At 60.5% G+C, this 225,634-nt stretch carries 221 protein-coding genes, 2 tRNA genes, 3 pseudogenes and 2 riboswitches (2 of these 228 running past the window's edge); of the genes and pseudogenes, 97 read left to right on the plus strand and 129 right to left on the minus strand.

The window, feature by feature from the left end:
- The 12 genes and pseudogenes from ACZ25R_RS19310 to ACZ25R_RS19365 form a co-directional block, all read left to right on the plus strand.
- Positions 1 to 290, plus strand: partial view of an EAL domain-containing protein gene (locus ACZ25R_RS19310; protein WP_472461912.1) — the 3' portion only. The gene continues 2,098 nt to the left of window position 1, outside the view; the window shows 290 of its 2,388 coding nt (coding positions 2,099-2,388); its start codon lies off the left edge, out of view; the stop codon is at positions 288 to 290.
- 384 nt (positions 291 to 674) lie between these two features.
- Positions 675 to 857, plus strand: coding sequence for a hypothetical protein (locus tag ACZ25R_RS19315; RefSeq protein WP_223612134.1), 183 nt, complete (start codon positions 675 to 677; stop codon positions 855 to 857).
- 41 nt (positions 858 to 898) lie between these two features.
- Entirely contained in the window at positions 899 to 1,084 is a 186-nt protein-coding gene (locus ACZ25R_RS19320; protein ID WP_105737844.1) for a hypothetical protein, read from the plus strand.
- A gap of 259 nt (positions 1,085 to 1,343) precedes the next feature.
- Positions 1,344 to 1,820, plus strand: a pseudogene (locus ACZ25R_RS19325) (GIY-YIG nuclease family protein); the annotation flags it as partial.
- 96 nt (positions 1,821 to 1,916) lie between these two features.
- Positions 1,917 to 2,750 (plus strand): DUF429 domain-containing protein, encoded by an 834-nt coding sequence (locus tag ACZ25R_RS19330; protein WP_472461913.1) that lies wholly within the window; start codon positions 1,917 to 1,919, stop codon positions 2,748 to 2,750.
- Between the two features lie 151 nt (positions 2,751 to 2,901).
- Positions 2,902 to 2,978: transfer RNA gene (locus ACZ25R_RS19335), tRNA-Arg, on the plus strand.
- 328 nt (positions 2,979 to 3,306) lie between these two features.
- Positions 3,307 to 3,861 (plus strand): heme NO-binding domain-containing protein, encoded by a 555-nt coding sequence (locus tag ACZ25R_RS19340; RefSeq protein ID WP_472461914.1) that lies wholly within the window; start codon positions 3,307 to 3,309, stop codon positions 3,859 to 3,861.
- A complete protein-coding gene (locus tag ACZ25R_RS19345; RefSeq protein ID WP_472461915.1) occupies positions 3,862 to 5,400 on the plus strand; it encodes a putative bifunctional diguanylate cyclase/phosphodiesterase in 1,539 nt (512 codons plus the stop codon).
- Positions 5,401 to 5,587: 187 nt separating this feature from the next.
- Positions 5,588 to 6,616, plus strand: a complete 1,029-nt coding sequence (locus ACZ25R_RS19350) for a fatty acid desaturase (RefSeq protein WP_464662421.1) — start codon at positions 5,588 to 5,590, stop codon at positions 6,614 to 6,616.
- 219 nt (positions 6,617 to 6,835) lie between these two features.
- Positions 6,836 to 7,750, plus strand: a complete 915-nt coding sequence (locus ACZ25R_RS19355; RefSeq protein WP_472461916.1) for a hypothetical protein — start codon at positions 6,836 to 6,838, stop codon at positions 7,748 to 7,750.
- A gap of 155 nt (positions 7,751 to 7,905) precedes the next feature.
- Positions 7,906 to 8,409: an ankyrin repeat domain-containing protein gene (locus ACZ25R_RS19360; RefSeq protein WP_472461917.1), complete on the plus strand. Its 504-nt coding sequence runs from the start codon at positions 7,906 to 7,908 to the stop codon at positions 8,407 to 8,409.
- Positions 8,410 to 8,500: 91 nt separating this feature from the next.
- Positions 8,501 to 9,514: a DUF930 domain-containing protein gene (locus tag ACZ25R_RS19365; RefSeq protein WP_472461918.1), complete on the plus strand. Its 1,014-nt coding sequence runs from the start codon at positions 8,501 to 8,503 to the stop codon at positions 9,512 to 9,514.
- A gap of 156 nt (positions 9,515 to 9,670) precedes the next feature.
- On the opposite strand, the gene ACZ25R_RS19370 is transcribed toward ACZ25R_RS19365, so the two are convergent.
- On the minus strand, positions 9,671 to 9,928 hold the full coding sequence (locus ACZ25R_RS19370; RefSeq protein ID WP_464662416.1) for a GlsB/YeaQ/YmgE family stress response membrane protein: 258 nt from the start codon (positions 9,926 to 9,928) through the stop codon (positions 9,671 to 9,673).
- Positions 9,929 to 10,088: 160 nt separating this feature from the next.
- Between ACZ25R_RS19370 and ACZ25R_RS19375 the strand changes: the two genes are divergently transcribed.
- Positions 10,089 to 10,547 (plus strand): YidB family protein, encoded by a 459-nt coding sequence (locus ACZ25R_RS19375; RefSeq protein ID WP_472461919.1) that lies wholly within the window; start codon positions 10,089 to 10,091, stop codon positions 10,545 to 10,547.
- Between the two features lie 60 nt (positions 10,548 to 10,607).
- Here ACZ25R_RS19375 and ACZ25R_RS19380 read toward each other — a convergent pair whose 3' ends face one another.
- Positions 10,608 to 11,783: an MFS transporter gene (locus tag ACZ25R_RS19380; RefSeq protein ID WP_472461920.1), complete on the minus strand. Its 1,176-nt coding sequence runs from the start codon at positions 11,781 to 11,783 to the stop codon at positions 10,608 to 10,610.
- Positions 11,784 to 11,905: 122 nt separating this feature from the next.
- Here ACZ25R_RS19380 and ACZ25R_RS19385 point away from each other — a divergent pair, with 122 nt between their 5' ends.
- The 3 genes from ACZ25R_RS19385 (at position 11,906) to ACZ25R_RS19395 (ending at position 12,928) form a co-directional block, all read left to right on the plus strand.
- Positions 11,906 to 12,286 (plus strand): ArsR/SmtB family transcription factor, encoded by a 381-nt coding sequence (locus ACZ25R_RS19385; protein ID WP_472461921.1) that lies wholly within the window; start codon positions 11,906 to 11,908, stop codon positions 12,284 to 12,286.
- Positions 12,277 to 12,678, plus strand: coding sequence for a (R)-mandelonitrile lyase (locus ACZ25R_RS19390; protein ID WP_472461922.1), 402 nt, complete (start codon positions 12,277 to 12,279; stop codon positions 12,676 to 12,678). The genes ACZ25R_RS19385 and ACZ25R_RS19390 overlap by 10 nt, the downstream gene beginning before the upstream one ends.
- Before the next feature lie 61 nt (positions 12,679 to 12,739).
- Positions 12,740 to 12,928 (plus strand): hypothetical protein, encoded by a 189-nt coding sequence (locus ACZ25R_RS19395; RefSeq protein WP_223612181.1) that lies wholly within the window; start codon positions 12,740 to 12,742, stop codon positions 12,926 to 12,928.
- Positions 12,929 to 12,937: 9 nt separating this feature from the next.
- Here the strand turns inward: ACZ25R_RS19395 and ACZ25R_RS19400 are convergent, their stop codons facing one another.
- Positions 12,938 to 13,090 (minus strand): hypothetical protein, encoded by a 153-nt coding sequence (locus tag ACZ25R_RS19400; protein ID WP_472461923.1) that lies wholly within the window; start codon positions 13,088 to 13,090, stop codon positions 12,938 to 12,940.
- Between the two features lie 201 nt (positions 13,091 to 13,291).
- On the opposite strand from ACZ25R_RS19400, the gene ACZ25R_RS19405 reads away from it, so the two are divergent.
- Positions 13,292 to 14,185, plus strand: coding sequence for a LysR substrate-binding domain-containing protein (locus tag ACZ25R_RS19405; RefSeq protein WP_464662407.1), 894 nt, complete (start codon positions 13,292 to 13,294; stop codon positions 14,183 to 14,185).
- 40 nt (positions 14,186 to 14,225) lie between these two features.
- Here the strand turns inward: ACZ25R_RS19405 and ACZ25R_RS19410 are convergent, their stop codons facing one another.
- Positions 14,226 to 14,387, minus strand: coding sequence for a Thivi_2564 family membrane protein (locus ACZ25R_RS19410; protein ID WP_105737901.1), 162 nt, complete (start codon positions 14,385 to 14,387; stop codon positions 14,226 to 14,228).
- A 215-nt stretch (positions 14,388 to 14,602) separates the two neighbouring features.
- Between ACZ25R_RS19410 and ACZ25R_RS19415 the strand changes: the two genes are divergently transcribed.
- Positions 14,603 to 15,016 (plus strand): VOC family protein, encoded by a 414-nt coding sequence (locus ACZ25R_RS19415; RefSeq protein WP_472461924.1) that lies wholly within the window; start codon positions 14,603 to 14,605, stop codon positions 15,014 to 15,016.
- A gap of 8 nt (positions 15,017 to 15,024) precedes the next feature.
- Positions 15,025 to 15,906, plus strand: a complete 882-nt coding sequence (locus ACZ25R_RS19420; protein WP_223612185.1) for a DMT family transporter — start codon at positions 15,025 to 15,027, stop codon at positions 15,904 to 15,906.
- 36 nt (positions 15,907 to 15,942) lie between these two features.
- On the opposite strand, the gene ACZ25R_RS19425 is transcribed toward ACZ25R_RS19420, so the two are convergent.
- Positions 15,943 to 16,581, minus strand: coding sequence for a glutathione S-transferase (locus tag ACZ25R_RS19425; protein ID WP_472461925.1), 639 nt, complete (start codon positions 16,579 to 16,581; stop codon positions 15,943 to 15,945).
- A 222-nt stretch (positions 16,582 to 16,803) separates the two neighbouring features.
- Between ACZ25R_RS19425 and ACZ25R_RS19430 the strand changes: the two genes are divergently transcribed.
- Positions 16,804 to 17,988, plus strand: coding sequence for an MFS transporter (locus tag ACZ25R_RS19430; RefSeq protein WP_472461926.1), 1,185 nt, complete (start codon positions 16,804 to 16,806; stop codon positions 17,986 to 17,988).
- A 71-nt stretch (positions 17,989 to 18,059) separates the two neighbouring features.
- Positions 18,060 to 19,358 carry a hypothetical protein gene (locus tag ACZ25R_RS19435; protein ID WP_472461927.1) on the plus strand — a complete coding sequence of 433 codons (1,299 nt, stop codon included), beginning with the start codon at positions 18,060 to 18,062 and terminating at the stop codon, positions 19,356 to 19,358.
- 5 nt (positions 19,359 to 19,363) lie between these two features.
- Here ACZ25R_RS19435 and ACZ25R_RS19440 read toward each other — a convergent pair whose 3' ends face one another.
- The 5 genes from ACZ25R_RS19440 to ACZ25R_RS19460 form a co-directional block, all read right to left on the minus strand.
- Complete coding sequence (locus tag ACZ25R_RS19440; protein WP_472461928.1) at positions 19,364 to 19,939, minus strand: hypothetical protein; 576 nt, start codon at positions 19,937 to 19,939, stop codon at positions 19,364 to 19,366.
- Between the two features lie 4 nt (positions 19,940 to 19,943).
- Positions 19,944 to 20,531 carry a hypothetical protein gene (locus ACZ25R_RS19445; RefSeq protein WP_472461929.1) on the minus strand — a complete coding sequence of 196 codons (588 nt, stop codon included), beginning with the start codon at positions 20,529 to 20,531 and terminating at the stop codon, positions 19,944 to 19,946.
- Positions 20,531 to 21,115, minus strand: a complete 585-nt coding sequence (locus ACZ25R_RS19450; RefSeq protein ID WP_472461930.1) for a hypothetical protein — start codon at positions 21,113 to 21,115, stop codon at positions 20,531 to 20,533. Before ACZ25R_RS19450 ends, ACZ25R_RS19445 begins: the two co-directional genes overlap by 1 nt.
- A gap of 113 nt (positions 21,116 to 21,228) precedes the next feature.
- Positions 21,229 to 22,107, minus strand: a complete 879-nt coding sequence (locus tag ACZ25R_RS19455) for a D-alanyl-D-alanine carboxypeptidase family protein (RefSeq protein WP_223612191.1) — start codon at positions 22,105 to 22,107, stop codon at positions 21,229 to 21,231.
- 140 nt (positions 22,108 to 22,247) lie between these two features.
- The gene (locus ACZ25R_RS19460; protein WP_223612192.1) at positions 22,248 to 23,288 is read right to left on the minus strand and encodes an L-idonate 5-dehydrogenase; all 1,041 of its coding nucleotides are present in this window, start codon (positions 23,286 to 23,288) and stop codon (positions 22,248 to 22,250) included.
- Between the two features lie 253 nt (positions 23,289 to 23,541).
- On the opposite strand from ACZ25R_RS19460, the gene ACZ25R_RS19465 reads away from it, so the two are divergent.
- Positions 23,542 to 24,348 carry a transglycosylase SLT domain-containing protein gene (locus ACZ25R_RS19465; protein ID WP_472461931.1) on the plus strand — a complete coding sequence of 269 codons (807 nt, stop codon included), beginning with the start codon at positions 23,542 to 23,544 and terminating at the stop codon, positions 24,346 to 24,348.
- A gap of 72 nt (positions 24,349 to 24,420) precedes the next feature.
- A complete protein-coding gene (locus ACZ25R_RS19470) occupies positions 24,421 to 27,261 on the plus strand; it encodes a DUF2339 domain-containing protein (RefSeq protein ID WP_472461932.1) in 2,841 nt (946 codons plus the stop codon).
- Here the strand turns inward: ACZ25R_RS19470 and thiD are convergent.
- The 11 genes from thiD to ACZ25R_RS19525 all read right to left on the minus strand — a co-directional run bounded on the left by thiD (position 27,203) and on the right by ACZ25R_RS19525 (position 38,091).
- Positions 27,203 to 28,003, minus strand: coding sequence for a bifunctional hydroxymethylpyrimidine kinase/phosphomethylpyrimidine kinase (gene thiD / locus ACZ25R_RS19475; RefSeq protein ID WP_472461933.1), 801 nt, complete (start codon positions 28,001 to 28,003; stop codon positions 27,203 to 27,205). The genes ACZ25R_RS19470 and thiD overlap by 59 nt on opposite strands.
- The gene (thiE, locus tag ACZ25R_RS19480; RefSeq protein WP_472461934.1) at positions 28,000 to 28,662 is read right to left on the minus strand and encodes a thiamine phosphate synthase; all 663 of its coding nucleotides are present in this window, start codon (positions 28,660 to 28,662) and stop codon (positions 28,000 to 28,002) included. The genes thiD and thiE overlap by 4 nt, the downstream gene beginning before the upstream one ends.
- A gap of 25 nt (positions 28,663 to 28,687) precedes the next feature.
- Entirely contained in the window at positions 28,688 to 29,641 is a 954-nt protein-coding gene (locus ACZ25R_RS19485) for an ABC transporter substrate-binding protein (RefSeq protein ID WP_472461935.1), read from the minus strand.
- 38 nt (positions 29,642 to 29,679) lie between these two features.
- Complete coding sequence (locus ACZ25R_RS19490; protein WP_464662381.1) at positions 29,680 to 30,423, minus strand: ABC transporter permease; 744 nt, start codon at positions 30,421 to 30,423, stop codon at positions 29,680 to 29,682.
- A gap of 111 nt (positions 30,424 to 30,534) precedes the next feature.
- A riboswitch (TPP riboswitch) is annotated at positions 30,535 to 30,637 on the minus strand.
- A 56-nt stretch (positions 30,638 to 30,693) separates the two neighbouring features.
- Positions 30,694 to 31,644: a TadE/TadG family type IV pilus assembly protein gene (locus ACZ25R_RS19495; RefSeq protein ID WP_472461936.1), complete on the minus strand. Its 951-nt coding sequence runs from the start codon at positions 31,642 to 31,644 to the stop codon at positions 30,694 to 30,696.
- 125 nt (positions 31,645 to 31,769) lie between these two features.
- A complete protein-coding gene (locus ACZ25R_RS19500) occupies positions 31,770 to 32,543 on the minus strand; it encodes an ABC transporter ATP-binding protein (RefSeq protein WP_472461937.1) in 774 nt (257 codons plus the stop codon).
- Positions 32,540 to 33,373 carry an ABC transporter ATP-binding protein gene (locus ACZ25R_RS19505; RefSeq protein ID WP_223612200.1) on the minus strand — a complete coding sequence of 278 codons (834 nt, stop codon included), beginning with the start codon at positions 33,371 to 33,373 and terminating at the stop codon, positions 32,540 to 32,542. Before ACZ25R_RS19505 ends, ACZ25R_RS19500 begins: the two co-directional genes overlap by 4 nt.
- Positions 33,370 to 34,305, minus strand: a complete 936-nt coding sequence (gene nikC, locus ACZ25R_RS19510; protein WP_472461938.1) for a nickel transporter permease — start codon at positions 34,303 to 34,305, stop codon at positions 33,370 to 33,372. The genes ACZ25R_RS19505 and nikC overlap by 4 nt, the downstream gene beginning before the upstream one ends.
- Positions 34,302 to 35,369, minus strand: a complete 1,068-nt coding sequence (locus ACZ25R_RS19515; RefSeq protein ID WP_223612202.1) for an ABC transporter permease — start codon at positions 35,367 to 35,369, stop codon at positions 34,302 to 34,304. The genes nikC and ACZ25R_RS19515 overlap by 4 nt, the downstream gene beginning before the upstream one ends.
- Before the next feature lie 27 nt (positions 35,370 to 35,396).
- Positions 35,397 to 37,007: an ABC transporter substrate-binding protein gene (locus ACZ25R_RS19520; protein WP_464662375.1), complete on the minus strand. Its 1,611-nt coding sequence runs from the start codon at positions 37,005 to 37,007 to the stop codon at positions 35,397 to 35,399.
- Positions 37,008 to 37,035: 28 nt separating this feature from the next.
- The gene (locus ACZ25R_RS19525; protein WP_472461940.1) at positions 37,036 to 38,091 is read right to left on the minus strand and encodes a dipeptidase; all 1,056 of its coding nucleotides are present in this window, start codon (positions 38,089 to 38,091) and stop codon (positions 37,036 to 37,038) included.
- Positions 38,092 to 38,370: 279 nt separating this feature from the next.
- Here ACZ25R_RS19525 and ACZ25R_RS19530 point away from each other — a divergent pair, with 279 nt between their 5' ends.
- Together ACZ25R_RS19530 and ACZ25R_RS19535 are read left to right on the plus strand one after the other, a co-directional pair.
- Positions 38,371 to 38,649 (plus strand): type II toxin-antitoxin system RelE/ParE family toxin, encoded by a 279-nt coding sequence (locus ACZ25R_RS19530; RefSeq protein WP_472461941.1) that lies wholly within the window; start codon positions 38,371 to 38,373, stop codon positions 38,647 to 38,649.
- Positions 38,650 to 38,657: 8 nt separating this feature from the next.
- Positions 38,658 to 38,948, plus strand: coding sequence for a HigA family addiction module antitoxin (locus ACZ25R_RS19535; RefSeq protein ID WP_464662369.1), 291 nt, complete (start codon positions 38,658 to 38,660; stop codon positions 38,946 to 38,948).
- 120 nt (positions 38,949 to 39,068) lie between these two features.
- Here ACZ25R_RS19535 and gyrB read toward each other — a convergent pair whose 3' ends face one another.
- From gyrB to ACZ25R_RS19550, 3 genes are all read right to left on the minus strand, one after another.
- Positions 39,069 to 41,510 carry a DNA topoisomerase (ATP-hydrolyzing) subunit B gene (gene gyrB / locus ACZ25R_RS19540; RefSeq protein WP_464662368.1) on the minus strand — a complete coding sequence of 814 codons (2,442 nt, stop codon included), beginning with the start codon at positions 41,508 to 41,510 and terminating at the stop codon, positions 39,069 to 39,071.
- Positions 41,511 to 41,781: 271 nt separating this feature from the next.
- Entirely contained in the window at positions 41,782 to 42,210 is a 429-nt protein-coding gene (locus ACZ25R_RS19545; protein ID WP_472461942.1) for a hypothetical protein, read from the minus strand.
- Complete coding sequence (locus ACZ25R_RS19550; RefSeq protein WP_472461943.1) at positions 42,203 to 44,017, minus strand: S10 family serine carboxypeptidase-like protein; 1,815 nt, start codon at positions 44,015 to 44,017, stop codon at positions 42,203 to 42,205. The genes ACZ25R_RS19545 and ACZ25R_RS19550 overlap by 8 nt, the downstream gene beginning before the upstream one ends.
- Positions 44,018 to 44,298: 281 nt before the next feature.
- Between ACZ25R_RS19550 and ACZ25R_RS19555 the strand changes: the two genes are divergently transcribed.
- The 3 genes from ACZ25R_RS19555 (at position 44,299) to ACZ25R_RS19565 (ending at position 46,869) form a co-directional block, all read left to right on the plus strand.
- Positions 44,299 to 45,678, plus strand: a complete 1,380-nt coding sequence (locus tag ACZ25R_RS19555) for a cytochrome P450 (protein WP_464662363.1) — start codon at positions 44,299 to 44,301, stop codon at positions 45,676 to 45,678.
- A gap of 86 nt (positions 45,679 to 45,764) precedes the next feature.
- On the plus strand, positions 45,765 to 46,148 hold the full coding sequence (locus ACZ25R_RS19560; RefSeq protein WP_223612210.1) for an MbcA/ParS/Xre antitoxin family protein: 384 nt from the start codon (positions 45,765 to 45,767) through the stop codon (positions 46,146 to 46,148).
- A complete protein-coding gene (locus ACZ25R_RS19565) occupies positions 46,108 to 46,869 on the plus strand; it encodes an RES family NAD+ phosphorylase (RefSeq protein ID WP_346306977.1) in 762 nt (253 codons plus the stop codon). Before ACZ25R_RS19560 ends, ACZ25R_RS19565 begins: the two co-directional genes overlap by 41 nt.
- Positions 46,870 to 46,878: 9 nt before the next feature.
- Here ACZ25R_RS19565 and fghA read toward each other — a convergent pair whose 3' ends face one another.
- From fghA to ACZ25R_RS19585, 4 genes are read right to left on the minus strand one after another with little or no spacing between them, the layout of a single operon-like run.
- A complete protein-coding gene (gene fghA, locus ACZ25R_RS19570) occupies positions 46,879 to 47,712 on the minus strand; it encodes an S-formylglutathione hydrolase (RefSeq protein ID WP_403169313.1) in 834 nt (277 codons plus the stop codon).
- Between the two features lie 27 nt (positions 47,713 to 47,739).
- A complete protein-coding gene (locus ACZ25R_RS19575; protein ID WP_472461944.1) occupies positions 47,740 to 48,390 on the minus strand; it encodes a DUF1345 domain-containing protein in 651 nt (216 codons plus the stop codon).
- 6 nt (positions 48,391 to 48,396) lie between these two features.
- Positions 48,397 to 48,873 carry a GNAT family N-acetyltransferase gene (locus ACZ25R_RS19580; protein ID WP_472461945.1) on the minus strand — a complete coding sequence of 159 codons (477 nt, stop codon included), beginning with the start codon at positions 48,871 to 48,873 and terminating at the stop codon, positions 48,397 to 48,399.
- Positions 48,873 to 49,985 carry an S-(hydroxymethyl)glutathione dehydrogenase/class III alcohol dehydrogenase gene (locus ACZ25R_RS19585; RefSeq protein WP_223612215.1) on the minus strand — a complete coding sequence of 371 codons (1,113 nt, stop codon included), beginning with the start codon at positions 49,983 to 49,985 and terminating at the stop codon, positions 48,873 to 48,875. Before ACZ25R_RS19585 ends, ACZ25R_RS19580 begins: the two co-directional genes overlap by 1 nt.
- Before the next feature lie 239 nt (positions 49,986 to 50,224).
- Here ACZ25R_RS19585 and hrpB point away from each other — a divergent pair, with 239 nt between their 5' ends.
- The 3 genes from hrpB (at position 50,225) to ACZ25R_RS19600 (ending at position 54,672) form a co-directional block, all read left to right on the plus strand.
- Positions 50,225 to 52,672, plus strand: coding sequence for an ATP-dependent helicase HrpB (gene hrpB / locus ACZ25R_RS19590; RefSeq protein WP_472461946.1), 2,448 nt, complete (start codon positions 50,225 to 50,227; stop codon positions 52,670 to 52,672).
- 63 nt (positions 52,673 to 52,735) lie between these two features.
- On the plus strand, positions 52,736 to 54,040 hold the full coding sequence (locus ACZ25R_RS19595) for an ActS/PrrB/RegB family redox-sensitive histidine kinase (RefSeq protein ID WP_472461947.1): 1,305 nt from the start codon (positions 52,736 to 52,738) through the stop codon (positions 54,038 to 54,040).
- Between the two features lie 68 nt (positions 54,041 to 54,108).
- A complete protein-coding gene (locus ACZ25R_RS19600; RefSeq protein ID WP_105737977.1) occupies positions 54,109 to 54,672 on the plus strand; it encodes an ActR/PrrA/RegA family redox response regulator transcription factor in 564 nt (187 codons plus the stop codon).
- A gap of 1 nt (position 54,673) precedes the next feature.
- On the opposite strand, the gene ACZ25R_RS19605 is transcribed toward ACZ25R_RS19600, so the two are convergent.
- On the minus strand, positions 54,674 to 55,168 hold the full coding sequence (locus ACZ25R_RS19605; protein ID WP_464662351.1) for an MmcB family DNA repair protein: 495 nt from the start codon (positions 55,166 to 55,168) through the stop codon (positions 54,674 to 54,676).
- Positions 55,169 to 55,348: 180 nt separating this feature from the next.
- On the opposite strand from ACZ25R_RS19605, the gene ACZ25R_RS19610 reads away from it, so the two are divergent.
- Positions 55,349 to 55,966: a L,D-transpeptidase gene (locus ACZ25R_RS19610; protein WP_223612221.1), complete on the plus strand. Its 618-nt coding sequence runs from the start codon at positions 55,349 to 55,351 to the stop codon at positions 55,964 to 55,966.
- A 49-nt stretch (positions 55,967 to 56,015) separates the two neighbouring features.
- On the opposite strand, the gene ACZ25R_RS19615 is transcribed toward ACZ25R_RS19610, so the two are convergent.
- The gene (locus ACZ25R_RS19615; RefSeq protein ID WP_464662349.1) at positions 56,016 to 56,429 is read right to left on the minus strand and encodes a type II toxin-antitoxin system VapC family toxin; all 414 of its coding nucleotides are present in this window, start codon (positions 56,427 to 56,429) and stop codon (positions 56,016 to 56,018) included.
- Positions 56,429 to 56,683, minus strand: a complete 255-nt coding sequence (locus ACZ25R_RS19620; protein ID WP_223612223.1) for a type II toxin-antitoxin system Phd/YefM family antitoxin — start codon at positions 56,681 to 56,683, stop codon at positions 56,429 to 56,431. Before ACZ25R_RS19620 ends, ACZ25R_RS19615 begins: the two co-directional genes overlap by 1 nt.
- 167 nt (positions 56,684 to 56,850) lie before the next feature.
- Between ACZ25R_RS19620 and ACZ25R_RS19625 the strand changes: the two genes are divergently transcribed.
- Positions 56,851 to 58,479: an alpha-D-glucose phosphate-specific phosphoglucomutase gene (locus ACZ25R_RS19625; protein WP_472461948.1), complete on the plus strand. Its 1,629-nt coding sequence runs from the start codon at positions 56,851 to 56,853 to the stop codon at positions 58,477 to 58,479.
- Positions 58,480 to 58,538: 59 nt separating this feature from the next.
- Here ACZ25R_RS19625 and ACZ25R_RS19630 read toward each other — a convergent pair whose 3' ends face one another.
- The 3 genes from ACZ25R_RS19630 to ACZ25R_RS19640 all read right to left on the minus strand — a co-directional run bounded on the left by ACZ25R_RS19630 (position 58,539) and on the right by ACZ25R_RS19640 (position 63,685).
- Positions 58,539 to 61,547: a GH92 family glycosyl hydrolase gene (locus ACZ25R_RS19630; RefSeq protein ID WP_472461949.1), complete on the minus strand. Its 3,009-nt coding sequence runs from the start codon at positions 61,545 to 61,547 to the stop codon at positions 58,539 to 58,541.
- 330 nt (positions 61,548 to 61,877) lie between these two features.
- Positions 61,878 to 63,092: an Mrp/NBP35 family ATP-binding protein gene (locus tag ACZ25R_RS19635; protein ID WP_472461950.1), complete on the minus strand. Its 1,215-nt coding sequence runs from the start codon at positions 63,090 to 63,092 to the stop codon at positions 61,878 to 61,880.
- 134 nt (positions 63,093 to 63,226) lie between these two features.
- Complete coding sequence (locus ACZ25R_RS19640) at positions 63,227 to 63,685, minus strand: carboxymuconolactone decarboxylase family protein (protein ID WP_472461951.1); 459 nt, start codon at positions 63,683 to 63,685, stop codon at positions 63,227 to 63,229.
- Positions 63,686 to 63,829: 144 nt separating this feature from the next.
- Between ACZ25R_RS19640 and ACZ25R_RS19645 the strand changes: the two genes are divergently transcribed.
- Entirely contained in the window at positions 63,830 to 64,723 is an 894-nt protein-coding gene (locus ACZ25R_RS19645; protein WP_472461952.1) for a sigma-70 family RNA polymerase sigma factor, read from the plus strand.
- Positions 64,724 to 64,762: 39 nt separating this feature from the next.
- On the opposite strand, the gene ACZ25R_RS19650 is transcribed toward ACZ25R_RS19645, so the two are convergent.
- The 9 genes from ACZ25R_RS19650 to hutI form a co-directional block, all read right to left on the minus strand.
- Positions 64,763 to 65,353, minus strand: coding sequence for an SCO family protein (locus ACZ25R_RS19650; RefSeq protein WP_223612228.1), 591 nt, complete (start codon positions 65,351 to 65,353; stop codon positions 64,763 to 64,765).
- Entirely contained in the window at positions 65,353 to 65,889 is a 537-nt protein-coding gene (locus ACZ25R_RS19655; protein ID WP_472461953.1) for a copper chaperone PCu(A)C, read from the minus strand. The genes ACZ25R_RS19650 and ACZ25R_RS19655 overlap by 1 nt, the downstream gene beginning before the upstream one ends.
- Before the next feature lie 22 nt (positions 65,890 to 65,911).
- Positions 65,912 to 67,276: a PepSY-associated TM helix domain-containing protein gene (locus tag ACZ25R_RS19660; protein WP_472461954.1), complete on the minus strand. Its 1,365-nt coding sequence runs from the start codon at positions 67,274 to 67,276 to the stop codon at positions 65,912 to 65,914.
- Between the two features lie 113 nt (positions 67,277 to 67,389).
- Positions 67,390 to 67,773 (minus strand): hypothetical protein, encoded by a 384-nt coding sequence (locus ACZ25R_RS19665; RefSeq protein WP_403169282.1) that lies wholly within the window; start codon positions 67,771 to 67,773, stop codon positions 67,390 to 67,392.
- An 86-nt stretch (positions 67,774 to 67,859) separates the two neighbouring features.
- Entirely contained in the window at positions 67,860 to 68,378 is a 519-nt protein-coding gene (locus tag ACZ25R_RS19670; RefSeq protein WP_472461955.1) for a HutD/Ves family protein, read from the minus strand.
- 32 nt (positions 68,379 to 68,410) lie between these two features.
- On the minus strand, positions 68,411 to 70,081 hold the full coding sequence (gene hutU / locus ACZ25R_RS19675) for a urocanate hydratase (RefSeq protein ID WP_346305101.1): 1,671 nt from the start codon (positions 70,079 to 70,081) through the stop codon (positions 68,411 to 68,413).
- Positions 70,078 to 70,884, minus strand: a complete 807-nt coding sequence (hutG, locus tag ACZ25R_RS19680; RefSeq protein WP_472461956.1) for an N-formylglutamate deformylase — start codon at positions 70,882 to 70,884, stop codon at positions 70,078 to 70,080. The genes hutU and hutG overlap by 4 nt, the downstream gene beginning before the upstream one ends.
- The gene (gene hutH, locus ACZ25R_RS19685; protein WP_472461958.1) at positions 70,881 to 72,422 is read right to left on the minus strand and encodes a histidine ammonia-lyase; all 1,542 of its coding nucleotides are present in this window, start codon (positions 72,420 to 72,422) and stop codon (positions 70,881 to 70,883) included. Before hutH ends, hutG begins: the two co-directional genes overlap by 4 nt.
- A gap of 2 nt (positions 72,423 to 72,424) precedes the next feature.
- Complete coding sequence (gene hutI / locus ACZ25R_RS19690) at positions 72,425 to 73,618, minus strand: imidazolonepropionase (RefSeq protein WP_472461959.1); 1,194 nt, start codon at positions 73,616 to 73,618, stop codon at positions 72,425 to 72,427.
- 85 nt (positions 73,619 to 73,703) lie between these two features.
- Between hutI and ACZ25R_RS19695 the strand changes: the two genes are divergently transcribed.
- From ACZ25R_RS19695 to ACZ25R_RS19740, 10 genes are all read left to right on the plus strand, one after another.
- Positions 73,704 to 75,086, plus strand: a complete 1,383-nt coding sequence (locus ACZ25R_RS19695; RefSeq protein WP_472461960.1) for a formimidoylglutamate deiminase — start codon at positions 73,704 to 73,706, stop codon at positions 75,084 to 75,086.
- A complete protein-coding gene (locus ACZ25R_RS19700) occupies positions 75,083 to 75,784 on the plus strand; it encodes a GntR family transcriptional regulator (RefSeq protein WP_223612238.1) in 702 nt (233 codons plus the stop codon). Before ACZ25R_RS19695 ends, ACZ25R_RS19700 begins: the two co-directional genes overlap by 4 nt.
- A 251-nt stretch (positions 75,785 to 76,035) precedes the next feature.
- A complete protein-coding gene (locus ACZ25R_RS19705; protein ID WP_472461961.1) occupies positions 76,036 to 76,194 on the plus strand; it encodes a hypothetical protein in 159 nt (52 codons plus the stop codon).
- Positions 76,175 to 76,681, plus strand: coding sequence for a hypothetical protein (locus ACZ25R_RS19710; protein WP_464662325.1), 507 nt, complete (start codon positions 76,175 to 76,177; stop codon positions 76,679 to 76,681). The genes ACZ25R_RS19705 and ACZ25R_RS19710 overlap by 20 nt, the downstream gene beginning before the upstream one ends.
- 17 nt (positions 76,682 to 76,698) lie before the next feature.
- Positions 76,699 to 76,875, plus strand: coding sequence for a hypothetical protein (locus ACZ25R_RS19715; protein WP_472461962.1), 177 nt, complete (start codon positions 76,699 to 76,701; stop codon positions 76,873 to 76,875).
- Positions 76,876 to 77,101: 226 nt separating this feature from the next.
- Positions 77,102 to 78,133 (plus strand): sulfate ABC transporter substrate-binding protein, encoded by a 1,032-nt coding sequence (locus ACZ25R_RS19720; RefSeq protein WP_472461963.1) that lies wholly within the window; start codon positions 77,102 to 77,104, stop codon positions 78,131 to 78,133.
- 4 nt (positions 78,134 to 78,137) lie between these two features.
- Positions 78,138 to 78,998: a sulfate ABC transporter permease subunit CysT gene (gene cysT, locus ACZ25R_RS19725; RefSeq protein ID WP_472461964.1), complete on the plus strand. Its 861-nt coding sequence runs from the start codon at positions 78,138 to 78,140 to the stop codon at positions 78,996 to 78,998.
- Complete coding sequence (gene cysW / locus ACZ25R_RS19730; protein ID WP_223612244.1) at positions 78,988 to 79,872, plus strand: sulfate ABC transporter permease subunit CysW; 885 nt, start codon at positions 78,988 to 78,990, stop codon at positions 79,870 to 79,872. Before cysT ends, cysW begins: the two co-directional genes overlap by 11 nt.
- 11 nt (positions 79,873 to 79,883) lie before the next feature.
- Positions 79,884 to 80,921: a sulfate/molybdate ABC transporter ATP-binding protein gene (locus ACZ25R_RS19735; protein WP_223612245.1), complete on the plus strand. Its 1,038-nt coding sequence runs from the start codon at positions 79,884 to 79,886 to the stop codon at positions 80,919 to 80,921.
- A 361-nt stretch (positions 80,922 to 81,282) separates the two neighbouring features.
- Complete coding sequence (locus ACZ25R_RS19740) at positions 81,283 to 89,886, plus strand: GH36-type glycosyl hydrolase domain-containing protein (protein WP_472461965.1); 8,604 nt, start codon at positions 81,283 to 81,285, stop codon at positions 89,884 to 89,886.
- Between the two features lie 36 nt (positions 89,887 to 89,922).
- On the opposite strand, the gene ACZ25R_RS19745 is transcribed toward ACZ25R_RS19740, so the two are convergent.
- The 4 genes from ACZ25R_RS19745 to ACZ25R_RS19760 are packed head-to-tail and all read right to left on the minus strand — an operon-like array spanning position 89,923 to position 93,414.
- Complete coding sequence (locus ACZ25R_RS19745; RefSeq protein WP_472461966.1) at positions 89,923 to 90,774, minus strand: metal ABC transporter permease; 852 nt, start codon at positions 90,772 to 90,774, stop codon at positions 89,923 to 89,925.
- A complete protein-coding gene (locus ACZ25R_RS19750; RefSeq protein WP_472461967.1) occupies positions 90,771 to 91,631 on the minus strand; it encodes a metal ABC transporter permease in 861 nt (286 codons plus the stop codon). The genes ACZ25R_RS19745 and ACZ25R_RS19750 overlap by 4 nt, the downstream gene beginning before the upstream one ends.
- Complete coding sequence (locus ACZ25R_RS19755; protein ID WP_472461968.1) at positions 91,628 to 92,524, minus strand: manganese/iron ABC transporter ATP-binding protein; 897 nt, start codon at positions 92,522 to 92,524, stop codon at positions 91,628 to 91,630. The genes ACZ25R_RS19750 and ACZ25R_RS19755 overlap by 4 nt, the downstream gene beginning before the upstream one ends.
- Positions 92,521 to 93,414 (minus strand): metal ABC transporter substrate-binding protein, encoded by an 894-nt coding sequence (locus ACZ25R_RS19760; protein WP_472461969.1) that lies wholly within the window; start codon positions 93,412 to 93,414, stop codon positions 92,521 to 92,523. The genes ACZ25R_RS19755 and ACZ25R_RS19760 overlap by 4 nt, the downstream gene beginning before the upstream one ends.
- 235 nt (positions 93,415 to 93,649) lie before the next feature.
- Here ACZ25R_RS19760 and ACZ25R_RS19765 point away from each other — a divergent pair, with 235 nt between their 5' ends.
- Positions 93,650 to 94,084 carry a Fur family transcriptional regulator gene (locus ACZ25R_RS19765; RefSeq protein ID WP_472461970.1) on the plus strand — a complete coding sequence of 145 codons (435 nt, stop codon included), beginning with the start codon at positions 93,650 to 93,652 and terminating at the stop codon, positions 94,082 to 94,084.
- A gap of 77 nt (positions 94,085 to 94,161) precedes the next feature.
- On the plus strand, positions 94,162 to 94,545 hold the full coding sequence (locus ACZ25R_RS19770; protein ID WP_464662309.1) for a cupin domain-containing protein: 384 nt from the start codon (positions 94,162 to 94,164) through the stop codon (positions 94,543 to 94,545).
- Between the two features lie 6 nt (positions 94,546 to 94,551).
- Here ACZ25R_RS19770 and ACZ25R_RS19775 read toward each other — a convergent pair whose 3' ends face one another.
- A complete protein-coding gene (locus ACZ25R_RS19775) occupies positions 94,552 to 95,409 on the minus strand; it encodes a LysR substrate-binding domain-containing protein (RefSeq protein WP_223612251.1) in 858 nt (285 codons plus the stop codon).
- A gap of 101 nt (positions 95,410 to 95,510) precedes the next feature.
- On the opposite strand from ACZ25R_RS19775, the gene ACZ25R_RS19780 reads away from it, so the two are divergent.
- Positions 95,511 to 96,407 (plus strand): DMT family transporter, encoded by an 897-nt coding sequence (locus ACZ25R_RS19780; RefSeq protein WP_472461971.1) that lies wholly within the window; start codon positions 95,511 to 95,513, stop codon positions 96,405 to 96,407.
- Between the two features lie 246 nt (positions 96,408 to 96,653).
- Here the strand turns inward: ACZ25R_RS19780 and ptsN are convergent, their stop codons facing one another.
- The 6 genes and pseudogenes from ptsN to lptC all read right to left on the minus strand — a co-directional run bounded on the left by ptsN (position 96,654) and on the right by lptC (position 102,067).
- On the minus strand, positions 96,654 to 97,118 hold the full coding sequence (gene ptsN, locus ACZ25R_RS19785) for a PTS IIA-like nitrogen regulatory protein PtsN (RefSeq protein WP_105738035.1): 465 nt from the start codon (positions 97,116 to 97,118) through the stop codon (positions 96,654 to 96,656).
- Positions 97,119 to 97,178: 60 nt separating this feature from the next.
- A complete protein-coding gene (hpf, locus tag ACZ25R_RS19790; protein WP_091878871.1) occupies positions 97,179 to 97,772 on the minus strand; it encodes a ribosome hibernation-promoting factor, HPF/YfiA family in 594 nt (197 codons plus the stop codon).
- Positions 97,773 to 97,979: 207 nt separating this feature from the next.
- The gene (gene rpoN / locus ACZ25R_RS19795; RefSeq protein ID WP_288192576.1) at positions 97,980 to 99,644 is read right to left on the minus strand and encodes an RNA polymerase factor sigma-54; all 1,665 of its coding nucleotides are present in this window, start codon (positions 99,642 to 99,644) and stop codon (positions 97,980 to 97,982) included.
- A gap of 167 nt (positions 99,645 to 99,811) precedes the next feature.
- Positions 99,812 to 100,540, minus strand: a pseudogene (lptB, locus tag ACZ25R_RS19800) (LPS export ABC transporter ATP-binding protein); the annotation flags it as partial.
- Between the two features lie 109 nt (positions 100,541 to 100,649).
- Positions 100,650 to 101,222, minus strand: coding sequence for an LptA/OstA family protein (locus ACZ25R_RS19805; protein ID WP_346305983.1), 573 nt, complete (start codon positions 101,220 to 101,222; stop codon positions 100,650 to 100,652).
- Positions 101,223 to 101,329: 107 nt separating this feature from the next.
- Positions 101,330 to 102,067 (minus strand): LPS export ABC transporter periplasmic protein LptC, encoded by a 738-nt coding sequence (gene lptC, locus ACZ25R_RS19810; protein ID WP_472461972.1) that lies wholly within the window; start codon positions 102,065 to 102,067, stop codon positions 101,330 to 101,332.
- Between the two features lie 259 nt (positions 102,068 to 102,326).
- Between lptC and sppA the strand changes: the two genes are divergently transcribed.
- From sppA to ACZ25R_RS19880, 14 genes are all read left to right on the plus strand, one after another.
- Positions 102,327 to 103,313 (plus strand): signal peptide peptidase SppA, encoded by a 987-nt coding sequence (sppA, locus tag ACZ25R_RS19815; protein WP_223612256.1) that lies wholly within the window; start codon positions 102,327 to 102,329, stop codon positions 103,311 to 103,313.
- Positions 103,314 to 103,391: 78 nt separating this feature from the next.
- A complete protein-coding gene (locus tag ACZ25R_RS19820) occupies positions 103,392 to 103,673 on the plus strand; it encodes an integration host factor subunit beta (RefSeq protein WP_091878879.1) in 282 nt (93 codons plus the stop codon).
- A gap of 69 nt (positions 103,674 to 103,742) precedes the next feature.
- A complete protein-coding gene (locus ACZ25R_RS19825; protein WP_105738045.1) occupies positions 103,743 to 104,072 on the plus strand; it encodes a LapA family protein in 330 nt (109 codons plus the stop codon).
- A gap of 24 nt (positions 104,073 to 104,096) precedes the next feature.
- A complete protein-coding gene (gene lhpI / locus ACZ25R_RS19830) occupies positions 104,097 to 105,071 on the plus strand; it encodes a bifunctional Delta(1)-pyrroline-2-carboxylate/Delta(1)-piperideine-2-carboxylate reductase (RefSeq protein ID WP_472461973.1) in 975 nt (324 codons plus the stop codon).
- 83 nt (positions 105,072 to 105,154) lie between these two features.
- On the plus strand, positions 105,155 to 106,261 hold the full coding sequence (locus tag ACZ25R_RS19835; protein ID WP_472461974.1) for an RsmD family RNA methyltransferase: 1,107 nt from the start codon (positions 105,155 to 105,157) through the stop codon (positions 106,259 to 106,261).
- Positions 106,258 to 107,136, plus strand: a complete 879-nt coding sequence (locus ACZ25R_RS19840; RefSeq protein ID WP_472461975.1) for a TrmH family RNA methyltransferase — start codon at positions 106,258 to 106,260, stop codon at positions 107,134 to 107,136. The genes ACZ25R_RS19835 and ACZ25R_RS19840 overlap by 4 nt, the downstream gene beginning before the upstream one ends.
- 5 nt (positions 107,137 to 107,141) lie before the next feature.
- Positions 107,142 to 107,645: a signal peptidase II gene (gene lspA, locus ACZ25R_RS19845; protein WP_472461976.1), complete on the plus strand. Its 504-nt coding sequence runs from the start codon at positions 107,142 to 107,144 to the stop codon at positions 107,643 to 107,645.
- Positions 107,646 to 107,802: 157 nt separating this feature from the next.
- Positions 107,803 to 108,642: a l-ornithine N(alpha)-acyltransferase gene (gene olsB, locus ACZ25R_RS19850; protein WP_464662297.1), complete on the plus strand. Its 840-nt coding sequence runs from the start codon at positions 107,803 to 107,805 to the stop codon at positions 108,640 to 108,642.
- A 147-nt stretch (positions 108,643 to 108,789) separates the two neighbouring features.
- A complete protein-coding gene (gene mutS / locus ACZ25R_RS19855) occupies positions 108,790 to 111,510 on the plus strand; it encodes a DNA mismatch repair protein MutS (protein ID WP_472462525.1) in 2,721 nt (906 codons plus the stop codon).
- 112 nt (positions 111,511 to 111,622) lie between these two features.
- The gene (locus ACZ25R_RS19860; protein WP_472461977.1) at positions 111,623 to 114,433 is read left to right on the plus strand and encodes a [protein-PII] uridylyltransferase; all 2,811 of its coding nucleotides are present in this window, start codon (positions 111,623 to 111,625) and stop codon (positions 114,431 to 114,433) included.
- A 37-nt stretch (positions 114,434 to 114,470) separates the two neighbouring features.
- On the plus strand, positions 114,471 to 116,069 hold the full coding sequence (gene murJ, locus ACZ25R_RS19865) for a murein biosynthesis integral membrane protein MurJ (RefSeq protein ID WP_464662293.1): 1,599 nt from the start codon (positions 114,471 to 114,473) through the stop codon (positions 116,067 to 116,069).
- A 131-nt stretch (positions 116,070 to 116,200) separates the two neighbouring features.
- Entirely contained in the window at positions 116,201 to 117,280 is a 1,080-nt protein-coding gene (trpS, locus tag ACZ25R_RS19870; protein WP_223612263.1) for a tryptophan--tRNA ligase, read from the plus strand.
- Positions 117,281 to 117,307: 27 nt separating this feature from the next.
- On the plus strand, positions 117,308 to 117,796 hold the full coding sequence (locus ACZ25R_RS19875; RefSeq protein WP_464662290.1) for a universal stress protein: 489 nt from the start codon (positions 117,308 to 117,310) through the stop codon (positions 117,794 to 117,796).
- 100 nt (positions 117,797 to 117,896) lie between these two features.
- A complete protein-coding gene (locus tag ACZ25R_RS19880) occupies positions 117,897 to 118,475 on the plus strand; it encodes a NifU family protein (protein WP_472461978.1) in 579 nt (192 codons plus the stop codon).
- 79 nt (positions 118,476 to 118,554) lie between these two features.
- On the opposite strand, the gene ACZ25R_RS19885 is transcribed toward ACZ25R_RS19880, so the two are convergent.
- From ACZ25R_RS19885 to xylF, 5 genes are all read right to left on the minus strand, one after another.
- Positions 118,555 to 118,971 carry a PIN domain-containing protein gene (locus ACZ25R_RS19885; RefSeq protein ID WP_472461980.1) on the minus strand — a complete coding sequence of 139 codons (417 nt, stop codon included), beginning with the start codon at positions 118,969 to 118,971 and terminating at the stop codon, positions 118,555 to 118,557.
- Positions 118,968 to 119,216, minus strand: a complete 249-nt coding sequence (locus ACZ25R_RS19890) for a FitA-like ribbon-helix-helix domain-containing protein (protein ID WP_464662287.1) — start codon at positions 119,214 to 119,216, stop codon at positions 118,968 to 118,970. The genes ACZ25R_RS19885 and ACZ25R_RS19890 overlap by 4 nt, the downstream gene beginning before the upstream one ends.
- Before the next feature lie 138 nt (positions 119,217 to 119,354).
- Positions 119,355 to 120,134 (minus strand): ATP-binding cassette domain-containing protein, encoded by a 780-nt coding sequence (locus tag ACZ25R_RS19895; protein ID WP_472461981.1) that lies wholly within the window; start codon positions 120,132 to 120,134, stop codon positions 119,355 to 119,357.
- 13 nt (positions 120,135 to 120,147) lie between these two features.
- Positions 120,148 to 121,455, minus strand: coding sequence for a sugar ABC transporter permease (locus tag ACZ25R_RS19900; protein WP_464662283.1), 1,308 nt, complete (start codon positions 121,453 to 121,455; stop codon positions 120,148 to 120,150).
- Positions 121,456 to 121,541: 86 nt separating this feature from the next.
- Positions 121,542 to 122,582, minus strand: coding sequence for a D-xylose ABC transporter substrate-binding protein (gene xylF / locus ACZ25R_RS19905; RefSeq protein WP_223612268.1), 1,041 nt, complete (start codon positions 122,580 to 122,582; stop codon positions 121,542 to 121,544).
- A gap of 214 nt (positions 122,583 to 122,796) precedes the next feature.
- Between xylF and ACZ25R_RS19910 the strand changes: the two genes are divergently transcribed.
- Genes ACZ25R_RS19910 through xylA form a run of 3 tightly spaced genes read left to right on the plus strand, consistent with a single transcriptional unit; the run spans position 122,797 to position 126,827 of the window.
- Positions 122,797 to 124,041, plus strand: a complete 1,245-nt coding sequence (locus ACZ25R_RS19910) for an ROK family transcriptional regulator (protein WP_346305973.1) — start codon at positions 122,797 to 122,799, stop codon at positions 124,039 to 124,041.
- Positions 124,042 to 124,065: 24 nt separating this feature from the next.
- Positions 124,066 to 125,520: a xylulokinase gene (gene xylB / locus ACZ25R_RS19915; RefSeq protein ID WP_472461982.1), complete on the plus strand. Its 1,455-nt coding sequence runs from the start codon at positions 124,066 to 124,068 to the stop codon at positions 125,518 to 125,520.
- Complete coding sequence (gene xylA / locus ACZ25R_RS19920) at positions 125,517 to 126,827, plus strand: xylose isomerase (protein WP_472461983.1); 1,311 nt, start codon at positions 125,517 to 125,519, stop codon at positions 126,825 to 126,827. The genes xylB and xylA overlap by 4 nt, the downstream gene beginning before the upstream one ends.
- A gap of 197 nt (positions 126,828 to 127,024) precedes the next feature.
- Here the strand turns inward: xylA and ACZ25R_RS19925 are convergent, their stop codons facing one another.
- The 6 genes from ACZ25R_RS19925 to ACZ25R_RS19950 all read right to left on the minus strand — a co-directional run bounded on the left by ACZ25R_RS19925 (position 127,025) and on the right by ACZ25R_RS19950 (position 133,454).
- The gene (locus tag ACZ25R_RS19925) at positions 127,025 to 127,774 is read right to left on the minus strand and encodes an SDR family NAD(P)-dependent oxidoreductase (RefSeq protein WP_130268458.1); all 750 of its coding nucleotides are present in this window, start codon (positions 127,772 to 127,774) and stop codon (positions 127,025 to 127,027) included.
- 265 nt (positions 127,775 to 128,039) lie between these two features.
- Positions 128,040 to 128,810 carry an amino acid ABC transporter ATP-binding protein gene (locus ACZ25R_RS19930; RefSeq protein WP_463011964.1) on the minus strand — a complete coding sequence of 257 codons (771 nt, stop codon included), beginning with the start codon at positions 128,808 to 128,810 and terminating at the stop codon, positions 128,040 to 128,042.
- Between the two features lie 12 nt (positions 128,811 to 128,822).
- On the minus strand, positions 128,823 to 129,485 hold the full coding sequence (locus ACZ25R_RS19935) for an amino acid ABC transporter permease (RefSeq protein WP_463011965.1): 663 nt from the start codon (positions 129,483 to 129,485) through the stop codon (positions 128,823 to 128,825).
- Positions 129,486 to 129,489: 4 nt separating this feature from the next.
- Positions 129,490 to 130,152 (minus strand): amino acid ABC transporter permease, encoded by a 663-nt coding sequence (locus tag ACZ25R_RS19940; protein WP_223612274.1) that lies wholly within the window; start codon positions 130,150 to 130,152, stop codon positions 129,490 to 129,492.
- A gap of 67 nt (positions 130,153 to 130,219) precedes the next feature.
- Entirely contained in the window at positions 130,220 to 131,065 is an 846-nt protein-coding gene (locus ACZ25R_RS19945) for a transporter substrate-binding domain-containing protein (protein ID WP_464662278.1), read from the minus strand.
- A 193-nt stretch (positions 131,066 to 131,258) separates the two neighbouring features.
- On the minus strand, positions 131,259 to 133,454 hold the full coding sequence (locus ACZ25R_RS19950) for a transglycosylase domain-containing protein (RefSeq protein WP_472461984.1): 2,196 nt from the start codon (positions 133,452 to 133,454) through the stop codon (positions 131,259 to 131,261).
- Positions 133,455 to 133,650: 196 nt separating this feature from the next.
- Between ACZ25R_RS19950 and ACZ25R_RS19955 the strand changes: the two genes are divergently transcribed.
- Together ACZ25R_RS19955 and ACZ25R_RS19960 are read left to right on the plus strand one after the other, a co-directional pair.
- Positions 133,651 to 133,848, plus strand: coding sequence for a hypothetical protein (locus ACZ25R_RS19955; protein ID WP_472461985.1), 198 nt, complete (start codon positions 133,651 to 133,653; stop codon positions 133,846 to 133,848).
- A gap of 365 nt (positions 133,849 to 134,213) precedes the next feature.
- On the plus strand, positions 134,214 to 135,341 hold the full coding sequence (locus tag ACZ25R_RS19960) for an acyltransferase family protein (RefSeq protein WP_472461986.1): 1,128 nt from the start codon (positions 134,214 to 134,216) through the stop codon (positions 135,339 to 135,341).
- 17 nt (positions 135,342 to 135,358) lie between these two features.
- On the opposite strand, the gene ACZ25R_RS19965 is transcribed toward ACZ25R_RS19960, so the two are convergent.
- Both ACZ25R_RS19965 and ACZ25R_RS19970 read right to left on the minus strand, forming a co-directional pair.
- Complete coding sequence (locus ACZ25R_RS19965) at positions 135,359 to 135,976, minus strand: ribonuclease D (protein ID WP_223612280.1); 618 nt, start codon at positions 135,974 to 135,976, stop codon at positions 135,359 to 135,361.
- 14 nt (positions 135,977 to 135,990) lie between these two features.
- Entirely contained in the window at positions 135,991 to 137,379 is a 1,389-nt protein-coding gene (locus tag ACZ25R_RS19970) for a M20/M25/M40 family metallo-hydrolase (RefSeq protein ID WP_472461987.1), read from the minus strand.
- A gap of 377 nt (positions 137,380 to 137,756) precedes the next feature.
- Between ACZ25R_RS19970 and ACZ25R_RS19975 the strand changes: the two genes are divergently transcribed.
- Together ACZ25R_RS19975 and polA are read left to right on the plus strand one after the other, a co-directional pair.
- On the plus strand, positions 137,757 to 138,362 hold the full coding sequence (locus tag ACZ25R_RS19975; protein ID WP_472461988.1) for a YdeI/OmpD-associated family protein: 606 nt from the start codon (positions 137,757 to 137,759) through the stop codon (positions 138,360 to 138,362).
- Between the two features lie 114 nt (positions 138,363 to 138,476).
- Positions 138,477 to 141,407: a DNA polymerase I gene (polA, locus tag ACZ25R_RS19980; RefSeq protein ID WP_472461989.1), complete on the plus strand. Its 2,931-nt coding sequence runs from the start codon at positions 138,477 to 138,479 to the stop codon at positions 141,405 to 141,407.
- 16 nt (positions 141,408 to 141,423) lie between these two features.
- Here polA and ACZ25R_RS19985 read toward each other — a convergent pair whose 3' ends face one another.
- The 10 genes and pseudogenes from ACZ25R_RS19985 to ACZ25R_RS20030 form a co-directional block, all read right to left on the minus strand.
- A complete protein-coding gene (locus tag ACZ25R_RS19985) occupies positions 141,424 to 143,007 on the minus strand; it encodes an FGGY-family carbohydrate kinase (RefSeq protein WP_472461990.1) in 1,584 nt (527 codons plus the stop codon).
- A 34-nt stretch (positions 143,008 to 143,041) separates the two neighbouring features.
- Positions 143,042 to 143,728 (minus strand): HAD family hydrolase, encoded by a 687-nt coding sequence (locus tag ACZ25R_RS19990; RefSeq protein ID WP_472461991.1) that lies wholly within the window; start codon positions 143,726 to 143,728, stop codon positions 143,042 to 143,044.
- Positions 143,729 to 143,951: 223 nt separating this feature from the next.
- Positions 143,952 to 145,430: a mannitol dehydrogenase family protein gene (locus ACZ25R_RS19995; RefSeq protein ID WP_472461992.1), complete on the minus strand. Its 1,479-nt coding sequence runs from the start codon at positions 145,428 to 145,430 to the stop codon at positions 143,952 to 143,954.
- 75 nt (positions 145,431 to 145,505) lie between these two features.
- Entirely contained in the window at positions 145,506 to 146,282 is a 777-nt protein-coding gene (locus ACZ25R_RS20000; RefSeq protein ID WP_472461993.1) for an L-iditol 2-dehydrogenase, read from the minus strand.
- A 1-nt stretch (position 146,283) separates the two neighbouring features.
- Entirely contained in the window at positions 146,284 to 147,282 is a 999-nt protein-coding gene (locus ACZ25R_RS20005) for an ABC transporter ATP-binding protein (RefSeq protein ID WP_464662263.1), read from the minus strand.
- A 42-nt stretch (positions 147,283 to 147,324) separates the two neighbouring features.
- On the minus strand, positions 147,325 to 148,155 hold the full coding sequence (locus tag ACZ25R_RS20010; protein WP_464662262.1) for a carbohydrate ABC transporter permease: 831 nt from the start codon (positions 148,153 to 148,155) through the stop codon (positions 147,325 to 147,327).
- Between the two features lie 4 nt (positions 148,156 to 148,159).
- Positions 148,160 to 149,032 carry a carbohydrate ABC transporter permease gene (locus ACZ25R_RS20015; RefSeq protein WP_105738108.1) on the minus strand — a complete coding sequence of 291 codons (873 nt, stop codon included), beginning with the start codon at positions 149,030 to 149,032 and terminating at the stop codon, positions 148,160 to 148,162.
- Positions 149,033 to 149,133: 101 nt separating this feature from the next.
- The gene (locus ACZ25R_RS20020) at positions 149,134 to 150,444 is read right to left on the minus strand and encodes an ABC transporter substrate-binding protein (RefSeq protein ID WP_223612290.1); all 1,311 of its coding nucleotides are present in this window, start codon (positions 150,442 to 150,444) and stop codon (positions 149,134 to 149,136) included.
- A 134-nt stretch (positions 150,445 to 150,578) separates the two neighbouring features.
- Positions 150,579 to 151,535: a sugar-binding transcriptional regulator gene (locus ACZ25R_RS20025; RefSeq protein WP_464662259.1), complete on the minus strand. Its 957-nt coding sequence runs from the start codon at positions 151,533 to 151,535 to the stop codon at positions 150,579 to 150,581.
- A gap of 104 nt (positions 151,536 to 151,639) precedes the next feature.
- Positions 151,640 to 151,912, minus strand: a pseudogene (locus ACZ25R_RS20030) (Rdx family protein); the annotation flags it as partial.
- Positions 151,913 to 152,483: 571 nt separating this feature from the next.
- On the opposite strand from ACZ25R_RS20030, the gene ACZ25R_RS20035 reads away from it, so the two are divergent.
- Positions 152,484 to 152,960: a hypothetical protein gene (locus tag ACZ25R_RS20035; RefSeq protein ID WP_464662257.1), complete on the plus strand. Its 477-nt coding sequence runs from the start codon at positions 152,484 to 152,486 to the stop codon at positions 152,958 to 152,960.
- Positions 152,961 to 153,124: 164 nt separating this feature from the next.
- On the opposite strand, the gene ACZ25R_RS20040 is transcribed toward ACZ25R_RS20035, so the two are convergent.
- Positions 153,125 to 153,400, minus strand: a complete 276-nt coding sequence (locus ACZ25R_RS20040; protein ID WP_464662256.1) for a hypothetical protein — start codon at positions 153,398 to 153,400, stop codon at positions 153,125 to 153,127.
- Positions 153,401 to 153,479: 79 nt separating this feature from the next.
- Here ACZ25R_RS20040 and ACZ25R_RS20045 point away from each other — a divergent pair, with 79 nt between their 5' ends.
- The gene (locus ACZ25R_RS20045; protein WP_223612294.1) at positions 153,480 to 153,812 is read left to right on the plus strand and encodes a helix-turn-helix domain-containing protein; all 333 of its coding nucleotides are present in this window, start codon (positions 153,480 to 153,482) and stop codon (positions 153,810 to 153,812) included.
- Between the two features lie 187 nt (positions 153,813 to 153,999).
- On the opposite strand, the gene ACZ25R_RS20050 is transcribed toward ACZ25R_RS20045, so the two are convergent.
- Complete coding sequence (locus ACZ25R_RS20050) at positions 154,000 to 154,164, minus strand: hypothetical protein (protein WP_223612295.1); 165 nt, start codon at positions 154,162 to 154,164, stop codon at positions 154,000 to 154,002.
- 115 nt (positions 154,165 to 154,279) lie between these two features.
- On the opposite strand from ACZ25R_RS20050, the gene ACZ25R_RS20055 reads away from it, so the two are divergent.
- Entirely contained in the window at positions 154,280 to 154,678 is a 399-nt protein-coding gene (locus ACZ25R_RS20055; RefSeq protein WP_472461994.1) for a DUF1801 domain-containing protein, read from the plus strand.
- A gap of 8 nt (positions 154,679 to 154,686) precedes the next feature.
- Here the strand turns inward: ACZ25R_RS20055 and ACZ25R_RS20060 are convergent, their stop codons facing one another.
- Complete coding sequence (locus tag ACZ25R_RS20060; RefSeq protein WP_472461995.1) at positions 154,687 to 154,878, minus strand: hypothetical protein; 192 nt, start codon at positions 154,876 to 154,878, stop codon at positions 154,687 to 154,689.
- Positions 154,879 to 154,884: 6 nt separating this feature from the next.
- Complete coding sequence (gene lepA / locus ACZ25R_RS20065) at positions 154,885 to 156,693, minus strand: translation elongation factor 4 (protein ID WP_223612298.1); 1,809 nt, start codon at positions 156,691 to 156,693, stop codon at positions 154,885 to 154,887.
- Positions 156,694 to 156,819: 126 nt separating this feature from the next.
- On the opposite strand from lepA, the gene ACZ25R_RS20070 reads away from it, so the two are divergent.
- A complete protein-coding gene (locus ACZ25R_RS20070) occupies positions 156,820 to 158,583 on the plus strand; it encodes a phospholipase D-like domain-containing protein (protein ID WP_472461996.1) in 1,764 nt (587 codons plus the stop codon).
- Here ACZ25R_RS20070 and ACZ25R_RS20075 read toward each other — a convergent pair.
- The 3 genes from ACZ25R_RS20075 to ACZ25R_RS20085 all read right to left on the minus strand — a co-directional run bounded on the left by ACZ25R_RS20075 (position 158,580) and on the right by ACZ25R_RS20085 (position 162,259).
- Positions 158,580 to 159,578 (minus strand): cytochrome d ubiquinol oxidase subunit II, encoded by a 999-nt coding sequence (locus ACZ25R_RS20075; RefSeq protein WP_472461997.1) that lies wholly within the window; start codon positions 159,576 to 159,578, stop codon positions 158,580 to 158,582. The genes ACZ25R_RS20070 and ACZ25R_RS20075 overlap by 4 nt on opposite strands.
- Positions 159,579 to 159,797: 219 nt before the next feature.
- Positions 159,798 to 161,159, minus strand: coding sequence for a cytochrome ubiquinol oxidase subunit I (locus ACZ25R_RS20080; RefSeq protein ID WP_472461998.1), 1,362 nt, complete (start codon positions 161,157 to 161,159; stop codon positions 159,798 to 159,800).
- A gap of 116 nt (positions 161,160 to 161,275) precedes the next feature.
- On the minus strand, positions 161,276 to 162,259 hold the full coding sequence (locus tag ACZ25R_RS20085) for a threonine ammonia-lyase (protein ID WP_472462526.1): 984 nt from the start codon (positions 162,257 to 162,259) through the stop codon (positions 161,276 to 161,278).
- Between the two features lie 154 nt (positions 162,260 to 162,413).
- Between ACZ25R_RS20085 and mbfA the strand changes: the two genes are divergently transcribed.
- The gene (gene mbfA / locus ACZ25R_RS20090) at positions 162,414 to 163,397 is read left to right on the plus strand and encodes an iron exporter MbfA (RefSeq protein ID WP_105733908.1); all 984 of its coding nucleotides are present in this window, start codon (positions 162,414 to 162,416) and stop codon (positions 163,395 to 163,397) included.
- Positions 163,398 to 163,646: 249 nt separating this feature from the next.
- Positions 163,647 to 163,781 (plus strand): hypothetical protein, encoded by a 135-nt coding sequence (locus ACZ25R_RS20095; RefSeq protein WP_264319104.1) that lies wholly within the window; start codon positions 163,647 to 163,649, stop codon positions 163,779 to 163,781.
- On the opposite strand, the gene ACZ25R_RS20100 is transcribed toward ACZ25R_RS20095, so the two are convergent.
- The 8 genes from ACZ25R_RS20100 to dut all read right to left on the minus strand — a co-directional run bounded on the left by ACZ25R_RS20100 (position 163,772) and on the right by dut (position 169,421).
- Entirely contained in the window at positions 163,772 to 164,119 is a 348-nt protein-coding gene (locus ACZ25R_RS20100; RefSeq protein WP_472461999.1) for an antibiotic biosynthesis monooxygenase family protein, read from the minus strand. The genes ACZ25R_RS20095 and ACZ25R_RS20100 overlap by 10 nt on opposite strands.
- Positions 164,116 to 164,445, minus strand: coding sequence for an NIPSNAP family protein (locus ACZ25R_RS20105; RefSeq protein ID WP_472462000.1), 330 nt, complete (start codon positions 164,443 to 164,445; stop codon positions 164,116 to 164,118). The genes ACZ25R_RS20100 and ACZ25R_RS20105 overlap by 4 nt, the downstream gene beginning before the upstream one ends.
- 152 nt (positions 164,446 to 164,597) lie before the next feature.
- On the minus strand, positions 164,598 to 165,572 hold the full coding sequence (cysK, locus tag ACZ25R_RS20110; protein ID WP_346308396.1) for a cysteine synthase A: 975 nt from the start codon (positions 165,570 to 165,572) through the stop codon (positions 164,598 to 164,600).
- 137 nt (positions 165,573 to 165,709) lie between these two features.
- Complete coding sequence (locus ACZ25R_RS20115) at positions 165,710 to 166,330, minus strand: LysE family translocator (protein WP_223612308.1); 621 nt, start codon at positions 166,328 to 166,330, stop codon at positions 165,710 to 165,712.
- Between the two features lie 108 nt (positions 166,331 to 166,438).
- Positions 166,439 to 167,443 (minus strand): proline racemase family protein, encoded by a 1,005-nt coding sequence (locus ACZ25R_RS20120; RefSeq protein WP_464662239.1) that lies wholly within the window; start codon positions 167,441 to 167,443, stop codon positions 166,439 to 166,441.
- On the minus strand, positions 167,443 to 168,099 hold the full coding sequence (locus ACZ25R_RS20125; protein WP_472462001.1) for an HAD family hydrolase: 657 nt from the start codon (positions 168,097 to 168,099) through the stop codon (positions 167,443 to 167,445). Before ACZ25R_RS20125 ends, ACZ25R_RS20120 begins: the two co-directional genes overlap by 1 nt.
- Before the next feature lie 2 nt (positions 168,100 to 168,101).
- Entirely contained in the window at positions 168,102 to 168,920 is an 819-nt protein-coding gene (locus tag ACZ25R_RS20130) for an isocitrate lyase/PEP mutase family protein (protein ID WP_472462002.1), read from the minus strand.
- Between the two features lie 15 nt (positions 168,921 to 168,935).
- Positions 168,936 to 169,421 carry a dUTP diphosphatase gene (dut, locus tag ACZ25R_RS20135; protein WP_223612312.1) on the minus strand — a complete coding sequence of 162 codons (486 nt, stop codon included), beginning with the start codon at positions 169,419 to 169,421 and terminating at the stop codon, positions 168,936 to 168,938.
- Between the two features lie 162 nt (positions 169,422 to 169,583).
- On the opposite strand from dut, the gene ACZ25R_RS20140 reads away from it, so the two are divergent.
- Positions 169,584 to 170,393, plus strand: a complete 810-nt coding sequence (locus ACZ25R_RS20140) for a class II glutamine amidotransferase (RefSeq protein ID WP_464662234.1) — start codon at positions 169,584 to 169,586, stop codon at positions 170,391 to 170,393.
- 15 nt (positions 170,394 to 170,408) lie between these two features.
- Here ACZ25R_RS20140 and ACZ25R_RS20145 read toward each other — a convergent pair whose 3' ends face one another.
- Positions 170,409 to 170,756 (minus strand): HigA family addiction module antitoxin, encoded by a 348-nt coding sequence (locus ACZ25R_RS20145; RefSeq protein WP_472462003.1) that lies wholly within the window; start codon positions 170,754 to 170,756, stop codon positions 170,409 to 170,411.
- Between the two features lie 169 nt (positions 170,757 to 170,925).
- Between ACZ25R_RS20145 and ACZ25R_RS20150 the strand changes: the two genes are divergently transcribed.
- The 4 genes from ACZ25R_RS20150 (at position 170,926) to ACZ25R_RS20165 (ending at position 173,992) form a co-directional block, all read left to right on the plus strand.
- A complete protein-coding gene (locus tag ACZ25R_RS20150) occupies positions 170,926 to 172,515 on the plus strand; it encodes a peptide chain release factor 3 (RefSeq protein WP_472462004.1) in 1,590 nt (529 codons plus the stop codon).
- A 110-nt stretch (positions 172,516 to 172,625) separates the two neighbouring features.
- Complete coding sequence (locus ACZ25R_RS20155; RefSeq protein WP_403169118.1) at positions 172,626 to 173,024, plus strand: ArsR/SmtB family transcription factor; 399 nt, start codon at positions 172,626 to 172,628, stop codon at positions 173,022 to 173,024.
- 4 nt (positions 173,025 to 173,028) lie between these two features.
- The gene (locus ACZ25R_RS20160) at positions 173,029 to 173,574 is read left to right on the plus strand and encodes an SRPBCC family protein (protein WP_472462005.1); all 546 of its coding nucleotides are present in this window, start codon (positions 173,029 to 173,031) and stop codon (positions 173,572 to 173,574) included.
- A gap of 52 nt (positions 173,575 to 173,626) precedes the next feature.
- The gene (locus ACZ25R_RS20165; protein WP_472462006.1) at positions 173,627 to 173,992 is read left to right on the plus strand and encodes a hypothetical protein; all 366 of its coding nucleotides are present in this window, start codon (positions 173,627 to 173,629) and stop codon (positions 173,990 to 173,992) included.
- Positions 173,993 to 174,017: 25 nt separating this feature from the next.
- Here ACZ25R_RS20165 and ACZ25R_RS20170 read toward each other — a convergent pair whose 3' ends face one another.
- The 4 genes from ACZ25R_RS20170 to ubiE all read right to left on the minus strand — a co-directional run bounded on the left by ACZ25R_RS20170 (position 174,018) and on the right by ubiE (position 178,485).
- Positions 174,018 to 174,554 carry a GNAT family N-acetyltransferase gene (locus tag ACZ25R_RS20170; RefSeq protein ID WP_472462007.1) on the minus strand — a complete coding sequence of 179 codons (537 nt, stop codon included), beginning with the start codon at positions 174,552 to 174,554 and terminating at the stop codon, positions 174,018 to 174,020.
- 105 nt (positions 174,555 to 174,659) lie between these two features.
- Positions 174,660 to 176,054 carry a bifunctional phosphopantothenoylcysteine decarboxylase/phosphopantothenate--cysteine ligase CoaBC gene (gene coaBC / locus ACZ25R_RS20175; RefSeq protein WP_472462008.1) on the minus strand — a complete coding sequence of 465 codons (1,395 nt, stop codon included), beginning with the start codon at positions 176,052 to 176,054 and terminating at the stop codon, positions 174,660 to 174,662.
- A gap of 68 nt (positions 176,055 to 176,122) precedes the next feature.
- A complete protein-coding gene (ubiB, locus tag ACZ25R_RS20180) occupies positions 176,123 to 177,700 on the minus strand; it encodes a 2-polyprenylphenol 6-hydroxylase (protein WP_464662222.1) in 1,578 nt (525 codons plus the stop codon).
- 8 nt (positions 177,701 to 177,708) lie between these two features.
- Positions 177,709 to 178,485 (minus strand): bifunctional demethylmenaquinone methyltransferase/2-methoxy-6-polyprenyl-1,4-benzoquinol methylase UbiE, encoded by a 777-nt coding sequence (ubiE, locus tag ACZ25R_RS20185; protein ID WP_105733926.1) that lies wholly within the window; start codon positions 178,483 to 178,485, stop codon positions 177,709 to 177,711.
- 116 nt (positions 178,486 to 178,601) lie between these two features.
- On the opposite strand from ubiE, the gene ACZ25R_RS20190 reads away from it, so the two are divergent.
- Both ACZ25R_RS20190 and upp read left to right on the plus strand, forming a co-directional pair.
- Positions 178,602 to 179,621, plus strand: a complete 1,020-nt coding sequence (locus ACZ25R_RS20190) for an adenosine deaminase (protein WP_472462009.1) — start codon at positions 178,602 to 178,604, stop codon at positions 179,619 to 179,621.
- Between the two features lie 30 nt (positions 179,622 to 179,651).
- A complete protein-coding gene (gene upp / locus ACZ25R_RS20195; RefSeq protein ID WP_105733928.1) occupies positions 179,652 to 180,278 on the plus strand; it encodes a uracil phosphoribosyltransferase in 627 nt (208 codons plus the stop codon).
- Positions 180,279 to 180,404: 126 nt separating this feature from the next.
- On the opposite strand, the gene deoA is transcribed toward upp, so the two are convergent.
- From deoA to ACZ25R_RS20230, 7 genes are read right to left on the minus strand one after another with little or no spacing between them, the layout of a single operon-like run.
- Complete coding sequence (gene deoA / locus ACZ25R_RS20200) at positions 180,405 to 181,718, minus strand: thymidine phosphorylase (RefSeq protein WP_472462527.1); 1,314 nt, start codon at positions 181,716 to 181,718, stop codon at positions 180,405 to 180,407.
- A gap of 5 nt (positions 181,719 to 181,723) precedes the next feature.
- Positions 181,724 to 182,524 (minus strand): purine-nucleoside phosphorylase, encoded by an 801-nt coding sequence (locus ACZ25R_RS20205; protein WP_403169104.1) that lies wholly within the window; start codon positions 182,522 to 182,524, stop codon positions 181,724 to 181,726.
- Entirely contained in the window at positions 182,521 to 182,928 is a 408-nt protein-coding gene (locus ACZ25R_RS20210) for a cytidine deaminase (RefSeq protein ID WP_223612323.1), read from the minus strand. Before ACZ25R_RS20210 ends, ACZ25R_RS20205 begins: the two co-directional genes overlap by 4 nt.
- Before the next feature lies 1 nt (position 182,929).
- A complete protein-coding gene (locus ACZ25R_RS20215; protein ID WP_472462010.1) occupies positions 182,930 to 183,901 on the minus strand; it encodes an ABC transporter permease in 972 nt (323 codons plus the stop codon).
- Entirely contained in the window at positions 183,901 to 185,046 is a 1,146-nt protein-coding gene (locus ACZ25R_RS20220) for an ABC transporter permease (protein WP_288192615.1), read from the minus strand. The genes ACZ25R_RS20215 and ACZ25R_RS20220 overlap by 1 nt, the downstream gene beginning before the upstream one ends.
- Positions 185,043 to 185,597 carry a cysteine hydrolase family protein gene (locus ACZ25R_RS20225; protein ID WP_403169097.1) on the minus strand — a complete coding sequence of 185 codons (555 nt, stop codon included), beginning with the start codon at positions 185,595 to 185,597 and terminating at the stop codon, positions 185,043 to 185,045. Before ACZ25R_RS20225 ends, ACZ25R_RS20220 begins: the two co-directional genes overlap by 4 nt.
- Positions 185,594 to 187,126, minus strand: a complete 1,533-nt coding sequence (locus ACZ25R_RS20230) for an ABC transporter ATP-binding protein (protein ID WP_105733934.1) — start codon at positions 187,124 to 187,126, stop codon at positions 185,594 to 185,596. Before ACZ25R_RS20230 ends, ACZ25R_RS20225 begins: the two co-directional genes overlap by 4 nt.
- 209 nt (positions 187,127 to 187,335) lie before the next feature.
- Between ACZ25R_RS20230 and ACZ25R_RS20235 the strand changes: the two genes are divergently transcribed.
- Genes ACZ25R_RS20235 through ACZ25R_RS20245 form a run of 3 tightly spaced genes read left to right on the plus strand, consistent with a single transcriptional unit; the run spans position 187,336 to position 189,197 of the window.
- A complete protein-coding gene (locus ACZ25R_RS20235; protein ID WP_464663164.1) occupies positions 187,336 to 188,508 on the plus strand; it encodes an iron-containing alcohol dehydrogenase in 1,173 nt (390 codons plus the stop codon).
- 11 nt (positions 188,509 to 188,519) lie between these two features.
- A complete protein-coding gene (locus ACZ25R_RS20240) occupies positions 188,520 to 188,729 on the plus strand; it encodes a SlyX family protein (protein ID WP_105733935.1) in 210 nt (69 codons plus the stop codon).
- Between the two features lie 12 nt (positions 188,730 to 188,741).
- Positions 188,742 to 189,197 (plus strand): GNAT family N-acetyltransferase, encoded by a 456-nt coding sequence (locus ACZ25R_RS20245; protein WP_464662219.1) that lies wholly within the window; start codon positions 188,742 to 188,744, stop codon positions 189,195 to 189,197.
- Here ACZ25R_RS20245 and ACZ25R_RS20250 read toward each other — a convergent pair whose 3' ends face one another.
- The 3 genes from ACZ25R_RS20250 to ACZ25R_RS20260 form a co-directional block, all read right to left on the minus strand.
- Entirely contained in the window at positions 189,198 to 189,833 is a 636-nt protein-coding gene (locus ACZ25R_RS20250; RefSeq protein WP_472462011.1) for a LysE family translocator, read from the minus strand.
- A gap of 132 nt (positions 189,834 to 189,965) precedes the next feature.
- A complete protein-coding gene (locus ACZ25R_RS20255; RefSeq protein WP_223612330.1) occupies positions 189,966 to 190,964 on the minus strand; it encodes a BMP family lipoprotein in 999 nt (332 codons plus the stop codon).
- A gap of 269 nt (positions 190,965 to 191,233) precedes the next feature.
- Complete coding sequence (locus ACZ25R_RS20260) at positions 191,234 to 191,557, minus strand: hypothetical protein (RefSeq protein WP_464662216.1); 324 nt, start codon at positions 191,555 to 191,557, stop codon at positions 191,234 to 191,236.
- Positions 191,558 to 191,928: 371 nt separating this feature from the next.
- Here ACZ25R_RS20260 and ACZ25R_RS20265 point away from each other — a divergent pair.
- Positions 191,929 to 192,019 (plus strand) — tRNA-Ser (locus ACZ25R_RS20265).
- 25 nt (positions 192,020 to 192,044) lie between these two features.
- On the opposite strand, the gene ACZ25R_RS20270 is transcribed toward ACZ25R_RS20265, so the two are convergent.
- Positions 192,045 to 192,824, minus strand: coding sequence for a sulfotransferase family protein (locus ACZ25R_RS20270; protein ID WP_472462012.1), 780 nt, complete (start codon positions 192,822 to 192,824; stop codon positions 192,045 to 192,047).
- Positions 192,825 to 193,102: 278 nt separating this feature from the next.
- On the opposite strand from ACZ25R_RS20270, the gene ACZ25R_RS20275 reads away from it, so the two are divergent.
- The 4 genes from ACZ25R_RS20275 to ACZ25R_RS20290 all read left to right on the plus strand — a co-directional run bounded on the left by ACZ25R_RS20275 (position 193,103) and on the right by ACZ25R_RS20290 (position 195,685).
- Positions 193,103 to 193,558 (plus strand): hypothetical protein, encoded by a 456-nt coding sequence (locus tag ACZ25R_RS20275; RefSeq protein ID WP_472462013.1) that lies wholly within the window; start codon positions 193,103 to 193,105, stop codon positions 193,556 to 193,558.
- Complete coding sequence (locus ACZ25R_RS20280; protein WP_472462014.1) at positions 193,536 to 194,468, plus strand: sterol desaturase family protein; 933 nt, start codon at positions 193,536 to 193,538, stop codon at positions 194,466 to 194,468. The genes ACZ25R_RS20275 and ACZ25R_RS20280 overlap by 23 nt, the downstream gene beginning before the upstream one ends.
- Positions 194,469 to 194,498: 30 nt before the next feature.
- Positions 194,499 to 195,176: a lysoplasmalogenase gene (locus ACZ25R_RS20285; protein WP_472462015.1), complete on the plus strand. Its 678-nt coding sequence runs from the start codon at positions 194,499 to 194,501 to the stop codon at positions 195,174 to 195,176.
- A gap of 83 nt (positions 195,177 to 195,259) precedes the next feature.
- On the plus strand, positions 195,260 to 195,685 hold the full coding sequence (locus ACZ25R_RS20290) for an AprI/Inh family metalloprotease inhibitor (RefSeq protein ID WP_288194799.1): 426 nt from the start codon (positions 195,260 to 195,262) through the stop codon (positions 195,683 to 195,685).
- Positions 195,686 to 195,697: 12 nt separating this feature from the next.
- Here the strand turns inward: ACZ25R_RS20290 and ACZ25R_RS20295 are convergent, their stop codons facing one another.
- Positions 195,698 to 196,126, minus strand: a complete 429-nt coding sequence (locus ACZ25R_RS20295; protein WP_472462016.1) for a DUF4864 domain-containing protein — start codon at positions 196,124 to 196,126, stop codon at positions 195,698 to 195,700.
- 264 nt (positions 196,127 to 196,390) lie between these two features.
- On the opposite strand from ACZ25R_RS20295, the gene ACZ25R_RS20300 reads away from it, so the two are divergent.
- On the plus strand, positions 196,391 to 197,662 hold the full coding sequence (locus tag ACZ25R_RS20300; RefSeq protein WP_472462017.1) for a multidrug efflux MFS transporter: 1,272 nt from the start codon (positions 196,391 to 196,393) through the stop codon (positions 197,660 to 197,662).
- 11 nt (positions 197,663 to 197,673) lie between these two features.
- On the opposite strand, the gene ACZ25R_RS20305 is transcribed toward ACZ25R_RS20300, so the two are convergent.
- The 5 genes from ACZ25R_RS20305 to argH form a co-directional block, all read right to left on the minus strand.
- Positions 197,674 to 198,147: a GNAT family N-acetyltransferase gene (locus ACZ25R_RS20305; protein WP_346307625.1), complete on the minus strand. Its 474-nt coding sequence runs from the start codon at positions 198,145 to 198,147 to the stop codon at positions 197,674 to 197,676.
- Positions 198,148 to 198,226: 79 nt separating this feature from the next.
- Complete coding sequence (locus ACZ25R_RS20310) at positions 198,227 to 199,048, minus strand: ABC transporter substrate-binding protein (protein ID WP_223612429.1); 822 nt, start codon at positions 199,046 to 199,048, stop codon at positions 198,227 to 198,229.
- A gap of 59 nt (positions 199,049 to 199,107) precedes the next feature.
- Positions 199,108 to 199,872: an amino acid ABC transporter ATP-binding protein gene (locus ACZ25R_RS20315; protein WP_472462018.1), complete on the minus strand. Its 765-nt coding sequence runs from the start codon at positions 199,870 to 199,872 to the stop codon at positions 199,108 to 199,110.
- A gap of 2 nt (positions 199,873 to 199,874) precedes the next feature.
- Positions 199,875 to 200,774: an amino acid ABC transporter permease gene (locus ACZ25R_RS20320; RefSeq protein WP_464662203.1), complete on the minus strand. Its 900-nt coding sequence runs from the start codon at positions 200,772 to 200,774 to the stop codon at positions 199,875 to 199,877.
- 5 nt (positions 200,775 to 200,779) lie between these two features.
- Entirely contained in the window at positions 200,780 to 202,219 is a 1,440-nt protein-coding gene (argH, locus tag ACZ25R_RS20325; RefSeq protein ID WP_472462019.1) for an argininosuccinate lyase, read from the minus strand.
- A 65-nt stretch (positions 202,220 to 202,284) separates the two neighbouring features.
- Here argH and ACZ25R_RS20330 point away from each other — a divergent pair, with 65 nt between their 5' ends.
- Both ACZ25R_RS20330 and ACZ25R_RS20335 read left to right on the plus strand, forming a co-directional pair.
- On the plus strand, positions 202,285 to 203,259 hold the full coding sequence (locus ACZ25R_RS20330; protein WP_472462020.1) for a LysR substrate-binding domain-containing protein: 975 nt from the start codon (positions 202,285 to 202,287) through the stop codon (positions 203,257 to 203,259).
- Between the two features lie 158 nt (positions 203,260 to 203,417).
- On the plus strand, positions 203,418 to 203,675 hold the full coding sequence (locus tag ACZ25R_RS20335; RefSeq protein WP_105733947.1) for a DUF982 domain-containing protein: 258 nt from the start codon (positions 203,418 to 203,420) through the stop codon (positions 203,673 to 203,675).
- Positions 203,676 to 203,729: 54 nt separating this feature from the next.
- Here the strand turns inward: ACZ25R_RS20335 and ACZ25R_RS20340 are convergent, their stop codons facing one another.
- The 12 genes from ACZ25R_RS20340 to ACZ25R_RS20395 form a co-directional block, all read right to left on the minus strand.
- A complete protein-coding gene (locus ACZ25R_RS20340) occupies positions 203,730 to 205,409 on the minus strand; it encodes a GMC family oxidoreductase (RefSeq protein ID WP_472462021.1) in 1,680 nt (559 codons plus the stop codon).
- Positions 205,410 to 205,599: 190 nt separating this feature from the next.
- Complete coding sequence (locus ACZ25R_RS20345; RefSeq protein ID WP_472462022.1) at positions 205,600 to 206,376, minus strand: 3-ketoacyl-ACP reductase; 777 nt, start codon at positions 206,374 to 206,376, stop codon at positions 205,600 to 205,602.
- On the minus strand, positions 206,376 to 207,899 hold the full coding sequence (locus tag ACZ25R_RS20350) for a GMC oxidoreductase (protein ID WP_472462023.1): 1,524 nt from the start codon (positions 207,897 to 207,899) through the stop codon (positions 206,376 to 206,378). Before ACZ25R_RS20350 ends, ACZ25R_RS20345 begins: the two co-directional genes overlap by 1 nt.
- A 13-nt stretch (positions 207,900 to 207,912) precedes the next feature.
- Positions 207,913 to 209,031, minus strand: a complete 1,119-nt coding sequence (locus tag ACZ25R_RS20355; protein WP_403169061.1) for an ABC transporter ATP-binding protein — start codon at positions 209,029 to 209,031, stop codon at positions 207,913 to 207,915.
- A 4-nt stretch (positions 209,032 to 209,035) separates the two neighbouring features.
- Positions 209,036 to 209,917 (minus strand): carbohydrate ABC transporter permease, encoded by an 882-nt coding sequence (locus ACZ25R_RS20360; protein ID WP_223612346.1) that lies wholly within the window; start codon positions 209,915 to 209,917, stop codon positions 209,036 to 209,038.
- Positions 209,914 to 210,792 carry a carbohydrate ABC transporter permease gene (locus ACZ25R_RS20365; RefSeq protein WP_105733954.1) on the minus strand — a complete coding sequence of 293 codons (879 nt, stop codon included), beginning with the start codon at positions 210,790 to 210,792 and terminating at the stop codon, positions 209,914 to 209,916. Before ACZ25R_RS20365 ends, ACZ25R_RS20360 begins: the two co-directional genes overlap by 4 nt.
- Before the next feature lie 94 nt (positions 210,793 to 210,886).
- Complete coding sequence (locus ACZ25R_RS20370) at positions 210,887 to 212,134, minus strand: ABC transporter substrate-binding protein (RefSeq protein ID WP_346304993.1); 1,248 nt, start codon at positions 212,132 to 212,134, stop codon at positions 210,887 to 210,889.
- Positions 212,135 to 212,241: 107 nt separating this feature from the next.
- Positions 212,242 to 213,750 (minus strand): aldehyde dehydrogenase family protein, encoded by a 1,509-nt coding sequence (locus ACZ25R_RS20375; protein ID WP_472462024.1) that lies wholly within the window; start codon positions 213,748 to 213,750, stop codon positions 212,242 to 212,244.
- Positions 213,750 to 214,529, minus strand: coding sequence for an enoyl-CoA hydratase/isomerase family protein (locus ACZ25R_RS20380; RefSeq protein WP_223612349.1), 780 nt, complete (start codon positions 214,527 to 214,529; stop codon positions 213,750 to 213,752). The genes ACZ25R_RS20375 and ACZ25R_RS20380 overlap by 1 nt, the downstream gene beginning before the upstream one ends.
- On the minus strand, positions 214,522 to 216,123 hold the full coding sequence (locus ACZ25R_RS20385; RefSeq protein WP_472462025.1) for an acyl CoA:acetate/3-ketoacid CoA transferase: 1,602 nt from the start codon (positions 216,121 to 216,123) through the stop codon (positions 214,522 to 214,524). Before ACZ25R_RS20385 ends, ACZ25R_RS20380 begins: the two co-directional genes overlap by 8 nt.
- Positions 216,124 to 216,140: 17 nt before the next feature.
- Positions 216,141 to 217,142: a Gfo/Idh/MocA family protein gene (locus ACZ25R_RS20390; protein ID WP_472462026.1), complete on the minus strand. Its 1,002-nt coding sequence runs from the start codon at positions 217,140 to 217,142 to the stop codon at positions 216,141 to 216,143.
- On the minus strand, positions 217,139 to 218,182 hold the full coding sequence (locus ACZ25R_RS20395; RefSeq protein ID WP_403169047.1) for a LacI family DNA-binding transcriptional regulator: 1,044 nt from the start codon (positions 218,180 to 218,182) through the stop codon (positions 217,139 to 217,141). The genes ACZ25R_RS20390 and ACZ25R_RS20395 overlap by 4 nt, the downstream gene beginning before the upstream one ends.
- A 251-nt stretch (positions 218,183 to 218,433) precedes the next feature.
- Here ACZ25R_RS20395 and ACZ25R_RS20400 point away from each other — a divergent pair, with 251 nt between their 5' ends.
- The 3 genes from ACZ25R_RS20400 to ACZ25R_RS20410 all read left to right on the plus strand — a co-directional run bounded on the left by ACZ25R_RS20400 (position 218,434) and on the right by ACZ25R_RS20410 (position 221,426).
- Positions 218,434 to 219,597, plus strand: a complete 1,164-nt coding sequence (locus ACZ25R_RS20400) for a dihydrodipicolinate synthase family protein (RefSeq protein ID WP_472462027.1) — start codon at positions 218,434 to 218,436, stop codon at positions 219,595 to 219,597.
- Positions 219,598 to 219,683: 86 nt separating this feature from the next.
- Positions 219,684 to 220,301 (plus strand): glutathione S-transferase family protein, encoded by a 618-nt coding sequence (locus ACZ25R_RS20405; protein ID WP_472462028.1) that lies wholly within the window; start codon positions 219,684 to 219,686, stop codon positions 220,299 to 220,301.
- A 93-nt stretch (positions 220,302 to 220,394) separates the two neighbouring features.
- Positions 220,395 to 220,472: riboswitch (SAM riboswitch) on the plus strand.
- 30 nt (positions 220,473 to 220,502) lie between these two features.
- Complete coding sequence (locus tag ACZ25R_RS20410; RefSeq protein WP_472462029.1) at positions 220,503 to 221,426, plus strand: homoserine O-succinyltransferase; 924 nt, start codon at positions 220,503 to 220,505, stop codon at positions 221,424 to 221,426.
- A gap of 59 nt (positions 221,427 to 221,485) precedes the next feature.
- Here ACZ25R_RS20410 and glpD read toward each other — a convergent pair whose 3' ends face one another.
- Together glpD and ACZ25R_RS20420 are read right to left on the minus strand one after the other, a co-directional pair.
- Positions 221,486 to 223,015: a glycerol-3-phosphate dehydrogenase gene (gene glpD / locus ACZ25R_RS20415; RefSeq protein WP_472462030.1), complete on the minus strand. Its 1,530-nt coding sequence runs from the start codon at positions 223,013 to 223,015 to the stop codon at positions 221,486 to 221,488.
- Between the two features lie 122 nt (positions 223,016 to 223,137).
- Positions 223,138 to 223,902: a DeoR/GlpR family DNA-binding transcription regulator gene (locus tag ACZ25R_RS20420; RefSeq protein ID WP_223614114.1), complete on the minus strand. Its 765-nt coding sequence runs from the start codon at positions 223,900 to 223,902 to the stop codon at positions 223,138 to 223,140.
- Positions 223,903 to 224,161: 259 nt separating this feature from the next.
- On the opposite strand from ACZ25R_RS20420, the gene ACZ25R_RS20425 reads away from it, so the two are divergent.
- Complete coding sequence (locus tag ACZ25R_RS20425) at positions 224,162 to 224,599, plus strand: DoxX family protein (RefSeq protein ID WP_472462031.1); 438 nt, start codon at positions 224,162 to 224,164, stop codon at positions 224,597 to 224,599.
- Between the two features lie 56 nt (positions 224,600 to 224,655).
- On the opposite strand, the gene ACZ25R_RS20430 is transcribed toward ACZ25R_RS20425, so the two are convergent.
- Complete coding sequence (locus ACZ25R_RS20430; RefSeq protein ID WP_464663160.1) at positions 224,656 to 225,171, minus strand: DUF992 domain-containing protein; 516 nt, start codon at positions 225,169 to 225,171, stop codon at positions 224,656 to 224,658.
- Between the two features lie 213 nt (positions 225,172 to 225,384).
- Between ACZ25R_RS20430 and ACZ25R_RS20435 the strand changes: the two genes are divergently transcribed.
- On the plus strand, positions 225,385 to 225,634 hold the 5' portion of the coding sequence (locus tag ACZ25R_RS20435) for a GNAT family N-acetyltransferase (RefSeq protein ID WP_472462032.1). It continues 149 nt past the right edge of the window; 250 of the gene's 399 nt are visible here — the first part of the coding sequence; the start codon lies at positions 225,385 to 225,387; its stop codon lies off the right edge, out of view.

Raw genomic sequence — 225,634 nt, forward strand, 5'->3', positions numbered from 1 at the left:
GCGCCTTCCCGTTTGACATGATCAAGATTGACCGCTCCTTCATCAAATCGGTCGACAAGAACGAACAGGCCGCCGCCATCGTCAAGGCTGTGCTCGGCCTTGGCCGGGGTCTGGGCATGCCGGTTCTTGCCGAAGGCATTGAAACCCCGGACGAACTGGAGTTCCTGATGGGCGAATCATGCAGCGCCGGGCAAGGATTCTATCTGGGCATGCCGGGCCCCATGGAGGGTTTCCGGCATCTCGTCAGCGACGGGACGCAACCGGTGGACAAGAAACTCGTCGCACTCTGACATCGTTCTGGACGCGGCGCCGCACAGGGGAGCCGCGTTCACATCGATTGGCCCACGGCACCTCTGCCCCCAACCCTTTCCCGCGACACGCTGTTCAGGCACGGGACTGTTTTACGCGCCGGAATATTGCCGCCTCATTTTAGAAACATCACGGAAACAAAACGCTACAAACCGGAAATATTGTCGCAATGTTCCCGCTCCATAAAGAGCAAGTAAAATGATTTTGTATTCTCGAATCACAGAAGAATACATTTCTTCTTTCCGTAGGTGGCCGTGAGAAATATTTCGACTTTACCAACAATACTGCTAGCCGGAATGATGCTCTCCACAAGCGCTGACAGTGTATTTGCTGCAGAGCGGCCACCATCACGCAAAGAGCTTTGCGTGAAATTCCAGGCAGAGGTTCATCAAGCAATCATCGAGCATGCCGAGGCTCCCCGGGCGGCCAAGGCAAAATCACTGCAGAAAAAGGCTATCCGCTTTTGTGCAAGCAATCGGCAGGCACAGGGCATACGGACCTTTGCAAAAGCACTGAAAGTACTCGGTGTGCAACCCGCCAATAATTGACGGTTGCATCACAACAGCCCCAACTGAGAGGAAACGGCATTATGAAAAAGTCACTCTACACAGCACTCGGTCTTGCACTTGCCCTTGCATTCTCTGCGCCTGTGCTTGCCACCAGCAGCACCACGGCATCGGCAGCACCGATGAAGAAGCATCATCATATGAAGAAGCATCATCGCCACATGAAGAAGCATCATCGCCATCATCGTCATCATGCAAAGAAGATGTAACAACAGCGGCTTGATTTGAACGACCCTTAAAATGATGCTGGCCAGCGGACGCCGTTGACTGGCATCATTTTGTTTTGACGCTTGATCATCTGCATTCTTGACCTGCCTCGGCGGGGATCACTACCGGTTGCGGGTCTGCCGGTTTATCGCAAGGTTCCGGTCCTGAATATCCCGTATCAACGTATCATTCATCTCGGACAGGGATGACGGGGCGCCCTGCATCCCCGGCGGAACCGGGCTCATGCCCGATGGTTTTGTGCGGATCACCGAGCCCAGCGCTGGTCCGCTGTTTGCCGGCGAAAGCGATGATGAGGATATTGCGAGCGGGATCATTTACGTCCTTCGCAGCAAATCCAATCATCCGCTCGTCGCCGCCAATCGTGACGTGCTGCACAAAATCGGCGTGACCGGCGGCGACATTACCCGTCGTCTTGCCAACGCTAGGCTCGACCCAACCTTCCTCATGGCCGAAGTCGAAGTGGTCGCCACCTACACGCTCTACAATATCAATCGCGTAAAGCTCGAAAACCTGATCCACCGCATCTTCGCTCCGGCCCAACTTGACATCGAGATCAAGGACCGTTTCGGCAATCCAGTCGTGCCGCGCGAATGGTTCCTTGTGCCTCGTTTCGTGGTCGATGACGCCGTGGAACGGATCAAGGATGGCACGATCACAGGATACGTTTACGACCCTAAGATCGCAAAACTGGCCCTCGCCTCGGCACATGATCGATGAGGACGGTCAATTCGCCTTTGCAATTCTGCCACCTCAATTATTTGATCTCTGTCGCTGCTTTCGGCGTGCATATGAAGCATCTTAGGGTCGGATAGAATGAGTAAGGACCGTTTCTCGATTGTTGGTTTTGACTCGGCCTGGACAGATAAGCCAAAGGCACCCGGCGCGGTGTGCATAATTCGTTCTAGCGAGGATGGAAAGCTTAGTTTCGTTGAACCATGCCTCGCTTCATTTGCTCAGGCGCTTGACATCATCAAAAAAGAACATGAGCTAAGTCAGTTGTGTCTTGTGGCTATAGATCAGCCAACGATCGTGCCTAATTTTACCAGTCTGCGTCCTGTCGATCGCATTGCCGGTGCGCTCATCTCTTGGCTAGGAGGGGGCGTGCAGCCAGCTAACCGGTCGAAGATTGGCATGTTCGATGACGCCGCTCCCATCTGGAAATTCAAAGAGGCACTCGGTGCTATCGAGGACCCTGAAGCGGCCCGAGCCGCATTAGAAGGCCTATACATCATGGAAGTGTTCCCAGCTTTGGCTCTTGCTGGATTGAACAACGCGTTCTGTGACCGACTAAAAGGTCCCCGCTATAATCCGGAACGGCGCAAGACATTTCAACTTACTCATTGGCATGATGTAATTGAAACGATCCGGCATTTCGGCACACTTGCAACAATTGAGCTCATAGATGAATGGTGTGACGCGTCGAGATCAATTTCGGCGCCGAGGAAAGCGGATCAGGATAAACTCGACGCAATGATCTGTGCATTGATCGGGCTCCATTGGCTCATTGCACCACGGGAGCAATCCATGATGATTGGCGATCTTGAGAGCGGGTATATGATTGCCCCCTGCGTTGACGGCGTGCACAATCGTATTCTAGCGAAAGCGCGCGACACAGGCGTTCCCATTGACGGTCAGATCCTCGCTTAGGCCATATCCGGCACAGACCAGGCGCACCCGACAGGATTCGAACCTGTGACCTCTGCCACCAGATAACCACGGCAAATCCAAAATTCGCCATTGAAGCCAAGGGCCGCATCGGTTAGAACCGCTTCGCGCATGCGAGCTATCGCAGCCTCATGCACCCGTAGCTCAGCTGGATAGAGCGCTGCCCTCCGAAGGCAGAGGTCACAGGTTCGAATCCTGTCGGGTGCGCCATATCTGGCGAGGAGCAGCAGCCCTGACTTATCAGAACCATCGGCTTCCAATCGAGATCGCAACGGATTGAACAACCGTGCGGAGCATTCCAGTCCCGTTTTCGCAATGGCGGATGAGAATTCCCCGCACGCGGATGTCGCCGCATGATCACATCACATTGAAGCAGAACCAATTAAGTAAAGCATCTATATTTATCCCACGCGTTCCCACATAAAGTACTGTGTGGAAAACTTTCTTTCATTCTTAATTTGATTATTAATTATGCATTTTCTCCTGCAGTTTATCATTGGAAATCGACATGGTTCGATGTTCTGGTAGGGGGGACAACATGAAGGGCATGGTATTCACCGAATTGCTGGGTTTCGTAGAGCATATCTACGGGGCGGATGCCGTGGATGATCTCATCGAAGCTTCCGACCTGCCGAGTGGCGGCGCCTATACTGCGGTGGGTACTTACGACCACAAGGAGATGCAATCGCTTGTCACCAACTTGGCTGCGCAAAGCAACACGCCGCCAAACGAATTGTTGGATTTGTTCGGTCAACATTTGATCGGGCGTTTCAAGGCTTCATTCCCTGATTTCTTCAAGACCGCAGCCACCCTGTTTGATTTCCTCGAAAGCATCGACAGCCATATCCATGTGGAGGTACGAAAACTCTACCCCGATGCCGAGCTGCCGGAATTCCGGGCCGAACGCCTTGGGACGGGGGCAATGCACCTCGATTATCGCAGCAATCGTCCCTTCGCGGCGCTTGCCTCGGGCCTCATTCTTGGCGCCGCTCAGCTCTATGGCGAGACCGTGCTTATAGAGCGAAGCGCGCACGAACACGATGGCGAGAAATTCGTCCGGTTCTCAATCCAGAAGACGGATGCGATAGCGTAAATGCTGGAAACCGACACGCCCGGTGATCGCGTTGCGCGTCTCGAACGGCGCCTCATACGGGAACGCCGGGCCCGCGAAGAGGCGGAATGGCTGCTCGAGGCGAAGTCGCTGGAATTGTATAACGCCAACAACCACCTGACGGTGCTGGCGAACGACCTTGAAATGCGCGTCCTCGATCGCACGCACGAATTGGAGGTTTCTCGCCAGCAGGCCCTGTTCCTTGCCGAGCGCGACCCTCTGACCACGCTCGCAAACCGGGTCAGTTTCACGCGCGATCTGGAAACGGCTATCCGAGAGGCTCGTGTTCAAAGCGGGATGGTACAGCTTCTGTTTGTCGATCTCGATCGGTTCAAGGAGATCAATGACAATTACGGCCATGCCGTCGGCGATGCGGTGCTGCTGGAAGTTGCTGCTCGGTTGCGCGCAATCTGCCGGGAGCGAGAGGTGCCCGGACGGCTGGGCGGCGACGAGTTTGGCGTCATCTGCGTGACACCGGCTCACAGCGGACGCGCCCGCCAGATCGCGGCAGACGTCATGGAGGTTATGAGCAGACCGATCGATTGCGGCCGCCTGCAGCTGATTGTCAGCTGCTCAGTCGGCTTTGCAAGCTTCCCCCGCAATGCCGTGGATTCACCGACACTGCAGCGCTTTGCCGATTTCGCCCTGTACCATTCGAAGTCGGCTGGACGCTCGACATGGACGGAGTTCGACGACACCATGGCGGGCGAGCTTCAGAGCCGCCAGGGCCTGGAAGCAGAACTGCGCACCGCGGTGGCGGCGGGAGAGATCGAGCCCTGGTACCAGCCAATCATCTCCACCAAGGGCAACGAAATCGTCGGGGTGGAGGCGCTGGCGCGGTGGCAGCATGCCGAGCGGGGGCTCATTCTTCCCGGCCTGTTTATTCCGCTGGCCGAAGAAAGTTCGCTGATCGTCGAGCTTGGCCGGGCGATGATCGACCGCTGCTGCCGGGAGATGCACCCGTTCATCCGCGACGGTCATCTCGATTACGTGTCGATCAATCTGTCGCCGCGTCACCTGCGTTCCCCCTCGGTTGTCGAACATATCGCCGCAACGTTGGCCCATCACCATTTCCCTCCCTCCGCCCTTCAACTGGAAATCACGGAAAGCCTGCTGCTCATCGATTTCGAGCAGGCCCAGGAATGCCTTTCCCGCTTTCGCGCGCTCGGCATCCGAATTGCCCTTGACGATTTTGGAACGGGCTATTCGAGCCTTTCATACATCAGGCGCTTGCCATTGGACGTCATCAAGATCGATCGCTCCTTTGCCAGGGACATCAGTGCTGACCAGCAGGCCGAAGCCGTGGTCAAGGCAATTGTTCAGCTCGCACAGGCGCTGGAACTTCGCGTCATCGCCGAAGGCGTCGAGACGGAAAGCCAGGCGCTCAGGCTGACCAGTTGCGGCTGTTTCGTACAGCAGGGATATCTGTTTGGACGGCCGATGCCGCTGAATGAAATCACCCGATATCTTGAGGCCCGTGCAAATCCGACGCCATTGGCCCAAAATATTTCAGCCTCCTGAGCCTGAAACGTCATCTGTCGATGCAGGACGGAGGGCCACCATGAAGCCAACGGGGACTGTCACGTCGTACCCAATCGGCTCTGCCTCGATTTCCGTGATAGCAGGCGGATTTGCACATAAATCTGCCTATTACGACAAAAGAACGGGAAGCTCTCTTGTGTCGCCCCATGTCGCAAGCCTATGATAGATGATGAAAAACACCTCTCCCATTTCCGAAGCTGGATTAGGCGGCCGAGCCTGGCCGAAAATCCTTTTGAATTATCGCAAACCGCACCGCGGCCGCAGCATTTTCGAGCTCGCGGTGACGGTCATTCCCTTCGCAATCCTGTGGGCGGTCTGCTGGGCTGCCGTTCACTACGGTTTCTGGTGGGGGTTGCTGTTCATCATTCCGGCAGCCGGCTTCCTGCTTCGCCTGTTCATGATCCAGCATGATTGCGGCCATGGTTCCTTCTTCGCCCACCGGCATTCCGACGACTGGACCGGCCGGGCGATCGGCGTTCTTACCTTGACCCCCTATGATTACTGGCGCCGTGCCCATGCACTGCACCATGCTTCAGCCGGCAACCTGGATGAGCGCGGTGTCGGCGATATCACGACCCTGACCGTTGCCGAATACCGGGCCTTGTCCCGCTGGGGCCGCCTGGGCTACCGCCTGTACCGGCATCCGGTGATCATGTTCGGCATCGGGCCGGCCTGGCTTTTCATTTTCAAACAGAGATTGCCGTTCGGCATGATGCGCTCCGGCGCCCAGCCCTGGATCTCCACCATGGCGACGAATTTTGCCATTGCGCTGCTGGCGGCCGTTCTGATCTGGCTGGTGGGTGTCATTCCCTTCCTGATGGTGCATCTGCCCATCGTGGTTCTCGCCGGGGCTGCGGGCATCTGGCTGTTCTACGTCCAGCACCAGTTCGAGGAAACCCATTGGTCGCAAGGCGCTGACTGGCAGTTCCAGGAAGCCGCCCTGCACGGCTCCTCGCATTACGTCCTGCCGCTTCCCCTGCGCTGGCTGACCGGCAATATCGGCATCCACCATGTCCACCATCTTTCCAGCCGCGTGCCCTATTACCGGCTGCCGGAAGTTCTGCGGGACTATCCGGAGCTGAGCAATGTCGGGCGCATCACCATTCTGCAGAGCCTGCGCTGCGTAAAACTGGTCCTGTGGGATGAAGGCCGCAAGAGGCTCATCACGTTTCGCGAGGCGCGCAGCCTGGCCTGACGCGAACCGCTTTCCAGACCATCTGTACACCTGCCTTGCAGCCTGCGCACACCGCGCAGGCATACACGAACGCGGCTTTTGTTCCCGCGCCCGTGCAAAATATATCCGCCTACCGATCTGGAACCAACGGTATCCGGGTGTGTTTCCATCCTGACCTCGCTGGGCGCTTGCACCCCCGCAGGGACTTTATCTGAAGAACAGGATGAATGGAGACACACCATGGTTTCGTATGATCGGGACACAGTGGATACAATCGCGGTTGACCGGCAGCGCCTCGCATGGGGCGGTATTTTTGGCGGCACGCTTCTCACCATCGCCATCCAGGTGCTGTTCGTAGCCCTCGGTCTGGGCATTGGCCTCAGCACGGTCAGCACCACCGGCGACGGCGCCTCCGCGCAGGGCCTGGGTATCGGCGGCGGTATCTGGAGCGCCGTTGCGATGATTATTGCCCTGGCTATCGGCGGTTACGTCGCTGCCTATTTTTCCGGCCAGTACGTGCGCTGGAGCGGCGTGCTGCACGGTCTGGTTGTCTGGGCTGCGGGACTGGCTATCGGACTATATCTGCTTGGCACCGCCGTTGGCGGGGCCTTCGGCGTCCTCGGCAGCGTTGCGTCCTCGGTCGGATCGACGGCAGGTCAGGCCGTGTCCGGCGCGGCCTCGACCGCCAAGGACATGATCCCGCCGGCTGTTCAAGCCAGCGGCATCACCAAGGAACAGGCCGGCGCGGAGGTTGACCGTCTGGTAGACGGCGTGCTCAACCGCGATCCCTCAGGGACCACATCCCTGACGCCGGAACAGGCCCGCAAGGAAGTCGTATCGGCGTTGACCAGTCATGCCCTGGGTGAAGAGACATCGCAGGAAACCAAACAGCGCGTGACGGCCATCATTGCAGCGCAGCTGGGCATTTCGCCCGATGAAGCCAACAAGCGATACGATGCGGCTATTGCCAAGATCGACGACGTCAAGGCCAAAGCCACGGCCAAGGTTGAAGAACTGAAGGCTCAGGCCAAGCAGGCCGCCGACAAGTCGGCAAGGATTGCCGCAAGCGGCAGTTTTGCAGCCTTCATCGCCATGCTGATCGGCGCCCTCGCCGCAGCGGTCGGCGGTGCGGCCGGAATCCGGCGCAATCGGTAGACCCGCTTGAATGCCAGCACATCCCGCAGCGCACGCTGCGGGATGTTTTTGCGCCGTTGCCGCCGCCCTTGCCCATCCGGTTAAAAGCCCTGTAGAAAGCCGGGATCGATCCGTCGCGGATGACGGACGCAATCCAAATTGGTGAGGACGACAGCGTGCGGAGATTGGTTTCAAATGTGGCCCTGTTCGGGCTGGTTCTGACGGCGGTCAGTGCGGTTGTTCCGGTCTCCGGCGCCAGCGCGGCGCCCACGGCCGCGCAGTGCAAAAAACTCGATCCGAACGGGCGGGATATGGGCGGCGATACGCATTTCAGCATCGCGATCCGCGACAAGAAAGCCGATCTTGTCGCCAAGATGCTGGCCTGCGGCGCCGATGTGAACCTGAAGACCCAGGAGGGCTGGGCACCCCTGCACACTGCAGCCTATTATGGCCCGGCAAGCGTCATCGATCTGCTGATTTCCAAGGGCGCGAAGGTCAACTTCGTCGGTGACTACGACAAGATGACGCCGCTGCACATGGCGGCAAGTTACAGCGATGATCCCGCCGTGGTTCAGGCCCTGCTCAAACACGGAGCGGATAAATCTGCCAGGACTGCAGGTGGCAAGACAGCACTGGAACTGGCCGCCGACAAGCCGGCCATTGCCGCACTGTTGAAATAGAAGGAACCGGCCTGCGTCCTTCCCCCTTGTTGCGGGCCGGTCAAGCTCCTAGGTTTCAGGCATGCGGTCGATAATCGTTTAAGCAATGCTAGTGTTCGCCAAAAAGCTGCGGGACGAAGTTGGAGGGGGCGTCCTGACGTCCCTCGCCCTGCATCTTTTGGTGGCGGCATTGCTGTTCCTCCAGCTTCCGCAATGGAAAACCACACCGCCGGAGCCGGAAAGCGTGGAGGTGAAGGTCGTTCCGCCGCCAGAACCCGAACCGCAGCCAAAGCCGGAACCGGAAAAGACGGAAGAGAAGGCAGAGGCGCCAAAACCGCAGCCCGCCCCGGCCCCCGCCGCAGCGGCCGCCTCTTCGCAACGTCTTCTCAAGCTTCTCCCGCGATCAGAAAGAGATGCTGCCGATTCCGAAGCGGCACCACCCGCCGACGGCACAACTCAAGACGCAGCATCAACCCCGCAAGACTCACCCGCAGCACAAGCGAAAATGGACGCTGCTCCAGCCGCGCTGCCGCTGGAGAGCAAACCGGCTGCGCCAGAAACCCCGAGACCTGATGTGCAGTCGGCGCCCATGCCCAGCGAAACGGCGGGGCAGGCAACGCAACAGTCGCCGGCTCCGACCAACGCGGTCAACAATATGCCCACTCCGCAACAGAAATCAGAGCCTACCCCGAAGAAATCAGATCAGGCATCCAAACCGAACGGTTCCAAAACCGCACCCAGCTCCAATCCATTCTCAAATATGAGCCAGAAATTCCTGCCGAACTCGGGGCTTGACCCGCGGACAGCGCAGATCGTCGCACGGCTTTCGCCTGAAGAGCGCCTTGCAAGCCTCTGCACATCGGAGGCATTGGCGATGCTGAGTTCAAAACCCAGCACTGCATCGCGGGATGCGATCCTTCCCAATGGCCCCGCGGGAGGGATCACGTCCAAGACGTCATTCAACGGTGCTGGTGCCGCGTTCCGCCTCGGATCAAACTGGTACAATCTGGACTTCAAATGTTCGGTCGATGCCGGCGCAACGCGGGTGGTCTCATTCACCTTCAGGATTGGCGGGATCGTTCCAAGAAATGAGTGGCAAGCACGCAAGTTGGATGATAGGCGCTGATAACCGGGCGCCAGACCCGGCCTTGATCATCGCGTCCTCCTGAGGCCGGAATGGGCGCTGCCTCATGTGAGTGTTTCGTTTTCCTTGCCTTACACTAACAGTCACAGCGCGGCACGGATGCCACGCTGTTCATCCCAAAAAGCAGGCGGTTTCAGGTCAAGCAGATCTGTTGCCGGTGATCGCGTGATAGAGCCAGAGCACGACGACGGAACCGATAACAGCGACGATCAGACTGTAGATGTTGAAGCCGGTGACGCCGGTGGCACCGAGCAAGCTGAAAATGTAACCGCCGGCAACAGCGCCGACAATGCCCAGAACGATGTCAAAGATTAAGCCCTGACCGCTCTTGTTGACGATCTTGCTGCCAATAAATCCAGCAACAAGTCCAAGTACAATCCAACCGATAACAGACATGCGAACATTCCTTCCTATCCATTGGCTTAATGTCGTCATGTTTTCGCATAGATTGCATAAAAGCAAGATGGTTGTGCTTTCTCCCGGAATGAACAAATATCTTTGCGGGGGAGAACGACGGATTTGAGCTGAAACCGAGCAACATTGAAGGGAGATCGAGATGGGAATTTTCGATAATGCGGTACCAGGCGGAAATATATCGAAGCCGCTGATCATTGCGCTTGGAGCACTTCTGGTCGGTAAAATGCTGAGCGGCGGCTCGAGCCAGCCCGCGCAGGCTCCCGACAATCCGCAGACGGCCGACAACGGCAATACAGCAGTCGGCGGCGGGCTTCTCGGCGGACTCGGCGGTCTCCTGAACAGCCTGACCAATGCGGGTCATGGCGAGACGGCAAATTCTTGGCTTCAACCGGGTGAAAACAAGCCCATCGCACCCGGTGATCTGGGCAGCGCGCTCGGCCAGAAAACCATCAGCGAGATTGCCCAGCAAACCGGGATGAGTGAACAAGAGCTTCTCGCGCAGCTGTCGAAGATCTTGCCGGGCGTGGTCGACCAGCTCACGCCGAACGGCCAGGTGCCCAGCACGCAGCAGATTGCTTCACTCCTGAAATCGTCTTGATAAACACCAGACTGGCCGGAACGGGTTTCGTTTCGGCCAGCCTTTGTTCGTCGCGGGGGATCAGGCGACGGAAAGTTCGGTCTTGCGCGCGTTGACGCTGGCGAGCCGCATCACGACGAGCCCGAGCAGCGGGAAGGCGCCGCCGATCCAGCCCAGATGTTCAAGGCCCAGATTGGCGATGATCAGCCCGCCGATGAACGACCCCGAAGCAATGCCGAGATAGAGCGCCGAGCCATTGAGCGACAGCGCGAGCGGCGCACTTTCCGGTGCGATCGCCAGAACCCGGCTGGCCTGCGCGGGCGGGAACATCCAGGCGGCAATTCCCCAGAGAACCATGATCGTCATCAGCGCAGGACCGGCGATTTCATGCGGCCATTGCATGATCCAGCTGATCGCCATCAGCGATGCGGCATTGAGGAAGGAGGCGGCGATCACCGTGCGCGTCGGGCCGAAGCGATCCGACAATTGTCCGCCGACAACATTGCCAAGGGCAGCACCAAGACCAAAGGCCAGCAGCACCAGCGGCACCATCGCGCGGGAAAGGCCGGTGCCCTGCACCGCGATGGCGGCGATATAGGTGAAAACGATGAAGCCGCCGGCCATGTAGAGCAGCATGGTGACAAGCGCAGGCAAGAGCCCGGGGTGGCGGATCACGCCGAGCCGCTGCCGCAGGGTCAAGCGGTCGGCGCGCAATCCGCGCGGCAGGAGAAACCAGACGAAGGTGGTCGCGGCCGCCCCGATCAGGGCAATGAAGATGTAGGTGCCGCGCCAGCCGGCAAACGATGCGATCAGCGCGCCAAGCGGCGCACCGAAGGCCACCGCCAGCGTGGTCCCGCCGACGATGACTGAAATCGCCCGCGCCCGGTGATGCGCTTCAGAGATGGCGACGGCCGTTGCCTGCGCCGTGGCCGCGTATAGGCCCGCCGACATGCCGATCAGCAGCCGGGCGGCCGTGAGAAACGCATAGGACGGAGCAAATGCCGCCAGAATTGCCCCGATGACGAAGGTGGTGGCACTGCCTGCCAGGATGAGACGGCGGTCTGCAGACCCGGTAAGAGCCGCAAGAACCGGCGCGCCCAGTGCATAGGCAAGCGCGAACATGACCACGAGATAGCCGGCCTGAACCAGCGTCACGCCGGTATCCCCGGCAATCTGCGGCAGAAGGCTGGCGACGACAAAACCCTCAATGCCAATGGCGAATGTACCCAACGCCAGACCGACAAGGCGAATGTCCATGGGAGATATCCTTTGTTCAATGATCCTTGAACTATTGAGCTCACCGGCATGTGAAGTCAAGAACAAAGTTCAATGATTATTGAACATTGAACTTTTCCCGCGTACTTGCTACGTAGGAGGGCATGACCCATCCCCTGTTTCATCCGGATGCTGAAGAGATTTCACTTCCCGCCATCTTCACAGCGCTTGGCGACGAGACGCGTTTGAACATCATTGCCATTCTGGCGCGCAATGGCGAACGCGCCATGACGTGCGGGCAATTTACCCAGCTTGGTTCCAAAACAGCCCTGAGCTATCATGTCGCCAAGCTGCGGGAGGCAGGCGTGATCAATGTGCGGCCCGATGGAACGAAACGGTTTCTGACCTTGCGCCGTGCCGATCTCGACAATCGCTTCCCCGGCTTTCTCGACTCCGTCATCGCCTCGGCAAGCATGATGCCATTGCCTGAAAGCCAGCCTCCGGCCGGTCCGGCCGAAACCCCGGGAGAAACCGAATGGACATAAAATCGAGCGGCTCCATACCGACGCGCCGCGCGCCGGAAGAATGGTTCACCGGCACAGTCTGGCAGGACCCGATCATCCAGACCCCTTCCCCGGCGCGGCTGATCGCCGTCATCGTGCATTTCGAGCCGGGCGCCCGAACCGCATGGCACACCCATCCGCTTGGACAGACCCTTTATGTGGTTTCCGGTGCGGGGCTCGCGCAGGTCTGGGGCGAACAAATCCGCGAGATCAGGACTGGTGATGTCGTCTGGATTCCGCCCGGCGAAAAACACTGGCATGGTGCGGGTCCGGCAAATTCCATGTCGCACATCGCCATGCAGGAGGCGTTGGACGGCAATGCCGTCGAGTGGATGGAAAAGGTTTCCGATACGCAATATTCCGGCGCACAATAATCTGCTAGCATGTGTGCAGGTGTAAAAACCCGGCTTTGCGGTTGCGTTGAAAGGAAAAATCATGGCGTTCGAAGACATCAAGGCACAGATCGCACTCCTGCTTGAAGAGATGGTGCAACGGCCGGCTGACGCCCATGAAATTCACGAGACTCTGCGTGAGCATCTCAACGAACTGAAAGCCATGGGCATGCCGCTTCCCGCGGACCTTGTCGCCCTCGAGAAGCAGCTGGAAGTCGACTTTGATTCCTGAACGGCACGCTTAGACGGACCCTTTGAAAATATCCTTCTTCAGGTCGGGGTGCGCTGTGAAAAGGTCCCCCCGCCCGGGACGGCCGTCCCTCATGCCGATGTCGCGCAGCATGTGATCGGAAAAATCCCCGGCATTGACGATGATCGGCACGGTGGGCCTCACCAGCGCCCGCCTGAGGGTTGCGAACCAACCCCAGCGGGATCCGGGGTTGTCAATGGATGTGCAGTGCGATGGTGAGGGGTTCATGACCTCAGCTCCGGTTTGTATGCGACGTTCGTGTCTTGGGTATGCATTCAATGCGCCTGTTCGCGCTTGTTTTCCAACAAAACGGCGAGTATCTTCCATAAGGACAGCTTATGGATCATGCCGATGAATCTTCCGCCCCTTGCCGCTATCCGTGTTTTCGAGGCCGCTGCCCGCCATGGCAATTTCACCAAGGCGGCGGAGGAGCTCGGCATGACGCAAGCCGCCGTCAGCTACCAGATCAAACTGCTGGAAGAGCGGGTGGGATCGCCGCTGTTTCTGCGGCTGCCGCGTCAGGTTGTCCTGACGGAAATCGGGGCGCGGCTGGCCCCGGCAACGACCGAGGCATTCGAAATCCTGCGTGCCGCCTTTGCAACGACACGCGAAAGCGCCGACGGCATCTTGACCATCGCGACGATTCCGACCTTTGCCGCCACGTGGCTGGTTCCGCGGCTGGGTTCGTTCCAGATGGAGAACCCGGCACTGGCCGTCCGGTTGAAATCCGGCCGCGAAATGACGGATTTCGTGCGTCAGGAGGCGGATGTCGGCATTCGCAGCGGTACAAAGGAGTGGCCCGGCCTTGTCTGTCACAAGCTTTTCCAGGCCTATTTCACGCCCATGCTGTCACCGGCACTCGCCGCCTCGGTCGGCGGTGTCAAGACACCAACCGACCTGCTCAAACTGCCCATTCTCGACCCCGGCGACCCCTGGTGGAACATCTGGTTCAGCCTGGTGGGTATCGAAAAGCCGGCCCTGCGCGGCGACCTGCGCAACCGGCTGGGCGATCAGCATCTGGAAGGGCGGGCGGTGCTGGCCGGACAGGGCGTGGGAATACTGACACCGTTCTTCTTCCAGCCCGAGCTGCAACAAGGACAGCTTATCCAACCCTTCGATATTGTGGGATCGTCAGAGCACGCCTACTGGCTGGTTTATCCGGAAGCCCGGCGGAATGTCCCGAAAATCCGCGCGTTCCGCGACTGGATGCTGGGGCAGCTCGGTGAGGTAAAGAAATAGCGAGGATGCGGCAGAGCCTTGAGCCCCGCCGCAGCGATCCCTAGAAAACTGCGAGATAGCGCAGCAGCGAGATAATCCCGATCACCACAACGATCACCTGGACGATCTGCTTGGCGCGGCCATCGAGCGGCAGCATCTGGACGAGATAGAGCACAAGAAAGATCACCAGAACGGTGATCAGAAGACTGATAAGAAGGGACATCGCAAACTTCCTGTTTTCGGGATCAGAACAATCGTAGCGTGGCAAAACTCTTTGCTGGCTATTTTTGTTCCATGCAAACAGCAGTCCATACGCTGCAATATCCGAACGTGTTGCCGGCACCGGATGCTGCGCGCAATTTCGAACCACCGTGCATTGCATTGCCGGTTCAGTTGCTGATAGCTTCGCCATCATCCCCGTTTCTCAGGATTCTTCCCATGCGCTCGCTGTTTCATCTTGCCTACCACGTCCATGATCTCGACAAGGCGCGCGGCTTCTATGGCGATATCCTCGGCTGTGCCGAAGGGCGAAGCACCGAAAGCTGGGTGGATTTCGATTTCTTCGGTCATCAGATCTCGCTGCACGTCGGCAAGCCGTTCGAAACGACCAACACCGGCAAGGTGGGCGATCACATGGTGCCCATGCCGCATCTCGGCGTCATTCTTCCGCTGGAAGACTGGAATGCCCTTGCCGACCGGCTTAAGCGCGCAAAGGTCGACTTCGTCATGCCTCCCGTGGTGCGATTCAAGGGCGAACCGGGCGAGCAATGGACCATGTTTTTCCGTGATCCCTCGGGCAACCCGATCGAAGTGAAGGGCTTTGCGGATTTCGCCAGCGTCTACGCGAAATAGCGGCCGCCATGGAATTCAAACCATCAAACCTGAAGGCGGCGTTCTGGATGTCGGGGTCGCTGGCCGCCATTCTCATGATGGCGATCTCCGGCCGGGAAGCCTCGAAGGAACTCAACGTCTTCCAGATCATGGAAATGCGGTCGCTGATCGGGCTGGCCATGCTCTATCCGCTGATCCGGTCTTCCGGCGGCGTGCGCGCCATGCGGACCGGCCGCATCTGGCAGCATGTCGGACGCAATACCGCCCATTATGCCGGCCAGTTCGCCTGGCTGCAGGCGCTGTCCATGATCCCGCTGGCGCAGGTGATCGCCATTGAATTCACCACTCCGGCCTGGACGGCCGTCATGGCCGTCGCCTTTCTCGGCGAGCGGTTCAATCTCTGGCGCACGCTGACGATCCTTCTCGGCATCATCGGTGTCGTCATCATTGTGCGCCCCGGCATCGGAACGATCGAAATGGGACAGTTGATCGTGCTCGGCGCGGCCTTCACGTTCGGCATTTCCTTCACCATGGTCAAATCCCTGACCCGCACGGAAAGCGTGGTGAAAATCATCTTCTGGATGCTGGTGATCCAGTCAGCCATCGGATTGCTGCCGGCGCTGCATGTCTGGCAGTGGCCGACCCTGCATGCCTGGCCCTGGGTGGTGATCATCGCCTTCACCGGCACGTTCTCGCATTTCTGCATGGCGAAGGCCCTGCTCTACGCGGATGCCACCGTGGTGATACCGATGGATTTTCTGCGCGTGCCGCTCATGGCCGTGCTGGGTTGGCTCATCTATGCGGAACGGATCGATATCTACACGGCGCTCGGCGCAGCCCTCATCCTTTCGGGCAACCTTCTGAACCTGAAAAACAAGAGCGTGCCGGCAAAGGCCATTCAAGCGGATTGAAACGTTTCATCCGCTCGAAGCCGTCGCAATCGATGCTCAAGCCACGCCGAAAAGCGTCGGGGCATCACCGGCCTGCCATTTCGGATATTTCAGCATCACCGCGTCGAACCGGCCGGATGACACGAACTCATCCAGCCACCGCTTCACGTGCGGTCGGGCAAGCCCGCTCCACCAGTCCGCATCCACGCTGGCAAACTGCCGGACAAACGGCAGGATCGCCATGTCGGCAAGCGACGGCGTCGCCCGGAAGAGGCAGCGCGACCAGGCCAGCCGTTCCTCGTATTCATCCAGTATCGCCAATGCTTTTTCGCGTTCTGCCAGCCGATCGGTTTTATCAAAGCGGGTTGGGTATTTGTATCGGTCAAGGCTGCGCTTGAACGGGCCGTCATTGCGCGCAATCCAGCCGCCATCATCCACCTCAAGCCAGTGTTCCGGGTCATGCCGGCTCAAGGCCCAGCGCATGATGTCGAGGCTTTCATCAATCACCGTCCCGTCGGGCAGCAGCAGCATCGGCACCGTTCCCGATGGCGAAACACCGAGAAACTCCGGCGCTTTGTCTCGCAATACGATTTCCCGGAGCTCGCAGGCCTGGTGCGCGGCCTGAATGGCGAGCCGGGCCCGCATGGCATAGGGACAGCGGCGAAAAGAATACAGAACGGGCAGAGCATGTGTCATGGGGGCCTCGGTTGCCACAAGTTTTCATGAAACCGGTGCCGATAACAAGCCTTGCGCGTGCATTGCCCTGATCCATGAATTCAATTCACGATTATCCCGCGATATCACACGATTATCAATGGAATGCGCTTCGACCATATTCAGCACAACCGGATTGCCATCCGTCGTCATTCCATTCGCGGGCCGGATCGACATCCCGCCTGCCATTCAAAGGACAAGACAATGCCTCTCGCACTTCTGGCGTTGACAATCAGCGCCTATGCCATCGGCACGACAGAATTCGTGATCGTTGGCCTCCTGCCCACCGTTGCCGGCGATCTCGGCATCACCTTGCCGCTCGCCGGCCTCATCGTCAGCGTCTATGCGCTGGGTGTCACCTTCGGCGCACCGGTTCTGACCGCCCTTACCGGCAAGATCGAGCGCAAGCCGCTCCTGCTCGGGCTGATGGCGCTTTTCATCGTCGGCAATACCGCTGCGGCGCTTTCGCCAACCTATGAACTGCTGCTCGTCGCCCGCGTGCTGAGCGCCTTTGCGCATGGCGTGTTCTTCTCGGTTGGTGCCACCATTGCCGCCGATCTGGTTGCGCCCAACAAGCGCGCATCGGCCATCGCCATGATGTTCCTCGGCTTGACCGTCGCCATCGTCACCGGCGTTCCGCTTGGTACTTTTATCGGCCAGCAGCTGGGCTGGCGTGCAACATTCTGGGCGGTTGCCGGCCTTGGTGTCATCGCCTTCATCGCCATTGCCATGCTTCTGCCTGCAACCATCGCCAAGGCCGCTCCTGCACGCCTGATCGACCAGGTTCGCGTGCTGGGCAGCGGACGCCTGCTGCTCGCCTTCGCCATGACCGCGCTCGGCTATGGCGGGACCTTCGTGATGTTCACATTCCTTGCTCCGGTGCTGCAGGACATCACCGGCTATGCAGGCTCGACCGTCAGTCTCATCCTCGTGCTGTACGGCCTGTCGATTGCCGTGGGCAACATGGTTGGCGGACGTGTGGCCGACGGCAACCCGGTTGGCGCGCTGGTCGTGATGTTTGCGCTGCAGGCGCTTGTGCTGGCCATCTTCACCTTCACCGCTGTCTCGCCGGTCTGGTCATTGGTCACGCTGGCCGCCCTCGGTGCATTGTCCTTCTCCAATGTCCCCGGCCTGCAGCTTTATGTGGTGCAGCTGGCGAAGATCCACACGCCGGAGACGGTCGACGTTGCCTCAGCACTCAACATCGCCGCGTTCAACCTCGGCATTGCCGGAGGTGCCTTCCTCGGCGGCATCATCGTGGCCTCACCCCTCGGTCTTGGCGCGACACCATGGGTCGGCGCCATTCTCGTGGTCGGCGCCCTTGGGCTGACACTCTGGAGCCAGGCACTCGACCGGCGCGCGGCAACGCAGGTTCTGGCTACGTGCTAGAGCCTTTCCCCGCGGGGTGACACGCCCCGCGATTTTGATACAGTCCGCATGAGATTCGCAGGGAATTGATCATGCTGGCCGACGTTATGCTGCCCCTGAAGCTGACATTCCGGCTGTGGCTGAGGTTCTGGCCACAGCTTTTTGCCGTCCTGCTGCTCGGGGTCATTGCATCGCATGAGCTGATGCAACTGGCTGTCGACGCCGCCTACATCAATCACTATGCGGGACTGGCCGTGCTGACGCTGGTTGCCCTTGCACAACTTGTGACAACTGTTTCCATGATCCAGATTGTCCGGCCCGGCCTGCCGGCATTGAACGCGGCACAAGAGAACGTCGCGGCAGCGGGCCCGGACGATGACACGCGCCGCGGATTTTCGAGACTGGCCGCCATGGTCTCTGTCGCGCTCATCCCGTTCTTTGCCTACTACGCCGCCTGGGGCTTTCTGGGCAATACGGTGCGGCAGTATTCGCGCGCTGCGCTCGACCAGATGCCTTTCGGCGAAAGCGGCGGCAATGTGCTTGATGTACTGGATTCGAAATGGCTGCTTCTGTCCGTTGCCATCTCCTGGGTCATCCGCAAGCTGGCAAAAACCATGAAGGAAAAGACCGGCCGTTCCATCTGGCAGATCATCATGGTGGTGTGCGAGACCAACTGGGTCTTCATCGGCCTCTACATCATCAGCCGCTGGAAGGACAGCTGGATGAAAGCCCTGAGCGAGGGCAATCTTTGGACCTACGCCAAATCCCTGCTTGCCGGTCTGCCGGAGCCGGTTGCATCGGCCCATGCCGCAGCGCTCATACCCGTCGAGCAGGTTCCCGAAGCGTTCGGCACCGTCGCGATCGGACTGTTCTTCCATGCGCTGTTGCCGGTGATCTGGCTTGTGATGGTGGCCCTGGTCTATGGCTACGATGTGCGCGACGAAAAAGAAATTCTGCATCTGCACCGCCGCGCCGAACAGTTCGGCGAGCGTTACAAATCGATCCCGAAATTCCTGCGCGACTTCGTGGAACATTTCATTGGCGGCTACCGCTCGCGCTACCTGCCCATCGCCAACGGCGTCAAGCTGACCCTCAACGCCGGACTGCTGCTCATCCTCACGCTGATCCTCGGATATCGTTTCATCGAGTGGGCCGCCGCCTGGATGTGGCTGGGCACCGCACGGCTGATCGGCCCGCATGCGCTGGACGTCTGGCAAGCCCTTTCCAATGGCGTCAGCTTCCTGTTCGGCAGCCCGCTGCAGGACTCCTCCACCGGGATACTGGTCGAACCGCTGCGCATCTGCTTTCTTGCGGCAGTTATGGAAACGGCATTCTCGATGCGGCGCAATCCGCAGCCGGCAGAGGCGGAACCGGTCGCTGCCGGCAGCTAGCCCTGCTATTGCGGACGGGCAAAGCGCAGATAATAGGGACGCCAGCTGCGCATGCCGATGGTCGGTCTCAGCTCCCCAACGACATTGGCGGGGACAAGATAGGTCTCCTCGACCACCCGCCGCATGCCCTGGCTGACCCCGGCAAAGATGGTGGAGGTGCAGGTTTCTATACCCTCGGCGGGACGCGGCAGGCCGGGTACCGATGCCGGCGACCAGGATCGCCCGGTTGCGTCCACAAGCCTGATCGAACACATCAGCCAGAGGTTTTTCAGGTCCGGATCGCCGATTTCGACGATGAAACGCGCAATGACCGGAACGGCGTTTTTCGGCAATGCCCCCGGTTTCATGCCATCGGTGACCGTGCGCAGCTCGATAAACTGCCAGTCGCTGCCACCGTAGCGGGCACTCTGGCCAGCCGCGACGTCAATCGGCACGACATTGTTGCTTTTTCCCATTTCCTTGACATCGCTGTACGACACGACGAACAGCGCAAGAGGAATGAGCAGCACCAGCGCCCACAGGCTGCGCCGGCGCCAGCGGCGTTCCGAAAGATCCGGCGTCTCGTCAAGCGCAAGGGTCATGCGATCAGTTCCCAGAAACAGGCACAGGTTTTGCAAGATCATAGCTGTCTACTATCAGCGGTTGGCCGTCGTTGAACTTACTGAAATCATCGATGGCGATGCGTGCCTCGGAATCAAGCCGTGGCGCCATCCGGCTGGAAAGCGTGAACGTTGCCCCATTCACCTGATCCGGCAGGATCTCGAAAACAAAACGAACTTTCTTCGGCATGCCCGGATCAAGCAGCGGCGGCATCTGGCTGCTCAGGGTGCCGACCCGATCGGTCTTTTCGTAATGCAGGCCCGTCGGGCCCACCCATGTCGCTGCAGCAACCGTTGCCGATGCAGTCGTTGCCGCCAATTCCGCCGTCGCCACAGCCCAAAGGCCCGACGTCGTCAGTGTCTTGCGCTGCCCGTACTGCGTGAACGCCAGTTCGCGGGCAAAATCCACCTGGTCCAGCCTGAGGTCGACTAGCCGGGTATGAACCGTTTCATGCATCTTGCCATAGGTGGGGATGGGACCGGTCAAATCCTCGTAATGCGGCTTTGTCTGCTGCATGGCATACAGCACAATGACGGCAAGACAGACCACCAGAATATTGCCGAGCGGGCGCATCAGCCGTGTCCTCCAGCAACGGCCAGACTGGCCTTGGCCGCCACGCGCTTGCCCCACCAGCCGGGCGCGCCATAGAGATTATCGCTCCGCTTGAATATATCGGCGTCAAAGCTCAGCTCAACCGTGTCCTTGGGTATCGCCGTTGCCGGCATCAACCAGACATAGGCCATTTTTTCCGGCAGACCGGGCTGGAGCGACGGCATCAGCGCGTCATCCCGCACAAGATAGATCATCGGTTTTTCCGCCTTTGCCCCAATCCCGGGAGGCAGATGGACTGTGCTGTAGTAGCTTTTGTCCGACCGCGTTGTCCGGTTCGTCAGCTCGACCTCAAGCACCAGCGCCTTCTGATCCGCCTTCGGCACCAGACCATGGATTTTCTGATCCGTCACCCAGGCTTTCAAAGGCTTGATGCGCCACTTGCCGGCATCAAGTGACTGCCCGGGAAGAATTTGGCTGATGGCGGCCTGCGGCTGCGCTTCGAACACCCCGAGTGTCACCGCTACAACGAGCGCGGCAAAGGTGCCGAGGCCTGCGGTTATCCAGGCGCGTGCCTTGCTGGGGAGATTGCGCACATAGGACCACATCGGGCGATCTTCCTCCGATCAGCGCCATAGCACGCGCTGAATTCTGAGTCGCATTCCGAGGAACCATGCAACGGTTGCGCGCTGCATGGCAAGTCCTGACCGCGTGAGGCGGTTTAGCGCGAGGCAGCCATTGGCAGATAGCTATGGACCAGATCGACGACCTGCTGGTCGCGCGCTCTTGCCGTGTCGCCGCCCATCACCACCGCAACGAGCTTGCGGCCATTGTCATTCACTGATGTGACGATGTTGAAGCCGGAGGCCCGGACATAGCCTGTCTTGATGCCGTCGGCGCCGTTGAGCTTTGCCAGGACACGGTTGTGGCCTTCCACCAGCCTGCCGTTGAACATGAAGTCATGCAGCGAGAAATAGTAATATTGCTGCGGGAAATGCCGGCGCAGCGCCATGCCGAGCAGCGCCATATCGCGGGCGGTGGTGACCTGCATGGGATCGGGCAGACCCGAGGCATTGTTGAACGTCGTGCCCTTCATGCCGAGCTGCCGGGCCTTGGCCGTCATCAATGCGGCGAACTGCGGTTCAGAGCCGCCAATGGCTTCTGCAAGCGCAACGGCAACGTCATTGGCCGACTTGACCACGATCGCCTTGATCGCCGTATCCACATCGATCGACTGACCGGGCCGGAAGCCGAGCTTGCTCGGCGCCTGGGAAGCAGCATGGGCGGAAACGGGAATGACCGTGTTCTTGGTAAGACGGCCGGATTCCAGCGCTTCGAACGTCAGATACAACGTCATCATCTTGGTCAGCGAGGCCGGAATACGCGGAAGGTCGGCACTGGCCTGGTAAAGCACCGCACCGGTACTGCCATCGACGACAATCGAGGCGGACTTTTCCGTGATGGAAGCGGGCACGGTCGTCGCCACCGGCTGCAGCGCCGATGTGGTCGTGCAACCGCTCGCCACGCCAACAACCAGAACAAACAATGCCACACATTTTGACATCAACGACAGAGGGTAAAAAACACGCGGCACGTTCATTTTGAGCGGTCTGATTTCCAAAGGTGGAGATGAATGGTTTTTAGCGCATCATTGTTAATAATCCGCTGCTCTGCCACCCTGTTAGCGGATTTCCGCCGCCAGACCAAGCTGTGGCATGACGGCAAATGGTCGCCGGGCCCTCAGGCGGTCAGGACGACCTTCACACTGCGCGATCTGTCCAGCGCCACGGCGAAGGCTTCGGGGGCCTCTTCGAGCGGGAATTCACCCGTGACAAGCCGCAACACGCCGATTTCTCCGGAGACGATCAGTTCAACGGCTTCGTAGAATTCTTCGCCGAAACGGAACGTGCCTTTCAGGTCGAGTTCCCGCGCCATCACCGCATTGGCAGGCACCGGAATAGACCCGCCGGGCAGGTTACCGACCTGCACAACCGTACCGCCGCGCCGCACGGTGCGGATGGCCGAGGCAAGGCCAGCGGCCGTTCCGGAAATTTCAAAGCCGACATCGAACGGCGTCGCGACGGCCAGTTTGGCAAGCTTGTCCTCGCCTTCCGACAGGTCGAACACCCGGTCGGCACCCAGTTCAAGCGCGAATTTCAGCGGAGCGGCGGCGAGATCGACCATCGCGACGGATTCCGCCCCGGCATGTTTCAGCGCCAGAAGGGTGAGAAGCCCGATCGGACCCGCACCGAATATGATGGCTGAATGCCCTTTGACGTGTCCGGCCCGCCGCACCGCGTGCAGGCACACCGCAAGCGGTTCGGCCAGCGCCGCCGCCTGAAACGGGAAATCTCTGGGCACCTTCACGCATTGCGCCGGCGTTGCATCAAAAAAACTGGCAAAGCCGCCCTGCATGTGCGGCGTCTTCGATGCCGACCCCATGAAATAAATATTTTCGCACAGGTTGGCGCGTCCCTCGTGACAGTAGGCACAGGTGCCGCACCAGCGCGACGGGTTGACCGCGACACGGTCGCCAATGCTGAGCCCCGTGACTTCAGACCCCAGCTGCATCACCTCCCCCGCCACTTCGTGACCGAGGATCAGCGGCGATGTCACGACGAAATCGCCGGTCCTCGCATGACGGAAATAGTGCATGTCCGAGCCGCAAATGCCGCCTGCGCCGAAGCGGATGCGCACCATATTGGGCTTCAGCGCGGAGAGCGTGTGTTCCGCCATACGCAAATCCTCCGGGCCGAAAAGGGTGGCAGCGATTGTCTTCATGTGATCCGTCCCGAAATGGCGATAACGGCGATCGTATCGAGAAAATGGCAGACAAACAACACGCGGATTGATCGGGACCGGGAGCATCCGCAGCGGTCGCCAGGGGCTGGGGAGCGTCCAAAAATCGCCCTGCAGACCTGTGGAAACGGCATTTGTTACAGAGTGTTGCGGAAAGTGATTGCCGGGGAAGCCGCCGAACAGGCTATGAGAAGAGATTAACAGGCCGTAAACGGTCGCTCAGAACTGGTGGACAATGGTTTCAAACTTTCGATTGCTGCGCCCGCTCGCCTGCCTCGGTCTGGTACTGAGCCTGGCAGCCTGCACCACGGCCAACCCGACATTGCCGACCAGCACAGCGTCGATTCCTGTTCCTGAGACTGCACCCCGCACCACCGCGCTGACCGTGACCGGCGCGCCTGTGCAGATGGCCTATGCCGGCCCCGCAGCCAACCCGGCCGCCCTCGCAACCGCCAATGCCACGGCGCAGGTTGCCCCGGCCGAGACAGCTAAAATTGCCGCGACGGCAAAGACAGAGACCTACGGCCCACGGGTCGACAATCTGATTTCACAATATTCTGCCGCCTATGCGGTGCCGGAAGCGCTGGTGCGCCGTGTCGTCCACCGCGAAAGCCGTGGCCGTCCGGAAGCCCGCAACGGCAAGTATTGGGGCTTGATGCAGATTTTGCCGTCTACCGCCCGCGCCATGGGGCACAGCGGCACGCCAAAGGACCTGCTCGATGCGGAAACCAACCTCAAATACGGCGTGAAATACCTGGCCGGTGCCTACAAGGTTGCCGACCGCAATTTTGACCGCGCTGTTCGCCTCTATGCCAGCGGCTATTATTATCAGGCCAAGCGCAAGGGCATGCTGGATGAAACCGGCCTGAAGGGCGGCACCACGCCTGTCCAGTCCACGCAGATTGCTTCGCTGCCCATGGCGCCTGTGCCCGCAATCAGCCAGCCGGCCGCGACGGTGCAGACGGTGGCCTATGCGCCGGACCCGGCTCCCGTGCGTCCCGGCTTTATCGCCATTCCGGCTGATCGCCCTTACGGGCTATAAACCCCACTTATCAACGCCTAGTTGAATAATGAGCCGATTCATGGCGTTGTGTGCTCAATCTGGAGCACACACATGGGTCTTTCCATCATTCTGTCGATCATCGCACTGGTTGTAGCGGCCACGGCGCGTCAGCAAGTAACCGCGCTGCGCAAGCAGGTGGAAGAATTGCGACGGCAGATTGCGGAAAGAACGCAACCGGCACCGGTAGCCAGCGATACCGCAAAACCGATTCGCCGTTTCCGGGCCGACGAGCCCTTGATGGAGGCACCGGAACGCGCAGTCCCCCCGGCCGAGCCCGTGGGCACACCGATACCGGCCATGGCGGCATCCGCGCGGCTGGATCCGAAAAAAGTGGCGCAAATCATGTCGGGCAAACCATCGGCAACGCCTGTCACCGTCCGCGCAACGCCGGCACTATCCGTACCGGCAGCCGGGCCAAAGAAGACCTACGGCGATTTCGAGCGGTCGCTTGGCCGCAACTGGCCCGTGTGGATCGGCGGCGTGGCGCTGTTCCTTGGCGGTATCTTCGTCGTCCAGTATTCCATCGAGAACGAGCTGCTCGGCCCCGGTATCCGGCTCTGCCTTGGTGCGATTTTCGGCCTGCTGCTTCTGGGCGCGGGTGAATATCTGCGCCGCAAGGAAAAGCCGCTCGGCCTGTCCGTCGAGGGCCCGGACTATATCCCGGGTGTTCTCACCGCCGCGGGATCAGCGGCTCTCTTTGCCGTCGTCTATGCCGCCCACGGCATTTACGGCTTTATCGGCAGTTCGACCGCGTTCCTTGCCCTGGGCGCCGTTGGTCTCGCCACCCTTGCCCTCGCCATCAAACACGGTCCGTGGATTGCCGGCCTTGGCCTTATCGGCTCCTACCTGACACCGGCCCTGGTCAATGCGCAGGCACCGGCCCCTTACAGCTTCATGACCTATCTGTCGGTCGTCACGCTCGTCGCCGTTGTCCTCGCCCGGGCGAAGGCATGGCTGTTGATCGGCGGCGCGGCGATCCTTCTCGCAGCGATCTGGGGAGCGGCCTATACCGGGTTCGACCCCATGCCGAATGGCGGGGCCCTTGGCTTGTTGACGGTCAGCCTGCTGGCCCTCTCCGTCTTCAGCCATCTGAAGCCGGGCGGCTACACCCTGTTCGACCGCACAGAGGAGCCCTGGTACGATCCTATCACCATGGCGGGTGCCGCCGGTGCGATTCTTCTCGGTCTTGGCTATGTCTCGCACGATCTCTTCGGGCTGGCGTCGTCGCGCTATCTGGTCCTGGCAACACTGATTATTGCCGTGTCGGCATTGGCACCGCTCCTGATACGCCGGGCCCTGCCCTTTCTTGTTCCAGCCGCCCTCATCGCGCTTGTTCCGCTCTCCCTCGCGGATATGCATCACTTGCTGGACAGCGGCTATAACGGTTCGGGATTGTCACTCTACGATCCGGCGAAATATCGCAGCTTTGCCATTGTCATCGCACTTGCCTTCACCGCCATCGGTGTTCTCGCCGCAACGGTGCTTGCGCGGCTGCCAGATATCGTGCGCGGCCTTGCCTATGCGGCGCTGGGAACCGCCGTTCCCTTCGTGATGATCACAGTGATGCTCTATATCTTCGGCAACACACCGGCCGCAACCGAAGAAATACTCACCGTCGGGCTCGCAATCACCGGCTTCGGCGCTGCGACATGGCTGACGCGCCTGTGGAACGACGATGTGAAGCCGGCATCCCCGGCCTGGCTGTTTGACGCCGCATCCGTCGGTTTCGCTGTGCTCGCCCTTTTCGTGGTGTTCGACCCGCAATGGCGTGTTCTGGCCGCCTGCGCCCTGGCGGTTGTCTATGCCTTCGCCACACGAACCCGCCTTGCACCGGTGCTGCGCTTTGCGCCGGCGGTGTTTGCCGTTGTCATCCTCGGGCATATTCTCTTCGATCCGACGATCGTCGGCAGCGACCGCCTGTCGACCACGCCGTTCTTCAACCAGCTCCTGCTCAATTACGGCGGCTTCTTCGCGGCCATGATCGTTGCGCAGCTCGTGCTGGCCAAAGGGACCAAGGACACCGCCTACCGGCTTGCACAGGCCCTTGCCGTGCTGGCAGGCTTCGTGCTCGTCAATATCCTCGTCCGCCACTGGATGAATGGCGGCACGCTCGACAGCGGCGGCGATGTAACGTTGAGCGAGCAGTCACTCTACACGCTCATCGCACTCGGCGGATCATTGTCGCTGATGATGCTGAGCCGGGGCGGCCAGGACTGGCTCTACCGCATCGCCGCGCTCATTGTCGGTTACATCGGCATCCTTGTGGCCGTGACGCAGCATTTCATTCTCCTCAATCCGCTGTTTGACGGCTCGGTCGGCGGCGGCCTGATCTTCAACAGCCTGTTCATGGGCTACCTGCTGCCGGGCCTGCTGGCGGCCCTCGTGGCGCTCAACGCCTTCGGCGAACCGCAGATAAAGCTGTTCGGCCTGCCGCTGGTCATGGCGCAGGCCAACCGCCCCCGGCACTACGCCATGGCCTTGGCGATCCTGTCCGGCCTCATGCTGTTCACATGGGTGACGCTCACCATCCGGGTGTTTTTCTGGGGCAGCAGCATTCATCTGTGGAAGGGTGTGGACTCGATGGAAATGTTCACCTATTCGGCCGTCTGGCTGCTGTTCGGCCTTGGCCTCTTCGGATTGGGCGCGTGGCGGCAGAACAGGCCATTGCGCCTGATCTCGGCACCGATCGTGTTCCTTGTCATCGCCAAGGTCTTCCTGCTCGACATGTCGAACCTTGAAGGCATCCTGCGGGCCCTCTCCTTCATCGGATTGGGTCTGTCACTGGTTGGCGTCGGCCTGTTCTACCAGCGCATTCTCAATGCAGGGGCGGCCGCTACGCCGCCCACCAGCGATGAAAATGGTGCACCGGGCCGCGCCCCTGACCCACATTGAGCCCGTCGGCGGCAGCCATGGCTGCCGTCAGATAGGCTTTCGCCTCGCCGATTGCCACCGGCAGATCAAGACCCTTGGCCAGCCCGCTGGCAATCGCCGCCGCCAGGGTGCAGCCCGTGCCATGGTCATGGGTAGTGGCGAGCCGCGGTCCGTCGAAGCGCGTGACAGACGCACCGTCGAACAGAAGGTCGGTACTGAGGCTTGTGTGCCCGTGACCACCCTTGATCAGCACCGCTGCCGGGCCAAGCTTCAGCAGCAGCTCCGCCTGCCGCGCCATCTCCCGTTCGGTTTCCGCTACGGGGGTGCCGGTCAGCAATGCGGCTTCCGGCAGGTTGGGCGTGAGCACAAGTGCCAGCGGCAGGAGCTGTTGGCGCAGCGCCTCCACCGCCTCCGGCTGCAAAAGCCGATCGCCCGATGTTGCCACCATCACCGGGTCGACGACCGCCTTGCGCTGCCAGCGGTTCAAGGCTTCCGCGATGGCGTCAATGGTTTCGACCGTGGAAACCATGCCGATCTTGATGGCCCCGACCGCTATATCTGAGAGAACGGCATCGATCTGGGCGCGGATGATAGCCGGGCTCAGGTTCTCGATGGCGGTGACGCCGCGGGTGTTCTGTGCGGTGATCGCGGTCAGCACGCTCGTGCCATAGACACCGAGCGCCGAGAACGTCTTGATGTCGGCCTGGATACCGGCGCCACCGCCGCTGTCGGAACCGGCAATGGTCAGGGCAATGGCGGTCATGCGGTTGCCCTCAATGCCTCGTCGACGGCATCGCGAAGCACCTGTGCGGCGGCGCGCGGATCCGCCTGACGGAAGATCGCCGAAATCACCGCAACCCCATCGGCACCCGCGCGAATAGCCAGCGGGACCCGGCCGAGATCGATGCCCGCGATGGCGCCGACCGGCAGATCGGGCTTTGCCGCGCGGATGATGGCTGCCAGCCGGGCAAACCCGTCAAAACCGATCGGGCCGTCGGGATTGTGCTTGGCAGGGGTTTCGAACAGGCCGCCCACGCAGGCATAGTCGATGGCAGAGCTTATGGCCACCTGCGCATCGGCTTCATTCTTCACCGTCAGGCCGATGATTGCATCGGGGCCAAGCAGCGTGCGGGCGTCGGCGACCAGCATGTCCTCGCGCCCTATGTGCACACCCTCGACACCCGCCACCAGAGCGACGTCGATGCGGTCATTCACAAGCAGGGGGATGCCTGTGCCGTGCAGGGCCGCATGGATGGCACGGGCGCGCTCCACCATCTTGCGCGTCGGCGAATTCTTGTCGCGATACTGGATGATCGTGGCGCCGCCCCGCGCGGCCTGCAAAGCCAGGGCACCCAGATCGGCATCACCGCCGATGGCATCGACATCGACAATGGCATTCAGGCGGAAATCTACTTTTGGCATGGTCTTTTTCTCCGAATAAATCGTTTCACTGCAGTTCAACGGCGAGGTCATCCACCTTGGGCACCGATTTGATCAGCCCCGCCTCGTGCATAAACACGCCGAGCCGTTCATAACGGCTGCGGTCGAGGGCCGCGGGACGCTTGGCAAAACGCGGCAATGTATCGATCCATGCCTGCCGGTTCAGCGCATTGTCGAGATCGGGATAGGCCTTGACGAACAGCGACCAGGACTCATCGGGATGGTTGGTCAGATAAATCGCTCCCTTTTCCACGGCGCCGATGAAACGTTTCAAACGGTCGTCTTTCGCCAGATCGGGATGCGTCAGGAAGATCAGCTCGTCATAGACGGGCACGCCATGCTCCTCGGGAAAGAATGCCGTTCCCTTGTGGCCTTCCTGCGCCATCTGCGTCAGCTCGAAATTGCGGTAGCCGCCCACCGTGGCATCCACCTGATTGGCGATCAGCGATGCCGACAGGGCGAAGTTGACATTGATCAGCTCGACATCTCCCGTCTTCAGGCCTTCGGATTTCAGCATCGCGCCAAGCATGGCATCCTCAAAACCAGCCACGGAGAACCCGACTTTTTTGCCCTTCAGGTCCTTCAGGCTCTTGATCGGGCCATCGGCGAGGACGGTCACCGTGTTGAGCGGCGTCTCCACCAGGGTGCCGAAACGCACCAGCGGCAGGCCTTCATCATGGCTGAGATAGAGGTTGGGCTGATAGCCGATGGCGATGTCCGCCTGCTTGGCCGCCACGAGGCGCGGCGGCGCTGCCGGATCGGCTGGCGGGATCAGATCCACATCCAGTCCCGCTTCGCTGAAGAAGCCCTTTTCGCGGGCAACAACCAGCGGTGCATGATCGGGGTTGACGAACCATTCCAGCAGGACAGACAGCTTGTCTGCCGCCGCGGCGGGAAATGCGAGGAGAGACAAGGCGGTTAGCAGGATGATGGCGGGGGCAAACGCACGGCGGCGAAACATGGGCATTCCTTTATCAACGGGACGGGTAAACGGAGCGGTCATGATGCCTGCACCCAGGGCGTGAGACGTGCGGCGAAGGCATCGACGAGGAAACGCAGAACGATGGTCAGAACGGCGAGGATGATGAGGGCAGCAAACAGCGTATCGGTCTGCATGCGGGCATTGGCCTGCAGCATGACGAAGCCCAGTCCGCGCGAGGCACCGACCCATTCGCCGATCACGGCGCCAATGGGGGCAAAGACCGCCGCAACACGCAGGCCCGAACCGAGGCCGGGCAAGGCGCTGGGCACACGGATGAGGAACAGCGTCGCCAGCGGCGAGGCCTGTGTCAGGGCGGCGGCATCCAGCAGGTCCTGACTGGTCCGGCGCAGTGCATCGGCAAAGGACGAGGCGACGGGGAAGAAGATGATCAGGCTGGCCATGACGACCTTGGACGCAAGGCCGAAGCCGAACCAGAGAACCAGAAGCGGCGCAATGGCAAAGACCGGAAGCGCCTGCAGGACCAGCAGGAGAGGCCAGACGATCTGGCCGAAACCCGGCAGGCCGGCCACCAGAAGCGCAACAAGGATTCCGGCCATGGCACCGAAGAACAGCCCGAGCACGATCTCAAGCACCGTGATGGCGGCGTTGCTCAGGAGATAATGCTGCTGCTCGACCAGGGCGGCAATGACAGAACCGGGGCCGGGCAGGATGAAGCGCGGCGGCTGCAGCATCCAGACAGCGAGCTGCCAGCACGCAAGCACGGCCAGCAGGGCTCCGGCGATGCGGACGAGCATGCGCATGGCGGGCCGTCACAAACTCGGCGATTGGTGGTTCAGCGAAAACGGCATCTGCAGGACTCCATCAAACGTGTGGAGATCCGGATATGTGCGAAGACAAGGCAGAGTGCGTGAAGAATGCTCAATTCCCGTTCCTACGCCGGCATAACCCGGATCAGGTTCAAGGGTCCAGCTCGACGCTATCTCAGCACTGTACAGTGCCCCCCTCGGAATGAAGTCATGATGGAGCGGCGGCGGCGTAAAGTCAATCGCGCCGCACAGGGATTGCAGACATCAGTTGATCAAGCGGACATTTTCGTTGTCAACGGCTTTGCAGGCCGTGACAACGGTATAGAAAAAGTCCTGCTGATCCCAACCACCGCCGTCTTCCCATGCATGCTGATGGGTACCGGTACAGCTCAGAATATCAAGGATTGGTGGTATTGTGCCCTTCGGCAATTGCTTCCCATCAACAAACAGATAGTACACTTGGTCTTTATCATTTGTTTTCAAGGTCGCGTCGTATTGGGTCTTCGTGGAATCAGTAACGCATTGTACATATCTGTTGTTGGTGTCCTTGTTTCTCTTACCCAGATCGCAGCCATCCTGTTTGACGTCCATTTTCAAATAGAGATCTTTGTACCCGTCAAGATTGATTGTCGTCATCTGATTCTTATTGGGAACAGTGGTACCGGTCCCCCGCCCGTTAGCGCCGCTGTGATCATAGGGGTTGTACACAACTGTTCCCAAAGCCTTCTCGGTGCCGTTTAGCAACACCCCAACAATGGTCACACGTTTGAACCAATAGCCGTAGACATCGCCAACCGTAATGGAAGCGCTGCTTGGTTTGAGCGGCGCAAGGGCGGTGGCGGTAACACCAATCTGGACTGAGTTCTGGTTCAGCAACGACATGAAGAGGGTATTGGTCTGCCCTCCCAGATTGACGGTAACCTTCTGGTCCTTTGCACTGAAATTGACACTGACAGTGCTCGCCTTGGCGCCAAGATTGGCCCGCAAAAAGGCCCGCGCCCTGTCCTCGGCCGCCTGTGCATTGCCACCAGTGAAGATGGAGGCACCGGCCAGCGCCGCTGTGTCAGCGGCGTTCTGCAAATTGACTCTTTCATTTGAGGCAACGGTATAGTCAAGGGCAAGACCGGTCATGCCCATAAGCGGCACAAGCAGCAGACCGAAGGTCAGTGCCGTGGCCCCACGCTTGTCTCTCAGGAATTGTTTGAATTTGCTCATAGCCCGCTCCGGTTGTTGAGCGAACCATGAAGGCCATGCCGTAAATGCCTGCTTAGCAAATTCGTTCAGATTGTCTCAATCTGCGATAAGTCGTGCACCATGGTAAAAATCCGATAAAGCACGACCTAGGCAGCGGGTGCACCCGGCCGCACAAAACCCTCGCTGGCAACGAGCAGATTGCGCGTATAGGCCTGTGTCACCTTGCGGGCGGCAAGATCGGCGGCGGAAAGGCGCTCCACCTCGGCACCGCTCTGCATGACCATCAGCCGGTCGCACATGTGAGTGACCACAGCCAGATCGTGACTGACCATCAGGAAGGTCAGCTTGCGATCGCGGCGTATCTGTTCCAGCAGGTTCAGCACTTCGGCCTGTACGGATGCATCGAGCGCCGATGTCGGTTCATCGAGCAGCAGGATCGACGGCTCCAGGATCAATGCCCGGGCGATGGCGACGCGCTGGCGCTGGCCGCCGGATAGCTGATGCGAATAGCGGAAGCGGAAGCTGGAGCCGAGGCCCACCTCGTCGAGCGCGCGCAGGATTCGCTTTTCAATGTCGGTAAATCCGTGGACCGCCAGTGGTTCGAGCAGAAGCCGGTCGACGGTCTGGCGCGGGTGCAGCGAACCATAGGGGTCCTGGAACACCATCTGCACTTCACGATAGAACGCCTTGGTGCGCTTCTTGTCCAGCAGCTTGCCATTCACGGTGATCGAGCCGCCGCTGGTCGGCGCCAGCCCGGCAACCGCCCGCAGCAATGTCGATTTGCCGGAGCCGGATTCACCGACGAGCCCGAAGGATTCACCGGGCATCACATCGAGGCTGACACCCCGCAAGGCGCGGAAACGGTCGAACGTGACTTCAAGCTTGTCGACGACAAGCGCTTTGACAGGAGATGTCGTCATGCCGCCCACTCCGGCTTGCGATCAAGGACAGGGAGAGGATGGGTATCGGCACCAATTTTCGGCATGCAGTTCAGAAGCCCCTGCGTATAGGGATGTTTGGCATTGTGCAGGTCCTTGGCGGCGATCTCCTCGACGATATGGCCCGCATACATGACGATGACCCGGTCGCAGAACGACGAGACCAGCCGCAGATCGTGCGAAATGAAGATCAGCCCCATGCCGCGATCGCGCACCAGATTGTCGAGGATGGCGAGAACATCCAGCTGAACAGTCACGTCGAGCGCCGAGGTCGGTTCATCGGCGATGAGCAGTTCCGGGCCGGTGATCAACATCATGGCAATCATGGCGCGCTGCCCCATGCCGCCCGAAACCTCATGCGGATGGAGATCGAAGACGCGCTCGGGATCGCGAATCTGCACGGCGGCCAGCATGTCGAGCGCACGCTTGCGCGCCTCGGATTTGCTGACCCGTTCGTGGGTGCGCAGCGTCTCGACGATCTGCCGCCCGATGCTCATGACCGGATTGAGCGAATATTTCGGGTCCTGCAAAATCATGGCAATCCGGTTGCCGCGCAGCGACCGCCGTTCGGCAGCCGAGACTTTCAGCAGGTCGATGCCATCGAAATTCAACGTCTCTGCGGTAATTTTCGCATGCGGCGGCGTCAGCCCCATGATGGCGCGCCCGGTCTGGGACTTGCCCGAACCGGATTCGCCGACGATGCCGAGACGTTCGCGGCCGAGCGTGAAGGATACACCGCGCACGGCATCGACCACACCCGTCCGGGTCGGAAACTGGACCCGCAGGTCCTTGACAGTCAAAAGGGTGCTCATTGGTTATTGCCTCGCGGATCAAGCGCGTCGCGCAGGCCATCGCCCAACAGATTGAAGCCAAGGCTGACGATCAGGATGGCAAAGCCCGGTGCTGCGGCAACCCACCACTGATCCATGATGAAACGGCGGCCCGACGCAATCATCGCCCCCCATTCCGGCAATGGCGGCTGAGCGCCGAGACCAAGAAAGCCAAGACCCGCGGCAATCAGGATGATACCGGCCATATCCAGGGTCACACGGACAATCAGCGAGGACAGGCAGAGCGGCATGATGTGCCGCAGGACGATGCGGACCGGCGAGGCCCCCATCAGGCGGACGGCTGCAATATAGTCGGAATTGCGAATCGTCAGTGTTTCGGCGCGCGCAATACGCGCATAGGGTGGCCAGGACGTCACGGCGATGGCAAAGACCGCATTTTCGATACCAGGTCCCAGGGCCGCGACGAGCGCAAGTGCAAGAATAAGCTTTGGGAAGGCCAGAAAAATATCGGTGAGGCGCATAAGGATGGAATCGACCCAGCCTCCCGCATAACCCGCGGCAGTGCCGACGATCAGGCCAATGGGCGCTGCGATGATCGCTACGAGTATCACGACATAGAGCGTGAGGCGCGAGCCATAGATGAGGCGTGAGAGAATATCACGGCCCTGATCATCGGTGCCGAGCCAATAATCACCACCGGGTGGCAACAGGCGCGCATTGCGCAGGTCGCCGATAACGGGTGAATGTGGCGCAAGAACATTGGCCAATGCCGCAACCACCAGCAGGGCGACGATAATGGCAAGGCCGGCAAGCGCCAGCCGGTTGCTGGCGAAGCGGCCCCACACCAGATAGGCGCGGCCAAGTCTTGCCTGCAGGCGCGATTGCGGACGGTCACTCATCAGCCATTGACGGCGTGACATGGGTGGAGGCGGTGTATGCATTGTCTGGCTCATCGTGCGCGCGTCCGTGGGTCAAGCGCCTGATACAGAAGATCAGACAGGAGATTGATGGCAATGAACACTGCGCCAATGATGATGGTGCCGCCAAGGACCGCGTTCATATCCGCGTTTTGCAGGGAATTGGTGATGTACAGGCCGAGGCCCGGCCACGAGAAGACGGTTTCGGTCAGGACTGAACCTTCAAGCAAATTGGCATAGGACAGGGCAATGACCGTCACCAATGGCACGGCGGCGTTGCGCAAGGCATGGGCCCAGATGATGCGGGTTTCCGACAGGCCCTTGGCGCGGGCGGCAACGATGTATTCCTGTTCCAGCTCATTGAGCATGAAACTGCGGGTCATGCGGCTGATATAGGCAAGCGAGAAATAACCAAGCAGCGAAGCGGGCAGGATGATGAATGAGAAGATATTCCAGAAGGCGTCCCAATTGCCCTGCAGCACCGCATCAAGCAGATAAAAGCCGGTAATGGGTGTAAATGTGTATTCATAGATGACGTCGATGCGGCCCGGCCCCGAAGTCCAGCCAAGCTTGGCATAAAAGACCAGCAACGCCAGCAATCCGAGCCAGAAGATCGGCATGGAATAGCCGATAAGACCGATCAGACGCACGATCTGGTCGATCAGGCTGCCACGTTTGACGGCGGCAAGAACCCCAAGCGGTACGCCGAAAAGCGTGCCGATGAGCGTGCCGAACGTGGCAAGCTCCATGGTGGCGGGAAACACCCGGCGGATGTCGGTCATGACAGGATTGGAGGTCAAGACCGAATTGCCGAAATTACCCTGCAGCGCGCCTTTCACATAGATGAAGAACTGCTCATAGAGCGGCAGGTTCAGGCCATATTCCTCGCGCACGCGCTCAACCACATGGGCCGGAGCCCGATCGCCGACGATCGCCAGGGCGGGATCGATGGGAATGACCCGTCCGATAAAGAAAGTCACGGCGAGAAGGCCGAGGAAAGTGATCGCGCCGATCAGCACGAAGCGGCCAATAGCAATGGCAAGGCCGGAGGCCCAGGCGCCTGAACGCCTGGCCTCCAGTTGTGTTTCTGTGGTCGTCATAATTTCAGCCTTGGGCGCTTGCCCTGATCATTTCGATACGGTGAAAACGTAATTGGTATCGAAAGATGGTCCGAGCTTGAAACCCTTGAGATTCGAGCGGATACCGGCAACTTCCGTCTGCTGGAACAGGAGAACGAACGGGCTGGTTGCCAGAACCTTCTTCTGCAGATCCTCATAGGTCTTGGCGCGCTTGGCAGTGTCGCGTTCCAGCAGAGCCGACTTGGTTTCCTTGGTCAGATCCGGCACATCCCAGGCATTGCGCCATGCGAGCGTCTTGTTGGTGCCCGTATCGGCATTGTCCGGATTGCTGGTGAAGGTTTCCGCATTGGAGTTCGGATCCCAGTAATCCACGCCCCACTGACCGATATAGATATCATGGGTGCGGGCGCGGTATTTGGTCAGCGTCTGCTTACCGTCGCCGGGAATGATCTCCAGCTTCACGCCGCCCTGGGCAAAGGTCTGCTGCACGGATTCGGCAATGCCCGTCACCGGCTGGCCGTTGCGCACATCCATCGTCACCGAGAAGCCATCCTTCAGGCCGGCCTTGGCCAGAAGTTCCTTGGCCTTCGCCACGTTGAGGGAATAGGGCTTTTCGTCCAGCTCGCCCAGAATGCCCTTCGGCAGGAAGGTCTGGTGGATTTCGCCGATGCCCTTGATCAGCTTTTCGCCGATGGCGTCATAGTCGACGAGGTATTTCAGCGCTTCACGCACTTCCGGCTTGGCCAGGTTCGCATTCTTCTGGTTGAGGCTGAAATAATAGATCGTGCCCTTGGCTGCGCTGGTCGTCTTGATGTCGCTGTTCTTGACCACCTGTTCCAGGTCGTTGGGCTCCAGATTGCGGGCAACGTCGATATCGCCCTTTTCCAGGAGCAGGCGCTGCGTGGCGCTTTCCTTGACATGGCGGTAGATCACGCGGTTGAGCGGCGCCTTGGTGCCGTGATAATTGTCGTTGCGCTCCAGAACGAGGATTTCGTTGGCGCGCCAGTCGCGGATCTTCATCGGACCGGAACCGGCATAATTGGTCTTCATCCAGGCATTGCCGTAGTCATTGTCGACCACATGCTGCGAGATCAGCTTTTTGTCGACGACGGATGCAACCGTCGATGTCAGGCAGTTGAGCACGAAGCTCGGGGCATAGGGCTGGTCAACGGTGAAAACGAAGGTGCTCGGATCCGTTGCCTTGGCCTTTGCGGTGACATTGTCCGGCTTCAGGCCGAACTGGGTGAGGATGAAGGCGGGGCTCTTGTCGATCTTGATGGCGCGTTCGAAGGAATAGGCGACGTCTTCAGCCGTCAGCGGATTGCCGGAAGCAAATTTCAGGCCCGGCTTCAGCTTGAACGTATAGGTCAGGCCATCGTCGGAGACCGTCCAGCTCTCGGCAACGTCCGGAATGATCTTCGAGGGATCATTGATGTCGAGGCGCACCAGCTTGTCATAGGTATTGCCGTTGATCTCGCCCATGGTGAGCTCGAAGGCCTCGCCCGGATCAAGTGTAATCACATCGTCGATGGCAAAAGCTTCGACCAGCGTATCGGCTGGCGTTGCGGCCCATGCAGGCACACCGGATATCACGAGCGCGGAGAGTGCCGCACTTCCGACAAGCAGCCGGAATTTCGCGTTTAACTGGTTGATCAACATAATAGTCACCCCTGTTTTTTGTGTTGTTTCAGTTCGTTTCATGCCAAGCGGACCGCAGGATACGCATCCAGTTTCCGTAGCAAATCTTTGCAAGATCCTCGTTTGAATATCCAGCGTCCGCCAGCGCTTTGACAAGCGCCTGATTGCCCGCCGCGTCAGCGATTTCGCTGGGGATTTTAGCACCATCAAAATCCGAGCCAAGGGCCACGCAGTCGATTCCCATGCGATTGACCATATAGTCGATGTGGCGAACCATGTCGCTGAGCGGCGTGTCGGCATTCTCGCGGGCGTCCGGACGTAGCATCGCGACCGCATAGTTCAGGCCAACCAGCCCCTTGCGCTCGCGAATGGCATCGAACTGCTTGTCCGTCAGATTGCGTGCGATCGGCGTGAGCGCGTGAACATTGGAATGGCTGGCAACCAGTGGCTGATCGCTGATCCGGGCGACATCCCAGAAGCCCTTTTCCGTGATATGGGCAAGATCAACGAGAATGCCGAGGCGGTTGCACGCCCTGACCAGATCCTCGCCCGCCGCCGTCAGACCGGGACCGGTATCCGGGTCGGACGGATAGGCGAAGGGCACCCCGTGAGCGAAAACATTGTTGCGGCTCCAGACCGGCCCGAGCGAGCGCAGCCCCGCCGCATAGAAAACCTCGAGTGCGGCCAGATCGGCATCGATCGCTTCGCAGCCCTCGATATGCAGAACCGCAGCGAACTGGTCGTTGGCCACCGACTCCTCGATATCGGCGGTGGAACGGCACAGCTTCCATCCGCCCGCCTGTTCCAGACGCAGCGCAATCGAGGCCATTTCCAGGGAGATATCGAGGGAGGGCGCTCGCTCGAGCGGCGCAGCGAGCGGCGTAAAGTAATGCCCCTTGGCATCGGGCGCCTTGAAGGCAAGATCGCCTGACGGAACATAGATGGCGCACAGGCCGCCAACGAGCCCGCCCTTCAGGGCGCGGCTTTTGTCGATATGGCCTGAGGTGGTGCCTTCAATGAATTCGCGGACCGGGTCGGCGCCGTCTTTTGAATGTTTCCACAACCGGTAAAGCACATCGTTGTGACCATCAAAGACAGGCTGCATTTCAATTCCCACTCAGGTTACCCAACAAGGCACGCCCACCGATAAATCGTTTCATCAACGTCCGGTGCTGCGTGCTTCTTCTTGGACAAAAGATCATGTCGCAGAGGAACAGGCAAGATAGGAATTGTACAAAAGTATAAGAGCAACCCCATTTGTGCCGGACCACCCATGCGAACGGGTTGCAACCTGTGGATCGTGGTCGTTACTGCTGCGGTGTGATAGCAACAAAACCCAGGCGCACAACACAGTTGTATTGCGTGCCGTTACGGGTTACATCTTATGATAATCAGTTTCAGACATAAGGGACTTGAAACCTTCTATCGCACTGGTTCGGCCCGAGGGATACAGGCCGCGCATTTAGCAAAGCTGACACTGATTCTGACTGCATTGGATGCTGCGGAAACAACCAAACAACTGGAACTGCCGGCTTTCAGACTGCATCCCCTCAAAGGTCCGCTGAACGGGTTTTGGTCTATCTGGGTCAACGGCAATTGGCGCGTGATTTTTCGCTTCAACAATCAGAATGTCGAGCTGGTCGACTATCGGGACTATCACTAGGAGCAACCATGATGAAAAGCCCAGCACACCCGGGAATTGTCTTGAAAGAGACCGTGCTCAACCCGCTTGGCATTAACGTCAGCGAGGCCGCAGAACGGTTAGGCATGTCGAGACCGGCACTTTCCCGGGTTCTCAATGGGCATGCTGCAATCAGCCCCGAGCTCGCTCTTCGCTTGGAGGCGGCGGGAGTTAGCGAAGCCAAGTTCTGGTTGAATATGCAAATCAACTACGATCTTGCACGAGCACGGGCATCTGCCAGACCTGCCGTAAAGACGATTCAGCCGCCAAAAGCTGCGTAAGACCATGGATTGTCTACAGGATGTAAAACGGCGCTTCCCATGCCGACATCATTCACGCCGATTTTGACCTGCGGGCGGTGGCCTGACGGCAACGCCCGCAGCCGGAACTATTGTCAGGGATCAGACGTCCAGATTGGCAACGCTGAGCGCATTGTCCTGAATGAACTCGCGGCGCGGCTCGACATCATCGCCCATCAGCCGTGAGAACAGGCTGTCGGCGTCCGTCGCGTCATTGACCTTGACCTGCAGCAGCGAGCGGGCATTGGGATCAAGCGTGGTTTCCCACAATTGATCGGCGTTCATTTCGCCCAGTCCCTTGTAACGCTGCAGCGACAGGCCCTTGCGTCCCGTGGCAAAGACCGCCTCAAGCAGGGCAATCGGTCCGGCCAGGGATTCGGACTTTTCCTTGCGGCGCAGGACAGGCGGCTTGCCGTAGACTTCCTGCAGGCGCGGCGAATAGCGGTCGAGCTGGCGCGCATCGGCCGAACCGATCAAGGCCATGTCGAGCGTCACGGTTTCCTTGACGCCGCGCAGCGAACGTTCCAGGACATAGCCGTCGACACCGTCATCCGGCGTTGCAAGCCGGCCGGTCCAGCCCTTTTCCGTCTCTTCGGCGATCAGATCGAGGCGGGCAGCGACTTCCTTCACCAAAAGCTCGGCACGCGGCGTGTCGGAAATGGCCTCCGGATTGAGCGCGCCGGCGATGGTCGCCTGCTCGACGACGGCACGGTCGTAGCGGGTGTTGAGGCCCAACAGCAGATGACGGACAGCCAGCGCATCATTGATGACAGACCGTAGATCCGTACCGGCCCGCACTTCGCCGCCGGTCAGTTCCAGCGATGCTTCTTCGAGGCCTGAATCAATCAGGAACTCCTCGAAGGCCGCTTCATTCTTGATGTATTGCGAGGACTTGCCGCGCGACACCTTATAAAGCGGTGGCTGGGCGATATAGATATGGCCGCGCTCGATCAGTTCAGGCATCTGGCGGAAGAAGAACGTCAGCAGCAGCGTGCGAATGTGCGCCCCGTCGACGTCGGCGTCGGTCATGATGATGATCTTGTGGTACCGCAGCTTGTCCGGGTTGAACTCGTCCTTGCCGATGCTGGTTCCCAGCGCCAGGATCAGCGTGCCGATTTGGTCGGAAGAGAGCATGCGGTCGAGTTTGACACGCTCGACGTTCAGGATCTTGCCGCGCAGCGGCAGGATCGCCTGGTTCTGGCGCGAGCGGCCGCCCTTGGCCGAACCACCCGCGGAATCGCCCTCGACGATGAAGATTTCCGACTTGGCCGGATCGCGCTCCTGGCAATCGGCAAGCTTGCCCGGCAGCGAGCTGATGCTCAGCGAATTCTTGCGGGTGATGTCGCGCGCTTTGCGGGCAGCCTCACGCGCGGATGCAGCCTGGATGACCTTTTCCACCAGAACCTTGCCTTCGGCGGGATGTTCTTCCAACCAGCTCGACAAGGCCTCGTTGACGAGACTTTCGACGACCGCGCGCACTTCGGATGAAACGAGCTTGTCCTTGGTCTGCGACGAGAATTTCGGGTCCGGCACCTTGACGGAGAGAACGGCGGTCAGACCTTCACGGCAATCATCGCCGGTCAGCGATACCTTTGCCTTTTTCGCCTGCCCGGTGTTTTCGGCATAGCCGGTCATCTGGCGCGTCAGCGCACCGCGGAAACCGGCGAGATGCGTCCCGCCATCGCGCTGCGGAATGTTGTTGGTGAAGCACAGAACATTCTCGTGATAGCTGTCATTCCACCACATGGCGACTTCCACCGTGGTGTCATCGCGTTCACCGCGAATATAGATCGGTTCGTTGACCAGTTCCTTTTTGGTGCGATCGAGATATTTGACGTAGGCCGTCAGCCCGCCCTCATAAAACAGCTCGAGCTCGACCGGATCGGCATGGCGGCGGTCAGCCAGAAGGATGCGAACACCGGAATTCAGGAAAGCCAGTTCGCGCAGACGATGTTCCAGCGTCTTGAAATCGAACTCGACCATGGTGAATGTGTCGGTCGAGGGCAGGAACGACACTTCCGTGCCGGTCTCGCCATTGGATTCGCCGATTTCCCGCAGCGGAGCATCGGCAACGCCATGGGTGAAACTCATTTCATGGATTTTGCCCTGACGGCGAATCTTGAGGCGCAGCCAGACCGACAGGGCGTTGACCACGGAAACACCCACGCCATGCAGACCGCCCGACACCTTGTAGGAGTTCTGATCGAACTTACCGCCGGCGTGCAGCTGGGTCATGATGACCTCGGCAGCGGAGACGCCTTCCTCGTGCATATCGGTAGGAATTCCGCGCCCGTTATCCGTGACAGTGCAGGACCCGTCGGGATTGAGCGTGACAGTGACGCGCGTCGCATGACCGGCCAGCGCCTCGTCAATGGCGTTGTCGACGACTTCATAGACCATGTGGTGCAAGCCGGAACCGTCGTCCGTATCGCCGATATACATACCCGGGCGTTTGCGGACAGCATCCAACCCCTTGAGAACCTTGATAGAATCTGCACCATATTCCGGTGAAGTTCCGGTCGTCATCTCAGGTGTATCACTCATATAAATTCAATCTTTTCTTGGCGCCGTGAACTGGCGTTAGGGACCCGGGCGAATCATGCCCGGCTGCAAACCTAGATATAGTGGTTAATGTACGTTTTTCCAATTCTTAGCCTATAGGCTATCCACGGATCATGGCTAAAAAACGCCTGATCGACGCGGAAATCCGTGCCTGAACCTTGCGGTATGACACAGATTAAGGCTGAGCCCGGCCCGCCTTCTCGCGCAATTCATTCCGGGCGCCATACCATGGACCGGAACACAGCGGTGCACGCTACCTGATAATCTGGATTGCGGTCGACGCCGGCCTTGCAATGGGTGACTGGGCGTCGAAAAACGCCTTGACCTCGGCGAAATCGAGACTGCCGGTTTCATCGCGATCGATTTCCCGGAAATGATCGGAAAAATAACCAACGCCTGCTTTTTCCGCCGAAGCGACGGTGACGCGCTGCGTGGCAGGGTCAGCCGCCCGGTCGAACAGAAAACGGATACGGCGGTCGACAGCGCTGTCCACACTCTCCGGCGTGACCGGCTCCGGATTTCCCTGCCCCGGCTGGTCATGCTGAGGAATGGCGCGCAGCGCGCGCGTCCGCATGTCCGGATCCGGCCGGGTCAAACTGATGGAATCCCCGGCATGGGAGGCCGGTGCTTGTCCGCTGACAGCGAGCAAAACCGTGACCATCGACAAAGCAAATTTATTCATGGCTATCCCCTGCTGCGAGAGGCGCACTCAATGCGGCAATCATGTTTGCCTGGGGCTGGGCATAGAATGCATCGAGATCCTGCATGACACGCTCATAGGAACGGGTCTTGCCGGGCAGGACGCCGTGACCGCCCTCATAGGTTTTGACCGGTACCTTCGCCGCCAAGCCAGCGCGCGTTATGTTCAGTTCCGTCTGATGAAACACGGTGTTGAGGTCGTAATAACCGTGCTGGACGAGAACCTTCAGGTTGGGGTTCAAGGTCAAGGCAAAAGCCATATCCGGGAGACTGGTTCCCAACCTGCCTTCGGCACCAGGCAGCCTTGGATCAGGCAACAACTTCCAGTTATCGATGATGCTTCCGTTGAGATTCAGATAAGGTGATGTCGACCTGTAGTTCATGAAATCGGCCTGATAGGTTTTTATGAAATCATAATAAATATTGGCCCGATCCAGCGAGGGATCGATTGCCTGTCTGGGCAAAAACTCCCGTCCGTCGTTGATGACAAGCTTACCCCGCGCCGGGTCGAACTTTTCAAGGAATTGCATGGGATCGAGATTGGGCGTTTCGATCCAGGGATTGTCCCTGGCCATATCCCCTTTCTGGTACGGTTTGCCTATTCCGGTAAGGGTGTAGAGTCTATTGAGGAAATTCTCGGCATTGGGCTGACCTGCGTCCGAAACGGACCAGTTGGGTGCCTTGAGGTAAGCGTCCCATTGGATTCGGTCAGAGGCCGCTTGCGAAACGCCCGGGAATACGGCCAGATACAGGCTGTTGAAGGTGATAGCGAATGTGCGGACATCCGACAGAAATCTCGCGATCCTTGACGCCGCAGTTGCTGGATCGGCCGTTTTCAGATCCTCGGCCGTCAGATCCTGACGTCCGGCGGGTTTGCCATGATAGGCGGCAACCATGGCATAGGTCGGCAGCGCTCCCCCGCAGGAGAAGTTGGATTGGCGGCAGTCTGTTTTAAAGTCCAGCATCGGTGAGTTCAGGATCAGTCCGGCCAGGATATTGGCCGGCTTGCCGTCCGGGCCAGCCGCATAATCTCGGGTGCCGCTTTCGATGAGCCGGCGCCCGATGATCGGCGCACGCATGCCGCCATAGGATAGACCGTAAATATATTTCGGCGAGCTTTGCCGGTCGGTGAGGTTGATGTAACGGGTGATAAAGTCACGCAGAACCTTGGCGTCGCTGTCGACGCCCCAGAAATCCGCGTTTTCATACGGCCGGATCGCTGCGGAATAACCCGTTCCAACCGGATCGACAAACACAAGATCGGTTTTGTTGAGCAGAGTATCGGGATTGTCGAGCAGCTTCAATTCCGGCGACACCGGATCAACTTTCTTCGGTCCAAGAAAATCGAGATCAAGATCTGCCGATGCGTTGCCCGGCCCGCCATTGAAAACGAAGGTGACCGGGCGGGTTTCACGCGGCAGGTCATCACGCGTATAAGCCGTATAGAAAATGGCGGCTTGCGCATCGAGTCGCGCCAGATCGACCGGCTTCGCCGGGGCGCCCGCCCAGTCATAGGCAATCATATGACCGGCGGTTGCGGTGAACTGAATGACACTCCCCTTGAGGTTGATCGTCTGCGCCTTGCTGGAAGCCGTTTCGCTCACAGCCAGGCGGTCCACCGCATCGTGGAACCCATAGGCAAAGACGGCACTCCCGGGCACCGGCTGCACGGGCTTGGGGGCGGTAAAAGTTCCTGACGAGGCGGTTGAAGCGGATTTATCGGAATCGGAACCGCCACTGCAGGAGACGAGAAACGCCGCCAGCAGGAGCCAGTACAGGCGGAAAGCCATGGTCACAACCTCATAATACAAATCGATAAAATACTTAAGCTATTGATAGAATGAGATAAAAATTGAGAACAAATCTGATTTTCGGCCAGTCGTATCGACTGTCTCACAAAAATGGCGGTGCATGGAATGAGTACACCCTGCCCGGCCACACCTCGTCAATTAGCCATTGGTCGATACGCCGATGGCGAACCGGCGAAGAGCCGGGACATTGCAGGAATCGGGGTTGAATGGCTGGACATCGGGAAACAACATCCCCACATCGTGGGTCTGGAGGCCGCCACATGGACACTGTCAGAACCGCATTCATTCCCCCCGCGCCGGTGCCGCGCACAGGCCCGGTCGGCACGATTGAGCTGATCCGCACCATTTACCGCAATCCGCTCGAATTGTGGGGAGAGCCGTCCTACAACGAACCATGGGTATCCATCGACTGGGCCTTCCAGCACACGATCATCGCCAATGATCCCGGTCTGATCCGCCACGTCCTCGTCGACAATGCCAAGAATTACAAGATGGCGGCGGTGCGCCAGCGCATCCTGCGCCCGATCCTGCGCGATGGGCTGCTCACAGCCGAAGGCGAGACCTGGAAGCGCTCGCGCAGGGCCATGGCGCCCGTTTTTACCCCGCGCCACATCAACGGTTTTGCCGAAGCGATGAAGCGGACCACGGAAAGCTTTGCCGAGCGCTATGAAAGCGTGGCGGGCACCGTCGATGTGTCCCGCGACATGACGATGCTCACCTATGATATCCTGGCGGAAACCCTGTTTTCCGGCGAAATTGCCGGTGAACCCGACGAATTCGCCCATGAAGTCGACCGCCTGTTCGAGACAATGGGGCGCGTCGACCCGCTGGACCTCCTTGGTGCGCCGAGCTGGCTGCCGCGCTTCACCCAGATCCGCGGCCGCAGGGCACTGGCCTTCTTCCGCAAGATCGTTGCCGAGACGATCGTCCTGCGCAAGGCGCGCATGGACCGGGATGGCGACGCCGTTCCCAACGATTTCCTGACATTGCTGCTGCGCGCGGAAGGACCGGACGGGCTGTCGCGCGCCGAGATCGAAGACAATATCATCACCTTCATCGGCGCCGGGCATGAAACCACGGCGCGGGCGCTGGGCTGGACGTTCTATCTGCTGGCACAGGCGCCGTGGGAACGCGATCTGATCGAACAGGAAATCGACGCCTTCATGCAGCAGGACCCGCTGCCGGCCCCGCATGACTGGCTGAACGCCCTGCCCTTCACGCGGGCCGCGTTCGAGGAAGCCATGCGCCTCTACCCGCCGGCGCCTTCAATCAATCGCGAGCCGGTGGAGGACGATCAGTACAAGGATCTGCATATTCCCAAGGGGTCCGCCATTCTGGTCATGCCATGGACGGTGCATCGCCATCGCCTCTATTGGGACAATCCCGAAGCCTTCGTGCCCTCGCGCTTCCATCCGGAAAACCGCGACACGATCGACCGCTTCCAGTACCTGCCGTTCGGCGCCGGACCGCGCGTGTGCATCGGCGCCAGCTTTGCCCTGCAGGAGGCCATCATCGCGCTGGCAACGCTGCTGCACAGATATCGTTTCGATACGGTGGGCACGGCAAAGCCATGGCCGGTGCAGAAACTGACGACGCAACCCGACGGCGGACTGCCCATGGCGGTTTCGGCAAGGCGGTAGGGAATGGCTTCCAGACAACCAAAATCTCTGCCCATTGATTTCACCTGAAATTAAAGCTATATTCCTTTCAGATGAAAGGTATAGACATGTCGGCACTCACCCAACGCACACCGGAACACACCAGCAAGACCGCCGTTGTTTCCAAGGCTTTGCTGCGGTCGTCCGAACTGCTCGGGCTGACCGCCAAGGAATTGTCGACCGTGGTCGGCCTGTCGGAGCCCAGCATATCGCGCCTGAAGCGCAGCGAGGATGGCACGCCGCTCACCGGCAAGAGTTACGAACTGGCGCTGCTTTTCATCCGGCTCTACCGTTCGCTGGACGCCATTGTCGGCGGTGACGACAGCGTCGCCCGGCAGTGGATCCGCACCGACAACAGCATGCTGGGGGGCAAGCCGCTCAACCGCATCAAAACCATTGACGGTCTCGCCCATGTCCTTGCCTATCTGGACGCCCGACGCGCTCCGATCTGAGGCGCGCGACCGGCATGGCGCCTGCTGGCGTCTCGTTGAGGCGCAACACCGCGTTTCCACCATGAAACTCGTCGATACACTCGATGAGCAGGCCTTGCTTGAGGACGAAATCGAAGCGACCAAACCGCCCCTGCCGCCGGATTGCGCCCGGCTCGATTATCTCCTGGCAACGCCCTTTCGCTATGGCCGCTATCCCGGCAATTCACGCTTCCGGCGCGAGGGCTATTCCCCCGGCGTGTTCTATGCCAGCGAAGTGGTTGAAACGGCGGTGGCCGAGACGGCATTCTACCGGCTCTTGTTCTTCAGCGAGAGCCCGGGGACGCCTTGGCCGCGCAATGCACTGGAATTTACCGCTTTCGAGAGCCGCTATGCGACGAAGCGCGGTATCGACCTGCTGGCTCAGCCCTTTGCCCGGCATGCGGAGCATTGGACGCACCTGACCGACTATACGGCCTGCCTTGCGCTGGCCGACGCGGCGCATCAGGCGGGCATCGAGATCATCCGCTACCAGTCGGTGCGCGACCCCGCGGGCGGCGCCAATCTGGCGCTGCTCTCCTGCGGCGCCTTCGCCATGCCGCGCCCCACGCACACGACCACGTGGCGGCTGGTGTTTTCCGATTATGGCGTCAAAGCCATCTGCGACCAGCCGGACATCCGGCTGGGTTTCAGCCGCGCGATCTTTGCCGGCGACCCGCGCATGGCAAGGACGCTGCGCCCGTAAGACGAAGGCCTAACCGAGCCGCGCCGCATGCCAGGCGACATGATCGGCCATGAAGGTGGAAATGAAGAAATAGGAATGGTCGTAGCCATCGCGCATGTGGAGCGTCAGCGGAATGTTGGCCTGCCGGCATGCCTCTTCCAGGAGCCATGGCCGCAGGCCATCGTCGAGAAAACCATCAGCCTTGCCCTGATCCACCAGCAGTTCCGGCACCCGGTGGCCATCCTCGATCAGCAGCACGCTGTCATAGGCGCGCCAGGCCGTCTCGTCGGTGCCGAGATATTTTTCAAAGGCCGGACGCGACCAGCCCGCGACACCCGGCCGGACGATGGGGGCAAAGGCGGAAACGGAGCGGTAACGGCCGGGGTGTTTCAGCGCCAGCGTGATGGCGCCATGCCCGCCCATGGAATGGCCGAAAATACCCTGCCGCGCCATATCGACGGGAAAATTGGCGGCGATCAGCGCCGGCAGTTCCTGCGCGATATAACTCGCCATGCGGTAGTTGTCGGCATAGGGCGCCTCGGTCGCATCGAGATAAAACCCGGCGCCTGACCCGAACTGCCAATTGTCCTTTTCATCAGGCACGTGATCGCCACGCGGACTGGTATCCGGGCAGACGATGGCAACGCCGTGCTCGGCCGCCACGCGGCGGTATTCACCCTTGTCCATGACGTTCTGGTGGGTGCAGGTGAGACCCGAGAGATACCACAGCACCGGCACCGGACCATCCTTGGCCTGCGGCGGCAGAAACACCGCGAAGGTCATGTCGCACTGGCAGGCATCGCTGCGATGGCGATAGACTCCTTGCGTGCCTTCAAAACTCCTGGCGATCGATAGCGTTTCCATGACAATTCCCGTGGTTTTTTGAGCTGATTACTGGCCGAGCGCGACAGCGACATTGACCGCCGCTGCCACAAGCACCGTGTTGAAGAAGAAGGAAACGATGGCATGCAGCAGGTTGACCTTGCGCATTTCAGTGCTGGTGACCGCCGTATCGGAGGTTTGCGCGGTCATGCCGATGACAAAGGAAAAGTACAGAAACTCGATGCCGCCCGGCTCCTTTTCGCCGGGGAAATCCAGCCCGCCGACATGTTTGCGCGGCTTGTCCTTGGTGCCCTCCGCCGTTTCATCCGGCTGCCAGTAGAGATGGGCATAATGGACGGCGGCCATGGCATGGATGGTCGCCCAGCCCAGCGGCACGGCGGCCAGCGCGGGAACAAGATTGATCAGCTGCGGGTGCTTGCCGCTGTTGATCAGCACGAAAAGCGACCCCACCGCCACGACAACCGTGCCGAGGGTAACTAAAAAAATGACCGCCATGGGCTCGTCGGAACGGGCCGCATTCTTCCTGAGAAAATCCGCCGTCAGCCGGCGGATCTTGAATGCCGTCAGGATGAGATAGACGATGAAGAAGGTGTTTGCGCCGAGCACATAGGCAAGGTGCGGGTAGAACACCAGGGCGAGCGCCAGCGCGGCGAGACCGGCAACAGCTGCGATGTAAAAGGGATTGTGCCGGTGCAGCATCGCCTTCTACCCCGCCGTTTGCGCCGTCACCGGCCGCTGCATGTCGACATGCGGAATATCATCTTCCAGATATTCGCCCGACACCGGCAGAAAGCCGAAGGACTCATAAAACCGCTGCAGGTGGCTTTGCGCCGACAGCGCGATGGGGCGGCCGGGAAAGCGGATTTCGCAGGCGGCAATGGCCTCGGCCATCAGCTTTTCGCCGAGCCGCTTGCCGCGATGCGCGGGCGAGACGACGACCCGGCCGATGCGCGCCGCATCCAAGCCGCCATGCGGCGGGCGCAGGCGGGCGCTCGCCACCAGTTCATCCCAGAGGAGAAGCCGCAGATGCAGCGCGTCAAGGTCCTTGCCATCAAGTTCCGGATAGGGGCATTTCTGCTCGACGACGAAAACATCGACCCGCAGGCGCAGCATGGCATAGAGATCGCGCGGGCTGAACTCATCCATCCCGCGCACATCCACCGTGTAGCCGTCACCGGCCATCAGAAGACGACGACCGAGCGGATCGATTTGCCTTCGTGCATCAGGTCGAAGGCGGTGTTGATTTCCTCGAGCGGCATGGTGTGGGTGATGAGCGGGTCGATCTCGATCTTGCCTTCCATGTACCAGTCGACGATTTTCGGCACGTCGGTGCGCCCGCGCGCGCCGCCGAAGGCCGTGCCGCGCCAGTTGCGCCCGGTGACCAGCTGGAACGGCCGTGTTGCGATTTCCTTGCCGGCTTCCGCCACGCCGATGACGATGCTGGTGCCCCAGCCGCGATGGCAGCATTCGAGCGCCTGGCGCATGACATTGGTGTTGCCGGTTGCATCGAAGGAGAAATCCGCGCCGCCATCGGTCAGGTCCTGGATGGCTTGCACCACCTTGTCATTGCCGACCTCATTGGGGTTGACGAAATGGGTCATGCCGAATCTTTTCGCCATCTCGACCTTGGCGGGGTTGAGATCGACACCGATGATCTTGTCGGCACCGACCATGCGCGCGCCCTGGATGACATTGAGGCCGATGCCGCCGAGCCCGAAGACCACCACATTGGCGCCGGGCCAGACCTTGCCTGTATAGATTACCGCGCCGATGCCGGTGGTCACGCCGCAGCCGATATAGCAGATCTTGTCGAAGGGCGCGTCCTCACGCACCTTGGCCAGCGCAATTTCCGGCAGGATGGTGAAATTGGAGAAGGTCGAGCAGCCCATGTAATGGAAGACTTCGCCGCCATCGCAGGAGAAGCGGCTGGTGCCGTCGGGCATGACGCCCTGTCCTTGAGTCGAGCGGATGGAGGTGCACAGGTTCGAGCGCTGCGACAGGCAGGTCTTGCACTGGCGGCATTCCGGTGTGTAGAGCGGAATGACGTGGTCGCCGACCTTCAGCGAGGTCACGCCTGCGCCGAGCTCGCGCACGATGCCGGCGCCTTCATGGCCGAGAATGGCGGGGAATTTGCCTTCGGAATCAAGGCCGGAGAGCGTATAGGCATCCGTATGGCACACGCCGGTGGCCATGACTTCCACCAGAACCTCGCCCGGCTTCGGCCCGCCGATCTCGATGGTTTCGATGGTCAGTGGCTTCCTGGCTTCCCAGGCAACGGCGGCGCGCGATTTCATGCGAATTCTCCCTGATGCGTCTTTCAACATGCGGTATACTGATTTGCAGTTGTGCACTATCAGGATCACACCGGGGATCGTCAATCAAATCGGCGACATTTCTGGTCGCCGATCAAGACACTGGGTAGGAGCCGCCTGGTGGGCCTTGTCTAAGATTGCAGTGACATATTCACAAAACAATGGACTTCGCGCGGCAAACCTTGTCAAAACGGCCGGAGATTTTATCACTGGATTTTGCCGTGCCTGACCTGCCTCTCCTGCCTGTCACCGAGATTTTTCCCGCGCTGGACGGCGCGCTGGCGGGCGGCATGGCGGCAGTCGTTGTGGCGCCGCCCGGCGCGGGCAAGACGACGCTGATTCCGCTGCATCTGCTCGGCGCGCCATGGCGCGGGGACAGGACCATCATCCTCCTGGAACCGCGCCGCCTTGCGGCGCGCGGCGCCGCCAGCCGCATGGCCAGCCTGCTGGGCGAGGAGGTGGGTGCCACCGTCGGTTACCGCATGCGGCTGGAAAACAAGGTTTCGGCCAGAACGCGCATTCTTGTGGTGACCGAGGGCGTGTTCGCCCGCATGATTCTTGATGATCCCGATCTCAAGGATATCGCCGCCGTGCTGTTCGACGAATTCCACGAGCGCAGCCTCGATGCCGATTTCGGCCTGGCGCTGGCGCTCGACGTGCAGGCGGCGCTGCGGCCGGACCTGAAGCTCCTTGTCATGTCGGCAACGCTCGATGGCGCGCGCGTGGCGCAGCTTCTCGGCGATGCGCCGGTGCTGGAAAGCAAGGGCCGCTCCTTTCCCATCGAAACGCGGTATCGCGAGCGCAAGCCGGACGAGAGGATCGAAGATGCCATGGCGCGGGCGATCCGCGACACGCTGGCCACCGAGACCGGCAGCATTCTGGCGTTTCTTCCCGGACAGCGTGAAATCGAGCGCACCGCCGAAGCGCTGGACGGGCGCGTGGGCGCGGACACGATGATCGTGCCGCTCTATGGCGCGCTGGAGGGCTGCGACCAGGATGCGGCAATCCGGCCGGCGCCGCAGGGCAGGCGCAAGGTGGTGCTGGCGACATCCATCGCCGAGACGTCGATCACCATCGACGGCGTGCGCGTCGTCATCGACAGCGGTCTGGCGCGGCTGCCGAAATTCGAACCGGCCACCGGCCTGACCCGGCTGGAGACTGTGCGGGCGGCGCGGGCGGCAGTGGACCAGCGGGCGGGCCGTGCCGGACGCACGGAACCCGGCATTGCCCTGCGCCTGTGGCGCGCCGAACAGACGGCGGCGCTGGAAGCCTTTGCCCCACCGGAAATTCTCGAGGCAGACCTTACAGGACTTGTGCTTGATTGTGCCGCCTGGGGTGTTGCCGATCCGCGCAGTCTGGCCTTTCTCGATGCGCCGCCCGCCCCGGCGATCAGGGAAGCCAAAGTCCTGCTGGAAAACCTTGGTGCGCTGGACAGCGACCGCATCACCCCGATGGGCCATGCCATGCGCGCGCTCGCCCTGCCGACGCGGCTTGCCCATATGGTGCTGACGGCGCGGGAACGCGGACAGGGCGGGCGCGCGGCGGACCTCGCCGTGCTCCTCACCGAACGCGGGCTGGGCGGCAATGATATTGACCTCGACGTGCGGCTTAGCCGTTTTCAGCGCGAACGCGGCGAGCGGGCAACGCGGGCGCGCGGATTGGCAAAGCGGCTGGCCGGACGTGATGTTGTACAGGGGACGGAGCCGGACAGTGCCGGACGCCTGCTGATCGATGCCTATCCCGACCGGATTGCCAAGGCGCGCGGCAACGGCCAGTTCACGCTGGCCAACGGCCGCGGCGGCGAAATGGATGCGGCGACCTCGCTGGCACGCGCGCCATGGCTCGTCGTCGCCGATCTGGCTGGCCGGGCCGGCAAGGCCCGGATACTGGCAGCGGCGGAAACAACCGAAGCCGACATCCGCGAAGCGCTCGGCGATCGCATCGTCAGCGGCCGGCAGGTCAGCTACGACGCAAACCGCAATGCCCTGCAGGCGCGCGATGCCACCCGCATCGGGGCCATTGCCCTGTCGGAAAAGACCCTGCCCGCCCCCAGCGGCGATCAGGCCAATCAGGGCGTCGTCGAGGCGGTGCGCAGCCATGGTCTCGATATCCTGCCCTGGTCGAAGGAGGCAACGATCCTGCGCCGCCGGCTTGCCTGGCTGCACAAGGGCCTCGGCGCTCCATGGCCATCCATGGCCGATGCGGATCTGATTGCCATGCTGGATGACTGGCTGCTGCCGTTCCTGCCGGGAACCGCCAATCTCAACCAGATTCCGGCGCATGTGCTTGTTGAGGGGCTGCGTGCACTGGTGCCGCATGATCTGCAGCGCCGGATCGATGCGCTGGCTCCGACGCATTTCGCGGTGCCGACCGGCTCGAATATTCCGATCCGCTACGATGCGGACGACCCTGTTCTCGCCGTGCGCGTGCAGGAACTGTTCGGGCTCGGGGTTCATCCTGCCATTGCCGGCGGAACAATCCCGCTGCTCTTGGAACTTCTCTCCCCGGCGCACCGGCCGATCCAGATCACCCGTGACCTGCCGGGTTTCTGGAAAGGATCGTGGGCCGATGTGCGCAGCGACATGCGCGGGCGTTATCCCCGGCACGTCTGGCCGGAAGACCCGGCGCAGGCACTGCCCACGGCCCGGGCCAAACCGCGCGGAACATAGGCGAGCCGCAAACGATGCAAAACGAGAATTCCCTTTGCATCGGGTTTGTTCTAAAGCTCGCCCATGGTTCAAGAATTCAGCATACGTTCCTCATACCTGTCGCGGCGGCTGCGGCTGACGACGTTGATCCGCCTGCGCTGGCTGGCTGTCGCGGGCCAGAGCATCGCGGTCCTCTTCGTGGCGCTCTACCTGAAGTTTCCCTTCCCCGTCAGCATCTGCTTTGCGCTGATCGCCTGCTCGGCGTGGCTGAACCTCCTCCTGTCGTTCCGCTACCCGATCAACCACCGGCTCGAACCGCGGGCGGCCATCACGGTTCTCGCCTTCGATATCCTGCAGGTGGCGGGCCTGCTCTACATGACCGGCGGGCTGCAAAATCCCTTTGCCGTGCTGATGATCGTCCCTGTCATCATCTCCGCAACATCGCTGCCCGCCTCGTCGACCGTGACGCTCGGCGTCCTCGTGACGGTCTGCGCGACGGCCCTTGCCTATTTTCATCTGCCCCTGCCCTGGTACCCTGACCAGGCCTTGCAACTGCCGTTCGTGCTGATCGCAGGGGTGTGGTGTTCCGTTGTTTCGGCGCTGGTCTTCACCGCCGTCTATGCCTACCGCGTTGCCGAAGAAGCGCGGCTTCTGGCGGACGCGCTCACCGCGACCGAACTGATCCTGCAGCGCGAGCAACATCTTTCCGCACTCGACGGCCTCGCGGCGGCGGCGGCGCACGAACTCGGCACACCGCTTGCGACCATCGCGCTCGTTGCCAAGGAAATGCAGCGGGCATTGGCGCAGGACGATCGCTTTGCCGAGGATATCGAACTCCTGCGCTCGCAGACCAACCGGTGCCGGGAAATCCTCAAGCGCCTGACCAGCCTGTCCTCGGAAAGCGAGGAACATATGTCGCGGCTGAAGATTTCCTCGCTGATCGAGGAAGTCATCGAGCCCAACCGCAATTTCGGCATCAGCATCGAGGTGACGAAGCTGCGCGGCGAAGGCAACGAACCGGTCATCCGCCGCAATCCGGGAATCATTTACGGCCTCGGCAATCTGGTGGAGAACGCGGTGGATTTTGCCCGCGAGACCATTCAGGTCAGCTGGGGCTGGACCGACAAGACGGTGCAGATCGTCGTTGCCGATGACGGCAAAGGTTTCCCGGCTGATATTCTCGACCGAATCGGCGAGCCCTATACCACCGGCCGCGACCGCGAGACCAATGAACATGGCGGCGGGCTGGGGCTGGGGCTGTTCATCGCCAAAACCTTGCTGGAGCGTTCCGGTGCGGCCATCACCTTCCGCAATCGCAATGATCCGGGGCAAGGCGCAGAAGTTGTCGTGACATGGCCGCGCAATCAACTTGATGAACAAAACGGATAACCTTTGACTTTTTGTTCATTGCGAACCATTAACGGAGTATATTTATAAGAAATGAGCAGGAAACCCTGATGGAACACACGGATCAGGACGATATTGCGGCCATAGGCGGCGATCGGACACTGTTGCTGGTCGACGACGACAAGCCCTTTTTGCAGCGCCTGGCGCGTGCCATGGAATCCCGTGGTTTCACCGTTGCAACGGCTGAATCGGTCGAAGCGGGACTTGCCAGCGTCAAGACGCACGCACCGGCCTATGCCGTGGTGGACATGCGGCTGGGCGACGGCAACGGCCTCGATATCATCGAGGCAATCCGGGCGCGCCGCGAAGACACCCGCGCCATTGTCCTGACCGGCTACGGCAACATTGCGACAGCGGTCAACGCCGTCAAGCTCGGTGCCATCGACTACCTGTCAAAGCCCGCCGATGCCGATGAGGTGTTTGCCGCGCTGACCCGCCGGTCCGGTGCCAAGGTTGCCCCGCCGGAAAACCCGATGTCGGCGGATCGCGTCCGCTGGGAACATATCCAGCGCGTTTACGAGATGTGCGACCGCAATGTCTCCGAAACGGCCCGCCGCCTCAACATGCACCGGCGCACCCTGCAACGCATCCTCGCAAAGCGCGCGCCGCGCTGACCTATTCCATATCCGTTTCGGGCAAGTGAATTCCGGACAATTCGGCCAGTGTCATCCGCGCCGCGCTCACCCGCGCAAAGCGCAGGGTCATCGCCTTGCGCGTCGCCCCGGACAATTTGTGCTCGGGCGCTTCGCGCAGGATTTCCGCGCCATAGCCGTCTGACAGGATGAATCCGCAGTCCTGCGGGAAAATATCCGCGGGAACGCCGGGATGGGTGGCAAAGAACAGCCGGTCGCAGTGGGCCCGGTAATCCGGCCATTTCTTGTCGACCTTCCAGTCCTCGATTGATGATTTGATCTCGACGATCCAGATTTCACCGGTGCGCGACATGGCAACGAGGTCGGCCCGCCGTCCCGAAGCCAGCGGCAACTCCGGCATCACCGCCAGATTAAGCTCAAGAAACAGCCGCTGCACGCCGCGGCGCACCAGCATGGCGTTCTCTGACTGACGACCATCGATGAGCGGGCTGGTCTGACCGGGAATCACAAGGGGCATGATGCAAGTATCGCTGAGATCGCTACAACCGCATACGGCAAAAATGCACCACTTGGTTGAGGATAAGTATGGTTAACAGAAAACTACGCTTTACGGTTAATCAAGCATTAACAATAATGGCAGTAATGAGGGAAGACAACTGAATCGCCTTAGATTCGGCCAATACTTGATGGGGTGACTATGCAACTCAAGACAATCGTCCTTGCAGTTGGACTGATGGGTGCAACTGCTCTGACCGGCTGTTCCACGATCGGCTTCAACTATTCCACTGCCTCCTACTCCTCCGTGACTGATGCCGGTTATGTGCTTCCAGCCATTCCCCGCGCCAAGATTCCGCCGCAGTTCCTGCGTCAGGAAGTTCGCTACGATGGCGGTGAAGCCGCAGGGACGATCGTTGTCGATACCAAGGCAAAGTTCCTCTACTTCGTCCTCGGCGACGGACGCGCCATGCGCTACGGCATCGGCGTCGGCAAGCAGGGCTTTGAATGGCAGGGTTCGGCGCGCATAGCCATGAAGCGCGAATGGCCAACCTGGACGCCGCCGAAGGAAATGATCAAGCGCAAGCCTGAACTAGCCGAATTCCGCGAGGGCATGGATCCGGGCCTGCAGAATCCACTGGGTGCCCGTGCGCTTTACCTCTTCAACAAGGGCGGCGATACCGGCTATCGCCTGCACGGAACGCCGGAATGGTGGTCCATCGGCAAGGCGATGTCCTCGGGCTGCATCCGCCTGATGAATCAGGACATCATCGACCTCTTCAACCGCGCCGAAGTGGGTGCGAAAGTGGTCGTGCTGTAATTCTCCGGCTTATGAATTGCTTGAAAAGGCTGCCCCTTGGGTGGCCTTTTCACACGCTCCAGGGGTTGATGGTCTTGACCCCTGTTGATGCAAAATCCGCTATGTTGCGGGTTACCACAACCATGCCATGGACCAGGGCCGTTGCAGCGATCAGTGCGTCGCGCTCCGATTGAGGGTTCGGGACGTGCAGGTGCGCGCAGCGTTGTGCGACAGCCGTGTCCACTGCAAGAACTCTTCCCTCGAACCGAGGCAACACCCAATTGTCCCGCCACAGGCGCAGGATCGCCCCCTGTTGCGCATCCCTCCGGTCCACCAGCAGCAGCCCCTGTTCAATCTCCAGTATCGTAATGGCCGATAGAAAAAAATGCGAAAAAGGTATGGTCGATGCCCAAGCCATGACGTTCGCATCGGCTCTGTCCTGTCGACGCATTTCGGAAATGAAATTGGTATCCAGAATAAACATCAGGACAGATCGGCCGGACGAAACCGGACATTCAGACTGGGTATTTCGAAATCAAAATCCGAGGGCTCCTGTTGCGCCAGGACATCGGCAAGACTCTCCTGCCCCCCGGTGAGCTTCAGATATTCTTCCATGCTCAGCAGGACATGGGCGGGCCTGCCCCGATCCGTGATGAACACGGGGCCGTTGTTTGCCGCCTTCTTGACGTCGCTGGCATGCTGATTGAATTCTCTGCTCGAAACAGTTGTAATACCCATCACGCACCTCTTTGAATTGTAGATATGTTACTACAAACTGGCGACGTAGACAAACCTAACCCGGCCGCCGCAATCCGATTTATTTGCCGAACTGATTTTTGCCGTGTTGACCTGATCGACAAGGGGCTCATAGATTGCTGCCGATGCGCATAACCGGGAAGGTCCACATGTTCAAAACCATTGCCACCACGCCATTCGATGACCAGAAGCCGGGAACGTCCGGTCTGCGCAAGAAGGTTCCCGAATTCCAGCAGCCGAATTACGTCGAGAATTTCATCCAGTCGGTCTTCGATTCGCTCGACGGTTTCAAGGGCAAGACCTTGGTAATCGGCGGCGACGGCCGCTATTACAATCGCGACGTCGTGCAGATTGCCGTGAAAATGGCCGCTGCCAACGGGTTTGGCCGCGTTCTCGTCGGCCAGGGCGGCATTCTTTCAACGCCGGCGGCGTCCAATGTCATCCGCAAGTACAAGGCGTTCGGCGGACTCATCCTGTCCGCCAGCCACAACCCCGGCGGGCCGGCCGAAGATTTCGGTATCAAGTACAATATCAGCAATGGCGGCCCTGCCCCGGAAAAAATCACCGAGGCCGTGTTTGCCCGCTCCAAGGTCATCGACCGCTATCTGATCGCGAATGCCGCCGATATCGACATCGACACCGTTGGCAAGCAGCAGCTTGCCGGCATGGATGTCGAGATCATCGATTCCGTCTCGGACTATGCCGAACTGATGGAAACGCTGTTCGACTTCGATGCGATCCGCGCATTGATCAAGTCCGGCTTCACCCTGCGGTTCGATTCCATGCATGCGGTGACCGGCCCCTACGGCAAGGAAATCCTTGAACACCGCCTCGGGGCACCGGATGGAACCTGTGTGAACTTCGTGCCGCTGGAGGATTTCGGCGGGCATCACCCCGATCCCAATCTCGTCTATGCCAAGGATCTCTATGACCTGCTGATGTCGCCGGACGGTCCGGATTTCGGCGCGGCATCCGACGGCGACGGCGACCGCAACCTGATCATCGGCAAGGGCATCTACGTCACGCCGTCCGACTCGCTGGCGATGCTGGCCGCCAATGCCCATCTCGCGCCGGGCTACAAGGCCGGGCTGAAGGGCATTGCCCGCTCCATGCCGACCAGCGGCGCGGCCGACCGCGTCGCCGAAAAGCTGAAGATCGGCATGTATGAAACACCGACGGGCTGGAAGTTCTTCGGCAACCTGCTCGACGCCGGCATGGCAACGATCTGCGGCGAGGAAAGCTCCGGCACCGGCTCCAACCATGTGCGCGAAAAGGATGGCCTCTGGGCTGTGCTGCTCTGGCTGAACATCCTGGCCGTGCGCAAGGAGAGCGTCCAGCAGATCGCGCGGGAACATTGGGCCGCCTATGGACGCAACTACTACACCCGTCACGATTACGAGGAAGTGGATTCAGGCGCGGCCAACAGCCTGATCGACGCCCTGCGGGCCAAGCTGCCGACGCTTGCAGGCAAGACCGTGCAGGGCCTGACGATCACCACGGCCGATGACTTCGCCTACCATGACCCCGTCGACAAATCGGTGAGCGAACATCAGGGCATCCGCATTCTCTTCGAGGGCGGATCGCGCATTGTCCTGCGCCTTTCCGGGACAGGCACGTCGGGCGCAACGTTGCGGCTCTACATCGAACGCTACGAAGCCGATCCCAAGCGCCACGATCTTGAAACGCAAAGCGCGCTTGCCGACCTTATCCGCGCCGCCGATGACCTGACTGAAATCAAGACACGCACCGGCCGCGACACGCCGAGCGTGATTACCTGATTTTCCAAGTCGGTGGCAACAAAAGGGCCGCTTTTGCGGCCCTTTTGTTGTCTGAAGCTTTACTGCGGCGGGCTGCATGCCGCGGCTGGCGTCAACAGCGGAACATCCTTGCCATCCGGGCCGAAGGATGGCGGTATGTTTGTTGCCTGCTTTGATGCCCAGCAACTCGGTTTGTCACCAAGTGCAAAGTCGAGGGCTACGGGCTTTTCCGCAAATGGATCAATCGGCAGCCATGTACTGTCATAGGGCTTGCCATCGAGCTTGACACTCTGGATATAGGTCGAGGCTGGCTTGTCCGCTGTGATCGTGATCAGCTTCCTGTCACCCCGCCAGACCACAGCCTTTTCGAAAATTGGGCTGGTCAAGGTCAAGCCGGGTACAGCCAGAATTTCCGGATAGAGGCCGAGTGCACCCCAGACATACCAGCCGGAGGTGGCGCCTTCATCGTCATTGCCCGGCAATCCTTGCGGGGTATTGGTAAATTGCTCGCGCAGAACCCGGCGCACCAATGCCTGCGATTTATGGGGCTGGCTGGTCCAATTATAGAAAAATGGCGTGGCAAAACCTGGCTCATTGCCAACCCAGAGATGGGGTTGTTTCTCCCCCCCGCCAATATATTTGGTAAACGTATCGAGACGCTCGATCGCATCGGTTTCCAAATCGGGGTTGGTGGCCTTGTCCTTCACCAGCATCCTTAATAGCCCGCGTATATTGTGAGGCACCATGTAGGTATATTGTTCCGCATTACCTTCCCGATAATTGGTCTTGTTATCAGTTGTTGGTGTATATTTTGGCCATGTGCCATCCGCGTTGCGCGGCCGCAATTGCGGATAGGGTTGGTCTTTCACCTTGCGCCATTCCGGATTGAACAGGTTGGTCCAATTGTTCGAGCGCTTTAACAGCATGGCTACATGATCCGATACGCCCCCGGCAACCAGTTGGCTGTTTTGTTTGTCAAGGGCAGCGATAAAGCGGGAGATGGCAAAATCCGTACTGGCATATTCCAACGTATTGGAGGTCGGCGTGTTCTCATATTTATGCTTCCCCTCGCCGACAGTGAGATAGCCACGCTCCATATATTCCTTGATAAAGGGCAGAGTGGTTATGCCCCGGCACGTCGTCTTAGCCCCGGTCGCCATGTCCAGCATGATCTTGCGCGCTGCGGCGGTGTCAAAATTCGGGGCACCGAACGCATGGGTTTGCGCCACGATAATGGAAGCGCCGTCGCCCGGCATGATGTTGCTGTTGGATGTCCCCTCGACCCACATCGGGAACACGCCTCCGCATTGTTTTGCATCATTGATGAGGGATTGCGCCATGTCCGCGGCCTCATTGGGAGCGAGCAAAGCCTGCATGGGAGCAAGGGAGCGATAGGAGTCCCAGCTGGAGAAAGTCGTATAGTGTACCCTGTCCTTTCCGACTTTCTCCACAGTTCCTTTGCCATCAAAGCTTGCATACTCGCCATTGGCATCGCTGAAGACCGAAGGCGCGAAAAAGGAATGGTACAACGCGGTGTAGAATATTTTTTTCTGCTCTTCGGTACCGCCGCTGACCTGAATAGAATTGAGGCGTTTGTTCCAGCTATCATCGGCTTTTTTGCGTGCGTCATCAAATGTCAGCGATGCGCCTTCGGCCTCCAGATTTTCCTTGGCATTGGCAACACTCACATAGGAAACGCCGGCTTTCATGCCGATGGTGGTGGCCGCCCCTGGCTTTGCGGTAAAAGTAAAAGCCCAAACCGTGTAAGGTTCATCGTCGATAATTTTACTGTCGGGAAGTTTTTTGTAGGTAAAGGGTTGATCAAACTGCGCAGAGAAATAGATGTTGTAGGTAGGACTGCCGCAGAACCCACCGCCTGTTGTGGTAGCGGAAATCGTGCGTGCGCCAAGGTCCACTTTGACGTCCTCCAAAGTATCAAACGTCAGCACGGCACCCTTATCTTGGGGGAAGGTGAATCGCCCCAGCCCGGTGTGGGTTGTCGCCGTCAATTCCGTTTTGATCCCATTATCGAATGTGACCTGATAATAGCCCGGCCGAGCAATTTCCTTATCGTGACTGAATTTGGCATCGCCGTCCGCCGCCTTGGATACTGGCTGAACCCTGAATGGAGCCTTTGTCGGGCAGCCGACGCCACTCAGATTGATCATGGGAAAGCCATGGATCACGTCCGAAGCATGGTGATAGCCACGCGGGGACCATGGTGTGCTGAGTTTTGCCGTCTGCGGTCCCCATGACACCATGCCGAAAGGCACGTTGGCACCCGGATTGACGAAGCCTCCCAGCATGTATTCCGTTGAATTCGGCACATCCGATTGAGGTACTTCACCCGAACCGATCAGCGGATTGACGAACTGCGTCAATCCAGGACTATCCACGCGCAAGCCGATCGCCTCTTCCAACGCGACGATCCGTTTTTTGAAACCATCGACTGAATCTGTGCTGAGCTTTGCTTTGTCGACCGCATCCTTCAAGCCGTCGAGCTTTGCTTGCAAATCCGCAAGCTTCCCTGCATCGGCCTTGCCGGTCTTCAGCAGATCGATGTCGGCAAGCAGCGGGGCGAGCGCCGCCGCTTCCAGCTTCAGCTTGATCGCCTTGCCGTAATCGTCTTTCAGTGCCGCGAACTGCGCCAGCAATGGTTTAAGCGTATCCGTATCAGCCTGTATGGCCGCCGTTCGCCCTTCCAAAGTTTTGAAATTATCCGTCAGCGACTTGAGGCCGGCATCCAGCTTGCCGATGCGGGGGCCGAGCTCCGTCAACGCGGCAACAGAGGCTTCTGTCTGGCCGGCCCGGCTTTGCAAAAGTTCGATGGGGGACTTGAGTGCAGCCAGTGTCTCTTTCGAGGTCGCTCCGTCCCGTTGCAGAATGACGATGTTCGCCTGCAGGGTGTCCAAGGTGTCCTTGAGGCCCTTGATCGTTGCCTGGTCCACCCCGCCGTTCTGCGGACTGATGTCTTCGGCAAAGCTGCCTTGCGCATCAGGCGCTGCCGGAGCCTTGTCATCCGCATTATTGCAACCCGCCAGCATGGTGCCGCCGACAAGTCCGGCGATGAGGACGCGTCTGAAAATCATTGGTTCCTCCCAAATGAATTTTGCTATTAAATTTGCGCTTGAAATTAAAAGTTGAAAAATAGATGTCGCGCCTGACGCGTGCGCGATTGCGACAGCCGCGCCTTCAAACCATGCTCCTCCCAAAGCAATTTAAAACGATTGAATACGGAGCCGGATTATTTCCTTAAGCCAATGGGTGTCAATTCATCTTAAGTCCAAGAGAATGATTTAATCGCAATTGCCCTGTTCTCCATCGCGTTGAGCGGATGTCCAACATGTTAGGATGAGCACACGGGATCAAGGCCGGGAATGTCGTTTGCGGACCTCCCGGCCCAGGCCTATGGCACACGGCTACTCGAAAACAATCGCCGGCGCCGTCCGGCCGGGATTGGCTTTCGCCGCCTGCAGCTGCTCCCAGACCTTGGCTGCAATCTCGCGATAGACCTTCGCCTGCGGTCCCTCCGGATTGCTGATGACGACGGGCGTTCCAGCATCGGACATTTCACGGATTTCCATCACCAGCGGCACCTCGCCGAGGAAAGGAACGCCGAGCCGTTCGGCTTCATTGCGCGCGCCGCCATGACCGAAAATGTCATAGCGGTTGCCGGTGTCGGGCGCGATGAAATAGCTCATGTTCTCGACAATGCCGAGCAGCGGCACATCGACCTTCTTGAACATGTTGAGCCCCTTGCGCGCATCGATCAGCGCCAGATCCTGCGGTGTCGAGACGATGACGGCCCCGGCAAGCGGCACCTGCTGCGCCATGGTCAATTGCGCATCGCCGGTGCCGGGCGGCATATCGACCACGAGCACATCGAGATCACCCCACTGCACTTCGCGCAGCATCTGCGTCAGGGCCGACATCACCATCGGGCCACGCCAGATCATCGGGGTCTCTTCATCGACGAGAAAGCCGATCGACATGACTTTCAGGCCATAGCCTTCCATGGGCTTGAGCACACGGCCCGAGACGACTTCCGGGCGGCCGGAGAGATGCAGCAGGCGTGGCATGGACGGACCGTAAATATCCGCATCGAGAATGCCGACACGATGGCCGTTGGCCTGTAGCCCAAGCGCCAGATTGACTGCCGTGGTCGACTTGCCGACGCCGCCCTTGCCCGAGGCGACGGCAATGATCGCGCCAACGCCGGGAACGCCCGATTTGACAGGCGCGGCCGCATGGCCGTGCCCGGACTGCGGCTGGGCCGGAACGCGCGGCGGCGGGACTGCACCGGCGGGTGCCGGGCGCTGCGCGGGACGTTGCGGTGCTGCCGGTGCGGGACGCGGCACCGCGTCATCGCTGGTCGGACCGCCGCGCTTTTCGGCGGTCAGGGCGACAATGGCCCCGGCGACACCCGGCATGTTCTTGACAACACGTTCGGCAGCGGCGCGCAGCGGCTCCAGTTCCTGCGCGCGCGCCGCCGGAACAGTGATGGAGAAAAACACCTTGTTGTCGGCAATGAAAATATCCGAGACAAGTCCCAGATCGACAATGTTGCTGTTGAAATCAGGCCCGGTCACCGTCTTCAGCTGATCGAGAACCTGATCTTTGCTCACGCCTGCCATGCTTGCTGTCCCTTTTGTTTCTTACCGCATCACATAGTGCAGTTGAGCAGAAACGCCAATGGGGCAAAGCGCAACTTCCGCGGCAAACCGCCCCGCTGAGCGAGGCGGTCTGCAGAGCAATCCGCGCGAGCAGATCAGACTTTCCATACGCCTGGCACCTGCCGGGTCGCGATGTTGAGACGGTTCCAGACATTGACGTTGGCGATGGCCAGCACCAGATTGCCGAGCCGCTTTTCATCGAAATGTCTGGCGGCTTCGTTCCAGACGTCATCCGGCACCGGATCGGCCCGATCCGCAACACGGGTCACCGCTTCGGTCAGGGCCAGGGCGGCGCGCTCCGCCTCGGAGAAGTACGGCGTATCGCGCCACACGGACACGGCGAAGAGCCGTTCATCAGTTTCACCCGCCTTGCGGGCAAGGCGCGGATGCATGTCGACGCAGACACTGCAGCCGTTGATCTGGCTGGCGCGCAGATGCACGAGTTCAAGCATGCCTTTCGGGAACTCGCTGTCACCGGTGGACGCAGCCAGTGCCTGCAGGGCTTTCATTGCTTCAGGGTTGATCATTGCCGGGTTGCTCATACGTGCTTGCATCATTTTTTCCTGTCGTTTGACTGACGCCCGAGACCAGATATCCGGGCTTTTGCTCTTGACGGTTTCCCGGACCCGATTTCTTGTCACATCGGCCGGATTTCGTTCGTCATTGCTTTGACGGAACAGGGCGAGGAAACGTGACAGATGAACGAGAAAAAATTTCTGACCGAGCAATTCGAGGCCAATCGCACCCATCTGCGGCGGGTAGCCTACCGGATGCTCGGCTCGATGACCGAAGCCGATGACGCCGTACAGGAGGCCTGGCTGCGCTTCAGCCGGGCGCATACGGACGACGTCGGCAACTTGGCTGGTTGGCTGACAACTGTCGTCTCACGCGTATGCCTCGATATGCTGCGCTCGCGCACATCACGGCGCGAGGACCAACTGACTCCACAAACACCAGAGCCCGTGGCAGGCCGCCAGTCAGGCGGCGATCCCGAACATGACATTGTAATGGCAGATTCGGTGGGGGCGGCTCTGCTCGTGGTGCTCGAACGGCTGGCCCCGGCGGAGCGGCTGGCTTTCGTGTTGCACGACATGTTCGGCATATCGTTCGACGAGATTGCGCCGATTGTCGATCGCACGCCGGAAGCGGCAAGGCAGTTGGCCAGCCGGGCGCGTCGCCGGGTGCAGGGAACGGATACCATTCCGGCCCGCAGTCTTGCCCGCCAGCGCGAGATCGTGAATGCCTTTCTGGCGGCTTCCCGCGGTGGCGATTTCAACGCGCTTCTGGCCGTGCTCGATCCGGATGTGGTGTTCCGTGCGGACAAAGCGGCTGTGCAATTGGGCGCAATGTCGGAAATTCGCGGTGCGGAAGCCGTGGCCAATACGTTCAAAGGACGCGCACAGGGTGCAGTGCCGGCGCTTGTCGATGGCGTGCTTGGTCTCGTGGTCAAGGTTCGAGGCAGATTGCACGTGGTCCTGAACCTGACGATTGAAGGGGACAGGATCACTGCCATTGAAGCTGTTGCCGAGTCTTCGCGCCTCAACGCGCTTGACCTGGTGGTGCTCAGGAAAGGCAAGGGCCGAAAAGAATGAGACCAGATGCCGGTCTCATTCTGTTTTGGAGGAAAATCTTCAGGAGCCGATGAGAAGCCGCAGCTTCTTCAAAGCCACGTCGGTGGTTTCCTTGTAGTCAATGGTGCTCTTCAGGCGGGCATCCCGGTCGAGCAGCATCACCGATGCCGTGTGGTCCATGGTGTAGTCGCCATTTTCCGTCGGCACCTTGCGGGCATAGATCTTCCAGCCCTTGATGACCTTCTCCACTTCCTTGGGATCGCCGGTGATGCCGGTGATCCGATCGGTGAAGGCGGCCGTGTAGCCCTTCATCACCTCGGGCGTGTCCCGTTCGGGATCCACCGAGATGAAAAAGACACGCAAATCCTTGCCTTCATCGCCCAATGCCTTGAGCCAGCCCGCCATCTCGAACAGCGTTGTCGGGCAAACCTCGGGACAATGGGTGAAACCGAAGAACAGCACCGTCGGATGTCCCTGGAATGCCGCTTCGGTGATCGGCGCGCCATTCTGGTCGATCAGCGAAAACGGCACACCAAGCTTCACCGGCTCTATCTCGTTGCCCTTGCGGGCGCTGTAATAGGTGAAGGCGAGGAAGATCATCAGAACGGCGATGACCGACCACAGTGCAATGCGGACGCGGCGAACGTTCATCACTGGCCATGCTCCATGGAGGTTGCCCCGGCAGCTTCCACGTGCAGTTTGAGCTCAACCTTGCCGGCCTTCTCGAATTCGAGGGTTACCGGGACGTCTTCGCCCTTCTTCAAGGGCTGCTTGATCTCCAGCAGCATCAGGTGCATGCCGCCGGGCTCGAGTTCGACGGTTCCGCCCGCGGGAATTTGCACACCGTCCGCAAGCTTGCGCATCTTCATCACTTCGCCGTCCATCTTCATTTCATGAACTTCGACGCGCGCGGCAACAGGGCTGGAGCCGCCCAGCAGGCGGTCCGCCTCCTTGGCCTCGTTGGTGATCGAGATATAGCCGCCGCCAACCTTGGCGCCCGGCAATGTGGCGCGGGTGAAGGCATCGGTGAACACGAGATTGCCGACTTTGACCGCATCCGTGGCTTCGTGCTTTTGCATTTTGGCTGCATCACCCTTGCTCATGGCGGAGTGATCGTGAGCCAGCACAGGCGAGGCAACCGAGGTGGCCAGCAATGCAAACATTGCAAATTTGAGAGTGGATTTCATGGACGTTCTCCAGTTCCGTTGTTTATGAGAATACGCGTTTGAGCGGGGAAGGAACACGCTGGATCAACTGATCGAGAACCAGCATGGCGAGAATGGCAAAACCCGTGAGCGGGAAGAGCACGCCGAAGCCGAGGATGACCAGGGTCAACGCGGCAAAGACGCTTTTTTGCGATGGCATGGGCGGCACCCCCAGACGCCCCGAGGGACGACGCTTCCACCACATGACCACGGCGGAAACCGCGGCGAGAATGATGGCAAAGCACGTGACCAACATGACGATCTGGTTCAGGAGGCCCCAATACTGCCCCATATGGACGCCGATGCCGAACTCGATGGCCTTGGCACCCGCGCCATAATCGGCAAACTTCAGATCGACCAGTGGTTTGCCGCTGTACTGATCGAAATGGATCGTCCGCTGCATGGCGATATCGTCCGGGAAAATCGCCGCGGTATAGACGCCTTCCGGTCCCGACGGCAGCGATACCTCGAAGCCCGGCGTGATGCCTTCGGCCCTGGCGGACGCCACGATCCGGTCAAGGCCGACGCTTTTCATCGCCCCATCGGCTGTCGATGCCGGAACCGGGGCGTTTTCGATGGTCCAGCCCGCCTCGGTCAGCACATCCTTTGTCGGAATTTTTGACACCGGAACGTCGTTCCACAGCTGCGTGGGGTATCCGAGGCCCTTATCCGCCAGGGTGGCATTGAGCTTGTCGCCCCAATAGGCCGACCACGGCATGCCCGTAATGGCGAGGAAGAAGATCAAAGCCCCGGCAACAGCACCGGTCACCGCATGCAGATCTCGCCAGAAGATGCGCTTGTCGGGCGTGCCGCGAACCGTGATGACGCCGCCTTTCTGCTTGCGCGGCCACCATAGATAAAAGCCGGTGACGACAAGGATCAGCGCGAGGCCGCCAACGGCCTCGACAACCCGGTCAAGCGCCAGCCCGAAATAGACGAGGCTGTGAATCTTGCGCACGACCCAATTGAATTCCTGCTTCTCGGCAACCTTGCCGAGTACCGAGCCGGTATAGGGATCGACGAAAACAAGGACCTTCCCGGCATCCGTACCGAGGATAACCCGGGTGGACTGGGTCGGCGTGGAGGGGTCGCGATAGCGCAGGATGGTTGCGCCGGGGACCGCAGCCTCGGCGTTCTTGATCAGCAGCGACGGCGCAAGCACCTCGCTGCGCGGCGTGACGACATTGCGGTAGGCAAACACCGTATTGTCGATTTCATCCTTGAAGAGATAGAGCCCGCCGGTGATGGCGAGATTGAGCATGAAGGGGATGACCAGAAGGCCGGCGAAAAAATGCCAGCGCCAGATGGCGCGGTAGAGGGATTGACTGATGTCCTTGGGCTTCTGCGAAGCCATGCTTGAGACGCTCATGCGTGTTCCAATCGTCTGACAGCAACAATGTTGGCCTGTGAAAGACCAATGGGCGCGCCCAAAACGGCGCAACCTTTCCGACCGATGGCGGACCAGCGTTCGAAAAGTTTGTGTCAGACGAGAGGGGGAGCCTGGGGCGGTGCTGCCGGAGGATAGAGGCTGCGGGCAATCAGCACCGCTTCGCGCTTGATGGCGAGCGATACCGCCGGTTCGACGCGCTGACCGCCGGTGTGAGGCGGAACAGGGAGAATGAACGATGCGGAAATACGGCAGGCTTCGCAGCCCGTGCCGTGCCATGCGCTCTTGTGCGGGTCCTGGTCACCGCTGCCGGGAAGGCAGAGCACGGGAACAGTGCCGTCGGGCAGCGTATAGGCGGCAAGATCAATCTGATTATTGGATGCCGCAATGACCGGCTGATGGGCAAAGGCGACGAAGACAAGCGCCAGCGCGCACAGCATGCGCACCGCCAGTTGCCAATCGTATCCGTATTTGCGCATCACATCCCCGTTTTGCGGTTCCTGCCAACCAGATAACGCAGCTTGCGCGGGAAATCTATGCGGCAAAGCGACAAATGCCGGATCGCCTAGGCAGGAAGACGGTCGATCTCCACCAGCCATGCGCTCGAGGGTACATCTTTGAACGTCACCGTTTCGGCTTGGGCGAGTTGCAGAACATCATTTGCGCCGAGCGTTTCGCCGCTCGTGAGTTCTGCCTCGCCGCGCAGAATCAGAAATGCATGGCCGCCCTTGCCCGCAACAATCGCGTCGCTACACCTTCTGACCTGCGCTGTAAATTTTCCGCGCCGGACCATGACGTTGAGGTCCGTAACCTCGCGCAGCACCACCGCGCTCGTCGGGGTATCGCCGGGAAAGGCAATCGCCGGAGACAATGGACCGAGCGTTTCAGGCGGCCGGCCATCCACACTCAATATCATCTCGCCTTCCAGCACGGCCAGCACGCGGTCGACGCCCGGAAAGGCCGAGAACGGGCCGGACTCCGGAACGTTTGCCACGCTGATACGCCAGTCAAAGCTGTCGACCGATGCGCCTTCGGGAAAAACGGCAATCTCGGTGGTGACGCCCTTGCCGTTTTTCCAAGGCATCTGCCGGTGTCCGGCCGAACGCAGGATGCGCATCAGCCGAGAATACCCGGCAGGTTGAGGCCCTTTTCCCGGGCGCAATCGATGGCGATCTCGTAGCCCGCATCCGCATGGCGCATGACGCCGGTGGCGGGATCGTTCCACAGAACCCGTTCGATGCGGCGCTTCGCATCATCCGTGCCGTCGGCGCAGATCACCATGCCCGCATGCTGCGAGAAGCCCATGCCGACACCACCGCCATGATGCAGCGACACCCATGTGGCGCCTGATGCCGTGTTGAGCAGGGCATTGAGCAGCGGCCAGTCGGAAACCGCATCCGAACCGTCCTTCATTGCTTCGGTCTCGCGGTTCGGCGAGGCGACGGAACCGGAATCGAGGTGATCGCGCCCGATGACGATGGGGGCTTTGAGTTCGCCGTTGCGCACCATTTCGTTGAAGGCAAGGCCAAGGCGATGCCGATCACCGAGGCCGACCCAGCAGATGCGGGCGGGGAGGCCCTGGAAGGCGATACGCTCGCGCGCCATGTCGAGCCAGTTGTGCAGATGGGTATTGCCGGGGGTGAGTTCCTTCACCTTGGCGTCCGTCTTGTAGATATCCTCCGGATCGCCCGACAGCGCCGCCCAGCGGAACGGACCGATACCGCGACAGAACAGCGGACGGATATAGGCGGGAACGAAGCCGGGGAAAGCGAAGGCATTTTCCAGTCCTTCGTCCTTGGCGACCTGACGGATATTGTTGCCATAGTCGAGCGTCGGTACGCCGGCGTTCCAGAAAGCAATCATCGCCTCCACATGCTCGCGCATGGAGGCACGGGCAGCCTTTTCGACAGCCTTGGGGTCGCTTTCGCGCTTGGCCTTCCATTCGGCGATCGACCAGCCCTTGGGCAGGTAGCCATTGATCGGATCATGCGCCGAGGTCTGGTCGGTAACAATGTCGGGACGCACGCCGCGGCGCACCAGTTCCGGCAGGATTTCCGCTGCATTGCCGAGGAGACCGACGGACTTGGCTTCACCCGCCTTGGTCCAGCGGTCGATCATTGCAAGCGCCTCATCCAGCGTTTCGGCCTTGGCATCGACATAACGGGTGCGCAGGCGGAAATCGATCGAATCCGGATTGCACTCGATGGCGAGACAGCAGGCACCGGCCATGACAGCCGCCAGTGGCTGTGCGCCGCCCATGCCGCCAAGGCCGCCGGTGAGAATCCACTTGCCCTTGAGATTGCCGCCGTAATGCTGGCGGCCCGCCTCGACGAAGGTCTCGTAGGTGCCCTGCACGATGCCCTGCGTGCCGATATAGATCCACGAACCGGCGGTCATCTGGCCGTACATGGCCAGGCCCTTCTTATCCAGTTCGTTGAAATGATCCCATGTCGCCCAATGGGGAACGAGGTTGGAATTGGCGATGAGGACGCGCGGCGCATCCGCATGGGTGCGGAACACGCCGACCGGCTTGCCGGACTGCACCAGCAGGGTCTCGTCCTCGTTCAAGGTCTTCAGGGTTGCGACGATCTTGTCGAAATCGTCCCATGTGCGGGTGGCGCGGCCGATGCCGCCATAGACCACCAGTTCATTGGGATTTTCGGCCACGTCCGGATCAAGATTGTTCATCAGCATGCGCAGGGGCGCTTCTGTCATCCAGGATTTGGTATTGAGTTCCGGTCCGCGGGGGCTGCGGATTTCACGGATATTGTGACGTGGATTGTTCATTTTAAGCTCCCGAGCTTGAAGGCGGTTTGTTCGAGATTTTCGAGAATGTCCTTGAGATGCTTGCGCAGGCGCTCGGCCTTCGTCTCGTCATAGGCAAAGGGCGGCGCTTCGGTCTGCAGATGGGTGGACTGCGCCAGCTCCATCTGGATGGCATGCACACCCTTTTCCGGCTTGCCGTAGTGGCGCGTGGTCCAGCCGCCCTTGAAGCGCCCGTTCATCACGCCGTCGTAACCCGGTGCGGCAAAGGCAAACCGGCCGGTGGCTGCCGCCACCTCCGGCGCACAGCTTGTGCCCTGATTGGTGCCGATGTTGAAATCCGGCAGCTTGCCCTGAAACAGAAACGGGATGTGCGAGCGGATGGAGTGGCAATCATAGAGAATGGCGAGGCCGTGAATGTCCTGCACGCGCTTGATCTCCGCCGCCAGGGCGGCGTGATAGGGCTTGTGGAAATGCTCAAGCCGTTTTTGCGTATCGGCGGCGGCGGGTTTTTCGCCGTCACGCCAGATCGCCCTGCCGTCGAAATCCGTTTCCGGGATGAGGCCGGTGGTGTTCTGTCCGGGATAGAGGCTGACGCCTTCCGGATCGCGGTTGGCATCGATCACATAACGGTGAAAGGTGGCACGAACGGTCGTCGCTTCCGGCAGAAGCCCGTCATAAAGCGTATGGATATGCCAGTCCGTATCGGCCAGCAACTGGCCGTTTTCGTTGAGCCTTTCCCATATATCGGCGGGAACCTCGGTGCCGGTGTGCGGCAGGCCAAGAATGACCGGAGACGCCCCCTGCTTGACGTCAACAACACTCATAGGCCGGTATCCAGTGCTGGCAGGATGTCGGGGGAGATTGCTGAATTGAGCGCCCCGGAACCAATGAGATCGGACACGGCCTTCAGGTCCGGCGCCATGTAGCGATCCTCGTCCAGCGTCGGCACGACGGAACGGATCGCGGCATGGGCGCGGGTGAGTTCCGGGCTGGTCTGCAGCGGGCTGCGCAGGTCGATGCCCTGCGCGGCGGTGAGTGCCTCGATGCCGATGATGGAGAACAGATTGTCCGTCATCTGCAACAGGCGGCGCGCGCCGTGGCAGGCCATGGACACGTGGTCTTCCTGATTGGCCGAGGTCGGCGTGGAATCAACCGAGGCCGGATGCGACATCTGCTTGTTTTCCGACATCAGCGCCGCCGAGGTGACCTCGGCGATCATCAGGCCGGAATTCAAACCCGGTTTGCGGGCAAGGAAAGCAGGCAGGCCGTAGCTCAATGCCGGATCGACCAGCAGCGCAATACGGCGCTGGGCGATCGAGCCGATTTCGCAGATGGCAAGCGCAATCTGATCGGCGGCGAAAGCAACAGGTTCCGCATGGAAGTTTCCGCCCGATACCACCGAGCCGTCGCTGAGAACCAGCGGATTGTCGGTGACCGCATTGGCTTCGATTTCCAGCGTGCGCGCCGCCATGCGCAAGAGATCGAGGCAGGCGCCGTCGACCTGGGGCTGGCAGCGGATGCAGTAGGGATCCTGGACGCGCTCGTCACCTTCGATATGGCTTTCGCGGATCGGCGAATTTTCGAGCAGGCGGCGCAACGCGGCGCCCGTATCGATCTGGCCGCGATGGCCGCGCAGGGTGTGAATATCGGGGTGGAACGGCGCTGAGGAACCCATCGCCGCATCGGTGGACAGGGCCCCCGTGATCAAGGCCGACTGCGCAGAGCGATGCGCCCGGAACAGGCCCGCGAGCGCCAGCGCCGTTGAAACCTGCGTGCCGTTGATGAGCGCAAGCCCTTCCTTGGCGGCGAGCACGACCGGCGTGAGACCGGCCTTGGCGAGGCCTTCGCTGGCATGCATCCGCGTCCCGCCAAAGGTCACGTCACCCTCGCCGATCATCGCCGCGGCCATGTGCGCCAGCGGCGCCAGATCGCCGGAAGCGCCCACGGAACCTTTCTCGGGAACGACAGGAATGACGCCCTTGGCCAGCATCGCTTCGATAAGGCTGATCAGTTCCGGGCGCACACCCGAAGCGCCGCGGCCGAGCGAGATCAGCTTCAGGGCCATGATCAGGCGGACAATGTTTTCCGGCAGCGCGTTGCCGACACCGCAGCAATGCGACAGGATCAGATTGCGCTGGAGCGTCCCCACATCGGCGGCGTCGATGCGGATCGAAGCAAGCTTGCCGAAGCCGGTGTTGATGCCATAGACCGGCGCGCTGCCGGCTGCGATTTCGGCGATACGCGCAGCCGCGGCTGCAATCCCCTTATGAAACGATGCATCGAGCCGGACAGGCGTGCCCTGCCAATAGATTTTTTCCAGTTCAGCCAGAGGAACGGAACCGGGGTGGAGGACGACAGTCATGGTCAAGCCTTCAAGATAAGCTGGTGGAGGGGATTGAAGCCGATGCGGTAGCAGAGTTCTGCGGGCTGCGCGGCGTTCCAGATGGCGATTTCGGCGCGTTTGCCGGGAGCGATGGTGCCAAGCTCGTTTTGCAATCCCAGCGCATGCGCCGCCTCGCGCGTTGCACCCGCCAGCGCTTCCTCGGCCGTCAGGCGGAACAGGGTGCAGGCCATGTTCATGGTCAGGAGCAGCGATGTCAGCGGCGATGTACCGGGGTTGCAGTCCGTGGCGATGGCGATGCGGGCACCGGCGGCACGCAGGGCTTTGACCGGCGGCGCCTGTTCTTCCCGCAATGCATAGAAGGCACCGGGCAGAAGCACCGCAACCGTGCCTGCGGCGGCCATGGCTCTGGCGCCGTCTTCGTCGAGATATTCAAGATGATCGGCAGACAGTGCGCCATAGGAGGCGGCGAGTTTGGCGCCACCGAGATTGGACAGCTGTTCCGCATGCAGCTTGACCGGAATGCCAAGGGCTTTCGCCCGGTCAAACACACGCGTGATCTGGGCCGGCGAGAAGGCAATACCTTCGCAAAAGCCGTCGACCGCATCGACCAGACCTTCCGCATGGGCGGCGTCGAGACCCGGCAGCACAACTTCGCTGATGTAATCATCCGCGCGGCCGCTATATTCCGGCGGCACCGCATGGGCAGCGAGATAGCTGGTGCGGATGCGCACGGGACGCAGCGTGCCGAGGCGGCGCGCCACCCGCAGCATTTTCAGCTCCGTCTCAATGTTGAGGCCGTAGCCGGATTTGATTTCGACGGTGGAAATGCCCTCCGCCAGCAGGGTGTCAAGCCGCGGCAGGCTTTGCGCGACGAGTTCATCTTCCGACAGACCATTGGTCGATTTCACCGAGGAAACAATGCCGCCGCCAGCCCGGGCGATTTCCTCATAGCTGGCGCCCTCGAGGCGCATTTCAAACTCACGGGCGCGGTTGCCGCCGAAAACCAGATGAGTGTGGCAGTCGATCAGTGCCGGCGTCGCCAGGCGGCCGCCGAAATCCTGCACCTCGACAGCTTTCCAGTCATCCGGAACAGCGGTGCCAACCCAGGAAATACGATCCCCTTCAATGCCGATCGCACCCGCGTCGATCAGACCATAGGGCGCACCGGTATTCTCCAGCGTCGCGATCCTCAATCCGGACAGAATTTTCCTCATAGGCCTTGATACCATCCCCATTAGTGCTTGCTCATGACGTTATTATGTATATACATATTATGTCAATCCGGGGATGAGAGAAGAAATGAGCGAAGCCAAAAAATCTGTTTTTGCGAGCACGGCCCTCACGGAAAATGGCTGGGAACGCGACGTCCTCGTGCAGATCGGCGCGAGCGGGCAGATCGTGTCGGTGGACGCAAACAGCAGTGCGCCCGTTGACAGTCATCGCACCGCTGTTCTCCTCCCGGCGCAGGCCAATCTGCACAGCCACACATTCCAGCGGGCCATGGCCGGCCTTTCCGAAGCGCGCAGCCCGGCGGGCCGCGACAGTTTCTGGACGTGGCGGGAGATCATGTACCGCTTTCTCGATATTCTCGATCCCGACGACATCGAAGCCATCGCTGCCTTCGCATTCGTCGAAATGCTCGAATCCGGCTATTCCAGCGTGGCCGAATTTCACTACGTCCATCACCAGCCGGGCGGCACCCCCTATGCCAGCCTCGGCGAATTGTCGGAGCGCATCGCCGCTGCCGCCAGTGCGAGCGGTATCGGCCTGACATTGCTGCCGGTTGCCTATGCGCAGGGCGGCGTTGACGGACGCGGGCTGGCGGGCGGGCAATTGCGTTTCGGCAATGATGTCGAGCGCTTTTCCAAACTGGCGCAGGCAGCGGAAAAATCGGCGCGGCAAACAGGTCCCGATGCTGGTTTCGGCGTCGCACCGCATTCGATCCGCGCCGTCAGCGAACGCGACCTTCTGGAGCTGGAGCGCCGGTTTGCCGCCATGCCCTTCCACATCCACATCGCCGAACAGCTGCCGGAACTGGAAGAGGTGCAGGCAGCCTATGGCCAGCGCTCCATGAGCTGGCTGCTGGACCATCTGCCCGTCAATGAGCGCTGGTGCCTCATTCATTCGACGCACATGACACCGGAAGAAACTTTGCGCGTTGCTGCCAGCGGCGCGGTGGTCGGCCTCTGCCCGCTGACCGAGGCAAGTCTCGGCGATGGCATTTTTGATGGCGTGCGTTACCTGGGTGCGGGCGGGCGGTTCGGGACGGGATCGGATTCCAACATCCGCATTTCGCCATCGGAGGAACTGCGGCAGCTCGAATACAGCCAGCGTTTGCGCGATGTCTCACGGGTCACGCATTCCGTCGATGGCAAATCCAACGGCCGCACGCTCTATGACACCGCGCTGGCGGGCGGAATGCAGGCCTTGGGCCGCAATGGCGGCAGTCTTGCCGTCGGACAATGGGCCGACATGGTTGCACTCGATACCGATAATCCCGCGATCCTCGGCCTGCGGGGTGACCGGTTGCTTGACGGCTGGATTTTTGCGGGCGACAGACACGCGGTGACCGATGTGTGGTCGGCGGGCCGTCATGTGGTGCATGAGGGACGTCACCACGCGCGGGAACAAATCTTTGCAACCTACAAGACGCGGCTTGCGTCGGTTCTGGAGCGGGTGTGACGGCAACAGCGCGAAAATCCTTCCATGCCATCAAAGCGGAAATGGCCCGGCGCATCGCCGAGCGGGTCTGGGCACCCGGTGCACTGATCCCCGGAGAGGAAGTGCTGTCCATTGAATTCGGCTGCGCCCGCGCCACGGTCAACCGCGCCTTGCAGGAACTGGCGCGGGGCGGCGTCCTCGTGCGCAAGCGCAAGGCCGGAACCCGGGTTGCCCTGCACCCAATGCGGGAAGCGCGCTTTGTCATTCCCATCGTCCGGCAGGAAATCGAGACAAAGGGCGGCGCCTACCAGTTCAGACTGCTTTCCAACCAGGTGGAGAAAGCGCCGGGAGACGTTGCCCGCCGCATGGGTCTCGCCAAGGCTAAGGACATGCTGCACGTGCGCTGCCTGCACCTCTCCGACGGCAAGCCGTATCAATATGAGGATCGCTGGATCAATCTCGATGCGGTGCCTTCCATCCGCGGCGAGACATTCGAGACCATCAGCCCGAACGAATGGCTGGTGACCCACTCACCGTTCTCGCAGGCCGAGATCGTCTTTCACGCCGGCGTGGCGAGCGCGCAGGAGGCTGATATTCTCGGTGTCAGCGAAAAGGACGCCGTGTTCATTGTGGAACGCGTCACCTTCGTGCCGCAGAAGCCGATCACATTCGTGCGGATGATCCACCCCGCCTCGCACCGTATGGTCACGCAGCTCTAGAAGACATTCGGCTGGATGACGCAAGGAACGGACTGTCGCGCGCCGTCGGGGTGCGATGATTTGTCAGCTTGCCAGAACAATTGTCTACTAAAAAACTCATAATTTCCTAGAATCATTCTAAGTTATTGATATTTTTCATGCTTTTCGAAAATTATCATTTGACTTTGGAATAAGTCATTGCCTTTATGCACAAGCACACGAGTGCATACCTTTGATGTCTGGGCCTTGAACCCGTTCGATTGGAGGACCCTATGATAGGTCTTTTTCTGCCACGCCTGCGCGTGGTTTTCATGCTGCATGCGCAGCTTCCACGTCCCGCACCCGGCCTGAACCGGCTGACGCAGCCCGTTGCCCGCCCATGCCTCAACAGTGAACAGGATGGGAGTGGGCATGTATCCACGCGCATCTGAAGCAGGGCAAGGGACAGGCTGCTATTTCGACCGGGCTCCGGAGAAGCTCGTGCTGGAAGGCTATCGCCGGTGGACTGCCGGTTTTGAAACCGGTTCGGTGATTGCCTGGGAAATGGCGTTTGGCCTGTACAGCGAAATTCTCGGCAGCCGTGAAGGCAACCGCGCCCTGTCGGAACTCTCGTTCTTCATCCGCACCTTGCGCCACTGCGCCCTGTGCCCGCTGAAGACGTTTCCATTCGGCTCGCATCACGTGTGCAAGGAAGAATGCCTGACTTTGGGGCTGATCGCCGGACTTCAAAATTGCGACATGCTTGCGGCACGAACCTGCCTCAATGCCATGGCATGCCCCTCCCGCCAGGAAGAGGTTGAGAATGCAGCCATCGGTTTTGCCGAAACCTTGGCCGAGCTGGATCAGGTGCTTTTGCCGATCCCTAAATTTGCCATCGACGACATCATTTCCCGCCCGCTGCGGGCAAAATACCACTAGGACGAAGGGGAAAACCAATGATCATCAACGCACGCATGGAACGACGCCTTTCAATCGCCGCCACCGCATTGCTGACCCTGGCGATCTTTGTCACGCCACTCACAGTGCGCGCCTCGATCGAAGCCAGGACAGTGACCCCCACTTACACCGAAGTCGCAGAGATCACGCCGGTTGACCTGCTGATACGCAAATAAGGGCCTCCAGCCCGGTACCGGCCGCGGGCCGGTACCACTTCCCTGCCGCCGGGAAAGAATCCTGCTGCGGTCAAATTCCACCACCGATCCCGAATAGACTACCATTTCTGTAGACTATGGTATTCAGGTAGAATTTTCTAATTTATCGATATAAAAGGAATTCTTTCCAACGCCCGCTCTGCGGGACGCTCTGCTACGCTTTAGGTCACACTACACGGAGGCAGGCATGAAACATTCCCGTATATCCCTATCGCTTGCGGCTGCTTTATTCGCCGCAACAGTTTCCTTTCAATCGCTGTCTGCCGCCCATGCGGATACGACGCTGCTGAACGTCTCGTATGACCCGACCCGCGAGCTCTACAAGGACTACAACGCGGCTTTTGCGGCGAAATGGAAGGCGGATACCGGGGAAACGCTGACCATCCAGACATCGCATGGCGGGTCCGGCGCGCAGGCCCGTTCGGTGATTGACGGGCTCGATGCCGATGTGGTGACGCTGGCGCTTGAAAGCGACATCTCCGCCATCGCCAAGGCAACGAAAAAGATCAATCCTGACTGGCGCACCAAATATCCGCACAATTCCGCACCGTATACGTCAACCATCGTCTTCCTGGTGCGCAAGGGCAATCCGAAGGGCATCAAGGACTGGGGCGATCTCATCAAGGATGGCGTCGAAGTCATCACGCCGAACCCCAAGACATCGGGCGGCGCGCGTTGGAATTATCTTGCGGCCTGGGCCTGGGCCAATGGCCAATACGGTGGCGACGAAGCCAAGATCAAGGACTATATCGGCAATCTGTTCCAGCATGTCCCGGTGCTTGACTCGGGCGCACGCGGATCGACCACGACCTTTGCCCAGCGTGAACTTGGCGACGTGCTGCTTGCCTGGGAAAACGAAGCCTATCTTGCCTCCAATGAATTCGGCGCCGACAAATTCGACATTGTCGTGCCGCCGCAATCCATCCTTGCCGAGCCGCCCGTTGCCGTTGTCGACGGCAATGTCGATGCCAAGGGCACGCGCAAGGTGGCTGAAGCCTATCTCCAGTATCTCTACTCGGCAGAAGGCCAGACCATTGCAGCGAAGCACTTTTATCGCCCTTCCGAGCCCAAGCTGGTATCGGCGGATCTCCTGAAAAAACTGCCGGAGTTGAAACTGGTGACAATCGATGATCCAATCTTCGGGGGGTGGGCAAAAGCACAGCCCTATCACTTCGGAGATGGCGGAACGTTTGACCAGATTTACAAGCCGAAAAAGTAACAGCATGATCTCCAAGCTTGCCAAGGCAGGTTGGCGGTTTAAGAGGCCGAGTGTTATTCCAGGGTTCGGAATGACGCTCGGCTTCACTCTTGCCTACCTGACCCTCATCGTCCTCATCCCGCTGGCTGGACTGGTCTGGCGCTCCGCCTCGCTGGGCTGGGGCGGCATGTGGCACGTCGCGACCGACGCGCGCACGCTGAACGCCTTGAAAATCAGCTTCGGCACATCGCTGATCGCCGCCCTGATCAACGTCGTGTTCGGCGTTATCGTGGCTTGGGTTCTGGTGCGCTACCGCTTTCCAGGCCGCCGGATCATCGATGCCATCGTCGATCTGCCCTTCGCCCTGCCCACCGCCGTTGCCGGCATTGCCCTGACAGCCCTCTATTCAAAGAACGGCTGGATCGGCCGCTGGCTCGATCCGCTGGGCATCAAGGTCGCCTTCACGCCTGTCGGTATCACCATCGCTCTGATCTTCATCGGATTGCCCTTTGTCGTGCGCACGGTGCAGCCGGTCATGGAAGAAATCCGCAAGGAGGTGGAGGAAGCGGCGGCCACCCTCGGCGCGACGCGCTTCCAGACCATCTCGCGCGTGCTGCTGCCCGGCCTGACCCCTGCAATCCTCACTGGCTTTGCCCTCGCCTTCGCCCGCGCGGTCGGCGAATATGGTTCGGTGATCTTCATTGCCGGGAACCTTCCCTACATCTCGGAAATCGCACCGCTGCTGATCGTCATCCGCCTGGAAGAGTTCGATTATACCGGCGCAACGGCCATCGCCGCCATCATGCTTCTGATTTCGTTCACGATGCTCTTCGTCATCAATCTGATCCAGGCCTGGAGCCGCAGGAGGTATGGCTATGCGACATGAGTTGCCGCAACCGCCGGAAGCCGCGTCCAATGTCTGGCATCCGGCAACCACCGAGAGCCGTACGGCGCGCTTCATCCTCGTCGGCGTGGCGCTGGTCTTTCTCGGGCTGTTCCTGCTTCTGCCCCTGATCGCGGTTTTCTTCGAAGCCTTCCGCAAGGGCCCCGCCGCCTATTTCGCAGCCTTCGCCGACCATGATGCGCTCGCCGCGATCCGCCTGACCCTTCTGGTTGCGGCCATTGCCGTTCCGCTCAATCTCGTCTTCGGGGTGGTGGCGGCCTGGACCATTGCCAAGTTCGAGTTCAAGGGAAAGGCATTCCTGACGACGCTGATCGACCTGCCGTTCTCGGTTTCCCCTGTGATATCGGGTCTCGTCTACGTGCTTTTGTTCAGCACGCACAGCGCACTCGGCCCCTGGCTCAAATCGCAGGGAATCGAGATCCTGTTCGCCGTTCCCGGCATCGTGCTCGCAACGGTGTTCGTGACATTTCCCTTCGTTGCACGCGAACTCATTCCGTTGATGCAGGAGCAGGGCACGACCGACGAGGAAGCGGCGCTTTCCCTCGGGGCCAACGGCTGGCAGACCTTCTGGCATGTCACCCTCCCCAACATCAAATGGGGCTTGCTCTACGGCGTGCTTTTGTGCAACGCCCGGGCCATGGGGGAGTTTGGCGCGGTATCCGTCGTTTCAGGCCATATTCGCGGCCTGACCAACACGATGCCGCTGCAGGTCGAAATTCTCTATAATGAATTCAATACGGTCGCTGCTTTTGCGGTGGCTTCGCTTCTGGCGCTTCTGGCGCTGGTGACGCTCGTTCTCAAGACCCTGCTGGAGTTGAGATACGGTGCGGAACTGGCAGCCAATGGCGGACACTGAGAGGAATAAACATGGACGTTCGCGTAAGTGGTGTGCGCAAGGAATTCGATCGCTTCCCGGCGTTGCACGACGTATCGCTCGATATCAATTCGGGTGAACTGATTGCACTGCTCGGCCCCTCCGGTTCCGGCAAGACGACGCTTCTGCGCCTGATCGCGGGGCTGGAAACCCCAACCGAAGGCAAGGTGTTTTTCGGCGACGAGGATGCATCGCTCAAATCCGTACAGGAGCGCAATGTCGGCTTCGTGTTCCAGCACTATGCCCTGTTCCGCCATATGACCGTGATCGACAATGTCGGCTTCGGGCTCAAGGTTCGCCCCTCCGCCAGCCGGCCGAGCAATGAGGAAATCCGCCGCCGTTCGTCCGAGCTGCTCGATTTCGTCCAGCTCGGCGGCCTGGAAAAGCGCTATCCGGCCCAGCTTTCCGGCGGCCAGCGCCAGCGCGTTGCCCTTGCCCGCGCCATGGCCATCGAGCCGCGCGTGTTGCTGCTCGACGAACCGTTCGGCGCACTGGATGCGAAAGTGCGCAAGGAACTGCGCCGCTGGCTGCGGGAAATTCACGACAAGACCATGCACACGACGGTTTTCGTGACCCATGACCAGGACGAAGCCCTGGAGCTCGCCGACCGCGTGGTGGTGATGAGCCAGGGCAAGATCGAGCAGATCGGAACGCCGGATCAGGTTTATGACACGCCCAATTCGCCGTTTGTCTATGGCTTCATCGGCGAATCAAGTTCGCTGACCGTGCGCATCGACAATGGCGAGGTATGGCTTGCGGACCGCACACTCGGCCTGAAAAGCGATGCACCCGACGGCAACGCGACGCTTTATTTCCGTCCGCACGATGTCGAGCTGATCGACGGCTGCGGCGGCTGCATTGCCGGAACCGTCATTGCCAGCCGCCGTGTCGGTGCGACAAGGCGCGTGGAGCTCGAAATCGGCGGCGCGGCGGAACGCGTCGAGATTGAAATTCCGGCCGATCATCCGGCCCGGGAAAAGAGCCGCATCGCCTTTCGGCCAAAGCATTGGCGGGTCTTTCCGCAGGCCTGACCCTTTCGGCCTTTGCCCCCGAAGCCGGAGTTCCATGAGCTCCGGCTTTTTGCTGCCCGGCCGTCATAGGCTTGTTCATCAAAACAGAAACAGTCTGTTCACAAAGCCCATCGCCGTTCGCAAACAGCTGCAAAGGAGTTTGCGCGCTGTGCCCCTGTGCAGCCCGCTACGAATTGCTTAAGATAAACAAATGGCAATCTGACTCATTTTCATCAAAACTGATCGGCAAGGATGAAAGTGATGGTAGCTTAGTTGATCGTACCCGATTAGATCGTAAACTTCTCCATGGGTCGGTCGACCCGTTATTATCGTCTGTGTTGCAGCCCTGAAGATTTTTTCTTCACAACCGAAACGAAGGCAAATGGCCCTACTGTCTTTTTTTAAATCTTTCACACCACAGAAGAATGCCGTTGGTCAGATTTTTTCGGTCCAACCCAATCCAATCAGAGCCCATTACAAATCCATTGACGACCTGCGGGACCTGGGCGCGCGCGTGGCGCGCGGGGAAGATATCCGCCTGCCCGACTACGAACCGATGGTGTTCGAACAGCGCACGGTCGAAAATGCCCGGCTGATCCTCCATTCCTATCGCTCCTCTGACGCGGCTGCACGCAAGGGCGAGACGATTACTCCGGCGGCCCAGTGGCTCCTCGACAATTACTACCTCGTCGACCAGAACATCCAGCAGGTGGAGCGCGATCTTCCGAAGAAGTTCTTCCGCCAGCTGCCGCCGCTGGCCGGCAAGCCGGAAATCCCGCGCGTCATGGCGCTGGCCTGGCTCTATGCGGCCCATACGGACAGCCAGTTCTCGCTCAACAGCCTGACAGCGGTGGTCGAAGGATTCCAGACGGTTGCGCCCCTGCATATCGGCGAACTCTGGGCCCTGCCCTCCGCCGTGCGCTTCATTCTCATTGAAAACGCCCGCCGGTTGTCGTTGCGCGTCGAACGGGCGCGGCGCATGCGCGCCTATGCCAACAGCGTTGCCGACGAGATCACGCTGAACGCCGACAAGGATACCCTGCCGCAGCTTCTGGCCCAGTACACCACTGCCGCGCGTGACAGCACCTTTGCCACGCATCTGCTTTACCGCCTGCGCGGCGGCGCCATGCACTCCGGTGCGGCTGTCGCCTGGCTTGAGGAAGAGCTGGAAAAGAACGGCAGCGACGCCGAGGACGCCATTATCCAGGAACATACGCGCCAGTCCACCGGCGGCGTGACCATGGGCAACCTCATCCGCAGCCTGAAGGCTATCGACGACGTCGACTGGATCACCTGGTTCGAGACGGTCAGCGGCGTCGATGCGGTGCTGCGCGAACATTCCAATTTTGATGCGCTCGATTTCCATTCCCGCAATGCCTATCGCGTGGCGATTGAAAAGATCGCGCGCCGCTCGGGCAAGAGCGAGCAGGACATCACCCAGGCCGCCCTCGACCTCGCCCACCACAGCGCCGAAACCAAGGGGGACGAGAAGAGCGTCACCGTGCAGCGCAAGCGCGACGTCGGTTATTATCTCGCCGGCGACGGCCGCTCGGAGCTGGAAGAAACCTGCGGCTCGACCCCAACCGTGCTGCAGCGCTGGGTCCGGTTCTACAAGACACTCGGGCTCGCCGGCCTGTGGATTCCGGCTTCGGTCATTTCCATCGGTATTCTGTTCCTGATCCATTACTGGCTGCGCCGTTACGGCCTGCCGAGCGATACGGTTCTGCTGCTGACGGTCCTGGCGGTGTTCCCGACGATGGAAACCGCCAATGGTTTCGTCAACTGGATCATTCCGATGTTCATGCCGCCGACACGGCTGATCGGTTTTGAATACAAGAATGGCCTGCCCCCCGAGGCGAAGACCCTCGTCGCGGTGCCGACACTCATCACCTCGCGCGATTCCGTCGATGAGCATATTCGCAACCTCGAAGTGCATTATCTGACCAATCCGCGCGGCGAAATCTATTTCGCGCTGCTCACCGACTGGGCGGACAGCAAGGTCGAGCAGAACGAGAACGATCTCGACATTCTCGACTACGCCCGGGAAAAGGTCACTGCGCTCAACCTGCACTATACGCAGGGCGGCAACCCGCGTTTCTTCCTCCTGCACCGCAAGCGCCTGTACAACGCGCAGGAAGGCCGCTGGATGGGCTGGGAGCGCAAGCGCGGCAAGCTGCACGAGCTGAACCTTTTGCTGCGCGGCGACAAGGATACAACCTATTTCCCCAGCAATGAGGAAGTGCCCGGCGACATCAAATTCGTGATGACGCTCGACTCCGATACACGCCTCACGCCGGATTCGGTCAACCGCCTGGCGGGCAAGCTGAGCCATCCGCTCAATCGCCCGATCTACAAGGAAAAATCCGGCCGCGTGACCAGCGGCTATGCGATCCTGCAGCCGCGTGTCACCCCCTCGCTGACCACCGGTGACGATGCCTCGTTCCTGCAGCGCGTCTTCTCGGTCAACCGCGGTATCGACCCCTACGTCTTTGCCGTCTCGGACGTCTATCAGGACGTGCTGGGTGAAGGGACATTCACCGGCAAGGGCCTCTATGATGTCGATTTCTTCGAATTGGCGCTCGACGGCAAGATCGACGAGAACACCGTTCTCAGCCATGATCTTCTGGAAGGCGGCTATGCCCGCGCGGCGCTCGTCAGTGACGTCGAGGTGGTTGAAGACTATCCGACAGGCTATAACGTCGACATCTCGCGCCACCATCGCTGGACGCGCGGCGACTGGCAGCTCCTGCCCTACCTGTTCAGCACAAAGCCGGGTGTGACCGCCGTCACGCGCTGGAAGATGACCGACAATCTGCGCCGCTCGCTGACGCCGGTCTTCTGGATCATCGCCTCTATCGCCGGCTGGACATTGCTGCCGCCCGGCGTCGCTGCCCTGTGGCAGTTCTTCATGATCTTCAGCATGTTCATCGTCCCGACGATGATCCTGTTCACCAATCTTGTTCCGACAAACATGAACCTGTCGCTGAAGGGCCATTTCCAGGCGATCCTCACCGACATTTTCTCCGGTGCCGCCGACATCGCCCTGCGCATCACCTTCATTGCCAACATGGCCTGCCTGATGGCCGATGCCATTGCACGCACGCTCTACCGCGTCTTCATATCGCGCAAGAACCTGCTGGAATGGCGTGCGGCGGCACAGGCGAAAGCCAGCGCCCCTGACACGCTGCAGTATTATACCCGCCTGATGTGGCCCGCGATCATCGTGGCTGCCGTCGCCATCGCGCTGCCGCTGGCTACCCACAGCCGTGCCTGGTATCTGGCCGTGCCGTTTGCCGTGATCTGGTTCTTCTCGCCGATCATTGCCTGGCTGGTCAGCCGTTCGGCCAAGCCGCTCGATGATCTGAATGTCCGCTCTTCCGATAAGAGCGAATTGCGCCGCTTCGCCCGCCGCACCTGGCACTACTACGATACGTTCGTCACCAAGGAACAGAATTTCATTCCGCCTGATAATTTCCAGGAGGACCCGCATCCGGTTATCGCCACGCGCACATCGCCGACCAATATCGGCATGTACCTGCTGTCGACCGTGGCGGCCCGGGATTTCGGCTGGATCGGCTTCAACGAGACGCTGACGCGTATCGACGACACGCTCTCCACGCTGGAAAAGATGGAGAAGTATCGCGGCCATCTCTACAACTGGTATGAAACAACCACGCTGCGCCCGCTTCTGCCGCTCTACGTCTCGTCGGTGGACAGCGGCAATCTTGCCGGCCATCTGGTGGCACTGTCTTCCGCGCTGGAAAAATGGGCGGAGGCCCCGTCCGTCTATCTGCAAAGCGATCTCGACGGCATTCTCGATGTCAGCGATATTCTTGAAGAGGCGATCAACGACATTCCCGATGAACGCCGCGTCCTGCGGCCCCTGCGCCGCCGCCTAGACGAGCGGGTGGCTAATTTCCGCCGCGCCATCACGACCATCAAGGAAGAGCCGGAAACGGCATCGCTGCGCACCATCAACCTGTCGCTGTTCGCCGGTGACATCCAGCGTCTGACGGAAGAACTGCACGGCGAACTCGAAAGCCCGCTCAGCACCACCGCAAACGGTTGGGCGCTGATTCTGGTCAAGACCTGTCAGGCCCATACGGATGACGCCATCGGCACCCACGAGGGAACCGACAGCCTGCGCGAGCGGCTGGTTTCGCTAGCCACCCGTGCCCGCCAGCTGGCCTTCGACACCGACTTCACCTTCCTTGAACGCAAGGAACGGCGTCTTCTGTCGATCGGCTTCCGCGTCGATACCAACGAGCTGGACGCGAGCTGCTACGATCTTCTCGCTTCGGAAGCGCGTCTCGCCAGCCTGTTTGCCATCGCCAAGGGCGACATCCCCGTCGATCACTGGTTCCGCCTCGGCCGTCTCCTGGTGCCGGTTGGCTGGCGCGGTGCGCTGATCTCCTGGTCGGGCTCCATGTTCGAATATCTCATGCCGCCTCTGGTCATGATCGAACCGCTGGGCTCGATGCTGGATCAGACCAACAAGCTGATCGTCCAGCGCCAGATCGAATACGGTGATTCCAAGGGCCTGCCCTGGGGCATTTCCGAAGCCGCCTACAATGCGCGCGATCCGGAGATGAACTACCAGTATACCAATTTCGGCGTCCCGACGCTGGGACTGAAACGCGGCCTGTCCAAGAACTATGTGGTTGCGCCCTATGCCAGCATCATGGCGAGCCAGTATCGCCCGGCGGAAGCCGTGGCCAATCTGAAACGCCTGCGCGCGATGGGTGCGCTCGGTCAGTACGGTTTCTATGATGCCGTCGACTTCACCCGCTCCCGCGTGCGCGAAGACGAGGAATATGCCATCGTGCGCAACTACATGGCGCACCATCACGGCATGTCGATCGTTGCCGTCAACAATGTCGTGTTCGAAGGCCGCATGCGCGACCGTTTCCACTCGGATCCCGTCATCGAAGCCGCCGAACTGCTGCTGCAGGAAAAGGCGCCGCGCGAAATCCCTGTCCTGCAGGCCAAGGCCGACAATCCGATGCGCAAGGCCGTGGAAAGCGGCGAAGAAACGGCCTCCATCCGCTTCATCAAGAACCCGCTTTCCGCTCCGCGCGCCACGCAGATCATGTCGAACGGCCACTATTCGGTCATGGTCACCGCCAATGGCGGCGGCTACAGCCGCTGGAATGGCCTGGCGATCACCCGCTTCCAGCCGGATCCGCTGGAAAGCGGCTATGGAACATTCCTGTTCCTGCGCGATCTCGACAGCGGTGAATGGTGGTCGGCAACCGGCGATCCCGTGCGGGCAGCCGGCGAAAAGAGCACAACCATCTTCGCCGACTACAAGGCCGAATTCGTCAAGGAAAACGGTACGATCCAGTCGACGGTGGAAACCATCGTCGCTTCGGATTCCGACGGCGAAGGCCGCCGCATCATCATCACCAATACCGGCACGAAAGACCGGATCATTGAAGTGACGTCCTATGCCGAACTGGTGCTCACCGCAGACGATACGGACACGGCACATCCGGCATTCGCCAAGATGTTCGTGGAAACCGAGATCGTTCCGCGCGGCGACACGATCTACGCCACCCGCCGCAAGCGCGGCAGCAACGAACCCGACATTCACGTGGCGCACGTGGTCACGGACGGATCGGGCGCCATGCGTGAAATCCAGGCGGAAACCGACCGCCGGGCCTTCATCGGCCGGGGCCGCAACCTGCGCAACCCGGTTGCCTTCGACGAGGGTGTAACCCTCAACGGCAGCCAGGGCTTTGTGCTGGACCCCATCGCGTCACTGCGCTGCCGCGTCCGCGTTCCCGCGCACAAGCGCGTCACGCTGGTTTTCTGGACCCTCGTCGGCCCGGACCGGCACGAGCTGGAGGAGGTCGTTTCACGCTTCCGCCATCCGGACTGCTTTGCCCGCGAATTCTCGCTGTCCTGGACAAGCTCGCAGGTGCGGCTGCACCATATCGAGATCAATCCGGACGAAGCGGCTGATTTCCAGCGCGTCGCCACCAGCCTGATCTATCCGGACAAGGCCCTGCGCATGCCAGCCGAAAGCATCGCTTCCGGCCTTGGCAGCCAGTCCGACCTCTGGCCGATGTCGATCTCCGGCGACTTCCCCATCCTTGCCCTGCGCATCGATGACGAAGCCGACATGGACACGCTGAAGAACGTCCTGAAGGCGCAGGAATACTGGCGGGCAAAGGGGCTTGTGGTTGACGTCGTCGTCATCAACGAACGCTCCTTCTCCTACGCCCAGGACTTCCAGCGCGGGCTCGAAGCGATCTGCGAGAACAGCCGCAACCGCGGCGGCCAGTATGGCCCGCGCGTCCACATCTTCACCGTGCGCAAGGACCAGATGAGCGACGCGAGCTACAACACGCTGCTCGCCTCTGCCCGCATTGTCATGCACGCGCAGAACGGCACGCTAGTTGAACAGCTGAAGCGCACGGAGGAACTGTCCGCCGACCTGCAGCCGGTTGCCGCCATACCGGCCGGCAAGGCTCTGGCGACCGGCGATACCGGCCTTGACGAGATGCGCAGCATCGCGCCGGCACCGACGCAGCTCGTGGGCAAGCGCCGTCAGAAAACAGACGGCAATGAACTGGCCTTCTGGAACGGCTTTGGCGGCTTTGACATGAAGACCGGTGAGTACGTCGTCCGTCTTGCCGACCGGACCACCACGCCGCAGCCATGGATCAATGTGATCTCCAATGCGGGCTTCGGCTTCCACGTGTCGGCGGAAGGTGCAGGTTTCACCTGGTCGAGCAACAGCCGCGACTATCAGCTGACCCAGTGGTCGAACGATCCCGTGATCAACCGGTCCGGCGAAGCGCTCTATGTCGTTGATCTGGACAAGGGAACCGCATTCTCGCCGACCGCCTCGGTGCTGCGCGATCCATCGGTTCAGTATGAAACCCGGCACGGCCAGGGCTATTCGACATTCCTGTCGCGCCACGGCAATGTCGGCCTTGAATTGACCCATACCATCGATACGGACATGCCGGTGCGCGTGTCCAGCCTCAAGATCACCAACCATGGCGGGACAGCCAAGCAGTTGCGTGTCTATGGCTTTGTCGAATGGATGCTCGGCAATTCCCGCGCCAAGACGGCTCCGTTCATCGTGCCGTCGCATGATACGGAAAGCGGCGCGCTTTTCGCCCGCAATCCCTACGGCACCGACCGCAAGGATCACGTGGCATTCTTCGCCGCAAACGTGAAGCCGCAATCGGTGACATCGGACCGGACCGAGTTCTTCGGGCCCCTGGGATCGGTGGACCAGCCGGCCGCCGTTCTGCAGGCAAAAACCCTGTCCAACGTCGTTGAGGCGGGGGGCGATCCCTGCGCGGCGCTTGCCGTCGATGTGGAGATCGCGGCGGGCGAAACCAGGGAAATCCTGTTCTATATCGGCGACACTGCCGGTGCCAACGAGGCACGGCGTGTTCTCGCAGAACAGTTGAAACGTCCGTTTGAAAAGACGCTTGCGGCCTCCAAGGCGATCTGGACCGGCTTCCTCGATGGCCTGCAGGTGGATACGCCTGATGATGCATTCGACGTGATGGTCAACCGCTGGCTGCCCTATCAGAGCCTTGCCTGCCGCATCTGGGCGCGCACGGCCTTCTATCAGGCCAGCGGCGCCTTTGGCTTCCGCGACCAGCTGCAGGACACGTTGTCCATGCTGGTGCTCGACCCGTCACTGGCGCGGCACCAGATCCTCAATGTCGCCGCCCGCCAGTTCAAGGAGGGCGATGTCCAACACTGGTGGTTGCCGACATCGGGTGCCGGTGTGCGGACGATGATTTCCGATGACGTGGTGTGGCTCGGTTATGCCATTGCCCACTACACGTCGGTGACCGGCGATATGAGCATCCTCGACGAGCAGATCGCCTTCATCGAAGGCAAGGCTCTCGAAAACGGCGAGCATGATGCTTTCTATCAGCCCACAATCGCGGCTGATAAAGTCACGGTCTACGAACACGCGGCGCGCGCGCTCGATCTGGCAATCGCCCGTACCGGCGCGCATGGGCTGCCGCTCATGCTCACCGGCGACTGGAACGACGGCATGAACCGGGTCGGCGAAGAGGGCAAGGGCGAGAGCATCTGGCTGGGCTGGTTCCTGATCAGCACCCTGCGCGATATCCTGCCGATTGCCCGCCAGCGCAAGGATGCCGACCGCATCAAGCGGTGGGAAGCCCATATCGAAAGCCTCAAGGCGGCGCTGGAAAAGGATGGCTGGGACGGCGAATGGTATCGCCGCGGCTATTTCGACGACGGTTCGCCGCTGGGTTCCAAGACCAGCGACGAGTGCCGGATCGACTCCATCGCCCAGTCCTGGAGCGTTCTCTCCGGTTATGGTGATCCCGATCGCGCCAAGCAGGCCATGCAGTCCGTTGCGACGCATCTGGTCGATGACGAGGTTGATATCATCAAACTGTTCACACCGCCGTTCAACAAAACGCGGCATGAGCCCGGTTATATCAAGGGCTATCCGCCGGGTGTACGTGAGAATGGCGGGCAGTATACCCATGCCGCAACCTGGGCAGTCTTGGCCATGGCCAAGCTTGGAAATGCCGACGAAGCCTATCGCTGGTTCAGCAAGCTCAATCCGGTGAACCATTCGCTGGATGCCGACAAGGCCGAGTCCTACCGGGTCGAGCCCTATGTCGTCGCTGCTGATGTTTATTCGGTTGATCCGATGCGCGGGCGCGGCGGCTGGACCTGGTACACGGGTTCCGCCGGCTGGCTCTACCGCGTGGCAACGGAAGGCATTCTCGGCATCAGCCGCAGGAATGACCGGCTGTTCGTCGATCCGGCCCTGCCGACGGCATGGACCGACGGCTTCAGCTTCGTGCTGCGCAACGGCAAGGCGCGCTATACCGTCGAGGTGAAACCGGCAGCCAAGGGCGGCAGGAAGATCACTGTGGACGGCAAGAAGCTGGCCAAAGCCGATGCGGGCATTCCGCTCGAGACATCGGGCGAACACACGGTACTCGTGGAAGTCGTGCCAGGAAAATAGCCAGCGGCCTGGTGGCCGCTGACTGAGTTGACGACCCTATTCCGCCGCCTGTGCTTCCGCGCTGGCGGCGGTTCCTTTTCTGGAGAAGACAAAGGCCAGAATGAAGCTTGCCGTCAGCAAAAGTACGATGGTCGGCGCCGGGGCGCTGTCGAGGAAGAAACTCAGATAGATACCGGTGAGCGACGTTGAAACCGCGACAGCTGCCGAGACCAGCAGCATGCGTTCGAACCGTTTGGTCACGAGGAAGGCGACGGAGCCCGGCGCAATCAGCATGGCAACGGCAAGGATGATGCCAACGGCCTTGAGCGCGCCGACGATGGTCAACGACAGGATGCAGAGCAGGCCATAGTGCAGGAATTTGACCGGCAGACCGATGGCCTGCGCGTGCTGCGGGTCAAAGGCATGCAACAGCAAATCCCGCCGCCAGATGCCGAGGGCCAGCAGGGTCACGGCCGCTATCACCCCGGTTTCGGCGATATCGCGCCAGGCCACGCCGAGCATGTCGCCGAAGAGGATATGGTCGAGATGCACGTCGGACTGGATCTTGGTGTAGAGGACAATGCCAAGGCCGAACATGCCGGAGAAGACCACGCCCATAACCGTGTCTTCCTTCACCCGGCTGTTCTGCTTGAGGAAGCCGGTGGCGAGTGCACAGATCATACCTGCCGCAAAGGCCCCGATTGCCAGCGGGATACCCGCGATATAGGCCAGCACCACGCCGGGTAGCACCGCGTGCGAGATCGCATCCCCCATCAGCGACCAGCCCTTCAGAACCAGAAAGGGCGAGAGCAGACCCATGGGAATTGCCACGAGAAGCGTGATGACAAAGGCCTGCTGCATGAAGCCGAAGCTGAACGGCTGCAACAAAAGCTGGATCAGGTCGCTCATAGCCCCTCCTCCAATGCCAACCGGGCGCGGCGGCGCGCGGCCAGCGTTCCATGCTTGGGTGCGAAAACAAAAGCGATGAGAAAGACCAGCGTCTGCAGCACGACAATGATGCCGCCGGTGGCACCATCGAGGAAATAGCTGAGATAGGCGCCGATAAAACTGGTCAAGGCCCCGATCAGCACACTGGTCTGGATCAGGCGCGGGAAACGGTCATGCAGGAGATAGGCGGTTGCGCCGGGGGTGACAACCATTGCCACCACCAGAAACGCCCCCACGGTCTGCATGGCGGCCACCGTCGACGCGCTGAGCAGCGTGAAGAACAGGATTTTGAGGAGCGGCGGGTTGAGGCCGATGGAACGGGCATGATTTTCGTCAAAGAATGTCACCATCAGGTCCTTCCATTTGACCAAGAGGACAGCCAGCGACACCCCACAGATGATGACCAGTTGCAGCGTATCCTCCGGCGTGATCGCCAGGATATTGCCGAGCACGATGGTCTGGATATTCACAGAGGCGGGCGACAGCGACATCATGAACAGGCCGAGTCCGAAGAAGGAGGTGAAGATCAGGCCGATGATGGCGTCCTCCTTCAGCTTTGTCCGCTGGTTGAGAAACAGCATGGCGACTGCGGCGAGACCGCCGGAAAAGAACGCGCCGATGGAAAACGGCAAGCCGAGCATGTAGGCCCCGGCGACGCCGGGCACGATGGAATGGGAGAGCGCATCGCCGATCAGCGACCATCCCTTCAGCATGAGATAGGCGGAAAGGAATGCGCAGACACCACCAACCAGCGCACTGACCCACATGGCATTGATCATGTAGTTGTAGGAAAAGGGTTCGAGAAGCAGCTGCATCATGATTGCGGATTACCTTTCCCCTTGGGTTCGCCATAGATCACGAAGGGGCGTTCATCGTCGCTGAGCACCGTCACACTGCGCGGATCCGCATCGGCATGCAGATCGACGCCACCGAGGATGAAGTGCCGCAGCACGCCGCCGAAGGTCATTTCCAGATTGGCCTGCGTGAACACCTCTGCGGTCGGTCCGGAGGCCAGGACGGTGCGGTTGACCAGCACGGCCCGGTCACAGAATTCGGGCACGCTGCCGAGATTGTGGGTGGAGACCAGCATGACCTTGCCGTCATCGCGCAGGGATCGCAAAAGGCCGATGATGGCCTCTTCTGTCCGCACGTCGACGCCGGTAAAGGGCTCGTCCAGAAGAATGATATCGCCTTCCTGCGCCAGCGCGCGGGCGAGAAAGACGCGTTTCTTCTGACCGCCCGAGAGCTCGCCGATCTGGCGCTTGCGGAAATCCGTCATGCCGACCCGCTCCAGCGCGGCAGTCACCATGTGCTGGTCACGCTTTTTCGGCATGCGCAGAAAATTCATATGGCCATATCGTCCCATCATCACGACATCTTCGACCAGAACCGGAAAATTCCAGTCGACATCCTCGCTCTGCGGCACATAGGCCACCACATTGCGTTTGAGCGCCCGTCCCGCCTGTTCACCCAGGATCGAGACCGATCCCCTGGCGAGGGGCACGAAGCCCATGATGGCCTTGAACAGGGTGGACTTGCCGCTGCCATTGACGCCGACCAATGCGGTGATCGACCCGCGCGGGATATCGAAGCTGGCATTGCGCAAAGCCGTGTGGCCATTGCGATAGGTCACGGTCACGTCATGCACGGAAAGACCAGCCCCCCGCTTTGCAGCGGAGGGGCCGGCGAGCGCTTGGGAGGACGCGCTCACTGGGTAAAGCCTTTGGCAACGGTTTGTGCCGTGACGCGCAGAAGGTCGAGATAGGTGGGCACCGGACCATCGGGATCGCTGAGTGAATCGACATAGAGAACACCGCCATATTTGGCACCGGTCTCGCGGGCGACCTGTTTGGCCGGGGAAGCGGAAATCGTGCTTTCACTGAAGACCACCGGGATTTTCTCGGCGCGAACCTTGTCGATCACCTTGCGCACCTGCTGGGGTGTGCCCTGCTGATCGGCATTGATCGGCCAGAGATAAAGCTCCTTCATGTCGAAATCGCGTGCGAGATAGCTGAAGGCGCCTTCACTCGTCACCAGCCAGCGGCGCTCGGCTGGAACAGCAGCGAGACTGTCGCGGATGGGCGCAACCGTTGCCCGGATCTTCTCCGAATAGGTCGCGGCGTTGCGGTCATAGACGGCGGCATTGGCCGGGTCGTACGTGCCGAGTGCCTTGCGGATATTTTCCACATAAACCAGCGCGGCATTGGGCGACATCCAGGCATGCGGGTTCGGCTTGCCCTCATAGGGGCCCTCCGAAATACCCATCGGCTCAACGCCTTCGCTGACAACGACGCTCGGAACATTCTTGACGTTGCCGAAGAATTTTTCGAACCAGCGTTCCAGACCAAGGCCGTTCCACAGGACGAGATTGGCATCCTGCGCCTTCAGGATATCGCCGGGTGTCGGCTGATAGTCATGAATTTCAGCGTTGGGTTTCGTGATCGAATCCACGTCGGCCGCGTCCCCCGCAACATTGCGGGCCATGTCGGCGATGATCGTAAAGGTGGTGACCACCTTGAACTTCTTGCCATCGGCAGCGGATGCCGGGCCAAGAATCGTCAAAAGTGCAAAAACAGCAATCAACAGTCGGGAAAATCTCATCTCGCCTCCAGCAAACCGGGAAAATGGTGAGCTTTTTCGTCACCATTGTTACTCCATAACGGCTTGTCGGACGCGCGTCAATGCAAATGCGAATGATTTGCAAAAAGAAATCCATTCCCGTTTCCCGCGATATGCGGAAGGTCAGACGCCGAAATTCTGTGTACCAACGTGCGTATTTCCCGAGGCCAGTTGAGAATCTTTGCAACTGAGCGCGTTCTGGCGCATAATCCCGCGCATGAAACATGCTATCAATCAGAAGCCGGATTACGAGAAGGAGCTGCGCAAGGCAGGCGTTCGCATCACCCGCCCGCGCCGAATCATTCTCGATATTCTGACCTCCACCGAAGACCACCCGGATGCGATGAAGATTTTCCATCGCGCCATCGAGATCGATGACAGCATTTCGCTTTCGACCGTGTACCGGACCATGAACCTCTTGGAAGAAATGGGCGCCATTCATCGCCACGCCTTCAATGGCGGCCCGTCACGCTTCGAACAGGCCCATGGCGAGCATCACGACCACCTGATCGATGTCGATACGGGTGACGTGATCGAATTCCAGTCGGACAAGATCGAGAAACTGCAGGAAGAGATCGCCCGCGCGCTCGGCTATGACATCATCCATCACCGGCTGGAACTCTACGGGCGGAAATCCAGGCGGCCGGAATAACTCACGCACAAACGTCCAAGACGTTTGCTTTCGCGTGAAGCATAACTTCCGCTGGCATTTGCCCGAGGGAGTTATGCATGCAAACAGTCCAGCCAAAATCCTACAAGGCCATCAATTTCTCGGAAAAGTTCGAGCTGTTTTCCGAACAGTGGTCACCCAAAGTGGTGGCGGAACTCAACGATTACCAATTCAAGATCGTCCGCATCGAGGGTGATTTCATCTGGCACGATCATCCGGAAACCGATGAAGCATTCATTGTCCTGGACGGGGAACTGCGCATCGACTTCCGCGACGGGTTCGTGACGATCAGGCCGGGTGAAATGTATGTCGTCCCCAAAGGGGTCGAGCACAAGCCCTATGCCGAAAGGGAAGTCCGTCTGATGCTGATCGAACCCCGAGGTGTTCTCAATACCGGCCACGAGGGCGGTGAGCGGACAGCACAGAACGACGTGTGGATCTGACAGACCTTACGCAATCTGCGCCAATTCGCGGCGCAGAAAATCATTCAGCCGGTCAATGGCCGGACTGGATGACACCGGGCTGCGCATGATGCCGATTTCCAGATCACGCAGCGGCGGCAGGCCTTCATTCTCGCCGATAACGCGCAGGGTCGACGGCACGCTGCAGGCGGCAAGCGCAGCCACCGCCAGCCCGGCCTGCACCACGGCGATCAGTCCGAGCAGGCTGGCGCTGGAATAGGTGCAGCGATAGCTGCGATCCGCATCGCCCAGCGCATCCAACACGTTCATGCGCGCGGCGCAGCCGGGTTCAAACAGGGCGATGGGCAGCGGGTCATTTTCCCAGGCAACATGGGTCGGCGATGCCACCCAGATCAAGCGCTCGCGGCGGATCACCTCCAGCGGCTGGGTGGCCCCGCGGGTGACAATCGCCAGATTGACCCGGTCCTCATCGATCGCCTTGACCAGCGAGGTGGATTGCTCGCAGACCAGTTCGACGGTGACCAGCGGATGCTCCTCGGCAAACCGCGACAGAACGGGCGGCAGCAGGAATGCCGCATAGTCATCGGGCACGCCAAGCCGCACGCTGCCGGTTTCCTCGGGGCGGGTGACATTGGCCCACGCTTCATCCGACAACCGCAGCAACCGCCGCGCATAATTGAGAAAACTCTCGCCGGCCAGATTCGGCTCGACGGACCGGGGGTTGCGAATAAGCAGCTGTTTGCCCACCGCCTGTTCCAGCCGCTGCATCTGCATGCTGACGGCTGACTGGCTGCGGCCGACACGCGGGGCAGCCGCCGACAGGCTGCCGGTTTCGATGACAGTTACAAAGGTCCGCAGGAGATCGAGGTCGAGGGGTGCAGCCATAATGCCATCAATATAGCGAATAGTTCACTCCAAATCTATTCGTTTGTTTGGCGGCAGCCAAGAGCGCTAACTGGGCATCCTTTGCCACGGGAATGACCCACATGCCTGACCCGATATCCGATCGTTTTCCTGCAGCACGGCTGGCCGTCGCCATGGCCATCATCGGGACGGTCGGTGCCTTTGCAACGGAAACACGGCTCGATCCGGTCACCATCGTCTTCTGGCGCTGTGTTTTCGGCATGGTCTTCCTCGCAGCCTGGTGTTTCCTGCGCGGCTACCTTCCCGACCGGACTCTCTCCTGGCCGCGGCTGGGCCGGGCAGCGCTCGGCGGCGTCTGCATGGTGCTCAGCTGGGTATCGTTTTTTGCCGGGTTCCGCATGACATCGATTGCAACCACCACGATCATCTATCACATCCAGCCGTTCTTCGTTGTTCTCATCGGCGCAACCCTTTTGAAGGAACGCATCACCGTCGATCAGATCATCTGGATGCTCGGCGCCTTTCTCGGCGTCGTTCTGGCGAGCGGCCTTGTCGGCGCGACGGCACCGGTCAGCACGCTATGGATTCTTGGGATCGTCATGTCGCTTGGTGCCGCGATGCTTTATGCCGCTGCAACCATTCTCGCCAAGGGCCTGGGCGAGCAACGGCCGGAAATCACGGTGCTGTGCCAGACCATCGTCGGTATCGTCATGCTCGCGCCTTTTGCCAATTGGGCGGAGCCCGTGCCGCTGGCATCCTGGGGCTGGCTGGCCAGTATCGGCATCCTCCATACGGGCATTGCCTATATCTTGATCTATTCGGCCTATCCGCGCCTGTCGACACCGGTCATCGGCGTCCTGACCTTCATCTATCCGATCGTCGCCATCATCGTGGACTGGGCAATTTACGGACACCCGCTGGGAATGGCGCAGGCCGCCGGCATGCTGCTGATTGCCTGCGGTACGCTGGGCGTACGGCTCGGGTGGCAGTTTCCGTGGCGCAGGAGCATGGCAGTTTGAAGCGGGTGCTGTCCGTCAGCGTTGCGTCTTCATGGTGCGTGGTTCGACAAGCTCACCATGAGGGAAGGTGTTGGCTGCAAGCCAATCGCCAGTATTGCAGAATATACTTCTTTGCAATCCCCATGCTCCCTCATGGTGAGCTTGTCGAACCACGCACGAGACTAGTGCAGAACATGCCCTACCCCCTCATCCCACCCCAACAAAAAGCCGCCCGGAGGCGGCTTTTCGTCAAAGGATGCAAAAGAATCAGGCGGCGTTGGAGGCAGGCTGCGCCGTCAGCAATTCATAGATAAGGGTCGCATCATGGGCAGTGCGCAATTTGGCAATCCGCTCGGGATCGCGCAGCATGCGGGCAATCCGCGACAAGGCCTTCAGATGATCGGCACCGGCATTCTCCGGCGCAAGCAGAAGAAAAACAATATCGACGGGCTGATCGTCCAGCGCTTCGAAATCCACGGGGGTTTCGAGCTGTGCGAAGACCCCGGTGATGCGTTTGACGCTGTTGATCTTGCCATGCGGGATGGCAATGCCATTGCCAACGCCGGTCGAGCCGAGACGCTCGCGCTGCAGGACGGTGTCAAACACTTCCCGCTCCGTCAAACCGGTCAAGGCGGCAGCCTTCTCCGACATGATCTGCAAAAGCTGCTTTTTGGAATTGACTTTCAATGCGGGCAGGACAGCGTCGGGCTGAATGAGGTCACCCAGATCCATTATTCTCTTCCTTCCTGTTACCGTCCGCGCTTTGGGCGCGGACGGTAGTTCAAATTTCGCCTAAGACCCGGCGCCGTTCTGACCGGCCACGGCCGATGGATCGATCCAGCCGATGTTACCGTCAGCGCGGCGGTATACGATATTCACCTGCGTACTGCCAGAGTTGCGGAAGACAACCACCGGACTATCTTTCAGATCGAGCTCGACCACGGCGGATGCGACACTCATGCTTCTGAGCGCCATCGATGTCTCAGCCACGATTGTCGGCGCGTAATCCTCCGGAATATCCTCATCTTCATCCGGTACAGGGGCGACGACCCGGTAGGAAATATCGTCGAAAACACCGTTCGAGCCGGGCGCCTGATGCGATTTCAGACGCCGCTTGTAACGGCGAAGGCGTTTGTCCACGCGTTCTCCGGCTGCATCAAAAGCAAGCTGAGGATCCTGTGCCTCGCCCGCTGCCTGCAGCACCGTGCCGGTATCGAGACGGATCAGGCAATCGGCGATGAAGCGCGACCCCTGTTTCTCCACTGTGACGTGGCCTGTATATCCGCCATCGAAATATTTGGTCACCATCTCACCGATCCGTTCGTCAATGCGAATGCGGAAAGCGTCACCAATGTCCATATGTTTCCCAGATACACGCAGACTCATGATACCTCACCTTCATTGTGACTTTTCATTGCCCGAGCCAATCTACACTGTTGTTGAGAGACGAGCAAAGACATCCCGCACATTCCATGCGAGTGATCCATCACATTTCACTTTCTGATTCTTCATCTCCAAAAGGCGCGCTTTCGCTTCAATCGATGCAAATTGCCGGCGCTTCACTCTCCCTTGACCAAGCTTCTATGGCTCGGTTCATTTACCCGCTCGCCTCGATTCTACACCTGTGCGGCGGATGAATCCAGAGTTTCCGTCACCCTTGCGCACAGAAGCCTCCGCTTTTTTCTCCCGGCGCCTTTGCACCGAGGATGCGATGTTCATCGCCTCGCGGTACTTGGCAACCGTCCGTCGTGCAATCTCAACGCCCTGGCCCTTCAAAAGATCCACGATCGTGTCGTCCGATAAAATATCATCCGGCTTTTCACTGTCGATCAGCAGCTTGATCTGATGCCGCACGGACTGGGAGGAATGCTGCTCGCCGCCTTCGGTGGCCGAAATCCCCGCATTGAAAAAATAGCGCAACTCGAAGACGCCGCGCTTCGTCAGCATGTATTTGTTGGCGGTGACGCGGCTCACGGTCGACTCGTGCATGCCGATGGCGTCAGCCACATTTCTCAAATTGAGCGGCTTCAGGTGGGCCACGCCGAATTGCAGGAACTCCGCCTGCTGGCGTACGATTTCCGTCGCCACCTTCAAAATGGTCTGGGCGCGCTGATCCAGGCTGCGCGTCAGCCAGTTGGCATTTTGCAGGCATTCGCTGAGAAACCCCTTTTCAGCCGGGGAAGCCGTTACCTTTGCAATGGTCGCATAATAGGTGTTGTTGACGAGGACCCGCGGCAGAGCATCTGGATTGAGCTCGATATTCCATGTCCCGTCCGGCGCCATGTCGACATGCACATCCGGGATGATGCTGTCGGCCACACCCGAGGAGAAGGCCGTTCCCGGCTTTGGATCGAGCAGGCGTATCTCCTGCAGCATATCGAGGAGATCGGCATCGGCGACCCGGCACAGCTTTCTCAGGCTTTGAAAATCCCGTTTCGCCAGGAGTTCCAGATTTTGCAGAAGCATCGTCATCGCCGGATCGAGCCGGTTTTTTGCACGCAGCTGCAGAGCCAGACATTCAGCCAGATCACGGGCAAACAGCCCCGCCGGTTCGAATGTCTGCAGAACCGCGATCAATCTGTCGATATGGGCCGCATCGGTGCCCAGCCGTTCGGCAATCTCCTCGACATCGACGCGCAGATAACCCATCTCGTCGAGGTAATCGGCGAGTTCCGCTGCAATCAGGCGGTCCACCGCATCCTCAAAGGCAAAAATGATCTGCTCGCCGACGTGGTCGCGCAGCGTCAACGGCGACGCGGTGACCTGTTCGAGATTGAACCCCTCGCCGCCCGTCGACACATATCCGTCACCCGATGACGATTTCCATTGCGAGGCCAGATCGCCAGCGATGAAGTCGTGGGTTCCAGGATCATCCGGAAAAATATTCTCGAGAGAACTGTCGAACGTCTCGGACATGGAGCCTGAACTGGTCGACTCGCCGCTGACAAGCCAATGGTCGTTCTGCTCACTTGCGCTGCCGCCATCGCGGCTTTCGTCGGCGTCACCATGATTGACACCGCGCGAATAGTCGCCGGCTTCTCCCGGCCCGCGATCATCGGACGTATCCCGGCTTTCGAAGGAAAAATGTTCATTTGCCGTTTCATCGCGCTCCAGCAGCGGATTCTTTTCGATCTCCTGCTCGATGAATTGCTCGAGTTCGACATGGGATAATTGCAGCAGCCGAATCGACTGCATGAGCAGCGGCGTCATCACCAGAGACTGGGTTTGTCTCAGATCGAGTTTTGGCGACAGGGCCATGGTGAACGCGGGTACTCCTGTACGAAATTCTTCTCAATGTACAGAAATGGCCCAATCCTTGCTTGTCAATTCCAGCAAGGCAAAAAACGACTCTTTTCGGAAAGATTCATCTGGATTCACGCAAGGGCGGGTAATTTCTGGCAAAAATCTGCCAGAAATTGATAAAATCAGAGCTTGAACTGATCACCGAGATAAAGACGCCGCACATCCGGATTCGCAATAATCTCGTCCGGGCGGCCGTGGGTCAGAACCTGCCCCGCATGAATGATGTAAGCGCGGTCGATCAGCTTCAGCGTTTCGCGCACATTGTGGTCCGTGATGAGGACGCCGATGCCGCGGCTGGTCAAATGGCGGACGAGCTGTTGGATATCGGAGACCGCAATCGGATCAACGCCGGCAAACGGCTCGTCGAGCAGCATGAAATTGGGCCGCGAGGCCAAAGCGCGGGCGATCTCGAGCCGGCGGCGTTCACCGCCGGAGAGGGAAAGCGCCGGTGCCTTGCGCAGATGGGCGATATGAAACTCTTCCAGGAGGGAATCCAGTTCCTGCGCCCGCGCGGTGCGGTCCTTCTCGACCACTTCGAGCACGGCCTTGATGTTGTTTTCCACCGACAGGCCGCGGAAAATCGAGGCTTCCTGCGGCAGATAGCCGATGCCGAGGCGCGAGCGGCGATACATCGGCATCGTCGTCACATCAAAGCCATCGATTTCGATATTGCCCTTGTCGACCGGTACCAGGCCGGTGACCATATAGAAACAGGTGGTCTTCCCGGCGCCGTTCGGGCCGAGAATACCGACCGCTTCGCCGGCGCGCACACCGAAGGAAACACCATTGACCACCTGACGGCCATTATAGCTCTTGGTGATGCCGCGGGCGACAAGCGTACCCTTCATCCGGTCCGTCGCCGACGGATCGGCGGCACGCATCTCCTGGGAAATGCGCGCGTCTGGCGATGTGGGGGTCTTTGCGGATCGACGGGAAAACAGGGACACTTATACCGCCGGCCTAGTTCTTCGGAGCGCTCTTCGGCGCAACGACGATAGAAACGCGGCCTGTCTGTCCGTTCTTGCAGCTTTCCAGCTGGGCCTGACCGCTCTTCATCTGCACGGTCAGCTTGCAACCGACGCCAACATTATCGCCCTGCGAGAGAACGACCTTGCTGCCGGTCAGAACCAGAACCTGCGTTTTCATGTCGAACGTACCATGGTCGCCCGTGGCAACCTGATCTTCGGACTTCACGTAGACCTTGTCGTTGACCTCGATGTGGTCGATGTCCTGGGCGCCTGCGCCCGCAGGTGCGGCGGCCTTGGTCTCTGTCTTGGCGGCTGCCTTGTCGGCGGCTTTTTCCGCGTCGGTCTTTTCCGGCTTCTTGACGTAGTAAACGATCATGGAACCCGCCTTCATCAGCGTCGTTCCCTGGGTGACCGTTACATTGCCGGTGAAGGTGGCAGTACCCACATCATTATGCACGTCGAGGCGATCGGAATCGATCTGAATGGGCTGATCACTCGAAAGCTTCATGCCGTTGTTCAGGCCGCCGGCCTTGCTCGCATCCTGCGCTGCAACAGGACCAATCATGGAGGATGCCCAAATGCCCAATGCAACAGTCGAAATGCTGATCAGTCTTGTCCCGCGCGACATTGTCTCAATCTCCTAAATCCGGGATATCCCCACCTGGCCGGCAATCACTGCGGTGATTTGGCTTCGTTGCGACCTTCATGCAGCTTTGCGGGCTGAATGACAAGCCTGACCCCCTTTTCAAAGACCATTACTTTGCCACTCTGAGTAATTTTCATACTGTCTGCGACGATACTGGCACTGCTATTTTCGATCTTGACAGGCTGATCGGTCGACATCGAGTTTTCTTGTATATTGATATCGGCGGATTTCAACTGTGCTTTCAAGCCGTCCGAGGTTGTCAGCGTTATGTTGTTGTCAAGCTTCAACTGGCGGTTGGCATTGTCGTAAAGGCCGCCCTTGGCGTTGACCTGCGCCCGCAGATCCTGGCCAACCGGAATTTCCGCGCTGATATTCTCAAGCGTGATCAGCGAGCTGTTGCCAACATCCTGCAGAGCCCGTTCCGCACTCATCTTGTAGGGGAGCTTGTCCTTGGTAAAGCCATCCAGCTTGGGATTGGTCATGACCAGCTTGCCATCCTGAATGCCGGCACTGTCCAAAGTGATATTGCTCGGGATGTTGGTCGTTGAGAAAAATGTGAACCAGGAGAAAACAGCAGCGCCGATCACGGCGACGGCAGGCAAGGCAAATTTCATGAAGCGCACGCGCCGCGAATGGCGTTCCGCAGCGCGAAAAACGTGCGAATCCTTCTCGGTGGCAGAAAATTGCCGCGCAACTTCCGCATGCTGCGCAGCAGCCGCTGTTGCATCGCCGTTTGGATGCGTATGTTTCAGTTCAATGGACATGTATTGGCTATACTACCGATTGCGATGTGTTGGCGCCCTGTTAGTTGAACGCCAATATGGTTATTTTTCGATGAAATGAACCAGGGTCTATGGGACACGTTGCATTTGATCGAACAAATATGCCGTCATCCGTTCATATACAAGGTGCAGCGCCAATTGCCTATATGGGGCAATGTGCTGAACCCCGGGGTCTGGACTTCCTCGGAATGTTGCCGCAGAAGAATGCTTGCACTGAATTGCACAGGAAACGGACGATACGATGGCAAACACAGCTGACGCAATCATCGACAGGCGCCGTCTCCGGCGCAAGCTGACATTCTGGCGTGTGCTTTCCCTTCTGGTTGTCGCGCTCGCCCTGATCGGGCTTTACGGATTTCTCTCCGGTTCCGACCGCCTTTCCGGCAAAACCGCAGCGCATATCGCCAAAATCCGTGTTGAAGGCACGATTTTCGAGAATGACGAACTCATCAAGCGTCTGGGCGAAGTCGCCGATTCCACCGCTGTGAAGGGCGTCATTCTTTCGGTGGATTCACCGGGCGGCACCACGGCGGGCGGCGAAGCCATCTATGAGGCCGTGCGCAAGATTGCCGCGAAAAAGCCCGTTGTTGCGCAGGTCGGAACATTGGCGGCCTCGGCGGGCTACATGATTGCCAGCGGTTCGGACCATATTGTCGCACGCCAGTCCTCCATCGTCGGATCGATCGGCGTTCTGTTCCAGTATCCCGATATTTCCGAACTGCTGACGAAGGTCGGCGTCAAGGTGGAGACAATCAAATCCAGTCCGCTGAAAGCCGAACCGAACTTTTTCAACCCCGCCAGCGACGAAGCCAAGGCCATGATCCATCGCATGATCATGGATTCCTATGACTGGTTCGTCGGAATCGTTCAGGAACGGCGCAATTTCACCCGCGAACAGACGCTTGCGCTGGCAGACGGATCGGTCTTCACCGGCAGACAGGCGCTGGCCAACAAACTCATCGACGAACTTGGCGGGGAAGACAAGTCGATTGCCTGGCTGAAAACCAAGGGCGTTGACGAGAAATTGCCCGTCATCGAATGGAAACCCGCACAAAAGACGACTTTCAGCTCGTTTCTGTCCCAATCCGCGCTGAAAATGCTGGCACAATATCTCGGTATTCCGCAGGAAAGCACCGGGTTGCTGCGCGATTTGACCGGAGATCGCATCTTCCTTGACGGGCTCGTTTCTGTTTGGCACGTTGACGGCAGGCCCGTAGGGGCGCAATAGAATATTTAAGCTTACAGGATCAGTGACATAGTCATAATGGCCGTGTCATTTGAACTTGAACCAGAAGGGGATTATGCCGTGATCAAATCAGAGCTCGTCCAGATCATTGCCAACCGCAATCCGCACCTGTTTCAACGCGATGTCGAGAATATCGTCGGCGCCATTTTCGACGAGATCACCGACGCTCTTGCGGAAGGGAATCGGGTCGAGCTTCGTGGCTTCGGTGCATTCTCGGTGAAAAACCGCCCCGCCCGCAGCGGCCGCAATCCCCGCACCGGCGACAGCGTCGAGGTCGAGGAAAAATGGGTGCCATTCTTCAAGACCGGCAAAGAGCTGCGCGACCGGCTGAACGCCGACTGAATGCAGCAACAAGCTGGGGCGGCCTCATAGCCTGATGATACGTGAAGTGCTGTTACCCTGGAGAGAGATATGATCAATCGCGTCGTTGTCGTCCTCATTCTCGTGCCGCTGGCAGTGATCCTGATTGCACTGTCGGTGGCCAATCGCGGGCTGGTGACCTTTACGATCGATCCGTTCAATCCGGGCAATCCCGGCCTGTCCTATGCCGCCCCCCTCTTCGTCTGGCTGTTTCTCGCTCTCTTCGTCGGGCTGATCCTTGGCAGTTTCGCCACCTGGATCAACCAGGGCCGGCACCGCAAACTGGCGCGCCAGCGCAAGCAGGAGACCGAACTCCTGCGCATGGAAGCGCGGAAATCGGCGGCCACGCAGTCCACGCCCAACCTTCCCTCTCTGCACTAAGCAGCATATTTTCAAGGATTTGCAATGAAACTGGTCTCTCCGGCTGACGTCGACGGGCTGTTGAACTGGCCGGACATGATCAACGCCATTGCAACGGCGTTCCGTCAGGGCGTTATCCAGCCCGTGCGCCACCATCACACGGTTGATCGCCCCGATGGCGCCGCATCGACGCTTCTGCTGATGCCGGCCTGGTCGGACTTCGACGCGCTCGGCGATTCGTCGAAGGGCTATATGGGCGTCAAGATCGTCACGGTGTCACCTGACAATGGGGCCATTGCCAAACCGGCCGTCATGGGCGTCTATCTGCTGCTCGATGGCAAGACCGGGGAACCCAAGGCCCTGATCGATGGCCAGCGTTTGACCACATGGCGCACCGCAGGCGCTTCCGCCCTTGCCGCCCGCTATCTCGCCCGCGAAGATGCATCCAAACTGGTTATCCTTGGCGCCGGCGCGCTCTCAGGCTTTCTTGCCCGCGCGCACAGCTCTGTCAGACCGATCCGCGAGATTTCCATCTGGAACCGCAGCATCGACAATGCGCGCAAAGTGGCGGCGGATCTCGTCGCTGACGGGTTCAACGCCAAGGCGGTCACCGACAAGGATGCAGCCATCGCCGATGCCGATATTATCGCCGCTGGCACACTGTCGACCGAACCGCTCATTCTCGGCAGACATCTGAAGAGGGGCGCGCATGTCGATCTTATCGGTGCCTTTACCCCCGCCATGCGGGAAAGCGACGATGAGTGCGTCAAGCGCGCGCGGGTGTTTGTCGACACCAGGGAAGGCGCACTGACGGAAGGCGGTGACCTCGTCCAGCCGATCAAGGCGGGCGTCATCGGCGACAGCCATGTGATCGGCGATCTGTTCGATCTCACCCGCGGAACGGTGAAAGGGCGCCAGTCGCCCGATGAAATCACGCTGTTCAAGTCGGTCGGCGCGGCGCTGGAAGACCTTGCCGCCGGCATTCTGGTCTATGAAAAGGCGATTGCAGCCTCTGCCTGAGTGTTTTTGCTTTCGCCTTTCCTCATCTTGGCATAGGAAACCACCATTGAACGATGGCCAAGGGCATATGAGGGCATAACGGTTTGAAATCGTCTGGCGGAAAAATCAGGAAGGCCAAGGGCACCGGCCCGAAAGGCGCGGGACCGAAAGCTGCGCCGCACAGGCAGCAGGCGACAAAACCCCGCCCGCAATTTGCCAAACCCTCTGCCCCGGCGGACAATGATGCGCGCGTCAAGGCAGCGCCCCGTTCCGAACCGCTGCCCAAGCGGGTCCTGACCCGCCACACCGGCCCGCGCCCGACAGAAAAGACCGGCCTGATCCTCGAAACGCTGCCCTCCGATGATTACGCCCTGCTCGACAGCGGCAACGGCCTCAAGCTCGAGCAATATGGTCCCTACCGGATTATCCGCCCGGAAGGCCAGGCCATCTGGCTCCCGGCCTGGAACAAGGCCGAGTGGGACAAGGCCGACGCGATCTTTACCGGCAATACGGATGAGGAAGGCGTCGGACGCTGGCATTTCCCCAAGGTGCCGCTCGGCGAAACCTGGCCGCTTGCCTATGAGGGCATTCCCTTCTTCGGCCGCTTCACCTCCTTCCGGCATGTGGGCGTGTTTCCCGAACAGGGAACGCACTGGTCGCATATGGACAGCCTCATTCGCGGTGCAAAGCGCCCGGTGAAAGTGCTCAATCTCTTCGGCTATACCGGCGTCGCCTCGCTCGTTGCCGCCCGTGCGGGCGCGGAAGTGACCCATGTCGACGCCTCGAAGAAGGCAATCGTCTGGGCGCGCGAAAACCAGGAAATGGCCGGACTTTCCGGCAAGCCCATCCGCTGGATTTGCGAGGATGCGATGAAGTTCGTCGCCCGCGAAGAGCGGCGCGGCAGCGGTTATGACATCATCCTGCTCGATCCGCCCGCCTATGGCCGCGGCCCGAATGGCGAGGTCTGGCAGCTGTTCGACAATCTGCCCGATATGGTCGATTTGTGCCGGTCGATCCTGACGCCCAATCCGCTCGGTGTGGTGCTGACCGCCTATTCCATCCGCGCATCGTTCTTTGCCATTCACGAGCTGATGCGCGATGCCTTTACCGGTCTTGGCGGCGAAGTGCAGTCCGGCGAACTGATCCTGCGCGAACGGTCTTCCGGGCGCGCCCTTTCCACGTCCCTGTTCAGCCGCTGGGGTGCCAAATGACCAGACATGACGACCGCCAGCACGGCAGCTCCATCGCGCGGCCCGGCAAGGTCAAGGAAGTCACCAGCCTGACCAACCCCATCGTCAAGGATCTGCGATCCCTGGCGCTGAAGAAGTTCCGCGACCAACAGGGGGTGTTTCTGGCCGAAGGCCTGAAACTCGTCATCGACGCGCTCGATCTCGGCTGGGTCATCAAGACGCTTGTCTATTCCAAGGCGGGCAAGGGCAATTCCCTTGTCGAGCAGGTGGCAGCCCGCACGATTGCCAAGGGCGGTGACGTACTCGAGGTCAACGAGAAGGTGATTTCCGCCATCACCCGGCGCGACAATCCGCAAATGGTCGTCGGCGTGTTCGAGCAGCAGCTGCAGCCCCTGTCAGCCACCCGACCGCAGGGCAACGATGTTTACGTCGCGCTCGACCGGGTGCGCGATCCGGGCAATCTCGGCACGATCATCCGGACAGCCGATGCGGCAGGCGCCAAGGGAATCATCCTGATCGGCGACACCACGGACCCGTTTTCGCTCGAAACCGTGCGCGCCACCATGGGTTCGGTCTTTGCCGTCCCGCTGGTACGCACGAACGAAACGGAATTCCTTTCCTGGCGAAAGGGATTTTCGGGACTCATCGTCGGCACGCACCTCAAGGGCGCTGTCGACTACCGGACCATTCCCTACAAGGGCAAGCCGGTCATTCTGCTGATGGGCAATGAGCAGCAGGGCCTCCCCGACACGCTGGCCTCAACCTGTGACAAGCTGGCCCGCATTCCCCAGGAAGGCCGGGCGGATTCGCTCAATCTCGCCATTGCCACCGGCGTCATGCTGTTCGAGATCCGCCGCGAGGCGTTGACACTCGATGGCGGCAAACAGGATAAATAACCCCCATGAAAAGCAAATCCTTCTTCGGCCTGCTGGCGATTGTGGTGCTTGCCGTGGCGAGCGACCAGATCATCAAATATCTCGTCGAGACCGGCATGGATTACCAGCAGCAGATCGATCTGCTGCCATTTCTGGCGCTTTTTCGTGTTCACAATAATGGCATTGCTTTTTCGATGCTCAGCGGCATGCACGACCTCGCCCTGATCGGCTTGACCGTCGTCGTCATCGCCTTTGTCAGCTATCTCTGGTGGAGCACCGTACCGGCACGCCGGATCTCGCGCATCGGCTTTGCGCTGATCATCGGCGGTGCCATCGGCAATCTGATCGACCGCAGCCTGCTTGGCTATGTCGTTGATTATATTCTTTTCCATCTGCCGTCATGGTCATTTGCCGTCTTCAATCTGGCCGATGCCTACATTTCCGTCGGCGCCGCACTGGTCGTGCTTGAAGAAATTTTTGTCTGGCTGCGCGAGCGCAAGACACCAAAGGGGCAAGCTGGGGGAAACTGAGGAAAACCCAGCATCTGCGGTGTCTCCCGCGTCATGTGCCCGTCATCCAATTGTTGTATTCAAGCATCTAGTGATTGCCGATCAACCATGATGAGAGCGAATCGTTATGAGCTTCGCCTTGCTTGAACCTGCGTCTATCTTTAAAGATCAGCACACGATGTCGCAGGTTGATTCAACACCCTCGCCGTTTACGGCGCCACACCTTGTCGCGGTGCTTGGACGCATTGGGACGATGGAAGTTTGCCTTGCGCAAACCGAAGCCGAAATCGTCTCTGCCCAGCAGCTGCGTTTCAAGGTATTTTTCGATGAACTCGGTGCCAAGGGCTCGGCGACCCTGGAACAACGCGACGCAGACCGTTTCGATCCCGTATGCGATCACCTCCTGGTTTATGATACCTCGATCATTGGCCCCAAGCACAAGCAGATCGTCGGCACCTACCGGCTGATGCGCTCGGAAGTTGCCCACAAAACAGGCGGTTTTTACTCGGCTAGCGAATATACGATCGATAGTCTGGTTGCTGCCAAGCCGCAGATGCATTTCCTTGAGCTCGGCCGGTCCTGTGTTTTGCCGGAATACCGCTCGAAGCGCACGGTCGAACTGCTGTGGCAGGGCATCTGGAGCTATTGCCGGTATCACTCCATCGACGTGATGTTCGGCTGCGCATCCTTCCAGGGAACGGTGCCGGCGGCGCATGCCCTGCCGCTGTCGTTCCTGCATCACAATTGCCGTGCAACGCCGGACTGGGATGTCCAGGCCCTGCCATCGCTGTATCAGCCGATGGACCTCGTTCCCAGCGAAGCGGTCAATCCGAAGGTTGCCCTGTTCGCCATGCCGCCATTGATCAAGGGCTATCTGCGCCTTGGTGCCATGATCGGTGACGGTGCGGTGGTGGATCATGATTTCGGCACGACCGATGTACTGATCATTCTGCCGGTCAGCCGCATTTCCACCCGCTACGTCAGCCATTACATCTCGAACGCCAAGCGTTTCGACTGAAATTCCACTTTCGCCTCATGCAGGACGAACATCATCTGTGGAGAAAACCGCCGATGATGCGCCTGCACGGTGTGTAAAGTTCCCGATAGCGCATAGATTGGTCTTCTGATCGGAATCGGTCAAAATCAGGAGAACGTCTTGGCCGACATGCCATTCACTGCGGAAACACCATCCTATGAGGCTGACAGCTCGGCGCGCCCAACGCCGATGATGGAGCAGTATATCGAGATCAAGGCGACCAATCCGGACAGCCTGCTGTTTTACCGGATGGGCGATTTCTACGAGCTGTTCTTCGACGATGCCATAGCCGCGTCCCGCGCGCTCGGGATCACGCTGACCAAGCGCGGCAAGCATCTGGGCGAAGATATCCCGATGTGCGGCGTGCCGGTGCACGCGGCGGACGACTATCTGCAGAAGCTGATCATGCGCGGCTTCCGGGTTGCGGTGTGCGAACAGGTGGAAGACCCGGCTGAAGCGCGCAAGCGCGGATCGAAATCCGTGGTGAAGCGCGATGTCGTGCGGCTGGTCACCCCCGGCACGCTCACAGAGGAAAAGCTGCTCGATCCCTCCGAAGCCAACTATCTCATGACGCTGGGCCGGGTGAAAGGCGCGGCGCAGGGCCAGTTTGCCCTCGCCTGGATCGATATTTCCACCGGCACGTTCCGGGTCAGCGAAACCGATCCGTCGCGGCTGCTTGCCGATATTCTGCGCGTCGATCCGCGCGAACTGATCGTTGCCGATCCGGTGTTTCACGATCCGGACCTGCGCCCGACATTCGATGTCATCGGGCGCTCGGTCAGCCCGCAGCCGCCAAGCCTTTTCGACAGCGCCACGGCGGAAAACCGCATACAGCGCTATTTCGACGTGGCCACGCTCGACGGCTTCGGGCATTTTTCGCGCGCCGAACTGTCAGCCATATCGGGCGCCATTGCCTATGTGGAAAAGACACAGATTTCGGAACGACCGCCGCTGATGCGGCCCGAGCGGGAATCGGAAGGCTCCACGCTTTTCATCGACCCGGCCACCCGCGCCAATCTGGAAATGCTGCGCACCTTGTCGGGCAATCGCGACGGCAGCCTGCTCAAATCCATTGACCGCACGGTTACCGGCGGCGGCGCCCGGCTGTTGGCCGAGCGGCTGACCTCGCCGCTGACAAAACCCGCCGCCATTGCGGAGCGGCTCGATTCCGTCTCCTGCTTTCTCGCCGGACAATCCCTCGCCGATCTGGCCCGCGAAGCATTGAAGGGCGTGCCGGACATGCCCCGCGCCCTGTCGCGCCTTGCCGTCGGGCGCGGCGGTCCGCGCGATCTCGGCGCACTCGCGCGCGGACTCGAGGCTGCCGCCCAAATCGCTTCTTTCCTGGGCAGGGAAGTGCTTCCCGCTGAACTCTCCGCCGTCCGGGATTGCCTTGGCAGCCTGCCCCACGACTATGCCGCTCACCTTGACCGGGCGCTCGACGATGAACTGCCTCTGCTGAAGCGTGACGGCGGCTTCGTGCGGCCCGGATACAATGCGGAACTCGATGAGATGCGCGCCTTGCGCGACCACTCCCGCCGCATCATTGCTGGTCTCCAGGCCGATTACATGGATCTGACCGGCATCCGCTCGCTCAAGATCAAGCACAACAATGTGCTTGGCTATTTCATCGAGGTCACGGCGAACAATGCATCCGTGATGACCGATACGGATGAGGCCAAGGGCAAATTCATCCATCGTCAGACCATCGCCAATGCGATGCGGTTTACCACGACGGAGCTCGCCGAACTCGAAACCAAGATCGCCAATGCCGCCGAACGGGCGTTGTCGATCGAACTGGGCATTTTCGACGTGCTGACCGGGGAAACGGTTGCCAATGCCGACGCAATCCGCGCCGGCGCTGCAGCGCTGGCAACCCTCGACGTCTCGGCATCGCTCGCTGCCCTTGCCGAAGAGCAGGGCTATTGCCGCCCGCTGGTCGATGACACCCTCGCTTTCGAGATCGTTGCCGGACGTCACCCCGTCGTGGAACAGTCGCTGCGCCGGCAGGCGGCCAATCCGTTCGTGGCCAATGACTGCAATCTCTCGCCCGAGGGTGCGGCCAAAGGCGCGATCTGGCTCCTGACCGGACCGAACATGGGCGGTAAATCGACATTCCTGCGCCAGAACGCATTGATTGCCATATTGGCGCAGATGGGATCGTTCGTCCCGGCCGGTTCGGCGCATATCGGCATTGTCGACCGCCTGTTCTCGCGCGTCGGCGCATCGGACGATCTGGCGCGCGGCCGGTCGACCTTCATGGTGGAGATGGTGGAAACAGCCGCCATCCTCAATCAGGCCAGCGACCATTCCCTGGTCATTCTCGATGAGATCGGCCGTGGCACCGCGACCTTCGACGGCCTGTCGATTGCCTGGGCGGCAGTGGAATATCTGCATGAGAAGAACCAGTGCCGGGCGATTTTCGCCACGCATTTCCATGAAATGACCTCGCTGTCGGAAAAGCTGACGCGCCTGAGCAACGTCACCATGCGGGTGAAGGAATGGGACGGCGACGTCGTCTTCCTGCATGAGGTGGCCAAGGGCGCCGCAGACCGCTCCTACGGCGTGCAGGTGGCGCGTCTGGCCGGATTGCCGGAAGCCGTGGTCAACCGCGCCCGCGACGTTCTGCATCAGCTGGAAGCCGGTGAAACCTCGGGTAAGGCTGACAAGCTGATCGATGACCTGCCGCTGTTCTCGGTCGAGGTCAAACGCGAGGTGAAAGCGCCTGCCAAAGGCAAGGACAGTGCGCTGCTGGCAGCCCTTTCGGCAGTCAATCCCGATGAAATGACGCCGCGCGAGGCGCTTGACGCGCTCTACCGGTTGAAAGGCCTCGCCACAAACCCGACATCGTGAACGCATTGGGGGCACGCTTGCCCCTAGCGGACACAGTGTCTTCAAAGGTAAGCATTTCGTTTATGGCAAATACGCGCTATAGCGTGCGGCCATCATTCATAAAGTCGTGTTCATGAGCGCAGACCTGAAACTGGAACAGATCGTCAGTCCGGCCAAACTTCATCGTCAGTTTGAAGATCTGGTCAAGGCGGCAAAAAAACAAGGCGCCGCTTCCGTCAATCGCAATGACGTGCTGCAGCTCCTGAAAGAGACACTCGTTTCGGGTCGCAAGACTGCCGAGGAGATGTTGAAAAAGGACGGCGGCGGCACACGCTGCTCCGTGCGCCTGTCCTATCTGATGGACCAGATCATTTCGGCGCTCTACGATTTTGCGATCACCCATGTCTATCATTCGATCAATCCATCCACGGCAGAACGGATGACGGTGGTGGCGGTTGGCGGCTACGGCCGCGGCGGGTTGGCGCCCGGTTCCGATATCGACCTTCTGTTCCTGCTGCCCTACAAGCAGACCCCGTGGGGCGAGCAGGTGGTCGAGTACATCCTCTACATGCTCTGGGACATGGGCCTGAAGGTCGGCCACGCCACGCGCAATGTCGACGAATCCATCCGCCAGTCGCTCGCCGACATGACCATCCGCACCAGTATTCTCGAAGCCCGCTACGTCTGCGGCAATGACGAGCTTTTCACCACATTGGTGCGCCGCTTCGATACGGAAGTCGTCAAGGGGACGGGACCGGCCTTCATCGAGGCCAAGCTGACCGAGCGCAACGAACGGCACCGCAAGGCCGGTGCGACCCGCTATCTCGTCGAACCGAACGTCAAGGAAGGCAAGGGCGGCCAGCGCGATCTGCACACGCTGTTCTGGATCGCCAAATATTACTACCACGTCAAGACCAGTGACGAACTGGTCAAGCTTGGGGTGTTGTCGCGCGCCGAGCACAATATTTTCCGCAAGGCCGAAGACCTTTTATGGGCCGTGCGCTGCCATATGCATTTCTATACCGGCAAGGCGGAGGAACGGCTGTCCTTCGATATCCAGAGCGAGATTGCCCAGCGGCTCGGCTATACGGCACATCCCGGCCAGCGCGATGTCGAGCGCTTCATGAAGCACTACTTCCTCGTCGCCAAGGAAGTGGGCGACCTGACGCGCATCATCTGCGCCGCGCTGGAAGAAGAACAGGCAAAGCATGTTCCCGGTTTCAACCGGATTTTCCTGACCTTCTCGCGCCGCAAGCGGAAACTGCCGGGAACATCGGATTTCGTCGTCGACAACCACCGCATCACCATCGCCAATGATGGCGTTTTCCAGAAGGATCCGGTCAACCTCATCCGCCTGTTCCACCTGGCCGATCAGCATGGGCTCGAACTCCACCCCGATGCGATGCAGCTGGTGACCCGTTCCCTGTCGCTGATCAAGGCGGATTTACGCGAAAATCCCGAAGCCAACCGCCTGTTTCTTGAAATCCTGACCTCCGAACGCAATCCCGAACTCATCCTGCGGCGCATGAACGAATCCGGCGTGCTGGGCAGGTTCATCCCGGATTTCGGCAAGGTCGTCGCGATGATGCAGTTCAACATGTATCATCACTACACGGTCGACGAGCATCTCTTGCGCTGCATCGCCGTATTGTCCGAGATCGATCACGGCGACCTCAGCAATGAGCATCCGCTGGCCAACCAGATCATGCCAGCCCTGAAAAAGGACCGCAAACTCCTCTACGTCGCCCTCTTGCTGCATGATATCGCCAAGGGCCGGCCGGAGGACCACTCACTTGCCGGTGCGCGCATCGCCAAGCGCGTCTGCCCGCGTCTGGGCTTGTCCAAGTCCGATACGGAAACCGTGTCGTGGCTGGTCGAGCAGCACCTGACCATGAGCATGGTCGCCCAGTCGCGCGATCTCAATGACCGCAAGACCATCGAGGACTTTGCCGAGATCGTCCAGACGCTCGACCGGATGAAACTGCTGCTGATCCTCACCGTGTGCGATATCAAGGCGGTCGGACCGGGCGTGTGGAACGGCTGGAAGGGCCAGCTGCTGCGCACCCTGTTCTACGAAACCGAACTGATGCTGACCGGCGGTTTCTCGGAAGTGTCGCGCAAGGAACGCACCGACCACGCCCGCGCCCAGCTCGAACATGCCCTGTCATCCTGGCCGCAGCTCGAGCGCCAGTCCTATCTTGCCCTGCACTATCAGAACTACCTGCTGACGGTCAGCCTCGACGACCAGATCCGCCATGCCAATTTCGTGCGCGAATCCGACAGTTCGGAAAAGACCCTTGCGACCATGGTCAAAACCCATGACTTCGAGGGCGTCACCGAAATCACGGTTCTTTCGCCCGATCATCCGCGCCTTCTGTCGATCATCGCCGGCGCCTGCGCTGCCGCCGGCGCCAATATCGTCGATGCGCAGATCTTCACCACGAGCGACGGCCGCGCGCTCGATACGATCCTGATCAGCCGCGAATTCCCGACCGATGACGACGAACGCCGCCGCGCCATGCGGGTGGGGCGCCTGATCGAGGATGTGCTGTCCGGCAAATCCTATCTGCCGGAGATGCTGGCATCGCGCACCAAGCCGAAACGCGCGGTCAAGGCGTTCCGCATCACGCCGCGCGTCGAAATCAACAACACGCTATCGAACAAGTTCACCGTCATCGAGGTCGAGGGACTGGACCGTCCGGGTCTGCTCTCCGAGATCACCGGTGTCATCTCCGATCTGTCGCTCGACATCGCTTCGGCGCATGTGACGACGTTCGGCGAAAAGGTCATCGACGTGTTCTACGTCACCGATCTTGTCGGCCACCAGGTCACCAACGGGGCGCGGCAGAACCGCATCCGCAAGAAGCTGCTCGCCCTGTTCGGCGAAGGCGATATCACCACGGCCCAGCCGCAGCGGCACAACATCCTGATGTCTGCAGAATAGGTTCAGCACCCATGTTTATTCGGAATCTGGAACAGATATGAGTCTGGTCAAAAAATTCGCGACGGTGGCCTCCGGCACCCTGATGAGCCGTGTCTTCGGGCTGACGCGTGAAATGCTGATGGCAGCGGCGCTTGGCACCGGCCCCGTCGCCGATGCCTTCAATGCCGCCTTCCGTTTCCCCAACACCTTCCGCCGCCTGTTTGCCGAGGGCGCGTTCAACGCAGCCTTCGTCCCGCTGTTTGCCAAGGAGATCGAGGCGAACGGCATGGATGGGGCAAAGCGCTTCTCCGAGGAGGTGTTCGGCGTCCTGTTCACCGTGCTGATGGCGCTGACCATTCTGATGGAACTGTCGATGCCGCTGATCGTGCGCACGGTGATCGCGCCGGGCTTCCTCGACGATCCGACCAAGTTCGGCAATACCGTGTCGATGGCGATCATCATGTTCCCCTATCTCGCCTGCATGTCGCTGGCGGCGATGATGAGCGGCATGCTGAACTCGCTGCACCGCTATTTTGCTGCCGCCGTCGCCCCGGTTTTCCTCAACGTGATCCTGATCGGCGTGCTCGCCTATGCCTGGTACAAGGGGCATGACGGTATCACGATCGGTTACGGCCTCTCCTGGGGCGTCATGGCGGCAGGACTGGTGCAACTGGCCATCGTCTGGTTTGCCGTGCGCAATGCCGGCATTTCCATCGGCTTCCGGCTGCCGCACTTCACGCCGAATGTGCGGCGCCTCTTGGTGCTGGCCCTGCCCGCGGCCATCACCGGCGGCATCACCCAGATCAACCTTCTGGTGAACACGAACATCGCTTCCGGCAAGGAGGGCGCGGTGACGTCGCTCGCCAATGCCGACCGCGTCTATCAGCTGCCCCTCGGCGTGGTGGGTATTGCCGTTGCAACGGTACTGCTGCCCGAGCTTGCCCGTGCCTTGCGCTCCGGCAACCACAGGGAAGCCGGCAGTCTGCAGAACCGGTCGGTCGAGTTCATCCTGTTCCTGACGCTGCCGGCGGCGGCAGCACTGCTGGTCATGTCCGAGCCGATCATCCGCCTGCTGCTCGAGCGTGGTGAATTCACCGCCGAATCGACGCGGCGCGTGTCCAATATTCTCGCGGTCTACGGCCTTGGCCTGCCCGCATTCGTGCTGATCAAGGCTTTCATTCCCGGCTTCTTCGCCCGCGAAGACACCAAGACACCGATGATCTATGCCGCGGTTTCCGTTGTTATCAATGTCAGCATGGCGCTGACGCTGTTTCCGCTGATGGCCGAAACCGGTATTGCCACGGCCGAAGTGACGGCCGGGTGGGTCAATGCCATTCTCCTCTTCGCAACGCTGGTGTGGCGCGGGCATTGGGGCCGCGACATCCCGCTGCTCACCCGCATTCCACGCCTGATCTTTTCGGCGGCGGCCATGGCTGTTGCCCTGTATTACGCCATCCATTGGGCCAAGCCCTATCTTGCCTCCCATACGCCGGTGCATATCCAGGCGCCCGTGGTCTTCGGCCTGATCATGCTGTCAATGGTTGTCTATTTCATCCTGGCCTTCGCAACCGGCGGCGCCAGTTTCAGCATGATCCGCCGCAATGTGAAACGCGGCGCCAAAGCACCGGTTGTGCCGCCGGAGGGCCCTGCGGCATGAGCGTCTCCTGACGCTCAAATAGCCTTCGCCGGCCCGATAGGGCTTGAATAGAGCGCCTTGCTCTGCCAAAACCTCCTCTCCATTGCCACCGGGCCGGAACGGCCCGGTCCCCGAACGATCAAGGACTGTTCATGAGCACGTTTGAGCCGCTCGTCTTTTCCGGTGTCCAGCCAACCGGTAATCTGCATCTCGGCAACTATCTGGGAGCGGTGCGGCGTTGGGTTGCCTTGCAGGAAAACAACAATTGCATCTACTGCGTGGTCGACCAGCACGCCATCACGCAGGCGGTTTCCGTCTGGGGCGGTCCGGCCGAGCTGCAGCGCAACACGCGCGAAGTAACCGCCGCGTTCCTCGCCGCCGGCATTGATGCCGAGAAGCATATTGTCTTCAACCAGAGCCGCGTGCGCCAGCATGCCGAGCTTGCCTGGGTGTTCAATTGCATCGCGCGCATGGGCTGGCTGAACCGCATGACCCAGTTCAAGGACAAGGCAGGCAAGGACCGCGAGAACGCCTCGGTCGGCCTCTTCGCCTACCCCAACCTGATGGCGGCCGATATCCTTGTCTACCGCGCCACCCATGTGCCGGTCGGCGAAGACCAGAAGCAGCATCTGGAGCTGACGCGCGACATCGCCCAGAAATTCAACACGGACTTCTCCGATCGCATTGCGGAACTCGGCCTCGGCATCGAGACCCAGTCCGGCGATGAAACGATCCAGAGCTTTTTCCCGCTGACCGAACCGGTCATCGGCGGTCCGGCTGCGCGGGTGATGAGCCTGCGCGACGGCACGAAGAAAATGTCGAAATCCGATCCATCCGACCTGTCGCGCATCAACCTGACCGATGACGAGGACACGATTTCGAAGAAGATCCGCAAGGCAAAGACGGATTCCGAGCCTTTGCCATCGGATATCGAGGGCCTGAACGATCGCCCGGAAGCCGACAATCTTGTCGGCATCTATGCCGCCCTGACCGATACGGACAAGGCGGGCGTCATCCGCGATTTCGGCGGCCAGCAGTTCTCCGTGTTCAAGCCGGCGCTGGCTGATCTGGCGGTGGCAAAGCTTGCGCCGATTGCCAGCGAAATGCGCCGTCTTTCGGCCGATACCGCCTATATCGATTCCGTGCTGAAAAATGGCGGCGAGCGTGCAGCTATATTGGCGGAGAAGACGATGCGCAATGTGCGTGATATTGTCGGATTCCTTCAGGATTAGGCTCAACAGTCAGGGCAGGTTGAACAGATGGTATCAAGACGTCTCAGCCGTGAAGCAGGGCACCGCCGCAAGTTCCTGGCGGTGATCGACGAAACGCCGGAATGCGAGCGGGCGGTTGCCTATGCCTCGCGCCGCGCCAAGACCACGAACGGCGTGCTGGTCCTGCTGTTTGTCATCGACTCCGCCGACTTCCAGCAGTTTCTGGGGGTCGAACAGATCATGCGGGCGGAAGCCGAGGAACGGGCACATTCGACGCTGAGCAAGTTTGCCGCTTCGGTGCGGGAAACCATCAATATCGAATCCGAGCTTGTGGTGCGCGAAGGCATTACCGCCGAACAGATCCAGAAGCTCATCGAGGAAGACCAGGATATCGCCATTCTGGTTCTGGCGGCAGGTTCCGGCAAGGAGGGACCAGGACCGCTGGTCCAGACTTTGGCGGGGCGCGAATCCTTCTCGATTCCCGTCACCGTCGTGCCCTATAATCTCTCGAACGAGGATATTGACGCAATCACATGATTGCATCTTGAAACCGTGATACACTCTTGCCTTGAAGAGACTGGCCGAAAGGCCTATATGCCTTTGAACCGTTCTAAACTAGACACGCGAGATATCCGCCATGTTCATCCAGACCGAAGCAACGCCCAACCCGGCGACCTTGAAATTCCTGCCTGGCAAGGTTGTGCTTGAGGAAGGCACGGCGGATTTCCGCGATGCGGCAACCGCTTCGGAAGCCTCGCTGCTCGCCGCCAAGATTTTTGCCGTTCCCGGCGTGACCGGCGTGTTCTTCGGCTATGATTTCGTCACCGTCACCAAGGCCGAAGGCCCGGAATGGCAGCACCTGAAGCCGGCCATCCTCGGCGCGATCATGGAACACTTCATGTCCGGCGCTCCTGTCATGGCGAGCGCCACATCGGTCGCAGCCACAGCCCAGATGGAAGGCGACGGCGAATTTTTCGATACGGCCGACACCGAGATCGTCGACACGATCAAGGAACTGCTGGAGACCCGCGTGCGCCCTGCCGTGGCGCAGGATGGCGGCGATATCACCTTCCGCGGTTTCGAGAACGGAACGGTTTACCTGCACATGAAGGGCGCCTGCTCCGGCTGCCCGTCTTCTACAGCAACGTTGAAGCATGGCATCCAGAACCTCCTGAAGCATTTCGTGCCGGAAGTTCAGCAGGTCGAAGCGATCTAACGCGCTTCCAGATTGATCCAGACAAAGGCCGCGCAAGCGGCCTTTTTATTATCTCGAGAGACACGTCATCCAACGGCGTTCATTGCCAGGGGTCGACAATCTCCAGTCCGCAATCGGCAAAATCCTTGACATTCCGTGTCGCCAGCCTCGCCCCTCGGGAGTGCACGATGGCGGCGATCTGTGCGTCGAACTGGCTGATCGACTTGCCGGCCCGGCGCCTCTCCGAAAAAATATCAGGGTAGGCCGCTGCGGCCGAACCATCGAATGGCAGGATGCGACCGGCGAAATCTTCGCTGAACATCAGCCGGGCCATATCGGTCAACGCGGATTTGCGTTTTCCCTCCGAAAGCAGCGACAGGCCGTACAAAATTTCCGCCTGGGTGATCGTGGTCGTGAACAGTGAGACCACCGGCTGCTCCGCAAGCCACTGCGCCACGCGCGGGTCGGGCTCGCGTTTCATCATTTCCGAAATGACGTTTGTATCGAGGACGATCATTCGTTGAAATCCACAGGGTTGCGCGGTGCTTCGCGTGGTGCCATCGGCAGGTCAACCCCGCCCAATGCCTTGAAGCGGCTGTGAATGGCTTCGGCAAGATTGGCTGGCGCAACTGATTCCTTCGACAACGCCGCCCGCAGAATATCGCGTGCCTCGTCCTCCATGGATTTTCCGTGCTGTGCGGCCCGAACACGCAGCCGCGTCTTCAACTGTTCATCCAGATTCCGGATCGTCATGCTGGCCATCGGCATCTCCATTCATCAATGAGTACATATTAAGCAATGATTGCACTGCATTCAATGACGATATTGATTTGTCGAACCGCCCAAATGCAAACAGCCCCGCAAGGCGGGGCTGCTGCGAAAACGCTTGCAAACAAACTGTCAGTTCACGGCGCCGGGTCCGGGTATCGCACCGGGCGGGCATTTGCCGAGGATGATCATGCCGAGCACCTCGTCCTCGGTGACATCCCCCACCTTGGCGGTGCCGACCACCTGGCCGTTTTTCATGACGGCCACCCGGTCCGCGAGATGAAAGACATCGTGGATGTCATGACTGATCAGGAAGATGCCGATACCTTCGCTCTTCAGCTGCATGATCAGCTCGCCCACCTGCGCGGTTTCCTGTGGTCCGAGCGCGGCTGTCGGCTCGTCCATGATCAGAATGCGGGCATTGAACAGGATCGCCCGGGCAATGGCGACGGACTGCCGCTGCCCACCGGACAGGGCCTTGACCGGATCCTTGAAGCGCTGGAAGCGCGGATTGAGCCGCCCCATCACCTCGCGCGCGCTGTGCTCCATGGCGACGTCATCGAGCGTGCCCCACGGCGTCATCAGTTCACGCCCGAGATAGAGATTGGCGGCCGTGTCGACATTGTCGGCCAGGGCCAGCGTCTGGTAGATCGTCTCGATGCCGTAGGCCTTGGCATCGCGCGGATTGCCGATCGAGGCTTCCTCGCCATTGACCTTGATCGTGCCGCTGTCGCGCTTGTAGGCACCGGACAGGATCTTGATCAGCGTCGATTTGCCGGCGCCGTTGTGGCCGAGCAGGGCCACCACTTCGCCCGGATAGAGATTGACGGACGCACCGTCGACCGCACGGATACCGCCGAATGCGATCGAGATATTGTCCATGTCGATGAGAGGTGTCTGTGCAGTGCTCATGGTCTTTCCTCCCTCACGCGGTACGGCGGCGATAGATGGTGTCGAGCCAGACGGCGATCACCAGAACGATACCGACAACAATGTTCTGCAGCGGCGTATCGAGGCCGAGAAGCACCATGCCCGAGCTCAGCGACTGCATGAGCAGCGCGCCGATCATCGCACCGGCGATGGTGCCGACGCCGCCGGCCAGCGACGTTCCGCCAATCACGGCGGCGGCAATGGTCAGAAGCTCGTCCAGCGTGCCCTGGGCATTGGTTGCCGCGTTGAGGCGGGCGGTCGAAATCGCACCGGCGATGGCACAGAGAATGCCCATGATGATGAAGATCTTCATGGTGACCCAGCGCGTGTTGATACCGGCGAGATCGGCAGCTTCGGGATTGCCGCCCATGGCGAAGACATAGCGGCCGAAACGGGTCCGCGTGGTCACGAATGTCATGATGATCCCGGTTGCCACCGCAATCAGCACCGGTATGGCGATACCATGCGAGATGAACAGGCCGCCGTCGGGAATGGTGATGTTGTTGGCATCGGCATATTTGCGCACGATGCCGATGGGCCAGTAATAGGCATTGGCAATCGAGACGGCCCCGAGCACCAGGACGCAACTGATGGCGGCCATGAACACTTCGGCCCAGACAGGACGGCGCGGAAAATTGAAACGCTGACGCTGGCGGCGGCTGTTGGCCACCATGATCACGATGGCGACGCAGGCGGCGATGCCGAGAATCCAGCTCCACATGGAACCGATGGAGCCTTCCGGACCGCCGCCCATCAGGCGGAAGGTCGAGTCCATCGGTGCGACAGTACGGCCCGACGTGACCCACCAGGCGGCGCCGCGCCAGACGAGCAGGCCGCCGAGCGTCACGATGAAAGCAGGAACCCCGAGAAAGGCGATGATGAAGCCTTGAAAGCCGCCGATGACGGCACCGGCGACAATGCCAATGCCAAGCGTGATGATCCAGGTGGCGGGATGTTCGAAGCCGATGAGTTTCGGCAGCATTTCCGTCTGCATGACACCCATGATCATGCCGATGAAACCCAGCAGCGAGCCGACCGACAGGTCGATATTGCGCGTCACGATGATCAGCACCATGCCGGTCGCCATCACGGCAACGGATGACGTCTGCACGGAAAGATTCCACAGGTTGCGCGGTGTGAGGAACTGGCCGCCGGAGAGAACCTGGAATGCAATCCAGATGACAACCAGCGCACCGATCATACCCAGAAGCCGGGTATCAAGTTCGGTGGCTTTGAAGAAGCGGGCGGTAAGGCCAAGTTCGGAGGCGCGGGCCCGGTCAATACTGACTGCCGGATCACTCATTTGTCTCTCCCCAGTTTCAGGTTCTTTTTAAAACGCCGCCGATCCAGTGGACCAGCGGCGCTCAATATTAGCAGATTATTCAGGACTTACTTGCAGGCTGCGACCGAACCGGCCTTGACGCCCTGGCAGACAACGTCCTTCTTCACCCAACCCGCGTCGATAATGACGTTGAGGTTGTCCTTGGTGATCGGAACGGGCGTCAGGAACACGGCATTGACTTCAACCTTGTTCGCACCGCCGGCAAACTTCTGCACATGCGGAATGTCGCCCATCTTCTTGCCGTCGGCGAGTGCCGCGGCAATACCGGCTGCTTCCTTGCCGAGCTCACGCGAGTCTTTCCAGACCGAAACGGTCTGGGTGCCGAGCGCAATGCGGTTCAGGGCTGCGAAATCCGCATCCTGACCGGATACGGGCACCGTACCGGCAAGCCCCTGGGCCTGCAGGGCAGCGATGGCGCCGCCGGCAGTGCCGTCATTGGCCGCAACGACAGCGTCGATCTTGTTGTCGTTCTTGGTCAGGAACTGTTCCATGTTCTTCTGCGCATTGGCCGGCAGCCAGCCGTCCGTATAGGCTTCGCCGACATTCTTGATCTTGCCGGACGCGATGGCGTCCTTCAAAACTTCCTGCGCGCCGGAGAAGAGGAAATCGGCGTTCGGATCGGCCGAGCTGCCCTTGATGAAGGCGTAATTGCCTTCCGGCTTCACAGCCAGGACACCGCGCGCCTGCATGCGGCCGACTTCCTTGTTGTCGAAGGTGATGTAGAACGCATCCTTGTTTTCGATCAGGCGATCATAGCCGACGACCGGAATACCTTCAGCGACCGCCTTTTCAACAGCTGGTCCGATTGCGCTCGAATCCTGCGCAAGGATGATCAGGGCATTGGCGCCCTGGGCGATCAGGCTTTCAACGTCGGTGAGCTGCTTGGAAGCGGAAGACTGGGCATCGGCCGAAATATACTTGTCGCCATTGGCTTCAAGCGCTTTCTTGATGGCAGCTTCATCTGTCTTCCAGCGCTCTTCCTGAAAGTTGGACCAGGACACGCCAATGATCTTGTCTTTCGCCAGCGCAGGGCCGGCCAAAGAAACGGCAAGAGCAACACCCGCCAGAGCGGTTGCGTATTTTTTCATGATAATCCTCCCAGTGCACATGGCACGTTGATCCCGTCGGATGTCAGGCCTTTCACCTCCGGCCAGTCACCCAAACCTCTTTATTTCGAGGCTCGAAAAAAATAGTGACTTAATTTCATTTCCATGTCAACATAGAATCTGATCTGCTAAGTTATTGCGTTGCAACAATATTTTTGCATCGCATCAAAAAAAGATTTCGGGAGGAGATCGTTCGTTGGTAGATGAGATAGCCCGGCCGGACGATGTCCGGCGTCAGAATCGCAGGCTCGTCCTGGCCGCATTGCGCGGCCATGATCTCCTCTCGCGCACCGATATCGTGGCCCAGACCGGCCTCAGCGCATCGACGGTTTCAGCCATCACCACGGCCCTCATCGCCGAAGGCATTGTCAATGAAAGCCGCGACGGCGATGTCACGGCCAACCGCCGCGGCCGCCCGCAGGTGGCACTGACGCTCAACCCGGAAATCGCGACAATCGCCACGGTTGAACTGGCCCTCAACCTCGCCCACACGGTGCTGTTCGACTACAAGGGACAGGTGATCGCGCAGGAAATCCGCCGTATCCCGACGCTCGATGCAAGCGCCGGCGACCTGAGCCGGGCGATCTGCGAAATGCTTGACGGCCTGCTCGCCGCCATGCCGGGCAGCGCGGGCAGGCTCATGCACATCTCCATGGGCGTGCAGGGTGTCACCGATGCCGCCAGCGCGACCATGCTCTGGTCGCCGATCACGCCCGACATCAATGTGGCTTTCGGCGAAATCCTTTCCGCACGCTACGGCGTCAGCGTTGCGGTTGCCAATGATTGCAGCATGATTGCCGAGGCGCTGCGCTGGACCGATCCGGAACATTACGCCGAAGACTTTGCCGCCATCCTCCTGTCGCACGGCATCGGCATGGGCCTTTATCTCAAGGGCAAGCCGTTTCTCGGCGTCCAGTCTTCGGGTGCCGAATTCGGCCATATGCTGCATGTCCCCAATGGCGCGCTCTGCCGCTGCGGCCGCCACGGCTGCATCGAGGCCTATGCCAGTGATTATGCCATCCTGCGCCGGACAGCGGGCGAGGACGAACAGGCCCAGCCGGCCCAGGATGTCGATGCCGCTTCCTTCAATGCCGTGGCCGACCGCGCCCGCAGCCGCGACGGTGCGGAGCGGGCGGCATTCCGCAAGGCGGGACAGGCCATCGGCTCCGGCCTGCGCAGTCTTTTCTCGCTGATCGATCCCGTGCCCATCGCACTTGTCGGGCCCGGCGCCGGTGTCTTCGACCTCATCGAGGCGGACCTGCGGGAAATCGTATCCGGCACGACCGGCTGGGGCGGCAAGCCTGACCTGACCATCCGCTGCTATCCCGACGAGCATCCGCTCATCCTGCAGGGTTGCATGATGACGTCCCTGCTGCATCTCGATACCCAGCTTTTCGCCCCCGGCGATCTGCGTGAAGCACCGCTGCGGCGGGCGATCTAGCCTCCACATTTCAAAGGATCCTCCATGTATCTCGGTCTAGATTTAGGCACATCCGGCGTCAAGGCGCTGTTGATTGACGACAAACAGTCCGTCATTGGCTCCGGCACAGGAACACTGGATGTTTCACGGCCGCATTCAGGCTGGTCCGAGCAGGACCCCGCGCACTGGATACGCGCGACCGAAGATGCCATTGCCGCACTGAAGGCCAGTCACCCCAAAGAATTGGCTGCTGTGAAAGGCATCGGCCTGTCCGGCCAGATGCACGGCGCAACGCTGCTTGACGGCAATGACAGCGTGCTTCGGCCCTGCATGCTGTGGAACGACACGCGCAGCCACGCGGAAGCAGCCGAACTCGACGGCAAGCCGATCTTTCGCGCGCTCAGCGGCAACATTGTTTTTCCCGGCTTTACCGCGCCGAAAGTGATGTGGGTGAAGAACAACGAGCCGGAGATTTTCGCCAGATTGCGGCGGGTGCTGCTGCCGAAGGATTATCTGCGGCTCTGGCTGACCGGCGAACACGTCTCCGAAATGTCCGATGCGGCGGGAACCTCCTGGCTCGATGTCGGCAGGCGCGCCTGGTCGGACGAGCTGCTCGGCGCATCCGGACTCGACAGGAGCCACATGCCATCCCTCGTCGAGGGGACCGAGGTTTCCGGCACGCTGAAAGCCAGTCTGGCCACGCGTTGGGGCATGGGCAACCGGGTGGTTGTTGCCGGCGGCGCCGGGGACAATGCCGCTTCCGCCTGCGGCATGGGCACCGTGGCGGAAGGCCATGCCTTCGTCTCGCTCGGCACATCCGGCGTGCTGTTTGCCGCCAACAATGCCTATCTGCCCAACCCGGCCAGTGCCGTTCACACCTTCTGCCATGCCCTCCCCGACACGTGGCACCAGATGGGCGTGATCCTCTCCGCCACCGATGCGCTCAACTGGTATGCCGGCATCACCGCGCGCAAGCCGGCGGAACTGACCGACGAGTTGGGTGACAATTTACGAGCCCCTTCCGGCGTCACCTTCCTGCCTTATCTCTCCGGCGAACGCACGCCGCTCAACGATTCCGCCATCCGCGGTTCGTTCCAGGGACTGGAACATGCCAGCGACCGGGCGAGCTTGACACAGGCAGTGCTTGAGGGCGTCGCCTTTGCCTTCCGCGATTGCCTGCATGCGCTTGCCAGTGCGGGCACCAGGCTTGACCGGGTGACCGCCGTCGGCGGCGGCTCGCGGTCCGCCTACTGGCTGAAAACCATTGCCACGGCGCTCGGCATCCCTGTCGATGTGCCTGCCGACGGGGATTTCGGCGCAGCCTTCGGTGCCGCAAGGCTTGGCCTCATCGCAGCGGAAAAGGCCGATCCCCGTGCCATCTGCACGCAGCCCGCAACGGAAAAGACCATCGAGCCCGACAAGGGTCTCACCGCCGATTTCGACATCGCCTACCGGCGCTACCACAACCTCTATCCAGCATTAAAGGGAGTTCAATCATGAGCAGCGGATTTTTTGGTGACATCAAACCAGTCAGATATGAGGGGCCGGACAGCACCAATCCGCTTGCCTATCGTTTTTACAATCCCGAAGAGCTGATCAATGGCAAGCGCATGGAAGACCACCTGCGCTTTGCCGTTGCCTACTGGCATTCCTTCACCTGGCCGGGCGGCGATCCCTTCGGCGGCCAGACCTTCGAACGCCCGTGGTTCAATGACACGATGCAGGGCGCGAAGCTGAAAGCCGACGTGGCTTTCGAGATGTTCTCGCTGCTGGGCGCACCGTATTTCTGCTTCCACGACGCCGACGTCCGTCCTGAAGGCGAGACTCTCGCCGAAAGCAACAAGCGCCTCTACGAGATTGCAGACTATTTCGCGGGCAAGATGGAAAAGACCGGCACCAAGCTGCTCTGGGGCACCGCCAATCTTTTCTCCAACCGGCGCTACATGGCCGGTGCAGCCACCAACCCCGATCCCGATGTCTTCGCCTATGCGGCCGCGACGGTGAAAACCTGTATCGATGTCACGCAGAAACTGAAGGGCGAGAACTACGTGCTCTGGGGCGGCCGCGAAGGCTACGAGACCCTGCTCAACACCGACATGAAGCGCGAACTCGACCAGATGGGCCGGTTCCTCAGCCTCGTCGTCGACTACAAGCACAAGATCGGCTTCAAGGGCGCGATCCTCATCGAGCCGAAGCCGCAGGAGCCGACCAAGCACCAGTACGACTACGATGCGGCGACAGTCTATGGCTTCCTCAAGCGCTTTAGCCTGGAGAACGAGGTCAAGGTCAATCTCGAACAGGGCCACGCCATCCTTGCCGGCCACTCCTTCGAACATGAACTGGCAACCGCGGCGGCACTCGGCATTTTCGGTTCCATCGATATGAACCGCAATGATTACCAGTCCGGCTGGGATACGGATCAGTTCCCCAACAATGTGCCCGAGGTGGCGCTGGCCTATTATGAAATCCTCAAAGCCGGCGGTTTCACCACGGGCGGCACCAATTTCGACTCCAAACTGCGCCGCCAGTCGCTCGATCCGCAGGACCTGCTGATCGCCCATATCGGCGGCATGGATACCTGCGCCCGCGGCCTCAAGGCAGCGGCGAAGATGGTCGAGGACAAGGCCCTCACCGGTTTTGTCGAGGAGCGCTATGCGGGCTGGGCCAAGCCTGACGCACAGGCCATGCTGTCGGGCAAGCTGTCGCTTGAGGATATCGCCAAGCACGTCGAGGACAAGAAGATCCAGCCGCAGCCGCGCTCCGGCCGCCAGGAATATCTGGAGAACGTGGTCAACCGCTACGTTTGAGGGAGAGATTTTACCCCCCTCTGGGCTACCGCCCATCTCCCCCACAAGGGGGGAGATCAGCCTGCATTACGGTTTCGACCAGTTCTGAGACCTCGCAAAACAAGCAAAAATGTCGATGTCGATGTGATCTCCCCCCTTGTGGGGGAGATGTCCGGCAGGACAGAGGGGGGTGTTCAAAGCCATTCCCCCTTCAAGCATCAGACGTGCTGGCCGCCATTGATGTGGATTTCCGAGCCGGTCACATAGGACGATGCCTCGGAGCACAGGAAATAGATCGTCTCGGCAACCTCAGCGGTCTTGCCGAGACGGCGCAGCGGCAGCTGTTCCACCAGCTTGTCGGTGCCCGGCGACAGGATCGCCGTATCGATCTCGCCCGGCGCGATCGCGTTGACGCGAATGCCGTGCGGGCCGAAATCCGAGGCCATTTCCCGCGTCAGGGATGCCAGTGCAGCCTTCGATGTCGCATAGGCCGTTCCGGCAAAGGGATGCACACGGCTTCCGGCGATGGAGGTGACGTTGACAATCGATCCCTTGCCCGCTTCCAATTCCTTGAACAGGCCGCGCGCCAGCATGATGGGTGCGAAGAAATTCACCTGAAACACGGTCGACCATGTGTGCATGGGGGTCTCGATCGAATCCAGCCGGTCACCGCCCGGATTCTTGGGCGAGATACCGGCATTGTTGATCAGGGCATGCAGCTTGCCGCCTTCGATCTCCAGCCTCTGGCGAATTTCCAGGACCGCGTGATCCACATCGGCGGGATCGGCGAGATCCACCTTGATATGATCGTCGGGACCGGCAGGCCAGGGACAATCATCGGAAAAATCCTGCCGCGAGCAGGTGATGACGCGCCAGCCGGCGCGGGAAAACCGCTTGACCGTGGCGTGGCCGATGCCACGGCTTGCGCCAGTCAAGACGAGGACTTTGCGTGCTTCATCGCTGCTCATGGGAAAACTCCGTTTGCAAGTGGAACGAATTTGACATTCGCATCCCATTTGACATGACGCGCAGCATGCGAATGTCAAATTCAAAGTTCCACTAGAATCTTATAGTTGCTAGTGGTCCTTTGATTCTGACATTTGCCTGAATGGCCTGTATCAACGGGGTGCAAATGTCAGAATCGGACCACTAGTGCCATAGAGCAAGCGCCGCCCAAAGGGAACTGTGCAGGCCGGTATTTTGACGTGTGCCTGCGAACAAACATCGCTAAATTCAGGAAAAGCTCGACGTCTTCAAAAACTCGGCCAGGCGCTCGCTCTGCGGTTTGTGGAACATGTCGCGCGGGTTGCCTTCCTCGCCGATAAGCCCCTGGTTCATGAAGATCACCCGGTTGGAGACCTCGTAGGCAAAGCGCATCTCGTGAGTGACAAGCAGCATGCTCATGCCGTCCTGCGCCAATGTCTTGATCACCTGCAGCACCTCGTTCACCAGTTCCGGATCGAGCGCCGAGGTGACTTCGTCGAACAGCATTAGCCGAGGATTCATGGCAATGGCGCGGGCGATAGCGACACGCTGCTGCTGGCCACCGGACAATTGCCCGGGAAAATGATCGGCACGGGCGAGCAGGCCGACACGATCCAGCCATTTCAGCGCAATGGTGCGCGCCTCGTCCCTGTCCAGCTTCTTCACCTTGACCAGGCCCAGCATGACATTGTGAACGGCACTCATATGCGGGAACAGGTTGAACTGCTGGAAAGCCATGCCGGTCAGGGCGCGCTGGCGGGCGATTTCCTTCTCCTTCTTGCGCCGGCGCTGGCCGCCGATCATCTCATAACCGATCTCCTGACCGTCTATGCTGATCGACCCGCCCTGGAATTCTTCCAGCATGTTGATGCAGCGCAGCATGGTGGTCTTGCCGGAGCCGCTCGACCCGATGATGCTGACGACATCGCCCTGCTTCATGCTGCAGTCGACGCCTTTGAGGACTTCCACCTCGCCATAGCTCTTGTGCAGGTTGCGGATTTCAAGAAGATTGTCTGGCATCCCGGAATCCCCTTAGGATGGAACCGCCATCTTGCGTTCGACGTAGCGGCCGAAACGTTCGATGGCATAGTTGATGACGAAATACAGGAAGCCGGCGAAGAAATAGAATTCGAGGCTCATGAAGGTTCTGGAAATCAGTTCCTGCGTGCGCAGCAGCAGCTCGGCCACGCCGATAATCGACAAGAGGGTCGATGCCTTGACCATTTCGGCTGCCGTGTTGACCCAGGCCGGCAGCACCTGGCGCAGCGCCTGCGGGCCGAGCACATAGGCGAAGGTCTGCGGAAAGGTCAGGCCAATAGCCTTGGCAGCTTCCGTCTGCCCCTTCGGTATGGATTGCAGCGCCCCCCGGACGATTTCCCCCACATGCGAACTGCAGAAGACGGCGAGCGCCAGAATGCCCGCCTGGAACGGCCCGAGGTCAAGGCCGATGGTGCCGAGCACGTAATAACTGGCGAGAACCAGCACGAGGACTGGTGTGCCGCGGATGAAATCCGTGTAGCCGCGCACGATCCAACGCAGCGGTGCCCTGGCATAGGTCAGCGCCAAACCAACACCAACCCCGAGCAGCGTGCCGCAGCAGATCGCCAGCAGCGAAATCGACAGGGTGACGCCGATACCCTTGAGGATCGGCCAGCGCGCCAGCCAGAGAACATCCGCGAAATGAACAATATCCATCACATCACCTCGGCAATGCCAGACGGCGTTCGACGATGCGCATCAGCGCAGCCAGGATCGAACAGGTAAAGACGTAGAGGCAGCTTGCCACCATCCATGTCTCGATGACGCGAAAGGTTTCGACATTGATCTTGCGCGTTTCGAACGTCAGTTCCGGCACGGCGATGGCCGCGGCCAGCGACGTGTCCTTGAACAGCGAGATGATCGTGCTGCCGAGCGACGGCAGGATATTGCGAAACATCAGCGGCGCGATGATCGACGTGCGTATCTGCATTTCCGTCAGGCCGATGGCGAGGCCGGCCTCGCGCAGACCGGCGGGGATCGACAGCAGTCCGGCGCGGAACACCTCCGCCAGATAGGCACCCGAATAGAGGGCGAGCGTGAAGACGAAGCTTTCGATCTTGCCCAGGCGCAACCCCCACTGGGGCAGCGCGAAATAGGTGAACAGCACGAGCACGAGGATCGGCGTGTTGCGGATGATGGAGACGTAGACCCCGGCCGGACGCTTTATCAGGCCGTTTTTGGATATCAGACCAAAAGCCGTGCACAGCCCGATGACGGCGCCGATGAGGATGGAGCCGAAAGCCAGGGCAAGGCTGAGCGCCAGCCCCAACAGCAGGTCATCGAAGCTGCGCCAGACGGCAGCAAAATTCAGCGTATAGCCCATGAACAATGTCCCCGTTATCGCAAGACAAGGAGAAACGGCTCCAGACGACCCTGGAGCCGCCGGTTGACTACTTGTATTCGACGGGGAAGCCGATCTGCGGCGGCGTCAGGTCCTTGCCGAACCAGGTCTTGAACGATTTCGCATAGGTATCGAACTCGACACCGGTCATCGCCTCATGCAGCGCCGTGTTGACGAAGTTCAGCCAATCCTGATCGCCGCGCTTGACACCGCAGGCATAAGTCTGCGGATTCCAGCCGTAGCCGGCATCCTTGTAGCGACCCTTGTTCTGGGTCATGTACCAGGCAAGCGACGACTGATCCGTGGCGACCGCATCGGCACGGCCGGATTCCAGCGCCTGATAGATCAGATCGACCGATTCATACTGGTCGACCTTGGCCTCCGGCAGGGCCGCATGCACCATCGATTCGGCATAGACATTCTGCAGCACCGAGATTGTCACCGCAGAACCCGCCGCCTTGAGCGCGGCGTAGTCGGCATATTTGCTGTCGGCCTTCAGCATCAGCCCGACACCTTCCCGATAGTACGGTATGGTGAAGGCGATCTGCTGTGCCCTCTCCCCGGTGACCGTCATGAACTGGCAGGTGATATCCACCTTGTTCGTGGTGATGTTGGGAATGCGGGCATCGGAAGACTGGTTGACGAACTCGACCTTGCTGGGATCGCTGAACAGCGCCTTGGCGATGATATGACCCATGTCGATATCGAAGCCCTGCAGCGTGTCGTCAGCGCCCTTGAAGTGCCATGGCGCATTGGTGCTGCCGGTGCCGACAACCAGATGGCCGCGGGCCAGCACCTCATCGAGCTTGCTCTTGTTGTCCTGCGCGAAAGCCTGATTGAACGGCAATGCGAGCAGCGCGGCCACAGCGACCGTCGCGTAAAATACTTTAGACATTTTTCGTTCCCCTATCCGTCAAGCGAATATTATGTTTTAATCCATTACTATGGAATAGAATATCTAATAATGGATTTTCATAATACGAGGACAAGAGTCGCGACTTGTCAAGCGACATTTGGAATCGCCGCGACAGGGGGTTTTCAGAAGCTGTATGGGAGCGAAGGGAAGCACGGACCGGACGGCTTGCCGGTCAGTTGCCCATGATCAGGTCGAAGAGCGTGGTCTTGCGCGGCTTCTGGCCATTGCCGCCCACGCCGGCCGGCGGCGTCGGATGGGTCGATCCGGTTTGATCGTCCAGCCCGACCGGCGGAACCGGCCCGCCCGGATTGAGCTGGGCTGATGGCACACCTTCGGCGGCCGGCACATCCGCGCCGGGCAAGGCATCGTTGCCGTCGATGACGGTTTCATTGACGCGGTAATTGCCGGGAAGCTCCGCCACGGGCACGCCCTTGTGCGCGGCGACCATGAATTCCTTCCAGGCCAGCGCGGGCAACGCGCCGCCGGTGACCTTCTTGGTCGGCTTGCCGTCATCATTGCCGAACCACACGCCCGTGGTCAGGTTCGAGGTGTAGCCGATGAACCAGGCATCGCGGAAATTCTGGCTGGTGCCGGTCTTGCCCGCAGCGGGCCAGCCGAATTTGGCTTTCGTCGCCGTGCCGCTTTCGACGGTCTGGCGCAGCATGGCATTCATCATGCCGACATTGCGCTCGCTGATCACCCGCTCCTGCTTGGGATTCTTGAATTCATACAGCACCTTGCCCTCATGCGTGGTGACGCGGCGGACCAGATGGACGGGCGCCTTGTAGCCGTCATTGGCAAAGGGCACAAAGGAATCGGTGAGTTCGAGCAGCGTGACTTCCGAGGTCCCAAGCGCCAGTGAGGCATTGGCGTTGAGGTTCGAAACGATCCCCAGGCGATGCGCCGTATCGACAACGGTGCTGGGGCCGACTTCCATGACCAATTGGGCGGATACCGAATTGAGCGACCGGGCCAGCGCCTCCGCCAGCGTCACCTTGCCGAAATATTTGCCGTTATAGTTGCCGGGCGTCCAGTTGCCGATCCGGATGGGCGCATCGTTGCGCACCGATTCCGGCGTGCGCCCCTGCTCCAATGCGGAGAGATACACGAAAGGCTTGAAGGTGGAGCCCGGCTGGCGCTTGGCTTCGCTGGCGCGGTCGAACTGGCTGTTGGCATAGTCATAGCCGCCCACCAGCGCCCGCACCGCTCCGGTGCCATCGATGGAGACCAGCGCGCCCTGCGAAACATTGAGCCGGTCGCCGTTCTTCTGGATCAGATCGCGGATCGAGGCTTCTCCCAGCTTCTGCAGGCCGAGATCGACGGTGGTGTCGACAACCACATCCGCACGGACATCACCGATAAGCTCGGGCAACTCCTCCATCACCCGGTCGGCGACATAATGCTCGGAGCCGCTCCAATAGGCCGCCGCGCGGGTCGCCGGCTGCTTCATGGCGACGGTCAGTTCCTTGTCACCGATCATGCCCTGATCGCGCATGGCCGCCAGCACCAGCTGGGAACGCTCGACGGCGGCTTTCGGATCGCGCGCCGGCGACAGGCGCGAAGGCGCCTTGAGCAGGCCGGCAATGACAGCCGCTTCCGACAGATTGACGTCGTGCGCGGATTTGTTGAAGTAGCGGCGCGAGGCCGCGGCCACGCCATAGGAACCCGAGCCGAGATAAACCCGGTTCAGATACATCTCCAGAATCTGGTCTTTGGTATATTTGTGCTCCAGCCAGAGGGCGAGCAGGACTTCCTGGACCTTGCGCTCCAGCGTGCGGTCCGGCGTCAGAAACAGGTTCTTCGCCAGCTGCTGCGTGATGGTCGAACCGCCCTGCACCAGGCGCCCCGAGATCACGTTGGTCGCCATGGCGCGGACGAAGCCGACGGGATCGACACCAAAATGCGAATAGAAGCGGCGGTCTTCGATCGCCACCACCGCCTGCGGCAGGTAGGGCGACATCTGGTGCAGGCCGATCGCCTCGCCGCCGGTGGCGCCGCGATTGGCGATGAGATCGCCTTCGACCGAAACAATCTTCACGTTGGGCGGGCGGTCGGGGATCGTCCAGGTGGTGGTCTGCGGCATCTTGGCGGCGAAATAGATCACGGTGCCCGCGACGGCGATACCGCCCCAGATGCACAGGACAAACGACCAGTAGATGGTGCGGCGGATGAGACCCAGGAAACCGCCACCCTGCCGGCGGCTGGAGCGGCCGCGCCTGGACTTGGCGGGTTTGCGCGATGAGGTCCGGCGCTTCTGGCTTCGCACGGGTCTGTCCTCCGGGTCGGCGCGCATGTCATCGTCATCGGAACGGCGGTCCGAACTGAACCCCGGCTCGATGCGCTGCCTGCCCTTGTCACGTGGTGCCATTGACTGAAATACCCGCCCCAATCGGTGCCGCAAAATCCTTCGCGACGCGTTGCAGGGTAAATGCGGCGATTTAAGGTGCGGTTAAATTTGGCCGATGGCATCAAACTGAGCATGCGTGAAGGCGAACGGTTCGGTTCACGCTTGAGAATTCCGCGCCGGACCGTTAGCTTCCCGCTCATTAGGAATGGAGTGGCAAATGCGATTTGTGGTCCTTGCCTGCGCTGCGATTATCCTCGGCGGTTGCGGTGGCGGTGCCATTGCCAGACTGAATCCCTCGCCCGAATCCGAAGCACAGTATCGCCTCGGCGGCTGCCAGCTGCGCGGTCACGGGACGTGCAAGGAGCCTCTCGACGCGACCGGCGCGCCCGCGCCGGCGGGTGCCGCCGTCAACTGAAACCCCATTCAGGCCGCCGCAGCGCCGCTGTCGTTTTCTGTCAAATCTTGGCGCGCGAAAAGATTATTATTCTTGCGCCCTTGAAAATTAAACGCGGCAGGCATATTTTGGTGGTGCGTAACGAGCGGTTCTCCTCCCATTTTTCGCTCGTTACGTGTTCCCCTCTGGACGCATTTGCGTTCACAATTCGCCGGGCTTCTGCCCGGCATTTTTGTATTCGGATGCAGCAACCGGGTATTTCCGGGACAATCAACCCTTCGGAAACGTGATCCGACCGTCATTTCTGCGAACATCACCTGAATTTTACTTCCCGTTTTGAAATATCGCGTATCAAAGAGAGTAAAACGCGGGGGAACAAAGCAACGATGAGCACGGGCGAAAAAACACGTGTCGATTGGGTCGACATCGCCAAGGGCATCTGCATCATCTTTGTCGTCATGATGCACTCGGTGCTTGGCGTCGAGGACGATGCCGGCGCCCGTGGCTGGATGCATCCGGTCGTGTCCTTTGCCCAGCCGTTCCGCATGCCGGACTTCTTCCTGATCTCGGGCCTGTTTCTCGGACTGGTGATCGATCGGCCATGGCTGCGCTATGCCGACCGCAAGATCATCCATTTCGCCTATTTCTACCTGCTGTGGCTGACGATCCAGTTCCTGTTCAAGGCGCCGGGCATCATCGCCGACAGCGGCCCCGGCGGCGCTGTCGGCGCCTATCTCCTTGCCCTCGTCCAGCCCTTCGGAACCCTATGGTTCATCTATCTGCTGCCGGTGTTCTTTGTCGTCACGCGCCTCGTCAGATCCGTCAATGTCTGGATCATCCTCGCCATTGCCGCCGCGCTTGAAACCGTCCCCATCCATACGGGATGGCTGGTCCTCGACGAATTCTGCAGCCGCTATGTCTTCTTCTTTGCCGGCTATGCCTTTGCACCCGTCATTTTCGACCTGGCGCAATGGCTGCGGCAGCGTCCGCTCACCGCCCTTGCCATCCTCGGCGTATGGGCGCTCGCCAATGGCTGGCTGGTGTTTCACCCGGCATCGCAACCCTTTGCTGCCTGGATACCGCTGGAGGCCTATACATCCGGCGGGCTCGGCGGCTGGAGCAATGTGCCCATCATCTCGCTGCTTGCCGGTTTTGCCGGGGCATTGGCCATTGTTTCGGTCTCGGCGCTGCTGGCGCGACTGGGCTCGGTACCCGCTGCACAATGGCTTGTGCGTGCTTTGCGCTGGCTCGGCGCCCATTCCATCGTTGTCTACCTCGCCTTCTTCCTGCCCATGGCGGTGGCGCGAACCATCCTGCTCAAATCAGGCGTCATCACGGATATCGGCACGATTTCGCTCCTGACCGTCGTCAGCGGCGTTCTGGGGCCGGTGATCCTTTATGGGCTGGTGCAATGGACCGGCTATGGCCGGTTCCTGTTCAAACGGCCGCAATGGGCACATATCGACCGCGCGCCCACACCGCAAGGCAGGGGCGCGCTTGCTTCTGCAGAATAGCAGGAGCCGTTTTCCGTTTAACTGTGGGCGAAAATATCCTGTTCGTCCCAGCCCATCAGATCGAGCTTGGACCGCGTCGGCAGGAACTGGAAGCAGGCAGCCGCCTCTTCCGCCCGTCCGTCACGCTTCAGGCGCTCGATCAGGATGGCGCTCAGCCGGTGCAGGTAGAGAACGTCGGATGCCGCATATTCCAGCTGAGCCTGCGACAGTTCCGGCGCCGCCCAGTCCGATGACTGCTGCTGCTTGGACAGGTTGATATCCAGCAATTCGCTGCAAATCTCCTTCAGGCCATGCCGGTCCGTGTAGGTGCGGGTCAGGCGCGAGGCGATCTTGGTGCAGAAGACCGGCTGCGGCATCACACCGAAGGCGTGATAGAGCACGGCAAGATCAAACCGGCCGAAATGGAAAATCTTGGTGATGGCGGCATCACCAAGAAGTTTCACCAGATTGGGGGCAGATGTCTGCCCCTTGTCGATCTGGATGACATCAGCCGAGCCGTCACCGGGTGAAATCTGCACAACACACAGCCGGTCGCGATGGGGGTTCAGCCCCAGCGTCTCCGTATCAATGGCAACGGCATTGACCTGATAGTTTGCAAGGTCGGGCAGATCATTGCGGTGAAAGCGGATGGTCATCAAATCTCTCCGGTTTATTTCGTCAGCACGTCAAGAATGCGTGCCCAGGAACGCTGGCCCTTGTGGAAGGAATTCAGCTCGTATTTTTCGTTGGGGGAATGGATGCGGTCGTCCTCAAGCCCGAAGCCGACGAGCAGCGATTCCATGCCCAGCATGTTCTGGAAATCGCCGACAATCGGGATCGATCCACCCATGGCGATCAGCACGGCGGGCTTCGGCCATTCGTCGCTCAAGGCAGTCTTGGCCTTGGCCAGCAGCGGCGAGTCATAGGACAGCTGGATGGCGGGCGAACCGCCATGCTCATGGAACTCCACAGAGCAGTCGGCAGGGACGCGCTCGCGCACAAAGGCGCGGAAGGCTTCGCGGATCTTGGCGGGGTTCTGCTTGTGTACGAGGCGGAACGACACTTTGGCCGATGCCTGCGCGGCAATGACGGTCTTGAAGCCCTGTCCGGTATAACCGCCGATCACGCCGTTGATCTCGGCGGTCGGGCGCGCCCAGACCAGTTCCAGGATGGAACGGCCTTTTTCACCCGAGGGAATGGAAAGGCCGATGGGGCCGAGGAAGTTTTCCGGCGTGCAGCCGAGTCCGTTCCAGGTCTGCAGGATCTGCGTCGGGGTTTCCTCGACACCGTCATAGAAGCCGGGAATGGTCACGGCACCGGTTTCGTCGTGCAGGTCGGCGAGAATCTTCGTGAGAATGTGAATCGGGTTTGCCGCCGCACCGCCGAAGGAACCGGAGTGCAGGTCGCGATCGGCGGCCTTGACGACGATTTCCTCGCCGACCAGCCCGCGCAGGCCGACGGAAATCGCCGGGGTCTGCCTGTCCCACATGCCGGTATCGCACACGAGGGCGAAGTCGGCCTTGAGCTCGTCCTTGCAGGCATTGAGGAAAGGCTTCAGCGACGGCGATCCCGACTCTTCTTCTCCTTCAAACAGGATGGAAATCTTGACCGGCAGCTTGCCATGCACGTCCTTGTAGGCGCGGCAGGCTTCGACGAAGGTCATCAGCTGGCCCTTGTCATCGGCCGTGCCGCGGCCGGTCAGAATCTTGCGGCCATCGCCCATATCCTTGATGGCAGGGGCAAAGGGGTCGTTCTCCCACAGTTCGAGCGGGTCAACCGGCTGCACGTCATAGTGACCGTAGAAAAGGACATGAGGTGCATCGGCACTTGGCCCCTCATGATGCGCCACCACCATCGGATGCCCCGGCGTGTCGCGCACGCTGGCGTCGAAACCGATGGTCTTCAGATCGGCGACCAGCCACTCGGCAGCCTTGCGGCATTCGGCCTTGAATGCCGGATCGGTGGAGATGGACTTGATCTTCAACAGTTCGAACAGCCGCTCCAGACTTTTATCCAGATTGGCATCAAGGGCGTTCAAGACAGGTTCAAGCGCTGACATGGTAATTCCTGAATTTGTTGGACCGGGATTCGTGAAGGGAGTTCTTCTTAGCCCATTTTCGGGGAAGCGGCAGAAAAAAGTGGAGCCGGAAAAGAAATGGCCGCCGTGGCGGGGGGACCACAGGCGACCAGATCACTACACTCAGATGCGGCGACCCGGAGAGGGGGGATGAGGTCACCGCAAGTCCGGGGCAGGCGGGGGACGAGCCTTAAATCCCGGACATCGATCTATCGTCGACAGCTAGGATTTGGGCCTCAAACCATGGCAATTCAAGGGCACGGAACATTACATCTTTGTAACAAACGCGTGATGCATAAGTGATATGTTCAAGGCCCGTCTGATCCGGCATAAAGCTGTCGTGAGCGGAGGCGAATTCCATGACGAAAGCAACGACAGAATTGCCGGTTCTGTTCTTTCCGGCAGGCGCAGACTGGGAGGCGTGGCTGGCCGCCAACCATGCGGCATCGCCGGGCGCGTGGCTCAAATTTTCCAAGAAGACCGCGCGGATCAAAAGCCTGTCCAAACAGGATGCGATCGATGGCGCACTTTGCCATGGCTGGATCGACGGCCAGATCGACGCATTCGATGAAGACTACTGGCTCATCCGCTTCACGCCGCGCAAGGCCGCAAGCCGCTGGTCCGACATCAATCGCACGCGCGCCCTCGCGCTGATCGAACAGGGTCGCATCACACCCTTCGGCCTTGCGGAAATCGAACGCGCCAAGGCCGATGGACGCTGGGACAAGGCGTATCTTTCGCAAGGCAAGGCCACGATACCCGACGATCTGCAGGCAGCCCTCGACGCGAATGCCGAGGCGAAGCAGATGTTCGGGACATTGAGCAGCGCGAACCGCTACGCCATCATCTACCGTGTCAACGATGCCAAGAAACCCGAGACACGCCTGCAGCGCATCGAAAAATTCGTTGCCATGCTGGAGCGCGGCGAAACCATCCATCCGCAGAAGGACAAACCCTTCCGATAGGCTGCGGCGGCCCCGCGGATTTTGTCAGGAGGAGTCGGCTATCCCGCGATCTTTCGGTGCATGGGAAAGACAGATCATTTCCTTTTGCGGGATGATCATTTAATCGTAGGCACCATGAAAAAAGGTGATCATCTCTTTCTCGTCGACGGCTCCGGCTATATCTTCCGGGCCTATCATGCGCTGCCGCCCCTCACCCGCAAATCGGATGGCCTGCCGGTGGGCGCGGTATCGGGTTTCTGCAACATGCTGTGGAAGCTGCTGCGGGAAGCCAGGGACACCTCGGTCCGGGTGACGCCGACGCATTTCGCCGTCATCTTCGACTATTCGTCGAACACCTTCCGCAAGGAAATCTATCCGGAATACAAGGCAAACCGCTCGGCCCCGCCGGAGGACCTCATTCCGCAGTTCGGCCTGATCCGCCAGGCCACCAAGGCCTTCAACCTTCCCTGCATCGAAAAGGAAGGCTACGAGGCGGACGATCTCATCGCCACCTATGCGCGGATGGCGGAAGCCGCCGGCGCGGAAGTCACCATCATCTCCTCCGACAAGGACCTGATGCAGCTCGTCACCCCGCTGGTGTCGATGTATGACAGCATGAAGGACAAGCAGATCGGCATTCCCGACGTCGTCGAGAAATGGGGCGTGCCGCCGGAAAAGATGATCGACCTGCAGGCATTGACCGGCGATTCCACCGACAATGTTCCCGGCATTCCCGGCATCGGACCGAAGACCGCTGCGCAGCTTCTGGAGGAGTTCGGCGATCTCGATACGCTGCTCGCCCGTGCGGGTGAAATCAAGCAGCAGAAGCGCCGCGAAAACATTATTGCGTTCAGCGAACAGGCGCTTATCTCACGCCAGCTTGTCACCCTGAAGACCGATACCCCCGTCGAAGTGGGGCTTGATGACTTCGGGCTTGAGCCGCAGGATGGACCGAAGCTGGTCGCCTTCCTCAAGGCCATGGAATTCACCTCCCTGACCCGGCGTGCCGCCGAAGCGACGGGCATCGATGCCGCCGCCATCGAACCATCCGAGGTCGCGGTGGACACCGTCGCCGAGGCACACGGACCGGACGTTGAAATCCCTGACGGAACTGCTCCCGCTTCAACGACCGAGAAACCACAGGACAAATCGGATACCGGCGTCATGCTGCCCGCCGACCTGATCAAGGCGCGCGGCGACGAAGCGCTGGCTTCGAAGATCGACACGACGGCCTATACCTGCATCCGCGATCTTGCCACGCTGCAACTCTGGATCGACGAGGCGACCGAAGCCGGACTGGTGGCGTTCGACACGGAAACCACCTCGCTCGATCCGATGCAGACCGAGCTGGTCGGCTTCTCCCTGGCCATCCGGCCGGGACATGCGGCCTATGTCCCGCTCAACCACAAGTCCGGCAATGGTGATCTCCTCGGCGGTGGCACCGTCGAAGGACAGATTCCGCTCGACGATGCCTTGCGCGTATTGAAGCCGCTGCTCGAGGACCGTTCGGTGCTCAAGATCGCGCACAACATGAAGTATGACTGGCTGGTCATGCACCGCTACGGCATCGATCCGCACCCCTTCGACGATACGATGCTGATCTCCTACGTGCTCGATGCGGGTGAAGGCACCCATGGCATGGATGCCCTGTCCGAGCGCTGGCTGGGTCACACGCCCATCGCCTACAAGGATGTGGCCGGCAGCGGTAAGTCATCGGTTACATTCGACATGGTCGATATCGACCGCGCCACCGCCTATGCCGCCGAAGATGCGGATGTCACCCTGCGCCTGTGGCGCCTGCTCAAGCCGCGTCTGGTCGAGGATGGGCTCGTCTCGGTCTATGAACGGCTGGAGCGCCCGCTCGTTGCCGTGCTGGCGCGGATGGAAGAGCGCGGCATTTCCGTCGACCGGCAAATCCTGTCGCGCCTCTCCGGCGATCTGGCGCAGGCGGCAGCCGCCATCGAACACGAGATTTACCAGCTTGCCGGGGAAAAGCTCAACATCGGCTCACCCAAACAGCTGGGCGACATCCTGTTCGGCAAGATGAGCCTTCCCGGCGGTTCGAAGACCAAGACCGGGCAGTGGTCGACATCGGCACAGGTGCTGGAAGACCTTGCGGCGGAAGGGCATGAACTGCCGCGCAAGATCGTCGACTGGCGCCAGCTGACCAAGCTCAAATCCACCTATACGGACGCCCTGCCCGGCTATATCCATCCCGATACCAAGCGGGTGCATACGTCCTATGCCATGGCCGCGACCTCGACGGGGCGGCTGTCCTCGTCGGAGCCGAACCTGCAGAACATTCCCGTGCGCACAGCCGAAGGCCGCAAGATCCGCACGGCCTTCATCGCCGCGCCGGGCAACAAGCTGATTTCCGCCGATTACAGCCAGATCGAGCTGCGGGTCCTGGCGCATGTCGCCGAGATTCCCCAGCTCACCCAGGCCTTCGCCGATGGCATCGACATTCATGCGATGACCGCATCAGAAATGTTCGGCGTTCCGGTCAAGGACATGCCCTCGGAAGTGCGCCGCCGCGCCAAGGCGATCAACTTCGGCATCATCTATGGCATTTCCGCGTTTGGGCTTGCCAACCAGCTGTCGATTCCGCGCGAAGAAGCCGGGCAATATATCCGCACCTATTTCGAGCGCTTCCCCGGCATCAAGGACTATATGGAGGCGACCAAGGCTTTCGCCCGGCAGAACGGCTATGTCGAAACCATCTTCGGACGCCGCGCGCATTATCCGGAAATCCGCTCCTCCAATCCGCAGGTTCGCGCCTTCAACGAGCGTGCCTCGATCAACGCGCCGATCCAGGGTTCGGCCGCCGACATCATCCGCCGCGCCATGGTGCGCATGGAACCGGCGCTCAACGAGGCAAAGCTTTCGGCCCGTATGCTGTTGCAGGTGCACGATGAACTGATCTTTGAAACCGCCGAAGGCGAAGTCGACGCGACCATTCCGATCATTCGCGAGATCATGGTCAATGCCGCGATGCCGGCGATTTCCCTGTCCGTACCGCTGCAGGTGGATGCGCGCGCCGCACACAATTGGGACGAAGCGCACTAGAACCGGAAGCTGGGGCCTACCGCATGGAATCCAGCACTTTGCGCTGGGCATGCATTTCGAGGAAAATGCGGTAATCCCGGTCAAAGCGCTGGCGCGCCTTCGGTTCGGGCTGGCGCGGGCGCCCGCCCTGTTTCATCGCCATGCAGGCGGCGGGCAGATCTGGGTAAAGCCCGGCCGCCGTTGCCGCGACCATCGCCGTGCCGAGAAGCACGGCGTCTTCGGCAGCCGACGTGATGACGGTACAGCCCGTGGCATCCGCATAGAGTTCCATCAGCAGCGGGTTCTTGGTGTGCCCGCCCGTCACATGCATGGTGTCGATGGCGTAGCCGCGCTCGTTCAGCGCATCGAGAACATGCCGCACGCCAAGGACAATGCCGACGGAGGTGCGCCAGTAGAGGCGGCACAGGCTGTCAAAGGAGGCGTCCAGCGTCAGGCCGCTGATGACGCCCACCGCATGCGGGTCAGCCAGCGGCGAGCGGTTGCCATGAAAATCCGGCAGGACATGCAGGCGGCCGGCCAGATCGAGCCCCTCCTTTTCCCGCAGTTCCATGACGCGGTCGGTGATCTTCTTGTGCAGGGCGGCGTTGGGCTCGCCCGCAGCCCCGTGCCAGCGGATGATGTGATCGAGAAGCGCGCCGGAGACCGACTGTCCGCCCTCGCTCAGCCAGCAATCCGGCAGAGCCGCGCCGTAATAGGGTCCCCAGACGCCGTTGAACGAAATCGGCTCCTGCGACAGCGCCATCAGGCAGCTGGAGGTCCCGGCAATCAAAGCCAGGTGCCGGTCGATCTGCGAGAGATCGCCGGCGAAGCCACCGAGGACGCCGAGTGCCCCGGCATAGGCGTCGATCAGCCCCGCGCCCACATGGCAGCGCGTGGTAAGGCCCAGCGCCTTGGCAGCCTCCGGCGTCAATGGCCCGACATCGGTCCCCACCGGGCTCGCCCGCTCCGGCAGGCTGCCGCGCTCGACCATGTCGCCGATGCCGACCTCTTTGAGATAATCGCTTTGCCAGCCCGGTTCCTTATGGGCCAGATAGGTCCATTTGCAGGTGATCGTGCATTGCGACCGTGCGAGCGATCCCGACGCCTTCCAGCTGAGGAAATCGGCAAGGTCGAAAAAATATCCGGCTTTGTCCCAGGAGTTGGGCAAATGCCGCTTGAGCCACATCAGCTTTGGCGTCTGCATTTCCGGCGACATGACCCCGCCGAGATATTTGAGGACGTCGTGGCCCGTTGCCGTGCATTCATCCGATTCGTCGAGCGCCCGGTGATCCAGCCAGACGATCGTGTCCCAGCGGTTGTCGCCACCTGTCGAGACAGTCAGCGGCTTGCCATCCCTGTCGCGCACAACCAGCGAGCAGGTGGCGTCGAAACTGATGCCGGTGATATCGGACGGATCGACCTTGGATGCGGCCACCGCGCCCTGCACCGCGATGCAGACCGACTTCCAGATGTCTTCCGAATCATGTTCAGCATGGTCAGGCAGCGGGCGGTTCATCAGGATCGGGTGTTCCACCCGCCCCAAGAGATTGCCCTTGATATCAAGAATGCCCGCCCGGGCGCTTCCCGTTCCCACATCCACAGCACATACAAAATCTGGCATTCGAACCTTCCGGCTTGTCGTGAACCGGAACGCTCTAATGAACGTTTGTTCGGGCCTGTGGTGATGACAACAGGCCGGGCAATTCCAGCATGTCGCCGAATATAAGGTCTGGCTCGAGAGACGCAAGCGCTGCTTCCAGCCGGCCGCCGCGCGCATGGGTGCCGCCGGTGAAGGCGAAGACCCGCATGCCTGCCCGTTTGGCGGCTTCGATACCCGCAGGACTGTCTTCGATGACCACGCAGTCTTCCGGCGGCGTGTTCATGACCTGCGCTGCATACAGGAACAGGTCCGGCGCCGGCTTGCCGTGCTTGACCATGGTGGCGCTGAAAATATTCGGCTCCAGCAGATCGAGCAGGCCCGTCAGCTTGAGCGACAGGCGAATCCGGTCGGGCTGGCTCGACGAGGCAACACAACGTGGCAGATCGAGCCGATTGAGCGTCTCGGCTATGCCGGGAATCGGTTTCAGATCGGCGCGGAACCGTGCGTAGAGATTGGCGCGCATATCCTCCAGGTCGGCCGCGCTGGCGGCAAAACCATAGTCCTCATGCAGGATTTTGCTGATCGTCGCCATGCTGCGCCCGAGAAACATCTCGTAGGCCTCTTCCTCGGACAGCGTCGTGCCGCTCCGGGAAATCATGTCGAGCAGGACAGCAATGGAGATCGGCTCGCTGTCGACGAGGACACCATCGCAATCGAAAATGACAAGAGCGGGAGTTGTCATTGCGCGTGGCCAGCCACAGGTGAAGGATATTTATACAGTAGATACCCCCCTCTGTCCTGCCGGACATCTCCCCCACAAGGGGGGAGATCACCTTGACATGAATGCTTTCGCTTAAATTCTAACGCCAAAGATTGGCGGGAATATCGATGAAGGCTGATCTCCCCCCTTGTGGGGGAGATGGGCGGCAGCCCAGAGGGGGGTGAAATGAACATAGTTCGCACCATCACAGCTGATCGTTGAGATAGAGTTTCAATGTCTCGCGCGTACCCTTGTCCCAAAGGGTTTTCAAAATTCGCGAGAAGGATTGGGCGAAGACGGGCGACGTACCGACATCGCCGAAAATATCGCTCATCGCCAGAAATGCCCCGGGATCGCTCCTGGCTTTCACCGCTTCCACCTTCAACCGCTCGGCGTTGGCGTCAAGATAATTCGTCGGCTTACCGCTATCGGTCGTTCCCTCGCAGAACCGGCACCAGAGCGCGGAAACCAGCGACAGGCCGGTGATGCTCTTGCCGGCCTTCAAGCGGTCCGCCGTGGTCGGCAGGATGAATTTGGGCTGGCGGTTGGACCCGTCCTGGCACAGGCGCTGGATCGTATCGCCGATCTTCGGGTTGGAGAACCGCCGGTCGATCAGATCGTAATATTCCTCGAAGGTGATGCCGGGCACCGGCGGGAGAACGGGAATGATCTCTTCCCGTTCGAGCTTGCCGAGGAAGCCGCGGATCAGCGGTTCCTCCATGGCTTCGTGCACGAAATGAATGTCCATCAGTGCTGCGGGATAGGCAATGGTCGCGTGGCCGCCATTGAGGATGCGGATTTTCATCAGCTCGTACGGCGCAACATCCCTCACGAAGGTGACGCCGACCTTTTCCAAAGCCGGGCGGCCGGTCGGGAAATGGTCCTCGAGCACCCACTGCTTGAACGGTTCGCAGAACACCGGCCAATTGTCCTCGACGCCGAAATCGCTGGCAAGCATGCCGCGCTCGCGGTCGGAGGTTGCCGGGGTAATGCGGTCGACCATGCTGTTGGGGAAGGCGACATTGTCCTTCACCCATTTCGCCAAATCCGCATCGACGAGCGCCGCAAGACCGCTGACGGCATCGCTGGTGACATGCCCGTTGCCGGGAATGTTGTCACAGGACATCACCGTGAAAGGCGCCGTGCCCTCGGCGCGGCGGCGCATCAGCCCGGCGAGAATGAGACCGAACACCGTCCTGGGATCGCCGATATTGGCGGCGTCAGCCACGATCGCCGGATGCTGCGGGTTGAAGACGCCGGAGGCCGGATCGATGAAATAACCGCCTTCGGTGATGGTCAGCGACACGATGCGGATTTTCGGATCGGCAAGCCGCGCGATGGTATTTTCCGTCTCACCGGGTTTCAGGTAGTCGATCATCGATGCGGTCACCCGCGCGGTACGATGACCGCTGTCCTGTTCGACCACCGTGGTCAGCCAGTCCTGTTCCCGCAGTTTCTGCCGCATGGTTTCATCCGACGCCAGGACCCCGGCGCCGACAATCGCCCAGTCATGATCGCTGCCGGCGTTGAAAAGATCGTCGAGATAGACGGCCTGATGGGCGCGATGGAAATTGCCGATACCGAAATGGACGATGCCGGCGGTCAGATCGGCCTGCCTGTAGCCGGGTACAGCGACGTTGGCTGGAAGCTGCGACAGCGCGCTTTTGGAAAGTTTAACAGTCATCGGGCCTAACCCCTTTTTTCAAATGAAGCTGCGTCTGCGCCCGTTTTCAGGGCGCAGCAGGAGCCGGGCTTTCGCTCAGCTCATCCAGTTGCCGCCATCGACATTGTATGTCTGCGCCACCACGTAATCGCTGTCGCTGCTGGCGAGGAAAACCGCCATGCCGGTCAGGTCTTCCGCCGTGCCCATGCGGCCATAGGGAACCGCCTCGCCGACCAGACGCTTCTTCTCGCCGAGCGGCCGGTTTTCATACTTGGCAAAGAGCGCGTCGACCCCGGCCCAGTGCTCGCCATCGACAACACCCGGTGCAATCGCATTGACATTGATCCTGTGCTTGATCAGGTCCTGGCCCGTGGACTGGGTCAGGCTGATGACGGCGGCCTTGGTGGCGCAGTAGATGGCGACCAGCGCTTCACCCCGGCGGCCGGCCTGGCTCGCCATGTTGATGATCTTGCCGCCCTTGCCGCGTGCGATCATGGTTTTGGCCACGGCCTGTAACGTGAACAGCGTGCCGGAAAAATTCACGGCGAACAGTTTTTCATAGCTGGCGCGGGTGATCTCGACAGTCGGCGACATATCGAACAGCGCCGCATTGTTGACGAGAATGTCGATGCCGCCGAACAGGTCGACGGTTTCCTTGACGGCGGCGTCGATGGAAGCCTGGTCCGTCACATCCAGTTTGACCGCATGCGCGCCCTTGCCGAGTTCCGTCGCGGTCTGCTGCGCGCGCGCCAGATCGATATCGGCAATCACCAGATGGGCGGCGCCTTCCTTGAGATAGGCCTCCGCAAAGGCCCGGCCGATGCCGCGTGCCGATCCCGTAATGAATGCCGTCTTGCCTGCCAGTCTGCTCATGTCAAATCACCTGTCCGTCCGCGCCAAATCGATGCAGCCGCGCCGGATCCGGCGTGAGGAAAATCGGCTGGCCGTGTTGAGAGTCAAAATCCCCGTCGGTGCGCACGGTCACCTGACCGATGCCGTCGATCTGGGTATGGATGAAGGTGTCGGAACCGAGATGTTCGGTCACGCCAACCTTGCCCGTCCAGGCACCTTCCGTTGCGGAAATGCGGATATGTTCCGGGCGGACGCCAAGGGTCGTTGCATTGTGCTTGGCGGCTTCCGCACCTTCGATGAGGTTCATGCGCGGCGAGCCGATGAACCCGGCGACAAATACGTTTTTGGGGCTGCGGTAGAGTTCCATGGGCGAGCCCACCTGTTCGATGCGCCCGGCATTCAGCACCACGATCTTGTCGGCCATGGTCATGGCCTCCACCTGGTCGTGGGTGACGTAGATCATCGTCGTCTTCAGCTGGTGGTGCAGGTCGCTGATCTCCAGCCGCATATTGCCGCGCAGCGCCGCATCCAGGTTGGACAGCGGTTCGTCGAAGAGGAACGCCTTCGGCTGTCGGACAATCGCCCGGCCGATGGCAACACGCTGGCGCTGGCCGCCGGAGAGCTGGCCCGGACGCCGGTCGAGATAGTTGGTGAGGTTGAGGATATGCGCGGCGTCCTTGACCTTCTTGTCGATCACGGATTTTTCCTGTCCGTCCATTTTCAGGGGAAAGGCGATGTTGCCGTAGACGGTCATATGCGGGTAGAGCGCATAGGACTGGAAGACCATGGACAGGCCGCGCTTGGCCGGCGCCTCGCTCGACATGTCCTTGCCGTCGATGATGATGCGCCCGCCGCTCAGGTCCTCGAGACCGGCGATCATGCGCAGCAGCGTGGACTTGCCGCAGCCGGACGGGCCGACAAACACGACGAACTCGCCGTCGTTGATTTCAAGATCGATGTGCGGAATGACCGAGGTGGTTCCAAATGACTTGGATACTTTTTCGAGTGTAATGCTTCCCATAATATTCTTCCCATCTCTTTTGGCTGCGCCAAAGGCTGAAACCTATTTCACTGCGCCGAAGGTCAGGCCGCGCACCAGCTGCTTCTGCGAGAACCACCCCATGATCAGGATGGGGGCAATGGCCATGGTGGATGCGGCGGAGAGTTTGGCCCAGAACAAGCCCTCGGGACTTGAGTAGGATGCGATAAAGGCGGTGAGCGGCGCGGCGTTGGCGGCGGTCAGGTTCAGTGTCCAGAAAGCCTCGTTCCATGCCAGGATGATGTTGAGCAGCATGGTCGACGCGATGCCGGGGACGGCCATGGGCGTCAGCACGTAGACGATCTCCTTCATCAGCGATGCGCCATCCATGCGCGCCGCTTCGAGAATCTCGCCGGGGATTTCCTTGAAATAGGTGTAGAGCATCCAGACGATGATCGGCAGGTTGATCATGGTCAGGACGGCGACAAGGCCGAGACGCGTGTCGAGCAGACCCCAGTCACGGAAGATCAGATAGAGCGGCACCAGCACGCCGACCGCGGGCATCATCTTGGTGGACAGCATCCACATCAGGATGTCCTTGGTGCGCTTGGTCGGCGAGAAGGCCATGGCCCAGGCGGCGGGAACGGCCAGCACCAGGCCGATCAGGGTGGAGCCCACCGAAATCACCACGGAATTGGTGAAATGCTTGAAGTAGTCGGAGCGGCTCTGCACCTCGCGGTAATTTTCCAGCGTCCAGTCAAAGAACAGGAACTGCGGCGGCGTTGCCACCGCGGCTCCCTCCGACTTGAAGCTAGTGAGGAACGTCCACAGGATCGGAAAGAAGATCAGGAAACCGATGGTCCAGCCGATAACGGTGAAGATGACTTTGCTGCGTGTCGTGGTTGCGCGGGCCATGATCCTACCTCTCTAAATTTTTGCCGATGAGGCGAATGAGGAAGAAGGCGACGATATTGGCAAGGACCACCGCGACGATACCGCCGGCGGATGCGCCGCCCACGTCGAACTGCAGCAATGCCTGCATGTAGATGAGATAGGTGATGTTGGTCGTCTGGATGCCCGGTCCGCCATTGGTCGTCACCAGAATCTCGGCGAAGACGCTGAGCAGGAAGATCGTCTGGATCAGGATGACCACGGTGATCGCCCGCGACAGATGCGGCAGCACCAGATAGATGAAGCGCGAGATCGCCCCGGCGCCGTCCATTTCGGCGGCCTCCTTCTGCTCGCCGTCCAGCGATTGCAGGGCGGTCAAAAGAATGAGCGTGGCGAAGGGCAGCCATTGCCAGGCGACGATCAGGATGATCGAAAACAGCGGCATCTGCGCGAACCAGTCGATCGGCTGGAAGCCGAACAGGCGGGCAATCCAGGCGAACAGGCCGTTGACCGGATGCATCAGCATGTTCTTCCACACCAGCGCCGATACCGTCGGCATGACGAAGAACGGCGCGATGACCAGGAGCCGCACGATGCCCTGGCCGAAGAACGGCTGATCCAGCACCAGCGCCAGAAGAATGCCGCCGATGACGGTGATGAGCAGCGTCCCGCCAACCAGAATGAGCGTATTGGCAAGCGCGGTGAAGAAGGCGGGATCGGTCAGAAAATACTGGTAGTTGAGAAAGCCGATATATTCCTCGGTCCCCGGCATCAGCAAGTTGTAGCGCAGGAACGAGAAGTACAGCGTCATGACAAGCGGCACGATCATCCACAGGAAGAGCAGGATGACGGCGGGCGACATCATGATACGGGCCGTTGCACGTGTCTGAAGCGTAGCCATGGTCAGGTTCCGATACGATAATTATCAAAAACGATAATGCAAAAGGAGGCCCGGGCGGCATCCGACATTCGCGTCGGAAGCCGTCCGGAGCCAGGAGGATTCTACTTGATGTAGCCGCCCTTTGTCATCTCGCGGGTGGTCAGCGCCTGGGCACCCTGCAGGGCCTGGTCGACACTCATCGAACCGGCGAGCGCAGCGGAGAACTGCTGGCCCACGGCGGTGCCGATGCCCTGGAATTCAGGGATGGCGACGAACTGGCCGCCCGTATAGGGCACCGGCTTGATTGTCGGCTTGCTGGTGTTCGCGGCGGTCATCGCGTCGAGCGTGATCTTGGCGAAAGGCGCGGCCTTCTGATACTCGGCATTGGCATAGAGCGAGGTGCGCGTGCCCGGAGGAACGTTGGCCCAGCCTTCCTTGGATGCGACGAGTTCCGTATAGGCCTTGTCGGTCGCCCAGGAGATGAACTTCTGCGCGGCTTCCGCCTTCTTGGTGCCGGCGGGAACGCCGAGGTTCCAGGCCCACAGCCAGTTGCCGTGGTTTTCAACGCCGCCGGTCGGGAAGAGCGCATAGCCCACCTTGTCGGCAACCTTGGATTCCTTCGGGTTGGTCACGAAGGACGCGGCCACCGTCGCATCGATCCAGATGCCGCACTTGCCGGTCTGGAACAGCGCGAGGTTTTCATTGAAGCCGTTGGAGGATGCACCGGGAGGTCCGGCTTCCTTCATCAGGTCGACATAGAACTTCAGCGCATGCTTCCATTCCGGCTGGTCGAACTGCGGATGCCACTTTTCATCGAACCAGCGCGCGCCGAACGAATTGGCGGTTGCCGTCAGCAGCGCCATGTTCTCGCCCCAGCCGGCCTTGCCGCGCAGACAGATGCCGTAGGTCTCGGTTGATTTGTCGGTCATCTTCTTCGCCGCTTCGGCGATCTGGTCCCAGGTCGGCTTTTCCGGAATGGTCACACCGGCCTTCTCGGCCAGGTCCTTGCGGTACATGACCATGGCGCTTTCGCCGTAGAACGGCGAGGCATAGAGCTTGCCATCCACCGAAACCGCATCGCGGATCGCCGGCAGGAGGTCGTCCTTGCTGTAATCCTTGGCAAGGCCGTCGAGCGGCAAGAGCCAGCCCTGCTTGGCCCAGATCGGCACTTCATAGGTGCCGATGGTCATGATGTCATACTGGCCGCCCTTGGTGGCGATATCGGTGGTGACACGCTGGCGCAGCACGTTTTCTTCGAGCGTGACCCATTCCAGCTTGATGTCGGGATTTTTCTTGGTGAAGTCGTCGGTCAATTTCTGCATGCGAACCATGTCGCCATTGTTGACCGTGGCAATGGTCAGCGTTTCGGCATTGGCGAAACTCGCCATGGCCAGAACTGACGCAGCGCCGAGCAGAAGCGTTCTCGTTAACATCTCATTCCTCCCGTGAATGTTATGAGCAATTGCTTGTCTTATGGGCAAATACTCACACAATCCCAAAACAAGTCAAGAGGCAATCGATGCTGCGCTGCAGCATCGAACCTTCGCTTCCAGCAAAACGGTGGAAATCAGGCGGGACGGAGGAGTGCTTCGGCGGTCTGTTCGTCCGTGATCAAGCCATTGATAAGACAGCCTTTAATCGCCGCGACAATACCAGGCAGCTTCTTGGCGCCCATGGCGATGGCGATCACCGTCGCGGTCTCGCGCGAGGGAATATGCGCACTGGCGACACGATCATTGGTGAGGCCCTCGATGGGCACGCCATTGCGGTCGAACGCCCGCCCGACGATCTCGCACACCGCACCCGCCCGGCGCAAAGCCAGGAGTTCATCGCGCGAAATGAAGCCGTCAACGAACAGCGGCGCGTCATCCTCAAGGTCGCCGATGCCGAGAAAGGCGACATTGGCCTGCGCCGACAATTCCAGCACCGGACGGATCATCGCCTGCGCGTGCAGCAGCTCGCGCTCCTCCGGCGAGGAGGCGATAACAGGCAGCGGCATTGGGAAGGAGCGCGCCTTGATCTTGTCGGCGATATTGAAAATGACGTTGTAATACGCGGCTGAACCATCCGGCGAAATATTGCCGGTCAGCGATACAACCTTATGTTGGGGACACTCAATGGGTGACAGCCGTTCGATGGCCGCTTTCAGCGTGCGTCCCGTGCCGATGCCGAGGACGATCGGCGCTTCCGACTTCAGCCAGCGGGTCATTTCATCCGCCGCCGCATCGGCCACGCCGAGCGTGGTCGAGGTCGAGCCCGGATCGGTCGGCACCACTTCCACCATCTTGAGGCCGAAGCGCTTTTTCAGCTGCGCCGCGAGGTCAAGACAGTGGGCGATGGGATGGTCGAGGCGCACCTTGACCAGCCCCTCCGACACGGCCAGCGACACCATGCGCTGCGCCGACTGGCGCGAAATACCGAGCTTGGCGGCGATCTCGTCCTGGGTGTTGCCGGCGACATAATAGAGCCAGCCGGCCCGCGCCGCATCGTCCAGCCTTGATGTGGTAATCTCGGGCTTACTCAACTGTCTGCCCCGCCCTTAAGCGCCTCGCTCCGCTCGTTGCTGGCGGGGACCCCATTGTCTGCCCCGTCCTTAAGCGCCTCGCCGGCGATAGCGGTCTTGTGCCCGTCGGAATGGCCGAGATCACGCTCGGGCCAGACGATGTCGCGCACCTTCTGCTTGAGCACCTTGGCTTCGGGGAAACCGCCATCGCGCTTGCGCTCCCAGATCAGGTCGCCCTCGACGCGGATTTCGAACACGCCGCCGGTGCCGGGGATCAAAGCCACCTCGCCGAGATCGGCGCCAAAGGTGGACAGCAGTTCCTGCGCCATCCAGGCGGAGCGGAGGAGCCAGCTGCATTGGGTGCAGTAAAGGATGGTGATGCGCGGTTTCGTTGTCATGCCGAGCTTCTTAGCATTTCCGCATCGGGATGTAAGCTGTTGTGTTGAATGTTCAATCGCAACGGGGTGGTGCGTGGTTCGACAGGCTCACCATGAGGGAGGCTGCATTTTGCAGAGCACTGGATTCCCTCATGGTGAGCCTGTCGAACCACGCACAACAGACATGCAATCCATTCCTCATCAAAAAAATCACGCCAACTTATCCACGTTCTCCCATCCGCGCTTATCCTTCTCGTGTCCTTTCCGGCGGGAATGCTTCCGGAAACCTTCGAAAGTCGGGAAAGGATCGGCGCTTCGGCCCTGCAGGGAGGAAAACCTGTGCGGCCGGGGAGGTTTGGCCCGGTGGTGGACCCATTGGGCAAAAACTTGAAAACGTCGGGGCGGGTGGTCCTTGGATCGCAAGCATTGCATACGGACTACCCTAGACCCGCGTTCCACGGACCGCCCGTCATTCTCCTCTTTCAACGGCCAGACGCAAAAGCGGGCGTGGCAACGGTTGCTCCTGACAGAAGGTTGTCAGCAGCCCTGCGCTATACCGCGCGCCCGGCAGACAGGCGCGAGGGAGGGCATCATGGACAACACGGAACAGACGACCGGCAGCGCGGCGGATTTCGATTTTCTCATCGGCGACTGGACCATCCGCAATCTGCGGCTGAAACGGCGGTTTGCCGGTTGCGACGACTGGGATGAATTTCCCGCCACGTCGCGCGTGCGCAAGCTGCTGCAGGACACGGCCAATCTGGAAGAGATGGACATTCCGGCCAAGGGCTTTGCCGGGATCACACTGCGCCTGTTCAACCCGCGCGACGGCTCGTGGTCGCTGCACTGGGCGGACAGCCGGAGCAACCGTCTGTTTGCGCCTGTTATCGGCCGTTTCGACCAGGATGAAGGCCTGTTCTACGGCGACGACACCGACGACGGCAGGCCGGTGCGCGTGCGGTTTCTCTGGGAACCCTGCCAGCACACCCCATGCTGGGAACAGGCGTTTTCCCGCGATGGCGGCGAAACCTGGGAAACCAACTGGATGATGCGGTTCACCCGGGTGTGATGCTGCAATCCCATCCTGCGTGGTTCGACAAGCTCACCATGAGGGAGGGTGAGGGTTGCAGGGAGTATGTCCTGCAACGCTGCCGATTGGCATTGCAACCAAACCACATCCCTCATGGTGAGCTTGTCGAACCACGCACAATGGCTATGCAAGCGTTAGGTGTGTCATCCCCGCCGCCGCAACTCCCGCCGCACACGGCGCCAGACGCCCTGGCGCACCATGTCGCCGCGCCGCCACGCATAGTCCTCCTCGATCCAGGCCTGATACCCGGCAAACGCGCCATGCCTAGCAACAAGCGCGTCCGCCATGTCAGTGATTTCATCCCTTGGAACCAGCCGCGGTTTGATCGATGCTTCCCATGCATGGAAAAGCAGCGTGCCCCAGATCGGGGAAAGGCAGATGATGAAAATGACCCATTCAAAACAATTGGAAAAATACATGGCAATGTCCACATATAGACGATATTAAATCGTCATATTGTAGATCGACCTGTAGTTTTTGCCAGAACAAATTGTTCTCATGGAATCATTTGCATCGAATCTGCGCCTGCGAACCAAAGAGCTTGGCATTCATCAGGCGGATGTGGCGCGGCGCGCTGGCTTAAGCGAGAAGCGGTACAGCAATTATGTCACCGGCAGGCGCGAGCCTGACCTGGCGACAGTCGTGCGTATTGCAAAAGTGCTGCAGACGACGCCGGACAGATTGCTGTCGTTCGGAGACGAGACCGATGCCGAGCCGATTGCGCAGCAGCGCATCCGCGCGGCCATCGGGGTGCTGTCGCCGGATGATCTGGAAACCGTGGCGATCATGGTCGAGGCACTGGCGAGCAAGCGCCATGCGGGCGGGGGCTGAGGCCATTGCAGTGTTGGCGGTGCGTGGTTCGACAAGCTCACCATGAGGGAGGGTGAGGATTGCAGGGAGCTATATTCTGCAGCGTCTAAGATTAGCTTTGCAGTCCACCCACTTCCCTCATGGTGAGCTTGTCGAACCACGCACCAAGAACCACGCTTATTGCAACTGCGACCGCCGCAAAACAAAATCAGCGGCGGGACATTTCCCGGGCGATGCGGGTGAAATCCGCCTGCTTGATGCCGATATCGGCGCGGTCGGCCGGGCTCATGGCGTTGAGGAGAGCCATGGCGTTGCGGAAATCCTGGTCCTTGCGGCGGCGTCCGCGCGCGGTGAAATCGAAGATGAAGCTCATTGGTGTGTAACCCGTGTCGATGTAGTGTTACCCCAAGGATAAATCCACACGCCCGGATTGTGCAGTGCAATATGCGCATGGGTGGTATGTCGACATAAAGGGAAACGCCAAGACGATGGACAAGACGGCAGCAACCAAGACCGAAAACCCCTCAGCGCTGATCGATGCGCGGATCAAAGAACTCAGCGACTGGCGCGGCCCGATGCTGGCGCATGTGCGGGCGCTCATCAGACAGGCTGATCCCGAGGTGGTGGAAGAGGTGAAGTGGCGCGGGGTGCCGGTCTGGGAGCATGCCGGCATCATCTGCACCGGCGAAACCTACAAGAGCGCGGTGAAGCTGACCTTTCTCAAGGGCGCGGCACTCGCCGATCCGGCAAAGCTGTTCAACTCCAGCCTTGAGGGCAATGCCCGGCGCGCCATCGACCTGCACGAGGGCGATGTCATCGACGAGGAGGCCTTCAAGGCGCTCATCCGCGCCGCCGTCGCGCTGAACACCGCCAAGCCGCGCACATAATCAGGCGGTCAGCGCCCGACCTGTTCGGCCTGTTCGACTGTCAGCGGCTTGATCTCGGGCGGCAGCGGTTCCGGCCTGTCCGCCTGCAGGACAGGCGCCGACGGCACGTGCGGCCGCACCGTGGTGCAGGCGGCCGCACAGGCCAGAATGCCAGCAAGGGCGAGCATCCGCACCAGGGCGCGGGGAAAACCGGCTTGCATCAAGCCTCAGTTATCGCTCATCTTCAGCGCCTGGATGAAGGCTTCCTGCGGGATTTCGACCTTGCCGAACTGCCGCATGCGCTTCTTGCCTTCCTTCTGCTTTTCCAGAAGCTTGCGCTTGCGCGAGACGTCGCCGCCATAGCATTTTGCCGTCACGTCCTTGCGCAGGGCCGAGATGGTTTCGCGCGCGATCACCGTGCCGCCGATGGCCGCCTGGATCGGGATCTTGAACATGTGCTTGGGGATGAGGTCCTTCAGCTTTTCGCAGAGGTCGCGGCCGCGCTTTTCCGCGGCGGCGCGGTGCACCATCATCGACAGCGCATCGACCGGCTCGCCGTTGACCAGCACCGACATCTTGACCAGATTGCCCTCGCGGTAATCCGAGAGGTGATAGTCGAAGGAGGCATAGCCCTGGCTGATCGACTTCAGCCGGTCGTAGAAATCGAACACGACTTCGTTGAGCGGCAGGTCATAGGTGACCATGGCGCGCTTGCCGACATAGTTGAGATCGATCTGGATGCCGCGGCGGTCCTGGCAGAGCTTCAGGATGGAGCCGAGATAATCATCGGGGGTGAGGATCGTCGCGCGGATCCACGGTTCCTCGATGGTGGCGATCTTCATCACCTCGGGCATGTCAGCGGGGTTGTGCAACTCCTTCTGCGTGCCGTCGGTCATGTTGAGCTTGTAGACGACGCTCGGGGCGGTGGCGATGAGATCGAGGTTGAACTCGCGCTCCAGCCGCTCCTGGATGATTTCGAGATGCAGAAGCCCGAGGAAGCCGCAGCGGAAACCGAAACCCAGCGCGGCGGAGCTTTCCATCTCGAAGGAGAACGAGGCGTCGTTGAGGCGCAGGCGGCCCATGGCGGCGCGCAGATCCTCGAAATCGGCGGCATCGACCGGGAAGAGGCCGCAGAAGACCACTGGCTGCGCCGGCTTGAAACCGGGCAGGATGGAATCGGTCGGGCGCTTGTCCTCGGTGATGGTATCGCCGACGCGGGTGTCGGCCACTTCCTTGATCGAGGCGGTGATGAAGCCGAATTCGCCCGGTCCAAGCTCGTCCACGGCCAGCATCTTCGGCGTGAACACGCCGGTGCGCTCGACCGGATATTTGGCGCCGGTGCCCATCATACGGATGGTCTGGCCCTTTTTCAAAACGCCGTCGATGATGCGCACGAGAACGATAACGCCGAGATAGCTGTCGTACCAGCTGTCGACCAGCATGGCCTTCAGCGGCTTGGTGCGGTCGCCTTCGCGCGGCGGCGGCAGCTGGTTGACGATGGCTTCCAGAACATCGGGAATGCCGAGACCGGTCTTGGCGGAAATCAGCACGGCCTGGCTGGCATCGATGCCGATGACTTCCTCGACCTGTTCGCGGATGCGCTCGGGTTCGGCGGCCGGCAGATCGACCTTGTTCAGCACCACGACGATCTCGTGGTTGTTGTCGATGGCCTGATAGACATTGGCGAGGGTCTGCGCTTCGACGCCCTGCGAGGCGTCGACGACGAGCAGCGAACCTTCGCAGGCCGACAGGGACCGCGACACCTCATAGGCAAAATCGACATGGCCGGGCGTGTCGATCAGGTTGAGAACATAGGTCTCGCCGTTGTTGGCCTTGTAGTTCAGCCGGACGGTCTGCGCCTTGATGGTGATGCCGCGCTCGCGCTCGATATCCATCGAGTCGAGCACCTGTTCCTTCATGTCGCGCAGCTCGAGCCCGCCTGTCTGCTGGATCAGGCGGTCGGCAAGGGTGGATTTGCCATGGTCGATATGGGCGACGATGGAAAAATTACGGATGTGGTCAAGTGGAGTGCTCATGCGCGCGATTTAGCAGTGAACAGGCAAAACGCAAAGCGGGAAATGCAATCCGCCCGCCCGGACCGTCACAAGATTGCATCGTCTGTGCTATATTTTGCCCCTGCGCCACACACCGGGGATGTGATGATGGACGAATTCTTCAATTTCAAGGAGACGGATGGTTTCCGGGTCAAGCTCTGGCGGGGCGAGTATATGTGCCTGCTGGGCTTCGACGTGGATGCGCCGGAGGATGATTTTGTCGGTTTCGCGGTGGAGTACAAAGAGCCGAAGGGCGACACATTCCTCAACCTGCGCAACCGCATCGCCTTCGACTATGGCGAACCGGCCAAGAAGGCGGTGACCGGCGGGGTCAAGTTCCCCACCACCGAAGCGCCGCTGCAGATGTTCCGCTGGGTGCATTTTCCCTATGAGCCGCAGGACGGCATCTACACCTACCGCATCACCAAGATGCACATGCCGCAGGACGGCAAGCTGGTGCGCGGCACCATGATCGAGCTGCCGATCCGCTATGACAGCGTCACCTATGACGGCTTTCTCGATATCGGTTTTACCCGCAACTTTGCCTCGTCGCAGGCTTTCGAGGACAAGAAGAAGCGGCTGCACCTGACCAATGACATCATCCCCGCCAATGCGGATGAGGGTCTCGCCTTTGCGGCCAGGAAAGCCGAAATCGCCAAGACGGGTATCTATGACTGGCTGGGGTTCGAGGCGCACCGGCTGCTGTTCGGCTTCCTCGACTGGGCGGTGAAGGACCCCACCATCGAGGTCGACGCGCTGGCCTACGACCTGAATGAGCCGGACTTTCTGGCGCAGCTGGAAAAGCTCGGCAGCCGCCTGCGGGTGATCATCGACGATTCCGGCGTGGCGGACAAGAAGACCGGCGGACTAAAAAGCGGGCATGGCGCGCCGGACAGTGCGGAAACCCAGGCGGCGGCGCGGCTTGTTGCCAGCGCCGGAGCGGACCGTGTCAAACGCGGGCATTTTCGCGGGCTGCAGCACAACAAGGTGCTGATCGCCAAACGCAACGGCGTGCCGGTGCGGGTGCTGGGCGGCTCGATGAACTTTTCGTTCCGCGGCTTCTACATCCAGGCCAACAACCTGTTCATCTTCGATGACGAGGCGGTGGCGGGCCTGTTCGCGCAGATGTTCACGCTGGCCTTCACCGACATGGCCAATTTCCAGAAAGATCCGTTTTCGAAAGTCTGGCATTCGGCGAAACGCGAGGGCCGCCCGGCGGTGCACGTCTGTTTTTCGCCGCACAAGACATCGGAGCTGTCGCTGCGGCCGGTGGGCGGCGCCATCGACCAGGCGACATCCTCTGTGTTCTATTCCTTCGCCTTCATGAACCAGACCAAATCCGGCCCGGTGCGCGAGGCGCTGGACCGTCTGATCAAGAAGCCGCTGTTCAGCTATGGCGTCGTCGACAAGAAGAGCGGGATGGAAATCCAGAAGCCGAGCGGCGAGAACGGCCTTGTCGATTTCGCCTATCTGGCCAAGAACGCGCCGGAGCCGTTCAAGAGCGAATGGTCCGGCGGCAGCGGCATCAATATCCACCACAAGTTCGCGGTGGTGGATTTCGACAAGCCGACGGCCAAGGTGTTCACCGGATCGAGCAATTTTTCGCCTTCGGGGGAAACCGGCAATGGCGATCATCTCGTCATCATCGAGGATCAGCGGGTGGCGACGGCCTTTGCCATCGAGGCGCTGCGCATGTTCGACCATCTGAACTTCCGCAACCGCATGCAGGTGGAAATCGCCGCGCTGCCGAAACAGATCACCCTGAAGAAACCCAAGGCGATCTCGGGCGAAAGCACCGCGTGGTTCGACAAGTTCTACCTGGCGGGAAGCCAGCGCGAGCGCGACCGGCTGACCTTTTCGCGTCAGTCCTAGCGCAGGTCGTGCGCCTTGCCGCCGAACACCCGGTAGGCGAAGATGGAATAGCCGACGATGGCGGGCAGCACGACGATGACGCCGACGAGGATGATGCCTAGGCTTTCCGGCGCGCTGGCGGCGGCGAAAATCGTCAGCCGGTCCGGCACCACATAGGGATAGAAGGAATAGGCGAGCCCGGCAAAGCCGAGGGTGAAAATACCCGCCATCAGCATGAATGGCAGCGCCGAATAGCGGTCATTGGCGGCTGGCAGCCTGGCAAGCACGGCCCAGAGTGCGGCAAAGAGCGCAGCAGTGACCAGCGGCAGCGGCGCGAGCAGGATCATCTGCGGCAGCACAAACCATTTGGCGAAAATGCGCGGACTGGCCAAGGGCGTCGCCAGCGAAACCGCAACCATGCCGAGCGCGGCGAAAACCAGCGACCGGCGCATCAGGAGGACGGCCTTGTGCTGCAAGGCGCCCTCGGTCTTGTGGATGATCCATGCGGCGCCGATGGCGGCGTAAGACGCGGTGAGGCAAAGACCGACCAGCAGGCCGAACAGGATGCAGGCCGCTGACTGGTCAAGCCCCAGCACATAGACGCCGAGCATGTAGCCCTGCGCCAGGGAAGCGGTGATCGAGCCGACGGCGAAGGCAAAATTCCAGCGCGGCTTCACATGCAGGTCAACCTTGGCGCGAAAATCGAAGGCGACACCGCGCAGGATCAGGCTGATCAGCATGACGGTGACGGGAACATACAGCGCCGGCAGCACGATGCCATGCGCCGCGGGAAAGGCCACCAGCAGCAGGCCGATGGCGAGGACCAGCCAGGTTTCATTGGCGTCCCAGAACGGGCCGATGGCCGCGACCATGGTGTCGCGCTCCGCATCGTCCGTTGCGGCGAAAAGAATGCCGACGCCGAGATCAAAACCATCGAGGATGGCGTAGACCAGGATCGACAGGCCCATCAGCCCGGCAAAAATCAAGGGAAGGATGATGGCGGGATCAAAGGTCATGAATGATGCCGCGTCTGATTTTGGCTATGGCTTCAGAACACCCCCCTCTGTCCTGCCGGACATCTCCCCCACAAGGGGGGAGATCAGCTATCACAGCTGTTTCGAATAGTTCTGAGACATTGCAAAGTAAGCAAAAGCGTTGATGTCGATGTGATCTCCCCCCTTGTGGGGGAGATGTCCGGCAGGACAGAGGGGGGTGAGTTGTGAAAGAATGCATCGTCAACTCCCCCGCACCGGCTGGCCCAGCGGCTGGTCTTCGACACCCGGTTCCGGCTGCCGGTCACCCTCGCGGGCAGCCTTGACCGTCAGCCGCAGGATCACGCCGACATAGGCCAGCAGCAGCACCGCGTAGACGATGAGATAAGCCGCAAGCGATGCGGCGACCGCACCGGCGGGCACCGGCCCGAGTGCGTCCGCCGCTTTGAGCACGCCGTTGACCAGCCAGGGCTGGCGGCCGATCTCCGCCGTGTACCAGCCGGCCAGCGTTGCCACCCAGCCGGACAGCGCCATCGGCACCAGCACGAGCGCGAGCGGCCGCGTGAGCGTGCCGCGCCGCCACAGCATCCAGGCGGCTGTCCACGACACCAGCAGCATCAGGATGCCGGTGCCGACCATGATGCGGACGGCGAAAAACAGCGGCAGAACCGGCGGGTGATTACCCGCGAACTGGTCGAGGCCGGGCACGGCGCCGGCAGCGTCGTGCCGCAGGATCAGGCTGGCACCATCCGGCACCGCGACCTCGACACGATTTTCGCGTGTCGTCTCGTCAGGCAAGGCAAACAGCAGCAGCGGCACATGGGAGCGGGTTTGCCAGTTGGCTTCGATCGCCGCGATCTTCTGCGGCTGATGCGCCAGCGTGTTCAGCCCGTGCTGTTCGCCCGCGACGATCTGCACCGGGATGAGCACCGCGGCGAGATAAACGCCGGTGCGCAGGGCTTTACCCATGGCATCGCTGCGGTCGCCCAGCAGCCAGCGCAGGGCGGACAGGCCTGAGATCAGAAAGGATACGGTGAGCCCCGATGCCAGCAGCATGTGCACAAGCCGGTACGGCATGGACGGGTTGAAGATGATGGCGGCCCAATCGGTGGCAAAGGCCTTGCCGCCGCGCATCTCGAAGCCATCGGGGGTCTGCATCCAGGAATTCAGCGCAATGATCCAGAACGCCGACACCGTCGTGCCGAAGGCGACAAGCAGGGTGGCCAGCGTATGGATGCGGTTGGACACGCGGCGGAATCCGAACAGCATGATGCCGAGAAAGGCGGCTTCGAGAAAGAAGGCGGTGAGAATTTCATAGGCCAGCAGCGGTCCGGCGATATTGCCGACCGTTTGCATATAGCCCGGCCAGTTGGTGCCGAACTGGAAGCTCATGGTCACGCCGGACACGATGCCGAAAGCGAAGGACAGGGCGAAAACCTTGACCCAGAAATGGTAGGCCTTCATCCAGCCTTCGTCGCTGGACCGGCGATAGCGCAGCTTGAAATACAACAGCACCCAGCCGAGCGCGATGGTGATCGTCGGGAACAGGATATGGAACGAGATATTCGCAGCGAATTGTATTCTCGACAGAATGAACGGATCCATGACGGCGTCCTTTCGCTGCGGACATATGTCACCCGAACGGACTGCGTGAGAAGTAGACATGCTGTCGCGTGCGTGGTTCGACACGCACAATTGCCATGCAAATCGGGCCTTTGCCCTTATGCCGCGGCGATCAGCCCGCCATAGATATCCAGGTCCACATTGCCGCCTGACAGGACCACGGCAACCGTCTTGCCTTGCAGCTCGTCCGCCCGCGCCGCCACGCCGGCAAGGCCGACGCAGCCGCCGGGCTCGACAATCACCTTGAGATAGGTCGCCGCATCGCGCATGGCGGCAGCAACCGCTTTATCGGAAACCGCGACGCCGCCCGCCAGGTTCTGCTTGTTGATCGGGAAGGTCAGGTCACCCGGCTGCTGGGTCAGGATCGCATCGCAGATCGAGCGGTAGCCGGGCTCGTTGGCAACCTGCCTGCCAGCCGCCAGCGACCGGCGCAGATCGTCGAAATGATCGGGCTCGACACCCCAGATGCGGGTGTGCGGGGACCGTGCCTTGACGGCAACGGAAATGCCGCTGATCAGCCCGCCGCCGCCACTCGGCACGAACAGGTCGTCGAAGACAATGCCGCGTTCCTCCGCCTCGTCGATCAGCTCGATGCCGATCGTGCCCTGCCCGGCCATGATCGCGGGATCGTCATAGGGTGGCACCAGGATCATGCCGCGCCCGTTGATATACTCAGCCGCGATCTCCTCCCGGCTCTGCTTGTAGCGGTCATAGAGCACGACGTCAGCGCCATAGGATCTCGTATTGGCAATTTTCAACTGCGGTGCATCGGATGGCATGATGATGACAGCCTTGATGCCGAAAAGCTGGGCGGAGCTTGCCACGCCCTGCGCATGATTGCCGGAGGAAAAGGCGACGATGCCGCGCTTGCGCTCGTCCGCCGTCATCTGGCTGATGCGGTTGTAGGCGCCGCGGAACTTGAACGAACCGGTCCGCTGCAGGCATTCCGGCTTGAACAGGATGCGTGCGCCATATTTGGCATTGAGCGCTTCCGACTCGATCAGCCGGGTGGCGACAAGCTGGCCTTTGAGCCGGATGGCGGCATCGACGATATCGGTATTGGCAATGGCGAACGTGTTCATCATGTCCTCGGCTGCTGAATGGGCGGGTCTGGCCATTCATAGCACCGGCGCGGCGTTTCGGCATCCAAATCATTGTCATCATTGTCCCGGGCGCCCTCTTGAAAAGCGCGTCTACTTTCTATAGTTTAGAATTATTCTAAATTAGGACAGTGTCATGCTCAGCCGCTTCTTCGGTCCCCGCCGCCACGAACTCAACGAATTGTCGGAACAGCAGCTCCTCGCGCTCGCCATTTCATCGGAAGAAGACGATGCGCGGATCTACCTTGCCTATGCCGACGGGCTGCGGGACGATTTCCCGCAGAGCGCCAAAGTCTTCGAGGATATGGCGGAGGAGGAAAACCTGCACCGGCAGGCGCTCATCGACATGCACCGCGAGCGCTTCGGCGACCGCATTCCGCTGATCCGGCGCGAACATGTGCGCGGCTATCTCGAGCGCAAGCCGGACTGGCTGGTGCGGCCGCTTGGCATCGACAAGGTGCGCGAGATGGCGGAGAAAATGGAGGAGCAGGCCTACCGCTTCTATACGGAAGCAGTGAAGCTGGTCAGCGATGCCTCGACGCGCAAGCTGCTCGGGGATCTTGCCATTGCCGAGAAAACCCACGAATCGCTGGCGCACCGGCTGGGCGAACAGCACACGCCCGATGCGGTGCAACAGGACGAGAAGCTGACGGAAAAACGCCAGTTCCTGCTCACCTATGTCCAGCCGGGGCTGGCGGGGCTGATGGATGGCTCCGTCTCGACGCTTGCGCCGATTTTCGCGGCAGCCTTCGCAACCCAGGACACCTGGCAGACATTTCTGGTCGGCCTCTCCGCCTCGCTCGGCGCCGGCATCTCGATGGGCTTCACCGAAGCCGCCCATGATGACGGCAAGCTGTCCGGGCGCGGATCGCCGCTGAAGCGCGGCCTCGCCAACGGCCTGATGACGGCGATCGGTGGCCTGGGCCATGCCCTGCCCTACCTGATCCCGGACTTCTGGACGGCCACGACGATCGCCGCACTGGTGGTTTTCGTCGAGCTTTGGGCGATTGCCTATATCCAGCACAAATATATGGAAACGCCGTTCTTCCGCGCGGCGATACAGGTGGTGCTGGGCGGCAGTCTTGTCCTGGCCACAGGCATTCTCATCGGCAATGCATAACGACCGGCGCATGCAGGCGGGTCTTATAAACGAATCAGAATTGACAAAACCCGGTGGTTAACACCGGGTTTCTTTTTGGCTTTTCAACCGGGAAATTACGGCCTGCCTCAGGTGTTAAAGCTAATTTTCCATGAATTCACCGGGCCTTAACCATCGGTATTCAGCAAGCGTTCATATTTATCGGTTAAATTTTAGCTAAATGATCGCTAACCGATTTTTTCGGGCGAGCGAGATTCAGGAAATGAAGATATGACCATGCTCGTTCAACTGCGCGATACGCTTCGCGTCGTCCGTGAATTCATTGCACCGTCCTACCGGCCGGAACGCCATTACATGCGCGGCCCCGGCCCCGCCTGTGCACAGCGCAACCACGGTCAGGCATGATGGTAAACACGCGCGTCAGACGGAGCCTCATCACGGGCTCGCAAGCCATAGTCACGCAGAACAGCCGCAATCCGCAGCCGGTAATCGGCAAAGATTTCGGCGCGGCCAGCGCTCTGGGCAGCGCGATGTTCCTCGGTCTGGCGCCAAGCCGCAACTGAGGCCTCGTCGCGCCAGAACGACAGGGAGAGATAACGGTTCTCGTTGGCAAGACTGCGGAACCGTTCGACGGAAATGAAGCCGTCCATCTTTTCCAGAAGCGGGCGCAAATTCGCCGCCCGCTCGAAATAATCTTTCTCGTGGCCTTCCCTCGGCTCCACTTCGAAAATCACAGCAATCATCGGATCAATTCCCCATTGTTTCCAGTAACCCGGCGCAGGAACGTGCGGTCCTCGCGGCGGATGAATTTCCGTTCGCGCGAAAATTCGTAATTGGCGCGGCCCAGCGGATCGGCCATCAATTTTGCGCGGTACGCCTCATAGGCCGCCAGATCCTCGATGGTGTAAATCCCGTAGGCCAATGTGGCCGACCCCTCATGCGGGGCGAAATAGCCGATCAGGTCGGCGCCGCAGCGCGGGATCGCCTCGTTCCAGGTGCGTGCATAGTGCTCGAATGCATCCTTCTGGTAGGGGTCGATTTCATATTTGATAATGCAGGTGATGCTCATGACGGCCGCTCCTTCGTGTGGACTGGCCTGTTTTAGAGCAGCCGGATGACCCGATGCTTCGATCACGGCCGAACTATCGCGGCCGCAAAACAATCAGCCCCGCCAGGCATTTGGCGCGCGGCGGGGCTGATTGCAGAACAGTATCGGTTCTATCAGGCGTCGAGACCGTCGAAGAGTGCCGTCGACAAATACCGTTCAGCAAAGGACGGAATGATCACGACGATATTCTTGCCCTTGTTTTCCGGACGCTTGCCGAGCTCGATAGCCGCCGTGAGCGCGGCGCCGGAGGAAATGCCGACCGGCACGCCTTCGAGCTTGGCCACCAGGCGGGCATAGGTGAAGGCATCCTCATTGGAAACCTGAATGACCTCGTCATAGATGTGCGTGTCGAGCACCTGCGGCGCGAAACCGGCACCGATGCCCTGAATCTTGTGCGGGCCGGGATTGCCGCCTGATAGAACCGGCGAATCCTTCGGCTCGACCGCAACGATGCGCACGTCCGGCTTGCGCTGCTTCAGGACCTGGCCGACACCGGTGATGGTGCCGCCGGTGCCGATGCCGGACACAAAGATATCGACCTTGCCGTCCGTATCGTTCCAGATTTCCTCGGCGGTGGTCCTGCGGTGAATCTCGGGGTTGGCCGGATTGTCGAACTGGCCGGGAATGACCGCATCGGGCGTGGTTTCCACCAGTTCATTGGCCTTGGCGATGGCGCCCTTCATACCCTTGGCGCCCTCGGTCAGAACCAGTTCGGCACCGAGCAGCTTGAGCATCTTGCGGCGCTCGACCGACATGGTTTCCGGCATGGTGAGGATGAGACGGTAGCCCTTTGCGGCGGCGGCAAACGCCAGCGCAATACCGGTATTGCCGGAGGTCGGCTCGACGAATGTCGTCTTGCCCGGCGTTGCCTTGCCCTGTGCTTCCAGCGATTCGATCAGCGCGACGCCAATGCGATCCTTGACACTGGCAATCGGATTGAAGAATTCGAGCTTGGCCAACAGATTGGCTTCGACACCCTGATCCTTTGCCAGCTTATCAAGACGGATAATCGGCGTATCGCCGATGGTATCGACAATGGAATTGTAGATACGGCCGCGGCCGGGTTTGCGCGCATCACTCGTGCTCATGGAAATGCTCCCTCAATTGCTGTGACAGCCATCTTATGGCGCGAGCTTGAAAATTCATAGTCGAGCCTATGCATAAACAACCCGATCACGGGAATTTCATGCCAATATACCTAGAGCCTTAGAATAAAATTCTATGGTCAGGATGCCCGCCCGGCGATAGCGAGTGCAGCGCCCGCCATGAATGCGGCGGCGGTGCGGTTCAGCCGTTTCAGCGCGCGCGGCGATTGCAGGAACCAGCGTGCCTTGGATGCAAGCGCGAGATAGGGCACCAGCACGACAAGCAGCGTCACAACCGTTACGCAGGCGAGCAGGGCATAATCGGTCGGGGTGATGGCGTGCAGGTCGATCAGCGTCGGCGTCAGGGCGATATAGAAGATCATGGTCTTCGGATTGCCGAGGGTAACCGCAAGCCCGGAAAGCACGCTGGCGAGGGCCCCGCCGCTGCCGCGCTTGGCTTCAATCTTTTCGGCGGAAATTCCCGCGGTCCAGAAACTCCAGGCGAGATAGGCGAGATAGGCCACACCCGCCCATTTGATCAGCAGAAACAGTGTTCCGAACGTCTGCGCCACCATGGAAAGGCCGAGCACCACGGCCGTCAGATAGGTCAGATCGCCGAGGACAAGGCCGAGCGACATGAACAGAGCCGAGCGGAAACCGGAGCCGAGCGCCCGCGCGATGAGGGCGGTGAGACCGGGCCCGGGAATGGCGGCGGCAATGGCAAGGGCGCCCGAATAGGCGATGAAACCGGCAAGTGTCATGATCAATCTCTGCGTGAGGTCTGTGCGGCGGGAGAATACGCCGATTTTCCGCACTGGCAATCGGGTTTGGATGATTGCTGCATTCGTCATTTTTTGAGGCTGTGCGACCTAGAGAACCAGAAACCCCCGTCCGAGCGGATCATCGTCTTCAACGATGAACTCCGCCTTGCCGCTGTAATAGGCGTGGCCGGAGACACGCGCCGTGATGGCGTCGAAGGTTCCCGCCCTGGTGAGCGAGGCGACAGCCCCGGCAAAACGCGAGCCGACAATGCTCTCGAAAATCCGCGCTTCGGTGGCATGAATCTGGCCCTTGGCGTGCATGGCAGCCAGCCGCGCGGTCACGCCCGACCCGGTCGGCGAGCGGTCGAGCTGGGCATCGGCGAAAATGCAGACATTCCTTGTCGGCGCTTCCGACCAGCCGTCGAGACCGTCGGTGAGGATGGAACCATAGAGGAAGGCAAGGTCGCTGTGATCCGGGTGCGCCAGCGGCACGGCGTCCTTCACCGCTTCGGTGAGCAATGTTGCCGCCTCGATGAATTTGCGCGCGGGATCGCGGCCGAATTCAAGGCCGAACTGGCTGCAATGGGCGAGCGCGTAATAGGCGCCGCCATAGGCCACGTCGAACGTCACGTCGCCATAGGGCGGCAGATGGATGGTCCGGTCCCCGGCAAACAGAAAGGCCGGGACGCTTTCGAAGGAGACGCTGGCAGACTTGCCGTCCTTCACCTCGACGGAGGCCACCACCATGCCGCAGGGGCATTCGATGCGGACCGTGGTAACCGGCTCGACCTTCTCTACAAGGCCATAATCGATGGCATAGCGGCCAAGCGCGATGATGGCGTGGCCGCACATCGTCGAATAGCCCTCATTGTGCATGAACAGCACGGCAAGATCGGCACCGGGCAGGTTCGGTTCGACCAGCAGCGCGCCATACATGTCGAAATGGCCGCGCGGCTCGAACATCAGGATTTTGCGGAGATGGTCGAGATTGTCCCGGACATAGGCGCGCTTCTCCAGGATCGTGCCCTTCGGCAGGACAGGATAGCCGCCGGTGATGATGCGCAGGGGCTCGCCGCCCGTGTGCATGTCGACGACGCTGAGCGGCGCGGCCATCAGGCGATGCCCAGAAGCGTGGGCAGCTTGCGCATATCGTCAAACAGGATACCACCCGCCGCCACGAGACCTTCATGGTCGGCATGCGCATCGCCGCAATAGGAAAACACCCGCATGCCGGCCGCCGTTCCCGCCGTTGTTCCCGCCACGCTGTCCTCGATCACCACCGAGCGGGACGGCTCGATCCCCATCTGCCGTGCCGCATGCAGGAAGAGATCGGGGAACGGCTTGCCGCGGGCCACCATGGATGCACTGTACAGCACATCGTGGAAATGGCCGATCAGCCCGGTTTTCCCCAGCGTCAGGTGCATTTTTTCCACATTGGCGGAGGAGGCCACGCAGTAGGACAGTTGCGCTTCCTTCACCGCATCGATGACCGTTTCGATGTGCGGGATGGCTTCAACGCCATTTTCGAAAATGACGGGAATGGCCTGATACCAGCGCTCGACAAAATCATCGCCAAGAGAATAGCCTTGCGCCTCGACCTTCTCCTTCACCGCGCGCATCGGCATACCGCAGAGGTTCTTGCGCGCCTCATCGAAGGTGATGGGATAGCCCGCGGCATTGAGCATCTTGATCAGATGCTGATTGGCAAGGGCTTCGGTATCGACCAGGACCCCGTCACAGTCGAAAATCACCAGATCGGGGCGAGTCATGCTTAATCTTCCTTGTCTGCGTCCTGCGCGTAGAGCTTTTGCAGCTCCCCGAACGTCACGCCGGTTTTTGAGAATTCGAACGTGCCCTTGTCGAGCACTTCGCGGGCCGCATCGCGAATGGCAGTGAAGGCGGCGGTGGTCAGCCGCGGCCCGAGCGAAACGCGGCGCACGCCGATCGATTTGAGTTCGCTGACGCTCAATGACGCCGGCGCGAGGACATTGACGGGCTTCGACACGGAAGCGCAGATGGTGCGGATACTCTCGAGATCCGAAATGCCGGGCGCAAAAAGCACATCGGCACCGGCCCTTTCGAACGCCTGCAACCGCTTGATCGTGTCATCGAGATCGGCACGGCCATGCAGGAAATTCTCGGCACGCGCCGTGAAGACGAAATCGCTCTTCAGCGCCCGCGCGGCTTCCGCCGCCGCGTAGACACGCTCGACCGCTTGGTCGAAATCATAGATCGGCTTGTCCGCATCGCCGGAGAAATCCTCGATGGAGCAGCCGGCAAGACCGGCGGCTTCGGCGGCGAAGATGGTCTCGCCGGCGCTGTCGGCGCTGTCACCCTTGCCCTTTTCCAGATCGCCGGAAATGGGAAGATCCGTTGCCGCCACGAGATCGCGGCAATGCTGCATCATGACATCGAAGGCGACGCCGCCATCGGGCAGAGCGCGCGAAAAGGCAAACCCGGCGCTGCTGGTGGCCAGCGCCTTGAAGCCGAGCGACGCGAGGAACCGGGTCGTGCCGGGATCCCATGGATTGGGCATCAACAGAATTTCCGGTCCCTGATGCAGCTGACGGAAAACCTTGCCCTTGTCCATGCTATCCTCCCGCGATTACGACGTGCCCGTTGACCCGAACCCTCCGGCACCGCGTGCCGTTTCGCTGGCATGCTGCCGTTCTTCAACCTCGAGCTGCACGACCGGCGCCAGCACGACCTGCGCGATGCGCATGCCACGCTCGACGTAGAAGTCGTCATCTCCAAGATTGATCAGGATTACTTTTACCTCACCCCGGTAGTCGGAATCAATGGTCCCCGGCGTGTTGAGGCAGGTAATTCCATGCTTGAGGGCAAGGCCGGAACGCGGCCTTACCTGCGCTTCATAGCCTTGCGGGATTTCAAAGACGAGGCCGGTCGGCACCAGGGCGCGGCGGCCGGGCAAAAGCAGCAGCGGCCGGTCCTCGGGCACTGCGGCGCGCAGGTCCATTCCGGCCGAGCCGGGGGTTTCATAGGCGGGCAAATCGAGGTCCCGCCCATGCGGCAGCCGGACAAGACCGAGAGCGGGATGCACGTGACGTGCGGAATCGGATGATTGAGACATGAGATCACCTTTTTCACCAGTCCGCCGGATTGGTCAACTCACAAGATTTGTCCGGATCATTGTTTACACACAATCTCTTTCTAGCAGTGGCTGAACCTGACGATTCCCAAGCGCCGCGCGACGCGCTATTGTCAGTCGGATCAAGAGTGAATCGGGTGAATCATGTGTCGATGGGCAGCCTATCTCGGACCTCAGCTTTATCTCGAAGATGTCATTGCTTCGCCCTGCCATTCGCTGATCGCCCAGAGCCATGATGCGCACGAGGCCAAGACCCGCACCAATGGCGACGGTTTCGGTGTTGCCTGGTATGGCGAGCGGCCGGAACCCGGCCTTTACCGCGATATCCTGCCCGCCTGGTCGGACCAGAACCTGAAAAGCCTGTCGCGGCAAATCCGGTCGCACCTGTTTCTCGCCCATGTGCGCGCCTCCACCGGCGGCTCAACCAGCCGGACCAATTGCCATCCGTTCGTCTCGGGCCAATGGAGTTTCATGCACAACGGGCAGATCGGCCATTTCGACCGGCTGCGGCGCGGATTGGAAGCCAAGCTCGACGATGCGCTTTATGTGCAGAAACTGGGATCGACGGATTCGGAGCTGATTTTCTTGCTGATGCTGCAGCACGGCCTCGACAAGGACCCGGCACAATCGCTGGTGGAGACAGTCAATGTCATCACCGCCGAGGCGGAGCGCGCCGGCGTGCCGCCCTTCATCCGGCTGACGGCGGCATTTTCCGACGGAACGCAGCTCTACGCGGTGCGCTACGCCACCGACCGCTTTGCCCCGACGCTCTATACGGCGACGCTCTCACCGAGCTCGGGCCTGTGCGTGGTCTCGGAACCGCTGGACGGAGAAGCGGAAAACTGGATGCCGGTGCCGCCGAACAGTTTCGTGACCGTCAAGAACAGCAAACGCATCGCCATCGAGCCGTTCATGGCGCAGGAAAAGTCCGGTCCCGTGCTGGAGAAAGTGTAAATTTCAAAATTTTGACTACGCCGCTTTGTCGGCTTTGCGCTTGAGCGCGACGATCCTGTCGATTTCAGTTTGCTTGTCGCGGGTTTCGATCTTGAGATCGTAGGACATCTGCATGTTCAGCCAGAACTCTGCGGACGTGTTGAAATATTTTCCCAGCCGCAGCGCCGTATCGGGAGTGACCGCCGTATTCTCCGCAACCAGACGCTCGATACGCGTCCGCGGAACGTGCAGCGCTTTCGCCAAGGCACCGGCGCTCATCTTCAAGGGTTCGAGAAACTCCTCCCGTATAATTTCACCGGGATGGATGGGAGGTAAACCGTGTAAAATCGCCTCCGTCCATTTGTCCTTGAATGAACATATCATTATCGCCTCAAATGCCGCTATTCTACCGCCACGCATTCACCGGTCAAACAAAATGTATCACGCCGCGATACAACCTTCGTATAAGACGCCTTAGAATTGACAGTCGACGGCAGGGCCTCCGGCTGATAGAAGGCGCGCAACCCTACGATTACGAAATTTGAGCCGCTTCATGTCTTCTGCCGACCATCCCGTTTCGAAACGCCGTACCTTTGCGATCATCGCGCACCCGGACGCCGGTAAAACCACGCTGACCGAAAAGCTGCTGCTGTTCGGCGGAGCGATCCAGCTCGCCGGCGAGGTTAAGGCCAAGAAGGACCGCATCCAGACCCGCTCCGACTGGATGAACATCGAACGGGATCGCGGCATCTCGGTCGTCACCTCGGTGATGACCTTCGAGTACAAGGACTGCATCTTCAACCTTCTGGATACGCCCGGCCACGAAGATTTCGCCGACGACACCTACCGCACACTCACCGCCGTCGACAGCGCCGTCATGGTCATCGACGCCGCCAAGGGTATCGAGGCGCGGACGCTGAAACTCTTCGAAGTCTGCCGCATGCGCGATATTCCGATCGTCACCTTCGTCAACAAGATGGACCGGGAAAGCCGCGACCCCTACGAAATCCTCGACGAAATCGAGCAGAAACTGGCGCTCGACACCGCCCCGATCACCTGGCCGATCGGCCGCGGCAAGAGCTTTTCCGGTACCTACAACCTGCAGGACAATACCGTGCGGCGCCGCGATGAAGAGGAAAAGCCGACACCGGTCAACGGACCGGAAGCAGCCGGGGCCTCCGGCCTGCTGCCCGAGAACGAACGCCAGGCGTGGATCGACGAGGTGACGCTGGCGCGCGATGCGTGCAATCCCTTCGATCTGCAATCATTCCGCGAAGGCCATATGACACCGGTCTATTTCGGTTCGGCGCTGCGCAATTACGGCGTGCGCGACCTGATCGAAGCCTTCTGCGATTTCGGACCGAGCCCGCGCGCGCAGGACGCCGACATCCGCCGCGTCGAGGCAACCGAAGACAAGATGACCGGATTTGTCTTCAAGATCCAGGCCAACATGGACCCGAACCATCGAGACCGCATCGCCTTCCTGCGCGTCTGCTCCGGCAAACTGTCGCGCGGCATGAAAGCCAAGCTGGTACGCACCGGCAAGCCGATGAGCCTGTCGGCACCGCAGTTCTTCTTCGCCCGCAGCCGCCAGATCGCCGACGAGGCCTGGGCCGGCGATGTGGTGGGCATTCCCAACCATGGCACCTTGCGCATCGGCGACACGCTGACGGAAGGCGAAGACATCCTCTTCCGCGGCGTGCCGAACTTTGCCCCAGAAATCCTGCGCCGCGTGCGGCTCGACGATGCGATGAAGGCGAAAAAACTGCGCGAGGCGCTGCAGCAGATGGCGGAAGAAGGCGTTGTCCAGCTGTTCCTGCCCGATGACGGTTCGCCCGCCATCGTCGGCGTGGTCGGCGCCCTGCAGATCGACGTCCTGACCGAGCGGTTGAAAGTCGAATACACGCTTCCCGTCGGCTTCGAGCCCGCACGCTTCACCATTGCGCGCTGGATTTCGGCCGATGACCCGGCGGAGCTGCAGCGCTTCATCAACGCGCACCGGGCCGATATCGCCCACGATCTCGACAATGATCCGGTGTTCCTGGCGCAGAATTCCTTCTCGCTGTCCTATGAGGCAGAGCGCTGGAAGGCTATCCGCTTCGCCGCGATCAAGGATTATCAGGTCCGCGAAAAAGCCGCCTGAGCCCGCTTACCCTTCAACCGGACTGACCGCCGTTCGTCGCCCTGACCGGCCTCCCGCATTTATTCAACCAAATGGTTGACAATTGAAATCACGCGGCTATATTAAACCTTATGGTTGAATATAGCACACCCACGCTCGACGCCGTTTTCCATGCCCTCTCCGACCCGACGCGGAGAGCCATGCTGCACCGGCTGTCGACAAGCGAACGCACCGTCAGCGAACTGGCGACGCCGTTCAATATGTCGCTCGCCGGCGCATCCAAGCACATCAAGGTGCTCGAAGCGGCCGGGCTGGTGCGGCGGCACGTGCAGGGCCGGACCCACATCTGCGCCCTGCAGGCGGCCCGGCTGGCCGAAGCGCAGGAATGGCTGCGCTACTACGAGCAGTTCTGGCAGGAACGGCTCGACGATCTGGAAGATATTCTGCGCGCGGAGGACCGCGCGCTTGCCGACACGGCAAAACACGGGGCCCGCAAAGCACCCAAATCCAAACCGGATACCAAGGAGTAGAATGATGAGCCTGCATCAGGGAAACGACCAGCTTGGCATTGCAACAGCCCCGCGCACCGTTCGCATCGAACGGCTGCTTCCCGGCCCGGTGGAGCGCGTATGGGCCTACCTCACCGACGCGGAAAAACGCGGCAAATGGCTCGCCAGGGGGCCGATGGCGGGCCATACCGGCGGACCGGTGGAACTGACCTTCCGCCATTCCGAACTGTCCACCGCGCCCACCCCGGAAAAGTACCGGAAATATGAAGGCCACCGCAATATCGGGAAGGTCATACGCTGCGAGCCGCCGACATACCTGTCCTTCACATGGGAGGAGGGCAATGGCACGGCATCGGAGGTGAGTTTTGAACTGCAGGCGGCCGGCGACGACACCCTGCTGACCCTCACCCACAGCCGTCTCGCCGATCATGGCGCCATGGTCAGCGTCGCCAGCGGCTGGCACACGCATCTGAGCGTGCTGATCAATGTGCTGAACGGGGTCGAAACCGCCGATTTCTGGGCGAAGCTGGAACACCTCGAGGCTGAATATGACAGGGCGCTGCCCGCATGACATTTTTGCTGCGTCAACGCTGGCGCACCACATTCCCGGAAGGATACCTCGCATGAAACCGCGCTATGAAGGCAACCACAACATCGCCATGAAAGTCCCGCCACACCAGTATGAGGCAACCGTCGCCTTCTACCGCGATGTGATCGGCCTGAAACCCCTCGACAACCACCCTCCCCATGTCGGGTTCCATTTCGGTTCGAACCAGCTGTGGATCGACCGGGTGCCCGGCATGAGCCAGGCGGAACTGTGGCTGGAAATTGCCGCTGACGATGCCGGTGCGGCTGCGGCACACCTGAACGCTGCCGGCGTTGTCCGCTGCGACGCAATCGAGGCGCTGCCGGAGGGTCACCGGGATTTCTGGATTACCAGTCCCTGCCAGATCGTCCACCACATATCGCAAAAGGGTGAAGGGTGGTAAGCGCAGACCGGCTAATATTGCCCGGTCAGCGTTTGAACCTGCGCTCGAGCAGCAGGACCGTTTCGCCGGTATAATCGGCCGTGCCAATCCGGCCGAAGCCGGTCTTTTCCGCTACCCGGAGCGAAGCAGTGTTTTCCGGCGAAATGATGCACAGGGCCCGGTCCTGCTTGAAAAAACTATCGCCCCATGCCGCAGCCGCCGCAAGCGCTTCGCTGGCATAGCCCTTGCCATGGATTTCCGGCGCGAGGACCCAGCCCATCTCCGGCGTATCGCCGAAGGGTGGTTCGATATCACGCAGGAAATTGGCAAAGCCGATATCGCCGACATAACGGCCCGTGGCCCTGTCCTCGACCGCCCAGAATCCATAGCCGTTCAGGGCCCAGAGACCAGCATATTTGAGCAATCGGCCCCAAGAAGCCTCGCGGGTCGACGGCTTGCCCGAAATGAATTCATAAACCGCCGGTTGCGTCCACAGGCTGTGCAGCGCTTCAAAATCCTCCAGCCTGTGTGCGCGCAGAATGAGGCGTTCGGTTTCGACGATGGGCGTGGTGGTGGCGGTCATGGGGATTCCGTCTTCAACAATGATTTGCGTTTTCTGGAGATTATTGTTCATCAAGTCAAATGACTTGAAAAGTAAGCAGATGCTTACCTTTCTGGCGTTCCGGCATCATACCTCGATCGTCTGCAAGGCGGCAGCGATCCGGGCGGCCAGCCGTTCCGCCACCTCTTCCTTGCTCATGTCGGGCCATTCTTCGACGCCGGAACGCGTGACGATGCGCACGGCATTGCGGTCGCCGCCCATCACCCCGGTGGCGTGGCTGACATCGTTGGCAACGATCCAGTCGGCACCCTTCTTGTCGAGCTTCTTGCGCGCATTGGCGAGCAGGTCCTGAGTCTCCGCAGCAAACCCCACCACGAGGCGCGGGCGTTGCTTGCTGTGCCCGACCCCGGCGAGAATATCGGGGTTTTCCACCATCTGCAGGGCTGGCGCCGCCGCGCCCGGCTGCTTCTTGATCTTTTCGCCCGCTTCATTTGCCGTGCGCCAGTCGGCGACGGCAGCAACCATGACCGCCGCATCGGCGGGCAACAACCGTTCCACGGCATCGCGCATGTCGCGCGCGGATTCCACATGGGTGACGAAAACGCCCTCGGGGTCCGCAATCGTGACCGGCCCGGAGACCAGATGCACCGTCGCCCCCAGCCGCGCCAGCGCGGCGGCGATGGCATGCCCCTGCTTGCCGGAAGAGCGATTGGCGATGTAGCGCACGGGATCGATGGGCTCGTGCGTCGGGCCGGAGGTCATGACAATGGTTTTTCCGGTGAGCGGCTTCGGCCCTTTGTCGAGACACTTTTCAATCGCGGCGACGATCTCCAAAGGCTCGGCCATGCGCCCGGCACCCGCCTCGCCGCTTTCGGCCATCTCGCCGCTGTTCGGCCCGACAAAGCGGATGCCGTCATTGGCAAGGGTTGCCCGGTTGCGCCGGGTTGCGGGATGATTCCACATTTTCGGGTTCATGGCCGGGGCGATCAGGACGGGCTTGTCGGTTGCCAGCAGCACCGCCGAGGCCAGATCGTTGGCCAGACCACCGGCCATTTTTGCCATGAGATCCGCCGTTGCCGGAGCAACGACAATGAGATCCGCTTCACGCGACAGGCGGATATGCCCGACATCGTGCTCGTCCTCACGAGAGAACAGGTCGCTAAAGACCTTGTCTGCGGCCAGTGCACCGACGGACAGGGGCGTGACAAATTCTTCCGCTGCCTTCGTCAGCGCCGGGCGCACATGCGCACCGCGCTCGCGCAGGCGGCGGATGAGGTCGAGACATTTATAGGCGGCAATGCCGCCGCCGATGATGAGAAGAATATGCCGCCCCGCAAGCGGTCCGGCAGCCAACGCTGATGAAGGTGCCGAGACCTGGGTGATGGAAGGGCCCGCATGCACATCCAGTGCCGCAAGCAGGAGGCGCACCTCCTCCTCCATCGACCGGCCGTGGGCGGCGGCGCGCAGCCGCAGCTTTTCCTTGGTCGCATCATCGAGATTGCGGATGGTGATGCTGGCCATATGATTGCACTCCCCGTGGATTGATCACATCAAATGCAATCATTGCAATCACATTAGCGCAGTTTAGCTCAGAAAAGAAGGGCGTAAGTGATGATAACCAGACAGATTGCAATCACCCACAGCGCCACGCGGCCGGAACGGGTATGCCGCGCCTCCGCCCTGCCGATGGCCTTTGCCGTCTCGTCATCGAAGCGGAAACCCTGCTCCGCCATCCGGTCCATCTCTTTCGACAGGCGGTCAGCGCGCGCCACGAGTTCGGGCGCCTGACGGGCGAGATGCAGCAGGGCGCCGACGCCCTCGCGCGCATCGGCAAGAATTCCCTGCGGGCCGAGATTGCGGCGGATCCAGTCGCCCACGACAGGTTCGGATGCCTTCCACATGTTGAAATGCGGATCGAGCGTGCGGGAGACACCTTCCACCACCACCATGGTCTTCTGCAGCATGACCAGTTCCGGTCGGGTCTCCATATCGAAAAGCTCGGTGACCTCGAACAGCAGGGTCAGCAGCTTGGCCATGGAAATGGTTTCGGCGGGCTGGCCGTGGATGGGTTCGCCAATGGCGCGGATGGCCTGGGCAAAGCTCGCCACGTCGTGGTGATGCGGCACATAGCCCGCCTCGAAATGCACCTCGGCGACACGGACATAGTCACGCGTGATGAAGCCGTAGAGGATTTCGGCGAGAAACCGCCGTTCCTTCTTGCCGAGCCGCCCGGTGATGCCGAAATCCACGGCAACGATGTGCCCGCGATCATCGACGAACATGTTGCCGGGATGCATGTCGGCATGAAAGAAACCATCCCGCAATGTATGGCGCAGGAAGGACTGGATCAGCGTTTCGGCAAGGCCGACAAGATTGTGACCGGCAGCGCGCAGGCCATCGATGTCCGACATCTTGATGCCGTCGATCCACTCGAGCGTCAGGACATCGCGCCCCGTGCGCTCCCAATCGACGGTCGGCACGCGAAACCCCGGATCGTTCTTGGTGTTCTCGCCGATTTCCGAAAGCGCGGCCGCTTCCAGCCGCAGATCCATCTCGATCCGCGTCGTCTGCGCCAGGGTGCGCGTCACTTCGATCGGCCGCAGGCGGCGCGTTGCAGGCACGTAGCGCTCCTGCCACTTTGCCACGAGGAAGAAGCTTTCCAGATCGTTGTTGAAGCGCTGGCGCACGCCCGGCCGGACAACCTTGACGGCGACCTTGCGGTCCTCGCCGCCTGTTCTGACATAGGCGGGGTGAACCTGCGCGATCGATGCCGCGGCAATGGGTTCGCCGAGGTTGACATAGAGATCATCGACGGGACGGCCGAGCGAGCCCTCTATGGCCTTGACCGACGCTTCCATCGGGAAGAAATCGAGCTGATCCTGCAGCAGCGCCAGATCGTCGGCCACTTCGGTGCCGACCACATCCGGCCGTGTCGCCAGGAACTGGCCCAGCTTGACGTAGGACGGCCCGAGCTTGTTGATGGCGCGCGACATGCGCTCGGAACGGCGGGCCGTGCGGGCGCGCCGCCTTGCCAGCAGCCCGGCGATGCGGTGGCCGAATGCGGGAAGGCCGCTCAGGCCTTCGGCGGGCAGTGCGGAAATAACGCCTTCGCGCGTCATGATCCATCCGGCCCGGATCAGGCGAAATGTTGCGGTAAACTTACTCATTCAGAACGTCACAATTTCCAGCCGGAATGCAGGGCAGCGATACCGCCGGTAAAGTTGCGCCAGCTCACCCGCTCGAAACCTGCCGTGCGGATCATCTCGGCGAAATCCGCCTGGCGGGGGAATTTGCGGATGGATTCCACCAGATACTGGTAGGAATCCGCATCCCCCGTGACCGCCTTGCCGATTTTCGGAATCGCATTGAACGACCAGGCGTCGTAAATCTTGTCGAGAACCGGCAGTTCCACTTCGGAAAATTCAAGGCAGAGGAAGCGGCCGCCCGGCTTCAGCACACGATAGGCTTCCGCCAGAGCGCGGTCGATATGCGGTACATTGCGGATGCCGAAGGCGATGGTATAGGCATCGAAGCTGGCATTCTCGAACGGCAGTTCCTCGGCATTGGCTTCAACAAACTCGGTATTGTCGGCAAGGCCTTTTTTTGCCGCGCGGTCACGGCCGACACCCAGCATCGAGCCGTTGATGTCGAGCACGGTGGCATGGGCATTGCGATTCGAAGCCTCGACGATGCGGAAGGCGATATCACCCGTGCCGCCGGCCACATCGAGTGTCTTCCAGTTCGATGTCTTGGACGGGGCAAGCCAGGCGATCATCGAATCTTTCCAGACGCGGTGCAGCCCGCCGGACATCAGATCGTTCATCACATCGTAGCGCTTGGCGACGCGGTGAAACACGTCATTGACGCGTGTCTGCTTTTCTCCGTCGCCGACATCCTGAAAACCGAAGGACGTTTCCATGCCGCCATGGGCACCGGTGCGTTGCTGGCTCATTGTGCTACCTGCTGATCTCTTTTGCGGGCGGAGCATAGAAGATTGAAACGCAGAAGGCTATTGTCTGTTGCGCGATGAAGCGACGCGCTGCACATTTTGTCGAATGGAGACCGCCCATGGTATTGAAGGCCGAACTGCATTGTCACGTCGAAGGCGCAGCCTCTCCCGCCCTCGTCGAGCGAAAAGCCGGCAAATATGGCGCCGATGTTTCGGCCTTCATCGTCGACGGCAGGTTCGTCTGGCACGACTTCACCTCCTTCCTGCGCGCCTATGATCAGGCCTCGGCACTGTTCCGTACGGAGGAGGATTACGCGGATCTGACCGAGGACTACCTGTTGTCCCTCAGCGCGCAGGATGCGATCTATTCGGAAGTGTTCATCTCCACCGACCATGCGATCAGTGCCGGGCTTTCGCCGCGCGCCTATATCGAGGGGCTGGCGGAAGGCATGCGGCGCGCCAAGGCCGCCACCGGCATCGAATCGCGCATGATCGCCACGGGCCTGCGCCACAAGGGGCCGGACGCGGTGATGGAAGCAGCAAGATACATCGCCGAAAATCCGCATCCGCTGGTGACCGGGTTCGGCATGGCCGGCGATGAACGCATGCACCACCCCAGGGATTTCGCCCGTGCCTTCGATGTCGCCCGCGACGCTGGCCTCGGCATCACCGTGCATGCGGGCGAGCTTTCCGGCTGGGAAAGCGTTGCCGACGCGCTCGATGCGATCCGGCCGTCACGCATCGGCCATGGCGTGCGCGCCATCGAGAACCCGGATCTGGTGCGGCGGCTGGCGGAGGAGCAAATCCTTCTGGAATGCTGCCCCGGCTCCAATATTTCACTACAGGTCTACGCCGATTTCCCGTCCCATCCTTTTCCGGGCCTGGCCAAGGCCGGCGTGCCGGTCACGCTGAATTCCGACGACCCGCCCTATTTCCATACGGACCTTGCGCGGGAGTACGATATCGCCGCCGCGTTCTTCGGCTGCGACGACGACGCGCTGACGGAGATCACGCGCACGGCGCTCAAGGCAGCTTATGTGGATGAAACCACGCGAAACACCCTGATTGAGCGCCTCGACGGCGACAAAACTGTGCGTGCCGGGGATGCGGACTTTGCGGGATCGGTTGCAAGCAGCTAAGGTCGGGGAAAATTCGAGTAGGAGTTCTCCATGGGCGTTACGATCGTTTCCCATCCGCTTGTCCAGCACAAGCTCACCATCATGCGCGACAAGGATACATCCACGGCGGGATTCCGGCGGCTGCTCAAGGAAATTTCGCTGCTGCTGTGCTACGAGGTGACGCGCGATCTCGAACTGACCACCATCCGCATCCAGACGCCGATGATGGAAATGGATGCGCCGGTGCTCGAAGGCAAGAAGCTGGTGTTCGCCTCGATCCTGCGCGCCGGCAACGGTCTGCTCGAAGGCATGCTCGACCTGGTGCCCGCCGCGCGCGTGGCGCATATCGGCCTGTACCGCGATCACGACACGCTGCAGCCGGTGGAATATTACTTCAAGGCACCCGAAGATATCGTCAACCGGCTGATCATCGTCGTTGACCCGATGCTGGCGACCGCCAATTCGGCCATCGCGGCAATCCAGAAGCTGAAGGATCGCGGCGCAACCAATATCCGCTTCCTCTGCCTGCTTGCGGCACCGGAAGGCATCGAGCGCTTCACCAAGGCTCATCCCGATGTGCCGGTGTTCACGGCGGCCATCGACAGCCACCTGAATGAAAAGGGCTACATCATGCCGGGCCTCGGCGATGCCGGGGACCGCATGTACGGCACGAAATAGGTCTGCTGCAAAAACACTGTGCGTGGTTCGACAAGCTCACCATGAGGGAAGTGGTTTGGCTGCAATCCCTGTCCTCCCTCATGGTGAGCCTGTCGAACCACGCACAACGATCGTGCCGGGAGACCATTACCCGCCGATGCGGCGCAGGACGGGATTGACCGTGCGCGGCTTGCGGCCGGAGAAACCATAGGCGGCAAGAATGGCGCGGGCAGCCGCCTCGGCATCGCTCTGGCTGCGCGCATGGACAAGGGCAATCGGATCGCCCGCTTCCATCAGCGCACCGACCGGCTGCAGCGCCGTGATGCCCACCGCGTGGTCAACCGGGTCCTGCGGACGGATGCGCCCGCCGCCCAGCGCGACAACGGCGACACCAATCGCCCGGGTTTCCACCGACGCGACATATCCTGCCTGCGGTGCCTTCACTTCCAGCGTCACCGGCGCAACCGGCAGATAATGGCGGGCGCGGGAGACAAAGTCCGTGGGTCCGCCAAGCCCGGCAACCATGCGGCCAAAGACCTCCGCTGCCTTGCCTGAATTCAGGGCTTCCCGCGCCTTGTCCATGGCGGCCTTGGGACTGGCGGCAAGCTTGGCCGAAACCAGCATTTCCGCAACAAGCGCCAGCGTCACCGCTTCAAGGCGTGGATCCCGGAGATCGCCGGTCAGGAAATCCACAGCATTGAGCACTTCCACGGCATTGCCTGCGGCAAGTGCCAGCGGCTCATTCATGTCGGTCAGCAAAGCGGTGGTGGTCAGTCCCGCGCCGCTTGCCACCGCGACAATGCTTTCGGCCAGGGCCACGGCATCGCGGCTGCGCGCCATGAATGCGCCATTGCCCGATTTCACATCGAGCACCAGCGCGTTGAGCCCGGCCGACAGTTTTTTCGACAGGATGGACGCGGTGATCAGCGGGATCGATTCGACCGTGGCTGTAACATCGCGGATGGAATAGAAGCGCTTGTCGGCCGGTGCGAGATTGGCGGTCTGGCCGATGATGGCGCAACCGACCTCGTGCACGACCTTGCGGAACAGCGCATTGTCCGGCTGGCTGCGATAGCCGGGGATCGAATCCATCTTGTCGAGCGTGCCGCCGGTATGGCCAAGGCCGCGCCCGGAAATCATCGGCACATAGGCCCCGCACGCGGCGGCAATGGGGGCAAGCATCAATGAGACATTGTCGCCGACACCGCCAGTCGAATGCTTGTCGACAGCCGGGCCCGGCAGATCGGACCAATCGAGAATATCGCCGGAATCGCGCATGGCGAGCGTCAGGGCGACCGCTTCGTCGCGCTTCATGCCGTTGAAGAACACCGCCATGGCAAAGGCGGCAACCTGCCCTTCGGTGATGGCGCCCGAGCTCATGGCGTTGACGAAGGCGGTGATATCCGCCGCATCGAGCGCATGCCCATCGCGTTTGCGGCGGATGATTTCCTGCGGCAGCAACATGATCAGCCGATCTCCCGGACCAGTGCCCGGATAATTGTCTGCAGGCGCGCACCGCCCTTCGGCGCGACATCCTTGGTTTCCTCATGCGACAGCTCTGCGCCAGTCATCCCCGCACCGTAATTGGTGATGACCGAACAGGCGGCAACACGCAGGCCGAAGAAGCGGGCGAGAATGACTTCAGGCACTGTCGACATTCCAACCGCGTCGGCGCCGAGCGTGCGTGCCATGCGGATTTCCGCCGGGGTTTCGAACGAGGGGCCGGAGAACCACATATAAACGCCCATCGGCAGCTTCTCCCCCACCTCACCGGCGGCGATGACAAAGGCATCCTTGAGCTTCCTGTCGTAGGCAGCGGTCATGCCGACAAAGCGCTGATCGGAGGCTTCGCCGATCAGCGGATTGAGCCCGGAATAGTTGATGTGATCGTCAATCAGCATGACGCTGCCCGGCGCAAGGTCGTGGCGCACCGAGCCAGCCGCATTGGTCAGGATCAGCATTTCGATGCCAAGGTCGGCCAGCGCCGCCATGACCGGGCGCATGACCGCGGCATCGCCCTTTTCGTAGTAGTGGGCGCGGCCCGCCAGCATCAGCACCGGCTTGCCGGAGAGATAGCCGGCGACCACTTCCCCGGCGTGGCCGGAGACACCGCTGTGCGGAAAACCCGGCAGATCGGCATAGGGAATGCGGATAGCATTCTCGACCGCATCCACGAGGGATCCCAGACCGGACCCGAGGACGAGCGCGACACGCGGCGCCAAGCCCTGCAACTTGTGGATGAGCGCTCCAGTAGCAGGCGCAATCATGCGGCACTTCCTTTTCCCAGAACTTCCGCTTCAAAGCCGTAGGGGAAAATCTCTTTCATCGTCAGCGTTTCGACAACGCCGTCATTGTCGCACAGGTGCAGGCGCGTCTCGGGACCGGCGAACTCCGCCAGCCGCTGGCGGCAGCCGCCGCAGGGCGTGCATTTCGCCTTCTTTTCTGCAACCACTAGAATATCTGTGATTGTACCGCCGCCGCCCATGACGAAATGCGACAGGGTGGTGGTTTCGGCGCACCATCCCTCCGGATAGGAAATGACTTCGATGTTGCAGCCGGAATAAATCCGGCCATCGCTGGTGCGCACGGCAGCGCCCACCGGGAACTGCGAATAGGGCGCATGGGCTTTCTGCATGGCCGCAAAGGCGGCATCGAACAGGTCTGTATTCATTCTATCGCTCTTTCACATAGGCCACACCACCCGCCTTGGGCGGAATTGCCTTGCCGATGAAACCGGCCAGCAGCACGATGGTGAGAATATAGGGCAAGGCCTGCATCAGCTGTACGGGAACCTCACCGATGAGTGGCAGGGGATGCCCCTGCATGCGGATGGCAATGGCATCGAGAAAGCCGAAGAGCAGGCAGGCAAACATGGCATGGACCGGCCGCCACTTGGCGAAGATCAGGGCGGCAAGCGCGATATAGCCCTTGCCTGCGGTCATATCCTTGACGAAACCCGCCCCTTGCGCTGTTGCCAGATAGGCACCGGCGATGCCGCAGAGCAAGCCGCAGCAGATCACCGCGCGGTAACGCAGCCACGGCACGGAAATGCCAGCCGTATCGACCGCCGCCGGGTTTTCACCGACCGCGCGCAGGCGCAGGCCGAAGCGCGTGCGGTACAGCACCCACCAGGTGAACGGCACCAGCAGGAAGGCGAGATAGACCAGCACGGAGTGGCCGGAAATCAGCTCGGAATAGATGGCGCCGATGACCGGAATGCCGTTCAGCGTTTCCACGCCCGGCAGGTCGATCGGGTTGAAGCGCGCGGCATTGGGCAGCGACGGCGTGCGCCCGCCCTGCTGGAACCAGGCCTGGCCGAGAATAACGGTGGTGCCGGCGGCGATGAAGTTGATGGCAACGCCCGAAACGATCTGGTTGCCGCGATGGGTGATGGAGGCAAAGCCATGCACCAGCCCCAGCGCAACGGAAACCACAACGGCCGCAAGCAGCCCGGCATAGGCCGAGCCGGAATAGGTGGCCGCGGCACCTGCCGCGAAGGCGCCGGCCAGCATCTTGCCTTCCAGACCGATATCGAAAATACCGGCACGTTCGGAATAGAGCCCGGCAAGACAGGCCAGCAGCAGCGGCACAGAGAGGCGGATCGTTGAATCAAGAACCTGCAGAATGACGGTGAAGCTATCCATTATTGACCTCCCTCGGCGGCAACGGCCGGTGTGGACTGGCGCTTCGTCCGGGCGAACCGCTGCAGGACGCGCAACAGGGTCGGGCGGAACATGTGCTCCAGCGCGCCGGCAAACAGGATCACCAGGCCCTGGATGATGACGATCATGTCACGGGAAATATTGGGCATGTCGAAGGCGATTTCCGCACCGCCCTGGTAGAGCATGCCGAACAGGATGGCGGCGAGAACGATGCCCGCCGGATGCGAACGTCCCATCAGCGCCACGGCAATGCCGACGAAACCGGCGCCGGCGACGAAATCAAGCTGCACGCGGTGCTGCGCCCCCATGATCGGGTTCAGCGCCATCATGCCGGCCAGCGCGCCCGATATCATCATGGTGATGACGATGATCCTGACCTCGCCGATACCGGCATAGCGCGCGGCCTTGGGGCTGTAGCCCATGGTGCGGATTTCATAGCCGAGCTTGGTGCGCCAGATGAGCACCCAGACAAGGAAGGCGGCAACCAGCGCCAGGAGGAAGCTGATGTTGAGCGGTGCGGAGCGCATGTTCAGCCCGATCAGGCTGAGCAGCCAGCCAAGGCCCGGCAATTGCCCGCCATCGCCGAAGACACGGGTTTCCGGTGCCTGTGTGCCCGACGCCTTGAGATATCCCACCAGCAGATAGACCATGATGCTGGCGGCAATGAAGTTGAACATGATCGTGGTGATGACCACGTGCGAGCCGCGCTTGGCCTGCAGCCAGGCCGGAATGAGGGCCCAGAGCGCGCCGACCAGCCCCGAGGCAATGATCGCCAGCGGAAAGGTGATCCACCAGGGCAGGACATTGCCGAGGCCAAGGCCGACCACCGCAACGCCGAGGCCGCCAATATAGGCCTGCCCCTCGCCGCCGATGTTGAACAGGCCGCAATGAAACGCCACGGCGACGCAAAGACCGGTGAAAATGAAGTTCGTCGCATAGTACAGCGTGTAGCCGACGCCATCGCCGGAGCCGAAGGCGCCCTTGACCATCAGGACGGCGGCATCGATCGGGCTTTCGCCGACCAGCAGAACGACGAGGCCCGCAACAAAAAAGGCCACGATCAGATTGATCAGCGGCAGCAGGCCATAGTCAGCCCAGGCGGGCAGTTTGGCAAAGGGCTGGCTCATGGCAGGGCCTCAATGATGGCGTCGGACGTGGAGATTTTGGCATATTCGCCATCAAGAACGGACAGCGCCAGTGCGTGAACATCTTCCGCGCTCCAGCTCTTGCCGCGATGATCGGTGCGATCGATGCTGGCCACGGCATCCTCGGGAACAATCACCTCAAAGCCGAGATTGGCCGCCATGCGCACGGTCGCATCAACGGAGTTTTCGAGAAGGACCCCCGTTACCACGAGGCTGTGCACCTGCAATTCGTCGAGAACGTCCATCAGATCGGTGCCAATGAAGGCATTGTTGGTGCGCTTGTCGACCACGGGCTCGCCCACCTGCGGCGCCACCTCGGGCTTGAAATCATTGCCCGGCGTGCCGGGGCGATAGGGCGATGCCGGATCGGTGGAATCATGCTTGATATGGACGACGGGCAGGCGGCGCTCCCGCCATGCGCCGAGCAGCCGCGCAATCTGCGCCTCGGCGTCCGGCTGGCCGCGGCGGCCCCATTTCGGATCATCGATGGCATTCTGCACATCGATGACGAGAAGTGCCTGGGTGGTGGTCATTCCGCCGCCTCCTGATTTTCAACGCCGGCCATCAGAAGACCCAGCTCGCCTTCGCTCGCATCCGCATCGCGTTCTCCGACGATGCGTCCGGCGAACATCACCAGAATGCGGTCGGACAGGGAGCGGATTTCATCCAGCTCAACCGAAACGAGCAGCACGGCCTTGCCCGCATCGCGCATCTCGATGATCCGCTTGTGGATGAATTCAATCGCACCGACGTCAACACCGCGCGTTGGCTGGCCGATGATCAGCACGCCCGGGTCACGCTCGATCTCGCGGGCCAGAACGATCTTCTGCTGGTTGCCGCCGGAAAAATTCGCGGTTTTCAGGCGCGGATCGCTCGGGCGGATGTCATATTTCTCGATCTTCTTGCGTGCATCGGCCTTGATGGCGTCGATATCGAGGAATGGCCCGTTCAGATAGAGCGGATCATCGTGGTAGCCGAGGATGGAATTCTCATATTCCTCGAAGGCAAGAACCAGCCCCATGTGATGCCGGTCTTCCGGCACATGGGCGAGGCCGCGATCACGCAATTCGCCCGGATCGGCGGCACCGGTGATATCGATGACCTGCCCGTCCAGGAGCACGCGGCCGGACACGGCCGTGCGAATGCCGGCGACCGTCTCGATCAGCTGCGACTGGCCATTGCCCGCCACACCGGCAATGCCGACGATTTCGCCGGCGCGAACCGTGAAGGATGCATTGTCGACCATGACCACGCCGCGGCTGTCGCGCACCGTGAGATTTTCTACCGAGAGCTTGACCTCGCCCGGCTTGGCTTCGCCTTTCTGCACGCGCAGGAGAACCCGGCGTCCGACCATCAGTTCGGCCAGTTCCTCGACCGTCGTCTCCGCGGTCTTGCGCGTTGCCACGACCGCGCCCTGGCGCATGACGGACACATTGTCTGTGACGGCCATGATCTCACGCAGCTTGTGGGTGATGAGAACGATGGTTTTGCCCTGCGCCTTGAGCTGCTCCAGAATACGGAACAGATGATCGGCTTCGGCTGGCGTCAACACACCGGTCGGCTCGTCGAGCACCAGAATATCAGCGCCGCGATACAGGGCCTTGAGGATTTCAACACGCTGCTGCAGACCGACCGGCAATTCCTCGATCAGCGCATCGGGATCGACATCCAGCTGGTATTCCTGTTCCAGCCGCTTCAGCTCGGCGCGAGCCTTGGCAATGCCCCGCTTCAGGAGCGGTGCGCCCTCGACACCGAGCATGACATTTTCAAGCACGGTGAAATTTTCAACCAGCATGAAATGCTGATGCACCATGCCGATGCCCAGCCCGATGGCGGCATTGGGATCGCTGATTCTGACCGGCGCACCATTGATGCGGATTTCGCCATTATCGGCCTGATAAAACCCGTAGAGAATGGACATAAGCGTGGACTTGCCAGCGCCATTTTCCCCGATAATACCGTGAATAGTGCCTTTTTCGACGCGCAAATGAATGTCGCGGTTGGCGTGAACTGCACCAAACCGCTTATCAATTCCAACAAGTTCAATCGCCGGTTCTGCCATGTCCCCATCCGCTGTTGATCAGCTTTTTATCGTTCCGAACTTTTGACCCTAGAGCAAAGAAAAATCAAATGGAACCGGTTCCGTTGGGTCCCCGATTGCTCGTTCACCGGATTTTTTACTTTTTAGTCAAGAATTGCATATTTCCCGTTCCGTAGCGGGCCTCGACAAACCGGGCCCGGCTCTGGCAATCTCCTGACATGGCCGACATCATCGCTCCCTTCGCTTTCCACACCACGCCGCGCATCGTCTTTGCGGCAGGCGCCAGCGGCGATATCGCCGCGCACCTGCGCATAAAGCCCAGGGACCGGCTGCTTGTCGTCACGGATGCCACCATCCTGGCCCTTGGACTGGCGCAACCGGCCATTGCCAGCCTGCAAGCCGCCGGAGCCGATATCACGGTGTTCGGCGAGGTGGAAGCGGATCCATCGCTCGATACACTGCTGAATGCCGTGGACGTGGCCCGGGAAAACAGCGTGAACCATGTGCTCGGCTTTGGCGGCGGTTCCTCGCTGGATGTGGCCAAACTCGTCGCGCTGCTCGCAGGTTCAAATGAAAATCTCGACGATGCCTGGGGCGTGGGCAATGCCCGGGGACCGCGCCTGAAATTGACGCTTGTTCCCACCACCGCCGGAACCGGCTCCGAGGTGACGCCGGTTTCCATCATCACCGTCGGCAGCAATGAAAAACGCGGCGTCTCGTCACCGCTCATCCTGCCCGACGTGGCGCTGCTTGACCCGGACCTGACCCTCGGCCTTCCGCCGCATGTGACGGCGGCGACGGGTATCGACGCCATGGTGCATGCCATCGAGGCCTATGCCTCGAAGAACGCCAACAACAATCCGCTCTCCCGGGCGCTGGCCGTCGAGGCCTTGCGGCTTCTCGGCGCGAACATCGAGACCGCGGTTTTCCATGGCCGGGACAAGGCGGCGCGTTCGGCCATGCTGCTCGGTTCGATGCTGGCCGGACAGGCCTTCGCCAACTCCCCCGTTGCCGCTGTCCACGCCCTTGCCTACCCCATCGGCGGGACCTTCCATGTGCCGCATGGCCTGTCCAATGCCTTGGTTTTGCCCCATGTGCTGCGGTACAACGCGGCCGATTCGATGAATGGGGCGGCCACACACTATGCTGCTTTGGCGCCGCATGCTTTCGCCGGTATCGATGTGTCGGGAGGGGCAGAGCGCATCTGCAACAGGTTTATCGACCGCCTGGCTGGCCTCTCGGCCCAGCTGGGGCTGCAGACGCGGCTGCGCGATGTCGGCATTGGCGAGGATGATCTGCCTGTGATGGCGGCCGATGCCATGAAGCAGGGGCGGCTTCTCGTCAACAACCCGCGGGATGTGACCGAGGCCGATGCCTTGGCGATCTACAGAACGGCCTGGTAACGGAGAGAGAAATGACCGCTGATACGGACCGTGTCACCAGCCTGGAAATCCTGGTGACGGAACAGGAAAAAACCATTGAAGAGCTTTCTGCCCAGATTGCCGAACAATGGACCGTAATCGAAGCCATGCGCCGGAAGCTCGATGCCTTGACGGACCGCTTCCTTGTTCTCGAAGAACAAACCACGCCGGACATTCCGGTGACCAAACCACCCCACTGGTAGGCTGGATATTCCATGATCACCGTAGAACCCTTGGAAAATCGCCCCGAGCTTGTTCCCGTATGCGCGCGCTGGAATTTTCATGAATGGGGCCATGCCGACGGCCGGAGCATGGAGCAGACCATCGACGCCTTCATGGAGCTGCTGGCGCCCGGGAGCCGGCAGAAAGCCTTTGTCGCGCTCGTGTCCGGCTTTCCCTCCGGACTGGTGCTTCTGATCGACAATGATCTCGACAGCCATGCCCATCTCACGCCCTGGCTGGCCAGCCTGTATGTCGACCCTGCCTTCCGCAACAAGGGTGTCGGAAAGCAGCTGATCGCGGCGGCGGAAAATGCTGCCCGCGACCAAGGCCATTCAGAGCTTTATCTCTACACGGACAAGCCCGACTACTACCGCGCCGCAGGCTGGCAACACCACGAAGCGCTGGCCGGCGAGAACGCTGGAATGGCGATCCTCAATCGCGCCCTCTGATCAGATCCTGTGCGTCTTGAACGCCTCGACGATCAGCTTCATGCCCAGCGCACCCATGACGACCCCGGCGCCGCGGTCGATCCATGCCTTGAACCCGGCATAGGCCGCACGGGCTCTTGTCGTCGAGAACATGGTGGCAACGAGCGTGTACCAGCCCGTCTCAATCAGAAACACCATGGGCGGCAGCGCCAGCAACAGCCAGAGCGGTGCGTCAGCGGGCAACAGCGCGGCAAAGAGGCTGGCATAGAAAATTGCTGTCTTGGGATTGCTCAATTGGGTCATCAGGGCAAAGGAGAATGACCGGGCCAGCGACAAATGCCCACCAGTTCCCGTCAAAGCCAGGGGTTCGGATGCATTGCTCCAGATGCGAATGGCAATGTAGATCAGATAGGCCCCGCCGGCGACTTTCAGGATCAGATAAAGCCATTCGACCTGCATCAGCAGGGCGGTCAGCCCCAGAACGGCCAAACAGCAAAAAATCGCGCCGCCTATGCCCATGCCCAGCGCGGCCGCCACGCCGTGCAAACGCGGCGAGGTGATGGCAATACGGGAAACCAGGACGAAGCTTGGGCCGGGGCTCATCGCGCCCAGCAGCAGAACCCCAAGAATGGTGAAGAAAACGGCGATCGCAGACATGGGATGATCTCCAGCGTGCGTCAGTGACGCGGAGCGGCATATTCTCATGTTTCATGGATAAAACAAGCAGCCACGGCGCCCAAAACAAAGCCGCCGGTCTTGCAACCGGCGGCCCGTCAGATCGGTGAAACATCAGCCCTTGTAGGGGCAGGCATTGTCCGTGTTGTAGTTGTGAACCTTGACCTTGCCCGAAATGATATCGGCCTTTGCCGCCTCGACGGCCTTCTTGACATCGTCGGTCAGCAGCTTGGCGTTGTTTTCGTCGGCGGCATAGTCGACGCCGCCTTCCTTGACGCCGAGAACATTGACGCCGGCGGTGAACTTGCCGTCCGCGCCATCCTTGAACGCGTTGTAGGTGGCCACGTCGACGCGCTTCATCATCGAGGTCAGAACCTTGCCCGGATGCAGGCCGTTCTGGTTGGAATCAACGCCGATACCGAGCTTGTTTGCATCGGCAGCCGCCTGCAGCACACCGATACCGGTGCCGCCGGCCGCCGCGAAGATCACGTCAGAGCCCTGATCCATCTGCGACTTGGCAATTTCACCACCCTTGGCAGGGTCGTTCCAGGCGGCAGGCGTGTCGCCGGTCATGTTCTGGATGACCTTGGCAGCCGGATTTGTCGCCTTCACGCCGCCGACATAGCCGCAGGCAAAGTTGCGGATCAACGGTACGTCCATGCCGCCGACAAAGCTTACCGTGCCGCTCTTCGAGGTCTTGGCGGCGATAACACCAACGAGATAGGAGCCTTCATTGTCGTTGAAGACAACCGACCGCACGTTTGGCTTGTCGACAACCGCATCGATGATGACGAATTTCGTATCCGGAAATTCCGTCGAGACCTTTTCAATGGCCGCAGCAGCGGAGAAACCGGCGATCACGATCGGCGAGTTGCCATCGGAAGCGAATTTGCGCAGAGCCTGTTCGCGCTGGGCTTCGTTCTGGATTTCGAACTCGCGGAATTTTACGCCGGATTCCTTGGTGTATTTTTCTGCGCCATGAAACGCAGCCTCGTTGAAGGATTTGTCGAATTTGCCGCCGAGATCGAAGATCAAGGCAGGTTTGTTGTCCGCGGCATAGGCCGAGAAGGACATGGCTGTGGCAGCCAGCAGACCAAGAACAATACGCTTCATTTGATACCAACCCTCTGGATTTTGTTAAGCAGGACCGGCATTCCGCCGGTTCCCGACTGTGTTGCGGCCCATCCCGTCACAGCCGCCCCGAAAGCAATCTTGCACGGCTCACGGCAAAATTCACGCGGAATTTTGCCTCCCGGTCAAATATTGCGAAATAACCGAGCCCTATCAGTACCTTATGCAGATTTCGCCTGTGGAACAGGGCAAGCTATGCCCGCTGGCGCGCAGGCCGCGACAGACCACCGGATTCCGGGCGGGATCGCGCCTCAGCGCGCGGCGAAGCGGCCGGCACGGTTTTCGCGCCGGTAGCCCAGGCTATAGAGAAGCAGGGCCAGAATGGTGAACACGACGAAGGTGGGCGTTGCAAGAATCCACAGCATCAGCGGATCCCACAGCACGGGATAGAGACGGGCCTTGAAATAGGCCTCGACGACGCCGAGGGATGAGGCGGAGAGCGATTGCCAGCTTTCCTGCAGGGGGGTGGTCACCAGATGCGACGCCCCCACGGACCGCGCCGCGTCAAGAACCGCAGCGATGATTGCCATGGCAAGCGCAATATAGGCAAAAAGCCTCAATACAGGTCGGATCACGTCTTTCTCCAAAGTCATCGGCCGGTGCCATCAGGCGCCGGGAAAACGGTATTCTAGCGTGGAACGCCTACCGGTTGAATGCAAACTTACCGGCATTTTGGGACCGAACGATGAAGTTTCCCTGAAAATTCGCAGCAATTTCAGTGACAAAGGAATGAAATTATGCCAAAGCGCATTTATGTTGAAATAGGTGTTGAACAAGAGCCTGTTCTGACTATAGTGCGCGCCGCACGGGGTCGTTGTTGGCTAACCATCTTCAAGTGACTCGCGCAAACTCCAAAGACTGAGTGACCGATGGTTGACGGTGCTCCTGAGCCGGGTTTTCCGGCTGAGAACGACCAACCCGACCGGCCCCATGCCGGACGAATTGCGGAGAGGTGGCCGAGTGGTTGAAGGCGCACGCCTGGAAAGTGTGTTTACGTCAAAAGCGTAACGCGGGTTCGAATCCCGCTCTCTCCGCCAGTTTCCTTCCCTTCACGCCGATCCATCAGATATAGCCGAGAGATGCCAGCAGGCGCTTTGCCGCCGGCGGAACATCGTCATCGGAAAACAGCGCGGTGTAGGCCCCCGTGTGGGCAAACGGGTTTTCCGCGACATAATCGTCATTCGACTGCTCATCCGCGCCAAGAACGACGTGCCGCGCATGATCCGCACTCGACAGCCGGATGCCGCAATACCGGGCGATATAGGCGCCGACTTCGGCGGGATATCGCAGCAGATCCTCCTGCCTTATGGCGATGTGATCGACCTCGTTTTCCCAGGACCGCCACGCCCCGATGGCGCCGACCCACTGTTCGAAACCATGATTGACGTCGTCGGCTATTTGCTTGCGCAGCATGCTCGCCACCACATCCCGGCCATCCCTGTAGATGTAGATCACTTTGGCATTGGGGAAATGCGCCTTGATTTCCCGCATGTGAAACACGTAGTCAGGCCATTTGTCGCCCCATTTCCAGCGCGGCTTGTTGCCATAAACCGCGTGAAGCGCGGCGGGGAAGCCAAGCTCCGCCTCCTCGCCCGAAAGCTTCATTCGATAATTCCAGTGTTGCAGCCATTCCGTGTTTTCAACTTCCAGATGCTTGTTGTGCAGCCAGTCGGAAAGTGAAAATTCATGCTTCCATGCGCCCCAAGCAAACAGAGCCCATTCATTAGAAATAGTAATACCGTTCTCATTCAATATTCGAACGAGCGCTGTTGTACCACTTCTCTTGCATCCACAGATTATCACTGGACTAAGTTTTGAATCGTCCCCCATATACCCCTGCATCACCGCCCCAATATCATTATATTCTTTTATTGTTTTAATTCATGTCAAGGGTGTCAGCGAAATATACAGCAGGAAATACACGGCATGGCCGGGTATCACTTAGATTTGAACAGTATATCCCTTGGGAGCGCCAGCCTGCCAAAGCCTCGAACCGCACGCGAAACCTCTGTGATTGTGCATTGATCCGCACTGTGGAAAACTATTTGCGGGAGAACGGGACGGTCCCACGATTCGGCACAGGGGCCGGGCGATGGGCCGGCATCATGGGGAGGTGTGCATTGCTCGGCTTGCCAGCACTGATCGGCATGATTGTTGTCGGTATTTCAGTCGGCGTCCTTGCCGTGCACCTGGCTGGCGGCAGCGCGCGGCCGCAGCTCGCCGGTGATGACGAGACCCGATCGATCTTCCTTGCCGATTTCCCCGGAAGCCGCATCGGGCCGATTGTCTACACGCGTGACCGGCGGACGGCGTTTTTCGAACTCCCCACGCAGCGCACCGGCATTGTGCATGGCATCGGCAACAAGTTCCTGACGCGCTGTATTTCCGCGCCCGATGTTGCAGGTGCCGAACCGGCGGGCGATCGCGCGCTCAAGGTGCGCTGGTACGACATCACATGGCCGCGCCAGACATTTTCATTTGCCAGCGAAACAGAGCGACGTATCGTCCAGGCCTGGCTTCAGGCTCCAGCGATGTCTGCCGAAGGGATCACCCATGAACGCGCCCATGTTCTTTGACGTCACGAAACTGGCCGTACCGTTCTATATCCTTGCCATCCTCATTGAACTTGTGGCCATCCGCTACTGGCACCGCAAAGGCGACTTCGAGACGCGCGATACACTGACCAGCCTGTTGATGGGCACGGGCAATGTCACCGCCGGGCTGCTTCTGGGTTTCGTTTCGGTGACAGCCCTGATGTGGGTCTGGCAGTTCCGCCTGTTCGATCTCGGCCTGCACTGGTGGGTGTTCATCGCGGCGTTCGTTTTCGACGATCTGCGCTATTACTGCTATCACCGTATTGCCCACCGCGTGCGCTGGGTCTGGGCGGAGCATGTCAACCATCACTCCAGCCAGCATTACAACCTTTCCACGGCCCTGCGCCAATCCTGGACCGGTCAGATAACCGGCATGTTCATTCTGCAGGTGCCGATGGTGCTGCTCGGGTTCCACCCCGCCGTGATCGCCTTTGTCTACGGGTTCAACCTCGTCTACCAGTTCTGGATTCACACCGAAGCCATCGGCAAGATGTGGCGCCCGTTCGAATTCATCTTCAACACCCCGTCGCATCACCGCGTGCATCACGCCACCAACCCGCGTTATCTCGATGCCAATTTTGCCGGCACGCTGATCATCTGGGACCGCATGTTCGGGACATTCGTCGAAGAGCTGGATGAGGATGTTCCGCGCTATGGGATCGTCCGGAATATCGGCACATTCAACCCGGTGCGTGTGGCCTTCCACGAATGGGCCGGCATGCTCAAGGATGTGTTCTCGCCGGGTCTGACCTTGCGCGAGCGGCTGCTCTATATGGCCGCCCCGCCGGGCTGGAGCCATGACGGCAGCCGCAGAACCTCGGAAGACCTGAAAGCGGATTATGTCAGGCTGCATCCCGGGGAAGCGGGCAAGGCCGGACTGCCAGAACTGTGACACGGCACTGAAACCTTGCGGGGAACGGCAATGACACCCAAGACACAACCGGCCATCCGGCCGGCGCTGCACAGGCTGTTCGCGATTGCGGCGGTGGCAGCCATTGCCAGCGCGCTGCTCGGTACGGACGGGCGCTGGCTGCACTACGTCAGCAAGCCGCTGGCGACGGCGCTGCTGCTGCTCCTGGTCGTGCAGACGGCCAACCCGGTTTCGAAGCGCTATCAATGGGCGATTGCCGCGGGCCTGGTCTTTTCGCTGTGCGGCGATATTTTCCTGATGCTGCCGCAGGATCTGTTCGTCGCCGGGCTGATCTGTTTTCTCATCACGCACTGCGCCTATATCGTCGCGCTGACCGGTGATCTCCGCCTCGGCGCCGTGCCCCTCACCTTCGCCGCCTGCGCCCTCTTGGCGCTGGCAATCGTCTGGGGCCTGTGGTCAAGCCTGCCTGCGGAACTGAAGCTTCCTGTCACGGTCTATGCGGCGGTTCTGGCCGCGATGGGCGCCCAGGCCATCAGCCGGGCCCAATGCCTTGCAACGTCCCCTGCCCGGCTGGCGGGCATGGGCGGCATGCTGTTTCTGGCCAGTGACACGCTGCTGGCCTATGGGAAATTCCGCTTCGCCATGCCGCTTGGCCCCCTCTGGGTGCTGGGAACCTATTATGCCGCGCAATGGTTCATTGCGCGGTCGGTCGCATCATCCGGTCAGTGAAACTGCACCGTTTCTCCCGATCACCGCATTGGCGGTTTTCCGGCGGGAGAATTGCGGGTAGATTTACCGATAGACAGGAAACAGTGACAGGTCTGATCATCATGCGGAACACGGTTGCCTCGCTTTTTCTCATGGCCATCTTGCCGGTAACGGCGGCACTGGCTGAAGATCTCAAACCGATGGATATGGATGCCGTCGATCCCGATCTGCTCGAAAGCTTTTTTGGCCCATGGCAAATTCGCGACGAAGGCGGCAACAGGCTGTGCAAGGTGACGCTCAAACGGGACGAGACCATTGGCGGCTCGCAGATCGATATTGATCCGGCCTGCGTCAAGGCATTTCCCGTCATGGGCGACATCACCGCGTGGCGGCTGAAGGAAAACTGGACCATCGAACTCGTCGACGCGACGCGCAAGACGCGCATCACCTTCGAGACGCCGGACGAGACCTACATCGCGCAGCCGCAGACGGACGGCATATTCACCATCGAGCAACTGGCTGGCGAATGAGCGGCCGGCCGCTCAGATTTCGGGTCCGGGCGCGGCCTGCATCATGCGGACGGCATTGATCTTCCAGCTGCCGTCGGGCTGTTTCGTCAACTGGTACAGCGCCGTCCAGTCCTTGTCGTCGGGACCGCGGATGACGACTTCCTGCACGATCTCGCTATCCGACACCTTGCTGCGGCCGAAGGCAAAATTGCCCGGCCGGTATACGGGCTGGTAGGCCCGCTTGACCATCTCGAAAAACATGTCCTGATTGACGAACTTGCCCTGAATGGCCGGCGAGGCGAAGGAATAGGCGGTTGCCGCATCGTCACTGAGAAAGGCGGCGATCTGCTTCCTGATGATCGACTGTCCCGTATCCAGCGGTTCATCGGCCATCGCCGCACCCGGCATGGCGATCAACAGGAACAGGCCGAAAATGATATAAGCGGGAAATGTCTTCATCATGCCGTCTCCTTGCATCTGCCGGGACAACCAGCCGACAGGATAAACCTCCTGCGGATGAAGTCCACTGCCCGGTTCTTCCGCTGCAATACGTGGCGGTCATGGTGATGGATCACTTTGCTGCGAATCCCGGCGATTGCGACTTGTTGCCACTTCAAGCCGGTCGGACGATTGCTATTGGCTGGCTGCGGTGAAACAGTGCGAACGAGTTCGGTGCTCGAAAGAGTGAGAGGCACGGCAGCCCCCCTGCCGCGAAAACATGTTTCCATGAATACACCTGATCAACAGCATGGCACGGGCGGTACAACCGTGACCGCTGCGCCCGCTCCGGCCATTGCCGGTGAATCCGAGACTGAATCGCGCTATTGGCGCCAGAACCTTGTCGTCTGCCTCATCGGATCGTTCACGACGATCGTGGCCATGACGCTGCTTCTGCCCTTCCTGCCGCTCTATGTCGAACAGCTGGGCGTCAAGGAACACGCGGCAATCGTGCAATGGTCAGGCGTGGCCTATGGCGCCACCTTTTTCACCGCGGCCCTCGTCGCGCCGCTCTGGGGGCGGCTCGCCGATCTCTATAGCCGCAAGCTGATGCTCATTCGCGCGAGCCTCGGCATGGCCGTCGCCATGTCGCTGATCGGCATGGCCACGGACGTGTGGCAGCTCGTGGCGCTGCGTCTCGCTGCCGGACTGCTCGGCGGCTATGCCTCCGGTTCCACCGTGCTGGTGGCGACCCAGACGCCGAAGGCACGCACCGGCTGGGCGCTCGGCACCCTGTCGTCGGGCATCATGGCGGGCAATCTGGTGGGCCCGCTGATCGGCGGCGGCCTGCCGCCCCTGATCGGCATACGCCAGACGTTCTGGCTGGCGGGCGGCGTGATTTTCCTGACCTTCATCGCCACCAGTCTTTTCATCAAGGAGGAGCGGCGCCCGCCGAAAAGCAAGGGCGCCAAGGTGACGGGCGGCTGGTCGGCGATTCCCGACAAGCGCCCCATCATCGCCATGCTGGCGACCAGCCTGCTGCTGATGCTGGCCAACATGTCGATCGAACCGATCATCACGGTCTATGTGGCGCAGCTGGTCACCGATGCCAGCAAGGTGACGATTGTTTCCGGCGTCGTCATGTCGGCGGCGGCGCTCGGCAGCATCCTGTCGGCGTCACGGCTGGGCAAGCTGGCCGACCGCGTCGGCCATTGGAACGTGATCATTGCCGCCCTCGCCGTATCGGCTTTGCTGCTGATACCCCAGGCTTTCGTGACCGAGGGCTGGCAGCTGATCGGACTGCGGTTTCTGATGGGGCTGGCGCTTGGCGGGCTGCTGCCCTGCATCACCAGCGTCATCCGGCACAATGTTCCGGACCGGGTCGCAGGCGGCATCCTGGGCTATTCGACATCATCGCAATATGCCGGACAGGTCGTCGGCCCCTTGGCCGGCGGCTTCATCGGCGGGCATTTTGGCATGCGCGCCGTGTTTCTGGCAACCTGCGTGCTGCTGGCCCTCGGTTCGGCCTATTGCTGGCTGGCGCGGCCGCGGCAGTCTTAGTAAGCCAACGCTTACGCGTTACCGGCTTTCGCGGCGGCGGCAGCAAGCGCCTCGCCATCCATCCGGTAAAAAAGCTTGTCCGGCAGCGGAGACGCGCTGAAACCATTGTAGAAGGCCAGGACTTTCGGATTGTTGCGGTCGGCGGTCCAGTCGACGCGCTTGTAACCCCGCTCCAGCGCCAGTTTGGCCAGTGCATGCATCAGCGAGGTCCCGGCTCCGCTGCTGCGGTGCGCCTTTGAAACGAAGAGCTCCTTGAGAAACAGGCCGGATTGCAGACCCGGCCCCGGATAGATCGACGAGAACGCGGCAAAGCCAACGAGCTCATCCGTGCCGGCGACCAGGATTTCCGTCCCATCGGGCATATCGCGCAATCCGCGCAGTATTTCCGCGCGCGGCGGACAGGGCACGTTGTAATGGGCCTGCATTTCCTCAAACAGGGCCGCAAGCTGCGGGTGATCCGACGGATTGGACAAACTGACTTTCATCAATCCCGCATTCCTTTCCATGCAAAGGCGGCTCCAGCCAAAACCGGAACCGCCTCTTTCGTCTCTTCGGCCCTATGCTTTATTCGCCGGCATTGATGGTAACGGGCGTCAGCTTGTTGGCCTTCAAACCATACTTTTCCAGAAGTGCATCATAGGTACCATTCGCCTGCAGTTTTTCAAGCGCCACTTTCACCGCATCGCGCAATTGGGTCTCGCTTTTCAGGACCGGAATGCCGGCCAGCGACTGGCTGAATGCCTCGCCGAGCGTAACGTAAGTATCTGGTTCCAGCTTCTGGTTGTAGGGAAGGGTTTCGTTGCCCTGGGCCGCTGCCTGAAGACGCTGGCTCTTGATCTGCGTGCGGGCATCGGCGGACCCTTCCGTGCCCATCACATTGATCGCAGGCTTGCCCTTGGCAACGCAGTTGGCTTCACTCCAGGCGGTGATCTGCGCGGGCCAATCCGTCGAGCGGCTGGCGCCCACCGACTTGCCGCAAAGATCGTCCACCGACTTGATTTCGCCGGCCAGGGCCTTGGATGTGTAGAACTGCGCACCCGACTTCATGTAATCGACGAAGTCCGCGGTTTCCTGGCGGGCCTTCTTGTCGCTCATGCCGGCCATCGCCAGATCGACGCGGCCTGTCTGCAGGGACGGCAGCATCTGGGCAAACGCGATTTCCTGCCATTCGACTTTCAGACCAAGTTCCTTGCCGATGGCTTCGCCAAGCTCGATGTCAAAACCCTGCAGCACATTGGTGGCCGGGTCCTTGTAGGTGATCGGCGGATAGTTCGGCATGGTCGCGATAACAAGTTTACCGGCATCCTTGATGCGGGCCGGAAGGTCCTGTGCCATGGCAGAAAAGCTGAATGCCAGCGCTCCACCGAGAATTGCAAGCCGTGTCATGGTTTTCATGTCTGATTCCTCTCTGGCCGGTTCTTCCGGCCTGTTGATTTCAGTTCGGCTCAGGACAACACCGCTGCGATGAAGTCCTGCGTGCGTTTTTCTTTCGGGCTGCTGAGGATGTCGTGCGGGGTTCCGGTTTCGACAATCCGGCCGCGGTCCATGAACACCACCCGGTGCGCAACCTCGCGGGCGAAACCGAGTTCGTGCGTGACCACGATCATCGTCATGCCACTGGTGGCGAGATCGCGCATGACATTCAGCACGTCGCCAACCAGTTCCGGATCGAGCGCCGATGTCGGTTCGTCGAACAGCATCAGTTTGGGCTGCATGGCGAGGGCGCGGGCAATCGCGATCCGCTGCTGCTGCCCGCCGGAAAGCTCGCTGGGATAGGCATCCTTCTTGTCGGCCAGACCGACCCGTTCGAGCAAAGCCATGGCTTCCGGGATGACGCTGCTTTTCGCACGCTTCTGGACGATAACCGGCCCTTCGACGATGTTTTCCAGCACCGTCATATGGGCGAAAAGGTTGAACCGCTGGAACACCATGCCGCTTGCCAGGCGCTGGCGCGAAATCTCCGCATCGGTCAGTTCATAGAGCTTGTTGCCCTCCTGGCGAAAGCCGACCAGTTCGTCGTCGACCCAGATGGCACCGGAGTCGATGCGCTCCAGCTGGTTGACACAGCGCAGGAGCGTGCTTTTGCCGGAGCCCGAAGGTCCGATGATACACAGGACTTCGCCGTGACTGATTTCAAGCGACACGTTCTGCAACGCGTGAAACGGCCCGAAATACTTGTTGACGTCTACCGCTACGACCATGGCTGACATGTTCAGACTCCTTCCGCTGCGGCAGGTTCGGTGCGCTTGCCGGTCCGGCGCCCCAGACTTTTCGAATAGTGCTTCTCGAGGAGATGCTGGCCGATGGAAAGAATGGTCACAACCGCCAGATACCAGATGGCCGAAACGATCAGCAGTTCCATGACGCGGTTGTTGGCGTAGTACACGGCCTGTGCGTTGCGCAGGATTTCCGCGTACTGGATGACGCTGGCAACCGAGGTCAGCTTGACCATGCTGATCACTTCATTGCCGACAGGCGGAATGATCACGCGCATGGCCTGCGGCAGCACGATACGGCGCAGCATGGTCAATCGGGTCATGCCGATGACCTTGGCGGCTTCGATCTGGCCGTTGTCGACGGACAGGATACCACCGCGCACGACCTCGGCGGTGTAGGCGCCCTGATTGATGCCAAGGCCGAGCAGCGTCGCCATGAACGGCGTCATGAAATCGACGGTGCGCATTTCGAACAGGCCGGGAATGCCGAGTGTCGGAAAGATCAGCGCGAGATTGAACCAGAGCAGCAGCTGCAGCAGCAGCGGCGTTCCCCGGAAAAACCAGATGTAGAAAACCGCCACATATTTCAGCACCGGATTGGGCGACATGATCATGATGGCGAAGACGACACCGAGCAGCAGGCCGAGGGCCATGGCACAGATCGTCATCAGGATGGTGTTCCACAGACCGGCGAGAATGGCCGGTGCGGTGAAGAACTGGCCGACCACCGGCCAGGCAATCTGGCCCTGGGCAAAAGCCTTGACGATCATGGCCAGTGCCAGAATGATCAGGGCGGCGGCCAGCCAGCGGCCATAGTGGCGCCGGGGCTGGTGCTTCAGGTGCGCAATGGAATATTTGGCAGGCGGGACGGAAACCGTGTGTTCGATATTGGCCATCGTACTCATCCTTTCAAAGCCGCTGTCGGGCTCGCATAGGAGGATAGCCACTCCCGCTGCGATTCCAACACGGTTTTGAGCCTGACGATCTGCTCGCGAACCCGGTCCGGAGCCGTTCCGCCATAGCCCTTGCGCGCGTCGACGGCCGCCTGCGGCGACAGGCTTGACCGGATCGACGGCAGCAGCCTGACATCGACGGCGGCAAGGTCATCGTCGCTCACATCCTCAAGGCCGATATTCCTGTCTTCACAGTAACGCACCAGCGCACCGGTGATTTCATGCGCCTCGGAGAAGGGCACGCCCGTCTTGGCCAGCCAGTCGGCAACTTCCGTTGCCAATGTGAAGCCATCGACCGACTGCCTGCGCATGATATCGGTGTTGACGCGCATGGTCCGGATCAGGCCGGCCATGGCGGGCACGACGAGCGTCAGGGCATCGATCGTATCGAAGGCGGCATGCTTGTCCTCGGCAAGGTCACGGTTATAGGCGAAAGGCAGCCCCTTGAGGGCGACGAGCATCGTCGTCAGGCTACCGATCAGCCGGGAAGCACGGCCCCGCGTCAGTTCGGCGATATCGCAGTTCTTCTTCTGCGGCATGATCGACGAGCCGGTGGCATAGCCATCATCCATTTCGATCCAGCGGAACTGGCGCGAGGACCACAGGAAAAGCTCCTCGGCAAGACGCGACAGGTGCACGCCGAACATGGCCGTGACAAAGAGGAATTCCGCCACATGGTCGCGGCTGCCCACCGCATCGATGGAGTTTTCGCACGGCGCGTCATAGCCAAGCTCGTGCGCCGACAGCTCCGGCTGCACGGCGATGCTTGAACCCGCCATGGCAGCCGCTCCGAGCGGCGAGCGTGCCGCGCGCCTGTCCCAATCGCGCAGCCGATCAAGATCGCGGGCAAAGGTCTGGGCATGGGCCAGCAGCTGATGGGCAAAGCTGATGGGCTGGGCCGGCTGCAAATGGGTGAAACCCGCAGTGAGCGTCGTCACGTGGGCTTCCGCCTGGTCGGTCAGCGCCTGCTGCAGGAGAAGAATATCCGCGCCGAGCCCGCGCGCCACATCGCGCAGATAGAGCTTCAGGTCGTTGGCGGCCTGATCATTGCGGGAACGGCCTGCCCGCAGCTTGCCGCCGAGCGCGCCGATGCGTTCGCCCAGAACCCGCTCCAGGAATGTATGAATGTCCTCATCGGCGGCGGATGGCTCGATCGCGCCGGCCGCGTAGTCGGCGCCGATGCCCTTGATCGCCGCGAAAACCGTTTCGGCTTCGGCCTCGGTCAAAATCCCGGCGCGCACCAGTTCCCGCGCATGGGACAGCGACGAGGTCAGGTCATACGGGACAAGCCGGAAATAGCTGCTTTCCGAACGGGAAAGCGCTGTCAGCTCAGGTGATGGACTCGTCCTGAAACGCGCGCCCCACAAACGGACGGACTGCTCGGTCATGGCATTTATTCCCCTTTTTCTCGTTGTTGGAAGCTTATGGTTGTGTTTTTGACACGACAAACGAAATGAATTCGCATATCCATTCCAAAAAGGAATACCCTCTGTTCCGAAGAACCAGCGAGGCGAAGGCGATGGTATCCGGCCGGATATATCCGTCCACACGGGCATTGCAGGTCATTGCGGCGATTGCCGAACATGGCAGCACGACGGCCTGCGCCAAGGCGTTGAACATGACGCAGAGTGCCGTCAGCAAGCAATTGCTGGCACTGGAAGCCCTGGCCGGCGTTCCGCTGTTTGTCCGCACCCCCTACGGCCTCTCGACCACGGAAGCAGGCAGGATTTATGTGGTCGAAGCCCGCATCGCGCTTGGCGCCATGGAGAATGCGGCCTTGCGGGTTGCCGCATTGGGATCGTCGCCCAATGCCATCAAGCTGCACATCCTGCCGATCATGGGCGACCGCTGGCTGATCCCGCGCTTTGCCAGCTTCGCCGAAGCACATCCGGACATCAATGTCGAACTGTCGACCTTTGCCAATAACGATCTGATCAACCAGGCGGATGCCGCGTTTCGTTTCGGCGAAGGCGATTGGCCGGATCAGGACAACCACTACCTCTTTGGCCGGGAGGTGGCGCTTGTCGGCGCGCCGCACTTCATTGCCCGGCTTGGCGGCATCCGGCATCCCGGCGACATCGGCGCGTTCCCGCTGCTCCACCACAAGTACACGCCCCTGCGCTGGGAAGAGTTTGCCCAAGCGCAGCGCATCACCGATTTCGCGCCGGACCGTATCACGCATTTCGGCTTCTATGCGCTGGTCATCCGGGCGGCGATTGCCGGACAGGGGCTGGCACTGGTGCCGCGCGGCCTGATCGCCGACGAGCTGGCCAGCGGCAAGCTCGTCAATCCGCAAGGCTTCGGGTTCGTCAGCCGCCACGCCTATTGGCTGACCTGTCCGCAGGACCGTCCGCAACGGCCGGCCATGCGCATATTCCTTGACTGGCTGCTGCGGGAAGTCAGTTCCATGCCGTCCGACATGCGGTAAACCGGCCGGTCAAACCTGCGTGTTTTCAGGGCCCATCCCATTCAAAAATATTTAATCAACTTGTCATGGAACCGGACGGACTCCCGACGCATTTCCTCGTCTAGTCTGGTACTGCCAAACAGCATGCCATGCTCATCAGAATACTCAGGGAGGAAGTGATGAACGACAAGCGTTTTCCCATACCGGTCATGGTGAAACTGGGCGCGACGGGCCAAAGGGCCATTACCAGTGTCTGGGAAGCGATGGAGTGCCTGCAACGCTACTGGCCGTCGAAGACCGGCGCGAGCTATCGCCGCGCATTGCAGGCCTGTCTCGATGCCCTGGACGGGTGGAAACCCGCCCACAAGGCGCGCCATGCCTTTATCAGCGCCGCGCGCGATGCCGGGGTGTTTCTCGACACGAGACTGCGTCAGTAATCGGAGCGGGCGGCGCCGGGACCCATATGCTCCGGCGGCGCTCCTTCTCCGATATCAGCGAATATCCGCCCGCGCCCGCGGGCGTTTTTCATTCAGCTCATGGCTGAACACAGCGGGCGGCAGCGGCGCAAGCTTGCGGATGATATCGGCGCCCTTTTCGCCCATCATGATGGTCGGTGCATTGGTGTTGCACGAGGGAACCCGCGGCATGACAGAACTGTCGCAGACACGCAGCCCCTCCAGCCCATGCACCTTCAGGTCGAGGCCGACAACAGCCATGGAATCGGTGCCCATCCTGCAGGTGCCGACCGGATGATGATCGGTCTTGGCATTGGCGCAGCCGTAATCGAACAATTCCTCGTCCGAATTGTATTTCGGCCCCGGCAGGCGTTCCGCCATGACGAAGGGCTTCAGTGCCGCCTGGTTCATGATTTCGCGGGCAAGTTTCAATCCTTCGATCGACATCTTGCGGTCGTGCGGATCGCTCCAGTAGTTGGGATCGATCAGCGGCGCGGCCATTGGATCGGCCGATTGCAGCCGCACCGTGCCGCGCGACCGCGGATGCAGATAGGCCGAATTCAAGGTGACACCGGCGTTCTTCAGCCGTTCGACACCCGCCTCGATGCCCGACCCCAGCCCGAGATGGAACTGGATATCCGGCGAACGGGCGTCGGGATCGGCGTACCAGAAACCGCCTGTTTCAAACAGGCTGGACGCGACGGGACCGGAGCGGAACAGCACATATTGCAGCCCAGCCCACAGCGTGCGGTGCAGCTTGGCGACACCGTCATAGGTGTGATCGCCGGTGCATTCGGAAATCACGAACAGATCCAGATGATCCTGCATGTTCTCGCCGACACCGGGCAGGTTGTGCACGACGGGAACGCCGGTTTTCCGCAGGTGATCCGCCGCGCCGATGCCCGACTGCAGCAGCAGTTTCGGCGAACCGATGGCGCCGGAACTGACCAGCACTTCCCGCTCGGCGCGGATGATTTCGCGGGTATTGCCTTTGGCGATTTCAACACCGACGGCCCGGCCGTTCTCCACCACGATTTTTGTCACCTGCGCGCCCATGCGGACCGTCAGGTTCTTGCGGCCTCTGACCGGGGCAAGATAGGCCATCGAGGCCGATGAGCGGCGGCGATCGCGCTGGGTCAGCTGGTAGAAACCGACACCGGCCTGCTGCCTGCCGTTGAAATCATGATTGTAGGGAATGCCGAGTTCCTGCCCGGCCCGGATATAGGCATCGCAGATCGGCAGTGTCGCCACCGGCATGGAAACACCCAGCGGCCCGCCATAAGAATGGTAGTCATCGGCAAAACGCTGATTGTCTTCGGCACGCTTGAAGTAGGGCAGCACGTCGCGGTAGCTCCAACCGGCACAGCCATCTTCCGAGGACCACAGGTCGTAATCGGTTGCATTGCCGCGCGTATAAAGCTGTGCGTTGATGCTGGAGCCGCCACCGATGACCTTGGCCTGCGTGTAGCGCAGCACGCGGTTCTTCATGTGCTTCTGCGGCACGGTCGACCAGCCCCAGCTGGCGACACCCTTGGTCATCTTGGCAAAGCCGGCCGGCATATGGAACAGCGGATTCCAGTCGCCGCCGCCGGCCTCGAGCAGCAGGACCTTTACATCGGGGTCCTCGCTGAGGCGATTGGCAAGCACACACCCGGCAGGGCCGGCACCGGTGATGATGTAATCGTAGGAGGATGATTTTTGCGCTGGGTTTGCCATGACTCAGGCACCCCCCTCTGGGCTGCCGCCCATCTCCCCCACAAGGGGGGAGATCACATCGGCATTGACGTTTTTGCATCTTGAACAGCGATGCAAGGCGAAATGGAACGAAACCGACAGCTGATCTCCCCCCTTGTGGGGGAGATGTCCGGCAGGACAGAGGGGGGTGAAATTCATGTTTTGCAACCTGCTAAAGTCGATTGATCGAAAGGGCGCCATCCGCGTTGATGATCGAGCCGGTGGCAAAGTTGAAATCGCCGCCGGCCAGCGCCGCAACGATGCGGCCGAGATCATCCGGCTCGCCCCAGCGCTTCATCGGCACGAGTCCTTCGGCGATGCGTTTGTCATACTTGGCTGCGGCAACGGCCGTCATGTCGGAGCGGATGATGCCGGGGCGCACGTCGAAAACGCTGATCCCCTGTTCCGCAAGCCGCACGGCCAGCCCTTGCGTGAACGACGCCAGTGCCGCCTTGGTCATGCAGTAATCGAGACGTTCCGGCGAGGTCATCTCCGCGGAAACCGATGTGATGTTGACGATCGTACGGGCGGCCCGGCCATCGGTGCGGCCAAGCATGGCGCGCAGCACCGCCTGCGTGAAGAACACGGTTCCCCGCACATTGATATCAAAGATCGCATTGTAGTTTGCCGGCTCAAGATTGAGGAAATCACCGCGCACTTTCGAGCCGATGCCGGCATTGTTGACGAGACTGTCAATCCGGCCGAATGCTGCCATGACGGCGCCGACGGTTTGCGCGTGATTGGAAAGATCAGCCAGATCCGCCTCGATAAACCGTACTTTTGCGCCGAGTGATTCCAGTGCTGAAACAGCGGCATCAGCCGCTTCATCCCGCACGAGGTCGGTGATCGCCAGATCAAATCCCCTGGCGGCAAGCGCCCTGGCAATACCGAGGCCGATGCCGCGCCGGGCGCCGGTAACCAGGGCGACGGGTTTGGGCTGGATACTCATCATGCAAGCTCCCCGGCAATGATGTGATCGGCGACGCGCAGCGCCTGTGCGGCGATGGTCAGCGCCGGGTTGACCGCCGCTGACGTCGGCAGGAAGGCGGCATCGACGACAAACAGGTTGGGATGGTCGAAGGCGCGGCAATGGACATCCAGCGGCGCCCGCGCCGGGTCCGTGCCCATCCGCACGGTGCCGCATTGATGCGACGGGGTCTTGCGGTCAAAGGCCTTGGACAGAACGAGGGGAAATCCGGCGGCCCGCAGCACCGACTTGATCCTGGCGACCAGTTTCTGATGTGCCGGCCAGTTGCTGCGCACCCATTCGAGAATGATCCTGTCGCCATCGACGCGAACGCGGCTCTCCGGTTTCGGCACATCCTCGCTCATGGCGAGGAAATCCACCGTATGATTGCAGAACCGGTCAAGAATCCATTCGGGCACGAGCTTGAGGTCCGACTTCAGCACGGGTCCGCTGATCCGCCCGAGCAATTGCACATTGCCGAGCGGTGCACCACCCTCGCCATCGGACAGGTAGAAATCATTGAAGCCGAACGTCTTCTGATAGATGGAATCATTGCGGAAGCGCGGATCGAACCCGATGACCGCCGACAGGTTGTGATTCATGAAGTTGCGGCCGACCTGATCGGAGCGGTTGGCAAGACCGGCGGGATTGCGGCTGTCAGCCGACCGCAACAGAAGCACCGCGGATTGAACGGCGCCTGCGGAGAGGATCACCAGCTTTGGCCTGACAACCGAGACTGTTCCGTCTTTCACGTAGTGAACAGCGGCAATCGATTTTCCGTCTGCAGCTGTCTCAAGCCGTGTGACGCGCGAATTGGTCTGCAGGCGGATATTGCCGTGCTTCAATGCCTGGGCAAGGGCGGTGGTTTCCGCATCCATCTTGCCGTTGAAGCTGTTGGGGTGTGCATCCCAGGGCGTCCTGCCGTGGGACATCCATGTGTCGATATCGACGCCGAGCGGCAGGGAAAACGGATGGACACCGGCAACACGCAGCCGCCTGCGCAGGACACCGATGGGTTCCTCGTCGGGCACGGGCGGAAAGCCGTAGGGCGTCGAATGATGGGGTTCCGTCGGGTCTTCGCCTTGGCTTCCGCGCACCTGATAGAGCGCCTCCGCCTTGCCGTACCACGGCTCCAGCTCGTCATAGGCAAACGGCCAGGCGGGCGAGACCCCCTCGAGATGCTGCATCTCGGCAAAGTCCTCGGTCCGGTAACGCGTCAGCACCGCGCCATAGAACTTCGAATTGCCGCCGACATTGTAGTAATTGCCGGGATTGAATGCCTTGCCGTCCGCATCGTACCAGCTTTCGTCCGGGCGGAAGAAACCCTTCTGGAAGATCGCGCGCGGGTCGCGGTTCTCCGGACGGTCGGGCAAATGACCACCCGCCTCCAGGATCAGGATGTCTGCTCCCGATCCCGCCAGACCGGCGGCAATAGTCGACCCGCCAATCCCCGAACCGATGATGACGATATCGGGGGATTGGCTTCGTTGCGATGCGGCGTTCATGACATCGTGATCGTCAGGCGCCGATACGCAGCTGCGATTGCGGATCGAAGAACACGGCCTTGTCTAGATTGAACGCCAGCTGCGTCTTCTGCCCCGGCAGGATCTGGGCGTCGGCACGCAGGCGCGCCACCACTTCCTTGCTGCCAAGCCTGGTCACGGCGAAGGTATCGGACCCCGCCGGTTCGACCACGTCGATCAGGCACTCTCCTTCCACCAGCGAACTGGCATTGCGGTCCGCACCGTCCGGATCGGTCAGGGCTTCCGGACGGATGCCGAAAATCACATCCTTGCCGGAATGCCCCACCAGCGCACTGTTGGTCTTCCTGATCGGCAACCGCAACGGCGAGGAATCAGGCCGGTCGAGCACGACGCTCAAATCCGAAGCACCGCCCTCGATTTTCGCCTTGAGCAGGTTCATGGCAGGCGAGCCCATGAAGTCCGCGACAAAGAGGTTGGTCGGATTGTTGTAGATTTCCGCCGGGGTGCCGAATTGCTGCAGGATGCCGTCCTTGAGCACGGCGATCTTGGTGGCCAGCGTCATCGCCTCGATCTGGTCGTGCGTCACATAAACGATCGTGGTTTTCATCCGCTGGTGCAGGCGCTTGATCTCGGTGCGCATGTCGACGCGCAGCTTGGCATCGAGATTGGACAGCGGCTCATCGAACAGGAACACCTGCGGATTGCGCACGAGCGCCCGGCCCATGGCAACACGCTGGCGCTGGCCGCCGGACAACTGGCTCGGCTTGCGGTCGAGCAGATGGCCGATCTGGAGCATGTCGGCAACCTGCTTGATGGCCTTCTCGCGCTCGTCTTTCGGCACACCGCGGATTTCCATGCCGAAGGCGATGTTTCCGCCAACGGTCATGTTCGGATAAAGCGCATAGGACTGGAACACCATGGCGATATCGCGCTTGGACGGATGCAGGCCGCTGATCGACTTGCCCTTGATCGAAATGTCGCCGGAACTGATCGGTTCGAGCCCGGCAATGGTGTTGAGCAGGGTGGACTTGCCGCAGCCGGAAGGGCCGACGAGGACGAGAAAGCCACCCTCGTCGATCTCGATATTGATGTCCTTCAGGATCGGGACATTGCCATAGGATTTATGCAGGTTCTTGATCTGGAGAAATGACATTGGGTTATCCCTTCACGGCGCCGGACATAAGTCCACGGACGAAGTAGCGCCCGGAAACGATGTAGACGATAAGAGTTGGCAGTGCGGCGAGGATCGCGCCGGCGAAATGCACGTTGTATTCCTTCACGCCCGTCGACGAGTTGACGAGATTGTTGAGCGCGACCGTCATCGGCGTGCTGCTGAACCCCGAGAACGAGGCGCCGAACAGGAAGTCGTTCCAGATATTGGTGAACTGCCAGATGACGGACACCACGATGATCGGACCCGACGACGGCAGCAGGATGCGCCAGAAAATCTGGAAGAAGCTGGCGCCGTCGATCTGCGCAGCGCGGACCAGTTCCGTCGGGAATGCTTCGTAGTAGTTGCGGAAATACAGCGTGGTGAAACCGAGACCGTAGATCACGTGCACGAAAATCAGGCCTTGAATGGTGCCGGCCATTCCGAGGGCGCCGAGAACCCGCGCCATGGGTATGAGGACGATCTGGAACGGAATGAAGCAGCCGAGCAGCAGCATGCCGAACATGACGTTCGAGCCGCGGAACCGCCACTTCGTCAGCACATAGCCGTTCAGCGCGCCCAGCACGGTTGAAATCGCCACGGCCGGGATGACCATGATGATCGAGTTGATGAAGTAAGGCTTCAAACCTGTCGGCTGCACGCCGATCTGGGCCGTGGACCAGGCCGCAAGCCAGGGCTCGATGGTCCATTCATGCGGCGGCGACAGCATGCCACCTTGGCGGATTTCATCGAGGGTCTTCAGCGAATTCACCACCATGACGTAGAGCGGCAAAAGGTAGTAAAAAGCGAAGACCAGCAGGGCGATATAGATAAGGACGCGGGTCAGCTTGCCGCTGGAGATGGCATTGTCCGGACTCGGAGCGCTCATTTGCTGCCTCCCCTGACTTCAGAATAGAGATAGGGAATGATGATCGCGAAAATGGTGATCAGCATGATGATGGCCGAGGACGCGCCGATGCCCATGGAATTGCGTGTAAACGTATAGGAATACATGAAGGTCGCGGGCAGTTCCGTCGCCTGTCCGGGGCCGCCACCGGTCAGCGCGATCACCAGGTCATACGCCTTGATGGCGAGATGGGCGAGCACGACAAAGGCCGACAGGAAAACCGGACGCATCAGCGGGATGATGATGCGGCGATAGATCATGGCGGTGGACGCGCCATCGATCTGTGCCGCCTTGATGATCTCGTTGTCGACACCGCGCAGACCGGCAAGGAACATGGCCATGACGAAGCCGGAGGACTGCCAGACGGCGGCGATCACCACCGTATAGATCGCCATCTTGGAATCCTTGATCCAGTTGAAGGCGAAACTGGTCCAGCCCCACTGGTGCATAGTGTTCTCAAGGCCGATGCCGGGATCGAGGAACCATTTCCAGGCAACACCGGTCACGATGAACGACAGCGCCATGGGATAAAGGTAGATCGGCCGCAAGAAACCTTCGATGCGGATCTTCTGATCCAGCAGGATGGCAAGGCCAAGCCCGATGACGGTGCAGATGATGATATAGAGCGAGGCAAAAATACCCAGATTGGTGATGGCCCGCCACCAATGCGGCAGAGCCCACAATTTGCGGTAATTCTCCAGTCCGACAAAACCAAAGGACGGCAGCATCTTGCTGTCGGTGAACGACAGGACGCCCGTATAGATGATAAAGCCATAGACGAAGATCAGGACAATCAGAAAACTCGGCCCCAACACCAGTTTGGGTATCAAGTCCTGTATGCGGCTGCGGGTATCCATAGCCTCACCCCTTCAACTCTTAAGTTCTTGTCATTGCCGTGCATGTTCACGGGAACCTGTCCGGGGCTTTGCGCCCCGGACAGAAGGAGCGCGCTTACTTGGCAGCGTCCACGGCGGAAACGAGTTCCTTGACCGCTGCGTCTGATGTCAGGTCACCGTTGAATTCGCGGGTAACCACGTCATAGATCGCATTCTTGATGGCGGCCGGAACCGCATAGCCATGGGCCATGGAACCGTAGAGCGTGCCGGCCTTGTTGGCTTCAGCCAGATCCTTGATCGCCTTCTTGCCGCAGGCATCGAAGGCTGCATCGGACACATCGGTACGCGCCGGAGCTGAACCCTTCACGACGTTGAAAGCGGACTGGAAGGTCGGGCTCTCGATCGACGATGCCATGACGAGCTGCGACTTGTGCTCAGCATCGCTCTTCTTGAAGAACAGGAACTGGTCGGAGTTGAATGTGACCGAACCCTGGGTGCCCGGGAAGCGCATGCAAACGAAATCCTTGCCTGGCTCCTTCTTGGCCTTGACGAACTCGCCCTTGGCCCAATCACCCATGAACTGCACGCCGGCCTTGCCTTCGATAACCATGGTGGAGGCAAGGTTCCAGTCGCGACCGGAGAAGTTGTCATCCACATAGGAACGCAGCTTGGTCATGCGGTCAAACGCTTCCTTCATCTTCGCGCCGCCCAAAGCCTTGGGATCGAGATCGATGAAAGCTGCCTTGTAGAAGTCATTGCCGAGAGACAGCACGACCGCGTCGAAAATCGTCGCGTCCTGCCATGGCTGACCGCCGTGGGCGATCGGCGTGATGCCCTGCTTCTTGAAGTTGTCGAGAAGGGCAATCAGTTCGTCCCAGTTCTTGGGTTCCTTGCCGCCAGCCTTGTCGAGTGCAGCCTTGTTGATCCACATCCAGTTGGTGGAGTGGACGTTGACCGGTGCGGCGATCCAGTGACCGTCATATTTGGAGAAGTTCTGCAGCGCGCCGGGAATAACGTCGGCCCACTTTTCCTTCGATGCGACGTCGTCAAGGTTGGCAAGAACGCCCTGCTTGGCCCAGTCGGTGATGTCGAAGCCTAAGGCCTGTACGGCTGTCGGAGGGTTGCCGCCGGTGACGCGGGCGCGCAGAACAGTCATGGCTTCCGTACCGCCACCACCGGCAACAGGCATGTCGGACCAGGTGATGCCCTTCTTTTCCAGATCCTTCTTGAGAACTTCCAGCGCTGTCGCCTCACCGCCGGATGTCCACCAATGCAGGACTTCGACGTTTTCGGCAGCGCGGGCCATCGTGGCCGTGCCGAGCAGCATGGCTGCCGCAGCAACCGTATTCATCAACTTATTCATTTCATTCCTCCCAAGGAAAAAAAGATAAAATTCCCACTACCCTAGACCTCAGTTATCCCTCAGCCTGCCCCATTCATACAATAAGCCGAATGGCGAATACAATCGATTTAATTCGACGCCCAAAGTAATATCCTCCGCCCCATATGCATGTTCAGGGTCTTGGTCTCGGTGTAGTCCTCGACCGCATGACGGCCCAGTTCACGACCAAGGCCAGACTGGCGATAACCGCCGAACGGCAGCTCCGCTGCACCATCCATGAACGTGTTCATCCAGATGGTTCCGGCACGTACCCGGCGGCCTACCGTCAGGCACGTATCGAAATCGCGGCTCCATACGCCTGCCGACAGGCCGTAGTCGATGGAATTGGCAATCCGGATGGCGTCTTCCATCGTTTCGAATGTTAGCACGGAAAGCACAGGACCAAACACTTCTTCACGCGCGACAGCCATATCCGGCTGCACCGCCGAAAGAATGGTCGGGCTCATATACTGCCCAAGGCCGAGATCCAGCGGCGTACCGCCATGGGAAACGGCGGCGCCCGCCGATGCGGCATTGCGCACATAGGTGTCGATCTTGGCCAGATGTTCCGGCGTGATGATCGCACCGACCTTGGTCTGCGGATCAAGCGGATCGCCAACTCTCACCTTGGCTGAAAGGGCTGCTACACGCTGCGTGACCTCATCGGCAATATCCCGGTGAACGATCAGGCGTGAACCGGCATTGCAGCATTCGCCCGCATTGAAATAGGCGCCGAACACCGCCGCATCGATGAAATCATCGAGATTGGCATCGGGGAAAACGATCTGCGGGTTTTTGCCGCCGAGCTCCAGCGAGACCTTTTTCAGCGTCTGGGCGGCATTGGCCATCGTCAGCTTGCCGACAAGGGTCGAGCCCGTGAACGAGACCATATCGACATCCGGATGGGTGGTCATCGGCGCGCCGACCTCGGCGCCCGTACCGGCAAGGATGTTGACGACACCGGCGGGAACACCGGCTTCCATGAGGATTTCACCGAGAACGAGCGTCGACCCCGAGGTCAGTTCGGACGGCTTGACGACGGCCGTGCAGCCGGCAGCCAGGGCAAAGGGCAGTTTCTGGCTGACGATGAGGAAGGGGAAATTCCAGGGCGTGATGATGGAGATGACACCGATCGCCTCGCGCAGGACCACACCCAGCGTGCCGTCGCCCAGCGTGTTGTAGCTTTCACCATGCAGATCGCGGCCGAGCGCGGCGGCATAGCGCCAGATATCGACCGCGCCGCCCAGTTCGCCCTTGGCCTGCGAAATTGGTTTGCCGGATTCGATGCAGTCGAGATAGGCAAGTTCGTCGGAACGTGCCGCAATCAGATCAGCGGCTTTAAGCAGGATATTCGAGCGTTCGGCGCCGGTCATGCGCGACCACGGGCCGTTATCGAAGGCATTGCGGGCGGCACGGATGGCGCGCTCCGCATCGGCTTTCGTGCCCGCCTGATAGCGTGAGACCACGACACCATGGCCGGGGCTCTTGCGCTCGATCACGCCTCCCTCTGCACCATCGGTCCATTTGCCATCGATCAGCATCCGGAATTCGCGCACCTTGAAATTGTCGAGCGCTTGTGGCCGCATCAGAACCGTCATTACCATTCTCCCTTGAACACGGGCTCACGCTTTTCGGCAAAGGCCGAAACACCTTCTTTCAGGTCCGCTGTTTTGGCGACGAGGATCGAGCCGAGGGCTTCGACCGCCGTGCCATTGTCTTCGCCGTTAGCCGACGCAATCATCAGTTTCGCCACTTCCACCGCAGCCGGTCCGCGCCTGGCTATCCGCTCGGCATAGGCCTGCGCGGCGGTGACGGCGGCACCGGTTTCCACCACGTGGTCGACGATCCCGAGCGCGGCCGCTTCGGTCGCGCTGAAGATTTCGCCGCCCAGCGCCATGCGGCGGACAGCCTGTGCCCCAAACCGGCGGACAAGCCGCTGCGTTCCCGACCAGCCCGGCACCATGCCGAGGCCCGTCTCCGGCAGGCCGATGCGGATATGCGTCTCGGCAATGCGAATATCAGCAGCCGCGGCAAGTTCGAGCCCGCCGCCCAGCGCATGACCGTTGAGTGCGGCAATCAATGGCACGCGCAACGTCGCCAGACGCTCGAAGACGCGATGCCCGAAGCGGACCCAGGCGTGACCGAATTCGTTCGGCGTCATCGCCGCCCAGGCCTTGATGTCGCCGCCTGCGGAAAAGGCCTTACCGGCGCCGGTCAGGATGGCGACGCGAATATCGGCATTGGCCTCCAATTCGTCGCACGCGGCTGAAAGCTCCTTCAGCATGGCAATATCGAAAGCATTGAGTTTTTCCGGGCGCGACACGGTGATGGTTGCGACAGGCCCGTTGAAGTCAACCGTGATGCGGGGCTCAGCCATGGAGCGTCCTTTCCGGTTTCTGCGGCAGCTTCAGTCCGAAAGGCCCTTCGGCGAAGAGCTCTGCCGCCATCAGTTTCAGATCGCCGGCAACGATGAGCGGGAATTCCGACTGATCGAGAATCTGGGTCTGGAGATCGACACCCGGCGCAATCTCGGTCAGCACGATGCCTTCCGGGCGCAGGACCATGACGCAGCGCTCGGTGACATAGGTGATGTCCTGCCCCTGCTCCACGGCACGGCGGCCGGAAAAGGTGACGTGCTCGACTTCGTTGACCAGTTTCTTCAGCTTGCCTTCCTTCTCGATGACCAGCCTGCCATCGGCCACATGCACCTTCGCACCGGCATTGAACATGCCGGAGAAGACGATCTTGCGGGCCCGCGCGGTGATATCGACGAAACCGCCGGCACCGGCCGTCACATGCGGGCGGAAGCTGAGCTTGGACACGTTGACCGAGCCGGATTTGTCGATCTCGAGGAAGGACAACAGCGAGGCATCAAAACCCGCACCCTGGAAATAGGTGAACTGGTGCGGCGACGGCACGAAGGCTTCGGCGTTGGAGGCGCAGCCAAAGGCAAAATCGAGAAGCGGGATACCGCCGACCGGCCCCTGCTCGATCACCCATGTCACCGCGCCGTGCAGGCCCTCTTCGAGCAGGATGCGCGGGACATTGGCGGAGATGCCGAAACCGAGATTGACGGCGCTGCCTGCCTCAAGCTCCGTCGCGACACGGCGGGCAATCACCTTCTGGATGTTGAAATCCGGCAGGGCGAAATCGTCGAGCGGATGGAAGATCTCGCCCGAGATAGCCGGATCGTAGACGGTCTGCGTTGTCTGCTTCTGGTCGGGGTCGACGACGACATAGTCAACGAGAATGCCGGGAACGCGCACGTCATGCGGTTTGAGCGAACCGCTCTTGGTGATGCGCTTGACCTGCGCAATGACAATGCCGCCATTGTTGCGCACGGCTAGAGCCTGATCGAAGCCGCCGAGGTATGCGCCCTCATGCTCATAGGTCAGATTACCGCGCTCATCCGCCGTGGTGGCGCGGATGATGGCGACCTGTGGGATAACGGGTTTGAAGAACAGCCACTCTTCGCCCTCAAACTCGATCTTGCGGACCACCGGCTCGCGGGCGGCCGAGGCATTCATGGCGCAGCCCTGGCGGTCCGGGTCGACGAATGTATCGAGCCCGACCTTGGTCAGAACGCCCGGACGCTTGGCCGCCGCCTCGCGGTGCATGTCGAACAGGATGCCGGAAGGAATGTTGTAGGCAGCCACCTCGTCATTGCCGATCATCTGCCAGATCAGCGGCGGTTCGGCGGTCGATGGCCCGGAAGGATAGGAGCCGCCGAGAATGCGCTTGAGCAGCCCCTTCTTGGCGATGTAATCGATGCCTTTGATGCCGCTCATGTCACCCGCCGCAATGGGATGCAGCGTGGTCAGATCGCGCGGATGGCCCGTTGCATCGAAACGCGCGCCGATGGCTTTCAGCATCAGATCGGGGCAGCCAAGGCCGCTCGACGACGAGACCGAAACGATCGCTGCGTCGGGGATGAGGTTTGCCGCCTCTTCAGGGGTTATGTGCTTGCTCATGCTTGACGTCGTTCTCTTCAAAGACCTGGATTGATTGTCTGTGCGGTGCCAGTGCGGGCGGCCTCGGTGACCGCAAGACCGGCGGCAAGCGACCAGACACCATCTTCACCCGTTGCCGGTGGCTGCCCCTTGCCGAGGATGGCGGCATGGAATTTGGCAATGCCGGTTTCGTAGAGGTTCCGGTGGTCGAGCTTGAGCTCGGTTTCACCCTCGGCATTGCGCAGGGTGACGGTGCCGACCGGCTTCTGCGTCATGACATTGCGGCCGACCAGCGAGCCTTCGGAGCCGTGCACCTCGAAGCCGGTTTCGGCATATTTGGTGGTGAAGCCATCATGGAACTGGGCAATCAGGCCCGATTTGAAGCGCAGCACGCCCATGACGCCATCGGCAAGGCCTGCCTTGCCGAGGCCGCCGATCTGGCTGGCGGCAACCGCCTCGACAGGATCGTCGCCCAGCACATAGCGCAGTGTATCCGTATCATGCACGGTGATATCCAGGATGACGCCGCCGCCAGCTTCCGGCTTGTCAAGCCGCCAGCCCTGCAGGTGCGGCGGCAAATAGACCGCATGGAAAACCCGGGCGGCAAGCGGCGTACCGATCCGGCCGGCAGCAATGGCATCGCGCATGGCGGTGTGGCTCGCGGCATTGCGCAGATGATGATTGGTGCCAAGCACCACACCGGCCGCGCGGCAGGCGTCAACCATGGCCCGCGCATCCGCAAGGCTCATGGCCAGCGGCTTTTCGCACAGCACATGCTTTCCCGCAGCCGCGGCCGCGAGCACCTGATCCCTGTGCAGCTCATTGGTGGTCGAGATATAGACCGCATCGACATCCTGATCGCCGACCAGCGCATCGAGGGATGCAACGGATTTGGCAATGCCGTGATCGGCAGCATATTTCCGGCCACGCTCGGCACTGGTGCTCATGACGGAAACGATCTCGCCGCCTTCGGCACGGATCGCATCGATCACCCATTCATGCGCAATCGTGCTTGCTCCGATCAATCCCCACCGCGTCATGCCATTTCCTCCAGATGATTGTTCCTGACCGGCGCACCGCAGCTTTGCCGCACCACAAGGCGCACGGACGTCACCAGCGATTCCTGTTCATTGCCGCCGGCATTGATCTGCTTGAGCAGGAGCTGGGCCGCACGCTGGCCCATGCCCTGCGGGTCGACCGAAACGGTTGTCAGCGCCGGGACGGCGGTCTTGGCCTCGATCACGTCGTCGAAACCGATCACGCCAAAACCCTTGCCGGGCTCGATGCCGACGGCCCGCAAACCATCGCAGACACCGAAGGCCACCGCATCATTGAGGCACAGCGCCGCCGTTGCCCGATCGGGATGGAGCATCATGCGCTCGACAGCGGCAACGCCACCGGCGCGGGACGGCGCGGAATGGATGATCAGCGCCTCATCGACGGCAATGCCCGCTTCCTGCAGGGCATCGCGATAACCGCGCAGCCGCTCGGCAAAAACCGCGGTATCGAGAAAGCCGCCCATGAAGCCGATGCGCGTGTGGCCAAGGGCAACCAGATGACGCACGGCCGCCTTCGCGCCGGTATAATTGTCGGAAAGCAGGGTGGAGACCTTGGCACCCGGCAGATTGCGCACCACGACCACCACCGGAATACCGCTGTCGATCAACGGCTTGATATCCGCCGCCTCGGTACCGCGCGCCGGCGACAGGATCATCCCGGCAATGCCGTTTTCCCGCATGGACGCGATGACTTCGCGCTGGCGGTCGACGCTCTCGCCGCTATGGGCAAGGAACTGCACGTAGCCTGCCGACTGAACGACCATATCCATGCCGACGGCGAGTTCGGCGAAGAAGCTGTTGGTAAGATCATTGACCACGATGCCGACGATTTTCGAGCGCGCCTGGCGCAGGTTGGCCGCACCGCGATTATAGACATAGCCGAGATCCGCGATGACGCTGTTGACCTTCTCACGGGTCTTTTCATTGACCAGCGGACTGCCCTGCAGAACCAGCGACACGGTGGATTTCGACACGCCGGCGGCATGCGCAATATCCACAACGGTTGTCCGGCTTCGGCTCACGGTCTTCCTCCCAGTCAGACGATGGATATAATTGGAACGTTCCAAATATGTCAAGCAGGAAAAATCAAGGACTATCACGATACATCGTCACGACAGCACAGAAAGCCATGATTTACGGTGATTTCCTGCTCATTTTAACTCTCTCAGCCGGCGACCTTTCATTTTTCGGCTGCACAAAGGTTCGGATTTTTTCTCTTGTTTTTTGGAACGTTCCAAATTACAAAACCCTTCATATGACCGGGAGCGATATGATGAGCCTAGTTCTGAACCTGCCCGCCGCCGACGGCACACTTTCAGCCTACCGCCTTTCCGGCGAGCCGACAGCGCGGCCGGATGCTCCGCCATCCTTCAGCCGTATCGCCTACGCGGCCGCCCATGTGGTGTCAGATCCGCTTCGGGACAGCGCGCCCTGGGGTTCGCCCGCCATCGACTGGGATGCCACCATGGCCTTTCGCCATCATCTCTGGTCACTTGGGTTCAAGATCGCCGAAGCCATGGACACGGCCCAGCGCGGCATGGGGCTGAATTGGGCAGGCGCGCAGGAACTGATCCGCCGCTCGCTCGCCGAGGCGCGCAGCGTGCCGGGGGCGGACCTTGCCTGCGGTGCCGGGACCGACCAGCTGGCGCCGGAAAACACCCGCAGCCTCGCAGACGTGATCGCCGCCTATGAGACGCAGATCGGCTTTGTCGAGGCTGAGGGCGGCCGGGCCGTGATGATGGCCAGCCGGGCGCTCGCCAAAATAGCAAAATCCCCGGATGACTACCGGGCCGTCTACGGCGAAATCCTGCGCCAGACGCGCAACAAGGTCGTCCTGCACTGGCTCGGTGACATGTTCGATCCGCACCTTGCCGGCTACTGGGGCTCCCATGCCTTCGACGACGCATTGGAAACCGTGCTTGCCATCATCAATGACAACAGGGACAAGGTCGAAGGCATCAAGATTTCGCTGCTCGACAACACCAGGGAAATCACCCTGCGCAACCGGCTGCCCGAGGGGGTCCTGTGCTTCACCGGCGATGATTTCAATTATGCCGAACTGATCGAAGGCGACGGCGCACGGTACAGCCACGCCCTGCTCGGCATTTTCGATGCGGTCGCGCCGCAGGCCTCGAAGGCACTGGCGCTGCTGGCAAAGGGCGAGACGACGGCCTTCCGCGCGGTGATCGAACCTACCGTGCCGCTCTCCCGAAAAATCTTCGAAGCCCCGACGCAGTATTACAAGGCGGGAGTGGTTTTCCTGGCCTGGCTCAATGGTCACCAGAGCCATTTCACCATGCCCGCCGGCATGCAGTCGGCACGCGGTATCGTTCACTATGCCGATATTTTCCGGCTGGCCGATCAGGCCAATGTTCTCGACAGGCCGGAACTTGCCACAAGCCGCATGAAGAGCCTGCTTCAGCTATACGGTCTCTGATATCCGGCTTCTGCTGGAGCCCCCTTGATCCCGCGGGCTTGCCGGGCGATTGTCCGTGCCGACTCGCTCCATCATCCGGGATTCTCATGAAGCTGCTTTACCAGACACACTCGCCCTACGCCCGCAAGATACTGGTCGCCATTCACGAAATCGGTCTGGCGGACAGTGTCGAGGTCATCCACCACGAAACCAGCCCGACCCGGCGCAATGAGGCGGTCTATGCGCTCAACCCGCTGGGAAAGGTTCCGGTGCTGATCGGCGAAGACAGCTTTGCGCTGTTCGATTCGGTTGCGATAGCGGACTATCTCAGTACCCTCCCCGGTGGCTCCGCCCTCATCCCGCCAAGCGGGAATGCACGCTGGGAAACACTGCGCCTGCAGGCGGCGGCGCAGGGCATTGCCGATTCCGGCATCGTGGTGCGCTGGGAAACCGAGCGACGGCCGGAGCCTCTGCGCTGGCCGACCATGCGCGATGCCCAGTTGCAGAAAATCATCGCGGCCTGCGATTTCGCCGAGAACGAAGCATCCCTCGAGGGCCTGCCGCGCATCGGCGAGATCGCCCTGGCGACAACGCTCGACTGGATCGCGTTTCGCAACATCTATCCGTTTGCTGAAGGACGCCCGCGCCTTGCCGCGTGGTATGCCGGCTATTGCCGGCGGCCATCGATGCAGGCGACCGCTTTTTCCGGTGAAACGCACGATTGAGACGGCAGTGAAACACTGTCTCATCTGGCCCATGCGGCGAGCGACAGCCCGCCGCATTTGAATCCGATAGCTATTTGCACAAGCATCCAGTATTGAAGAACCCGTGGTGATTTGGCCGGCCGGCTTGCAGCCACGTTAAAAAACTCGCTAAAGGGCCGCGTGCGGACCGGAAGCGATCTATCGGCTTTTTTGGTGACCGTGATGCCTATCAAGATTCCTGACAAACTGCCCGCCTTCGATACTTTGGTAAGCGAGGGCGTACGCGTGATGACGGAAGCCGTGGCTATCCGTCAGGATATCCGCCCGCTCCAGATCGGGCTGCTGAACCTGATGCCCAACAAGATCAAGACAGAATTGCAGATCGCGCGCCTGCTTGGCGCTTCGCCGCTGCAGATCGAACTTTCGCTGGTGACCGTCGGCAGCTACAAGCCGAAGAATACGCCCGAAGACCATCTCAGCGCCTTTTATGAGACATGGGAAAAGGCGCAGCACCGCACGTTCGACGGTTTCATCATTACCGGAACCCCCGTCGAGACAATCCCGTTCGAGGATGTCAGCTACTGGCCGGAAATGCGCGATATCCTGGAGTGGACGCAAACCAACGTCCATTCGACGATGAATGTCTGCTGGGGAGCGATGGCGGCACTTCATCATTTCCACGGCGTGCCGAAGCATGCGCTTGGCGAAAAAGCATTCGGTGTCTACAGCCAGAGAATCCTGAAGACAGCGTCGCCCTATCTCAACGGCTTTTCCGACGATTTCGCCGTTCCGATATCACGCTGGGCCGAGGTGCGGCCGGCGGACATTCTTGCGCGGCCGGAACTGACGCTGCTGGCACATTCGGAGGAGAAGGGAGCCTGCATTGTCGAAGATCCGCGGTATCGCCGCCTTTATGTGCTCGACCATCTCGAATATGATTCCGGTTCGCTGGCCGATGAGTATTTCCGCGATATTCAGGCCGGGGTACCGATCAACCTGCCGTTCAACTATTTCCCCGATGACGACACATCAAGGCGGCCGCCCAATCGCTGGCGCTCGCATGCGCATTTGCTCCTGTCCAACTGGATAAACGAGATTTATCAAACGACACCCTTTGATATCGGTTCAATCGGAAAATCCCGATAAACGACGGCCGGGCCAGCACGGCTGCCCGCCCTTCACTGCTGGATAGGGCAGCGTGGAGCCTATTCCGGCGCGGTGTCCGCTCGGCGCAGGACGGTTTTGGCCATGAAGGTTTCGAGGGCGGCGGTTTCTGCGCCGGTGACATGCAGGCCGACCTTGGTGCGCCGCCACAGGACATCCTGGGCGGTCATCGCCCATTCCTGCGCGATGAGGTAGCGCACCTCCGCCGCGTAGAGATCCCAGCCGAAATGCTCGCCGAGATCGGCGGGGGATGCCGCCGTGCCCAACAGCCCCCAGGCCCGCGTGCCGTAGAGCCGTACGAGCCGGTAGGCATGGCGCGGTTCGAGGAAGGGGTAGTCGGCTTGCAGCCGCTGCAGCTGCGCCGCAAAGCCGTCCGCCGGGAAATCGCCGCCCGGCAGCGTGCCGGCCGCCGTCCATGGCTTGCCCCTGGCCCCGAGCTTCTCCTCGATCTTCTCCAGCATGTGCTCCGCCAGCCGCCGGTAGGTGGTGATCTTGCCGCCGAATATGTTCATCAGCGGCGCCAGCCCCGCCGGCGCATCGCTTTTCAGCACATAGTCGCGCGTCGCCTCCTGCGCCTTCGAGGCCCCGTCATCATAGAGCGGGCGCACCCCCGAATAGCTCCACACCACATCGGCGCGCTGCACCGGTGCGGCAAAATATTCGCTGGCCGCCGCGCAGAGATAATCGGTCTCCGCAGCGGTGATCGTCACCTCGGCCGGATTGCCGTGATAATCCTGGTCCGTCGTGCCGATCAGCGTGAATTCCTGCTCATAGGGAATGGCGAAGATGATGCGTCCGTCGGTGTTCTGGAAGAAATAGGCGCGCGGATCGTCGAACTTTTTGCGCACCACGATGTGGCTGCCCTGCACCAGGCGCACATTGTGCGCCGCCTTGAGCCCGGCCACGCCGGTCAGGACCTCGTCCACCCAGGGACCGGCCGCATTGACCACGAGCCGCGCCCGCACCGTCTCCACCGCGCCCGACAGGGCGTCCTGCACGTCCAGCGTCCAGCCATCGGCCGCGCGCCGCGCCGCCGTCACCTTGCTGCGGGTGCGGATCACCGCGCCGCGGTCGGCCGCATCGCGCGCATTGAGCGCCACCAGCCGCGCATCATTGACCCAGCAGTCGGAATATTCGAACGCCCGCGTATAGAGCGACTTCAGCGGCCTGGCCGCCGCATCGCGCGTCATGTCGAGCGTGCGCGTCGCGGGCAGCTTCCTGCGCCCGCCAATGTGATCGTAGAGGAACAGGCCCAGCCGCAGCAGCCAGGCCGGGCGCAGCCCCGCATGGTGCGGCAGCACGAAGCGCAGCGGCCAGATGATGTGCGGCGCCGCCGCCCACAGCACCTCGCGCTCCATCAGCGCCTCGCGCACCAGGCGGAACTCGTAATATTCCAGATAGCGCAGCCCGCCATGGATCAGCTTGGTGGAGGCCGACGAGGTGCCGCTGGCCAGGTCGTTCATCTCGGCCAGACACACGCTGTAGCCGCGCCCCACCGCATCGCGGGCAATGCCGCAGCCATTGATGCCACCGCCAATCACGAAAATGTCGTAGATCCCGTCCTGTGCCACCGCTCATCTCCCTGTTCGCAACCGTCCTGCCCGCCAGCGCCAGCCAATATAGCACCACTGCGAAACAAATACGAAACCAAAAGAAAATATAACGCGCATCAACTCACCCGGCAAGCCGGGATTCAACGGGATGTTTCGACCAGCCGCACATCCGCGTCCGCACAAATCGTGCGGATGATCTCGCTGTCGCAGCGGTCGGTGATGAACGTATTGACCTGTGACAGATGGCCGATGCGCACCGGTGCCGTCCGCTCGAACTTGGTGGAATCGGACACCAGGATCACGTGCCGGGCATTGGCCATGATGGCCTGCGCCACCTTGACCTCGCGGAAATCGAAGTCGAGCAATGCGCCGTCATGGTCGATTGCCGACGTGCCGATGACGGCGAAATCCACCTTGAACTGGCGGATGAAGTCCACGGCGGCCTCGCCGACAATACCGCCATCGGAACCGCGTACCACCCCGCCGGCAATGACCACCTCAATGTCGGGGTAAACCCGCAAATTGTTGGCGACATTGATATTATTTGTGATCACCATCAGGCCTTTCCGGCCCAGCAATGCCTGACCGACCGCTTCCGTGGTCGTGCCGATATTGACGAAGAGCGAGGCATTGTCGGGAATGAGCGCGGCGGCGGCCTGACCGATCGCCTCCTTTTCGGTTGCAGCGATCAAACGCCGCGCTTCATATTCCAGGTTCTGGATACCCGACGGGAACAGCGCGCCGCCGTGGATCCGGTTCAGCAGCCGCTGATCGCACAGATCGTTCAAATCCTTGCGGATGGTCTGCGGCGTCACGCTGAAATGCGCAGCGAGATCATCCACAAGCACCCGGCCATGGAGTTTGGCCATTTCGAGAATTTCAGCGTGCCGGGGCGGCAGGAACATGAGGTATACTTTCGGTTTCGTTTTTCTGAATACTATACGAAAATGAAAATGAGCGCATGTCAATTAGCAATAAAGCGAAGTTGGCAGGCGACTGTGATTTCCAACGCGCCAAATCACATGGCGGCCATCGTCGCGGTTTGAAGATGTCCGGAGCTGGCGTCAATCCTCCCGAAAATATTCCGGCCACGGTGTCGGAAATGTCTTTTTGCGTTCGTCCTTGCGATAATCTTTGGCACGCCGTGCCAAATCATAGGAGGACATGATTATGGAAAGAACCGGACCGACAACAATTTCAGCCAAGGCGCGCTGGGCAGGATGGATTCTCAGCGGCCTCGTCATCCTGTTTCTGGTGTTTGACTTCAGCATCAAACTGGTGCCGCTCGATATCGTGCTCAAGTCAATGGCCGAACTGGGGTATACGGAGAGTGTGATCATGGCGCGTGGACTGGGCGTTCTGCTGCTCATCTGCACGGTGCTTTACGCCGTCCCGCAAACGTCGCTGCTCGGCGCCATCTTGCTGACCGGCTATCTCGGCGGTGCCATAGCGACGCAGCTCAGGGTCGGTAATCCCCTCTTCAGCCATTTGCTGTTCGGCGTCTATCTCGGGCTTATGGTCTGGGGCGGGCTTTATCTGCGCGATCCGCGCCTGCGCGCTTGCATGGCGCTCCGCCCGGCGAACGGGCCAACTGTGCGATAGCGCCGCAATGCCGGCATCCGGCCGCCGACGAACCGCGGCCGGATTTTGCCCCTGTTCTATCGGGTTGCGCGCAGTGTCAGCTGCGTTGCGCCTGCAGCGACATTCAGTCCCTGGGTGGCTTCCGCGCTGAATGGCTGCAGGCCGAAGTTCTTCGATGTGCCGCCGACCAGTGCGTTCGCACCGAGACCGAGGCCAACCGAGGCACCCGCGGTCACGCCGACATAATTGCCGGCAAGGGCGCCATCGCCCGCCCGGTTTCCGGCAGCGGTATAAACAACCCACTGCAGATAGGATTTCCTGGTCACCCCGATATCGACGCCAAGTTTGCCGATGCGTCCGGCGTATCTTTCGACGGAACCATTGGTCCGCATGAACCTGCATTGAACGGCCTTGCTCGACCCGATCAGCATGCCGACGCCGCCATCGACGGCGCAGGACAGCGTGCCGAGACGGGTCTTGGGGCCATTCGCCGCATGGGCCTGGTGCTTGGTCTTCTGATGAAGGGGAGCGGCACCTGCGCCCGAAGCCAGAGCCATGGAAACAGCGGCAGCCATTACGATCATTGTTTTCATCATCTATCCTCATTCCGTTGCGGCCCGGCGGTTTGAATGCGCCGTCGAAACCTGAAAACAAACGTGTGCGGGCCGGTTTGGTTCCGGAAACCGGCTATCGCCGCCTGCAACCCGACTTAGCGCAATCGGCACAGCGGCATGAGGCGCGAAAACCGGCATTGAAATTTCCGTGCAATCTGCAAGGTTTGCGCAACGGAAATGTCCGGGGAGGACATGGATTTGGCTATCACGTTCCGTATCGATCCTTTCCCGTCCAATGACGAGATGAACGCGCTTTGGGAATGGGCCTGGGATGACTTCGTCTGGAAGGATTTCTCCGTCATTCTGGCCCGCAGCCTTGCCCATGTGGGGGCCTATGACGGGCAGCGGCTGATCGGCTTCGTCAACGTGGCATGGGATGGCGGTGTTCATGCTTTTCTTCTGGATACCTGCGTGCACCCGAAATTCCGCCGGCAGGGCATAG

The sequence above is a fragment of the Phyllobacterium sp. RCAM01083 genome (assembly GCF_055685835.1).

Bases quoted from the DNA above. Each gene is read 5' to 3' on its own strand.
- ACZ25R_RS19320 (WP_105737844.1), top strand. From the start codon at position 899: ATGAAAAAGTCACTCTACACAGCACTCGGTCTTGCACTTGCCCTTGCA.
- ACZ25R_RS19330 (WP_472461913.1), top strand. From the start codon at position 1,917: ATGAGTAAGGACCGTTTCTCGATTGTTGGTTTTGACTCGGCCTGGACA.
- ACZ25R_RS19340 (WP_472461914.1), top strand. From the start codon at position 3,307: ATGAAGGGCATGGTATTCACCGAATTGCTGGGTTTCGTAGAGCATATC.
- ACZ25R_RS19345 (WP_472461915.1), top strand. From the start codon at position 3,862: ATGCTGGAAACCGACACGCCCGGTGATCGCGTTGCGCGTCTCGAACGG.
- ACZ25R_RS19350 (WP_464662421.1), top strand. From the start codon at position 5,588: ATGATGAAAAACACCTCTCCCATTTCCGAAGCTGGATTAGGCGGCCGA.
- ACZ25R_RS19355 (WP_472461916.1), top strand. From the start codon at position 6,836: ATGGTTTCGTATGATCGGGACACAGTGGATACAATCGCGGTTGACCGG.
- ACZ25R_RS19370 (WP_464662416.1), bottom strand. From the start codon at position 9,928: ATGTCTGTTATCGGTTGGATTGTACTTGGACTTGTTGCTGGATTTATT.
- ACZ25R_RS19375 (WP_472461919.1), top strand. From the start codon at position 10,089: ATGGGAATTTTCGATAATGCGGTACCAGGCGGAAATATATCGAAGCCG.
- ACZ25R_RS19380 (WP_472461920.1), bottom strand. From the start codon at position 11,783: ATGGACATTCGCCTTGTCGGTCTGGCGTTGGGTACATTCGCCATTGGC.
- ACZ25R_RS19385 (WP_472461921.1), top strand. From the start codon at position 11,906: ATGACCCATCCCCTGTTTCATCCGGATGCTGAAGAGATTTCACTTCCC.
- ACZ25R_RS19390 (WP_472461922.1), top strand. From the start codon at position 12,277: ATGGACATAAAATCGAGCGGCTCCATACCGACGCGCCGCGCGCCGGAA.
- ACZ25R_RS19395 (WP_223612181.1), top strand. From the start codon at position 12,740: ATGGCGTTCGAAGACATCAAGGCACAGATCGCACTCCTGCTTGAAGAG.
- ACZ25R_RS19405 (WP_464662407.1), top strand. From the start codon at position 13,292: ATGCCGATGAATCTTCCGCCCCTTGCCGCTATCCGTGTTTTCGAGGCC.
- ACZ25R_RS19410 (WP_105737901.1), bottom strand. From the start codon at position 14,387: ATGTCCCTTCTTATCAGTCTTCTGATCACCGTTCTGGTGATCTTTCTT.
- ACZ25R_RS19415 (WP_472461924.1), top strand. From the start codon at position 14,603: ATGCGCTCGCTGTTTCATCTTGCCTACCACGTCCATGATCTCGACAAG.
- ACZ25R_RS19420 (WP_223612185.1), top strand. From the start codon at position 15,025: ATGGAATTCAAACCATCAAACCTGAAGGCGGCGTTCTGGATGTCGGGG.
- ACZ25R_RS19425 (WP_472461925.1), bottom strand. From the start codon at position 16,581: ATGACACATGCTCTGCCCGTTCTGTATTCTTTTCGCCGCTGTCCCTAT.
- ACZ25R_RS19430 (WP_472461926.1), top strand. From the start codon at position 16,804: ATGCCTCTCGCACTTCTGGCGTTGACAATCAGCGCCTATGCCATCGGC.
- ACZ25R_RS19435 (WP_472461927.1), top strand. From the start codon at position 18,060: ATGCTGGCCGACGTTATGCTGCCCCTGAAGCTGACATTCCGGCTGTGG.
- ACZ25R_RS19440 (WP_472461928.1), bottom strand. From the start codon at position 19,939: ATGACCCTTGCGCTTGACGAGACGCCGGATCTTTCGGAACGCCGCTGG.
- ACZ25R_RS19445 (WP_472461929.1), bottom strand. From the start codon at position 20,531: ATGCGCCCGCTCGGCAATATTCTGGTGGTCTGTCTTGCCGTCATTGTG.
- ACZ25R_RS19450 (WP_472461930.1), bottom strand. From the start codon at position 21,115: ATGTGGTCCTATGTGCGCAATCTCCCCAGCAAGGCACGCGCCTGGATA.
- ACZ25R_RS19455 (WP_223612191.1), bottom strand. From the start codon at position 22,107: ATGAACGTGCCGCGTGTTTTTTACCCTCTGTCGTTGATGTCAAAATGT.
- ACZ25R_RS19460 (WP_223612192.1), bottom strand. From the start codon at position 23,288: ATGAAGACAATCGCTGCCACCCTTTTCGGCCCGGAGGATTTGCGTATG.
- ACZ25R_RS19465 (WP_472461931.1), top strand. From the start codon at position 23,542: ATGGTTTCAAACTTTCGATTGCTGCGCCCGCTCGCCTGCCTCGGTCTG.
- ACZ25R_RS19470 (WP_472461932.1), top strand. From the start codon at position 24,421: ATGGGTCTTTCCATCATTCTGTCGATCATCGCACTGGTTGTAGCGGCC.
- thiD (WP_472461933.1), bottom strand. From the start codon at position 28,003: ATGACCGCCATTGCCCTGACCATTGCCGGTTCCGACAGCGGCGGTGGC.
- thiE (WP_472461934.1), bottom strand. From the start codon at position 28,662: ATGCCAAAAGTAGATTTCCGCCTGAATGCCATTGTCGATGTCGATGCC.
- ACZ25R_RS19485 (WP_472461935.1), bottom strand. From the start codon at position 29,641: ATGTTTCGCCGCCGTGCGTTTGCCCCCGCCATCATCCTGCTAACCGCC.
- ACZ25R_RS19490 (WP_464662381.1), bottom strand. From the start codon at position 30,423: ATGCGCATGCTCGTCCGCATCGCCGGAGCCCTGCTGGCCGTGCTTGCG.
- ACZ25R_RS19495 (WP_472461936.1), bottom strand. From the start codon at position 31,644: ATGAGCAAATTCAAACAATTCCTGAGAGACAAGCGTGGGGCCACGGCA.
- ACZ25R_RS19500 (WP_472461937.1), bottom strand. From the start codon at position 32,543: ATGACGACATCTCCTGTCAAAGCGCTTGTCGTCGACAAGCTTGAAGTC.
- ACZ25R_RS19505 (WP_223612200.1), bottom strand. From the start codon at position 33,373: ATGAGCACCCTTTTGACTGTCAAGGACCTGCGGGTCCAGTTTCCGACC.
- nikC (WP_472461938.1), bottom strand. From the start codon at position 34,305: ATGAGCCAGACAATGCATACACCGCCTCCACCCATGTCACGCCGTCAA.
- ACZ25R_RS19515 (WP_223612202.1), bottom strand. From the start codon at position 35,369: ATGACGACCACAGAAACACAACTGGAGGCCAGGCGTTCAGGCGCCTGG.
- ACZ25R_RS19520 (WP_464662375.1), bottom strand. From the start codon at position 37,007: ATGTTGATCAACCAGTTAAACGCGAAATTCCGGCTGCTTGTCGGAAGT.
- ACZ25R_RS19525 (WP_472461940.1), bottom strand. From the start codon at position 38,091: ATGCAGCCTGTCTTTGATGGTCACAACGATGTGCTTTACCGGTTGTGG.
- ACZ25R_RS19530 (WP_472461941.1), top strand. From the start codon at position 38,371: ATGATAATCAGTTTCAGACATAAGGGACTTGAAACCTTCTATCGCACT.
- ACZ25R_RS19535 (WP_464662369.1), top strand. From the start codon at position 38,658: ATGATGAAAAGCCCAGCACACCCGGGAATTGTCTTGAAAGAGACCGTG.
- gyrB (WP_464662368.1), bottom strand. From the start codon at position 41,510: ATGAGTGATACACCTGAGATGACGACCGGAACTTCACCGGAATATGGT.
- ACZ25R_RS19545 (WP_472461942.1), bottom strand. From the start codon at position 42,210: ATGAATAAATTTGCTTTGTCGATGGTCACGGTTTTGCTCGCTGTCAGC.
- ACZ25R_RS19550 (WP_472461943.1), bottom strand. From the start codon at position 44,017: ATGGCTTTCCGCCTGTACTGGCTCCTGCTGGCGGCGTTTCTCGTCTCC.
- ACZ25R_RS19555 (WP_464662363.1), top strand. From the start codon at position 44,299: ATGGACACTGTCAGAACCGCATTCATTCCCCCCGCGCCGGTGCCGCGC.
- ACZ25R_RS19560 (WP_223612210.1), top strand. From the start codon at position 45,765: ATGTCGGCACTCACCCAACGCACACCGGAACACACCAGCAAGACCGCC.
- ACZ25R_RS19565 (WP_346306977.1), top strand. From the start codon at position 46,108: ATGTCCTTGCCTATCTGGACGCCCGACGCGCTCCGATCTGAGGCGCGC.
- fghA (WP_403169313.1), bottom strand. From the start codon at position 47,712: ATGGAAACGCTATCGATCGCCAGGAGTTTTGAAGGCACGCAAGGAGTC.
- ACZ25R_RS19575 (WP_472461944.1), bottom strand. From the start codon at position 48,390: ATGCTGCACCGGCACAATCCCTTTTACATCGCAGCTGTTGCCGGTCTC.
- ACZ25R_RS19580 (WP_472461945.1), bottom strand. From the start codon at position 48,873: ATGGCCGGTGACGGCTACACGGTGGATGTGCGCGGGATGGATGAGTTC.
- ACZ25R_RS19585 (WP_223612215.1), bottom strand. From the start codon at position 49,985: ATGAAATCGCGCGCCGCCGTTGCCTGGGAAGCCAGGAAGCCACTGACC.
- ACZ25R_RS19595 (WP_472461947.1), top strand. From the start codon at position 52,736: ATGGTTCAAGAATTCAGCATACGTTCCTCATACCTGTCGCGGCGGCTG.
- ACZ25R_RS19600 (WP_105737977.1), top strand. From the start codon at position 54,109: ATGGAACACACGGATCAGGACGATATTGCGGCCATAGGCGGCGATCGG.
- ACZ25R_RS19605 (WP_464662351.1), bottom strand. From the start codon at position 55,168: ATGCCCCTTGTGATTCCCGGTCAGACCAGCCCGCTCATCGATGGTCGT.
- ACZ25R_RS19610 (WP_223612221.1), top strand. From the start codon at position 55,349: ATGCAACTCAAGACAATCGTCCTTGCAGTTGGACTGATGGGTGCAACT.
- ACZ25R_RS19615 (WP_464662349.1), bottom strand. From the start codon at position 56,429: ATGTTTATTCTGGATACCAATTTCATTTCCGAAATGCGTCGACAGGAC.
- ACZ25R_RS19620 (WP_223612223.1), bottom strand. From the start codon at position 56,683: ATGGGTATTACAACTGTTTCGAGCAGAGAATTCAATCAGCATGCCAGC.
- ACZ25R_RS19625 (WP_472461948.1), top strand. From the start codon at position 56,851: ATGTTCAAAACCATTGCCACCACGCCATTCGATGACCAGAAGCCGGGA.
- ACZ25R_RS19630 (WP_472461949.1), bottom strand. From the start codon at position 61,547: ATGATTTTCAGACGCGTCCTCATCGCCGGACTTGTCGGCGGCACCATG.
- ACZ25R_RS19635 (WP_472461950.1), bottom strand. From the start codon at position 63,092: ATGGCAGGCGTGAGCAAAGATCAGGTTCTCGATCAGCTGAAGACGGTG.
- ACZ25R_RS19640 (WP_472461951.1), bottom strand. From the start codon at position 63,685: ATGCAAGCACGTATGAGCAACCCGGCAATGATCAACCCTGAAGCAATG.
- ACZ25R_RS19645 (WP_472461952.1), top strand. From the start codon at position 63,830: ATGAACGAGAAAAAATTTCTGACCGAGCAATTCGAGGCCAATCGCACC.
- ACZ25R_RS19650 (WP_223612228.1), bottom strand. From the start codon at position 65,353: ATGAACGTTCGCCGCGTCCGCATTGCACTGTGGTCGGTCATCGCCGTT.
- ACZ25R_RS19655 (WP_472461953.1), bottom strand. From the start codon at position 65,889: ATGAAATCCACTCTCAAATTTGCAATGTTTGCATTGCTGGCCACCTCG.
- ACZ25R_RS19660 (WP_472461954.1), bottom strand. From the start codon at position 67,276: ATGAGCGTCTCAAGCATGGCTTCGCAGAAGCCCAAGGACATCAGTCAA.
- ACZ25R_RS19665 (WP_403169282.1), bottom strand. From the start codon at position 67,773: ATGCGCAAATACGGATACGATTGGCAACTGGCGGTGCGCATGCTGTGC.
- ACZ25R_RS19670 (WP_472461955.1), bottom strand. From the start codon at position 68,378: ATGCCTTGGAAAAACGGCAAGGGCGTCACCACCGAGATTGCCGTTTTT.
- hutU (WP_346305101.1), bottom strand. From the start codon at position 70,081: ATGAACAATCCACGTCACAATATCCGTGAAATCCGCAGCCCCCGCGGA.
- hutG (WP_472461956.1), bottom strand. From the start codon at position 70,884: ATGAGTGTTGTTGACGTCAAGCAGGGGGCGTCTCCGGTCATTCTTGGC.
- hutH (WP_472461958.1), bottom strand. From the start codon at position 72,422: ATGACTGTCGTCCTCCACCCCGGTTCCGTTCCTCTGGCTGAACTGGAA.
- hutI (WP_472461959.1), bottom strand. From the start codon at position 73,618: ATGAGGAAAATTCTGTCCGGATTGAGGATCGCGACGCTGGAGAATACC.
- ACZ25R_RS19695 (WP_472461960.1), top strand. From the start codon at position 73,704: ATGAGCGAAGCCAAAAAATCTGTTTTTGCGAGCACGGCCCTCACGGAA.
- ACZ25R_RS19705 (WP_472461961.1), top strand. From the start codon at position 76,036: ATGATAGGTCTTTTTCTGCCACGCCTGCGCGTGGTTTTCATGCTGCAT.
- ACZ25R_RS19710 (WP_464662325.1), top strand. From the start codon at position 76,175: ATGTATCCACGCGCATCTGAAGCAGGGCAAGGGACAGGCTGCTATTTC.
- ACZ25R_RS19715 (WP_472461962.1), top strand. From the start codon at position 76,699: ATGATCATCAACGCACGCATGGAACGACGCCTTTCAATCGCCGCCACC.
- ACZ25R_RS19720 (WP_472461963.1), top strand. From the start codon at position 77,102: ATGAAACATTCCCGTATATCCCTATCGCTTGCGGCTGCTTTATTCGCC.
- cysT (WP_472461964.1), top strand. From the start codon at position 78,138: ATGATCTCCAAGCTTGCCAAGGCAGGTTGGCGGTTTAAGAGGCCGAGT.
- cysW (WP_223612244.1), top strand. From the start codon at position 78,988: ATGCGACATGAGTTGCCGCAACCGCCGGAAGCCGCGTCCAATGTCTGG.
- ACZ25R_RS19735 (WP_223612245.1), top strand. From the start codon at position 79,884: ATGGACGTTCGCGTAAGTGGTGTGCGCAAGGAATTCGATCGCTTCCCG.
- ACZ25R_RS19740 (WP_472461965.1), top strand. From the start codon at position 81,283: ATGGCCCTACTGTCTTTTTTTAAATCTTTCACACCACAGAAGAATGCC.
- ACZ25R_RS19745 (WP_472461966.1), bottom strand. From the start codon at position 90,774: ATGAGCGACCTGATCCAGCTTTTGTTGCAGCCGTTCAGCTTCGGCTTC.
- ACZ25R_RS19750 (WP_472461967.1), bottom strand. From the start codon at position 91,631: ATGATGCAGCTGCTTCTCGAACCCTTTTCCTACAACTACATGATCAAT.
- ACZ25R_RS19760 (WP_472461969.1), bottom strand. From the start codon at position 93,414: ATGAGATTTTCCCGACTGTTGATTGCTGTTTTTGCACTTTTGACGATT.
- ACZ25R_RS19765 (WP_472461970.1), top strand. From the start codon at position 93,650: ATGAAACATGCTATCAATCAGAAGCCGGATTACGAGAAGGAGCTGCGC.
- ACZ25R_RS19770 (WP_464662309.1), top strand. From the start codon at position 94,162: ATGCAAACAGTCCAGCCAAAATCCTACAAGGCCATCAATTTCTCGGAA.
- ACZ25R_RS19775 (WP_223612251.1), bottom strand. From the start codon at position 95,409: ATGGCTGCACCCCTCGACCTCGATCTCCTGCGGACCTTTGTAACTGTC.
- ACZ25R_RS19780 (WP_472461971.1), top strand. From the start codon at position 95,511: ATGCCTGACCCGATATCCGATCGTTTTCCTGCAGCACGGCTGGCCGTC.
- ptsN (WP_105738035.1), bottom strand. From the start codon at position 97,118: ATGGATCTGGGTGACCTCATTCAGCCCGACGCTGTCCTGCCCGCATTG.
- hpf (WP_091878871.1), bottom strand. From the start codon at position 97,772: ATGAGTCTGCGTGTATCTGGGAAACATATGGACATTGGTGACGCTTTC.
- rpoN (WP_288192576.1), bottom strand. From the start codon at position 99,644: ATGGCCCTGTCGCCAAAACTCGATCTGAGACAAACCCAGTCTCTGGTG.
- ACZ25R_RS19805 (WP_346305983.1), bottom strand. From the start codon at position 101,222: ATGATTGGTCCTGTTGCAGCGCAGGATGCGAGCAAGGCCGGCGGCCTG.
- lptC (WP_472461972.1), bottom strand. From the start codon at position 102,067: ATGTCCATTGAACTGAAACATACGCATCCAAACGGCGATGCAACAGCG.
- sppA (WP_223612256.1), top strand. From the start codon at position 102,327: ATGGCAAACACAGCTGACGCAATCATCGACAGGCGCCGTCTCCGGCGC.
- ACZ25R_RS19825 (WP_105738045.1), top strand. From the start codon at position 103,743: ATGATCAATCGCGTCGTTGTCGTCCTCATTCTCGTGCCGCTGGCAGTG.
- lhpI (WP_472461973.1), top strand. From the start codon at position 104,097: ATGAAACTGGTCTCTCCGGCTGACGTCGACGGGCTGTTGAACTGGCCG.
- ACZ25R_RS19840 (WP_472461975.1), top strand. From the start codon at position 106,258: ATGACCAGACATGACGACCGCCAGCACGGCAGCTCCATCGCGCGGCCC.
- lspA (WP_472461976.1), top strand. From the start codon at position 107,142: ATGAAAAGCAAATCCTTCTTCGGCCTGCTGGCGATTGTGGTGCTTGCC.
- olsB (WP_464662297.1), top strand. From the start codon at position 107,803: ATGTCGCAGGTTGATTCAACACCCTCGCCGTTTACGGCGCCACACCTT.
- mutS (WP_472462525.1), top strand. From the start codon at position 108,790: ATGCCATTCACTGCGGAAACACCATCCTATGAGGCTGACAGCTCGGCG.
- ACZ25R_RS19860 (WP_472461977.1), top strand. From the start codon at position 111,623: ATGAGCGCAGACCTGAAACTGGAACAGATCGTCAGTCCGGCCAAACTT.
- murJ (WP_464662293.1), top strand. From the start codon at position 114,471: ATGAGTCTGGTCAAAAAATTCGCGACGGTGGCCTCCGGCACCCTGATG.
- trpS (WP_223612263.1), top strand. From the start codon at position 116,201: ATGAGCACGTTTGAGCCGCTCGTCTTTTCCGGTGTCCAGCCAACCGGT.
- ACZ25R_RS19875 (WP_464662290.1), top strand. From the start codon at position 117,308: ATGGTATCAAGACGTCTCAGCCGTGAAGCAGGGCACCGCCGCAAGTTC.
- ACZ25R_RS19880 (WP_472461978.1), top strand. From the start codon at position 117,897: ATGTTCATCCAGACCGAAGCAACGCCCAACCCGGCGACCTTGAAATTC.
- ACZ25R_RS19885 (WP_472461980.1), bottom strand. From the start codon at position 118,971: ATGATCGTCCTCGATACAAACGTCATTTCGGAAATGATGAAACGCGAG.
- ACZ25R_RS19890 (WP_464662287.1), bottom strand. From the start codon at position 119,216: ATGGCCAGCATGACGATCCGGAATCTGGATGAACAGTTGAAGACGCGG.
- ACZ25R_RS19895 (WP_472461981.1), bottom strand. From the start codon at position 120,134: ATGAGCACTGCACAGACACCTCTCATCGACATGGACAATATCTCGATC.
- ACZ25R_RS19900 (WP_464662283.1), bottom strand. From the start codon at position 121,455: ATGAGTGATCCGGCAGTCAGTATTGACCGGGCCCGCGCCTCCGAACTT.
- xylF (WP_223612268.1), bottom strand. From the start codon at position 122,582: ATGAAAAAATACGCAACCGCTCTGGCGGGTGTTGCTCTTGCCGTTTCT.
- xylB (WP_472461982.1), top strand. From the start codon at position 124,066: ATGTATCTCGGTCTAGATTTAGGCACATCCGGCGTCAAGGCGCTGTTG.
- xylA (WP_472461983.1), top strand. From the start codon at position 125,517: ATGAGCAGCGGATTTTTTGGTGACATCAAACCAGTCAGATATGAGGGG.
- ACZ25R_RS19925 (WP_130268458.1), bottom strand. From the start codon at position 127,774: ATGAGCAGCGATGAAGCACGCAAAGTCCTCGTCTTGACTGGCGCAAGC.
- ACZ25R_RS19930 (WP_463011964.1), bottom strand. From the start codon at position 128,810: ATGCCAGACAATCTTCTTGAAATCCGCAACCTGCACAAGAGCTATGGC.
- ACZ25R_RS19935 (WP_463011965.1), bottom strand. From the start codon at position 129,485: ATGGATATTGTTCATTTCGCGGATGTTCTCTGGCTGGCGCGCTGGCCG.
- ACZ25R_RS19940 (WP_223612274.1), bottom strand. From the start codon at position 130,152: ATGGGCTATACGCTGAATTTTGCTGCCGTCTGGCGCAGCTTCGATGAC.
- ACZ25R_RS19945 (WP_464662278.1), bottom strand. From the start codon at position 131,065: ATGTCTAAAGTATTTTACGCGACGGTCGCTGTGGCCGCGCTGCTCGCA.
- ACZ25R_RS19950 (WP_472461984.1), bottom strand. From the start codon at position 133,454: ATGGCACCACGTGACAAGGGCAGGCAGCGCATCGAGCCGGGGTTCAGT.
- ACZ25R_RS19955 (WP_472461985.1), top strand. From the start codon at position 133,651: ATGCGATTTGTGGTCCTTGCCTGCGCTGCGATTATCCTCGGCGGTTGC.
- ACZ25R_RS19960 (WP_472461986.1), top strand. From the start codon at position 134,214: ATGAGCACGGGCGAAAAAACACGTGTCGATTGGGTCGACATCGCCAAG.
- ACZ25R_RS19965 (WP_223612280.1), bottom strand. From the start codon at position 135,976: ATGACCATCCGCTTTCACCGCAATGATCTGCCCGACCTTGCAAACTAT.
- ACZ25R_RS19970 (WP_472461987.1), bottom strand. From the start codon at position 137,379: ATGTCAGCGCTTGAACCTGTCTTGAACGCCCTTGATGCCAATCTGGAT.
- ACZ25R_RS19975 (WP_472461988.1), top strand. From the start codon at position 137,757: ATGACGAAAGCAACGACAGAATTGCCGGTTCTGTTCTTTCCGGCAGGC.
- polA (WP_472461989.1), top strand. From the start codon at position 138,477: ATGAAAAAAGGTGATCATCTCTTTCTCGTCGACGGCTCCGGCTATATC.
- ACZ25R_RS19985 (WP_472461990.1), bottom strand. From the start codon at position 143,007: ATGCCAGATTTTGTATGTGCTGTGGATGTGGGAACGGGAAGCGCCCGG.
- ACZ25R_RS19990 (WP_472461991.1), bottom strand. From the start codon at position 143,728: ATGACAACTCCCGCTCTTGTCATTTTCGATTGCGATGGTGTCCTCGTC.
- ACZ25R_RS19995 (WP_472461992.1), bottom strand. From the start codon at position 145,430: ATGACTGTTAAACTTTCCAAAAGCGCGCTGTCGCAGCTTCCAGCCAAC.
- ACZ25R_RS20000 (WP_472461993.1), bottom strand. From the start codon at position 146,282: ATGAGCAGACTGGCAGGCAAGACGGCATTCATTACGGGATCGGCACGC.
- ACZ25R_RS20005 (WP_464662263.1), bottom strand. From the start codon at position 147,282: ATGGGAAGCATTACACTCGAAAAAGTATCCAAGTCATTTGGAACCACC.
- ACZ25R_RS20010 (WP_464662262.1), bottom strand. From the start codon at position 148,155: ATGGCCCGCGCAACCACGACACGCAGCAAAGTCATCTTCACCGTTATC.
- ACZ25R_RS20015 (WP_105738108.1), bottom strand. From the start codon at position 149,032: ATGGCTACGCTTCAGACACGTGCAACGGCCCGTATCATGATGTCGCCC.
- ACZ25R_RS20020 (WP_223612290.1), bottom strand. From the start codon at position 150,444: ATGTTAACGAGAACGCTTCTGCTCGGCGCTGCGTCAGTTCTGGCCATG.
- ACZ25R_RS20035 (WP_464662257.1), top strand. From the start codon at position 152,484: ATGGACAACACGGAACAGACGACCGGCAGCGCGGCGGATTTCGATTTT.
- ACZ25R_RS20040 (WP_464662256.1), bottom strand. From the start codon at position 153,400: ATGTATTTTTCCAATTGTTTTGAATGGGTCATTTTCATCATCTGCCTT.
- ACZ25R_RS20045 (WP_223612294.1), top strand. From the start codon at position 153,480: ATGGAATCATTTGCATCGAATCTGCGCCTGCGAACCAAAGAGCTTGGC.
- ACZ25R_RS20050 (WP_223612295.1), bottom strand. From the start codon at position 154,164: ATGAGCTTCATCTTCGATTTCACCGCGCGCGGACGCCGCCGCAAGGAC.
- ACZ25R_RS20055 (WP_472461994.1), top strand. From the start codon at position 154,280: ATGGACAAGACGGCAGCAACCAAGACCGAAAACCCCTCAGCGCTGATC.
- ACZ25R_RS20060 (WP_472461995.1), bottom strand. From the start codon at position 154,878: ATGCAAGCCGGTTTTCCCCGCGCCCTGGTGCGGATGCTCGCCCTTGCT.
- lepA (WP_223612298.1), bottom strand. From the start codon at position 156,693: ATGAGCACTCCACTTGACCACATCCGTAATTTTTCCATCGTCGCCCAT.
- ACZ25R_RS20070 (WP_472461996.1), top strand. From the start codon at position 156,820: ATGGACGAATTCTTCAATTTCAAGGAGACGGATGGTTTCCGGGTCAAG.
- ACZ25R_RS20075 (WP_472461997.1), bottom strand. From the start codon at position 159,578: ATGACCTTTGATCCCGCCATCATCCTTCCCTTGATTTTTGCCGGGCTG.
- ACZ25R_RS20080 (WP_472461998.1), bottom strand. From the start codon at position 161,159: ATGGATCCGTTCATTCTGTCGAGAATACAATTCGCTGCGAATATCTCG.
- ACZ25R_RS20085 (WP_472462526.1), bottom strand. From the start codon at position 162,259: ATGAACACGTTCGCCATTGCCAATACCGATATCGTCGATGCCGCCATC.
- mbfA (WP_105733908.1), top strand. From the start codon at position 162,414: ATGCTCAGCCGCTTCTTCGGTCCCCGCCGCCACGAACTCAACGAATTG.
- ACZ25R_RS20095 (WP_264319104.1), top strand. From the start codon at position 163,647: ATGACCATGCTCGTTCAACTGCGCGATACGCTTCGCGTCGTCCGTGAA.
- ACZ25R_RS20100 (WP_472461999.1), bottom strand. From the start codon at position 164,119: ATGATTGCTGTGATTTTCGAAGTGGAGCCGAGGGAAGGCCACGAGAAA.
- ACZ25R_RS20105 (WP_472462000.1), bottom strand. From the start codon at position 164,445: ATGAGCATCACCTGCATTATCAAATATGAAATCGACCCCTACCAGAAG.
- cysK (WP_346308396.1), bottom strand. From the start codon at position 165,572: ATGAGCACGAGTGATGCGCGCAAACCCGGCCGCGGCCGTATCTACAAT.
- ACZ25R_RS20115 (WP_223612308.1), bottom strand. From the start codon at position 166,330: ATGACACTTGCCGGTTTCATCGCCTATTCGGGCGCCCTTGCCATTGCC.
- ACZ25R_RS20120 (WP_464662239.1), bottom strand. From the start codon at position 167,443: ATGGCCGCGCCGCTCAGCGTCGTCGACATGCACACGGGCGGCGAGCCC.
- ACZ25R_RS20125 (WP_472462001.1), bottom strand. From the start codon at position 168,099: ATGACTCGCCCCGATCTGGTGATTTTCGACTGTGACGGGGTCCTGGTC.
- ACZ25R_RS20130 (WP_472462002.1), bottom strand. From the start codon at position 168,920: ATGGACAAGGGCAAGGTTTTCCGTCAGCTGCATCAGGGACCGGAAATT.
- dut (WP_223612312.1), bottom strand. From the start codon at position 169,421: ATGTCTCAATCATCCGATTCCGCACGTCACGTGCATCCCGCTCTCGGT.
- ACZ25R_RS20140 (WP_464662234.1), top strand. From the start codon at position 169,584: ATGTGTCGATGGGCAGCCTATCTCGGACCTCAGCTTTATCTCGAAGAT.
- ACZ25R_RS20145 (WP_472462003.1), bottom strand. From the start codon at position 170,756: ATGATATGTTCATTCAAGGACAAATGGACGGAGGCGATTTTACACGGT.
- ACZ25R_RS20150 (WP_472462004.1), top strand. From the start codon at position 170,926: ATGTCTTCTGCCGACCATCCCGTTTCGAAACGCCGTACCTTTGCGATC.
- ACZ25R_RS20155 (WP_403169118.1), top strand. From the start codon at position 172,626: ATGGTTGAATATAGCACACCCACGCTCGACGCCGTTTTCCATGCCCTC.
- ACZ25R_RS20160 (WP_472462005.1), top strand. From the start codon at position 173,029: ATGAGCCTGCATCAGGGAAACGACCAGCTTGGCATTGCAACAGCCCCG.
- ACZ25R_RS20165 (WP_472462006.1), top strand. From the start codon at position 173,627: ATGAAACCGCGCTATGAAGGCAACCACAACATCGCCATGAAAGTCCCG.
- ACZ25R_RS20170 (WP_472462007.1), bottom strand. From the start codon at position 174,554: ATGACCGCCACCACCACGCCCATCGTCGAAACCGAACGCCTCATTCTG.
- coaBC (WP_472462008.1), bottom strand. From the start codon at position 176,054: ATGGCCAGCATCACCATCCGCAATCTCGATGATGCGACCAAGGAAAAG.
- ubiB (WP_464662222.1), bottom strand. From the start codon at position 177,700: ATGAGTAAGTTTACCGCAACATTTCGCCTGATCCGGGCCGGATGGATC.
- ubiE (WP_105733926.1), bottom strand. From the start codon at position 178,485: ATGAGCCAGCAACGCACCGGTGCCCATGGCGGCATGGAAACGTCCTTC.
- ACZ25R_RS20190 (WP_472462009.1), top strand. From the start codon at position 178,602: ATGGTATTGAAGGCCGAACTGCATTGTCACGTCGAAGGCGCAGCCTCT.
- upp (WP_105733928.1), top strand. From the start codon at position 179,652: ATGGGCGTTACGATCGTTTCCCATCCGCTTGTCCAGCACAAGCTCACC.
- ACZ25R_RS20205 (WP_403169104.1), bottom strand. From the start codon at position 182,524: ATGATTGCGCCTGCTACTGGAGCGCTCATCCACAAGTTGCAGGGCTTG.
- ACZ25R_RS20210 (WP_223612323.1), bottom strand. From the start codon at position 182,928: ATGAATACAGACCTGTTCGATGCCGCCTTTGCGGCCATGCAGAAAGCC.
- ACZ25R_RS20215 (WP_472462010.1), bottom strand. From the start codon at position 183,901: ATGGATAGCTTCACCGTCATTCTGCAGGTTCTTGATTCAACGATCCGC.
- ACZ25R_RS20220 (WP_288192615.1), bottom strand. From the start codon at position 185,046: ATGAGCCAGCCCTTTGCCAAACTGCCCGCCTGGGCTGACTATGGCCTG.
- ACZ25R_RS20225 (WP_403169097.1), bottom strand. From the start codon at position 185,597: ATGACCACCACCCAGGCACTTCTCGTCATCGATGTGCAGAATGCCATC.
- ACZ25R_RS20230 (WP_105733934.1), bottom strand. From the start codon at position 187,126: ATGGCAGAACCGGCGATTGAACTTGTTGGAATTGATAAGCGGTTTGGT.
- ACZ25R_RS20240 (WP_105733935.1), top strand. From the start codon at position 188,520: ATGACCGCTGATACGGACCGTGTCACCAGCCTGGAAATCCTGGTGACG.
- ACZ25R_RS20245 (WP_464662219.1), top strand. From the start codon at position 188,742: ATGATCACCGTAGAACCCTTGGAAAATCGCCCCGAGCTTGTTCCCGTA.
- ACZ25R_RS20250 (WP_472462011.1), bottom strand. From the start codon at position 189,833: ATGTCTGCGATCGCCGTTTTCTTCACCATTCTTGGGGTTCTGCTGCTG.
- ACZ25R_RS20255 (WP_223612330.1), bottom strand. From the start codon at position 190,964: ATGAAGCGTATTGTTCTTGGTCTGCTGGCTGCCACAGCCATGTCCTTC.
- ACZ25R_RS20270 (WP_472462012.1), bottom strand. From the start codon at position 192,824: ATGCAGGGGTATATGGGGGACGATTCAAAACTTAGTCCAGTGATAATC.
- ACZ25R_RS20280 (WP_472462014.1), top strand. From the start codon at position 193,536: ATGAACGCGCCCATGTTCTTTGACGTCACGAAACTGGCCGTACCGTTC.
- ACZ25R_RS20285 (WP_472462015.1), top strand. From the start codon at position 194,499: ATGACACCCAAGACACAACCGGCCATCCGGCCGGCGCTGCACAGGCTG.
- ACZ25R_RS20295 (WP_472462016.1), bottom strand. From the start codon at position 196,126: ATGATGAAGACATTTCCCGCTTATATCATTTTCGGCCTGTTCCTGTTG.
- ACZ25R_RS20300 (WP_472462017.1), top strand. From the start codon at position 196,391: ATGAATACACCTGATCAACAGCATGGCACGGGCGGTACAACCGTGACC.
- ACZ25R_RS20305 (WP_346307625.1), bottom strand. From the start codon at position 198,147: ATGAAAGTCAGTTTGTCCAATCCGTCGGATCACCCGCAGCTTGCGGCC.
- ACZ25R_RS20310 (WP_223612429.1), bottom strand. From the start codon at position 199,048: ATGACACGGCTTGCAATTCTCGGTGGAGCGCTGGCATTCAGCTTTTCT.
- ACZ25R_RS20315 (WP_472462018.1), bottom strand. From the start codon at position 199,872: ATGTCAGCCATGGTCGTAGCGGTAGACGTCAACAAGTATTTCGGGCCG.
- ACZ25R_RS20320 (WP_464662203.1), bottom strand. From the start codon at position 200,774: ATGGCCAATATCGAACACACGGTTTCCGTCCCGCCTGCCAAATATTCC.
- argH (WP_472462019.1), bottom strand. From the start codon at position 202,219: ATGACCGAGCAGTCCGTCCGTTTGTGGGGCGCGCGTTTCAGGACGAGT.
- ACZ25R_RS20330 (WP_472462020.1), top strand. From the start codon at position 202,285: ATGAATTCGCATATCCATTCCAAAAAGGAATACCCTCTGTTCCGAAGA.
- ACZ25R_RS20335 (WP_105733947.1), top strand. From the start codon at position 203,418: ATGAACGACAAGCGTTTTCCCATACCGGTCATGGTGAAACTGGGCGCG.
- ACZ25R_RS20340 (WP_472462021.1), bottom strand. From the start codon at position 205,409: ATGGCAAACCCAGCGCAAAAATCATCCTCCTACGATTACATCATCACC.
- ACZ25R_RS20345 (WP_472462022.1), bottom strand. From the start codon at position 206,376: ATGAGTATCCAGCCCAAACCCGTCGCCCTGGTTACCGGCGCCCGGCGC.
- ACZ25R_RS20350 (WP_472462023.1), bottom strand. From the start codon at position 207,899: ATGAACGCCGCATCGCAACGAAGCCAATCCCCCGATATCGTCATCATC.
- ACZ25R_RS20355 (WP_403169061.1), bottom strand. From the start codon at position 209,031: ATGTCATTTCTCCAGATCAAGAACCTGCATAAATCCTATGGCAATGTC.
- ACZ25R_RS20360 (WP_223612346.1), bottom strand. From the start codon at position 209,917: ATGAGCGCTCCGAGTCCGGACAATGCCATCTCCAGCGGCAAGCTGACC.
- ACZ25R_RS20365 (WP_105733954.1), bottom strand. From the start codon at position 210,792: ATGGATACCCGCAGCCGCATACAGGACTTGATACCCAAACTGGTGTTG.
- ACZ25R_RS20370 (WP_346304993.1), bottom strand. From the start codon at position 212,134: ATGAATAAGTTGATGAATACGGTTGCTGCGGCAGCCATGCTGCTCGGC.
- ACZ25R_RS20375 (WP_472462024.1), bottom strand. From the start codon at position 213,750: ATGACGGTTCTGATGCGGCCACAAGCGCTCGACAATTTCAAGGTGCGC.
- ACZ25R_RS20380 (WP_223612349.1), bottom strand. From the start codon at position 214,529: ATGGCTGAGCCCCGCATCACGGTTGACTTCAACGGGCCTGTCGCAACC.
- ACZ25R_RS20385 (WP_472462025.1), bottom strand. From the start codon at position 216,123: ATGAGCAAGCACATAACCCCTGAAGAGGCGGCAAACCTCATCCCCGAC.
- ACZ25R_RS20390 (WP_472462026.1), bottom strand. From the start codon at position 217,142: ATGACGCGGTGGGGATTGATCGGAGCAAGCACGATTGCGCATGAATGG.
- ACZ25R_RS20400 (WP_472462027.1), top strand. From the start codon at position 218,434: ATGAGCCTAGTTCTGAACCTGCCCGCCGCCGACGGCACACTTTCAGCC.
- ACZ25R_RS20405 (WP_472462028.1), top strand. From the start codon at position 219,684: ATGAAGCTGCTTTACCAGACACACTCGCCCTACGCCCGCAAGATACTG.
- ACZ25R_RS20410 (WP_472462029.1), top strand. From the start codon at position 220,503: ATGCCTATCAAGATTCCTGACAAACTGCCCGCCTTCGATACTTTGGTA.
- ACZ25R_RS20420 (WP_223614114.1), bottom strand. From the start codon at position 223,902: ATGTTCCTGCCGCCCCGGCACGCTGAAATTCTCGAAATGGCCAAACTC.
- ACZ25R_RS20425 (WP_472462031.1), top strand. From the start codon at position 224,162: ATGATTATGGAAAGAACCGGACCGACAACAATTTCAGCCAAGGCGCGC.
- ACZ25R_RS20430 (WP_464663160.1), bottom strand. From the start codon at position 225,171: ATGAAAACAATGATCGTAATGGCTGCCGCTGTTTCCATGGCTCTGGCT.